Here is a 230,686-nt window from a genome sequence, read left to right on the forward strand (position 1 = left end):
CACTTTTAGTTCATAATGGTTAAATATTGCAAATATAAGCTAAAATTTGGACTCTTTTTTATAAATCGACGCTTTATATAAGATTGCATCTTGGCGCTATGATGCTTTTCTGCGAAAATACGCAACATAAAATAAATATGATTTATTTATCCACACCCCTTTATCGGATAATCATATTTAAATGTATCAGTATCAAGTTAACTAACCCCAATGAAAGGTCACCCATGACGGCAAACATCATCGATGGTAAGGCAATAGCTAAACAAGTACGCAGCAATGTAGCAGAACGCGTTGCAGAGCGTGTAGCGAACGGATTACGTGCTCCAGGACTCGCAGTCGTGTTAGTAGGTCAAGATCCAGCAAGCCAAGTATATGTTGGTTCTAAACGTAAAGCATGTGAAGAAGTCGGCTTTGTATCTAAGTCTTATGATTTACCTGGCGACACCACTGAACAAGATTTACTTGCATTAATAGACCAACTAAACGAAGACAAAGAAGTAGACGGTATTTTAGTTCAATTACCTTTACCACAAGGCCTTGATGCTGAAAAAATTCTTGAGCGTATTACCCCTCATAAAGACGTTGATGGTTTCCACCCGTATAATATTGGTCGCTTAGCGCAGCGTATGCCGGCACTTCGCCCTTGTACGCCGAAAGGTATCATCACCCTACTCGACTCTACTGGTGTTCGCTATAAAGGTATGCACGCAGTCGTGGTTGGTGCATCAAACATTGTTGGTCGCCCTATGTCACTTGAGCTTTTACTTGCAGGCTGTACAACAACGGTATGTCATAAGTTTACTCAAGATTTAGAAACTCATGTTCGCCGCGCTGATTTATTAGTTGTTGCGGTTGGTAAACCTGAGTTTATTCCGGGTGATTGGGTTAAAGAAGGCGCTATCGTAATCGATGTAGGTATTAACCGCCTTGAATCGGGTAAGCTTGTTGGTGATGTTGAATACGATATCGCTGAACAAAAAGCACATTTCATTACACCAGTACCTGGTGGTGTTGGCCCAATGACTGTGGCAAGCTTAATCGAAAACACGCTTGAAGCATGTGAAAAATATCACAGCTAAACGTTAAGTTATGTAAAAAGGGCTGCCAATTGGCAGCCCTTTTTGTTTATGCTTTTTATCTACTAGAACGAATAACTTTCAACATCTGTGGCAGTACTGAAAATACGATCATCATAGCCATAATCAAGTATTGCCAATCTTGGTACTGCTCGCTAAGTAAAATAACAGCACATACGATGCCCGCAATTGGGTTTGCAATTGTCCCGAATGAAAACTCGGCAACAGTCATACGCCCTAATAACCACACATACAGTATATAGGCAATAGCCGTGTTAGGTATTATCAACCAAAGCAATGCAGCGTATTGCAATGTTGAAATAGGTGAAAACACCACTTGATAGTGCTCTGGGTGTATAAAACTGCCATCAATAAACGCAGCCAATAACAAAATAGTGCCGCCAATGATTAACTGCCATGTCAGTACAACCCACCAATGTATATGAACCGATAAGCTTTGTACTAAAGTACTACCAATTACAATAGTAAATAAGGCACCAAATAAAGCTGCAACGCCAAGTACATTCAGTGCAACATAGGTAGGATCAAATAACAGCCAGGCTAACACAACAAGTGCTGCCGCACAGATAGCTTGTATTCGTGCTGGTCGCTGCCCTTTTACAAACCATGCATATAAAAGTGCCACCACAGGAACTGATACCATACCAACACCTGCAATCGCTGCTGGAAGGTTCACTGCCATAATAAAAATAAAAGCAAAAAACAGCGCTATATTCACAGCACCTAAGGTCAATAAGCTGAGCCATTGTGAACGGGTCGGTAAACTTGGCTTGAGTAATAAAAGTAATAGCCCCGCTGGCAATGCACGCACTGCGCCTAATAACAATGGTGGCCAATCTGGTGTGGCATATTTGGTCACTGCGTAAGTGGTACCCCATAAAAAGGCAGGGATCATGGCAAGTAAGATATTCAAAGTCAGTCCTTGTTAAAGCAAAGTAACGCCAAGGTAAAACCTCAACTTTAGTTGAGGTCAATATAAAAAATAAATTTCTAAAAACAAAAAAGGTTGCCGATATTGGCAACCTTTTGATATGCAACTTTTCGATTGATACTTATGCTTTGCGCCATGTTGTTTTACCAGCAGAATCTTCCAGTACCACACCAAGCGCATTCAATGCATCACGGGCTTCATCAGCCGCCGCCCAATCTTTACTAGCACGGGCTTCATTACGTTTTGCGATTAACGCTTCGATATGTGCTACTTCGTCATCAGCTTGGCCACCTTGTAAAAAAGCTTCTGGGTCTTGTTGTGCTACACCTAATACCTCTGAAACACTGCGTAGTACATAAGCTAGCTTACCTGCTTGCTCTGCATCGCTGTCTTTAACACGGTTTAGCTCTTTTGCTAACTCAAATAATACAGGTAGTGCTTCAGGTGTGTTAAAGTCATCATCCATCGCCTTTCTGAATTTAGCCACAAATTCATTACCTGCTAAATCGCATTCAATTGGCGCTACGCCGCGCAGTGCAGTGTAAATTCGCTCAAGAGAGGAGCGCGCTTGCTCAAGGTTTTCTTGTGAATAGTTAAGCTGGCTACGGTAATGACCTGAAATTAAGAAGTAACGAACTGACTCAGCATCGTACTCTTTTAATACATCACGCACGGTAAAGAAGTTGTTTAATGACTTAGACATCTTCTCTTTATTAACCTGTACCATACCTGTGTGGATCCAGGTATTCACGTATTTACCGTTATTTGCACAGCATGACTGAGCAATTTCGTTTTCATGGTGCGGGAACTGTAGATCTGAACCACCACCGTGAATATCAAAGTGCTCACCTAGGTGTTTAGAGCTCATTGCCGAACATTCGATGTGCCAACCAGGACGCCCTTCCCCCCATGGTGATGACCATGATGGTTCACCGGGCTTAGCTTTTTTCCAAAGTACGAAATCAAGTGGATCTTGCTTATCTTGTGCAACTTCAACGCGTGAACCAGCCTGAAGCATGGTTAGGTCTTGTTGCGACAAGGCACCATATTGTTCAAATGTAGATACATCAAACAATACGTCGCCGTCTGCTGCAACATACGCATGGCCTTTAGCAATTAAACGCTCAACCATCACGATGATTTCATCCATGTGGTTTGTCACCGTTGGCTCAACATCCGGACGCAGCATATTTAAGCTATCAAAGTCTTCATGCATCGCCTTGGTCATACGAGTCGTTAAATCATTAATTGACTCGCCATTTTCATTAGCACGCTTGATAATTTTATCGTCAACATCTGTAATGTTACGAACGTATTTTAAGTCATAACCAATATGACGAAGATAACGAACAATCACGTCAAAACCGACGAATGTACGAGCATGACCGATGTGACAGTAATCATAAATGGTGATACCACACACGTACATGTCGATTTTGCCATCAACAAGGGGTTTAAACTGCTCTTTTTGTCGCGTAAGTGTGTTGTAAATTTGTACCATTTATAAAATGTCCTTAACGGTGTTTTGAGATTCTTTATGGTAACACTTGCAAAGCCGCTGCTCTAGCGCTTTATCAATTGAATAAGCACTTTGTTAATCTGTCTCAACAAGCTCTTTGTTAATCCAAGTCAACTACTATAAAATAGACCCATTATTAAACCAGATATAGGAAACCTCATGGTTGTACTACACACAAACTTTGGTGACATCACCATCAAGATGCACGAAAGCGATGCACCAAACACAGTTAAAAACTTTTTAGAGTATGCAAACTCTGGCTTTTACAACGGTACTATTTTTCACCGTGTAATTGATGGTTTTATGGTACAAGGCGGTGGTTTTGAGCCTGGTATGGTTCAAAAAGAAGTAAACAACCCTATCGAAAACGAAGCTAATAATGGCCTTGCAAATAAAGTAGGCACATTAGCAATGGCACGTACGCCGGATCCACACTCAGCGACTGCGCAGTTCTTCATTAACGTTAACGACAATGACTTCTTAAACTTCAGCAGTGAAACATCACAAGGCTGGGGCTACTGCGTGTTCGCAGAAGTTGTTGAGGGTATGGATGTGGTTAACAAAATCAAAGGTGTTGCAACTGGCAGTGCTGGTTTCCACCAAGACGTACCTCTTGAAGATGTAATCATCGAAAAAGTAACGGTTAGCTAATTTAATCGTTTAGTCTTTTTAAGCGGGCCTTTGCCCGCTTTTTTGCGAGTAACCATGAAACAAAGTTATTTTATTGCCGATCTCCATTTAACAGAAAACCGCCCTGATATCACAGCAGCATTTTTTGATTTTCTTGATAACAAGATTATTAATGATGACGTTGATGCACTGTACATTTTGGGCGACTTTTTTGAAGTATGGGTCGGTGATGACTATCAAACTGACCTTTCAATCAATGTTGCCGCACGTTTAAGCCAAGTAAGTGAAAGTGGAACTGAGGTGTTTTTTATTCATGGCAATCGCGATTTTATTATGCGAGAAGACTATGCAAAAAGCGCGAGTATGACTTTATTACCTGAACAAGTTGTTATTGATTTATATGGTACTCCAACAGTTATCTTGCACGGTGATGAAATGTGCACCCAAGATGTTGAATATCAAAAGTTTCGTAAAAAAAGCCGTGGTTGGTGGTGGCCAAAATTAATGCTTGCTATGCCGCTTTGGTATCGCAAAAAAATTGCCCGTAATGCTCGCGAAAAATCAAAACAAAGCCAAGCTGGCAAAGCGTTAGAAATTCTAGATGTGACTGAAGATGCGGTATTAGCGATGTTTGAAAAGCATCAGGTTGTTAATATGATCCACGGTCATACACACAGACCCAACGTACATCACTACAGCATAAATAATAACACACTGACCCGCACCGTACTCGGAGATTGGTATGAGCAAGGGTCATATCTAAGGGTTACACCTGCTAGTCAGGAACTAATCAGCGCGCCACTTTAAATAGTAGAAACTTTGACTATGCTTGAATAGAGTTTTTACTAAAAAAGCGTGAGTCATGATTGTTCGGTTAACCTGTTTGTTCTGCTGTTTAATGCTAAGTTTTTCTCTTAACAGCCAAACTTGGCGATTAGTCACAGAACCATTCCCACCTTTCCTTATCGACAATAATGAAAAGCCTGGCTGGGTTCATGAACTCGTTGTTAGCGCACTAAAAAGCCAAAATAAAAATGTAGAGATTGAATATACTCATTGGGCTCGCGCATTAAAGCTTGCGCAGCGGCATAAACGTGTTGCGGTTATTGGTGCTTTTTATACCCTAAAAAGAGCGAAAATCTTTACCTACTCCCGACCTATTGCTACAGCTGATATTGTGCTTTTAAAACGTGCCGATAGTGAGATTACCTATTCAGGCTCCCTATACTCTCTGACTCCTTACACAATCAGCAAAGGAGAAGACTATGTTATAAGTGAAGAGTTTGAACACCATCCTCAACTTGCGGTTACGACAACACATAGTCTAATAGAAAGCTTAACCCTTTTAATACATGGCCGTGTAGACCTTGTTGCCGGTACAAAAGAAGTTGCATTATACTGGTTAGAAAATAACGAAACCTTGCAAAACCTCAAACACTCGGAAATAAAGGTCATCACCCCTTTCCTATCAACTCAAAAGCTACACGTTATTACAGCCAAAAATCACCCTCAATCTGCCTATTTTCAACAAGATTTATATACAGGGTTACAAACTATTGTGGCAAATGGAGATGCAGCAAAAATTTTAAAACGTTATGATTTTGACACTAATCAAACTGATAAAGTTTTAGCTTTGCTTAGCAAAAACTTTAATTAGCCAAGTAAGTCGATTACTTTGCTTAGTATAGAGGCTATAACACCTCTATACTAAAATTACCTAACAGCTAGTCCTCACGGAACTATTTGTACAAGTTGTCACTCCACCCGAGGTCGAACAGGTTGTATAATTTATTTCTCGAGTACAGCCACCCCCTCTAATAAGCGTACCGCCTCCTGGGCCTGTAACAATCCCGCCCACTCCACCACCTCCAGGTGAACTCATTTTCGTTGTTGCACCTTCAATACTTTCTAAATTTTCGATTAAACAATTAGAAACAAGTGTATCTGTTAAAGTAACATTGATGCCACTCATGAAAGTGCCAATTTCAATGCCATCAACAAGTGAAGCTCCTCTATCTAGAGTGAAAGTAAGATTCAGATCTCTTGCCCCATTAGTAATTGATTGACCATGATAACCTACTTTAAATACTAATTTATTACTTGAATTACCATAAGAACGCGTTGCATACACACCGACTTTATCGTGACTTAATGAAAGTGAAATCCCTGCACTATTTTTACCAATATGAATCCCCGAAACTTTCACTTGAGTATCAGTAATAAATTCATTCCAGCTACTTTTACCAAGGCGAGTGGCTATTTGAGCATGCATTTCTTTTTTAATACTTCTACGTGCATCAATGCTCGTTAAATAAAAAGATGGGTGATTGGCACAACTTTCATCAGAACTAGCAAGCGCGGAACGTGTTGAATCATCCCCCCAGTTTCCTGCATGTACAGTCACTGTTGAGTTAGTTGCAACAGTACCGGCTTCATTTACAGCCCGCCTAAATTCACTATCTATCTCATAAAAGTCATCAAGTGCAGCGGCTTCAGCGCTATTAAGTGTAGTATCTATTGCTTTGACTTTTACCGCTTTACTATACTGGGTCTGTTGCTCTGTAGTAATTATAAATTTAAACGCCACTCGCTGTAGTGCATTAGCGACAATAACCTCTTTTGAAGTTGTGTTACAAAGATAGGTCGTTACCCCAAACTCTGGCTTACCATTATTTAAATTCCTGACTTCACAGTTAGGCCTCTCATAATATAATTTTGCAATACGCAGTGCCTCACTATAGTCACATGTATCACACGCTTTTGCTTCTGTAAGTGCTGCTGCAGCATCATTTGCAATAAACAAAGCGCTTACAGCCAACATTAATATCAACTTATATTTCATCTTATTTCCTTACCCTCAATATCAAGGGGTCATCCATTTTGTTTTAATTAAGGTTATAAAATACATACGTCAATACTTCGGACCCTTTATGGGTACTTTAGGTTTACAGCATTGTCAATATTTATTTTTAATAATGAATAAGGCTCTTGGGAATAGCTGGGGGTAGGGGTTTATAAAATAAAAAAGTAAAATGATCGCAAAGAGCTTATTAATAATCGCTCCTTGCTGTTGGATTACATCGCTTTTTAAACTGGCAAACCACTATGAAACTTAAAATCGTCATCAGGCGTTGCAATCAGCTCAGCCTCAATTTGACCAAAAAACTCAACACGCTCGGTAATATCAAATTCACTGATTTCTTGCGCGAGTGTTAAATAGTCTTGGTAATGACGGGCTTCTGAGCGCAATAATGAAATATAAAAATCCCCTAACCGCTTATCAACATGAGGAGCGAGCTTAGCGAACCGTTCACATGAGCGGGCTTCGATGTAAGCACCGATAATGAGTTTATCGACTAGCGCATCTGGCTCGTAGGTTTTTACATGGCGCAGCATACCCTTTGCGTAGCGACATGGCGTAATACTTTTATATTCAATACCGTACTCATCCATGATCTCAAGCACTTGATAAAAGTGATGTAGCTCTTCTTTTATAAGCATGACCATTTTATCAATCAGATCTTGCCCGTAAGGCGAGTTCGATTTTGGGATCATTGATTTAGTTAGCTTGTTTTTATCTGCAAGTTCTCGCCAATCCCCTTCTCGTTTATAAATAAGAGTTTCAAAAGGTTTTAGCCATGCAAGTAATGCATCACCACTTTCTTTATCAACTGCATACTTACGAATTAAAAACATCGCTGACTGAGCAGCTTTCAATTCACAAATAAGGTGATCAATTAATACCACATCTAAGTTTTCTTGTTTGATTGCCGCAGCAATCCACTCATCAGGCGTTTCACACTTTAAAAAAGAATGGATAGGAGCGAGTAAAGCAGAGTAAGGCACTGAATAATTTCTCATCAATAAACGTGGGTAGATTTTACCATATAAATACATTGTCATTCTATGACCCATATCAGTACAGGACTAATTTCTATATGCACTAAAGACTTATATATAACCCATCATTTCCAGTATTTCAGGTTCTTGACAATATGTGATAAGTGGACCATAACTTAATCAAAGCTGTACAAAAATAAAACAGCTCATATTCCTATTTACAGGGGCAACAATTATGATTTTGAACCACTTATGGGGCTTATACGCCCACCCACTCGAAGAATGGCAAACAATAGATAATCGACATGAAAGCTTGCGTTACAGCTTATCACACATCTTACTCATTGCATGTATTCCATCTATCATGGGCTATTATTCATCAGTCCATCTGGGTTGGAGCATTGGCTCCGGTGAGGCAGTATTTTTAACGCATGATAGCGCGCTATTGATTGCGATAGCCATGTACTTTGCGCTTATTGTAGGTGTGTTTGCACTAGCTTACTTAGCACACTGGATGGCCGTGACCTTCGGTGCAAAACCCACCTTTACTCAAACCCTAGAACTTGCTGCTTACACAGCAACACCGGTATTTATGTCTTCATTTGCGGCGTTTCTACCAGAGCTTTGGTTTGTGGTGTGTGTAGGACTTGTAGCTCTCGCCTACTCTGTTTACCTGCTCTATACTGGGGTACCAATTTTAATGCACATTCCTGAAGAGCGAGGCTTTATTTATGCCAGTTCAGTGGTCACTTGCGGATTAATTCTACTCGTCATAATCCTTGCTGCAACAGCAATTCTGTGGACAAACGGTATAGTCCACCCAATGTTTACCTAAATTATTTCCTTTCTTTCCACAAGCAAAAAAGGAGCTATGTAGCTCCTTTTTCATGTATTAGTGTAAAAACTAATTAGTCTGCACTGTTTTCTTCTTGGTTATGTAATTCTAAACCAGAAGACATTGCATTTTCACGCGTGGATTTTGCAGAATCATTACGTAGACGATCGATATGGTTAAGATATTCTTGATCGATATCACCCGTTATATATTGTCCATCGAATACCGATGTTTCAAAGCGAGTGATTTCAGGGTTTTCTTGGCTCACCGCTGAGATTAAATCATCAAGAGACTGGAAAATGAGCCCATCAGCACCAATGCTTGCATTAATGTCTTCCACTTCACGACCATGAGCAATTAACTCAGCAGCCGAAGGCATGTCAATTCCATACACGTTCGGGAAACGAATTTCTGGTGCAGCTGATGCAAAATAAACGTTCTTTGCACCTGACTCACGAGCCATCTCAACGATTTGCGCTGACGTGGTACCACGAACAATTGAGTCATCAACAAGCAATACATTCTTACCCTTGAACTCACGGTCAATGGCATTCAGTTTTTGACGAACTGACTTCTTACGCATTTCTTGACCTGGCATGATGAAGGTGCGGCCAATGTAACGGTTTTTAACAAAACCTTGACGGTATGGCAGGTTAAGCGCTGATGCAATTTCAAGCGCCACATCACATGATGTTTCAGGGATTGGAATAACCACGTCGATGTCTTTATCAGCCCATTCACGTGCTATTTTTTCACCTAACTTAGTCCCCATGTTTACACGCGTTGCATAAACCGACATACGATCAATGGTTGAATCTGGGCGCGCAAAATAAACAAACTCAAAAATACACGGCGCATATGTGGCCTTTTCAGCACACGCTTGTGAGAAAAGCTGACCTTCTTCAGTCACGTAAATAGCTTCGCCTGGCGCTACATCGCGTACAAACTCAAAGCCATCTGTTTTCAATGCAACGCTTTCTGATGCAAACATGTACTCAGTACCGTTTGCTGTTTCACGCTTACCAAATACAAGTGGACGAATACCGTTCGGGTCACGAAAGGCAACAATACCGTGGCCGATAATCATTGCTATTGTTGCGTAACCACCCGTTACTTTGTTATTTACTTCCGTTACTGCTGTGAAGATATCTTCAGCATCGAGTTTAAGTTTATTAGACTTACTTAACTCATGCGCCATGATATTAAGTAATATTTCAGAGTCAGATGTTGTATTAACATGACGGCGAGCTTCTGAAAATAATTGCTCTTTTAATGCTTCTGCGTTTGTTAAATTACCATTGTGTGCAAGTGCAATACCAAACGGTGAGTTAACATAGAAAGGTTGCGCTTCTGACGAGCTAGAAGATCCAGCTGTCGGATAGCGAACATGACCAATACCAATCGTACCTTGAAGGCGTTTCATGTGACGGGTATGAAACACATCTTTCACAAGGCCGTTGGCTTTACGTAAGCTAAACGTATTATTTTCAATGGTAATGATGCCAGCTGCATCTTGACCGCGGTGTTGCAAAACAGTTAAGCCATCATACAGCGCCTGATTAACAGGAGAAGTTCCGACTATGCCAACGATACCACACATTAAATTTATCCTCGCCGATTAACGGTTTACCGAATTTAAAAAGCTTGAGTTGTTTTCGAGGTACGAAAAGAACCACTCAACAACAAAGCCAAATTCTGGAATCAAAATAGAGTTACCCCACCAGTGCGTATTAGGTGCACTGGTAAAAGCATCAAGAAAGAAGAGTAACGCGCTTACGACCAACACGCCACGAAGAGCACCAAACACTATGCCGAATACACGGTCGGTGCCAGATAAACCAGTACGTTGTACAAGCTCACCTAAAATATAGTTTAGTAATCCACCCAACAGGAGTGTCGCAAAGAATAATATGGCTATTGCGGCTGCATTTCTTAAAAGGGGTTCTGAAATACTTGTTAGGAAGGAAGCTAAATATTGGTAAAACAAACTAGAGATGATAAATGCGCCAGCCCATACAGCTAATGACATTGCTTCTTTTACGAAGCCACGTATTAAGCCGATGATAGTGGATAGTGCAATAATGCCAAGTATGGCGTAATCAACCCAGATCATAAGAACCAACTAGTCGTTAATTTGGGGCGCATTCTATACCCAAACCACCTGTGGATGCAAGAATTCAGCATGAGATAAAACGCATTTAGGCAAGGCATTGATTGTAGAGAATGGTGTCCCCTTGTCAAAATCAATAACGCAGAATAAATGCGTTTTAGCCATGCCCTTCGGGCGCTTCACAGGGCTTCCACTACTGTGTTGTGGCAATTTGAAAGGTACCTACATTCCTGCATCGCCACGCCTTGTATTGAAAACCCTGTGATAGCGCTGAATCATGGATCTACAGGCGGTTTGGGTATTTGAGCTACCTATAGAATTGCCAGATCATTTTGTAATTTCAAACTGAGTAACTTTGCCGTTTAACTTGGTTAACTGCTTTAACTCAGGGAGCTTACTCTCTAACTCTTTCTTGCTAAGTGAAGGACCTACAAAGACTTTTGTCAGTGTTCCGTTCGGGGTTTTGATTGGACGAGTAAAGGTTTTAAAGCCGTTCGCTTTAAGCTTTTCAAGTAATGACTTTACATTAGGCGCGTGTGAGAAACTACCCAATTGGATTACATAAGCCATTTGCGTGAGGTTTTCTTCTGGCTTACGAGCAGGCTCCGATGTTTTTACTACTGGCTTGGCTGCTTTAACAACTGCAACAGGATCTTGAGTTGATGCTTCAACCATTTTAGGCGCATCATCAAATTGCTCAGTTTGCTCTGCTGTAAGCTCAGCGTCATTCGCTTGTGCATTTTCGACAGGTATTTCAGCAGGCTGCTCTGCAGAGGCAACTTTACTATCAATTTCATCTTGTAAGTCAATCGTTGTGAACTCAGGGCGTTCAGGAATTGCTTTAAAACCTTCTGTATAGTGAACTTTCTCTCCATCCAAAATATTTGGAATAAAGACAATAGCCGCCACAACCACAATGGTGGTCCCTACTAAGCGATTAATAAACCCTGCGTTCACCGAATTCCTCTCTATTTTTTAAAATAGCTGATTGCTGCAGCCACGGTTATAAATGAGCCAAACACAATTACTAAGGTGTTATTGTCTACATTTGGTAATAGTGTGTCTAGCGCAGTTTCAACACTGTCATATTGCGTACTAGGCGCTGTTGATGTCGTTTCAGCCAATGCCTTTGCAAGGTTTTCAACCTTATCGCCGCGAAAACAATCTAAACTGGCTAACGACCACTCATGAACAACATCCGCCACAGCTGACATTGCTGCCACTTTATCTTTATCTGCAAGCATAGCGACTAATGCATGAATTTTAAACCCTTGATCTTTATACACGCTTAATTTACGCGCCAAATAACGGGCCGATTCAGGGTTATGTGCCACATCGGTAAAAATAAGTGGCTGTTCACTTAGCTGCTGAAAACGTCCTTCAACTGTTAAATTAGCTAAACAATCACGTACTTGTTGCTCACTAGGTAGTAAGTCAAGTTTAGCCAATAAGGTCAACGCAGTGGCTGCATTTTGACAAGGGATCGCAGGTTTTGCTAGGCGCAAGTCTTTACCTTTGTACTGCCAATTAAAACCTTCACTGTCTTCAGTGAATTTAAAATCACGGCCAGATAACACCATATCAGCATCAATTTCATTACCGTAATCAGTTACTGTATGTGGAATATCTAAATCACCAACAATTGCGGGTATGTGAGGTCGGAAGATACCTGCTTTATCGTAGCCAACAAGCTCGCGTGTATCACCTAGGTATTCTTTATGGTCTAGATCGATAGTTGTGATTACACACGCATGTGGTGTGACAATATTAGTCGCATCATAGCGGCCACCTAAACCCACTTCTAACAATACATAATCAACAGCGTGACGTTTAAAAATTGCCAGTGCACCTAACGTGCCGTACTCAAAATACGTCAGTGGCGTCTCACCACGGCCCTTTTCCAGCATATCGAAAGCATCAACATGGAATTGGTCATCAAGCTCTTGGCCATTAATACGCACGCGTTCGTTGTAACGAATTAGGTGTGGAGAAGCATATGTACCCACACTAAAACCTTGTGCTAGTAATAGGCTTTCTAGGCAACGCGCTGTGGTGCCTTTACCATTGGTACCTGCGATTAATATTATTTTGCTCGGTGTACCGAGTAAGCCAATTTGGTTTGCAACGCGAGCAACGCGCTCTAAGCCCATTTCAATATTGGCGGGGTGAACACTTTCTAAATAACAAAGCCAATCATCAAGGCTTGATGATTGGCTAGGAAGGATTTCTGTCATAGCGATTAATCAGTTAAGCTGAAATTTACGCTACTCTATGCTCTTGTTCAGTAGAAGGCAAGTTCATAAATTTCGCTAAGATACGCGCAAGGGTGTCACGCATTTCACGACGGTCAACAATCATGTCGATTGCCCCGTGCTCTAGCAAGAATTCACTGCGTTGGAAACCTTCAGGTAGTGTTTCACGCACTGTTTGCTCGATTACACGAGGGCCGGCAAAGCCAATAAGTGCTTTTGGTTCAGCAACGTTTATATCGCCAAGCATTGCCAGTGACGCAGATACACCACCCATTGTTGGGTCGGTTAATACTGAGATAAACGGTAAGCCTTTTTCGCTCATTTTAGCCAGTGCAGCACTTGTTTTTGCCATTTGCATTAATGACATAAGCGCTTCTTGCATACGTGCACCGCCTGATGCTGAAAAACAAATAAGTGGCATGTTATGCTCTAAACATTGATCTACAGCTTCAACAAAACGAGCGCCGACCACTGACGCCATAGAACCACCCATAAATGAGAACTCAAACGACACCGCAGCAACAGGAATACCTTTTAAGCGTCCTTTAATTGCAACAAGTGCATCTTTCTCGCCACTTACTTTTTGTGCTTGTGTAATGCGGTCAGAGTACTTCTTAGAATCTTTAAACTTTAAAACGTCCTTTGGTTCGTGTTCTGCACCAATTTCTTGACGATCTGCATCATCTAAAAAGTTTTCGAGTCGCTTACGAGCACTCAAACGCATATGGTGATCACATTTTGGACATACATTAAGTGACTTTTCTAATTCTGCTTTATATAAAATTGAATCACAGTCTGTACACTTTGCCCAAACCCCTTCTGGGATTTCTTTTCGGCCTGACGATTTAGTCGTTTTAGGTAAGATTTTTTCTAACCAACTCATTTGCAACTCTCTTAATACTGTTCTGTGTCGCAGTCTGTTTAATTGTGAATACTTATTTGTATTTCTGACAACCAATAAACAGACAGATTTTTTCAATTAAAACATGAATTACCCGCAGACGATATAAAAAACTGGTCTTAGTAGTGTACTACCAAGTGTTAACTGTCTGAATCAGGTAAAAACAAAGGCCCTAATGGTGTTTTAGGGATCTCAAACTGCTCAGGGTAATCCACATCCACTAAATAAAGACCCGCAGCTTTAGCTGTCGCACTGGCTTTGGCTCTCTCTTTTAAATCAAGTAACTCTTTTAACCAAACAGGTTCATGCTTATGTAAACCAATGTCCATCAAGCAACCAGTAATATTACGTACCATGTGATGTAAAAACGCATTGGCTTTAATATCAATGATCACATAATCACCTTGGCGTTTTACCGACAAATGGTGAATAGTACGATTTGCTGTATTTGCTTGGCAATGGAGTGCTCTGAACGACGTAAAGTCGTGCTCACCTATTAAATACTGACAGGCTTGTTGCATTTTAGTTTCGTCTAATGGGTGATGAAAATGAGTAACGCCTTCACTCATAATGGCACCGCGATAGGTATAATTGTAAATCACATAACGATAACGGCGTGCTGTCGCACTAAAACGTGCGTGAAAATCTTCAGAAACAGGCTTAGCAAAACGAATAGAAATATCTTTTGGTAGTAAGGTATTCATCCCCATCGTGAACGCGACCATTTCGCGTTCAGCATGAGTATCAAAGTGCACGACTTGGCCTGTACCATGAACACCTGCGTCTGTACGACCCGCACAAACAATCTCAACAGGATGATTACAAATACGCGACAACGCTGTTTCTACTTCTTGCTGTACGCTATTGACGTGTGATTGACGTTGCCAACCACTGTAACGGGCGCCGTTGTATTCTACTCCAAGTGCTACTCGCATAATGATCTATTTACCTAGTGTGCTAAATGACGGGGCATTCTATGCGATCTGCCCGTGCAATAAAAGCCACGAGCGCAGATCACATATTATAAATACTACAGACTAATCCTCTTCGATGTTGTCTTGGCCCTTGGTGCCCTCTTTTGCGCGCAATTTATGGTGAATAGCCGATTTAATCAGCATGTAACCACTGATAGGTGCTGTAATGAGCAAAAAGATAGAAATAAGAATTTCTTTTACACTTACACCATCGTGTGTGAAAGTAAAATAAACCATCGCCGCTATTAACAGTGAGGCCATCCCCAGTGTCGTCGCTTTGGTAGGCCCATGCAGGCGCATAAAAAAATCAGGCATCTTAACCAAACCGATCGAGCCTATCAGAATAAAGCAACCACCAATTAACAATAAGATTGAAACAACCCATTCACTCATCATTTGTTACCTTATTCAATAATATCGCCGCGTAGCAAGTATTTACATACAGCTACCGTACTCACAAAGCCAAGCATCGCAATTAATAAAGCCGCTTCAAAATACAAGTCTGTGTCCATGCTCATACCGTAAAGAATGATCAATGCAATGGTATTTATAAACATGGTATCAAGCGCTAAAATGCGATCTGGAACTGAAGGCCCAATAATAAGGCGCCATAAGTTCAATAAAAGTGAAATGGCAATCATCCCATACACAATGAGGAATACCGTATCTAGCATCGGAAAATCTCCTTAAGCGGGGCTTCGTAACGCTGTTTAATCGTCTTAATAAGTTCAGCTTCATCAGCTAAATCCAGCACATGAATTAGCAAATAACGTTGGTCTATTTCTTCACCTTCTGCAAGCGACTCAGGAATTGGATACACCTCAGCACTGACCGTGCCAGGCGTTAATGATACTGTACTTGCTAATATCGTAATTGGCATATCATGACTTAAATCAAGTGGCACTTTAACAAAGCCTGGGCGTAGCTTTTTAGTTGGCCCAAGGATCAGTAAGGCAACCTGCAAGTTAGCCGTTACAATATCGTACAAGACTAACAATAAATGCCTAAATGCGAGGCCAGGTCGAACAATTAACGGCTGTGGATCACGAAATGGAAAGGTGATCCATGGAATTGTAATTGCAAAGAGTGCAGCAAGCAGTAGATGCCCAGGCGACACACTATTGTTGAGTAATAACCACACTACGAAGAGTAAAACACTGCGAAACGGAGTGGGTAGCCAACGAAAACGAGCTTCTAAACGCATTTAGCGACCTCCCTGTAGTACATTATTAATACTGCTGTTGATATCGAACAATTGCTCAGATGTCGCAAGCATAAAATCTGAAATTGGACCGGCAAAAATGACCATCAAAGGAGAGCAAACTAACAATAGTAACATCGCCGTGACTTTTAATGGGTGTGCCTTTATACCTTCGACAGCTTCACTTTCTTTGAACTTTCGGTCCCAAAAAAGGCTTGTGCCAGCACGAGAAATAGCAACCAATAAGGCTAAACTTGAAAGTAAGTAAATTGGCCAAAACACCATGCCCTTCTCACTATCTAAGGTACTTTTTAGAATCCAAATTTTACCTACAAAACCAGATAGTGGCGGCATACCTACCACCGTCAATGCAGCAATTACAAAACTAATTCCTAATAAAAAAGGTTGTGCAACAGCACGCCCTGCAACAAGACGATCGGCCACTTTTCCACGCTGATGCGCAATCAAATCAGCAAGTAAAAAGAGCACGGCACAAACAATCGTTGAATGAACTAAGTAGTAAAGTAACGCCGCAGTCGCTGCTACATTCTGAATAGCGACTAAGGCAACCAATGTACCCACTGATACGATCACTAAGTTTGCAATTAGCTTTCTAAAATCTTGGCTTGCAAGAACGCCTATCGACCCCAGAATGATGGTCGCCAATGCAAGTCCCCATAACCAAGGTTGTGCCATGTGTGCAAGCTCCCCCGCGTTATCACCAAAGATAACGGTGTACACACGAAGCATGGCATACACACCCACCTTAGTCATGATCGCAAATAAAGCTGCAACAACTGGGGTGGCACTTGCGTAGGTATTAGGTAACCACAAATGTAGCGGTAACAGCGCACCTTTAAGGGCGAAAACGACTATTAGTAGTAAACCACCGATTTTAGCTAAATAAACATCGTCACCTGTTAACTGAGGTACTTTCTGGGCTAAATCAGCAATATTTAAAGTACCCACTACGCCATATAAAACACCAAGTGCAATAAGAAATACACTCGAGCCAATCAGATTTAGAATCACATACTGTAGAGCTGCACGGGTGCTGTGCTTGTCTCCGCCATGCATCAATAATGAATAAGATGCGATTAGCAATACTTCGAAAAATACGAATAGGTTAAATACATCTCCAGTTAAAAATGCACCGTTTACGCCTAAAATTAAGAAGTGAACAAGAGGGTGAAAGAAGCTTCCTTTTTTATCATCACCTGCGCAGCTATATAGCACAACAACCGCACCTAGTAAGCTTGTTAACACTACTAGTAAAGTCGCTAGCCTATCAGCAACCAATACAATACCAAAAGGAGCCGACCAGTCGCCGATGGCGTATACCATAGGTGCCGTACTATTTACATGAAGTAGTAAAAATGCACTAACAGCAAGGGTTATAATTGACATTAATACCGACATCACACGGCGAATATGAAGATTCTTACCGCATGGAGGCATAAGTAAAATAATGCCTGTCAGCATGGGAATTAAAATAGGTAAAGAAGCTAAATGCTGAATCATTTTCGCTCCTTTGAAGACTTAACTAGATGTCCATCAACATGATCATTACCCAAATCGGCACGACCACGAATTGACAAAATAACGACAAAAGCGGTCATTGCAAAACCGATTACAATAGCCGTTAACACTAAAGCTTGAGGGAGTGGATCTGCATACTCACTGGCACTGCCCAAAACCGCCGCTTTATTAATTGTTAATCGTCCTGATGAAAACAAGAATAGGTTTACCGCATAAGACAGCATGGTTAAACCTAACACGACCGGAAAGGTTCGCGCTCTTAAAATTAAATAAATGCCGCATGCAACCAGCACGCCCACGCATGATGCGTACAATACTTCCATTAAATATTTACCTCTTGCTTGGGTGTATTAGCCGTTAGTTTTCCTAAACTAGCTAAAATCATCAGCGTTGCACCTACAACAGTTAAATACACACCTAAATCAAATACGATAGCACTGGCAAGCTCTGTTTTGCCAACTAACGGTATATCAAAATAATCAAACCACGTTGTTAAGAATGGACGACCAAATGCCCAGCTTCCAACACCTGTGAATAAAGCGATAGCGATGCCCGATGCGATAATCTTACGGTAATTCACATCAAACCGCTCTGCTATCCAGTTAGAGCCATTCGCCATGTACTGTAGTATAAATGCAATGGCTGTGACTAAGCCTGCGATAAATCCACCGCCTGGTAAATTGTGGCCTCGTAAAAAGATATATGCAGAAACTAACAGTGCCAAAGGTAATAAGCTTTGTGAAATACTTGCAAGAAGAATTGGATAACGCTCTCTCGCCCACGGACGCCCTTCACTATCACTTGCAGGCATAAATAAAGGTAAATTGATAAGCAATTTATAAATACCTAACGCGGCTATACCTAAAACGGTGATTTCACCTAAGGTGTCAAAACCCCTAAAGTCGACTAGAATAACGTTCACCACGTTTGTACCACCACCGCCAGTTTTAGCATTGGCAACAAAGAAGTCAGAAATTGACTCAAGTGGTCTTGTTAATAGCGCATAACAAATACTCGCAACTACCACACCTATAGCCGACGAAATCCCCAGATCACGTAAAATACGTAATGAGCTTGACTCTTTTGGAGTACGCTGTGGTAAGAAGAATAGTGCTAGCATCAGTAGCATTACAGTGACAACTTCAACCGTTAACTGAGTCAGCGCTAAATCTGGCGCAGAGAATCGGGTGAAAGCAACAGACACCATCAGGCCTACGATTGAAATCATGATTAAAGATATCATCCGTGAACGATGCCAAAATACGGTTGCTAATGCACCAATAATCAACAAGCCTGCGCCAATGGCATTATGAAAATCAATGGGCGTTAGCTCACTAGCACCAGCAAGTTGACGCATTTCAAACAAAGGCCATCCAGCGCACAGTAAAACAACCGTAATCATGACAAAAGCGTAGCGTTGCAACGAGCCATTTTCGATATGGTTTATCTTCTCTTGTGACCACTTGATCACACGATATAACCCCCCCTCAAAACCTTTTTTCGCACTAATTGTTGGCAGTGATGCTTGGAACTGGAACAAATACTTACGCTGTACATAAATCAGTATCCCGCAGCACGTTGCAATAAAGCTCATTAACAGAGGTAAGTTAAATCCATGCCAAACAGATAATTTATAATCTGGTGCAGCATCACCCAGTACAGCGTAGGATGCTGAGGCCAAAATATCACTGACGGCAAAGTGAGGGAACATACCGACCAATAAACACAATACCACTAAAATTTCGATTGGTACGCGCATGTAGCGCGGCGGTTCGTGGGGCTCTTTTGGTAAATCAATCGGATCACCATTGAAGAAAACATCATGTATAAAACGTGCTGAGTATGCTACAGACAAGGCACCCGCTAAAGTCGCTAATACAGGAATAAGCCAAGACATAGAGCCTAGTACTTGCTGGTGTAAGGTTTCAGCAAAAAACATTTCTTTTGATAAGAAACCATTTAATAGAGGCACCCCTGCCATAGAAGCTGCGGCCACCATAGCAAGTGTTGCTGTATATGGCATAAAACGCCACATCCCATTTAACTTACGCATATCACGGGTGCCAGTTTCATGGTCAATAATCCCCGTAGCCATAAACAATGACGCTTTAAATATCGCGTGGTTAATAATGTGGAAAATAGCTGCCACAGTTGCAAGTTCGGTATCTAAACCTAATAGCAAAGTAATTAGACCCAAGTGACTGATGGTAGAGTAAGCAAGCAGTCCTTTTAAGTCATGTTTAAATAACGCAATGTAAGCACCAACAAGCAAAGTCGATAAACCTGTCATCGCAACTAAAATAAACCACGTATCCGTACCTGATAGTGCAGGATAGAATCGCGCAAGCAAAAATATACCGGCTTTAACCATGGTTGCTGAGTGTAAGTATGCACTAACGGGTGTCGGTGCAGCCATAGCATGAGGTAGCCAGAAATGAAAAGGAAACTGCGCAGACTTAGTAAATGCACCTAATAATATAAGTACCAGACCAACTTCATATAAGTCGTGTGATTGAATTAATGCCTTACTAGCAAGAATGACATCAAGGTTATAGCTACCAACGATATCACCAATTAAAAGTAAACCCGCTAATAACGCAAGACCGCCCGCTCCCGTAATTGCTAACGCCATTCTTGCACCTTTACGCGCTTCTGACTTATGCCACCAATAACTAATTAATAAAAACGAGCTAATACTTGTTAACTCCCAAAATAGCCATAGTTGAATGACATTGTTAGACATCACAATGCCAACCATGGCTGTCATAAATAGCATAAGGTAACAATATAACTTGGGCAGTGAGTCGTTATTACTTAAGTAATAGCGTGCATAGAAAATGACTAAGGTACCAATACCCAAAATCATATAAAGGAATAATAAACTTAACCCGTCAAGTCGAAATGAGACTTGCATATTCAACAGTGGGATCCACTCTGCTGTATAGCGGATAGTTTCACCAGAAAAAACGGCTGGTGTATAGGAAAATACGATTCCAAGAGCAATCAAAGGCGCTAACATGGTCAAAGCAGTACTTTGATTACGTGTTAGTTTTGAAGTGCAGGATGAAATAACACTGCCAATCAAGGATAACAGGGGTATCCAGAGCAAAGTCATAATAAGGAGCCTTTTAGTGTCATAAGAATATCAATACCGCTGCTAGTTATAATTAGTTGCGTACTGTTCATTTGGATGGTTAAAAGTTGGCTTCAAAAAAAGCTTACAATGCGTATAGTTATACTGATTGGGTGCTATTTTGTCTATAGGAGACACACCTATTCGGCCAACTTTTAACCACTTTACGTATTAAAATAGCAATAAATAAGCGATTAGTCAGAAAATTCTTTAGAGCTTAAAGCTGTTGTTATTACAGGCTTTACACCAATAAAGGCAAAATAATCAGCGTACCTTACTGGCTTTGTTAAGGGGGAGTTAATTTGTTTTAACCAAAGTTGGCGATATTGTTCAGATAATCCCACCTTTTGGTATTGCATTATTGACCAATTTAAACTGGGTTTATAAGCCATTTGGTTTTTGCAAGCCACGCTTTTCTGCCATCCACTTGGCGGCAAGCTGTTTCTTGCAATAAATAAATTAGGTGCCACTAGCCCTTCTTGCTGGCACAGCCATTGCTGTTTTTTTTCTGGCAATGGGTATTCATCCTCAAAACCATTAAAGTGCATTAGCTCATGCAAAAATACTGCGTATGATTGGGATGAATTAATATGCATAATACCACCTTGTACGTTTGCACTCCCCTCTTTCGACATCATGACAATAAAGTCAAAACCAGCTGGCCATGTGTGATTTTCTGCTTTTCTCCAGTCACATTGCAATGCGTTATTATTTTCCTCGCAGCGATATTGATTGCCTACATAAACAACATCGCTAAAACAAAAGCTATTAATAGCAGGCTCTGGACTAGACTGATATTGGCCTTTAAAAGATTGTAAAGCAGCAATACCATCTTTATGGTCCGCCATCATTAACACATTAAAATGACATATTGGATTGGTTGTAACAGCGTCTAACGACAAGGAAAAATTATGTAAATTGGCATACTCGGTTGTTATTTTGGTGGTGGGCATGCTTTGTTGTAAAAACCATGTTTGCTTAGCATCGCCATCAGGTAATCGATTTGTCTTCCATAATGACTCTAGAGCACTCCACTGCTCGTTTATGACTAATTGCTTTGCGAGGTTTTGCTGCTGTTTCAAGTCAAAATAGTCAAACTGTGTTTGCCACCACAATTGCGCCGCAGAAAAATTACCTTGCTGTAAAAAACGTAAAACTAGCTGGTATTTGGCATCTGTGTTATCAAGCTCAGCCAAATGACGAAGTTGCGAAGTACTAAGTCTAGCTAATTGTGTATTAACAACATGAGGCGCTAAATAATAAATAGCTGCTGTTTGGGAAGGTGCTTTGTCAATATAATAAAGATAAGACGGTGAAAAGTAGGATACTGAGCTTGAAAGTCCGCACAAACTCAGTAATAACCCTACTAACAAGTATTTATTAGCTCGCGTCTTCACCAGCCATTAACTCAAGCTCTAAGCGTGCGTACTTATACTCAACAAACTCATGCACATTAGTAGAAAGGGCTAATCGAAAGTAATCGGCAGCGAGGTATTTATCACCCGCAGCTTGATGTAATTTAGCTAAATAAAAATAGGCTTCACATAAACGATGAGCATACTCTTGCTCTGACGTTACGCCTTCGATAATACCCGATAAAAATTCAAATTCGCTAATATCGCCCAAATAAAGTGCTAAAAGTTGATAACCCCATTGCGACTCATCAACCCCTTGTGCATTCGCTTTAAGATCAATCAACGCTTGCTCTTTATTTGCTTCAGCTTGGGCGAGATACAACCAAAGCACACGATAAGGATCACTCGGCGCTCGATTTAGAAACTGTTGTAAATCATCTGCAGCCAGTAATGGACGTTCACCATAATAAAGTGCAATACCACGGTTTAAATAGGCATATTCGTGCTGCTCATTTAACTCTAGAGCTGAATCAAAAAACTCATACGCTTGTTCGTATTGCTGCATCAGTGTGTGGTGAATACCCAAAAAATTATAGACTTCAGCAAGATCAGGTTTCAGCTTTATAGCACGATTAAAGTCTATTCGTGCCAATGTTGACATCCCTAAGCTATCAAATAACACACCGCGATCGTAATATAGTTTTGCTTGTTGCTCAGGGCTTAAATCTGTTCGGCTCAATAACTCAGAATAGCGAGCAATCGTAATTTCGTTGCGAAAATCAGAGGCCAACGGTGCCGTGAACGGCACATTTACGATAGGCAAAGACTCAGATTGTGACGTTGTTTGACATGCACTTAGAGAAAAAAGAGCCACGGCGGTCAATGCTAAGTGTTTAAAATTCATTAAAATCCTTAATACCTGAAGAATGCTCTGTAGACAAAGTCGAAGCTGATAGGTTTCATTAAAGCATAAAAAAAGGGGCTAAACAGCCCCTTTTTCTGATATCCAGCAAATTACTGGTTATTCAATCATTATTCAGCGTCTTTTGGCTCTTCTGCTTTTTCTTCAGCAGCTGGTTCCATCGCTTCTTTAATGCTTAGACGTACACGACCTTGGCGATCTACTTCAAGAACTTTAACTTTAACTTCTTGGCCTTCGCTTAAGTGGTCAGTTACGTTGTTAACACGCTCTGTGCTGATTTGTGAAATGTGCACTAGACCGTCTTTACCTGGAAGGATATTAACGAACGCACCAAAATCAACGATACGTACAACTTTACCCGTGTAGATAGTACCTACTTCTAGCTCAGCAGTTAGTTGCTCGATACGCTTGATTGCATCGTTTGCACTCATGCCGTCAGTTGCAGCGATCTTGATTGTACCGTCATCTTCGATTTCGATCGTTGTGCCAGTCTCTTCAGTAAGTTGACGGATAGTTGCGCCGCCTTTACCGATTACTTCAGCAATTTTCTTCGCAGGGATTTGCATAGTGTAGATGCGTGGTGCGAATTGAGATAGCTCTTCAGAAGGAGCAGAAATCGCTTCGTCCATTACACCTAAGATGTGTAGACGTGCAGCTTTCGCTTGTTTAAGTGCGATTTGCATGATTTCTTTAGTGATACCTTCGATCTTGATATCCATTTGTAGCGCAGTGATACCGTTTGAAGTACCCGCTACTTTAAAGTCCATGTCACCTAAGTGATCTTCATCACCTAAGATATCAGAAAGAACAACGAAATCTTCGCCTTCTTTAACTAGACCCATCGCAATACCAGCAACAGATGCTTTAATTGGTACACCGGCATTCATAAGTGCTAGTGATGTACCACATACTGATGCCATAGACGATGAACCGTTTGATTCAGTGATTTCTGATACTACACGGATTGAGTATGGGAAGTCAGTAAGTGTAGGTAGTACCGCAGCAATACCACGCTTAGCTAGGTTACCGTGACCAATTTCACGACGCTTAGGAGAGCCTACAAAACCTGTTTCACCTACGCAGAACGGAGGGAAGTTGTAGTGAAGCATGAAGTGATGCTTGTTAGTACCTGTTAAGTCGTCGATTAACTGTGAATCACGCTCAGTACCAAGCGTTGCAGTTACAAGTGCTTGCGTCTCACCACGCGTGAAGATTGCAGAACCGTGAGTACGAGGTAAAACACCCGTCATTACGTCTAGTGCACGAACCATATCTGGTTCACGACCATCGATACGTTTTTCACCAGCGATGATACGGCCACGAACAATTTCTTTTTCTAAAGAACCGAATAGTTTACCAACTTCTTGCGTATCTAGCTCTTCGCCTTCAGCAAGTTCAGCTGTTAATGTAGCAACTACTTCTTCTTTCGCTACACCAAGTGCTTCTTTACGCGCTACTTTGTCAGTGATGCGGTATGCTTCACCTACTTTTTCAGCAGCGATTGCAGAGATTTTCTCAGCAAGTGTGATGTTTTTCTCTGGTGCAGTCCAATCCCAAGCTGGTTTACCCGCTTCAGCTTTGAATTCGTTGATTGCGTTGATGATAGCTTGAGATTGCTCATGACCATAAACAACCGCACCTAACATGACGTCTTCAGATAGTGTTTCAGCTTCTGATTCAACCATAAGTACTGCGTTATCAGTACCAGCAACAACTAGGTCTAATTGGCTTTCTTCAAGCTCAGCAAGTGTTGGATTAAGTACGTATTCACCGTTGATGAAACCAACACGTGATGCACCGATAGGACCATTGAATGGAATACCAGAGATAGCAAGTGCTGCTGACGTACCAATCATAGCAACCATGTCAGGTTGGATTTCTGGGTTAACAGAAACAACTGTCGCGATTACTTGTACTTCGTTTACAAAACCGTCTGGGAAAAGTGGACGGATTGGACGGTCGATTAGACGAGCGATAAGCGTTTCGCCATCGTTAGGACGACCTTCACGCTTAAGGAAACCACCAGGGATACGACCCGCAGCGTACATACGCTCTTGGTAGTTAACTGTTAGTGGGAAGAAGTCTTGACCTGGTTGTGCATCACGCTTACCAACAACAGTAACTAATACTGAAGTATCGCCAATGCTTGCTAGTACTGCGCCGTCTGCTTGACGAGCGATAGCACCTGTTTCTAGCGTCACTGTATGTTGACCTAGTTGAAATTCTTTAATAATTGCTTGCACTTAAAAATGTCCTTTAAATGTAAAAGCAACTCAGAGCAGTGCTCCGAATTGGTAAAAAATAGTCCATCAAAGTACCAATTACAGTACTTAATTAAACTTAAGAAAAATCAATTAAGTACTACAATTGGCAATGATGTTTTTTGATATCTAGGAAGCATCCACTCCCTAGGTGTGCGCTAGTATACCTTTCATACGCGCACAAAAAAAGGGGCTAAATAGCCCCTTTTCTCGTAATCTAGTTCTTAGCGACGTAGGCCAAGCTCTTGGATTAACGCAGTGTAACGTGCAATGTCTTTACCTTTAAGGTAGTCAAGCAGTTTACGGCGTTGGCTTACTTTGCGAAGAAGACCACGACGTGAGTGGAAGTCGTGCTTGTGGCTAGCAAAGTGACCTTGAAGCTTGTTGATATCGAAAGTTAGAAGTGCAACTTGTACTTCAGGTGAACCAGTGTCGCCTTCAGCGCGTGCAAATTTAGCGATGATTTCAACTTTTTCTTGATTGCTTAGTGACATAGTAACTCCAAAAATTAATTTAAATTGTGTTTTAGCCGATCACTAATTCAGCCAAAACGATTGAGCGGGGCGTATTCTACCCAGCTTTGCTAATAACTACAAGGTAATCTTTACTCAGGCAGTTGATTTGATAAGCCACGCTTTGATTTTAAGTGACCGTCTTTATGACGCTCACCGGTACCAATGAACACCCCATCAGCCATTACCTTTACCACACCATCTGGTACGGGCTTACCGATAACCACGGTTTGACCATGGCGAAATGCCACGCCCTGCTCTTGGGAGATCTCAATCACAGGTAAATCAACCAAAGCAGTATCCATTGGCAGTAATAGCTCATCGAGGTAGCTTGAAGGCGCAACATCGTCTGCTTTTGCTTGCTGTAGCTTTTCTTCAAGTTGCTCAAGCGTAACCATTTTTTCACTTGGATAATGGCCAACTGCACTGCGATGTAACATGATGACATGCGCACCACAGCCAAGCTTTTCACCTAAGTCGTCAACAATAGTACGAATATAAGTGCCTTTAGATACATGTGCCGTCATTTGTACTTCGTTATTAGCTTCATCAAACTCATCAAGCGTTAAACTAAATACATTAATTTTTCGACACTTACGCGGCACTTCAATACCTTCGCGGGCATATTTATACAAAGGCTGACCTTGGTATTTAAGCGCAGAGTACATCGAAGGATATTGATCCGACTCACCTAAGAAACTGGCAATTTGCTCAGCTAATTGTTCACGCGTGACCGATACTTCGCGCGTTTCAACCACTTCACCATCTGAATCAGAGGTAGTAGTTCGCTCACCAAGTTTGGCGCGTACAACATAGGTTTTGTCAGTATCAAGCAAGAACTGGGTAAACTTAGTCGCTTCACCAAAACAAATAGGCAGCATACCTGTGGCGAGCGGATCAAGCGCACCGGTGTGGCCTGCTTTTTGAGCAAAGTAAATTCCCTTTGCTTGCTGCAATGCTTTGTTTGATGAAATACCTTGCGGCTTATTAAGTAATAAGATGCCGTCAATAGCACGACCTTTACTGCGTCTAGCCATTAGTCTTTAGTGCCTTCTTCGCTGTCATCTTCGTCTACATGCTTGGCATTGTCTTCACGAATAACTGAGTCAACCAAGTTTGAAATACGCATACCTTCCATAAGCGAGTTATCGATCACAAAACGTAACTCAGGCATGATGCGCGCACGAATACGTTTACCTAATAAAGAACGAATATAACCCGTTGCTTCATTTAAGATTTTAGCGCTTTGCTTGGCTTTATCTTCATCGTCAGTGTTAAACACTGTGATAAATACTTTTGCGTAAGATAAGTCGCGAGATACCTCAACCGCAGACACTGTCACCATGCCTAAGCGTGGATCTTTGATTTCGCGTTGAAGAATAACAGCAATCTCTTTTTGAATTTGCTGTGCAACACGATCAGTGCGAGAAAATTCTCTCATTTCATTTCACTCTAAAATAATAACTTATTGATGTTAAAGAATAAGTTAATTTAATTACGAATACACAAATGGGGGCTAGGCCCCCATTTAAAGCAATAACTTAAACGAAATTAAAGTGAACGTTGTACTTCAACCGTCTCGAATACCTCGATTTGGTCGCCAACTTTAACATCGTTGTAGTTCTTAACGCCGATACCACATTCCATACCGTTACGTACTTCTTGAACGTCATCTTTAAAGCGACGTAGTGACTCAAGTTCACCTTCATAGATAACCACGTTATCACGAAGTACACGGATAGGCGCGCTACGCTTAACAACGCCTTCAGTAACCATACAACCTGCGATTGCACCAATCTTAGGTGACTTGAACACGTCACGAACTTCAGCAAGACCAATGATCTCTTGCTTGAATTCTGGTGCAAGCATACCTGACATCGCTTGTTTAACTTCTTCAATCAGGCTGTAGATTACGCTGTAGTAACGTAAGTCTAAGTTTTCTGACTCAATTACTTTACGAGCTGATGCATCAGCACGTACGTTAAAGCCAACAACGATTGCGTTTGACGCCGCTGCAAGCGTTGCATCAGTTTCAGTGATACCACCTACACCTGAACCAACAATCTTCACTTTAACTTCATCTGTAGAAAGCTTAGTTAATGAATCAGCAATTGCTTCAATTGAACCTTGTACGTCAGCTTTAAGAACGATGTTAACTTCAGATACATCGCCTTCAGCCATGTTCGTAAACATGTTTTCAAGCTTCGCTTTTTGTTGACGAGCAAGCTTCACTTCACGGAACTTACCTTGACGGTAAAGTGCGACTTCACGTGCTTTACGCTCATCTTTAACTACTGTTGCTTCATCACCCGCAGCAGGGATACCAGATAGACCTAAAATCTCAACTGGGATAGATGGACCCGCAGACTTGATGTCTTTACCGTTCTCATCTTTCATCGCACGTACACGGCCATATTCAAGACCACACAGTACGATATCACCTTGATTCAGTGTACCTGATTGTACAAGAACAGATGCAACTGGACCACGACCTTTATCTAGACGTGATTCAATTACAACGCCCGCCGCCATACCTTCTGCAGGCGCAGTAAGCTCAAGAAGCTCTGCTTGCATTAGTACTGCTTCAAGTAGGTCATCAATACCTAAACCTGTTTTTGCAGAAATATGTACAAACTGTGTATCACCGCCCCACTCTTCAGGGATTACGTCAAGTTGAGCTAGCTCATTCTTAACGCGATCTGGGTCGATACCTTCTTTATCCATCTTATTCACTGCGATAATTAAAGGAACGCCAGCAGCACGGGCGTGCTGAACCGCTTCTTTAGTTTGTGGCATTACACCATCATCCGCAGCAACAACAAGGATTACGATATCCGTTGCTTTTGCACCACGCGCACGCATTGATGTAAACGCGGCGTGACCTGGCGTATCTAAGAAAGTAATCATGTTACCGTTAGTTTCAACGTGGTATGCACCAATATGCTGGGTAATACCACCCGCCTCACCAGATGCAACTTTTGCTGAACGAATATAGTCAAGTGTTGACGTTTTACCGTGGTCAACGTGACCCATTACGGTTACAACTGGAGCACGAGGTACAGCTGTACCTTCTTCGCTGCGGTCGTTGAGTACTTTCTCTTCTAATTCGTTTTCTTTAACGATGATAACCTTGTGGCCCATTTCTTCAGCAACAAGTTGTGCTGTTTCTTGGTCAATCACTTGGTTGATGGTAACCATGTCACCCATCTTCATCATTGTTTTAACAACTTCAGCACCTTTAACAGCCATACGAGATGCAAGTTCAGCAACGGTGATTGTTTCACTAATGCGTACTTCGTTTTTAACATCTGCAGTTGGCTTTTGGAAACCATGCTGTAGTGAAGTTGGTGCTTTTAATTTGCCTTTTTTACCCTTAGGTAAAGGAGCCTTCTCTTTTTGAGGTCCTTTTTTCTTTTTCTTACGACGAGCACTTTGCTCTTCACGTGCATCAGATTCATCTTCTGCTTCACGCGCGTAAGTTGAAGTCGTAAGGTGGTGATCAGCGTTTTCTTCACGCTGCTTACGCTCTTCTTCTTCTTTTTTCCAGCGAGCTTCATTTTCTTCAGCTAGCTTTCTTGCCTCTTCTGCTTGACGTTTCGCTTCTTCTTCAGCTTTTCTCAATGCGGCCTCTTCTGCTTCTTTTTGCAGACGCTCAGCTTCGGCACGATCTTTTTCAGACTTAGCACTTTGCTCTGGGGTCATCTGCTTTTGTTTCGCTTTACGCTCAGCTTCAGCTTTGCGTTTAGCCTCTTCTTTGGCTTTACGCTCAGCTTCTTCTTTTGCTTTACGTTCTGCCTCTTGTTTCGCTTTAAGTTCTTCAGCTTCTTGCTGGGCTTTAAGCTCAGCTGCCTTACGGGCAGCTTCTTCTGCAGCTAAACGCTCTTCTTCTTGCTGTTGCTCAACGGCGCTTTTCTTTACGTAGGTACGCGTTTTACGTACTTCTACTTGGACTGACTTCGCTTTACCTGTAGAGCCAGTTACACTTAACGTGCTTTTACTCTTACGTTGCAAAGTCATGCGAGCAGGGCCTTCCGAGCCCGTGCCACCATGCTGCTTACTCAGGTGATCAAGTAACGTTGACTTCTCAGTTTCTGTTACCATATCACCTGCTTGTTTTTTGATACCGGCTTGCTCAAGCTGCTGTAATAATTTATCAACAGTTGTACCAATATCTCCGGCTAGTTTTTCAACATTTACTTCTGCCATAGTGTGTAATACCTCCGTTAATAAATTACTCGTCTGCGAACCAACAAATGTTACGCGCAGCCATAATAAGCTTGCCAGCTTCTTCTTCTGAAAGGTCAGTGATATCCACTAACTCATCAATACCTTGCTCAGCTAAGTCTTCAAGTGTTATTACACCTTTACTTGCCATTACAAATGCAAGGTGACGCTCTAGACCTTCAAGTGCTAGTAAATCCTCTGCAGGCTCTGCACCATCAAGGCTTTCTTCTGTCTTAAGCGCTTTTGTTGTTAATGCGTCTTTTGCACGAGAACGTAAAATATCAACCGTTTCTTCATCTAAACCGTCAATTTCTAAGAATTCAGATGCTGGAACATAGGCAACTTCTTCAAGTGTTGAGAAACCTTCGTTGATAAGTAGGGTTGCAAACTCATCATCGATATCTAGGTATTCAGTGAATAAGTTGATCAGCTTGTCTGATTCAGCTTCGTTCTTCGCACGCATGTCATCAACAGTCATGACGTTTAATTCCCAACCAGTTAACTGGCTAGCAAGGCGAACGTTTTGACCATTACGACCAATTGCTTGTGCTAGGTTGTCTGCTTCAACAGCGATATCCATTGAATGTGTATCTTCGTCCATCACGATAGATGCCACTTCTGCTGGCGCCATTGCATTGATAACGAATTGCGCAGGGTTGTCATCGTAAAGAACGATATCAACACGCTCACCACCAAGCTCAGTTGACACGGCTTGTACACGTGCACCACGCATACCAACACACGCACCTACAGGGTCGATACGTTTGTCGTTAGATTTTACTGCAATCTTTGCACGCGAACCTGGATCACGTGCTGCGGCACGTAATTCAATCATTTCTTCGCCGATCTCAGGTACCTCAATACGGAAAAGCTCCATCAGCATCTCAGGCTTAGAACGCGTTACAAATAACTGCGCGCCACGTGCTTCTGGTTTAACTTCGTAAAGTAAACCACGAATACGGTCACCTGGACGGAAGTTTTCACGCGGTAACATGTCATCACGGTAGATAACCGCTTCAGCATTGTTACCAAGGTCAAGTACAATAGCGTCACGGGTTGCTTTTTTAACAACACCAGTTACTAACTCACCTTGTTGATCTTTATATTCTTCAACAACTAGCGCACGTTCAGCTTCACGTACTTTTTGTACGATAACTTGTTTTGCCATTTGCGTTGTAATGCGGTCGAACTTGATTGACTCAATCTGCTCTTCAACGTAATCACCTAGTTGTAACTCAGGATCTTCAACTTGTGCCGCTTCTAACGTAATTTCGCTGTAAGGATGTTCTAACGAACCGTCTTCTTGAACTTCTGCAATTTTCCAGCGACGGAACGTGTCGTAATCACCTGTTTTACGATCGATTGATACGCGAACATCAATTTCGCCATCGTGTTTTTTCTTTGTCGCAGTCGCTAATGCGAACTCTAACGCTTCAAAAATCTTTTCTTTTGGAACCGCTTTCTCATTGGAGACGGCTTCAGCAACCAATAATATTTCTTTTGCCATGGGTTATGCCTCGCTTGCCCTATTCCTTCGCACTCGAATTAAAACTTTGCGATGATGTTCGCACGTTCAATGTTACTTAGCATAATCATATGCTCAGTGCCATCTGCCGAAAGTGTGATCATATCACTGCTAACTGATACTAAATCGCCTTTAAAATTACGGCGACCATCTTGCGGAAGCTTAGTACGCACGCGTACTTCTTCTCCTTGCGCCTTCTCGTAGTGATCTTGTTTGAATAATGGACGATCAACACCAGGAGACGAAACTTCCAAATCATATTCGTTTGTAATCGGGTCTTCTACGTCTAAAATCGCGCTAACTTGACGACTTACATCGGCACAATTATCAACCGTAATCCCTGCATCGTGATCAATGTAAACACGTAATGTAGAGTGGCGACCAGCTTGCACAAACTCAAGACCATGTAACTCAAAACCTAACATTTCTACGGCTGGTGAGAGCATGGTTACTAAATCTTGCTCAAGTTTTGTCACGAAAATCCTCCATACAAACAAAAAAAGGGCATATAGCCCTGAAATACTGAGTTTAATAATGATTTATACCACTGAGGTATTAAGTAAATCATGCTAGACCAGATACAACAACGCCCCGAACCAAGCGGGGCGTCACACCTAAAGCATAAAACTGTGTGGCCTAGGGCCAAGCTTGGTTGCGAGTCATTTATCTGACTAAATTAAACTAGATAGCCTAAACGCAAAACGCGCATTACCCAGAATGCGCGACTTCAATACAGTAAAATAACTTACTGTGTATGTTTATCACATTGCTGTGTAAACACTGAATTGGTTGCGGGAGCCGGATTTGAACCGACGACCTTCGGGTTATGAGCCCGACGAGCTACCAGGCTGCTCCATCCCGCGCCAATGGATATTAAAGCTAATTGCTAAATATCGCAGTTTGAGTGACAAGCACCTCAAATCAATGGCGGCTATTATAAGCACGTAGCGCTCAATTAGCAACCTCATTGGGTGAATTAGTTAGACTATTTTGTAGATAAAAACATTATGACAGCCCTGTCATTAATTTCCTATTTTCGAGAAAAATGGTCTATAGTTGGTATTATAATAAGAAAAACTATAGCGAGTGCTATTAAGCGATAATTAATGAGTCTATCTATTTTTCAAAAAAAGCTTTTACAACAAAATGTTGAGCTGATAAAACCGGATTTTCATCAATTTACAAAGACATTTCATACGTTAATGAATGAGAAGCCATTACAAATGACAATTCCAAGTCAAGAAAGCATTAATCAGCAAAGCTACATTTTATATTGTGCACTTAATAAGGTAATAAATCATTTAGATGATTTACCCCTTGTGATTCCATTTATTCACTATATGGCAAACAATCTCAGCTTTTTAAACGTTAATTGTACTGACATTGACTTACTTTGCGATGCCTTTTGGGACACACTTCAAAAACAATCAATTAAATTGAACAGTCACCTATGTCAGGCATGGTCACAGGCGATACTTATATTTAAGAATATCGTAAAAAGTTATCTTTTTTCATATAGTAATGTTGTTTCTTTAGCGCAAAAACAAGCAACACAGCTAAGCTCATAATTGCCCTAACTCAGTGTTTAGCCTATCAATTTGGCGTTGTTCAACCGCAATTAGGGTATCAAACTTACTCGTTACAGCAGTCATTTTTTCAGACAATGCTTCGTCAGCACTCACGCCTGTCAAATTTACAGCACGAGGACGGGTTTGTTGTTCAAGTTGACTCAGCTGACTGTTTAGCTGTGCATAGAGTGTGTCGATCTTGTTTTGATGCTCAGTGATTTCTCGTTTTATTTGCTGTGTTCGAATAAAACTATCAACCTCTGCATCTACAGTTTGATCACTTTGTGCTAAAAGCGTCGCTTTTTCAGTATTTAGTCTATCGATACCTCGCTGTTCATTATCGATAAGTAATTTGTAGCGCTGAGATGTAGCAGTCATTTGCTTTGCAATTGCAGCTACTTTTTTATTCCCCACTACATTATTCAATTGTGCGTCAGCTTGTTTACTTAAGCTGGCAATATCATTATCTAAGCGTTGGGTTAAAGTGTCTATTTTGTTGTGGTGCTGTTGAATTTCGGCATCAATTTGCTTTACTCGGATATAGCTATCTACACCAGAATCAGGCTTTACAGGTGCTGATTCAAATACATCAGAAACATGCGGATTTTGCTCTTTAATGATTACTAATCGAGCGTCCTTTCCACATGGTTGCTGGCTAAACTCAACCACGCCGTTTTTTTCACACTGGTAAACCGTCGCGTTTACTACATTCGTAAACATTAAATACGCACAACTTAAAAATATCACTGTTTTAAACTGAATTTGCATGCCATCACCCTTTTAGAGTTTAGTTCCTTATATCAACACACTAATTAATTTCACGATCTATATCTGCATTTACTTCGTATCGCTTTATTTAGTCACAAGTCAGTTAGGTTTACTATAGTGCAATACTCAACTTTACGGTTTATTTTTGGCGACCAACTTAACGCCAGTCATAGTTGGTTTAAAGAAGACGATCAGCAAGATGTGTTGTATGTATTGGCCGAACTAAAACAAGAAACCGACTATGTAAAACATCACCTACAAAAGATTGCGGCTTTTTTTGCTGCTATGGAAAACTTTGCTTGTGCATTAAAAAAAGCAGGATTTAATGTACTTCATCTTACCCTTGATGAAACCTCTGACAGTTCTTCGCTACCTACCCTGTTGACTAATTTGGCTAAACAATATCATTGCCAAACTATTGAGTATCAATTTCCTGATGAATATCGACTAAAACAGCAACTACTCGATTATACAAAACAAACCTCACTTAAGGTAAATGCGTACGATACAGAACACTTTTTGCTACCGTTTAATGAAATACCTCAATATTTCAAAAAAGATAAACATGTAAAAATGGAGTTTTTCTATCGAGCCATGCGTAAGCGCTTTAACATTTTAATGGATAAGAATAATGAACCGCTTGATGGGCAATGGAATTTTGATCAGCTAAACAGAAATAAGTTAAAACAAAGCGATCTTAAAGATATACCTGAACCTTTGTGCTTTAGCCATGATGTGAGTGATATTCTAAAGCGTATCGAAAAACATAAAATAAATACTTTTGGAGAGTGTAACGAAACCCTAATCTGGCCAACTACGCGCTCGGAAGCAAAACAATTACTCGATTTTTTCTGTAAACACTTACTTGTTCACTTTGGCCAGTTTCAAGACGCCATGACATGTCAATCAGACTATCAATGGTCTTTGTATCACAGCCGTTTATCATTCGCGCTTAATACCAAAATGCTGCACCCGATGCAGGTCATTGAGCAAGTATTAAGTAGCTTTAAAAAACAACACATCGATATTGCACAAGTAGAAGGTTTTATCAGGCAGATTCTTGGTTGGCGTGAATATGTTCGCGGTATTTATTGGCAAAATATGCCTGATTACGCGAGTAAAAATACCTTGAATGCGAAACGTACCCTACCCGACTATTTTTGGCACGGCAAAATGAACATGAATTGTATGCACCATGCCATTACACAAAGTTTGCAAACGGCCTATGCACATCACATTCAACGTTTAATGATCACCGGTAACTTTTGCTTGCTAACTGCGATTGATCCAAATGAGGTCGATGCTTGGTATTTAGGGATTTATATCGATGCTATCGAATGGGTGGAAATGCCGAACACGCGTGGCATGAGTCAGTTCGCAGATGGAGGATTAATCGCCACTAAACCCTATGCTGCCAGTGGTAATTACATCAATAAAATGAGTGATTACTGCAAGCATTGTAGCTACAACGTTAAAGAAAAAGAAACTGATGACGCATGTCCATTTAACAGTTTATATTGGCACTTTATGTTAGAGCACGAACAACAGCTATCGCAAAACCCTCGTATTGGAATGATTTACAACAATTGGTATAAACAAGATGAGTCACTTAAGCAAGCAACGTTAAAACGTGCTAAGTGGTGCTTAGATAATTTAGAAAAACTATAACAAAAAAAGCCGCCTCAAATGAGGCGGCAAAACTAACTAGGGAAACAATACTGGTCGGTATTACTTGTTCTCGAGTAATTTACCATTACCGATTTCGATTTTACGTGGTTTTAAGGCTTCAGGGATTTCACGTTGTAAATCGATACTGAGTAAACCATTTTCAAGGTCTGCACCCAGCACTTTGACGTGGTCACCTAATTGGAATTTACGCTCAAAGTTACGCTCTGCTATGCCTTGATGAATGAATTTACGCTCTGCATTATCTTGTTTATCAGCTTTAGTGCCGCTGACTTTTAGGGTGTTGTTTTCTGACTCAATGGTCAATTCACTGTCACTAAAACCGGCTACAGCCATAGTGATACGATATTTGTCTTTATCGAGTGCTTCGATATTGTACGGAGGAAAACTTGGCTGCTTGTCGGTACGTGCTGCCGCATCCATTAATGATGCTAAATGATCGAAGCCGATGAATGAACGATAAAGTGGTGATAAGTCTACTGTACGCATAATTATATCCTCATATTTAAGCGATATTTTGTTAGTGTTCTTCGTTTGAACAAACGCTAACAAAGTTAAATTAACATTATAAATTTCAATTACTTTAGTTGGTTTAGGACCCATCAGGCGTCCTCACTAAACTATTTATGGGCGGGTAAATTCTTTTCAAGATTTTTTAGTAAAAAAATTAGTGTTTTTTCTAAAAAGTGAAATTTAAAAAGCCTAAAATTGGTCCGAATAGGTTGATTTTAAAAGGCTAAGAACGTACAAGGTGAGAATGAAAAAAAATCCTACTTTTTTAAAAAAATTTATCAGTGTGATGAAAACTGCTGTGTTGATGGCTGTCGTTTTTTATGTTGTGACGACATTTCAGCAACGTAACTTACTCTCAACAGATAAAACACCCGCACCTTATTTTAATTTAGCCACACTCGAAGACCCAACTGAGCGCATCAGTATTGCACAGTTACAAGGTAAACAAACCGTGGTGTACTTTTTTGCCCCTTGGTGCTCAATTTGTCGCTACAGCATGCCAAATTTAGAAACAGCCCATCAACAAGGTAAGCTAAATGCGATAGCGATCGCTCTTGATTATCAAAATATTGATGAAATAAAGCAGTTTACTGACTCATTACAGTTAACCATGCCGGTACTACTGGGCAGTCGAAACACAGGTAAAGATTATAAAGTGTCTGCTTACCCCACCTATTATGTGATTGATGAGCAACTGACCATTACAGGACGTTCTATGGGTTACTCAACCGAACTAGGCTTACGCTTGCGAACACTTGAGTAGTTAAATTATTTATAAAGAGAAAAAACAGAACAGTACAATCGATTTTATGCACTGTTTTTATTCATCTAATTCGTTAAGATGATAACCAGACAAACACATTCACATCGAGGAGAGCGATATGTTAACTGTAATTTTTGGCCGTGAAGGCTGCCCTTTTTGCGTCCGTGCTAAAGACGTTGCTGAGAAACTAGCAAATGAGCGTGACGATTTTAAATACCGTTATATCGACATCATTAAAGAAGGCATCAGTAAAGCTGATTTAGAACAGTCTGCAGGCAAACCTTGCCCAACTGTACCACAGATTTTTATTGACCAAGCCCACATTGGTGGCTTCACTGAATTCGAAGCGTACGCTAAAGAAAATTTAGGGTTATATCAATAAATTGTAAACGTGGTTGATTTTGGTAAATTTAAACTGATTAAATTATGACCAACATCAACCACATACAAATTAGTTGTAATTTATACAAGCAATTGCCTTGTATTTCCTATACAATGCGCGCCTCTTTAAATTCGTTGAGGCGTATTAATGTCAGAACCAGTCACGTTTGAATCTCTAAATCTTTCTCCTGCAATCCTTAAAGCAGTTGAAGAGTTGGGTTACAAGACTCCATCTGAAATCCAAGCTCAATGTATACCGTTATTGCTAGAAAGAAAGGACGTACTGGGACTAGCGCAAACGGGTACAGGTAAAACAGCAGCATTTGCTCTGCCGTTACTAAATAATATTGACCCGTCTGTGAAACAGCCACAGATCCTTGTTTTAACGCCTACGCGTGAACTTGCGATCCAAGTAGCTGAGGCATTCGAACAATATGCTAAGCATACTCGTGGTGTTGAAGTTTTAGCCCTTTATGGTGGCCAAAGCTACAGCATCCAGTTAAGTGCACTTCGTCGTGGCGCGCAAATTATTGTTGCAACGCCAGGTCGCTTAATCGACCATATTAACCGTGGTACAATCAAGTTTGAGAGCTTACAAGCCCTTGTTCTTGATGAAGCAGACGAAATGTTACGCATGGGCTTTATCGATGATGTTGAGAACATCATGGAAAAAACACCGCGTGAAAAGCAAACATGCCTTTTCTCTGCAACCATGCCTAAGCAAATCCAAAATATCAGCAGCAAATATATGAATGAGCCTGAGCAAGTTCATATTTCTGCACGTAACTCGACTGTATCAACGGTTGAGCAAGTATTTTGGAATGCGCACGTACATAAAAACAAAGCTATCGTTCGCTTTTTAGAAGCTGAACAATACGATGGTGCAATTGTTTTCGTACGTACACGTAACGACACTGTACAATTAGCTGAATTACTTGAGCGCGAAGGTTTCTCTGCGGCACCACTTAATGGTGACATGAACCAACAAGCACGTGAACGCACAGTAGACCGCTTGAAAAACGGTCTAGTGGATATTGTTATTGCAACAGACGTTGCAGCACGTGGTCTTGATGTAGACCGTTTAAGCTTAGTAATCAACTATGATATTCCACAAGACTCAGAAGCCTACGTTCACCGTATTGGTCGTACTGGTCGTGCGGGTCGTACAGGTAAAGCAATTCTTTTCGTAAAACATAACGAGCGTTATTTACTTAAAAATATCATTCGCCATACGAAGTCTGAAATTGCACAAGTTGATTTACCAACAGCAAAAGTAGTTGAAGAAAAGCGTATTAAAGCGCTACAAGACAAACTCACTATTGCGCTTGAAAACAAAGACATCACTTTCTTTAATCAAGTTGCCGCTAATATGGCAGAAAAACTTGAGCTAAGCTTTGAAGACTTAGCAGGTGCATTACTTTGTTTAGCACAGCAACAGTCACCAATCAAAGTTGAAGAAGTTAAAGTTCAACCGCGTGGTGAACGTAACGAGCGTCGTCGCAATGAACGTGGTGATCGTCAAGGGCGTGAGCGTAAACCTCGTGAGCCGCGTGAGCGTAATAGCCGTAACATGGGTCCTATGGATACTTACCGTATCGAAGTAGGTCGTGAGCACGGTGTACAAGTTAAGAACATTGTAGGCGCGATTGCTAACGAAGCTGATATTTCAAGTAAATTCATTGGTGATATCCGCTTACACGACAGTCACAGTACTGTTCAATTACCACAGAACATGCCAAAAGATGTGCTTGATCACTTCCAAAAGGTATTTATCTGTAAACGTCCTATGAATATGACGCTAACGCAAGACCAAGGTCCTGCGGCTCCTCGCTCTGAACGCCCAAGCGGTGATCGTGGCGACAAAAAGCGCAGCTTCAAAGACAAAGATCGTGGTGAAAAACGCGGCGGCCCACGTAAAGAGCGCCGTCCAGTGAGCTTCACATCTAACTAATAGAGCAGTAAGCTTTAAGTAAAAACCTTGTCATGAAAGTGACAAGGTTTTTTTGTGCCAACTATAAAATCACATCGCAACAGCTATTTTTATATAATCCTACCAAATAATCTTACAATAGCTACTCTATTACATTATAAATTTCATTTTAACTTTAATAAAAATTAAATCTAAATAAACAAAATATTAACAATATAAACTATTGACTAACAAGGACGTGGAATATAACGTTGTACCGATGTTAAAAAAAAGGAGAAAACATCATGTTAAAAAAAATATTTGTAACTTCAGTTTTTACAGCTCTATTCTCTTCAACCGTAAATGCAGCATACCCAACAACTATTGAGAGAATTTATTATGATTCGGCTAGTAAAAACACAATTGTAGGTTATTGGACTTTAGGCTGCGTAATTAATAATTCAGTTAGAATTGGCCTTAAAACTAACTTCTATGAAGATCTTCTTCCTGCAGCAAAATGTTCATCAGGTCCTGGGGGGTTCAATACTGGAGCTTGTATTATGACAAAGGTCAGTGGCTTAGATATATCATCACCTTCTTATTCTATGGAATTTGACTTCGCTGTTAACGAGTGTACGTCAGAAAGAAATAATAACCTTTAGAGTTAAAGCAAACTTGAAAAGCCCTTACAGAAATAGTAAGGGCACTTTAGCTTTGCTACGATCCCATTGCTGGGTATACATAACTCGACTGTAAGCCAAGTGGGATGCCTAAGCCCCAATACGCCAGTAAGAAGATGCTCCAACCGATTAAGAATGCAATTGAATAAGGCAGCATCATAGCAATGAGTGTACCGATACCAGTATCCTTAACATACTTTTGGCAGTAAACCACCACCAGTGGGAAGTAAGGCATCAGTGGGGTGATGATATTAGAACTTGAGTCACCTACCCTATAAGCCGCTTGTGAAAGATCAGGGGAAATTCCTAACTGCATCAGCATAGGTACAAAGATTGGCCCTAATAACGCCCACTTTGCAGAACTAGAACCTACGAACAAGTTTACAAATGCTGTTAAAAAGATAATACCAATCACGGTGACAGAGCTAGGTAATGCCATCGCTTTAAGTAATTGCGCCCCTTCAATAGCAAGTAATGCACCTAAGTTTGATTTACTAAATGCCGCAATAAATAGCGCACAGAAAAATGCCATAACAATATAGTAAGCCATACCACCCATAGCCTTACTCATCGCATCTATCATATCTTTTGAGCTTTTAAACGTACCAACCACAAAGCCATATACTGCACCTGGGATCCAGAACAATAAGAAGATGAGCGGTACAATAGATTGCATTAAAGGCGAGCGGAAGTTAGTTAATGAACCATCTGGGCTACGTAGAGCAGAATCAGCAGGGGCAGATACAAACCAAAGTAAAGCAAGACCTGCAATCATTACAGAGCTTGCAATATAAAACGCACGTTTTTCATCGCTACGTGCTTCATCAAACGCTGGTAAGTCTTCAGTGTCACCATCAAGTGGGGTATTTTGCAAACGCGGTTCAATGATTTTATCTGTGATGTACCAACCTAGTAAGATAATAAATAAGCTTGAAGCTGAGGTGAAAAACCAGTTATTAAGTGGGTTAATCGCCATATCAGGGTTAATAATTTGCGCCGCACTTTGCGTAAAGCTTTGCAGTAACGGATCAATGCCTGATGGAATAAAGTTCGCACTAAAGCCACCACTTACCCCAGCAAACGCGGCAGCAATACCTGCTAGCGGGTGACGCCCCATCGCATAAAAAATAACCCCAGCGAGCGGAATCACTAACACATAACCGGCATCAGTTGCGGTATGGCTAACAATCGCCACTAAAATAATAGACGGGGTTAAAAGCTGCTTAGGCGTTACTTTTAACATTAATTTAAGGCCGGTATTGATAAAGCCTGAGTGCTCAGCAACACCAACACCTAACATAGCAACCAGCACTACACCTAGCGGCGCAAAGCCAGTGAAGGTTTTCACCATCGAAGATAAGAAGGTGGCAAGGGAGTCACCCGCTAAAAGATTATGTACAACGATAGCTTCACCAGTACGTGGGTCAATAGCGTCAAATGTCATGCCTGAAAACAGCCATGACAATAACCAAATAAGCAGCATAGCCACTAAGAAGATTATGGCTGGATCAGGAAGTTTGTTCCCAACCCTTTCTATTGTATTTAAAAAACGTGCGATTGCACCACTTTGTGCCTGCACATTATTATTGTTATTCATTTTTTTATTCCCTAGAAAAACGTCTTGCTAACCTTATCGTATCTCTACAACAAGGTAAATTTTAAGTTAATAAAATTACCCTTATTAGGTAAACAGATTATATGAAAAAGCGGCAAAAAAGCCGCTCATATTCTTTTGATAGACACTTACTAAGCCAATGACTTTACTTCATCCCAAAGGCGAACCACTAATGCTTTATCGTCTTCATTAAGCTCACCATTGCGATACGCCTTTACGAGGCTTGACTCTACTTGGCTATTTAGTTCTTCAGTCGTCAGATTAAGCTCTTCAACTTGGGCATAACCAACGGCTAAATCAAAATGGCCACGTAAATAACCACCAGCAAATAGCTCATCGTCGGTTGCTTTATCAACCAAATCATCAAAATATTGCTGCGCTGCATCAATATAACTTACTAAACTCATTGTTATTTCTCCTCTGGGTGCAGCCCATCTTGATGACCCACTGCATACATAATATGGTCATTGAACCCTGTGGTTACACGAATATAACCACTTAGTTCATCATCTAATTCACTATCACCTGTATCGGCAATCAGTGGTCGGCCATTTAAGGCCTGTAATTTAGTTTTTGTCGCCACCACAATAATATTGTCGCGACCAATCGCACGAATAAGTGCAGGGCTTAGTTGTTGGTTGCCACGGCCAAAAATATGCCCTTGTCCACCAATTAAGGTGATCACCAACTTGGTTTCTTTACCTTGTGTAAGCTCAAGTAATTGCTGCGCAGTTAAGTCCTTAGCAACAAGTTCTTGATCTGCCACTAAGTCAACACCTAATAAAGTATTTTCAAGACCCATCTCTTCCATTATTGCAGCCACGGTTGAACCACTGCCCATCACATATAAGCAGTCTTCATCCATTTCACTAACAACATAAGCAGCTATATCAGCAAGTACTAATTCATCAGTTTCTTTGCCGCCATTTTTAACCGCTTGTACATAACGCACTTCACTAGGTACTTGCATTTCACCATAGCGCTTAGCTTTTACCGTGCCTTCACGAAATGCGTCTTCATCAATATCCATTACATCAGCATCGCCAAGGCTAACGAGCTCACCTTTTACTAGCATCTCAACAACGCGCCCCGCAGCTTTGGGGGTAATAGCATAAACCCCAGAATGGATTTTACAGCCAGCTGGAATACCTAACACAGGCGTGCTATCGCCAACCGCATGACAAATATTGCGGGCCGTACCATCGCCCCCTGCGAATAAAATAAGGTCGACACCTTGCTCAACTAATAACTTGGCTGCCTGCTCAGTATCATCAGGTGTTGTGATATCTTTTGTTTGATAAACCACTTGAGTGTTAAAGCCTAGCTGACTTGCCGTTTGCTCGCCCATTTCACCGTTTACAGTGTAAATAGTGAGTGCATCTTGATGAGTTAGAAGAACTTCAAGGGCTGCACGGGTGCGTAAATTAGCTTTGGGCTCTGCACCGAGTTGTATCGCTTTTGCTGCCGTATCTGCCCCATCACTGCCCTTCAGTGCCACACTGCCCCCTAAGCCGGCAACAGGGTTAACAATCAAACCCAATTTAAACTGCATTAGATAAAGCTCCTTGGTTGCCATGAAAATCATGCTGCCACGTAAACTGTGCAGCCGTTAATGACCATGGGGTTTTATAAAAATCACTCAATGCTTTGAGTAGCGCTGTCGTGCGTTGATTAAAGCCAGATGCTAAAAAGCTTAACACTTGCTGGTGAACCCGCGCTTGAAAATCAAATCGGCAGGTTTGCTCACCATTTAAATTATCAACAGAGACATTAAAATCAAACCCCGCAGCCACACTTAGCGCCCATTCAATAGCTTGAGGTTTTACTTCAACCGCTTCAAATTCAGCTTGCTGCTGTTTATCACGACCGTCAGGGCAATACCAATAACCATAATCCTCTTTTAATCGTCGAGCTTCACCGGCCACCAGCCAATGGGCTATTTCGTGTAAGGCACTAGCATAAAAACCATGAGCAAACACGATTTGGTGATAAGGTGTTTGCTGATCAGCAGGCAGGTAAATAGGTTCATCTTCGCCCTTTATCAAACGCGTGTTATAGCTTTGATAAAAGGTGTTTTCAAAAATAGCGATTAAATCGGCAATATGGTGCATACAGGCTGAATTCGTCTCGTCAAAAGGGTTAAAATAACGCGCTAAAAACGAGCCGAATTGTACGGACTTTTAGGTTCAAAGTAAAAGCTATAGGTACTTTGTTAGATCGACCTCATCAATTTGTGCAGGGTTCAAGTACCGTTTTGCATAGCTCAAGTAAATTCCGGAGCGTAAAAACAGTGTGAAAACATCACGATCTACATGTTGCTCATCCACCATTTTCGCCAATATATCAATTGCAACACTCAAAGGTTTGGCTTTTTTATAAGGCCGATCTGCGGCTGTAAGCGCTTCAAAAATATCAGCAAGAACCAACACACGCTCTGGAATAGATAAGTTATCAGCAGTTAATTTACGCGGATACCCTGTGCCAATTAATGTCTCATGGTGAGTTGATGCGTAACGAGGTACTCTAGCCAGCTCATCGGGAAACGGTACATTATCAAGCATTCGGATGGTACTTATAATATGTTCATTAATTTTAAAGCGGTCTTCTGTTGTTAGCGTGCCACGTGTAATTTTTAAATTATACAATTCACCTAGGTTGTATTTGTATTCAGGAATCGTCACTTTAATACCTAAGCGCTCATCGTATTCTATTGGCTTATCATGGGGTATTAGGTGCTCTGCTTTATCACTTAATAGTTTCTCTGTTGCAGGGAGTTGTTCATCAGCATTACTATGACGAATCTCCTCCACCGGTGACAACCCTATTTTGTCATCAAAATACCGCTGCCATGTGATATTGCTTAACTTCTCCAACCGCTCAAGGCTCGCTTCATCCATAAACTCACCACCTACATTACAGGATGCTATGAATGAAAAATCTTTTCGTAACTGAGACTGCTTCTCTTTGAGTTGTAACTTTAAACCCCCTTCTTTTTCTGGCGCTTGGCATACAGCTTGTAAATAGTCAATTTCGGCATCTCGCCATAACACTTCAAAACGGGTTCTTATTTCATGAATCCGGTTATAGATAGTTTCTAGCTTTGTTCCTTTATCGACAATATGCTCTGGCGTGGTAATTTTTCCGCAGTCATGAAGCCAAGCTGCTAGACTAAATTCTCTAAACTCATCATCGTTTTTAAATTCAAAGTCTTTAAATGCTTGCTCATTTGAACTTGACGCAGCCTTCGCAAGCATGATTCCAAGCTCAGGAACCCGCTCACAGTGACCGGCGGTATACGGGGACTTATCGTCGATAGCTTGCGCTATTAACTCGATAAATGATTCCATTAACGCTTTTTGATTTTGTTCATGTTGTTGAATTGATTGGCTCATTTCGACCATCGAAGACGCCAAATTATGAATTTCTTTAATGTTACTTTTTAAAGTAGAGACTTGATCAAACTGGCGTTTTTTTATTTTTAAGTTTTCACCTTCTAGTGTTTTAATTGGCCCGACAATCGGTGAAGCAAAAAACCACGAAACAGGTAGCACCATAATTAAACAAGCGGCTGTAATTAAAGTAGAAAGCTTAATTTTCTCATGTGTAGAACTAAGCACTCCCTCCTTAGGTACCGCAATTGCCAAAAAGTCACCATTTTCGTTATTGGCAGATAAAGGGGTTATATAAACATATTTTTCAATGCCATTTAATATCATAAGCCTCAGTTTGGAAAACTGATCACTTTGCTCAAGTAGCGTCAAAAGCTCTGGGTAAGGTACTGTTCCTACAACCTTTGAAGTAACGTGCAACTCATTTGACAACCACTTATTTTGTAAAGCTGTTAAGTACTCAGTAGGTAACCGTTTAATTGCCAAATCGATTAAACCTTTAAGCTCGGCATCTTCAGGGTGAAATAATAGGTGCAATGTATCAGGTAATAAATCATGGCTAAAAGCATCTAACTGGTTGTATTGAATGCCTTTAATAAAAAATTGCTTTTGCGTGTATTTAAACACGGCTTCGTTATCGAGCCCTGCAAAAACCTTCCCTTGGCTAACTGCATCTAATACGGCTTTGGTGCTTGCAAGTTCAATAATTTCAATATCTGGAAAGTGTTTTTTTATGACCTCTATCACCGACCACCCTTCACCTATCGCTAACTTCATACCCGCTAACTGTTTCATAGTTAAAATGGGCAACTCCCCCTCTTTAGTTATGATACTAAATGGCAAGGTTGTTATGGGCTCACTCATCAACCCCAGCGGTTCATTAATTGGTGTTTTGAAGATAGGCTGAATAATATCAATCTCATTATTGGCAAATTGCTGTAAAAATTCTGACCATGCGTAACCATTGATATATGTGACTTTTAAGCCCAGCATCTCGGCAATCCCATTAATATAATCAATGCTATAGCCTTTGGGCGTCCCTCCAACACTAAAATCAAGTGGTGGCCAATTCGTCTCGTTTGATACCGTTAGGTAGGGGTATTTATTCAACACAGCTTGTTGGTATTCGCTTAACGTAAGCTGTGTTAATGTGGGTAACTGAAGGTTATTTTTTTGCTGGTTAGAGGCTATAATTTCCCCTTCTTTATTGTAAATATATAACTCGGTTAAGTACTTGTTGCTAATCTTTTTTTGCTGACGAGCCAAGTATTCCGAAATACTCGACAAACTCACATCAAGTGCTAATACACTTTTTTGATCCGCTGATTTTATAGAATAGGTTTGCCCAGGCGCTTGCAAATGTGTGAAAAAATAAGGCTTCGTTTTACTGACATGGGTTGAATTCGCGTTTTTAAACCAGATCCGTTCACGGGGGTCATAATTAGTTGCTTTACTTTGTGAAATACGCAAATTAAATTGTTCATCAAGGTAATGAGTTTGGTGGATTCGCGCCTCTCCCTCCCCTGCAATGTGTATCACTACCCAACGGTCTGCTTCTATCGCTTGAAGCTGCTGACGAACGATATTGCTACTTTCTAAATTAATAAGCTCATAAAAATCTCCATTCTCATAACCAACATACATGGCATAAAATTGAGGATTTAGCTGCATTATTTCACTCATTACATTTCGTAATTCACTTTTGTCGATTTTATTCGATGTAACAAGGGTGCTATTTTGAATCATTACACTTAACGTGTTTTCGGACTTTTCATTAATCCTTGTGAGATAACCTGCCACTGAGTCTGTGGTTAAATTGAAGTGTTTTACACTCGCCTCTAATGCCATTTTTTCGCTGAAATAGTATTGCAAACTGATTGCAATAATTGCTGTAAGTGAGGTTGCAAGCACAAATACAGCCACAACAGTTAAACGAATAGAGAAACGGATTTTTTCTTTTAATTTATAAAAAGCAGCTACCAGCACCTATGCAACTCCCTGCTATGCTAAATTCGTAATTATTATTAACTTGTATATCTTTTATACACCAATGATTAAGTATTACAAATAGAAAGCTACAAAATTTATGCTCACAGCAAAAAATCAATGCAGCCTTTCAGTAGGGCTATTAATTAGTTCATTTAAATAGCAGGGCAATAACAAAATATAGGTAACTACTTTTCACTTTAATTAAATAAGCTCCTCGCCAGCTTCATCACATTCAACAATATCTGTTTCTGCTAATGCCTTAGCAATCCATGTTTGCAAGATTGGGCACGCAAGTACATGCTGGCAATAAGCTTGTGCTGTACTCGAAAGCTCAATCTGGTACGTTTTAAAGCGCAGTACCACAGGTGCGAACATCGCATCAACAATAGAAAAATCACCAAATAACCATGCATTAGGGTAACTTTGCTGCTGAGCCGAAAATATCTCATCCATGCGCGCAATGTCTTTTTCAGCTTGCTCTGATAACTCAACATGCCTTTTAGCACGAATATTCATAGGCATTTCATTGCGAAGTGCAGCAAAACCAGAGTGCATCTCGGCGGCTAAGCTCCGCGCTTTTGCTCTTTGGGCTATGTCACTAGGCCAACCAGCACCATTTAGATAAGCATCATTGATGTATTCACAAATAGCGAGTGAATCCCACACAATTAAATCACTATCTATAAGGGCAGGCACTTTTTGCACTGGAAACTTACTTTTTAGCACTTCATAAAATTCAAGGGTATCTAAGACTAGTTGCTTCTCTGCAAATGAAACATTGAATTTACTCAGTAAATACCATGCCCGCAATGACCAAGTTGAGTAGTTTTTATTGCCAATAAATAATTGCATTATACGTCCTTTAACGAGTAGATTAAGTTTACTATAAAGTAGCGAGCGGTTAATTACTCGCCAATAGTTTTTATACAACCTATAAGAAAAGCTGATACATAATGGATATTGATGCCCTCAGAACTTTTTGCGCCTTTGTTGATACGGGAAGTTTTACCCGCGCCGCAGCACAAATTTGTAGAACTCAATCTGCGGTAAGCATGCAGATGAAAAAGCTTGAACAAGATTTAGCAAGCCCCCTATTTGAAAAGCAAGGCCGTCAACTGGTGCTAACCCAGCAAGGCCACCAGCTAGCAAGCTATGCAAAGCAATTGATAGCGCTTCATGATGAAGCGTTTAAGCAATTAAAAGCTGGCACCGGCAATTTACGTGTGCGCATTGGCTGCCCTGACGATTATGCCCACTCTTTACTACCAGAGCTGGTTGATGCTCTGCACCAACAATTTAATGCGCTTGATTTACAGATAAGCTGCGCTCCTAGTACTGAGCTTAGAGCCAAGCTCGACCAAGGCATGCTGGATCTAGTAATTGCCACTCGCTCACCTGACAGCGAAGAAGGTTACTTATTACAATCAAACCAAGGCGTATGGGTGAAAAGCTCTGCCCTTGAGATTAACGATTCAAGCCCACTTCCAATCGCCTTGTTTCAACGAGACTGTAAGTTTCACCAAGCCAGTATTGAGGGTCTATTAAAAGCCGAGCGTCGTTTTAATATTGTTGCCTGCTGTGGCTCTGTAGGTGCGTTACATGGCTTGATTGAGCAAGGCCTAGCCATTGGGAGTATGGCGCGAATAAGCATGCAAGCGAGTGTGGAAGAAATCAGCGATGGCTCGCTGCCAACCCTTCCTATGGTTGATATTGTGCTACTGTATGGTAATCACGCCCACAACCCTATTCGCCATGAACAATTAAAGCAGATTGTGGAGTTGATTAGGGAATAAATAAGCATAATAAACTACTGGAGTTTAACCAATTTGCGAGTTCTAATTGGTTCTGTAAGATATAAAAACTCGCTTAAATCATGAGCACTGTTGATCAGCATATGTTGCTTAGGTTGTGCTAATTGCCAACGTTCAGTTTTGGCAGTTGCTAAATCAATACGCTGAAAGCTGACTTTATCAGCATACTCCATGGTAACGGCTAATTGCTGGTTACTCACAGATATACCAATGATGTCATTGTTAGCTGCTTGCCAAACAGTCTCTATATCGCCATGGCTATTAACTCGAAACACTTCGTTACTGTTCGAAAAGTAAATCTGATCTTGCTCATCTAAATCCATACCATAACAACTTAAGCGTTTCCCTGAGCCTGTAAACGGTGTCAAAGTTAGGCTTGTTAAATCAAATTTAGCCGGGTGAAATGTCTGTCCATCCTCTGCGCGATAAGAAACCAGAATTGCGTTTTCATTATGATACATTTCTCTTAAATAAAAAGAGTGATTACCATGAGGAATTGATTCATAAGTGCCACTGCTTAAATCAATTTTAAATAATGTATCTTTACTTGCAGTGTAAACCTGTCGAGCGTCTTGGCTCCAAACAATACCAAATAACTCATGGTTATCAGGGTTAGCAAAAATGCGCGTTTGCTTACCATTATCGTATAAAAATAATTGCTTTAATCCAAAACGATGTGACTCAAATACAAATTGAGTAGAATCTGGCGAAAACACGGGAAGAAAGTCGATTGATGAGGTATCAACGAGTTTGGTCAGAGTGTCTGGTTTAGCGCGTGTTTGGCTGACAATATCCACATCAACATTTACTAACTCCATCAAAATAGCTTCAGCGTTTGATGTGTACTGTGCATCACGAATTATTTGATAATTATTAAATGGAATTAGCTGTAGCTCACCACCAAGGTCTAAGTGAATAAGCTGATTGCGTTGACTAATTAATAACGCTTGATTATTTGGGTGCCAGCTTAAGCCTTGAATACCATCTTCTATGATAGTAATGGTTTGTAATTTTCTATTGGTAAGGTCAAGTACATCAATACGGTATTTGTTTTGCCCTGCTTCCATGCCTAATGCGATTTTAGTACCATCTTTAGATAACGCACTCACAAGTAACCAATCTTGTTGTGCTGCTGTTACTAAGCGTGTCTTTTGTTTAGTGTTTAAATCCAGTGAGACAAGTCGAGTATCGTTGTTTTGTTTCTCTTTTTCTATGTAATAGAGTCGCTTATCAGCCCCCCAATCTATATGATGACTGGTTAATACGCTGTCATTAAAAACACTCACTGTCGTTTGCTCTAATGGCAGAAATCTTGATAAATCTATGCTTAAGGTGTTGAGTGATTGTGTTTGGTCTACGGTTTTTACAAACGCGATCGCATTATCGGAGGTAGACCACCCCAAAGCATAGTAGCTTGCGGCATCTTCAGTCAGCCTCACCTCTCGCTCTGTTAAGAGCTCTTTAATCCAAATATGTTGGCTCTCTTTATCGCCTCGCACAAAAGCGAGGTACTTACCACTATGTGAAAGTGATAAGTTAGCTTCGTTTAGTTCACTCGAAGTGAGTGGCATTAACTGGTTAAAGTGAGTATTTACTTTCTGTTGAGGTGTTAGCTGCCAAGCAATAACAACAAAACTAATTAGCAGAACAACTAACAACGGCAAAAATTGCACTTTTAGTGTTTTTGCTTGCCCCTCAGTTACTTTTTCAAGGCTATAACCGCGCTTAGGGTGTGTAATTATAAACTGTGGATTTTTGGCATCTTCTTGGAGTGCTTTTCGTAGCAATGCGATACAACGCTGTACCGAACTCGGGTTGTAGGTAGCATTAGGCCATACTTTTGCAAAGATTACTTCTTGGCTTACCACTTCCCCCTTATTTAAATAAAGAGTATGTAATACATCCATGACCTTTGGCTCGACTATTTGCTCATAATCTTGCGATGAAATTAAACATCGACTCTCATCAATTGCAAATTTGCCGATTCGATAACGCGCCACTTACTTCTCCAATAAATATTTACGAATCAAAGATTAAGGTTTTCTTAAGAGAAACTCAAGGGTTACTCCATTGTCACTTTGCTCTGGCTATTAGATTGTTTTTGTTATGTCAAAATAGGTAATAAAAACAATGTATAAATATTTATCAACGCTCACTATTTTCATCAGTGCTTTTTTAATTTTTCAAATTCAGCCGATGCTTTCAAAACAACTTCTACCCCAATTTGGTGGTGGTGCATCTATTTGGTCAGCGAGTTTAGTGTTTTATCAAGTCATGTTACTTATTGGCTATTTCTATGCGCATAACATGGGTCGCTTTCATATTAAGTTGCAGGTAGTCACCCATATAGTTTTAGTCACCTGTGCCACACTCATTGTTGTGACAAAATTTGCAGCCCCAAATCTCACAAAGTGGCCGCCTACGCTTGCGGTGTTTGTTAATTTATTTATAGAAATTGGTCCAATATTTATTCTACTGAGCGCCACCAGCGTGCTTTTACAAAGGTGGTATGTGCAAACTGCTTCAGCACAAGTGCCTTACCATTGGTATTCCATCTCAAACTTGGGTTCTTTACTGGCGTTAATGAGCTACCCGCTCGTTTATGAATTACTATTTTCTTTAGAGCAGCAAACTACCTACTGGCTATTTGGACTTATCAGCTACTGCTTGTTATTAACACTTCTTGTAATATTTTTACTAAAAAAAGCACCCGACATATCAAGAGCGCCTATTCAAACTAGGCATATCACGGTATTAAAAGGTAAAGGTCAATGGCTGTTACTCAGTGCCTTAAGCTCAGCCATGTTGGTATCTACCACGCATATGATCAGCACTAATATTCCACCCATGCCATTACTTTGGTCACTGCCCCTTGTAATTTACTTGCTCACCTTTAGTTACACGTTTGCCAACAAAGCAAATTATCAGCGTCATAAGTGGGCATATGCGTTTATATTTTCGGCTTTTGCAGGCCTGCTGATGTTTTATTTTGGCAGCTTATTCAATGCCCTAGCCCAGCTTATAATTTACAGCCTGATTCTATTTACCGCCTGCATGATTTGCCACGGTGAGCTTAGAAGCAAGGCCCCTGAAAATGAGCAATTTACGATTTTTTATTTCTATATCGCCCTTGGCGGTGTGTTAGGTTCGCTTTTCAGTACGCTCATTGCCCCATTGCTATTCGTCCAAATTGACGAGTACTTACTTGCATTAGCCGTTATTTTTAGTGCTGTCTGTTATTTCCAACTAAAAGCTGAAACTACGACAAAACAGCTCAAATTCACTCTCGCAACCAGCTCCGTTGCTTGGCTATCATGTTATTGTTTTTTAGCTGTAAACTTTAATCAATATAACGTTGCCACTAGCCGCAACTTTTATGGCTATTTAGCGGTAAAAGATATAAACACTCAGTCAATAAAAGAAAGACGCTTAATTGACGGCACCACGATTCATGGCTCTGAACCATTAAACGCAAACCAACAGTTTGGGCAAAGTTACTACCACCAACATACTGGTGTCGCTAAATCACTTGCCATACTAAAGCAACAAAGCGCACTAAACATTGGTGTAATTGGTTTGGGTGCAGGTGTTTTAGCTCGGTTTGCAGACCAGCAGGATAGTATTCACTTTTTTGAGTTAAACCCTGCTGTGGTCGAGATGGCAAAGCATTATTTCTCTTACTTAGAAAACAGTGAAGCTAAGCTCAAAGTGACCTTGGGAGATGGCCGTATAGCGCTAAAAAATAATGCGAGCGAAATATTTGACGTATTAATTATTGATGCATTTACCAGTGATGTAATTCCTGCGCATTTGCTAACCCAAGAAGCAATATCGCTTTATTGGCAAAGACTCAATGAAAATGGCGTATTAATTGTGCATATCTCAAATAACCATATTGACTTATTGCCAGTATTACAGGCACATAGCCAACACTTTAATAAGGCTATGTTAAAGTTTAGCTATCAAGGCCATAGCCCATCAGACATAGGCTCAGACTGGGTGGTGCTAACTGATAATCAGGCTTTTTTAAATCGTGTATCTATCAGTGATTTGTCGCCCATTAAACGCTACCCACATAGCGAGTCGGCAATGTGGACTGATAGCAAACACAGCCTACTCCCCTTATTAAAATTCTAACAGGCATAAAAAAAGCGTGATGATTTTTATTAATCATCGCGCTCATTAAATTGCATTAATTTCTAAACACTAAGCCACTTTAGGGTATTGCTAGTCAAAGTATCCCAAACACAACCCCGCTATACCTAAAAGAATCATACCAATTAGGCTGATATCCATAAAAAATGCCAGAAAACGGTCTATTGGTCTTGCATGGCGTAAAATGATATCTTCATTTGCTAGAGGGGTTTTTCCTTTTTTACCTCGAACTAATATTCCTGCATACATACCAACTCTAAGACCCATTCCACCACGGTCCCAACTTGGCGTTCCGCTTCCTTCCTCTTTCACTTTTCTATCTAATCGGCGGATTGTGAGCCGTGTAAAAAGTAACCCTGAAATTAAGAAACTAACTAAAAAAATTACATTCAACACTTCAAAAACACTTTTCATTTCCATTAAAAGAAACTCATATTTGAACTTTTATAATACAATTACTTGTAGTTAGTTGGCTCATTACTAAAAACTGCATGTATTAAATCTAGCTCCATGCCTAAATGCTGAAGTTAACCAAAACAAATACTAAACTAAATAGCCCAGCCATTTCCCTAAAGGCCATAATATAAATATAGCCACTAAACTTATACTCATAGAAAAAGCTAGAACACGGTCGATAGGCCTTGCATGACGTAGAATGATCTCATCCTCTGTAAGAGATGCTTTATCTGACTTATTCTTTATCAGTGTGACCGCATACATACCTACTCTAAGACCCATCCCGCCCCTATCCCATGACGGTGTTCCTTCACCTTCCTCTTTGATTTTTTTGTCAAGATGACGAATGGTTAAGCGCGTAAAACAAAATCCCGAAATGAGAAAGCCTAATACAAAAATTACATTTAAAACTTCAAAAACACTTTTTATTTCCATTAAAAGAAACTCATATTTGAACTTTTATCATAAAGCAGTCTGTAGTTAGTTGACTCGTGTAATTATTAGCTCTTAGGGCATTTTAGTCTGCTGCATGCCTAAATAACCAAATAAAGGCACGGTTAAAAATATCCTAACCACTTCCCTGCAAGCCATAATATAAACATCCCTAAAAGGCTTAAATCGACAGTAAATGCCAGTACTCTATCTATAGGGCGAGCATAACGCAGGATTATATCTTCGTCCGGTATCGGGGAGCTTCCTTTTTTACCACGAACCAGTACAACTGAATACACGCCAACTCGAAGCCCCATTCCCCCCCTATCCCAGCTAGGCGTACCACTCCCCTCTTTTTTAACTTTTTTATCTAATCGACGAATAGTAAAACGTAAAAATAACAGCATAGAAATAAGAAAAGAGATACCTAAAAATATCAGTAATAAGTGAAAAATATAAGCACCGCTCATTTATTTATTCCTATCAGTATAACCAAGTACACACCTCTCCAGAGGTCTACCCCAACAAGTAGCAGCCCTAACTTTTTCTTCGATCTTTTTTACCTATTAAGCTGTGTCAAACACACAAAAAAGTATCCTAAAAATACAAACATATCAAAGTAATAATATATATTTCAGAAGTTGCCATGCCAGTGCAACACCTCAACTCTGCGCCAATTATCTTTTTCAAAGTAACGAACAATTAAAATAGGAACATTACTCTTTACATTACGTTCATTCTTTATTAATGTCTGAAAAAGTGCAAGGACTGCCTATGAATATACCTAGCTTAAACCCTCGATTCGTTGTCTTGCTCATTCTTGTTTGCGCCGTTATTTTTCCAGTTATTAGTCAAGGAGAAGTATGTTTAGCTGGTTCAGAAAGAAAAAAGAAGTATTTTTATGCCCTGAAGTCAATGGTATCGTGACTGAAAATGGTCAACCCATTGCTAACTTAGAAATAATTCGCTCATTAATCTACATAGATGAAAAAGTTCATCGAGACGCTGCAATAACCGATGAAAATGGGCGCTTTCACTTCCCTAAAAAAACAATTTTATCCTCAATACCTGATAAGTTGATTGCTGAGCATCGTGTTTCTCAAGAAATTTTTATTGAAAGAGAAGATGAGCTAACTCCTTTATGGGTTGCAACTCAAGCTGGTATTAATGAAATTCCGGAGTACAGTAAGAAGCTGTCATTCTTGAACTGCCAAATAACTGATCCTCATGTTGTATTTGAGTTCAAAAATCAAAAAAATAAGCATCGTAACTACGTAGCTCAAAGCATTTGTAGGTGGGAAGAGGATTTTTTACCCTATAAACTTTTAAAGAATGGTAAACAATACCGAATAAATAATTATGACCTAACAGATTTAACTGAAATATAAGGAAGATTGACATGGAAAAAGTCAAAACAGGTGACTATAACTAATTTTGTGTAATTGCCTATATCGAAGCATGTTGAATTACAAAAAAGGAACAATCAACTTTACATCTGTTTTTCTATTTATTAGAGTCCCCTCAATACGCACGGATTGCTTATGAAAAAATCAATTACAAATAAAATTACTCAGATCATTCTAGCCTTCTCTGCGTGTGTGATTATTTTCACAGCTATTGGTCAAGGAGACGATATGTTTAGCTGGTTCAGAAAGAAAAATGAGGTATTTTTAAGCCCTGAAGTCAATGGTATTGTGACTGAAGATGGTCAACCCATTCCTAACTTAGAAATAATACGTTCGTTAATGTATTTAGATGAGATTAACCGTCGAGACACAGCAATTACAGATGAAGGTGGGCGCTTTCACTTTCCAAAAATCACTATTTTTTCCTCAATTCCGAATAAACTTATCGTTGAAAACCGTATTTCCCAAGAAGTATTTATCCTAAATGAAGAAAATAAAATTGAACTCTAGAGCGCTAATCAGTCTGGAATTAAAGAAATACCAGAATATACCAAAAAATTAGCATTCTTAAATTGCGAGATTACAAATACATTAGTTAGGTTTGAGTTCAAGAATTACAATAATGAACATTTAAATAGGATAGCCTCCAGTATTTGTAGATGGGAAGAAGACTATATACCAACACACATCATAGAGAATGGAGAGATAAAGTACAAAATACATGATGGTGACTTCAATAAGATCACAGAGCTTTTTACAGGGAAGGAAGTTGCATTATGAGTTTTAAAATAGCAAACGTAGCAACCATAACTATAACCATCGTCAAATAAATTCAGCAGCCTCTGTTATCCGGCCAGATAATAGGAATAATAACTCTATAGCACACCGAACCACGATAAGGCACAATCAACTTTACACCTGTTTTTCAATCTATTAGTGTTCCGTAAATACGCACAGATTGCTTATGAAAATCAATTACAAATAAAGTTACCCACATCATTCTAGTCTTCTCTGCGTGTGTAATTATTTCCACAGCTATAGGTCAAGGAGAAGATATGTTTAGCTGGTTCAGAAAGAAAAAAGAAGTATTTTTATGCCCTGAAGTCAATGGCATTGTGGCTGAAAATGGTCAACCCATTACTAACTTAGAGATAATTCGCGCACTGACCTATATAGATGGTGTAGAGCGCCGTGATACAGTCACAACGGGTAAATATGGTCACTTTCACTTCCCAAAAAAAACAATACTCACCTCTATTCCGAATAAATTAATTTCCGAAGACCGAGTACACCAGAAAATTGTTATTGAAAAAGATGATCAGTCTATCATTGGTTTATGGGGGGCGACTCAGCTTGGCATAGACGAAATTCCTGAGTACACGGATAAGCTAAAATTTTTAAATTGCGAACTAACTAACCCATTAGTTAGATTTGAATTTAAGAATAATACTAATGAACAGCTCAATAGAGTTGCGACAAGTATTTGCACATGGAAAGAAGATTACATTCCCACATGGATTATGGAGGATGGTGAAGAAAAGTATGAAATTCACAATGGTGATTTGAATAATTTGACAGAACGTTTTACAGGGAAAAAAGTTGAACAATGAATTTAACAATATCACCAAGTATAGCGCCACTGTCGCTAATAGAGTTTACGACATCAAAGAAAGCTATGATTTCAATGGAGAGTTCCATAACGATTTTGTTAGGAACTTTAAAATAACAAATAACCAAATTAAAGGCGTTAGTGGTGGTTTGATTAACCAACTTCTAAACCGCAGTACCGGATTTGCCTTAACCGCTGAAGGTGCATCTCCCCCAATTTAAAGGGCATCATATGATAGGTATCCGCGGTACCGCTTTTTCATCCAGCTCTGATTGGCTTACCAATTTAAATGTCGCGATTACACATGGACCTAAAAATTTAGAAGTGCACTCTGGTTTTGAAAAAGCCTTTAGCAGTATGAAGCCCATGTTTGAGGCTTATATAAAAAGTCATAAACCTACGTGCTTGCACCTTGTTGGTCATAGCTTGGGTGGTGCTATCGCACAGAACACGGCAATTTGGGCAAGCGAAAAAGGGATACCTGTAAATTTATATACCTTTGGTGCGCCACGGGTTGTATTAAACCACTCCGTTCATTTTGCAGCGCATAATATTGGCCAGTATCGTGTTACACATGGCGCAGACCCAATACCTTGTGTACCTGCTTGGCCGTTTAGCCATACCGCTAGCGAATATCAAACAGCAATGAATGAAGGGTCATCTTTTAGTATTGCGGCTCACTCCATGGAGGGGAGCTCTCCAGGGTATAGTAAAACTGTTGCTGCATATAAAGACTACGCAAGCATGGAAAGTTCCATAAAGCCGCTTCACTACAACCACACTGTATTAAAGTATGACCAGCGCTTTAATGTTAGGTTTTCACTTAACTGGCAGCGAGTAATTACTAATGGCCTAATTACTTTTTTAAAGAAAACAGGACAATACGCCTTCATATCTGCACAGGCAGGTTTAACTGTCGGGTTAACTTTTTACGATATTTTAGCCCGCTGTCTACATGAGTCAGTGGTTAAATTTGTCGAGCTTACAGAAGAGTTAAAAGGGTTAATCGGGCATATGCTCGCATCTGTTGGTAAAGCAACATATGAGGTCAAAGAGCTAACCGCTCAATTTATTCGTTGGGTATTAGGTTTAATGATCAAAAAACTATACATGGTAGCAAAACAGGCAATTGATCGTATTTAAGCTTCTTTATTGACCTTCTGCAATCAAAAACGCGGCAAATCAAGCCGCGTTTTAAGTTTATAGTTCTTTTCTAAATCAAACCAAGCTAATCAATCGAACCTTTGATTGGTCCATGTTTGTGGCTTACATGTGGGTTTTGACCACGTTGGCGCAATAAGTGATCCATTAAGGTAATCGCCATCATCGCCTCAGCAATAGGAATTGCACGAATGCCCACACATGGGTCATGACGTCCTTTGGTGATCATCTCTACCGCTTCGTTGCTGGTATTAATGCTGTTGCCCGGTATGGTAATGCTTGAGGTTGGCTTAAGTGCGATAGAGGCAATGATATCTTGCCCTGTCGAGATACCTGCAAGTACACCGCCCGCGTGATTTGATGTGAAACCATCTGGAGTTAACTCATCACGGTGCTCAGAGCCTTTTTGCTCAACCACATCAAAGCCATCACCAATCTCAACGCCTTTTACTGCATTAATGCTCATTAGTGAATGTGCAAGTTCTGCATCAAGGCGATCAAATACTGGCTCACCAAGACCAACAGGCACATTTTTAGCAACCACTTTAACTTTAGCGCCTACCGAATCACCTTGCTTTTTTAGGTCGCGCATGTATTCATCAAGCGCGTCTAACTTGCTTGTATCAGGGAAGAAAAATGCATTGTTTTCCACTTCATCCCAGTTGTAATCTTCAGCTTTAATTGGCCCAAGCTGGCTCAAACAAGCACGCACTTCAATACTATGAAATTGTTTTAGGTATTTTTTTGCAATTGCACCCGCGGCTACACGAATCGCAGTTTCACGAGCAGAAGAGCGACCACCACCTCGGTAATCACGAATACCGTATTTATGCCAATAGGTATAATCACCATGACCAGGGCGAAATACATCGGCAATTTTGCCGTAATCTTTTGAACGTTGATCAGTGTTTTCAATCAGTAAACCAATGCTAGTACCTGTGGTTTTACCTTCGAACACACCTGAAAGAATTTTTACTTCGTCACTTTCGCGGCGCTGTGTTGTATAACGACTTTGCCCCGGCTTACGACGGTCTAAATCAATTTGTAAATCGGCCTCGCTAATTTCAAGACCTGCTGGGGTGCCATCAACAACGCCGCCTAATGCAACGCCGTGGCTCTCACCAAAGGTGGACACTTTAAATAGTTGTCCGATGCTATTACCTGCCATTAACTTTCCTCATTCCTAATGACTACTGAGACCGAGCCCTCAGGCTCGGCTTTTAAAATCTGCTGTTAATCTGCGAAATAGTTAACAAGCTGCTGTTTGCTGATTACAAACACGCCAAGACCACCTTGTTCGAATTCAACCCACTCAAACGGCGCACCTGGGTACAGCTCTTCCATATGTACCATAGAGTTACCAACTTCGACAAATAACAAACCGTTATCAGTTAGATGCTCAGCAGCTTCCGCTAGGATGGTGCGAGTAACATCAAGACCATCATGACCTGATGCTAAACCAAGCTCTGGCTCGTGATGGAATTCACGTGGTAAATCAGCCATATCTTCAGCATCAACATACGGTGGGTTAGCTACGATCAGGTCGTATTTTTGGCCTGGAACACCACTAAACACGTCTGACTGAATTGGCAGTACACGGTCATTTAGCATGTAATCGCTGATATTAATATCAGCAACTTCGAGCGCTTCATAAGAAATATCAACCGCATCAACCTGTGCATCTTCAAATGCTTGCGCAAGTGCAATAGCGATACATGCAGAGCCGGTACATAAATCAAGAATGCGCGATACTGAGCTTGGCTCTTCTAACCATGGTGCAAAGCGGTTGCTTATTAACTCTGCAAATGGCGAACGTGGAATTAACACGCGTTCATCAACATAAAACGGCATACCTGCAAACCATGCGGTGTTGGTCAGGTAAGGTACTGGCGTACAATCATTAATACGCTCTGCAATTAGTTCAGCTAAACGGTTTTTCTCGGTGCTGGTTAAACGCGCATGCATAAGCTCTTTTGGCGCGTCGATTGGCAAGCTTAGCGCTGGCAATAACAGGCTAACAGCTTCATCCCACGCGTTGTCTGTGCCGTGCCCAAAGAAAATACCACTGCTGGCAAATTGACTGGTTGTCCAACGTAACCAATCGTGCAACGTTGAAAGTTCTGCAATTGCCTCGTCTAAAATTGCGTCTTCTATCTGGAAATGGTTCATGTATGTTCCTTAACTTTCAAAGTCTGTTCTGACGCGTATTGTACCGTCTTTTCAGTTGGTTTTTACTCGATTTTTAGCGTTTTTTTGTTTAGACTGCCGCCATGAAAAAAGATCCCCACGACAACAACCACATTAGCACTGACGATATTGACTTATTTCGTCAGAGTATCAGTGGTGCCAAAGCATTTAAACAAGACACTATTCGATTCACCAATAAGCCTAAAGTGTCACAAGCGAAGCAATTTTCCCAGCAAAAAAAGCAACATCAGGCAGAATTTTTCTTTTCTGATGAATATGTACCAGATATCGACACTCACGGCACCGTCAGTTATGTCAAGCCAGGTCACGATAGCTTTTTAGCAAAGCAACTTCGCCGTGGAGATTACCCACCTGATTTAACCCTTGATTTACATGGCTTAAATAAAGAATTAGCCAAAGACGAGCTAGCGGGTTTGATTCATGAGTGTAAAAAACAACATTACTATTGCGCCTGTGTTGTGCACGGCATTGGTGAGCGCATACTTAAACACAAAGTACCGCAATATTTAGTGCAGCACCCTGATGTGATTGCTATGCACCAAGCGCCTCTTGAATTTGGTGGTAAAGGCGCAGTACTTATTTTAATTAATCTTCCACAAAGTGATGAGTTCAGACGCTAACGTCTTCTTATCATAAGGTCTAATGTGCATATTTTTTCGATTATCTTTCCACTGATTTTTATCGTGTTAAGTGGCTACATCAGCTCTCGTAGCACGTTTTTATCGAAAGAGCATATAGCAGGGTTAAGTAAGTTTACTTTTTACATTAGCGTGCCTGCTTTTCTATTTTTAAATATGGCCCAAGCCGATTTACAAAATAGTGTATCTATTACAGGCTTTTTGAGCTTTTACATCCCAGTATTGGTTATTTACACCCTTGGCTATGTTATTGACCGCTACCTCATTACTAAGCACTCTGCGCCGTCACGTCATGCTGTATTTGCCCTTGGAAGTAGTTACTCAAATACGATACTGGTAGGTTTGCCTATTATTATTGCTGCACTTGGGCAACAGATGGTCGGCATTGTGTTTATGATCATTACTTTTCACAGCGCACTTTTGTTTACCCTCACCTTTTTGCTCAGTGCTAAATCGCAGCAAACATTCTCTTGGCGAACATTTGCTAAAAACATGCTGCTGAACCCTGTGGTATTAAGCATCAGTAGCGGCCTTGCTGTAAACCTACTTGGTTTTACACTTTTTGATGATTTAGTAAATGGCCTAAGCTTACTTGCTAAACCTGCCATTGCCTGTGCGTTATTCGTATTAGGAGCGAACCTTGCGTTTTATAAAGTGGCCGACAACTTACAAGTATCAATCATTGCAACCATCATCAAGCTTGCCGTGTTACCGTGCGGAGTCTACTTTTTTGCAAGCAGTGTGTTCCATCTAGAGCAATCATTACTGAACGTTTTAGTGCTTTTAAGCGCCTCTCCTTTAGGGGTCAACGCTTACCTAATCGCCAATCAAATTAAGCAACACCAAGCGACACTGGCAAGTAGCGTCGTGCTTTCAACAGTATTGAGTGTAGTGAGCTTTAGTATTTGGTTAAGTATTTTACTTTAGTTTTATAAGCCACCAGATACATCGATAAAACTGCCCGTTGTGAATGAGGCTTGCTCACTTGCCAAAAAATAAATTGCTGAAGCGACCTCGTCAGCTTCACCACCTCGCCCTAGCGGTAACTTAGATTTTAACCTATCAACTCGGTTTGCTTCGCCACCATCACGGTGCATATCGGTATAAATAAGGCCAGGCCTTACCGCGTTTACCCGAATACCTTTACTGGCTACTTCTTTGGCAAGGCCAATAGTAAAGGTATCAAGTGCACCTTTCGATGCGGCATAGTCTAAGTATTCATTTGGCGAACCTGTTCGTGAAGCCCCCGATGAAACGTTCACAATACTGCCTTTATCCATTCGTTTAATTGCTTCTCGCGCACACAAAAATGCGCCTGTAACATTGCAGCTTAAAATGGCGTTAATACGCTTTGCATTCATCTCTAATAGCGGCATTTGTGGTTGCATCATCGCCGCGTTATTAATTAAAACGTCTAAGCGCGCAACCTGCTCATCTAATTTGGCGAACATGGCGAGTACTTGCTGCTCATCAGCGATATCGGCTTGGAACAAATAGGCATTCACGCCAAGCGTGTTTATCTCATCAGCGACCTGCTCTGCACTTGCGTGATCTGACTTATAGTTAATACACACGTCATAACCTTGCTCGGCAAATAACTTAGCCGTTGCAGCGCCAATACCACGGCCGCCTCCAGTAATAAGAACCACAGGGTTCGAACTCATTCTGACTCCTTAAATGCCAATTTAAACTGCTCACATACTAAAGGCATGTCAGGATGGCATTGATAACCTGTACCTGCTAGCTCTCGTTGATAATAATTCCAATGCACACGCTGCCAATAAGCGAGGCTTTTGTCGCCCTCCCCCTCTAATGCGGCGTAATCGGCGCTTATTTGACTATATGGGGTGATAGTTACAGAGACGGTTTCAATAATGCCGAGGGGCTGTCCCTGCCAATTAGTAAAAATAGCTAAATCACCAACTTGAGGTAAAGCTTCGTCATTGGCTTTAAACCAATACAGTGAAGAGGTTGTTGCTTGTTTTATACCTTTTAAAACAAGTAATGCGCAGTCATTGGCATCTTGCTCATTATCACAAAAATGCCAATGTGGTAGTTTAACAACGGCACGCCCTGATTGCTCATTAAAACGAGCAATCAACTGCGCCTTACGCTGCTCGTTACTTAACGGCTGCAACAACCGAAATCTCTACAAGCAGTGCATCGCGCGCCATTTTTGCCTCTACACAGGCACGTGCTGGCGCATGACCTTGTGGTACCCATGCATCCCAAACTGCGTTCATCGCTGCAAAGTATTCCATACTTTTCAGGTAGATTGTGGCGCTTAGCATATGCTCTTTGCTACTCCCCGCTTCAATAAGTAAAGCTTCTACCTTATCTAGCATGGTTTGAGTTTGTTCGCTGATATCTTTTTCTGCATCTGCACACACTTGGCCACAAAGGTACACCGTACCATTATGCTTGACGATACGGCTCATGCGCGCACCAGTTTGTAAACGTTCGATTGTCATAATTTTAATTCAATAGTTGATAAAAACATGAATCTAGCAAATTCATACTTATATTTCGACGTTATTAGGTGAATGAATACTTAAGTAATGACTGCGCTGCTTGGTATCGTCATATTCAATAACAGCAATAGCACCTGTGTTAAAAATCGGCATGTTACCAGGGCTCAATTGGTCAACCAAGTAACTAACAATTGGCATGTGTGCAACAACCAACCAAGTTGAGCATTCTGGGTGCATGGCGATTAGAGTTTCAAGGTAGTCAGCAGCAACTTGAGGAGTACCATCTGGAATTATGTCATTACAGGTTTCACTAAATTGTAATGGATTACTTTGTGTTGCTGCTTTCGCAGTTTGCTGGGCACGTATGTAAGGGCTTACCAATAACGCATCTGGTTTATAATTTATTGCTAACCATTGCCCCATTTTGCTGGCTTCCTGTTGCCCCGTAGTTGTCAGTTGTCTTGCTGCATCATCTGCTTGCATTGGCGTTGCTTCGCCATGGCGCATGATTAAGATTGTTTTCATAAAAAATCAACCGATTAAAGAATATAAAACAGTAGCCAGTTTGCTTGATTGTCCGCTATATTAGAATATCATCACAAAACACATTAAACATCCTCTTATGATATTCAGGTAGATTTTCGTTGCAGTGCCTTTAGCGTTCCTGATTTATCATCTGTTGTTAGGACATTAACGCATTCTTCAGGAGCACCTTTTGAATATCAGCCGCAATGATAACAGAACATACCACCCCCTCACACTGGACAATGGTCTAAAAGTACTTTTAGTGCAAGACTTAGAATCAACTAAATCAGCGGCATCAATGGCAATTAATGCAGGTCACTTTGACGATCCCCTTGATAGGCAGGGCCTTGCACACTTTTTAGAACATATGCTTTTTTTAGGCACTGACCTATACCCTGAGTCTGGTGGGTTTTCTAATTTTGTATCACAGTCTGGTGGTAACACTAACGCATGGACAGGCACTGAGCACTCTTGTTACTTTTTTGATATTAATAATCATCAGTTTTCTGAAGCCCTCGCTCAATTTAGCCGCTTTTTTATTGCCCCACTATTAAGCCCAAAAGAGACAGCCAAAGAGCGTAACGCGATTGATGCGGAATTTAAATTAAAGATCAAAGATGATGGCAGACGCATCTACCAAGCCCATAAAGAAACGGTAAACCCTGCACATCCCTTTGCTAAATTTTCGGTTGGTAACCAGCAAACCCTGGCAGATCGCGAAGGCTGCATAAGTGACGAGCTACGCGCTTTTTTTAACAGCCATTACCAAGCTCAGTGGATGACACTGGTGATCTGTAGTAATGAAGATATTGCGACAATGACCAACTGGGTGAAGCATTATTTCAGCGAGATTAAAGGTCAGCCCAAAAGCAAAGAAATTATTGAACAGCCACTTTATCGCAAACAAGACTTAGGTAAAGTGCTGCACATTGAGCCGCATAAGCACATGCAAAAGCTCATCATTAGCTTTGCTATGCCAAATATTGATGATTTTTATCGCCATAAAACGGTGAGCTTTATTGCTCACTTGTTAGGTTATGAGGGAAAAGGCTCACTTTACTCAATTTTAAAAGAGCAAGGTTGGATCAACGCACTCTCAGCAGGCGGTGGTATAAACGGCAGTAACTTCAAAGACTTCAATATCAGTATGGCACTGACCGATGAAGGTATTGAATACTACGAAGATATTGTTGAAATGGTATTCGAATACATTTGTCTGATAAACCAAAACTGTGACAAGTTACCAAGGCTTTATCAAGATAAGAAGAACTTGCTGCAGATTGCCTTTGATAATCAAGAGAAAGCCCGACTTATAGATTGGGTAAGTGGTTTAAGCATTAACATGCAACACTATGATGAAGCCAACTACGTGCAAGGTGATTACCTCATGGAAGGCTTTAATCACTGCGCGCATGAAATTGCAATGCAATGGTTAACGCCAGATAATATGCGCCTTGTACTCATACATCCAGATGTAGAGCCAGAAAACACCACGGCTTGGTACAATACGCCTTATAAAATCGAAAATATATCACCTTGCTGGCTTGATGCATTAAGTGAAATTAACACCCCATTACCTGAAATGAGTTTGCCTGTTGCCAACCCGTATCTAACGAAGAATGTTGAACTTTTAGCACTGGATGAACCTAAAAAAACGCCTGATTTACTGATAAAGCAAGAAGGCTTTGATTTTTGGTTTAAGCAGGATGCGACTTTTCGCGTTGCTAAGGGGCATTTTTACTTAGCGATGGACTCGCACTATGCCATTAAAGATGTCAAGCATATGGCTTTAACTCGGCTGTTCGCTGATTTATTTATGGATAGTGTCGCTGAGCAATTTTACCCTGCCGAGCTGGCAGGCTTAAGTTATCATTTAACCTCTCACCAGGGTGGCCTAACGCTTCATACTGCAGGCTTATCATCAAGTCAGCTTGAACTGGTTGATGAACTACTCGAAGCCTTATTTAGTGTAGAAATATGCGCAAAACGTTTTGCTGAATATAAAAAGCAACTTGTGAGGCATTGGCGTAATAGTAATCAAAACAAACCGGTAAGCGAGTTATTCAGTATCTTAGGTGCTAAAATGATGCCGTGGAACCCAGAACCGAATGCACTTGCACAAGCTTTAAAAGATACAAGTTTTCATCAATTTAATTGTTTCAGACATGAATTCTTTAAAGCGCTACACGTAGAGTCGTTTTTACATGGTAATTGGCAGCGTAGTGATGCACTGGCTTTTCAAAAACAAGTGGCGGATCATTTAGCAGGTTGTACTAAAATTATCGACCTAACACGCCCTCTTAACGATATAACAAATGTCGAGCAGCAACGCGTTGAGCTAAATTGTAATGACCACGCCATGGTTCTTTATTACCAAGCGCTGACTGATGACACAGCTGAAAAAGTAAAGATGATGGTGTTAAATCACCTTATCAATCAAGACTATTTTAATGAGCTTAGAACCAAGCAACAACTTGGTTATTTAGTGGGGGCTGGCTACGCACCTTTTAATACGCGTGCTGGCATTGCGTTTTATGTTCAGTCTCCAAAACACACCGCTGACGAAATACTCATTCGTCATCAGCATTTTATAAGTAACTATCTACAGCACATTGATTCTTTAGATGAGCAACAATGGCAAGATACAAAAGCTGGATTAATTACACATATAGCAGAAAAAGATAAAAATCTTCGTCTTCGCTCACAAAGGCTCTGGTTAGCAATTGGTAATCGAGATAGTAAGTTTAATATGCAGCAACAACTTCTTGTTGAGCTTGATAAACTGAGCTTAAAGCAAATGCAACAATACATAAAAGAGACATTTGCCGAATCGCGACCTCGAATAGAGCTGTTAAGTGATAAAGCAATCAAAAAACAGTCAAAAACAACCCTTTCTTCGCATTCTCTTTGACTCGCTTGCGAGCTTAGATTAAATTATCTGGTGCGAATTAAGGTATTGCATTAATGACAAAAATAATAACAATGATTTCTGTATTTCTAACACTCAATATGGTCGGTATATTTTCAACCGCTTCAGCCGCCGCAAGCCCTATAGAGCTAGAGCAAAGCACCCTATTGCTTATACCTAGCTCTATAATGCTGCTGTTATTACCGTATTTGCTATTCGTTATTTATAAGCTCAAACGCTCACGCCATCAACTTCGTATTTCAGAACATAGATTAAAAAGTACCGTAGAAGGCAGCGGAGATACTCTGTGGGACTGGAATATAAAAACAGGTGAAGTTATTCGTATAAACGATAAATATACCACCGATACGAATAACGCAGCAGGCTTCCCACCCAACCGTGATTTAATCCACCCTCATGATTTACAACATGTTGAAAAAGCCCTTAAAAAACACTTTGCTGAACACACTGCCTTTTTTGAAGCAAGCTATCGTATAAAAGACAGCTTAGAGCGTTGGCATTGGGTACTCGATCGCGGAAAGATTATTGAAAAAGATGTCAATCTTAACCCCCTACGTATGACTGGCACCGTACGTGACATATCACAGCTCAAATCCACAGAAGCACGTTTAAACCTATTTGCAAAATGTGTTGAGTCACTGACTGATGCCATCGCAATTTACGATAAAAACTTTAAATTAGTTGATTTAAACCCCAGCTTTTTGACCCTTTTTGGTGGTACTCGAGAGCAATATCTAAAGAAAGATTTTGCTCTTTTTGGCTATGATCAAAGCTACGTAGATGAAATAAAAGCAACGGTTAGAGCTACAGATCACTGGCAGCAAGAAGTTAAACTTAGAAATGCACAACGACAGTTACTCCCCATAGAGATTTCTATCGACGAAATCAAAAACGAGCATAATCAAATATGTAATTACGTTGTGGTTTATTCTGACCAAACAGAGCGCAAAAAAGCTGAGTCACAATTACATAATTTATCAAACCGAGACCGTACTACCGGCTTGCCTAACCGTAATTTATTTTTTACTAATCTTAAAAAGCTCGCCAAACAAGATAATCATCATGCCCTATTAGTATTTGACTTAGATAACTTTAAAAAGATCAATGATTCCTTAGGCCATCAACTTGGTGACAGCCTGCTCGCCAAATTGGCCATGAGATTAAATAAGCTCACCCGTGAAAAAGACGTATTTTATCGCCTTGGTGGTGATGAGTTTGCACTTGTTATGTCAGGCACCAACGACATTCATACGATTACGCGAATGGCAAAGCTGTTTTTAGCAGCGATTGCCACACCTTTTAACATGGCAAGCCATGAGCTAGTAATCACCTCGAGTGTTGGTATCGTACTGTTCCCTGAAGATGGCAATACACCTGAGCTTTTATTAAAAAATGCCGATACAGCGATGTACCACGCTAAGAAAAAAGGCAATAGTTACTTATTCTTTAACGACACAATGAACCGCCAAGCCGTTAAACGTCTGCAAATAGAAAACCTAATGCGTTACGGATTAAAAGAAGATCATTTTGAAGTTTATTATCAACCCAAAATGAATATTCGCACCGGCAAATTGGATGGTATGGAAGCACTTGTGCGTTTCATCACACCTAAAAAGGGGATTATCAGCCCAGGAATGTTTATTCCTATCGCAGAAGAAACGGGGCAAATTATTGAAATCGGTGAAGTGGTGCTTAATAAAGCCTGTCGTGATGTGAAGGCATGGATCGACCAAGGGTTATTTAATGGTCGTGTCGCTGTAAACCTATCAGCAAAGCAATTTAGCTTACCTGATTTAACGACTCGCATTGATGTAATTTTACAAAAGAATGAACTACCCTCTTACTTTTTAGAGCTCGAAATAACCGAAGGAACGGTAATGGACGATCCTAATGAAGCAATTTCAGTGATGCGTTCTCTTAGTGCCAGAGGTATACACTTAGCGATGGATGACTTTGGTACGGGTTACTCATCGTTGGCTTACTTAAAGCAGTTCCCACTCAATACATTAAAAGTTGATAAAGCTTTTATAGACGACATGCAATCAGAACGAGGCCGTAATATGGTCGACTCAATCGTTACCATTGCACACAACCTTGACTTACATGTTGTTGCTGAAGGCGTTGAAAAAGCAGAGCAAATAGCGATGTTAGAGCAATTAAATTGCCAAACAGTTCAAGGTTATTACTACTCAAAACCCTTGTCACAACCTGAGTTCACAGCTTTTTTGAAAAAACAGCGTAATAAATCAGCGCCTAGTTTATTAAGAAGCGTTGAAGTTTAAGGTCGCCAGCTGCACGCTTGTAAGCCGATATGACGTATCAATGCACGTCGATAATGGATGTTAAACAAGCACCAAGCAACAGGGCCTAGCGCCCCCCCTAAAAGTACCCATCGTTTAACAGGCATGCCTTTTGAAACGGACTCTAAATACATTACAAAAATAAATACACAACTCACACAAACAAAAAACACAATAGCCCCCACAGTTATAAGCGCGCAGTGTACATAACTTAAGCACCAGTGAAAACGTCAGGATGTAAATAGCCAGTATAAAGGCAGATTATATTCTTAAATATCAAACATAAACCTAATAAAAAATTGTATTATTTATATACAAAGCGGTCAAAATTGTTAAAATAGGAACGTGCATTGATGCACATAAGGAATAAACAAAAATGATTAGGAGACATCATGTCTGACAATACTGCAAACGTCTACGAGGCACCGGAAGCAAACCTTACACAAAATAACGATGGTAGCAACAAACCCATTTTGAACTTTGACCGCTTCTCGGCATGGGGCGTGTTCTTTTTAGCTGTTATCACATTAGGTATCTACAGTGTGTACTGGCTTGTAAATAGAACAAACAAAGCAAACTCACTGGCGAAAAACCAAATAGCTCAAGGACTAATTTATGGCTATGTGGCGCTGTATGTAGTTAACCTTGTTTTATCAATAGCAGGCATTGTACCTGAGCTCGGCTTTATTGTGTCGCTAGCTTCGTTTGTCGTAGGTATAATTTTAGTTTTCTCACTGCGTACTTCACTCACTGAATTGATTAATGAAGGTAGCGCTGAACCTGTAAAGTTAAATGGTATTTTAACGTTCTTCTTTAACTTTATTTACTTCCAATACAAGATTAATGAAGCAATTGATAGACAGCAATAAGCTACTTTAATTTCATAATGAAAAAGGCATTAAATTTTAATGCCTTTTTACTATGTGTCCCGTTTAACATCCAAGTATGTTTTAGTTACTTAACTGCATCATTATAAAGCACCTGAATGTTTCACATTCAAATATGTATTGAGCACATGAGGCAATAACTGCTCAGGGTTACAATCAATCGCAATCACTCCTTCTTTTCTCAGTTTCGCCATATTTTTCTTATGTGTATTTAATAAACTGAGTGCTGCGCAATAACTTGTCGCATCTTCGTACTTTTGAATTGGTTCTTTAAGCACTTCACTCACAGAGCGGTTATTTATGTTGATTAAGGCAACTAAATGATGCTTCTGTAATAGTTTTATCGCTGGCAGTAATTCATCAATACTTTGTTCGTCGAGTGTTGTAACGAGTAAAACTAAAGAGCGCTTACTACGCTTGGCAATTAGCTGATTTACAGCAACCACATAATCACTGCTACTTTGATCTGGGTAAAGATCATAAAAGTGGTTCATGACCCGCGACACGTTTTGTGCCCCTTTTACACTAGGTAACCAACGCACGTTTTGATTGAAGCTTTGCATACTAAACCAATCGCCTTGCTTTAATACCGTGTGTGATAGTAACAATAATGCATTTAGCGCGTGGTCAAAGTGACTGCCCTCTTTAGCCTCTATAGCCATTTTCTTTGAAGCATCAAGCATAACAATGACATGCTGGTTTTGCTCTTCTTGGTATTCTCGGGATATCAATTTACGGCGTTTACTGGTTGCTTGCCAATCTATCTGCCTAACGCTGTCACCTTGGCGGTACTCTCTTAGTTGATGAAACTCAATTCCATCACCACGTTTTTTTGTTAACTTAAGGCCATTAATTGGTTTATTTGTCACGCCGTTAAGGTGTTGCTTCGACGTGACGCGGCTGAAGTCTGGGTATACTTTTAACTGGGTACGATGTGTTGCTAACCAATTTGATTGCCATAACCCAAACGCAGAAGTTATACGCAATTCAACCGCCGAAATATCTGCATCTCCTCGCTTATGGGCACGCATAGAGTAGCTAAGCTCAGCTTGTTGGTTTGCCTCAAGTTCAATACTTTTTACAGCTTCAGCAAGCTCCAGAGCATTTGTTAAATGAATACTGATATCAGCACGTAGAACCTGTTTCGCTTTATTTTTTAGTAGCAACTTTATTGGCTGCCAGCGATATAACGCCATATTTTGATTTGTTGAAAGCTCTATAGATACATTGTGCCCAAATCGCGAAAAGTAACAATCAACACAAGCAATCAGCAAAGGAATACAAAGCAGTAGCGTAACAAATAAGCTGCTAAGCTCAATCAAAGCAGATACCACCACTAAGAGGACAATAACACTCAGTATCTGTACTAGGCGTTTTGATGGTCTTAGCTTTATACGTTTCATGATCGTGGTGCTTCAACACTAGCAAGAATGGCACTAATCACTTCATCAAATGACACACCTTCAAGCTCAAGATCAGCAGATAAGATCAAACGATGGCGAAGTATGTTAACTGACACTGATTTAACATCATCAGGGGTTACGAAGTCACGACCATTCATTAGCGCCATAACTTTTGCCGCTTTAATAATATTAATTGATGCTCGCAACCCTGCACCATGTAAAACTCCCTGCCACGTTCTTGAGCTACGCGTAATATCAACCGCATAATTTAAAATCTGTTCGTCCACTAATATATCTGCACAAAGCTGTTTAATTTGTGCAATTTGGGCAGCATTCAATACAGCAGGCAATTCATCAACGGTTGATTCATTCGAAACCATCTTGGTGTTTAGTTTTAGTAACTCCACTTCAGATTCGAACGAAGGAAACCCTAGCTCAATCTTCATCATGAAACGGTCAAGTTCTGCTTCAGGTAGCGGATACGTGCCTTCTTGGTCAAGCGGGTTTTGCGTGGCAAGAACCATAAATGGCGAGTCGATTGACAGCGTGTCACCATCAATGGTTATTTGTTGTTCTTGCATCACTTCAAGTAACGCTGACTGAGTTTTTGCAGGTGCACGGTTTATTTCATCGGCCAATAATATGTTGGTGAAAGCAGGTCCTTTTTTAATATTAAATTCACCCGATTTCATATCATATAAACTGTGACCAACGACATCCGATGGCATTAAATCGGGTGTAAACTGAACCCGTGAAAAATCAACACTCAAGCTTTTAGCAAGTGCTCGTACCAACAAGGTTTTACCAAGCCCTGGTACACCCTCAAGTAACACATGTCCGCCGGCAAACAATACTGTTAATACGTCTTCTACAATGGCATCTTGACCAACAAGAACACGCGCAATATTTTCTTTCACTTTTTTTACTGCGTTTGCCGCATCTACCAGGCTCAATGAGTGAGTATCTAGTTCCGTGCTCATAAGGCATTCCTTAATTGTCTATATCGTTTTATATAATCTGTTCGTTGTTCACGAGACTCGGGAAGTTCGCTTGAAAGCAAGATCTCGACTTGCTCTTTATCAAACTGAGTTAGGCTGGCAATAATCTCAGCCTGTTTGTGTGCACTAAGCATTTTGAAATTAGGGACTCGCGTCTCTACTTTTGCATTAAAATCTTTTTTTAACGCTTCAAATAAACGCGCTTCATGACCGTGTTCTGTGTAAAAATTTGCAATAGCTCGAATATGCTGATCAAAGCTTGTTTTGCTATCGACATCTGGCGCATATGCACGGCCAATACGGCTACTAATATGCCACACAGCAAATACCACTGTCAGTAATAAGCTAACCACAAACTGCCAGCTCCAATGCCACAACTTAGATAACCAATTTGGGTAACTTAAATACGGCACATACGTCACTTTACTGGCACCTTGAGTTAACCAAACTAATAGGCTGCCATGATCTAGATGCCGTAACTTATAATTAGTAAAAGGGGCCAGTGATGGTAAAACAATAACACGGCCTGCACCAAAGGGCAGATCGCACATTACAGTATCACCCGCTTGATTTTCTGTTTGCACGCCTTGGCAACTATCAATTTTAAAAGCTTGGCTAAGTTCGAGTTCTAATTGCGTTGTCTCATCAATTGTCAGTGTTGTATTTGAGCTGCCTTCTTCTAATAGCACAAAATTGAATTCAAACACATCATCGACGGTTGTAACATCAATCCCTAACTCTTGGAAAAAAATTGCGTTATCAATCCCTAGCTCATCGCGCTGTCGGTTAAGTACATACACTAAACGCCCACCGTCAGCGACCCACTGCACTAGCTGTTGATCAAGCTCATATGAGTTAGCAAGTACAGCCTCATCAACAACCAGCATAGTATTTGGGTCTATTGTTAATTGATTGGGGTTAGTTTGGCTGGCTAAACGTTTGTCTTTGTGCCATTGCACATCATATGAAGCCAATAAACGCTGAGCCAGAGTGAAGCTGTCTTTTGCTACCTCTGGTTGAAAACCTATCTCTACTTCCTGTTTTTCCCACTTTACTGATGCCAACATTGACCCGAGTAAAGCAACGGTTAAAACCAGTAAACCAATCATAAAATACTTAAGTTTCATGGTTTAACTCCACAGGCAACGACATTTGCTTAATTTGCTCTGCAAGTTGTTCAAAGTCGATATTAGGTTTTCGATGTCCCCAAGCAACACTGACCCATGCTGAAAATAATGTGCTAAATACAGCTTGCCATTGCTCGGGCACGCTTGCATCAATTACTTGTTTACACTCACGTTCAGTCATTGAACGATGAAGTTTTATCTCATACTGAACCTGTGCCCAGCGAAGTGAGTGATGCAATAAGTAACCAAGCGCTAACCGTAAGTTTCCTGAACGATAACTCTCAAGTGCAGCACTAATTAAATCATCAGGAAGTTCGTCATGTTTAATGTCAGTAAATAAAGACGGAATAACATGGTCAGATTTTTTTTGTGACTTTTCAGGCAGCTTCAACCCAGTAAAAAAGCCTTTATTCTTAACAAGATAATAAACAAGCCACAGTGCAAGTAATCCTACAAAGCCCCATACTAAATAGCTGAGCGTAAATCCAATTAACTCAAAAAAGTTACTCAGCCATGAAAAATCAAACGATGATGGACTTGCGTTGTCTTGCTCAAAATTAAAATCAGGAACCCAAGTCGTTTTCTTTTCAATAACATCATCTTGATTGTAAAGTGTAATCACTTGCTCTTTAACAGCATCTTTATCAAGCTCCTCAGCAAAACTGGTTTGTGGCATCGCTGCCAAAAAGCTAAGTAAGCAAGCGCATATCAATGACAAAGGCTGTGCAAAACGTGTTTTTATATTCTTAAAAGCAAGCTCAATGTCCCAACCTTCGAGCTCAACCCTGCGATGTAAATAGGCTAAAAACCCCCCTGTGACAAATAATGGCGCGACGAGGGAAATACTTAATAAATAAAGTAAGTTAAAGGCAATTTCTAGCCAAGCCGGAGAGTCTTGAAATTGATAGATAGATTCTTCAAGAGAAAATGAATCTGGGATCAATGCAATTGAAAAAGCCGAAAGTCCCATTAAAACAATAAACTCGAAATGTACGCAAAAAAGCATCCATAAGGTTTGCTTTGGCTTTGATGTTGCAAAAAGAACTTGCTTACGTTTTTGCTTTCGCTCTGCTGATAAGCGCTCTAATTGCTCCACCGGAGCCAAAAATGCACGATTAGGGCTGAGCCTAAATACAGTTAAATGCGCTAGCATATCCTTAAATTTAAGCTGCTTTATAACCAGTATGCTTGACTTAATCGAGGTTGGTTGACTAAAAACAGCCTTCGACATGTAATCAAGTAAAGGGCGTTCAAATAAAGGTTTTAATAGCCATACAGCAAATGCAGCGATTGACCAGCCAAGTAAAAACCCTAATATCAAAAATGTTGGTAAAGCTAAGCAGATATAAAGGCTAAACAAAGGTAAAAAGTGCTGTTTAGTTAATAATACAGTTAAATCAAAGTTTTCATAGGCGCTACGTTTACGCGGGTTAAAACTTAACCTATTAAGCTCCATAACGCATCCCCTTGTATAGCCTATACAAAACAAACGCCCAGCAAACACTCCCTACACTATATTTAATTTCATTGGCTATATCACGTGGCGACCAAAAGGCCTCAATAAATGCCGCAAGAACAAGCATTAAAAACGCACCAACAATAAGAGGCAATGCTTTTTGTGCGGCCTGTTTAATTGCATAGCCGCGGGTAAAATGACCAGGATTCAATAATGCATAACCTATCTGACACCCTGCAGCAGAGGCAATAATAATCGCGGTTAATTCAAATGAACCATGGGTTATAACGAATGAGAAAAATGGCCCTTCAAAGCCAATATTAACAATGTGAGCGGCAATCGCACCAAAGTAAAAGCTGTTAAATAGTAAGAAAAATGCAGCGCCAACACAAAACAACACCCCACCAGCAAACATTTGAAATGCAATGCCAATGTTATTGTAAATATAAACACCAAACATCATGAGATCTTGAGCTGCGCCACGCTCAGCTGTTTGTACACTGCCCCCGGGGTTATACATTTCTTCAATTTGCAGTACAGTGCTTTGCCCCAAAAATGTATATACCGCATCAGGGTCAAGCATCACCCAAATAAACGCGATAAGTGCTAAGCCCCAAAATGCTAATAAGTTAATGCCCAGCATTATACGGTTCTCATAGAGGGCCCGAGGAAATGCTGTGCGGGCAACATGCCATATCTCAGAAAACTGATTGCTGCGAGATAAGTACAAGCGCTTTTGACCATACTGAACTAAACGATTAATTTGCTCAATAAGTACGGGGCTATATTGGCGACTGCGGGCAATGGCTAAATCATTACACACCTTACGGTACATATTAGGAAAATAAACCGGCAAACTTTCTGATTCTGCAAGCTCGCAAAGCGCCTTAAATTCATTCCAGCTCTGGCTATTCGATTTTACAAATTGCGTTTGCTTCATTGCACTGTCTCACTATGCGCCTGTTCATTAGAGTTACTTAACTGACCTGAGTAAAAACGCGCATAACCGATTAACATACTCTGCGCTTCATTGCCCTCTAACTTAAATGGTTCAGCTAAAATTGCAGCGAGTTCACTGCGCCTCGCATCAGAAAGCTCATCACTGCGCTCTGCAAAAGCAAGCACTGCTAATTGTTCTTCCGTACTTAAGCTCAATACTGGGATTTCAATATTGCCTTTCGGTAATTCAGGGCGTGCCTCTACTTCATCATCATAAATAACCATAGTGCCTGCTGCCCAATCACCAATACGCTTAAAACGAGAGTTGAACATCATGACAACTAGCCCTAAAAAATAGCCAATAGGTAACATATCTGCTGGACGTAATAGGTTTCGTACAACAATTTGTGAAAAACTGGCTGGTAAGCCATTATCTTGTACTACGCGGATCTTAAGACGCTTTTTCCCAGGAGTTTGACCATTTTTCATTTCAAAAAAAATGTTGTATCCCCAAGATGTTATAAAATAAATAATCAGAATAATGCCCTGCCCTGCATCACCTAAAAAGCTAAATACAAGTGATACAACGAACATAATAAGGCTGCGAAATAGGAAATCGATGATGTAGGCATAGCTACGGGAGACAACACCTGCGGGTGTGATTGCAATATCAACCCCTTCAGGTAATTTAACGTATTCTCTGTTTTCCAATCCGTGGTTTAACATTTAATCTACTACTGCTTGTTATTATTGTTTTTGCTACCTAACCCGTATACATGATAGAAACAGCCACATAGCAATAATTTGAGCGCTTAATAATGCGCTTTTTCTGTCCCTTTTTCAATCTTTAAACAAAGTAATATTAAATGATTAATGAAAATACTACTTTATAAGTAAATAAAATGATAAAACCGATCAGCAATCGGTTTTATCAAACATAACCAGTTAGGACTACTTTTCAGCGCGACCCATAAACTTGTGTTCTGCGGTGTTAATGCGAATACGATCGCCTGTTGAAATATGCTCTGGCACTTGAATAGTGAGGCCTGTACTCAAACGTGCAGGTTTTGAGCGAGCACTTGCTGAAGCGCCCTTAATTGAAGGGTCTGTTTCTTCAACAACAAGTTCTACACTTGAAGGCAAGTCAATCCCCACTGGTGAGCCATCGATTACTATAACATGTAGACCTTGCGTCTCTTCATTAACAAATAAAATCTCTTCGCTGATTGCTTCTTTGTTTAAGTTATAAGGCGTGTAGTCTTCATTATCCATGAAAACATACTCCTCACCATCAATGTAAGAGAACATCGCTTCACGACGAGTTAAATCAGCAAGTTTAAGCATATCGCTGTCTTTAAATGTTTCGTCTACTTTGCCACCAGTAACAACATCATATAAACGCATGCGGTATAAACTACCACCAGCACGACCTTGCGGTACTGAACGTTGAATATCTTTTACTACTAAAACTTGGCCGTTATGCTCAATAGCGGCACCTTTTTTGACTTCACTAGCCTTAGGCATGGGTGTATTCCTATCGTTTTTTAATGACAGGAATTTACCACGTAATTACTATTGTTCAACAAAAATTTGCAGTTTTACTTTTGCTGATGTAATTGGTCTATTTTTCAGCGAATTATCGTAATAAATGTCTCAAACCGAATAAAAAGATGCTATCTTTATAGCAACGAAAAATGACTTCAAGGACTGGATCATGAATCAACATGCTGTACATGAATACTTAATGAAAAAGCCAGTGGTAATGCTCACTCAGCCATTTGGTCAAGACGTCGATGTTTACAAAGTAAATCATAAAATGTTTGCGACTCTCGCAGAGGGAAAAGAAGGCCAAACAAATGAAGATGGTGAACCTGTTTGGTGGCTTAACTTAAAATGCGATCCGGACGAAGCCCAAGCATTACGTGATATTTTTCCTTCTGTAATTCCTGGTTACCATATGAATAAACGGTTGTGGAATACAGTGATTTTAGATGGCACTATCCCACAAGGAGAAATTGAACGAATGATTGATAACTCGTTTGATTTGGTGGTTGCAAATATGCCTGAAAAAGACAGAAAAGCGATTGAGCTTCACCTATAACTTGACCGCACTGATCACACCCTGTGATCAGTGCAATTTAAATGAAAATGATGATCGGTATACAAAACCCCACCAATGGCATAGGCATCTAATTGCTTATCAACTAGCTGAAAGCCACACTTCTCAAGTACTTTTTCTGAACCTATGTTGCCTTCAGTGACGACAGCTTTAAACTCCTTCACAGAATACTCAGCCTGAGCAAAATCAAGCACCGCCTTTAAAGACTCGGTAGCATAGCCACGACCATGAAAATTAGGCAGCAATAAGTAGCCAACTTCTTGAATATCAGGAACGGTTGATGAGGTAAAACCTGTCACACCCACCTCTTTACCGGTACTCGTTTCAATAATAACTAAACACAGTGGCGAGTTTGCATCTGGCTGCCAAGGCTTTAAACGTTCATTAAACTTCGCACGTAGCTGCGCTTCTGAGGGCTTATCAAAGCATTTCTCAATAACCTCTGCATCATTGTGCAAAGTGTAAAACAGTGGCCAGTCATCAGCATTTAACAACCGTAAAGTTAATCGCGCAGTGGTGAGAGTCATGGTGATCAATCGCTAAGTAAATAAGTCTAGTTATAACAAACCTACTTAGCTAATTAAATACCACTTATGGCCAATACTGCAGCTTAAGCTGCTTTACAGCTACCAAGTATAAATCACTTTTCCTATCACATTATCTTTAGGAACAAAGCCCCAAAAGCGGCTATCTGAGCTATTATCTCTAGAGTCACCCATAACAAAGTAGTGATCTTCAGGGATGATCCATTCCGCCTTTTCGCTGCCTGCTTGGTTGAAATAATGACTTACCTGTTCAGGGTGATTCTCATTTAGTAAAATTTGATAATGTTTACCATCATTTACCTCTTGCAGAACTTTAAGTCCACTTTCAGTTTGAGAAACGAAAGATTGCTCTAAAGGGATGAAGTCAGCGCAAATGTCGGCTCCCTCATCACATGCTTTTTGGATATAAACAGTTTTATTTCGATAAACAATTCTATCGCCAGCCACCCCTATTACGCGTTTCAGCCAAGTATAATCAGGGTTTTTCGGATACTGAAAGGCAACAACATCACCTCGACCTACTTTAGCTGACATGGGCGATCTTGAAATTTGATAGCCTAAGTACCGATAATTACCAAAACCTATTTTACTAACTAGAACTTGGCTCCCTTTATCTAACTGAGGTGCCATAGATGAAGCTGGTAAAGTGAAAGGCTCAAATGAAAAAATTCTCATTAAAATAAGAGCAGCAGAGAGGGTAAGATAAATTAAAGTTACAGCCCACCAACTTGCGAACCAAGGCCGCTTCTTATCTGCGTTATAGTGCTTTGTTATCCAAAAAGCATGGAGTGGACATATAATTATAAACACACTTGTGAGATAAATACCTTGATACCAATCAGCCTCTCCTGCACTCGCTTGGATTTTAATGTCAAGCAAGTAACATAAGGCCGTTAAGACAAGGTAAGTAATGAACAACCTGAATTTATTAACGTACAAAAATACAAATGGCTGAAATAACACGCCAAGAAGAATAGCGATAAAACCCTTAGGCTTCCATGAAGTAGACACTCTGACATCCTTGTTGAAATTAAGTCATTGAATTTAATTGCTTATATTAAATATAAAATCACAGTGATGCCATAAAATTTCTTATATTTCTTTAAAGCAATATTCCTTTGAAACAGTAAGCCCCGCTCAAAATGAGCAGGGCTTTTAAATTAACTAATTTAAAGAATTAGCTTTTAGTTGTTTCTGTATCCACGTCATCTGAAGCTTGCTCGTCTTCAACCACTTTTTTGGTTACTTCAACTGGATCGACTTGTGCAGCTTCGGCAACTGCCGACTCTTCACTTTCTGCTTGGTAAAAACGCCCCCCCTTTTCAGCCATTACTTTTAATGTATCGCAAGGAGTAAAAATTGGGTTGTAATTAGCAAATGTGGCCATTTCAGAAGTAACCTGTGCTGCGCCAAGTTTATCCATATAGCTAAATGGACCGCCTAAGAACGGAGGGAAACCAATACCAAAAATAGCACCAATATCACCGTCACGTGGGCTAGCAATAATGCCATCATCTAAACAACGCACCGCTTCGTTCAGCATTTGTGCCACACAGCGTTTAGCAATTTCGCTCTTGTTTAATCGAGGTGATGGCGTAACTCCCAGTAACTCGTATACTGACTCATCCACTTTTTTATCTTTTTTGTCATAAAGATAAAAGCCACGACCTGTTTTACGGCCTAAACGCTTAGAATCAATTAAGCGGTTAAAGGCATCGGGGGCTTTAAAACGCTCGCCCAATTCTTTTTCAAGGATGGGGGCAATTTTAGAGCCAATATCAATCCCTACTTCGTCAAGTAATGCTAATGGACCAACTGGGAAACCAAACTCAACTAAGGCTTGGTCAATCTTTTCAATTGGCTCACCTGCAAGCAATAAATTAGCCGCTTCATTTACATAAGGCGCTAAGATACGGTTTACATAGAAACCAGCCATGTCTTTAACCACAATCGGTGTTTTACCTTGTTTACGGGCAAAGTTAACAACGCGGGCGATGGTTTCTTCAGACGTACCCGCGTGTGGAATGATCTCAACAAGTGGCATTTTCTCAACAGGTGAGAAGTAATGCAGACCAATTACATTTTCTGGACGCGCTGCATCCGCAGCGATTTGTGCAATCGGTAATGACGAGGTATTACTTGCAAAAATAGTGTTGTCTTGGCACTCACGTTCAACATCAGCTACCATACCTTGCTTAAGAGCTAAGTCTTCAAACACCGCTTCAATAACGATATCAATGTGTTTAAAGCCGCTGTAATCGGTGGTGCCGGTAATACGGTTCATGGTTTGTTGCAGCTCAGCTTTAGACAAAATACGGCGCTTTTGCTTTTTATCTAAAATTTTATAGCTGTAGTTCATCGCATTGCTGATGCCCTTTTCAGCCACATCTTTAATGCGCACTGGCACACCCGCTTTCACTGCACTGACATGAGCGATACCCGCGCCCATTAAGCCACCGCCTAATACCGCAGCTTTAGCGATTGCTGGTGCATCATCATTGCGCCATTCTTTTTTCATTTCAGTGGTTGCAAAGAAAATACCGCGCAATGCTTTTGACTCATCGCTCATAACTAGCGTGGCAAAGCCTTCAGCTTCAGTTTTATATGCTTTTAACTGATCAAGCTCAACACTTGCACGAACTGCTTTAATAATGGCTAAAGGTGCTGGGTAGTGACCACCGGTTTTCTTCAGCACATTTTCTTGTGCTTTTTTGAAAATAATGTTGCGGCCAAATGGGTTCGACTCAAGTAATTGGCTTAAACGATCAAGTTTTGGTTTAGTAACCTTCGCCTTACCTTTTAGTGCAAATTCTTTAGCAACGTCAAGTAAAACACTGTGCGGCACACAGTCGTTTACTAAGCCTGTTTTCTTCGCTTGCTTAGCACGAACTTGCTTACCTGTAAGCATCCATTCAAGTGCTTTTTGAAGGCCCACTAATTTAGGTAAACGCTGTGTACCACCGCCACCTGGTAATAAGCCCAACTGTACTTCTGGCAAGCCAAGTTTAGTGATGTCGCTGTCAGAACAAACACGATAATCACAAGCTAAAGCAAACTCTAAACCGCCACCCAGTGCTGCACCATGAATGGCACTCACTGTTGGGAAAGGCAGTTTTTTCATATCAAAAAACGCTTCTTGGCACATTTCGCTCAGCGCTAATGCGTCTTCACGGCTATTAGCATTATCAAGCATTTTAATATCAGCACCGGCGATAAAGTTATCGCTCTTACCGCTAATAAACACCATGCCTTTTACTGCCTGTGCTTGTGCATCTTTAAGTAAGGTTTTTAAATCTTCTGCAAAACTGCTACGCAGGGTGTTCATTTTCTCACCCGGCACATCAATGGTTACAACGGCTACGCCGTCATCAGCCACTGATAAACTAAATACTGAATCTGTCATTACGCACTCTCCAATACAAAGGCTGCACCTAAGCCACCCGCTGCACACGCAGTCGTGAGTGCTAGGCCGCCACCGCGACGATTAAGTTCATTCAAGCTTTGCGTGATCAGGCGTGCACCTGTTGCCGCAAATGGGTGGCCGTATGCCAGAGAGCCACCTAAGACATTGAACTTGTCCATGTTAATTTCGCCGATCGCTTTACTACGACCTAGCTTTTCTTGTGCAAATTTATCTGACGCAAACATCTTCATATTGGCAAGTGTTTGCGCTGCAAATGCTTCGTGCATTTCAATTAAATCTAAATCAGCTAATGTAATACCTGCTCTATCTAGAGCGATTGGCGTTGAGTGCGCCGGACCCATTAGCATGTCTTCATGAACACCGATTGCAGAAAACGCAAAGCTACGTACATAACCAAGAATATTGTAACCCAGTGCTTTAGCTTTACTCTCGCTCATCATTAATACCGCAGCGGCACCATCTGTTAACGGTGTTGCATTAGCAGCAGTAACTGAACCATGCTGACGGTCAAATACTGGTTTTAATTTCGCGTAGCCTTCAACCGTTGAGTTACGGCGGATGTTATTATCTTGCTCAATAAAACTCTTATAAGGCGCAACATGGGCCGTCATTACTTCGTCTTTTAGCTTGCCATCAGCCCATGCTTGGCTTGCAAGAGTGTGAGAACGATGTGCTAAAGCATCTTGATCTTCACGACTGATGCTATGCGTTTTCGCCATTTGCTCTGCCGTTTGACCCATAGATAAACCAGTAGAGTACTCAGCAACAGCTGGTGGTACAGGGAGTAAATCTTTTAGGCGCAGTTTTGAGAAAATCTTCAAACGCTGGCCAAGTGTTCGCGCCTTGTTTAAATCAACCAAGCTGCCGGCTAATTTTTTGCTCACACCGATTGGTAACACAGACGATGAATCAGCACCACCAGCGATACCCACTTGCACTGAACCTGCCATAATTGACTCAGCAACATTAGCAATTGCTTGGAAGCTTGTCGCACACGCACGTGATACAGAGTATGCATCTACTGAAACAGGCATACCTGTGCCTAAAACAATCTCACGAGCAATATTAGGCGCTTCTGGCATTTGCACTACTTGACCAAATACAAGTTGATCGATTTCAGACTTGTCGAAATTAAGACGTTCAAGCATCTCGTTGACAACCAGTTTACCCATATCAAGTGCTGGCACATGGTGGAATGCAGTCGCTTGTTTTGCAAACGGCGTTCGTAAGCCGCTAACGATGGCGATACGATCGCCCTTTGCTGTTTTAAGTATATTTTGCTCAGACATTTATGCTCTCCCGCTGACAGGTCTGACCTGTTTGTTTTTCCTGATTCTAAAACAACCCGAATACGAATGCCAATAGAGAAACGAAATTAGTTACCAACCATAGGCTTTTTTTAGCTTATTTACAAAAATAACGTGTATTTATATGGTAGGCTAAAAATCCTTAAAAAATAACGAACTATTTTAGGATTTTATGTCTAACACTTGTGTTGTAAGCTTTGAATCCTTATAACTTGTAAAAAGCGCCTAACTAATAATAACGCTTAGCTAATTTATCAGCACTGAATAGGCTTATATCGGCGCATAACAATAACATTTTGACTCACGCTATTTAGGACAGTCTTTTTATTATGGCAGTTAACGCATTTTCACAATTAAAATCATATTTAGACACGCAAATTATCGGCCAACCTCAATTAACTCAAGCACTGTTAATCGCTATTTTGGCAGATGGTCACCTACTTGTTGAAGGTCCTCCTGGTCTTGCAAAGACACGTGCAGTGAATGCTTTAGCAAAAGGCGTAGAAGGTAGCTTCCAACGTGTACAATTTACTCCTGACTTACTCCCTGCGGATGTCACTGGCACCGACATTTACCGTCAGCAAACTAGTGAATTCGTATTTGAAAAAGGGCCACTATTTCACAATCTTATTTTAGCTGACGAAATCAACCGTGCGCCTGCAAAAGTACAATCTGCTTTATTAGAAGCCATGGCTGAGCGCCAAGTAACGGTTGGTAAAAATACTTACCCACTGTCTGAGCTATTTATGGTTATGGCAACCCAAAACCCGCTAGAACAAGAAGGGACTTACCCTCTTCCTGAAGCACAGCTTGACCGCTTCTTACTCCATTTAAGTATTGATTACCCTGGGGCAGAACACGAGCTTGATATTCTTCGCCTGACCCGTGGTGAAGCAATATCTGATAAACAAGCTGAAACACAGCAAATTAGCCAAAGTGATCTTTTCGCAGCACGAAAATCAATTTTGGGTTTGTACCTTGCTGAACCACTTGAAAAGTATTTGGTACAACTAATCATTGCGACCCGCGAAGCTTCTGAACTAGATGAGCAGCTTGGTCGCTGGATTGAGTACGGTGCCAGCCCACGTGCAACCATTGCCCTAGACAAATGTGCTAGAGCTCATGCTTGGCTTGAAGGTCGTGACTTTGTTGCCCCTGACGATATTCAGGCGGTACTGCATAATGTATTACGCCATCGTATTATTTTAAGCTACGAAGCCCAAGCAGACGGCATCAGCAAAGATGATGTGATCACGCGTATTTTAGAACTGGTTGCAGTACCATAAGTTATGTCAGGTCAATTAGATATAGCTACTTGGTTGCATGAAAGCCATAGCCAAGGTGTTAATTTATCACTCAAAGAGTTGATGTATTACAAAGCCAAAGCGCGCTTACTTGAACTTGCACCGAAAGTAAAAATCAAAAACAGCTTAGCAGGGCAATACCTTGCGCCGCACAAAGGGCGAGGCATGGAGTTTGCTGAGGTACGCCATTATCAAACTGGTGATGACATTCGCTCAATCGATTGGCGAGTCACCGCTCGCACTGGCGAAACTCACACAAAACTGTTCCAAGAAGAGAAAGAGCGCCCCGTTTTTGTGTTCACCGACTTTTCAAACTCCATGTTGTTTGGCTCAAAGTTATTGTTAAAGTCAGTGCAAGCAGCACATATCAGCGCTTTGGTTGCATGGTCAGCTTGTCAGCGTGGCGACCGAATTGGTGGTTTGGTATTTAACCAACACAGTCATCATGAACTAAAACCCACATCACGGGAAAAAGCAGTATTAAAGCTTTGCCATAATTTATGTGACATTCATAGTCAGGCGTTAGCTAATGTTGATAAAAGCGCGACCAGTTTATTTAGTGAGAACCTCAAGCGTCTTAACCATTTAGCTAAGCCCGGTAGCTTAGTTTATATCGTTTCAGATTTTAGCGCACTAGACGAAGCAAGCTTTAAACAACTTGAAATACTAAGCCGTCACTGCGAGTTAATTGGTTGCCACGTTAGCGACCCATTCGAACATCAACTTCCTGCATTCAAGCAAACAGTGACTGTATCTGCTAATGGGCAAGATCTTGCTCTGCCGTTAATGGATAAGCAATTTCGGGAACGCTTTGCTAAGTCGGCACAAGAGTCATTCGCTCTTAGGCTAAAACGTCTACAGAAATCTGGACTTAGTTTAATTTCATTCAGTGCAGCCACCCCGCTTGAGCTGCAATTAGTGAGAAAGTAATAATGCAAACAAATCCGCTCGATGGCTTACATGATGTCATTGCACCTTCAGAGGTCGCATGGTGGCCACTGGCTCCTATTTGGTGGCTAATTATTGTATTTTTAGTTGCACTACTGGTAGTTGGTTTAGTGTTGCTATATAAAAATCAGCAATTCAAGAAAGCCAAAAAGCAAGCGATTAAAATGAGTCAAAATGTGGCTAAAGATGATGCACAAGCGTTGCATATTATTCTTAAGCGCTTAACACGTCATTATTATAATAGTCAGCTTGCTTCACAGCCTTTGGCACAATGGTCAGAGAGTTTATCAAAGCTCTGTGGAGACACTTTTAGCTACGATGAGCTCATGCCACTTTACCAACAGCAAAATAATAATGCAGAGCTTGCGGCTAAATTACGCAGCGCCATTCACAACTTTAAACTCAAGGAGCCTATCAATGTTTGAGTTTAGTTGGCCTTGGTTCTTTGTGCTTTTACCCTTGCCTTGGTTAGTCAGTCGCTTTATGCCTTCAAAACAGCAAGGTCAGTTACGTCTACGTATTCCAGGCTTTGCTAAGCTTGGGCTTAACAACCAAGCCGTTCAACAACATAGTCACAAAGTGTCATTGCTTGAATGGGCGGTATGGGTCTCATTGGTCATTGCGATTGCAAACCCAACATGGCTTGATGAACCAATTACTTTACCCAATGAAGGCCGTGACATTATGCTGGCGGTAGACTTATCTGGCTCAATGACTGAGCAAGATATGGCTTATCAAGGCCAATATGTCGACAGACTAACCATGGTTAAAGCCGTACTAGGTGACTTTATTGAACAACGTCAAGGCGATCGCCTTGGTCTAATTTTATTTGGTGATACCGCATTTTTACAAACACCGCTTACGCGTGATGTTAAAACCGTAAGCCAAATGCTTGGTGAAGCACAAATTGGCCTTGTAGGCCGCGCAACGGCCATCGGTGATGCCTTAGGTTTATCTGTAAAGCGTTTTGCTAACAAAGATGAGAGCAATCGAATCGTGGTGCTCTTAACTGATGGACAAAACACTGCTGGTAACCTCAATCCTGAAGATGCGCTACTGTTAGCTCGCGAGGAAGGTATAAAAGTATATACCATTGGTGTCGGCTCAGATAACCCACGTGGTTTTAGTCTATTTAATATGGGTGGTATGAGTGGCGGCAACCTTGATGAAAGCTTGCTAAAACGTATTGCCGAGCAAACTGGCGGCTTATACTTTAGAGCAAAAGATGTGGCTGGTTTGCAGCAGATTTATCAAGAACTCGATAAGCTCGAACCTGTTAGTAGTGATGAGCAGACTTTTCGCCCTCAGATTTCATTGTTTTATATTCCGCTATTGGCAGCACTTGGTTTAATTGTTCTTGCTGTATTCATTAGCTTTACTCGCCAACTTAAGCAGGAGAAGTAATATGGATTTCGAATTTATTCGCCCTGCCCTACTTTGGTTATTAATACCTGCGGTCATTATTTTTAGTGTGTTATTGGTGCGTAATAAAAAGAACGCACCGGCAGCGTTAATTGCCCCACATTTAGCGCAATTTGTTATGAGCGACAATCATAAAAAACAAAGTCAGCCACTTTGGTTAGTTGCTCTATTTACGATTCTCGCTATCGTGTTTAGTGCAGGACCAAGCTTTGAGAAGAAACAAGTCCCTGTGTTTCAAGCGAAAAACGCCCGCGTTATTGTTATGGATATGTCCTATTCCATGTTCAGTACAGATATTGCGCCAAGTCGTTTAGTACAAGCACGTTTTAAAGCCCTTGATATGATTGAGCTATTTAAAGAAGGTGATACAGCATTAGTCGCCTATGCAGGTTCAGCCTTTACCATTTCACCATTAACAAACGATGCCAGTACATTAGCGAATCTCATTCCAAGCCTCAGCCCTGAAATCATGCCTAGTAAAGGCTCTAATGTAATCGAAGGACTTGAAAAAGCGAACGAGTTGCTCAATCAGGCGGGTTACTTAGAAGGTGATATCATTCTAGTCACTGACGGTATTGATAGCCTAGATCAAGAAGATATTAGTCGTTTTACGGATCAGTCACATTATCGCTTAAATGTTTACGGGGTTGGTACTGAGCAAGGTGCACCTATTAAGTTACCTGAAGGTGGCTTTTTGAAAGATATGCAGGGGCAGATTGTGATTCCAACGCTGAATATCAGTCGTTTAAGCGCGCTTGCACGTAATAGTGGTGGCAAATTTGCACTTTATCAGACCAACAATCAAGATATTCAAACCTTTGCACCTAGTGCAAATGCTGAAATACTTAAAGATGAAAAGCAAAGCCAAACACTCTGGCGTGTAGATGCAGGTATTTATGGACTGCTGATCTTAATGCCACTGGCACTCTTTTTAATTCGTCGTAGCAGCCTAGTGCTTGGCTTTATGTTCGTTATGCTATTGCCGCAGCAACACGTGTATGCCGCTGAGCTACCAGAAATGTTCAAGAACCAAGATCAACGCGCACTCGATGCTTATCAGCAGAAGCAATTTGAACAAGCCGCCCAAGCTGAGAACTCTCAACTAAAAGGTGCCGCACTTTACCAACAAGGTAATTACCAAGCGGCAATGGATGCGTTTAGTGAAGATAAATCTGCTACGGGCTTCTATAACTACGGTAATGCCCTTGCAAAAGCAGGTGAGCTTGAACAAGCTATAAATGCTTACAAACAAGCACAACAGCTTAGAGATAACTTCACTGAAGCAAAGGAAAACCAAGCTCTGGTTGAAAAGTTGTTGAATCAGCAAGAGCAACAGCAGCAAGATCAGCAGCAAAATAACGATCAACAAAACGAAGACAGTCAACAAGACAACCAGCAAAAGCAACAAGGCGATAATTCAGAGCAAGGCGAAAACTCTGAGCAAACTGAGCAACAAGATGACCAACAACCGTCTGAGCAAGGTGAGCAGTCAGATCAAAAAGGTGAACAAAGCGAGTCTAATAAAGATCAGCAAAATCAACCTGAAATGGAGTCTGAATCAGAGCAGTCATCACAATCCGATGAACAAAAGCCTGAGCAATCTGATGAGCAAAAAGAGACTCAACCTGAGCCTATGCAAAATGATGCACAAGCCAAGCAGCAAGCTGAGCAACAGGCGATGCAAGCACAGGCAGCCGAACTAACCAATGAAGAAAAAGAGAAAGCACAACAACTGAATCAACTGTTGCGCAAAGTCCCCGATGATCCTGCAATCTTATTAAGAAATAAAATGCAGCTAGAAGCACAAAAACGAACCTATCAACGTCGTCCACGAGGAGCCGAAAAATCATGGTAATGCGATTATTATGTTGTTTATTGTTAATCGCGGCAGCGCCGCTATGGGCCGCCAGCCAACTGCAGGCAAGTGTTGATAAAAACCCAGTACTTGCTGGCGAGTTTTTTATTTTAACAATCTCCGTAGATGATAGTGTCAAAAGCGAGCAGCCTGATACCTCTGTACTATTAAAAGACTTTGTTGTTGGGCCCACCAGCGTAAGCTCTCGAACCAATATCGTAAATGGTGAGATCAGTAAGCAAACTAATTGGTCAGTAAAACTAATGACGCGTAAAGAAGGTACTTACACTATCCCCGCCTTTACAGTTGCAGGTGTTAGTTCAAAACCAATAGAGTTAGAAGTGTCTAAACGCAGCCAAAACGCTGAGCAAAATAAAGAGGCATTTATAAAAACGAGTGTAAAATCAGATAGCTTGTATGTCCAAGAAGCCGGTGTATATACCGTTAAACTTTACTTAGATAACAATAAAGAGCTACTTGATGGAAACCTAAGTACTCCTCAAATGGATGATGCTCAACTCAATGCTATTGGTAAACAGTCAGAAAGCTATGAATTAATCGATGGTAAACGTTATCTCGTTATTACCCGAGAATATTTACTACAACCGCAAAAAAGTGGTCAACACACAATTACTGCGCCAGTATTTAATGGCCGAATTAGGCAGAACTATCGTCAGATGGAAATATCGGCAATAGGTGAAGACCTTGATCTCGACATTAAACCTATTCCAGAAAATTACCAAGGTGCATGGCTACCAAGTGAACTAGTAAACTTAGATGAGCAGTGGCAACCAAAAGACGATACAGTCGAAGTTGGCACACCAATCACACGTACAATCACTTTAACAGCGCTCGGTGTAACCAAAGAGCAATTGCCAGATATTGAGATGCCCCAAGTACAAGGTTTTAGAAGCTACCCTGACGAAAAAGAGACAAATCATCTAGTTAGGGATGGACGTGTTATCTCTCAACAAACAGCCTCGTATGCGCTGCTCCCCCAGACACCTGGTACGTTTACATTACCAGAAGTAAAGCTGCCATGGTTTAATACAAAAATTAATCGAATTAGTTACGCAACGATCCCTGCACGTACTATCACAGTGATACCTAGCACTAATGCACTGACAGCAAATACCAATAATACAGCACCAAACACAAGCCAAGAGCTCACAGGTGAAATTCCTGCTGTTCGTACTATTACTGAAGTAACTCAGCCTATTTGGCTTATAATTGTTGCTGCTGGAGGATACCTTTTATGGATTGCAACACTCGTGTTCTTCTTAAGAAAACGACCTGTTAGCAACTCTCTCAATAAAAATGACGTTAAGAGTGAAGTGTCTTCGGTTTCTTTATCTGAACTAAAGAAATATGCAAAGACAAAAGACTATTCAGCATTTTATTTAGCCCTTTCACGTTACGCCAAACATGAAACAGGGCAAACACATAACGCGATTGATACGCTCATGGACACAAGATCAAGCTCTAAACTAAGCGAAGAAATTGCTAAATTGCGTGCAAAACTCTATAGTTCAAGTGATGAGCAGCCTGATTTAGCAATCATCATTAATGGTTTAGCCCAAACAAAAAGAGCTCAATCATTTGACAAAAATCAGGGGCTAAAAAAACTTTACGATTAATAATAACTAAACAATACACATCAAGCGGCTAACAGCGATTAGCCGCATTGAAAAAAATAATAAATCCAGAAAGTTTTTTCCTTAAGGGCAGGTCTAGATAACTATGACGGAAAAACAAAAGCGATATGAAGAGCTCGTTCATATCTACCACAGTGAGCTTTATCGCTTTGCATATTGGTTATGCCGTGATCAAACTATTGCTGAAGATTTAGTGCAGGAAACATTCCTGAGGGCTTGGCGTGCCTTGGATTCACTCCAAGATCAACACGCTGCTAAACCTTGGCTACTTACTATTTTACGTCGCGAAAATGCGCGACGTTTTGAAAGAAAGCAATTTGATTACGCTGATGTTGAAAACGATACCTTAGTGGATGATAAAAGCACATCCCTTGATGCTGAAATGGAACAAACAGTGATCCAACGACAAATTGGAAAGTTAGCAGACGAATATCGAGAGCCTCTACTTTTGCAAGTAGTAATGGGCTGTTCTGGTGATGAAATCGCTAAGATACTCGATTTAAACAAAAATACCGTCATGACACGATTATTTCGTGCCAGAAACCAGCTTAAAGAGGCTTTAAGCAGTGATGATGACCAACTTAGAGGAGCATCAAAATAATGGATGAACTCGAGTTTCGCCGCCGCATCCTCGCCGAGCCAAGCACTATTGATAAGGAACTTGAAGCGTTTGCCGAGCAGGACAGTGATAAACAAGCATTTATTGACGACATTCGTGCATTTGACGACGAGTTGAATGCCGCTTTAAATGTTCCTGTGCCAGACGATTTAGCTGCGCGCATTATTGAAAATACCTATGCATCTGAAGAGCATGTTGAACAACAGCAAAACGACAACGTCGTTGAAGCTAAATCACGCTTTGCATTTAATCGCTTTTATTTAGCGGCTGCAGCCTCATTCTTAGTTGCTATAAGCGTATTTTTTATTACTACTAAACAGCATTCATTATATAGCGTTGGAGAGCATGCTTTAGCGCACTTATACTATGAAATTGGCTCTTTAGATAAACATAAAGCAATTGACTTAGAGTACGTTAATGAGAAGTTTGCCACCATTGGTGGCCACTTAGATGAGCTTCCAGGCAAAGTCACGTACTTGATGTTTTGTGATTTTAAAGGTCAAAAAGGATTGCACTTAGTATTTGAGTCTGACTTTGGCCCAATGACTGTATTTATTGTACCTTCAGAGGAGCAGCCTTTTGGCTCAGGTTCTGATGAGTTTAGCGATGAGCGTTTTGCAGGCCACATAAGTCGTGGAGAAAAAGCCGATACAATTTTAATTGCTAGCATAGGTGCACCATTAGAGCGTTACAATAATATGGTGACCAGTGCTATACGCTGGCTTCATTAGGTGAGTTAAAATAGCAGATACAAAAAAACCGCATCATATCAAAATGATGCGGTTTTTTTATCACGATACAGCTGGTTACTTACAAACGTCTGCTACTGCATTTGCAAAGTAGTCAATGTTTGCATCGCTGATACCTGCAACGTTTACACGGCTAGAACCAACAATGTAGATTGAATAATCTTTTTGTAAACGCTCAATTTGATCTTTATTAATGCCTAGGAATGAAAACATGCCATTTTGACGGTCAATAAATGAGAAATCTTGCTCAATACCTTTCGCTGCTAAGCTTTCTTTGATTAGAGTACGTAAGCCATTAATACGATTACGCATTTCATCAAGCTCGTCATGCCACATTTGCGTAAGCTCAGTACTACCTAAAATAGTGCTAACTATATCAGCACCGTGTGCTGGCGGCATTGAGTAGATACTACGTACAACACTTAACAATACAGAGTTAGAGATATCTGCAGTTGCTGCATCTTTAGCAATGATTGAACATGCGCCGATACGCTCACGGTATAAACCAAAGTTTTTCGAACATGAAGAACAAATGATCAGCTCATCAACCGCTGCCGCTAATTTACGTAGGCCTGCAGCATCCTCTTCAAGGCTTGAACCAAAACCTTGGTATGCAATATCAACCAGTGGTGTAAAACCAACTTCAACAGCAAGATCTGCCACTGTGCTCCATTGCTCAGCATTTAAATCCATACCGCTCGGGTTGTGACAACATGCGTGGAATAACACAACATCACCTTTAGGCACCTGCTTAAGCGTGTTAATCATCTCATCAAATAAAAGGTCTTTATTTTCGTAGTCGTAGTAAGGGTACTCTTTTACTGTTAAACCAGCCGCTTCAAATAAACTGATATGGTTTGCCCACGTAGGGGTTGTAACCCATACAGTTGCATCTTTGTTGCAACGCTTAATAAATTCAGCTGCAACACGAAGTGCACCTGTACCGCCAGGTGCTTGTGCTGTGCGAACACGGTTTGCTAATAACGCAGGATGCTCACCCAGTAATAAGTTTTCCATTTTTTGGCAGTAATCTAGATTACCCGCTAAGCCAATATACGATTTACTGGTTTCGTTTTCCAAACGAAACGCTTCCGCTTTTTTAACCGCTTTAAGAACTGGCGTATTGCCTTGCTCATCCTTATAAACACCTACACCCAAATCAATTTTCTTTGGGTTTGTATCTTGTTTAAAGGCCGCCATTAGGCCAAGAATAGGATCTGTTGGTAATGGTTTTAATTCTGAGAACATTGACTATCTCTTTTATATAGGGGGTTAGCGTTGCCACTAGCTTAACATAAAAACCGAGTCTGATTACTAGTTAAATTAGACCAATAGTTGAGGAATTTTAATACAACAAGCTGCAAGTAAAGCAAGGGTTTGCTGATCAAAGAAATCATTACTAAATGCTTCTGCATCAATAATGCCTAAACAGGTATTTTCACTAGATAAAATTGGCAAACAGGTTTCGGCTTTTACTTTAGGATCGCACGTATAATATTCACCACCTTGCGCCAAATAATCTGCAACATTATTAATCACACGACCTTTTTTAGACAAAGCAACTTGAACATTGTTACTGCCTTTTGCAAAGTCTTCAGTGAGTGGAAACAATGGGCGACTTGGTGCACCATGATAAACAAGCTTTAACAGCTGATCACCTTCATCTGTATTAGTTGATTGATAAATACCAAACCAATCAACTTGTGTTTGTTGGACAACATAATCGATGATTTGCTGAAGCCTTGCTAACTTTGCAGTATTTATCGCATCATCATCAACATAATCGTTTAACTTAAACGGTTCATCTTGCAAGTAACCAAATAAGCTACATGCCCCACCCTCGCCAAGCTCAGGAATTTGATACTGCCAACGTACTTCAGGTAACTGTGACTGTGCAAGGTACTGCTCTAGGTTTGATAATTGCTCTGCCACTAAAGTCTCTGATAAATCAAGCTGAGCGACAGATAAGTATGTAGAAATCATTTAGCCATCCAAACATCTATAATGCCAGAAAGCATAACACGGGCTTTCAATCAGAGCTAGCACTGTTTATGGATAATTGGTAACAAATTTCAACTTGGTTTCCAGACGCATTAAAAGCTACGCTTGACGCTACTTCACCCAGTAAAGATAACCCGCGGCCATGCTCTCGCTGCAAGTTATGCTGGCCGTCATTTTTATTCGCAAAACCATTGCCAGAGTCGCAAATAGTAAAATAAAGAGCCAAGGTATCTGGGCAATAACGAATATCAATAATAATAAGCGCATCAGTCAGTTTTTCTAATGCCTGCTCACGTTCTTGATAATAAATTAAAAAGCCATCATCTTGATTCTTTATATCAGAATCGAGTCCTAATACGCCGTGATCAAGCGCATTATTGTAAGCCTCTGAGAGGATTAAAAAGATATTCGCACGGTGTGCATTTAAACCCGCTACTTTAGATATCACATCCACAACTTCAAGCACGGGATCTGTGCTTTTTATTTGTTTTGAATTTAAACTAAGTGAAAAATTAAAAGGTAAAGGTGAAAAAGGCTCCGCCTCTTGCTCAGGCTCCGGTGCTGGTAAACAATTTAATAGCACTAAACTTAAATCATCTTGCTGTTCATAACCTTGAGAAAACTGGTTTACAGTCTCTATTAGCTGCTGGCTATTAATATTTTCTTTTGAACTTAATGCTTCAATAAATCGATGCTCACCAAAAAACTCATCATGTAAGTTAACGGTTTCTATAATGCCATCGGTTGCCATAACAAGCCGCATTGTTTCGTTGACTTCGAGATGAATAAGACCACGCTCAAATTCATCTTCTTCTAAAATCCCTAACGCCATGTGCTGGGATTCTAATGTACGTAATATATGGCCTTGCTGATCAATAATGTAGGTATCGGGTAAGCCACCTAACCACGCAGACAAACTCTTACCTGAGTTACTTAACTCAATAATAGTAGCCGCACAAAACATGTGCCCAGGTAATAAATTACCTAATACTGCGTTTATTTCCGCTGCAATGTCGCTAACAGACATACCTTTGTTAACCATGGTATAAAACACGCGAGAAGCCGGTAATGCCCCCACAGCAGCCGCTAGGCCATGCCCCGTAAAATCACCCAACATACAATACAAGCTACCTATTGGGCTTTGCGCAACAAGGAACATGTCGCCATTAAACATAGCCGCAGGAGATAAATGAAAATCTAAATGCTGCGTAAATGTATATTGGTTTTCTAACGCATTATTGAAGATATGCTCAACTATTTCATGCTCACGTTCAACTTGGTTCTGGTGATATTCGAGCTGTAGGTTTTGCTCTCGTGCCTTTTGACTTAAATTTCTTATACGGCAGTGAGCTTTAATTTTAGCGTTAAGAATAACCTCTTGAAATGGTTTATGGAGAAAGTCATCTCCACCTACAGCAAGGCATCTCTCAAAGCTTTCTTCATTTTCAAGGGAGGTGATAAAAATAATGGGTAGGTAAACTTGGCTAAAACGTTCTTTGATAATAGCGGCGGTTTCAAAACCATCCATAACAGGCATAACAACGTCTAGGAGCACAATATCAATAGTGTGCTTTTCGAGTATTTGCAGCGCAACAAGGCCATTCTCAGCTGTGTGAACTTGATAACCTTGATGCTCCAACATAACGGTTAATAGTCGACGATTTAAAGCAAGATCATCCACCACTAGAATGTTAAGCATCAATCAATATCAAACTTTTTATCAAAACGAGAGATTTGCAGGATTTTCTTTAGTTGTGGTTGGCAATTACTAATTTGAATATTATCCACTTTACCGGTTAGGTTTTTCTTCATATTAAGAAGCATACCAAGTGCCGAGCTATCCATATAATCTGTTTCTCTAAGATCAATAACCACTTTATTGATATTATCATTTAGGTCAGCGTAAGCCTGACGAAAAGATTGAACCAGATTAAAATCAAATTTTCCTTTGATTTGTACGGTCAAGATAGCGCCATCAGCAGAAGTGCTGCGCGTCAAACTCATAATAAACTCCTATTAATCAAATCTCTCCGAAGACTAATCTAAATATAACTGCTTAGGAGAAATAAGCCAAAAATTAAAACACTTAGAGGGAAATTTGTTATGATTTACAGCATACAACCTTCATTTAAAGTGAGATCTAAAATGAGTGATAATAATCTAGTATATTCAACCGCTACAGGCCGCATTGAACAGCCTAAAGAGGAAAAATCAATCCAAGGTAAAATCTTTAAAGATGGTTTTTTACGAATTGAGCGTCAAACAAAAGGCCGTAAAGGCAAAGGTGTCATGTTAGTGGTTGGCATTGATAGCCAAGAGCATGACCTGAAAAAACTTGCTAAGACCATTAAAAGTAAGATGGGCCAAGGCGGTGCGGTGAAAGATGGCATTATTGAGGTGCAAGGCGATGATAGAGAAAAGCTCAAAGCGATTCTTGAAGGCCTTAAGTTCAAGGTGAAAATTGCAGGGGGCTAAAAATGCCCCTTTTTTATTTTATCTGAATGACTCTTAATTAGCTGTATCAGACTCCATAAAACATAGTCTCTATATCGGTATCTGCTTCATAAAACTCTGGCTCAATTTTAACCTGCCCTTGATACTGACCTGGAACACGAGGGTATTTACTAGAAGTAATAGGAACAATCTGGGCAATTTCCTTGCCGTCCTGACGTAAAATTACGACCTTACCGACGGATAACTTCTCTAAATGTAAGTGTTTAACTTCGTCTTCGTCAATTTCAACATACATACAAAATCTCCTTCAGGTCATACTTCACACAGTATAGCTAACTCATCAGTGCAACGCACTATGCAAACGTATAGCAACTTAATAGTGCCTAACGTGCTCATTTTCGTGAATTTAAGGAGTAATCGCTTTGCCTGATATGTTTTAACATCTGCTCTTCACAGATAGCCGCCAGCCAGATGAAGTCCTAACTAAATTTACCAAAAGAACAGATAAATATAAGCGACTATATTTTATCTGTTTGTTCTAAACGCTCAAACAACGCAGGTAAGTCAGCCTCGCTAACTGGTGGGCTGTAGTAGTAACCTTGTACAATATAACAGTTATTGTTTTGTAAAAACTCAATCTGTTCAATCGTCTCAACACCCTCTGCTACCACATTGAGTTTAAGCTTTTGTGCCATTGCAATAATCGCCGCTGTAATTTCCATGTCATTTGAATCATCAGGAATGTCTTTTACAAACGAGCGATCCACTTTCAAAATATCAACAGGGAAGCGTTTCAAATAGCTGAGTGAAGAGTAGCCTGTTCCAAAATCATCAATTGAGATTGATACACCCAATGCCTTTAACTGATGTAATTGTAATATGGCGGCTTCAACATGCCCCATTAACATGCTCTCAGTTAACTCTAAATGTAAGCGTTTGGGTTCAACACCAGTTTGTTTGATGATTTTATCTAAGGTGAGTACTAGGTTAGCGTCTTTAAATTGGCGCGCCGAGAGATTTATTGAAATGTTATTCTTTAAATTTTTTCTTTCTAAACGTGCGGCAAATTCACACGCTTCTTGTAATACCCACGCCCCTAGTTCAACAATAAGCCCTGTTGCTTCAGCAATCGGAATAAACTTTGTTGGAGGGATCATTCCCTCAGTTGGGTGGAACCATCTAATCAACGCTTCGTAACCAACAACATGTTGATTTCGACTATCGACTTGTGGCTGATAATAAATAACAAATTGCTTGTCGCGAATACCTGTGCGTAGCTCATTTTCGATGAATAAGCGTTCATTGGCAGCGGCATTTAGCTCTTGGCTATAAAAGTGATAGGTGTTTCTACCTTTGGCTTTTGCTTCATACATTGCAAGGTCTGCATGCTTTAACAGCTGATCTTCTTCTTGGCTGTCAAAAGGCGCCATCGTGATGCCTATACTACCACTAATGATCACTTCATTATTGCCGAGTTTAATTGGCTCATTCAGTGTCTTTTGAATCGTATTAGCCACTTCCATAGCATGAGTTTGGTGTTCTATACCACTTAATAGGACCGCGAATTCATCACCACCAAGGCGAGCAATGGTATCTTCGGTGCGCAAGCGTTTTTTCAAACGGTTTGCTACTTCTACTAATAATTGATCGCCCGCATCATGGCCAAGTGTATCGTTAATACGTTTAAATTCATCTAAGTCAAAATAGAATAAGGCAAACGCATAATGACCACGCTCTGCAAGTGCCATCGACTTGCGTAACTGCATTCTAAAAAATGTACGATTAGCAAGGCCGGTGAGCGTATCAAAATATGCCAGCTGCTCCATTTTTCGCTGGCTCTCTTTTACAAACGATATATCTTGTGCTGAGGCAACATAGCTGGTGATTTCTCCTGCGTCTTCACGAATAGGCGAAATACTTAACGACACCCACACTGACTGACGTTCATTTCCTTGCAGTAAAGTGTCACCACGCCAATAATTACGACTTCGAAGATCAACATCAATATCATCGACTAAAATTGCCATTTCCTGCGAAATAATGCTTAAAAGTGATGACCCCATGAAATGACGCTCTTCAAACCCAGTCATTTCAACCATCTTGGGGTTAACATATTCAATCTCAAAGTTTTGATTGGTAATAACCACACCGGTTCCTGAGAATGCCACTGCTTTTGACAGTCTATTTGCAGCTTTCTCTGCTATCTCTTTTTCACTTATACGCTGGTTTAATCCATCAATCAGCTTTCTAATTTCAATAGCCATGTCTCTAAAAGAGCCATTTAGTGTACCAATTTCGTCTTTATTTGCTTTTGGAAACTCAGTTTGTAGCTGACCTTTGCCAAAACTCACGACCGCATTTACTAATGAATGGATACGGCGAAGTACCAGTTGATACAATGCTTGATGCAACAACAGCGCCACTAAAATAGCGTATAGAATAAACAAACCAAAGAACTTCACTTTTAACTCTTCTAACGCAGATAATGCTGAAGAACGTTTTTTGTAAATTCCGATATACCAGTTTAAATGCTCAACTTTACGAATATTAATAATGTGTGTTTCGTCATTTTGAACAAATGAATTAGCTGACTCAGGTAATTTTAGGCGAATTGTTTCTGCGATGAGCTTTTGTAAGTCAGGATTAACAAAATCCTCTGTTCGTAACACTTTACCTTCTCGACCATATTGCTCTAGCATCGATTTTTCTAAATCTGGGTGTGCGAGTAACTGCCCTTTTGCATCGAATACTAATAGGTGTTGCTCACGATCTCCTATCGGCAGTTGAGCCAATAGCGTTTCGAGCGCAATATCACTGCCTGTAACACCAAAAAATTCATTACCTCGATAAACGGGAACAAGTACACTCACCACCCATTTATGCCAAATAGTGTCGTAATACACTTTTGACCACACAGCTTCCCTGCTCGGGTTGAGCACATTCTGAGCGTAATTAAAAGTTTCACCTTTTGTGAAATCAAAATCGCCAGGTACATTGAGTGCCCAGTTTGGTGGTGCAATACGAATAAAGTTATCTTTTGTAACTAGATAAAAATTAAAAAAGTCTTGGATAAGTGTTGGTGAAACAATTTTCCATAACGACTCTGAGTCGTTGATCAATTGCTTGTAAAATTCTGAATAGTTTTCTTCTGGGATAAAGGCAGCAGATAAACCATCTTCTGAGGTGCTGCGAACACTGCCATCAACTGCAAACTTAATATCAGCACTGTGTTTACTGAGTATATGAGACTCACTATTTAACAGCTGGCTGCTAACGACATTGTTTGCTTGCTCTGCAATATTGATTTTTGTTTTTATTAAACGGTCGAATTGACGGCTTAAGCGTTCACTCGAATGCTTTAAAAGCTCATGTTCTTCAAAAACAAGCTGTTTTTCTTCTGACTTAAGCATCAAAGCGGCTGCACATATACCTGCAATCAAACAAATTGCAGAAATCAGCAGCGATAACTTCATACTTAACGAATTCACACCAAAACGAGATGGCGGGCGTCGATACACCACTAGGCTACCTTATTAATAATTGTTATTATTTGTTCTCCAAAGGCAAATATACCAGATTCATTTTTAGATTTATAAATTTTTTATGAAGATTGATGAATTTTCCTCACTTAGCCGATGATTTGCAAATTACGTACAATATGCAGTTGACTTTATAAACCACACTTCTTACATTAACTGAATGAAACAAATTAACGCTCGCACTTACTTTTCTTTTTTTAGCTTCTTTAGATAGAGGAGGCTTAACTGTTTGCGAGATAATTTCACCGAATAGCTAAAGCCTCCCACTTGGGAGGCTTTTTTGTTTGTGCGCTGTTTTGGAATGAGGAAACCAATATGAGCATTGATACATTAAATGCGTTAAGACATGATATAAATGAAATAGATTCAGACTTACTTGTCTTACTAGCCAAACGACGCCGTATTAGCCACAGCGTTGTTGAATATAAAATTGCCAACAATAAACCAATCCGCGATGAAGCACGTGAGCAAGCGTTGCTCGAAAAACTAATTGGTTACGGAAAGTCGCTTGGTTTAGATGCCTATTACATTAACAATGTATTTCAAACCATTCTTGAAGACTCTGTACTCAACCAGCAAGCAATGCTACAAAAAAGCCTCAACCCAGATGCGATGAGTGAAACACACCGCGTCGCTTACTTGGGTGGTCAAGGTTCATATAGTCAATTGGCTTGCCATAAATACTTTAGCCGACGTCCAGGAAAGGTAATAGAAATTGGCTGTTCAAGCTTTGAACAAATTACAGGGAACGTTGAAAATGGACAAGCTGACTTCGGCTTACTCCCCATTGAAAATACTAGCTCTGGTAGTATTAATGAGGTATTTGATCTCTTACAACATGCGCAAGTATCTATTGTTGGTGAAGTGACCCACAGTGTTGAACATTGTTTGCTTGCCCTGCCAGACACAGAACTGTCTCACATAAATAAAATCTATGCTCACCCGCAACCTTTCGCCCAATGTAGCCGCTTTGTACAAGGGCTCGGTGATATTCAACATGAAACATGTGATTCAACTTTCCATGCACTGCAATCAGCATTAGATACGCCCAATAGCGCAGCAATCGGCTCAGCTCAAGCAGGGAAAAATGTTGGTCTAGAGGTTGTAAAAACAGGACTGGCTAATCAAAGTGAAAACCATAGCCGCTTTATTGTTGTTGCACGTAAACCACTACAGGTTTCTAAACAAATACCAACAAAAACAAGCTTGATCATGGCAACCAAGCAACAAGCTGGTTCATTAGCTGATGCGTTAATGGTATTTAAGCATCATCAAATAAACCTTGTAAAACTTGAATCTCGCCCTGTACCTGGTAACCCGTGGGAAGAGGTTTTTTATGTAGACTTAGAGGCTAACCTTGATGATTTACATGTCAAACAAGCACTCGAAGAGCTGAAAGAGCACACCCAATATATTCGTATTCTAGGCTGCTACCAAAGCGAGTCTTTACAAGCTGTCAGCGTTTAACGTAAAAACTAGTCGTAACACCAAAAGGAGCTAGCAAGCTCCTTTTTTGTTACGAATATTCACCGCAGACACTTGCACCCAAGGCACTCCCTAAGCATAATCTTGAAAACACTTCAAAATTGGATCTTTCATGAATTGGTTAGCTGAATTAGCAAGCAAAAGAACACCTTGGGTTTTACTCGCCTTAACCGCATTTGTTTTTGAAATAACAGCGCTGTTCTTTCAATACAATATGGGACTTGAGCCCTGCATAATGTGTATTTACCAACGCTTTGCTATGCTTGGCCTTCTTGGTGCAGGTATTGTCGGCGCAATCAACCCACAAAGTACCCTATGTAGACTTATCGCATTTGTTACTTGGGGGATATCTTCAATTTGGGGCTACTTTATTGCCAAAGAACACATCGCGATGCAAAACAATACAGACCCGTTTGCATTTAGCTGTGCATTTGAACCAAACTTTCCAAGCTTTATGCCTCTACACGAATGGATCCCAAGCTTCTTTGCTGCAACAGGTGATTGTGGAAACATAGATTGGCAATTTGCGTCAATGAGTATGCCTGCGTGGATGGAAGTTATTTTTGCAGCCTATTCACTTGTTTTTATCGCTGTTGTAGCAAGTCGTTTAGTAATTAAAAAGTCGTTGTAATGTTGTATTTTTTTTCTAGTCAAATTCCTGCTTTAAAAGAGTTTAAAGTAAGACAACGTCAGCAAATTATTGCTCTTGCACTTGCGCATTTAAGTCCTACACAAAAGATCATTTTATCTGTATGTAAACTTGTTTTTTTAGCGCCCCTGTTTTTAGGTTTAGCTTATTTTCAGGGCTGGTCGCTTGTGCCTTGGCTGCTACTAGCTGGTCTGAGCTATCCACTCATAACAACACCGATAGAAAACATGTTTGCGCTCCCCCATTTACAAGTCGCAATTAAAGAGTTTAAACAGGGCGAATAACCGCCCTGTTTACTTATTTAAAGAATAATTTTTCCTTCTAGCTGCGAGAACACCTTTTCACCGATCCCTTTTACATCTTTGAGTTGTTCTAATGATTTAAAAGGCCCCTGCTGAGTTCGGTGTTCTATAATCGCTTTGGCTTTTGACTCACCCACGCCAGGAAGCAAAGTGAGTTGCTCAACACTGGCTTTATTTATATTCACCTTTTGCTGTTTAACTTGCACAGCTCCTTTATCTTCAGCTGCACTAATAGGTAAAGTGGGCAATAAAGTTAAGCCTATTGATAGAAAGAGACTTGATAATAGTTTCATATTTTCCTCCGTGATATCCATTATGGATAGTTAAGTTAATTATCACCTAACGCTTATTGCATCCCTATCGTTTCTATAATGGTGACATCATTAAATAAACCTAAAACCGACCGCAATGTCAAATAATCACCACAAAAAATAGACTCATCAAACTTGCAAATTCCGCCACAAACGATTACTGTATATAAAAACAGTAATCAAAGTGGCGTTGCTACGCTACAAATGCCACGCTTAAATGCAGGAGAAATCATGGCTGTTGTTGTTAAATATGTTGTAGAAAGAAACGGAGTCGAGCGAATGACGTTTACTACTAAAAAAGAAGCTGACGCATATGACAAGATGCTCGACATTGCTGAATCACTAGAAATGATGCTTGAGAAAGTTGACGTACCACTTAGTGAGCAACAAATTGAATCTCTTGCACTTGAGATGGCAAAAGAAAAAGACCAATTTATGGCTGTTTTGAAAGGTATTAAAGAGGCCCCTGTAAAACCTAAAAAAGCAAAATCAGCCACCGACAATGTTGCAGATATAAAAGAAAAAGCAGCAGGTTAAAAATAAAAATCCAATAAAAAGGGCAACTCTATGTTGCCCTTTTTGTATCTAATCAAAAGTGTCTAATTAAAAATTACAGTGATGCCTCAACGTCATCAAATAATTTAGTAATTTCTTCTTTAGGTTCTGGTGTACTTAAACTCACAGCAACTATCGCAATACTTGATAGAATAAACCCAGGCACTATCTCATAGATAATTGCACTTAACTTTTGCCCATCAATCGTAACTGGTGCATAAATCCAAAATAGAACTGTCGCAGCACCCACAACCATACCCGCTATGGCTCCTTGAAGGTTCATACGTTTCCAGTAAAGGCTGAATAACACAAGTGGACCAAATGCAGCACCAAAACCTGCCCATGCATTACTGACTAGGTCAAGAATAGAGCTATTACGGTCATAAGCTAAGTAGATAGCAAACAACGCAACCAAAATAACACTAATTCGGCCGACTAAAACAAGCTCTTTCTGAGACGCACTGCGGTTGAGATATATTTTATAGAAATCCTCAGTCAATGAGCTTGAACACACCAATAACTGTGACGAAATAGTACTCATAATCGCCGCAAGAATAGCAGCAAGTAAGAAGCCAGCAATCAGTGGGTGGAAAATAAGCTCAGACAGCACTAAGAAAATAGTTTCTTTGTCATCAATTGGCATTTGGTTTTCCAGCATGTAAGCGGCACCAAATAGACCAGTTAGCACAGCACCAATTGCCGATAATGTCATCCACGACATACCCACACGGCGCATGGTCGGCATATCTTTCACTGAGCGAACAGACATAAAGCGTACAATGATATGTGGCTGACCAAAATAACCTAGTCCCCACGCCATTGCCGAGATGATGGCAATTGTTGAGCCACCTGCAAACCAGTCCATCATATTAAGTGCATGAATTTCCGATTCTTTCGGAGAGCTTAGTAATAAGTCATAGCGAGCATTAGCTAACGTATCCATAAACGGCTGGTCAAGCATAGTATAGGTCGCTATCGGTACTGCAAGCAGCGACACGAACATGATACAACCTTGCACAAAATCAGTTAAACTAACTGCTAAAAAACCACCGAATAATGTGTAAAGAACAACCACACCCGTTGTGATATACAAGCCCATCTCGTAACTCATGTTGAATGAATTTTCGAACAGCTTGCCACCCGCAACAACCCCTGATGAAGTGTATAATGTGAAGAATACGATAATAACAATAGCTGAAATTACGCGCAGAATATTTTTATTATCATCGAAGCGATTTGCAAAATAGTCTGGAATGGTGATTGAATCATTCGCTTTCTCTGTATACACGCGCAAACGTGGTGCGACGAGAAAATAGTTTGCCCAAGCACCAAGTACCAAACCTATTGCGATCCATACCTTGCTTAAACCAAACAAGTACATTGCACCTGGCAGACCCATCAGTAACCAACCACTCATATCTGATGCACCTGCTGATAGCGCAGCGACACTTGGTGATAGATTACGACCACCTAGCATGTATCCCGATACATCATCTGTTGATTGTTTGTAAGCATAAAGCCCAATCCCCAACATTACGATGAAGTACAATGCTAACGAAATTATCATTCCTGTTTCCAAATTAGCCTCCAATTATTGATTAATGTTGGCTTTTAATCCGAATAATGACTCGCAAGCCATTTAATTTTAAGACATTATTGGGGTAAAAACCGATATCACTCACGACTATATCATGCTTCTACCCTCCAACTCCAATCTAGCCGATGGGTAGCGGCTTTGACGCAACAAACACTTTGCTAACAATTTTTCTATTATTTAGACGCAAGTAATAGAATTCTATTACGATTTATCCTAGTCTTAGGATCTAAAGTGAAATAATAAAACAACTTTTCCCCGTTTCAGCTCTTTTACTAATGCTATTTCAAACGCAATGCAATATATTGCGGGGAAAAATGATTTAACTGATGTGGATTTGCTTCAAATATGTACTTTTACGCTGCGCGCCAACCAATTCTAGACAAAGAAAAGAAACTTGTAGGCTATGAACTTCTCTTTAGAGATGGTGTAGATAACGTGTTTCCTGAGATTGATGGTGATGAAGCGACTTCTCGACTCATTGAAGGCAGCCAATTCAACTTTGGACTTGATGATTTAACTGATAATAAGCCTGCCTATATCAACTTTACCCTAGAAACGCTGCAAAAAGGCTACCCGTTACTGCTTGGTAAAGACCAGATTGTTGTAGAAATTCTTGAAACAATCCAACCAGGGAAACGCCTTTTAGCTATAGTCAAAGACTTAAAAGAAAAAGGCTACACCCTTGCGCTTGATGATTATATTCATCAACCTGTTTGGCGTCATTTTTACCCTTTTATTGATATTATTAAAATCGACTTTTTAACCTGTACAAAGGAATCAATACAAGAAGTCATAGAAGCAATCAAACCTTTCCCTCAGATCCAGCTTTTGGCGGAAAAGGTTGAAACATATGAGAAATATCAACTTGCCGTTGATATGGGCTTTAGCTACTTTCAAGGCTTTTTCTTCTCAAAACCAGAGATGGTACAAAGTAAAACACTTCCCCCCTCAGAAATGGCACTTGCAGAGCTTTTGTATGAAACATCAAGCGTCGATGTAAACCTTAAAAAAATCACTGAAGTTTTCGAGCGAGACGTTAACCTATCATACAAGCTACTACGCTACTCAAACTCAGCAGCATTTAAGCGCCGAGCAGAAATAAGCACCATTAAGCAAGCGCTTATTGTATTAGGCAACGAAGAGATAAAACGTTTCTTATCACTGTTGTTTGCAGCACAAGTTGCCGCAGATAAACCTGCTGAGCTAATTCGACTGTCATTAACGCGAGCTCGCTTCACCGAACTACTTGCCATTAACCACGGTCAGCTACGTGATACTGGCATGGCATTTTTAACGGGCATGATGTCATTAATGGACGCTATCTTAGATGAAGATATGCCAAGCGTGATGAAAAAACTGCCATTAAGTAATGACATAAAAGCCGCACTGCTCGATGAAGAAGGGCAACTTGCCGTTTACTTACGGCTTGTAAAGCAATACGAGCAAGCAAACTGGCAAGGCGCTAAAGATATTCAACAAGAGCTTGGTCTAGCCCCTGAAGAGGTGCCCGATGCTTATCATGATGCTGTTAACTGGGCAAATGAACAAATGTCAGTTTTTGGCGATTAAACAAACATATAGCGAATAAAAAATGCCAGCAAAAGCTGGCATTTTTTATTCTAATAGATTGTTAAAGATTTTCTAAGAAGTCTTCATCAAAATCATCAGGCTCTTCTTCAATGGGCGGATTACCGTCATGTAGTTCATACAATTGGCGCTGAAAATAAATATCTTTCATAAAGATATAGGGATCTAGCGACTCATTTAATAAACTCTCTTGTGGTATTAATGATGCCCTCGCCTCTACAGCCTTTAATGCAAAAACGAGTATAGTTTGTGGCGTAGTAAGCGCAATTTCTGGTAAAACAACATTATCAACTACATCACCGGTTAGGTTTCTTGCTGTGGTTGGCCCCATACCTGGCAACATAAGATAAGCACCGTCACCGACTCCCCATATACCTAGAGTCTGACCAAAATCCTCATCAACTATTTCTAAGCCAAGCGATGACGCAACGTCAAAAAAGCCAAATAAGCCTACAGTCGAGTTAACTAAAAAGCGTGCTAAGCTAATACTCATGTTACCCGGTTTGCCTTGTAAGCCAGCATTCACCATAGCAGTCGGCGCAGTTATATTATCTGTAAAATTCACGATACTGCGTCTAACCGGCACAGGCGTCACTGTTACATAACCAACAGCCGCAGGACGAAGGATATACGCATCTAATACATCCATATTAAAGTCATACATAGGGCGGTTAAATGACTGCAGGGGATCACGGTCATCTAGTTTTTCGTCAGGTACTTGTGCGCATCCTGCGAGCACCGCAAAAAAAATAAAAAATAAACTGTGCTTAAACATCAACTGTCCTTACGGTATCAATTCATTAATCAGCAATGCGTACTCTTTAACTTCAGCACGCTCTAAAATATCCGACTTACCTTCTAATTCGCCGCTAGAAGGTACCACAGTTGCATCTTTTGATAAACGCGCAGTTAAGATAATTTTATCTGTGCTAGAAAGCGTTAATCCTTCAACCATGGCATTGCTGTCACTGAGTGTTACCTCTAGTGGAAAGCTATATTCTGTCATTTTAACAACAGCTAATGGCATAGGCGGACCATTCGCGGCTTTTGCAAAAACAAATAATGTGCCATCATCCGGAAGCTGTGTTTTTAACTCACTGGCTAAGTCAACGGTGACTTTTATTTCACTGTTTGCTATTTCAGCTTGTGTGTTATCAGTAACCTGTTCACTGCCCATTTTCGCATCTATTTCAGCAATTCGCTGCGCTATCATGCTATAGCGAGGATCGTCTTTTTGCATACTAGCCAGTAATACTTCAAATGCCGTTTTCGCTTGTAGCCAATCTTTACGCTCATAAGCAATTAATGCCAGTAATGAGATTGCATCAACATTAGTTGGTTCTGATTTAAGAACCTTCGACAGCATTGTCGCAGCACGCGACATATTTGCATCACTCCCCTCAATTAACAAAACTTGTGCATAGCTAATTAGCACCTGCTTGTTATCTGGGTTCATCTTTAACACTTTATCAAATGATTGCATAGCCATGTCATATTCATTCAACGACATAGCCACACGCCCTAGCAACATCCACGCAACTTCATCATCACCGCTTCTGTCTAACTTAGTACGCAGTGCAAGTGCAAATGCTTGAAGCTCATTTGGAGTCAATGGCTCTTTATCCTGCATTACAGCACGTTCACCATATGACTTTAAGTTTGCCATTGCATCGTGCCAGCCTTTTATTTGTTGCTGGCTGCCTGTGAAGCTATAAAAAATAACGGTTAACGCAACTAAAAAACCAGCGCCAGTTAAGGCAATAATGCGATTATTACCAGAACTATTTAACGCTTTTTCAGACGATAATTCGTTTAACAAGCGTCGCTTTTGCTCAACAACAGATTCCTCATGCATTTGAGCATCTATACGCTGATTTTCAAGATCAGCGTTTAACTCTTCTAAACGTTGGTGGTAGATACGGATCAATTCCGAGTTTGCATTGTGATCAAGACGTTGAATTTTTTCGCGCTTAAAAAAGGGTACCACAACAAATAGCAATGCAATCAGTGTGAGTAAAACAAATAAAGCCCACATTAATGCCATTTAGCTTTGCTCCTGACGTTGATTTTGTTTAATTAACTTAGCAAGTAATGCTTCGTCTTCATGAGTCCATGTTTGCTTCACCGAGGCTTTTCGTTGTCGAATAACAATAAAGCCAAAGCCAAGCACAACTATCAAAACAGGCAATACCCAAAGCACTAAAGTTGCAGGTGTAACTGGCGGATCGTAATGAACAAAGTAACCATAACGATCAATCATATATTCAATGACTTCATCCTTGGTTTTGCCATCCTTCACAAGTGCTAATACTTTATCTCGTAAATCTTTAGCGACGACGGCATCAGAATCGGCAATATTCTGATTTTGGCATTTTGGGCAGCGTAGCTCTTTTGTTAACTCACTGAAGCGCACTGCTTGCTCGTCATTGTCAAACTGATACTTATCTTGCTGTGCGAATGCGCTGAAAGTAATTAACAAGCTTGCTAAAAAAATAATTAATCTCACTGCTGTAACTCCTGCATCAAAGGTGCAAACTTCGAACGCCATACACGCGGGTTAATATCACCGGTATGATGTAGCAAAATAGTTCCTTGCTTATCTACAAGAAACGTTTCTGGTGCCCCCGATACACCTAAATCTAGCGCCAAGGTGCGTTTTAAATCTAAAATATTAAACTGATACGGGTCACCAGCGCGATTAAGCATGCTCGTTACATCTTCGCGCAATGCGTTGATATCAAACTGCCCATCAAAGTCAGGGTCATATCCTTGTTCATAATACAAGCCAATAATTTTCACACCTTGCTCTCTGAGTTCTGTTAGGTAACCTAACTCAGCTAAACAAGTTGGGCACCACGTGCCCCACACATTAAGCAGGTATACCTCGCCCTTCAAATCGGCATCAGTCCAGCGCTTAGATTCATCCATCAAGTCAGGAAGGTTAAAAGCCGGCATCGTGTGACCTATACGCCCTGTTTGTAGTTCACGGGGGTTGGCAAACAACCCCTGATACAAGAACACACACAGTAAAACAAATACCAGTAAAGGGGCTAATGCTAATAGCTTACGGTTCATGCCATAGCCTCCTCTTTCGTTGATTTTTGACGATAACGTTTATCACCTAGTACAAGGAAACCTGCAATGGAGATTAAAATACCACCGAGCCACATCCAACGGACATACGGTTTATGGTAAATACGCAGCGACCATGCTCCTTGGCTAAGTTGCTCGCCAAGTGCTAAATATAAGTCACGGGTAAAACCTGCATCGACTGCTGCTTCCGTCATAAATTGCATACCTATGTCATAACGACGCTTCTCAGCATGTAACACAGTTACTTGCTTGTCATTTTTAAGCACCGTAACGACACCAGCGTGACCGCTATAGTTAGCACCGCGAATGCTTTTAACGCCATCAAAACGATACTGATATTCATTAAGCGCCACTTTATCACCAGGCTTCATTGAGACATCACGTTCAACTGAATAAGCTGACGTTAATGTAACACCTGCAATAACAAACGCTAAACCAACATGCCCCAGTACCATAGCCCAATAACTTAAACCTAAACGCTTAAAGCCCTCAGCCAGTGTTTTATGAATAGTCACTTTAGCTGCTAAATCAACTAAGGTTGTCACGAAAATCCAAACAGCAAGTGCCGTAGCGATAAAGGTCAGAGGCGCTATTACGTCGTAGCTCGAATACAACCACGCAGCAGTTGCGACAATACTAACAATGGCTGATAAAGCTAATTTATTTTGTAGCATCGACCACTTATTTTGCTTCCAACGAAGCAAAGGACCAATGCCCATTAAGATAGCAAATGGCACAAGTAAGATAGCAAACATCTTGTTGAAGAACGGTTCACCAATCGAGATACTACCTAAACCAAGCTCTTTATGAATCATTGGTAATAACGTACCTAATAAAACAATTAGTGTAGCGACCACTAAGAAAATATTATTTAACCAAAGTGCCACTTCACGGGAAGCAAACTTATAACGGCCTTCACTTTTAACCTGTGAAACGCGTAATGCGTAAAGCGATAAACCACCACCGACAACAATAGCTAAGAAAGCTAAAATAAACATACCGCGGTTAGGATCTGACGCAAACGCATGCACAGAGACAATAATGCCTGAACGAACAATAAACGTACCGAGTAAGCTTAAAGAGAATGCAGCAATAGCCAGTAATACGGTCCATGACTTAAATACACCACGCTTTTCTGTAGTTGATAGTGAGTGCAACAACGCGGTTGCCACCAGCCATGGCATTAATGATGCGTTTTCAACGGGATCCCAGAACCACCAGCCACCCCAGCCAAGCTCAGAGTAAGCCCACCAGCTACCTATAGTAATACCTAATGTTAAAAAACCCCATGCCGTCATAGTCCAAGGACGAGACCACTTAGCCCAAGTATTATCAAGTTTACCTGTTAGTAGCGCAGCGATGGCGAATGAAAACGACACAGACAGACCCACGTAGCCCATATAAAGCAATGGCGGGTGAATAATCATACCTGGGTCTTGCAATAATGGATTTAAATCACGACCTTCTACGGGGAAGTAAGGTAATAAGCGCTCAAATGGGCTCGACATCAGTAAGGTATAAAGCATAAAGCCAACACCCAAAAAGCCTAGCACACCCAGTACACGAGCACGCAAAACCCATGGTAGTGACTTAGAACGCATGGCAACAACCGCTGTCCAACCCGCTTGCATTACAAGCCAAAGTAAAATAGCGCCTTCATGACCACCCCAGGTTGAGGTGATTTTATAGTACCAAGGTAAAGTACTACTTGAGTGATAAGCGACATACGAAACGGTAAAATCATCGGTTAAACTGGCATAAATAAGCGCTGCAAAAGACAAAAGTACAAACACAAATTGACCAATTGCTAGCGAAGGAGCAGCACGCATCAAGCGTAAATTACCAGTGTGCGCTCCCCAAATAGGAAAAATACATAATAAAACACTAAGCACCATGGCCAGTGTTAAAGAAAAATAACCGAGTTCTGGGATCATATTAATTGCCGTTATCTAAGTTATAGGTCGGTTTTTCATGCTTAATACCTTTCACTGCTTCTGCAACTTCCGCTGGCATGTACTCTTCATCATGTTTGGCAAGTACCTCAAAGGCATCAATTTCATTCGCTTTAACAAGTACGCCCTGCGCAACAATCCCTTGCCCTTCGCGGAATAAATCCGGCAAGATACCTTGGTAATTTATAGTCACCATTGGGCCAGTATCAATTAGCTTAAAACTCACCTTTAAACTTGATTCATCGCGTACTACAGAACCTGGCACAACCATGCCACCAATACGTAGTTTTTGTCCAACGTGTGGCTTCTCTTTATTCGGACCTTTACCGTCGACTAATTCACTAGGGGTATAAAATAAATTGATGTTTTCTTGCAGCGCATAGAGCACTAAACCTATGGTTGCACCCACGCCAAAAATGATGGCTACAACAGCTAATAAACGTTTTTTACGTCTTGGATTCATTGACCTGCCCCTTGTTTCGCTTTTTTAATGCGCTCTTCACGTTGCACTTGTTGCTTAACTGAAGAGAAAATACGTTTCGTATCGTTTAACGAACTAAATAAAATACCAAGTAAAATTAATGCACAGGTGCCAAAAGACAACCATACATAAAAGCCATAGCCTCCCATGGCAATAAAATCTGCAAAAGAATCAAACTGCATGATTAACCTCGCTCAAGCAACTGACGCACCCATGGGCGGTGCTTTTCACGTTGTAAAATTTCGTTTTTAAGACGAATTAATGTCACTGTACCTACAAAGCCAGCAAAGGCAACTATGTTCACCATAAGCGGCCAGAACATACTAGGATCGATGGCTTTAGTATCAAACTTAGTGATTGTTGCGCCTTGGTGAAGTGTATTCCACCACTCTACAGAAAAATGAATAATTGGCAGATTAATCACGCCAACAATAGCTAAAATACACGCGGCACGCCCTGCCGATTTTTTATCTTCGAAGGCATGATAAAGCGATAATACCCCCAAATATAAAAATAATAGAATAAGCTCTGATGTTAAACGTGCATCCCACACCCACCAAGCACCCCACATAGGTTTTCCCCATGCAGCACCGGTGATCAATGCAATTGCTGTCACACACGCCCCAACAGGTGCAATTGCAATCACTGCAAGTTCTGCATTACGTAGCTGCCATACTAGTGCGATCACAGCTGCGATCGCCATAGAAGAATACGCACCCATAGACAAAATAGCTGAAGGCACATGGATAAAAATAATTCGATAGCTGTCTTTTTGTTGATAATCTGCTGGCGCATAAGCAAGCCCCCAGACCCATCCAACAATCATACAAACCACCGTAACGACGGCGAAATAAGGCAGTAAGGTGTTACACAATTGGTAAGCACGATCTGCTTTTGCGTAGGGATGTAACCACTTCCACATATTAACTTACACTCACTTTCAATGCTGACGATATGGCAATTGGTGCCGCTATAATCGCTACGATTAGCATGGCACCAAGGATTGCAAGCTGTCCGCTATAGGCGAGCTCCATAGAGCTGGTATCAATAGCAGAGGTTGCAAAAATTAGTACGGGGATATACAAAGGCAAAACAAGCAAACTCATCAAAATGCCGCCTTTTTGTAACCCCACAGTCAGTCCAGCGCCAATTGCACCTATAAAGCTAAGCAAAGGTGTACCCAATAAAAGAGTAAGCACCGTTGCCAAAAGCGCTGAACTTTCTAAATTCAATAATAAAGCAAATACAGGTGTCATCAGCACCAACGGTAATCCAGTGATCACCCAGTGTGCGGCCACTTTAGCAAGCACCGTTAATGGTAACGGATATGACGACGCAATCAGCTGTTCTAATGTGCCGTCGTGATAATCATCACGAAATAATTTATCTAAGCCCAACATAGTTGAAAGCAAGGCAGCAACCCAAATAATGCCAGGTGCCATGCGTGCTAGTAGACCCGGTTCAGGGCCGATAGCTAACGGGAAAAGTGTAATAACGATAAGAAAAAATAAAATAGGATTAACGATTTCAGCTCGCTGACGAAACGCTAATTTAAGATCTTTAAAAAAAACCGCAGAGAATAATTGCCAATAAGAATGCTGCTTTACCATCAGTGGCGATACTCCAAAGTCACTGTTTTTAGATCACTAAAATGGGTGGTTAAGTCTTGGTGGGTGGTCAGTAAAATCGCCCCACCTGCATTTAGGTGCTCAACAAAGCGCTCTTGTAAAAATATAACACCGCTTTTATCAAGGGCTGTAAATGGTTCATCAAGAATCCAAAGTTTAGCGTTATTCAACCAAAGCCTTACCAAAGCAACCCGACGTTGTTGCCCTGCTGAGAGCATACGTACTGGAACATCTTCTAGGCCAACCAAACCAATTTTAGCTAAAATAGGGTATAAATCTTGGTGCGTATCGTAGCCATTTATTTTTAGCCAAAAAGCGACATTCTCAAGTGCAGTAAGCTGCGTATTTACACCGGTTTTGTGGCCAATAAATAACAGCTCTTGTGCATATTCGTCATAGTACTTGGCAATCGTTCGCTCTTGGAACAAAACATCACCTTCATCCGCCGTAGCGAAACCTGCGATAATACGCAATAATGATGTTTTACCAGCCCCGTTTGGACCAGCTAACTGCATAATTTGTCCCGATTTCAAGCTGAAATTAAGATCCGCAAACAAACAACGATCTTGTTTGATGCAGGTGACGGACTTAATGTGTAACAAGATGACGATTCTCTATACCCAAAATTAGGCGATAGTCTACCATAATGATAGGGTAATACGAATATTGCTTTAAAACGATTAACTTATATTTGATCTAAAATAATGAATAAACAGAGCCCGTTAACGCTAACTACACAACTAAACCTTGAGAGCACAGGAGTCAGTCGCGTTGCGCAAAATTCATCAAACGAAGCGATACAAGCACTTAGTGAACAAACTCTAAGTGCCCGTAATATTGTTATTAGCAAACACTCAGTGCAAATGGATGTATTACTCGATGATTCGTGGCAAACATTACGTTTATCTACCCAGCAAACGAATAACCAATTAGCTAAGTATGCTTCAGCTAACGTTTCGTTGAATCATGATGGTAAGCAGCTTAGCATCACACCGACACCGGTTAGTATGACATTAAGTAAAGCTCCTCAGTTGCAAGCTCTTTTAAACCTTTTAGCGCAAGGCGACAGTCAAACAACAGCAATACTTCCTGCAACAATTCCGAACAATAAACCGGCTTTAAGCATACCGACTTTAAAAGCCGAGTTTATGTTAAACAACACACTCAGCACACTTTTGAAATCAGCAGCACCTCTACAAGCAGTTATGTTACCTGCAACGACTAAACACGCTGAGTTTACATTAAATATTTTGAACCGTTATGGTGACTCTTTACATCAACAAGCTGTTAGCCAGCAAAAAGTGGCAGAAATCTTAGCTAAATTAGCACCTGAACTCGCACTCAATTTATCTGCGAAGCAGCTACAGGTTACCATTGCAAACAAAGCAATGGCATCGATGATACTGCAATTTAAAGATCTTCCCACAAATGAAAGTAAACAGTTACTAACCCAGCTACAGCTAAATTCTAAAGACATTAAACTAACCCCACAGGTAATCCGCAATGGATTAAAGCTGGTAAGTAAACCTATCAATGAGCAGTTTATTTTAAAAAATTCTTTAACCGACACATTTCATCAATTACTTAAAGAGCAACCAAATAAAAGTACCTTTATACCATCGGCACAGCCTTTGAGTTCCACTGATTCACCTATACGCTCTTGGTTAAAAGACAGTTTTGCTGATTTAAAAACACGTATAAGCGATGCGGTACGGTATTTTGAAAAGCTGCCAGCAACTCAAAAACATACAGCAAATTTAAACTCGCCTTTATTGAAAAACGCTTCATCTTTGGCAGATCTTGGCTTTAATACAAAAAAAATAGATATTATTAAGTTGGCTGAACTACACGCTCCGTGGGCAAATACATCTTCAAAAGTACCAATGACCACAGCCCAAGTAATGCTACCCACACACTATAATAATTCGCCGCCGATGATTCAGCTTTTTCAACAGGTAAAAGCAGGTTTAGCTGCACTCACTACAAATACCGAACTATTACAACACAGCAAAACTGCAACGAATAACAACAATGCTAATGCAGCGTTTTTAGCATCTAAAGAACCAAATTTAGCGCGGCCCTTACAATTAATGCAGCCACTTGAGGCTAAGCTCGTCGCAACATTAATACCTCAAAGTGAGAGTAAGCAACTTATTAGTACCACTGTGCCTGTTCAATTAAGTCAAAAACTTGATCAGCTTAGCCAAAGTAATAACACCCCATCAATAGACTTAAACCGATTGGTGAATCAAGCATTCAACAGAATGATCTCTGTTCAAAATACACTTCCAGTAACTATCGAGCGTGAACTGTTGAGTATTTTAAGGCCTGCATCATTATCGCCACAGAATCTACAGGCTAGCTTTAATCAAGGACTAGAGCAGCTCGCAGTTACAACCCTCGCCGCGCCTATAATTAGTCAGTCCCCCACTGCGATAGGTTTTAACAACCAACATGGGCTTGATGCTCTATTGCAAGTATTAGTACCAAACTTTAAAGCCCTCGACAGTAACAAAATGCTTGAGCAGTTACAGCAAACTAATCTCCAAACTCTTGCTAATGAAATTGGCCAATTGAAATCGAACTTATCACAGGTACAAACAACCCCGATAAACCAGCAGCAAGACTCTAACCCTTTAGCGCAATTCTTTTTACCAATGAAATTACCGCCAGAAATTGGGCAAACTGAAATTAGCCTAGGTCATTATAAAAAACCGAGCAAAAATAAATTAGAAAGTAAGGATGTATGGTTCGTGAGGCTTAACTTTGACTATGCTGAGCTTGGTCAGCTACAAGTAACTGCTGAAATAATGGATAAAGCCGTTGAATGTCAATTATTGGCATCATCACAAGATGTAACTGCATTAGCTCACCCACATTTAGAAACGTTACGCCACAAACTCGCCAGTCACGGTTTAAATATCGCTGAACTAAACTTAAAACAAGGTGTGCCAACACACCATGCATTTTACCAGTCTCATGCAATCATTAATGTAAAGGTTTAATATGAAAGATGACCTCAAACATAAATCCGCCATAGGCCTCCTGTATGAGGTAGGCAATTCACCAAAAGTAACAGCGAAAGGGTTTGGCGAGCTTGCTGATGAAATAGTAAAACTGGCTGAAGAAAAAGGTATTTTAATTCATCAAGATGCTGATTTAGCAAAAACACTTGCACATCTTGAGTTAGGTGAAGAAATACCTAAGGAACTATACTACGTAATCGCCGAGCTTATTGCTTTTTCATATGTATTAAGAGGAAAATTTCCCCCTGGTTGGCAGGACTTTCAAGGAAAGCTGAACATTCAGGCTTAAATAAATAGAAAAGGCGCTAATTAAGCGCCCTTTTGTTTATGTAATGACATGAGTAACTCAGCCTCAGCTCTGGGTAATTCACACTCGCGAATAATCTCCTCCAAGTCGGCACCAAGTTCTACCATTTTTACCGCACGCGAGTAAATTTTCGCATTGGGGTCATCATATTTTTGCGCATCTTGAAGTTGTTCAAGTTCTTGATTTTTATCTTCAACAGCAACCAATCTTTTGCCAATACTTAGCATGCCAGCTCGCATTTCAGCCACTTCGCTGCGTAAAATACTCAACTGTTGCTGAGCATCTTGCACTTGTTGTTGCTTTGCTTTTAACGCCGTAGCGTGCTTGTTGTTATTAACAAAAATAAGCCCCAAACATACCAAAAATAGTAAGATTGAGGCTCCAAACAAAGAGTATAACAGCATATAAATTCTGAGCGTTTATAATGCGCTCAGCTCATCCCACTCTTCGTCATTTAAAAGTTTATTAAGGTCAACCAAGATCAGTAACTCACCATCACGGTTAGATACACCTTGGATAAACTTAGCACTTTCTTCTGTGCCAATATTCGGCGCACTGTCAATTTCAGAGCTACGTAGATACACAACTTCAGCAACGCTATCAACCAAGATACCGATAACTTGCTTCTCCGCTTCGATAATGACAATGCGAGAATTATCCGTTACCTCTGCGCCCATCAAGCCAAAACGTGCACGGGTGTCGATTACAGTCACAACATTACCACGCAGGTTAATAATTCCAAGCACATAAGAAGGCGCACCTGGAACAGGAGCAATTTCGGTATAGCGAAGCACTTCTTGTACTTGCATTACGTTAATGCCGTACGTTTCTTCTTCAAGTTTAAAGGTTACCCACTGTAACACTTCATCGTTGCTATCAGCATTTTTATTCGCTGACAGTAGTCTTTCTTCACTCATGCTATTACTCCGTAAAAATAGTTACTGCTCACGGCTGTCTAAGCCCTGCTCTAGCAATTGGTATAAATTTTCAACGTCAATCAAGGCGCACATTTTCTCTTTGATAACGCCAGCAAGCCAAGGCCGCTTGCCTGATTTTGCTCGCCATTTTACATCTTCTTCGCGAAGTGTAATATTGTTTACGAGCTTTTCAGCCAATAATCCCCATTGACTGTCACCTAAGGTGATTAAATATTGATAATCGAGTGACTGTTCTAATTTTTCATCATACTTTTCAGGCATCACCCAACGTGCTGTATCCACTACATTCAGTTTTTCATCACGATTTAGCATCACACCTTTAAACCACTTAGGTTTGCCAAATAACTGATTAACCTCTGTTAGTTGATGAATGCCCCCTAATGCTTTCAAAGGAACGGCTAACGTTAAGCCTGCAACCTCAAAAAACAGTGCTTGAAATTCACCATCAAAGTAGTCTTCTTGTCGCTCAGACGAGGTTTTAGCAACAATCTCGGTCTGTTTTTGTTCTACTATATCTTTGATATTAGCTTGGTTCTCGGTTTTCTCAAGCTCTTTAATAGGTTCAATAACCGGTGTTTCTACTTTTTGCTCTACTTCTAGAGGTAACGAGTTATCTTTTGACTCATTTACTTGTTCAAGTAACTTAGCCACAGGTTCAAGGTTTTGCTGTTCAGGTTCTTCCTCGCACAGTAATGCCCCCAAGTATTGGGTCATCACTTTTTCGTTAGCAAATAAGTGTTTGTTACTCATCTTTAACCTTGTGCAACTAAATAATCAAGCAGTGCGCGATACGCAAATACCCCTCGTGATCGAGGACAAAATTGAATAGGTACTTGCTGCGCCAAACTTGCATCTCTAAATTTGGTATCAACCGGTACTACACCCGACCACACTTTATCTTTGTAATTATCCTGCAGAGTTTTATAGGCTTCAAGGGATGCTTTAGTCCGTTTGTCGTACATTGTTGGTATAATCGTATACTGATATTGTTTAGATTGCGATGTTTGCATCAATTCCATGGTACGCATCATGCGATCAAGGCCTTTGAGAGCCAAAAACTCTGTTTGTACTGGCACTAAAATACGTTCGCTGGCAGCTAAGGCATTAACCATTAATACACCTAATACAGGCGGACAGTCGATAATTGCATAGTCATAATGTTCGCTAATTTTTGCCAGCGCTTTTTTTAGTATAAGACCCATACCATTTTTATTGCCCATACTTCTATCGAGGGTCGCAATCGCCATGGTTGCAGGTAAAATATCTAGGTTCTCAAGTGTTGACGGGCAAAGTGCTTGTAAGATTTCTTCGCTGGCCATACTGTTGCCACGAGCAAAAATATCGTAGACGCTAATCTCTAACTCTTCTGAATCGATACCAAAATAATAAGTTAATGAAGCATGTGGATCGGTATCTATTAATAATACCCGTTTCCCTTGTAATGCAAGCGTGCCAGCAAGACTAACAGCGGTTGTGGTTTTCCCCACTCCGCCTTTCTGATTCGCTACTGTCCAAATTTTCACATCACACCTTATTATTGTTCATTGCGCGTGGTAATTCGAATGCCACCGTGAGGTAATTGGATCACTTTAATCGTGTTGTCATTGCTTGGCAACTCAATTTCTGTACTCTCTTTTACACTAGGATTAGCCTGTTCATTGGTATCCTGCTGTGCTTGTTCTGGTAAACCATATTTAGAAAGTGCCACAACGACTTTACGATTTTCTGCACGCCCTTGCTCTGTTTCATTACTAGAAAAGGGTGAGTATTGACCATATCCCTCAATGGCCATGCGAGCAGGGTTTATTCCTAGCTCTTCAAGCTCAACCAATACTGATGTTGCTCTTGCGACCGACAGTTCCCAGTTAGATCGAAACATTTCATTACGAATACCTTCGTTATCGGTATAACCTCTTACACGAATGTAATTATCTACAGGAGCGATAATGTCTTTAACTAATGCAACAACTTGTTTAGCACGTTGTTGAGCAACAGCACTTCCCGATGAGAACAACATGCCTGAACTTAATTCAATTATCAGCCAGTCTTGATTAAGCTCAAGGCTTGCCTCACCATTACGGATCTCATCAATCAATGCTGATTGTAGCTTGCTAAGTAAACTATCTAGCGGTTTTCCTAAATGCTTTTTTTCGATATTACTGGTATCAGCTTGTCCATCGATTAATTTAGGTCCTTGCTCTTCTTTAAGAATACTTTCACCATATAAAACGTCACTTTCAGGCGTAACGCGGTCAGTTAAAATGCCAGTACCGTGTATCCCAGTTCCAGCCTGCTGATGAGTACGCGCTGATTTATCAAATACTTGCTCTAGTGAATCAGATAACACTTGGAAATCTTCATTCTTGCTAATAGCAATTGCATACATGACCACAAAAAAGGCAAACATAATGGTCATGTAATCAGCATAAGAAACAAGCCAACGCTCTGTATGTTGGCTTTTTTGAATTTTATGACGCATGCGACGGCGCATCATAGGAATTACTCGCGAACTAAGCTTGGACGCTCAACACGATACGCCTCAAGTTTGAGTTCAATATTTAACGGACTTTCACCTTGAGCAATAGCTATAATCCCTTCGGCAAGTAATTCGTGGTACAGCATTTTTTGTTCAATTTGTTGCTTTAATTTATTTGCCATTGGTAAGAAAAGTAAGTTTGCTAAACCAACCCCGTAAATGGTCGCAATAAATGCTGTCGCGACCCCTGCTCCAAGCTTTTCAGGATCAGTTATAAATTGCATTGCTTGAATAAGCCCAAGTACCGCACCTAAGATACCAATGGTTGGACTGTAGCCACCCATGGCTTCATATACACGGCTCACTTCCATTAATCTTTCACGCTCGAGCATTAAGTCGATTTCAAGTGTGTCTCTAAGCTTAGTTTCACCGGCTCCATCAACTAACATACTTAGCCCTTTTGCCGCATAAGGATCGTGATGTGCCAAGGACTCGTCTTCAAGCGAAAGATACCCCTCTTGGCGCGCCTTTTGAGACCAACGCTTCACCTGCTCAATGGCTGCATCTATATCGTGATAAGGGGGGAAAAATACCCAATGGCTAATTTTTACTGTTTTAGAAAATACACTGCTTGGTGTTTGTAACATTACAGCGCCTAAGGTACCACCTAGCACGATAATCAGTGCGGGGCCATTAAATAGAGCGCTTACCACCCCACCTTCAAGCGCATAACCAAAAGCAATGGCGCTAACAGCAACAATTAAACCAAGAAACGACAGTTTATCCACAACCGGTCTCTCGTGTTAAACGTGCAGCAACGTCGTTAAGCGCTAAGCTCTCACTAGCAAGGCCTGCATTGGCAACGGCTTGCGGCATACCATAAACAACACTGGTTTTTTCATCTTGCGCCCATATCGTCGCACCAGCTTGTTTTAACATACGGGCACCATCTCGACCATCAGCCCCCATACCAGTAAGTACAACTGCCAATACATCACCACCAAATGCTTTAGCAGCACTTGCAAATGTTACATCCACACTCGGTTTGTATGTAATGCGAGGACTATCATCCTCGAAAACACGTAATGTTCGAGAGCTTCCACGCCCTTCTACCAGCATTTGCTGACCACCCGGTGCTAAATAAGCGGTGCCTGGTACTAATCGGTCGCCTTGTTGCGCTTCTTTCACTTTAATTTTACACAAACCATTTAGTCGTGCAGCGAAAGCAGGTGTAAATGCAGCAGGCATATGCTGAATAAGTAAAATAGGGTGCGGAAAATTAGCTGGCAGTTGAGTTAATATGGTTTGTAAAGCAACAGGGCCCCCCGTTGATGTACCAATTGCGACAACTTGATACTGCTTGCCTGAAGCTCGCACATTGCTCGTCGATGAAGCCGGAGCTGGTGCTGGTCGGCTGAAACTACGATCAGGCTGAACAATACCACCGCTTCTTGTGCTTGTAGAGGTTGTAGATGCAGGGCGAGGTGGCGGAGCAGGACGTGTAAAACGTGAAATGCGACGGCGACCAATTTCTTTTACTTTATTTTGTAAAAGTGCGATTGCATCTTCATTATTTCGGGCAATATCTTCAAACTTTTTCGGTAAAAAGTCCAAAGCCCCCGCATCAAGCGCATCAAGTGTTGCTGTTGCACCATCACGAGTTAATGAAGAAAACATTAAAATAGGCGTTGGTGTTGCAGCCATGATCTCTTTAACGGCACTAATACCATCAAGAACAGGCATTTCAACGTCCATAGTAATAACATCAGGCCTAAGCTCTTTTGCCTTATCAACAGCTTCTCGGCCATTCACGGCAAAGCCTACAACTTGGATATTACTATCTTGCTCTAAAATTTCGCTAACACGGCGGCGAAAAAAGCTCGAATCATCGACTACTAATACTTTGACTGCCATTGGCACTCTCTTGTTATGTGTTCAGTGTAAGTGCGCACTATTAATGCGCACTTAAAATAGTGAGTTTAAATAATGCTAGCCAACGTAATGTTTAAGCATGCTTGGCACATCTAAAATAAGTGCAATCCCACCATCAGAGGTAATCGTCGCACCCGCCATGCCTGGTGTACCTTGTAATAAAGCATCTAGCGGTTTGATAACGACTTCTTCTTGACCTATCAATGAGTCAACAACAAAGCCCACCTGTTTTGTACCTATTTGAACAATAACAACATGTCCTTCGGCTTTGCGTTCTTGGCTATTTGCACCTTTCACTAACCAATGCTCAAGATAAAAGAGCGGAATAGCTTTTTGACGAACAATAATCGTCAGCTGCCCATCGACAACATTCGTCTTGGTTAAGTCGAGGTGGAAAATTTCACTAACACCTGCAAGTGGCAACGCAAATGTTTGCTCTCCAACAATAACCATCAATGTTGGAAGAATAGCCAATGTAAGCGGCACTTTAATTTCAAGTACAGTACCGACCCCAAGTTCTGACTGAATATTCACTGAGCCATTTAATTGGGTAATCTTGGTTTTCACCACATCCATACCCACACCACGGCCCGAAATGTCAGAAATCTCTTCTTTCGTTGAGAAGCCAGGAGCAAAAATTAAATTATACGCTTCTGTATCAGATAGTCTGCTAGCTTGGTCATGATCGATAACACCTTTACTGATTGCTATCTTTTTCAGTTTCTCAGCATCCATACCGGCACCATCATCACGGATGGTAAGTAGAATATGGTCGCCTTCTTGTGATGCTGATAGCGTAACAGTACCTGTACGAGGCTTGCCTGCGGCCTCACGTACATCAGGCATTTCAATACCATGGTCAACTGAGTTACGGACCAAATGCACAAGTGGATCAGCGAGGGCTTCAACTAAGTTTTTATCTAAATCAGTCTCCTCACCAACCAACTGCAAATTAATATCTTTTTTCAAACTACGTGCTAAATCACGAACAACGCGAGGGAAACGGCCAAATACTTTCTTGATCGGCTGCATTCGTGTTTTCATCACAGCACCTTGCAAGTCAGCTGTGACAACGTCTAAATTCGAGATAGCCTTACCCATAGACTCACTATTGGCATTATTAGCAAGACTGACTAAGCGGTTACGAACAAGTACCAGTTCGCCAACCATGTTCATAATCTCGTCAAGACGTTTAGTATCAACACGTACCGTCGTTTCCGCCTGTGGTGCAGGTGCTTTTTTCGCAGCGGCACTTGGCTTAGGTTCTGCTTTAGCTGCAACAGGAGCAGGCTGAGCCGCTTTTGCAGGAGGAGGGGTTGCTGGTTTTGCTTGAGGCACTGGTTTACTAGGCTCAGCTTTCGGTGTTTCAGGTGCTTTTGGCTCTGTAGGCTGCGCTGGTGATGAAGGCTCTAATGATTTAGGCGCCGTTCCTTTACCATGTAACTCATCAAGCAGGGCTTCAAATTCATCGTCACTGATTTCATCGTCACCCTCACTGCCAGCAGGCTGTGATGCTGTGCTAACAGGCTTTTCAGCTGACACTTGTTCTGGTGTGCTCGTTGATTTTACTTCACCAAAGCTACCAACTCCGTGAAGTTCATCTAACAAACTGTCAAATTCATCATCAGTGATATCATCACTGTCATTACTTACTTTTTCGGCTTCAACAGCTGCAGGGCTTTGCCCTTTACCATGTAGCTCATCAAGTAAGCTTTCAAATTCATCTTCGGTTATTTCATCAATATTTTGTGCATCAGGCTGAGTATCAGCCAAACCACCATCAAACAACATATCAAATGCAAACGGGTCGTCTTCATCGGTGTTATCCGTTGCCACATCAGCAGTTACTTCTGAGCTGTCGATGATAGGTTCTTCAACAACAGGCTCTTCAGGCGCGGTGCTGACAGCCTCTGTTATTGATGTGTCTTCACCAGCAAGTTCTTCAGCGCTTGGTGGGTGACTTAATTTATGAAGGGCTTCAAGGAGGACAGGATCCGCAGGCTCTGGCTGCTCACGATTCTGAATGGTCGTAAACATCTCATTTATTGTATCGAGAGCCTGTAAAATAACATCCATTAATTCAGATGTAACAGTGCGCCCGCCCTGACGTAATAAATCAAAGACATTCTCGGCACCATGACATGCATCAACAAGTTCTGTCATGCTTAAGAAGCCAGCCCCACCTTTTACGGTATGGAAGCCCCTAAAAATAGCATTTAATAAATCTTTATCTTCTGGGTTATTTTCCAGTTCGACTAATTGCTCTGACAAAAGCTCTAAGATTTCCCCAGCTTCAACTAGGAAATCCTGTAAAATATCTTCATCGACTTCAAAGCTCATGCAGCTACTCTCCTCTTAGAAGCCCAGACTTGATAATAGATCATCAACTTCATCTTGTCCTGAGACAACATCATCGCGAGACTCTTTATCAATAATTGGCCCTTCAGGACCTGCTAGCGTATCGCTTTGTGCAGGTGCTTGTTCTATGGCCTGTTTTTCTTGTTTTTGATGACCATCTTCTTGACTGCCAAACACAGTTAAAAGATTGATTAAACTGTCTTCTACTTCGCGCACTAACTCGATGACTCGGCGTATAACTTGCCCTGTTAAGTCTTGATAATCTTGTGCCATTAACACATTTGTCATCAAGCCTTGTAGCTCATCTGTTTTAGTTTGCGAGCTGTTCATAAACTTATCTAAGCTATGACATAATGATTTGAATTCACCGAGCTCAATTTCTCGATTCATCAAACGATCCCATGTAGGTTTTATCGTCGCTATATCGTCTGCAAGTTGCTGAGCAATTGGCAAACTTGCTTCCACTGCATCCATGGTCTTATTAGCGGCGCTTTCTGTCATTTCCATGACATAATTTAAGCGCTGTTTAGCGTCAGGAATTGCTTCCGTTGTTAAGCCTGTTAAACGCGTATCGAGATCAAAGTTTTTTAGCGCTTCATGGAGTTGTCGCGTTAATTTTCCGACCTCTGCAAACAACTCTGATTGTTCTTTTGATGCTGTATCAAGTATTAGCTTATCTGCTTTTTCTTGTTCACCATTTTCAAGATACTCAACAAGTTGACGAGCTTGCTCTAAACTTATTTGAGGCGCAGCAAGTGCTGACATAAGCCTCTCCCCTTAGATTAACCTAAACGTTCAAACACTTTTTCCAATTTGGTCTTCAGTGTCGCAGCAGTGAATGGTTTAACGATGTAACCATTAACACCCGCTTGAGCAGCAGCAACAATTTGTTCTTTTTTCGCTTCAGCTGTCACCATCAGCACAGGAATATGCTTTAGGCTATCGTCGGCACGAATTGCTCTCAACAAATCAATACCTTGCATGCCAGGCATGTTCCAATCGGTGACAACAAAATCAAACTCTTGATTTTGTAGCATTGGTAATGCTGTTGAACCATCATCAGCTTCCTGCACATTGGTGAAACCTAAATCCCTTAACAGGTTTTTAATGATACGTCTCATTGTAGAAAAATCATCAACAACAAGAATTTTCATGTTTTTATCCAAAACATCCTCCGGTGAGGTTTGAACCTATATTTACTTACTACTAATTAATCCAGTCATTGATTTTTGCTTTGAGCTTAATCATCGCCTGACCATGTATTTGACTCACACGCGATTCACTTACATCGAGTATGTGCCCTATTTCTTTTAAATTCATTTCATCGTTGTAATACAAAGACAAAACAAGCGCATCTCTTTCTGGTAACGATTGAATAGCCGTTAATAGAGATTGGTTAAACCGTTCATTTTTAACGTTATTAAACGGTTTGTCTAGTGCTAAATCTTGGCCCATTGGTGTGATGACATCTTCATCAACACCTAAATCCTCAATACCCAGTACTCTACTGGAGTTTACATCATGTAAGATATGATGGTACTCATCAAGCGTAATATCAAGTTTTTCAGCAACTTCTGTATCTTTTGGTTCTCGATTTAAAGTACTTTCTAATGAGGCAATGGTTTCAGCAACGAGGCGGGCATTTCGGTGAACAGAGCGAGGCGCCCAATCGCCCCGACGAATTTCGTCAAGCATCGCACCACGGATGCGAATACCAGCGAAGGTTTCAAAGCTTGCCCCTTTGCTCGCATCAAAGTTTTTTGATGCTTCAATAAGGCCAATCATGCCTGATTGAATTAAATCGTCTAATTGAACACTGGCGGGTAAACGAGCAATTAAATGACATGCCACTTTTTTGACTAAAGAGGCATGCTTTTCGACAATCGCATTCAAATTGTTTGCTGATTGATATCCCATCGCTTTATTCACCGATGTTGTCATAGTTAGCCGTTTACTAGTTTTTCAATAAAAAATTCTAAATGACCTGATGGTTGATTTGGTATTGGCCACTTAACTGCTTTTGTTGCTAATGTTTTAAATGCGACTGCTGCTGGCGAACTAGGAAACAACTCAACAATCACTTTTTGGCGTCGAGTCGATTTACGCATATTTTCGTCATACGGTATTGTTGCAACTAATTCCATAGATACATCCAAGAAACGATCGGTTACTTTTGATAGTTTAGCAAACAATTCTTGGCCTTCACGCATACTGCGGACCATATTGGCAACAATTTTAAATTTATACACACCGTGTTCACGACTCAGTACTTTAATGAGTGCGTAGGCGTCGGTAATCGAGGTAGGTTCATCACACACAACCACAACAACATCTTGTGCTGCACGTGAAAAGCTTAATACCATGTCAGAAATACCCGCGGCGGTATCGACAATTAATATATCAAACTCAGTGTTTAATTCGCTAAACGCGCGGATAAGGCCAGCATGTTCAGAAGGACTAAGTTCCACCATACTTTGCGAACCAGAGGTTGCAGGAACTATTTTAATTCCCGCAGGGCCTTCAACAAGGATTTCATCCAGCTCACATTCGCCAGATAAAACATGAGATAAGTTACGTTCAACACGAAGGCCAAGCATGACGTCACAGTTTGCCAATCCCAAATCGGCGTCGAGAACTAAGACTCGATTTCCTTGCTGACCGAGTGCAATAGCGGTATTTAATGAAACATTGGTTTTACCCACACCACCTTTGCCGCCAGTCACAGCGATTACTTTAACGCCACTATTATTATTTTGATTCATTTTGCGCAGGCCGCTTGCTTGATCTAATACTGTGTTAATCATACATCCCTACTGTGCTCGACGCTACTGCTTGACGTCGTGAATGTTGTGCTTTTGCTCGTTTTAAATACAATTGTTCAGCCTTTTTCACTAGTTTTTCGGCATTTGCAACACGAATATCCTCAGGAACTCGCTGACCATTGGTAAGATACCCTATCGGAAGGCGATTTTGAATCGCTATGCTAATAATCTCACCTAAACTTAGTGATTCATCCAACTTAGTGAATATACAACCACTTAGTTGCACCTTTTTAAAGTGTCTTACGGTTTCTTGCAACACATTTATTTGTGCTGTAGCACTTAATACTAAGTAACTACGAATATCAACACGCTGATTACGCATTAGTGTATTAAGCTGCTCAGTCAAACGTAAATCACGTTGGCTCATTCCTGCTGTGTCTATTAATACTAGTCGCTTATTACGTAAATGGTATAGCACTTCAGCTAATTCATTTGCATCTTTTACTTGTTTAACACCACAGCCAATAATACGGCCATAAGTAGCAAGTTGTTCGTAGGCACCAATACGGTATGTATCCGTCGTAATTAATGCAACTTTGTCAGCACCGTATTTTTGTGCACCTAACGCAGCAAGCTTAGCAACAGTGGTTGTTTTACCAACCCCTGTAGGCCCAACAAGTGCAAACACACCGCCTTGACGTAAGATTTCGTTATTAGTCGTGTGCATTTGGTTTTCAACCATTTGCAGGAGTGCTTGCCAAGCTTGTTGACGTGAAACATCGTCAGGAATAAAACACGCCATTTGCTCAGCAACATCACGCTCAATTCCCATCCCCGCTAAACGGTCAATCATACACGCACGAGTTGGATCACGACGTGCCATATCTTGCTGCATTAAGCCCGATACTTGATGTTCAAGTAATTGACGAATCGCATTCATTTCTTCACGCATTGTCGCCATTTCTGATTGATTAGCAGGCGCAGAATTTTTCTGCTCAACAGGCGAATCTAAATCATCAAAGCCTGCATCTAAGTCATCAAAGCCTAAGCTATGAGCTTGCGTTTGCACACGAGGCGCAGCTTGTTGTTGGTAACGTGGCTTTTGAGCAAACTCAGGTTGCTGCTGAAAACTAGGCTCTTTAGGCTGATAGTGCTCGCCTGTATCGATACCAGATTGGCTAAACATAGATGCAAGCTCAGGCGAACGAGGGCGTGGGGCTTGACGCTCAAGTAACGCTTGTAGGCTATCAGCAACTTTTGCTTGCGGCTCAGGTTTAGCACGCATTGGTTCAGGCTTTACAAAGTTATGCTGTGGCGCAGGTTTTGATTGCACTGCTGCGGGCGCGGCTTCGGCTTTTGGGGCTGCTTTGTCGTAATCTACAGCCGCAACGATTTCAACACCGTTAGCGAGCTTTTTATTTGACATAATAACCGCATCAACACCTAACTCATCTTTCACTTCTTTAAGTGCAGTGCGCATATCTTTAGCAAAAAAACGTTTAATTTTCATGGTTCAACCCCTTTACTATCCTATTGTTGGCCTACTGAGCTGACAATCTTAATCTGTCTTTCGTCTGGTACCTCTTGATAAGACATGACCCTTAAACCTGGAATCGTGTACTTAACAAAACGAGATAACACAGTGCGTAACATTCCTGACGTTAACAGTATTGAAGGTTCACCGGCCATTTCTTGGTTTTGATGCGCTTCATTCAATGATTGTTGAAGTCGCTCTGCAAGGCTTGGTTCTATTCCGGCACCTTCGTCACCTGCATTTTGAAGTGACTGATGCAACATCTGTTCCAACTCAGGCGCCAAGGTTATGACAGGGATCTCAGAAGACATACCAACAGCATCTTGAACGATAAGTCTACGTAGTGAAATTCGCACTGCAGCCGTTAGTACATCAGGGTCTTGGCTACGTGGGCCATATTCAACAAGGGTTTGAACAATCGAACGCATATCGCGAATTGCCACCCCTTCATTAAGTAAATTTTGTAGTACTTTTACAACGGTAGTGAGTGGTAGAACGTCAGGCACCAATCCTTCAACAAGACGTGGATGGCTCTTCGCTAACATATCTAATAAGTTTTGTACTTCTTCATGTCCAAGTAGCAAGGCTGCGCTATTCGTCAGCAACTGACTAATGTGTGTAGCAACCACAGTCGCAGAATCAACAACCGTATAACCAAGAGATTGGGCTTCGTCTTTTTGATCTGGCTTGATCCATACTGCATCAAGGCCAAATGCAGGATCTTTTGTCTCAACACCTTTAATTGGGCCAAAAACTTGACCTGGGTTAATTGCCAGCTCATCACCGTGCTTTAATTCACCTTCACCACTTGATACACCCATCATCGTAATGCGATATGCATTTGGATCGAGCTCTAAGTTATCGCGAATATGCACAGGAGGTACTAAGAAACCAAGTTCTTGAGATAGTTTTTTACGCACGCCTTTAATGCGATTAAGTAGTTCTCCGCCTTGTGATTGGTCCACAAGTGGAATTAAACGATAACCAACCTCTAGACCAATAACATCTACTTGCTGAACATCATCCCAGCCCAGCTCTTTTTGCTCTTGTTTATTAGCAACACCGGTGCCTGGTGCTCCGCCATTTGCTTCGATTTCTGCTTGCTCTGCTTCGGCTTTTGCTTTTTGTTTTTGCGTGAAATATGCAAGATAGCCAAGCAACGCACCTAAACTTAAAAATGCGATATGCGGCATACCTGGCACTAAGCCCATAGTGATTAGAATACCCGATGCAATATATAAAGATTTTTCGTTACCTAACTGAGTTTTAAACTGCTCACCCATGTTATGTGACTCATTTTGACGCGTCACAACAATCGCCGTACCAATTGAAAGTAACAGTGATGGTAATTGCGCTACTAGGCCATCACCAATCGTTAGCAGGGTATAAACCTCCATCGCTCGACTAAAGCTTAAGTCGTGCTGGATCATACCAACAAATAAACCACCAACAATATTGATTACAAGTATCACGATACCGGCGATGGCATCGCCTTTAACGAACTTACTTGCACCGTCCATTGAACCGTAAAAATCAGCTTCACGAGTTACTTCATCACGGCGCTCACGCGCTTGTTCTGCACTGATAAAACCGGCATTTAAATCGGCGTCAATCGCCATTTGTTTACCTGGCATTGCATCTAGGGTGAAACGTGCTGACACTTCAGAAATGCGGCCTGCACCTTTGGTGATAACAACAAAGTTAATGATAATGAGGATAAGGAAGACCACTAAACCCACGGCATAGTTACCACCTATAACCACCGAGCCGAATGCCTCGATAACCTTCCCTGCTGCGTCGCCACCGTTGTGGCCTTCAAGTAACACAACTCGGGTACTGGCAACATTGAGTGCAAGGCGCATAATCGTGGCGATTAATAAAACGGCTGGAAACATGCCAAACTCAAGTGGCTTCATGGTATAAACCGTGACCAGAAGTACCACAAGTGCGAGTGCGATATTAAACGAAAAAAGAATATCTAAAAGAAAAGGTGGCAGTGGTAAAATCACCATACCCAGCGCAGCTAGCACTAGTAAGGGTGTACCCACACCTTTAGCATACTCTTTTTTATCTTTATTAAGTTGTTGTAATACCGCTTTAAATTCCATAATTCAACAATTTCAAAAAATTGACACTACACGGAATTTGCAATAACTATTCCAAGTTACAAAGCGACTCGCTAATATTTATAATCATCAGGTATTGGCAGTTTTTTATTCAGGGGGATTGGGCGTTTACCACGACCTTTTTTGAAGCGTTTTAGCTGAAATACATAAGCAAGTACTTGTGCAACCGCGGTGAACAGTTGATCGGGTATCTGCTGTCCAACTTCTGTCGTATGATAAAGCGCACGCGTAAGTACTGGCGACTCAACGATAGGAACATCATTACCCTTGCCCACTTTACGAATTTGCATAGCAAGCTCATCAAGGCCTTTAGCAAGTACGATAGGCGCCCCTGCTTTTGCTGTGTCATATTTAATGGCAACAGAATAGTGAGTCGGGTTGGTGACTATAACATCCGCATCTGGCACATCTTGCATCATCCGTCGTTGCGACATTTCTCGTTGCGTACGACGAATACGTGCTTTTATTTGAGGGTCACCTTCTGAGTTTTTATACTCGTCTTTGACTTCTTGAAGTGTCATTTTCAGCTCTTTATGATGCTTATGACTTTGGTAAGGCGCATCAATAGCTGCAATAACAATTAAAGTACATGTCAGCCCTAAAAACATCCACGATAAAATCTCAAGGGAGTGGATAATATTACCAGGTGCACTTTCTATACTCAGATGCAGTATCTCATCGAAAAAGGTATTAATTAAAAACACTGCAAAACCAGCTACAACCGCAAATTTTAACAGCGACTTCACCAATTCAACCCCCGCTTGTGGGCCTAGCATACGTTTTATGCCTTTAGCTGGAGACATTTTATTGGCTTTGGGCGCAGCGGCTTTCCAACTAAAATTAAAGCCCCCCAATAAGGTATTACCAATAAAAGCAGCAATAACGATGATAAAAACAAACATCGCCATAGGAAAGAGCAAGGCATCACCCACAACACCCCAAACCGAGAACATTTTTGTGGTGTCATAGGTTTCATTACGATTTAAGCTAAGCAATCGCCCCATTACGTTATACAAGCCTTTGCCAATTTCTGGCCCGTACAAAAGCAGCGAAATAGCAGAAAACATGAGAACAAACATTGTACCAAGCTCTTTCGAACGAGCTACTTGACCTTTTTTCTTCGCGTCTTCTATTTTTTTACTGGTGGGTTCTTCGGTTTTTTCTTGACCTGAATCTTCAGCCATAACGCGCTCCTAAGGGGTACAACCAACAAGGCTACACATCAACTCAACCATTTTCAGCCACTGGAACTCGAACTGAGTCATAAAGTTGCCCAGCGTCGCCCAAATGATCACAAGACCGGCCACTAAGGTGAACGGGAAACCAATCGAGAAAATATTAAGCTGTGGTGCTGCACGTGTCATCACCCCAAACGACATGTTAATGACTAGCATGGCTGTCAATGGCGCTAAGGCTAAAACGAGGGCTGTGGTGAACATCCAGCCACCCCAAGTGACGATATCCCAGTAATGGTCCACTGACCACCAGCTACCATCAATTGGTAAAACTTGAAAACTGTGGATGACCATTTGAATCATCATCAAATGCCCATTGAACACAAAAAACAATAACGTCGCTAATATGAGATAAAATTGACCCACCGCAGGTACGCTTAAACCATTTGAAGGGTCAACCACTGACGCAAAACCAAGACCGGTTTGCATTGCCAATATTTGTCCTGCCAGCACAAAGGTATTGAGCAGCAAAACAGATGCAAAGCCAATAGCAACACCAATCAACATTTGTTGAATAACGACCAGTATCATTTCAAACGAAAACAAGTTAGTAAAACTCGCCGGAGGTAATACAGGCACGGCTACTAAGGTTATAACTACCGCCAAACCTAATTTTATACGTGCAGGAACGTTTTTTGCGCCCAGGCCCGCCATTATCATAATCATGGAGCTAATGCGCACCAGCGGTAGTAAAAAGTCACTTAACCACTGAATGACCACTGCAAATGGAAATTCCATTTACCCTGCAATCTCTGGAATTGATAATACTAAACCATTAAAGTAATCCATCAACTCTTGAGTAAACCAATGTCCACCGATTATTAATGCGCTAATTGTTATCAATAAACGCGGTAAAAAACTTAACGTTTGCTCATTAATTGATGTAGCCGCTTGGAAAACAGCCACAACCAGTCCCACTAATAAACCAGGTACAACGATTGCTGAGACTAATTTAATCACTAAGAAAAGTGCGCCACTGAGAATATCAACAAAGATTTCTGGTTCCATCGTATCGCTCCTAGTTGCTATTGGTCACATTAAGCATCGCTAGACCCCTAGACCAAAGCTCTTTGCAAGGGTCCCCATCACAAGACTCCACCCATCGACTAAAACAAACAGCATAATTTTAAAGGGTAAAGATACAATCATTGGCGACAACATCATCATACCCATTGCCATAAGTACTGATGCAACCACCAAATCGACTATGAGAAACGGTATAAAGAACATAAAACCGATAATAAACGCGGTTTGTAGTTCACTTGTTACAAACGCAGGAATAAGCACGATTAGCGGTGTGTCTTCTGGAGAGTCAAGCTTATCGTGACCTGCGATCTTTGCAAAAGTTTCTAAATCTTTAATACGTACTTGGGAAAGCATAAACGCTTTCATGGGTTCTTTTGCAAGCTCTAATGCCTGTACTGACGTCACTTGCTCATTCAAATATGGCTCGATTGCCCGCTCATTTACCTGCTGATAAATCGGTGCCATGATGAAAATGCTTAAAAATAGCGACATACCAAGTAATATTTGATTAGAGGGCGTTTGTTGTAAACCAATTGCTTGACGCAAAATAGCGAGCACAACAATAATACGAGTAAATGAGGTCATCATAATAACTGCGGCAGGAATGAAGCTCAGCGCAGTCATAATTGCAAGGACTTGTAAGGTTACAGAGTAATCTTGCGAGCCATCTGGATTCGTTGTAATAGTGAGTGCTTCGATACCCTCAGCATAAACAGACGGTAAAAACAGTACACTTGCTAAAATAAGTAGCCACTTGATCATAGCGTTAGTTCTTTTTATTTATAGATGATTGAGTGTTAAGTAAACTGCCAAATCGTTTTGCTAGTTCGGGCAATTCCTTTTCTTTGAGCGGTGTTTCAAGCTTATGTAAGTAATTTATACTGTGAGGCGTCACACCAATTAAGTGCTGACTGTTATCTATCTCTACCACCATTAGACGCTCTCGCGAACCAAGCGGTAAACTACGAATCACCTTAAACTCATCACTGTTGGTTAGATTAGGGTTAAGTTTTTTGACAAAGAAGGCAAGTACAACAATAACCACAAGTACTAAAAACAGCGACATCACCATAGACAGAATATCTGCCGTTGGTGATGCTGTAGGCATTGTAGTGCTGGTTACACTTGTTAGTGCTGCTAAAGTAATCATCGTAGTTTTTTAATTCGCTCAACTTGGCTAATTACATCTGTAAGACGAATACCAAATTTATCATTAACAACGACCACCTCACCGTGCGCTATCAAGGTGCCATTGACTAACACATCAAGAGGTTCACCGGCAACACGGTCTAACTCAACAACTGAACCTTGGTTGAGTTGTAATAAGTTACGGATATTTATTTTAGAGCGCCCTACTTCCATAGAAATAGTAACCGGAATATCTAAAATAGTATCAAGCTTGCGTTTTTCTTCGCCAGACAGTTCATGCTTTTCATCTTTAAGCTCATCAAGTTCTGCGACGGCAGCTTCACCTGTGCCATTTTCGGCTTCTTCAGCTTCGGCTAGTGCCGCAGCCCATTCGTCCATTGTATCTTGATCATCACTCATTATATTTAACCTTATAAATCGACTACCAGTCTAAATCAACACCTTCAGATAGGTGCAAATCATCTTCTAGTTCTGCTAATTCTGCATCTGAATCAAGTTTTTTACCACCTTTTGTAAACACATGTAGTTCAGACTTAACTGATTCAGGACGTTTAATTTTTTCGCTGATTTGAAGTGCCACATTATCTCTTGAGCGACCCATTTTCGCCCTAAAGGTTGGCAGTTCTTCAATAAACACTGTGATATGCTCTGGCATTTCAACCGGTATAATATCGCCGGCTTTGAGCTCCATTATTTGTTCAAGTGATAAATCGACTTCAAGCAGTTGGGTCGATAAATCAACTTCAACATCCATTATTTCATCACGTAATGCTTTACTCCAACGTAAATCTGTATCTTCAGTATCAGATTGTACACCGGCATCAAGTAGCTCACGAATAGGCTCAAGCATTGAGTAAGGCAGTGCAATATGAAAATCACCGCCACCACCGTCTAGCTCAATATGAAATGAGCTAATTACCACAACCTCTGTTGGACTCACGATGTTTGCCATTGCGGGGTTAACTTCAGAGTCTAGGTATTCAAATGACACGTCCATGACAGGTGCCCATGCTTCTTTATAATCTTCGAAGATTATTTTAAGTAGCATTTGTACGATACGACGTTCAGTAGGGGTAAATTCGCGGCCCTCTATTTTGGCATGATAGCGCCCGTCCCCACCAAAAAAGTTATCTACCAAAATAAACACTAAGCGTGCTTCCATGGTAATTAACCCTGTCCCCTTGAGAGGACGAAAACGTACCATATTCAAACTTGTCGGTACAAACAAAGTATGGATGTATTCGCCAAACTTGATCATTTGCACGCCGTTGATAGACACTTCGGCGGTACGGCGCATCATGTTAAATAAGCTGATCCGCATATGCCTTGCAAAGCGCTCGTTGACGATTTCCAAGGTCGGCATACGACCACGGACAATACGATCTTGTGATGAAAAGTCATACTGAAGCGTACTACTGTCCGAATCACCACTTTCGCCAATATCTTCCTCTTCGACTTCATCGACACCATGTAATAGCGCATCAATTTCGTCTTGGGATAATAAATCGCTCACGCTGACCCCTTATTGCATCACAAAGCCGGTAAACAATACCCGCTCAATCACTTTACTGCCCTCAACATCGTTTAATGCAGATTGAACTTTTTCAAGTGCAGCTACTCGCACTGTTTCTTTTCCTTCGCTAGTACCCAACTCGTCGGCGGTTGTGGTAGAAAGTACACTTAATAAAGTGCTTTCAATTAAAGGAATGTGCTTTTTGGCTGTTTCTTCATTGACTTCGCCGCGCACTAAAAGCTGCACTTTTATTTGCACTATACGATCTCGACTAGCACCAGGTACATTGAACACAAATGGACGTGGCATCGCAACATAGAGCGCAGAACCCACTTCTGCAGAGCTTGAAGGTGCTGCAGCATTATTGGCTACGGTTGTTTCATCGGCAAGTGACTCAGCGGGTGCATCATCACCCGAAAATAGAAAATAACCTGCGCCAGCTGCCACCACAATAGCAACGACAGCTATAATGATGATCAACTTTTTTTTACTTTTACCGGTATCTTCTATTTCTAAATTTACATCTTCAGCCATTATCACTTCCTTCACGATTACAGCATATTATTTAAGCAGTACATACTGTAACTAATTTATTTCTTATAATAGCAGGACTTAAGCATAGTAATCTATTGATGATGAAGATTGTTGTCGAGAAGTTTCGACATTTGTTGCAGCAGTGTTAGTCTGACTTTCTTCTTCATGTTGATTACCCGCTAGATTCCCTTGCCCTTGTTCGGGGTCTTGCTGCGCTCCAGATTCACCTTGTTGAATACTACTCTCACCAAGTTCAATGCCTTGCTGCGCCAACATTTCGCGCAGGCGTGGCATTGATTGCTCAAGCGCTTCTTTCGCTTGCTGGTTTTGAACCACAAAGTTAATTTGCGCTTGCTCCGCGTCACTACGGATACGAATGTGCATACTGCCCATTTCCGGTGGGTCGAGACGAATTTCAGCTTCTTTATTATTGATATTTAATAATGCACTGACTCGCTCTTGCAACATTTTAGCAGCGTCGCTTTTTACAATATTTATCGCTTGCATGAAGCCTGGGTCAACACTCACCGTTTTACTGCTCGTCTGTTGTACCGATTGTGTTTGTATATTTTGTAGCTCAAGTGCTTGTTCGTGCTGCTGCGCTGCAAGTTCATAGGCACTTGGTTGTGCTGTCGTTGTCTGTGCTGCTAATTGATTGAATAATTGCACAACGCGTGCTGATGCAGGCTCTCTAGTTGCTTCCTTCACAGCTAAAATCTCAGCTTCACTAAGTGGTTCATCCTCTGCAGTCATATCAACAGATGGTTTAGCTGATGCCAGTTCTGAACGCGAAGTGCTGTCTTTATTTGGCTGCGCCGCCACATAGCTTGTGATGGCCGCGCTCTTATCTGAATGATTTACAGCCTCAGTTAAACGTGCTTGCACTGCGGATAACTTGTTATATTGCTCAGAATCTTCTGGCAATGTTTGTAACTGCTCATTCACTTTATTCAATAAAACTTGTTGCTCACTTTTAGTCAGTGCGCTTATTTGTTTTTCTATTGATTGAGGTAATTTATTGCTCGTATCTTTACTTTCATTTGCAAGAACTTGCTCATTGTTTTGTAAAGCATTATCACTCTTAACAGGGTTGTTACTAGAGTGAGTGTTCAATACTTCACTAAGCAGTGATTTAATCGCTTTAATATCACTGTTTTTGAGTTCGCCGCTTGCTTTTAATTCAGCTACTTGCTGTTCTAACTTAGCTTGTTGTTCTGGTGATAAAGCAAACTCTTTAGCTAATTGACTAACGGCTTGACCATCTCCTTTTTGTAGCTGAGCGAGTATACGGACTGTTTGTTCATCACTAATGCTCGCAGCTTTCGTTGGTTCTGCTGCCACTTTTGACTCACTTTGCATAGCAACTTTTGACTCATCAGTGTTAAGTTGCTTATCTATTTGTGCACTGCTTTGAGCTGCAACTTTATCCACCAGCGCTTCAGCTTTACCCACCACTGGTTCAACTTTATCTTTGGGTGGTAAATTAGCAGCGTTCAATTCGTTATTAACGGCTGTCGCAACCTTTGATTTTTCGATTAAGCTGGCAACAGAAGTCGTGTCTTTTACTGACGCTCCGTCAGGTTTAGTACTTTGTGTATTAGCAGCACTCGCAGGCTGCTCAGCTTCTGCGTTATTGATGACGTTAACGTGGGTACTCATCGCTTGCGATGCATTAATTTGCGATAATAATGTGTTGTCTTCACTTTTTGGCTCATCTTCGCCTGTTTCGGACGGCTTTGAATCATCCACTTGTTTGGCAGGTTCACTTTGACGATCCTTACTGGTGGTTTCATTTGCCGCATCATGGGCTTGTGTAAGCGTTGATAAAAAGCTTACATCTGATGAGTGCTCTGAAGAATCTGTTTCTTTACTTGAAAAACCAGTACCTTGCTCTGTTTTTACTTGCAAATTAATTTCACTGATCGCCATAATTCACCTGAGTATAAAGGGGCAATTTGCCGCCGTAAGTGCCAAAATAAATGCTACTAGCAAGTACAAATGCAAATTATATGCCTAAAAAATTACAGTGTTGGATTTTTCAACTGGCGTTGATAGAATTGATTTGAAGCGAACTCGTCCAGCATCTTTTGCTCACTTTTAGCGACAGCCGCGGCCTGCTTAATTGCCTGTTTTTCGATAAGCTTAGCAACTGCTTTTGCTTTAACTTGCTGTTTTAACCACAGAGTTTTTCGCTGCGCAACAACTTGCTTTGCGGTATTCACGGTGCTTGCCTGTTGACGAATCGCTTCTTCTATTTTGGCAATAAACGAGTGGTACTGACTAAAACCTGCGCTTGATAACCCTGAACGCCCTTTGGTATGCAGTTGCTGTGAATATTCAAGACGAAAGTTATTTAAGCCTTGTAGCTTTTGTTGATTACTTTGCAAGTGTTGCTGTGCTTTTAAGTAATCCATACGCAGCGATTCTTCTTTATCGTTCTCAAGCTTTAGTAATAGATCAAGTTTATTTTTAGCCATTATGCTTGTCCTAACAGTTGTGCTAGACCTTGTAAGCCATCGTCATAGCTGATCACATCTTTCATGCCTTGTTGTAAAAACTGATTCACTGCTGGCATCATATTAATTGCTTGATCAAGCATAGGATCTGTTCCTTTTTGATAAGCACCCAGCGTAATCATATCTTTATTCTGCTGGTACATAGAATAGACTTGTTTAAGCACTCTTGCTTGTTGCATGTGCGGCTCTGAGACAACTTGCGGCATAACCCGTGAAATAGACTTTTCAATATCGATAGCAGGATAATGACCACTATCGGCTAAGTCTCGCGATAACACGATGTGACCGTCCAAAATAGCGCGGGCAGAATCGGCAATAGGGTCTTGCATGTCATCCCCCTCGCTCAGCACAGTAAAAAATGCAGTAATAGAACCTTGGCCTTCACCACCGTTACCAGCACGCTCAACTAACGCGGGTAATTTTGCAAACACGGAAGGCGGATAACCTTTTGTTGCCGGGGGCTCGCCAACAGCGAGCGCGATTTCACGCTGCGCCATCGCGTAACGAGTCACTGAATCAAGCAGCAGTAACACATTGAGACCTTGATCACGAAAATATTCGGCAATTGTGACGGCACTTTCACAGCCTTTTAAACGCATAAGTGGTGATGCATCAGCGGGTGCAGCAACAACAACGGAACGTTTACGCCCTTCAACACCAAGAATTTCTTCAATAAATTCTTTTACCTCACGGCCACGCTCTCCCACTAAGCCAACTACGATGACATCGGCTTCTGAGCCTCTGGTCATCATACCAAGTAACACTGACTTACCCACACCTGAGCCTGCAAATAAGCCCATACGCTGACCTTGTCCAACAGTGATAACGGAATTGATCGCCCGCACCCCAACATCCATTGGCTGGCTAATTGGACGTCTAGCAAGGGGGTTAATCGCGTTTTGTGCAAACTTCAGATAGTGCTCCGCCTTAATTGCACCTAAACCGTCAAGTGGACGACCAAGACCATCAATAACACGACCGAGTAGACTCATACCTACAGGCAAACCTGTTTCGTTAACTTGAGGAATAACCCGTGCGCCAGGTAACACGCCGGAAATATGATCATTCGGCATTAAATATAAGGTTTGATCATTAAAACCAACAACCTCAGCATCAACATAACCATTGATCGTTTCAATTTTGCACTGGCTACCAACCGGTGCGCGAAGACCTTTCGCTTCCAGAGTTAAACCAACAACGCGCGTCAAAATGCCTGCGACGGCAGGCTTACTGACTTTTATGTGCTTTTCATAACGCTTTAAACGTTCGCCAAGGGGTGTTTGACTACTCATACTGAGCCTAAAAAGTGGTTAGATACCACTGTTATGCAAAAAGTTTTCCAATGTTTCTTTGACGCGGGTTTTTACGGTCATATCTATTGATGACTGAGGTGTTTTAACTTCACATCCACCGCGTTCAAGGGTCGGTTCTGCCACTAACTGCCAGTGATTATCTGCAACAGTTTGTTCGCCATAACTTTCTGTGACAAGTTTAATATCATCAGGGTGTAAGTGAATACGTACTTTTGTTTGCTCATCACCTAATGCATCTACTGCTTGCTTTAACGCATGTAAAACAACATCTGGCGAGGTTTTAATTTCTTGATAAATCAGTGATTCACTTAACATCACAGCCAGTTGCACAAGCTGTTTTTCAGCGCTTTCATCCACTTGTGATAAAGGATTTGATAGGCTATCAAGTAAGCCACGTAATATCGTGAGTTGCTCTTCGATTATAGGCTTAACTTCTTCTTGGCCTTGGGTTTTACCTAACTCTACACCTTCTTTGTAGCCGGCTTCTTTACCTTCACCTACGCCCTTTTCAAAGCCGTCAATATAGCCTTGCTCATGGCCTTGTTTTAAACCTTCCTCAAACGCATCTTGACGAATTTTTTCTAGCTCAGCCATTGTTAATGCGGGTATTTCTGGCTCTTCAGGCTCTTCCTTTGCGGGTGCTTTTTCTTGCTCTTTACGATATAAATCAGCTAAAGGCGTGCCAAATGCAGTAGAGCGTCCCGCGTACTTGCGAGTATCTTGTTCAACATCAGGAATTGGCCAATTTTCTAAAAGTTCATCAACCGCTTCGCTGGCGTGAACAGGTTTACCTCGGTGAAGTGATGGTTTATCCATGATTTACAGGAACTCCTCTCCACCACCGCCACCAAGCATAATTTCACCTGAATCTGCTAAGCGACGTGCTGTTGACAGAATTTCTTTTTGTGCTGTTTCTACTTCACTAATACGCACAGGCCCCATTGCTTCTAAGTCATCAGCAAGCAGTTCTGCGGCACGTTTTGACATATTACTTAGGATCTTTTCTTTCAGTGCTTCGTCAGTACCTTTGATTGCTTTCATGAGTACATCTTGTTGCACTTCACGAAGAATCGCTTGAATGCCTCTATCTTCTACATCCATTAAGTTTTCGAAGACAAACATTAAGTCTTGGATTTGTTGCGACATTTCTTCGTCATGCTCACGGATTGAATCCATCAACTGACCTTCAACATTCGTATCTAGGTAGTTCATGATATCTGCCGCGGCTTTCAGGCCACCCATTTTCGCTGCTTGCGCACCTGCTTGACCAGCAAACTGTTTCTCCATGATTTCGTTTAATTCTTGGAGTGCCGCAGGTTGAACTTCTTCAAGGTTAGCAATACGCATGGTTAAATCAAGGCGCACTTTTTCTGGGAACTGCGACAATATCTCAGCAGACTGCTCAGGCTCTAAGTAAGATAAAACAATGGTCTGGATCTGCGGGTGCTCATTACGAATAATATTAGCAACCTGTTTAGAATCCATCCATTTTAACGAATCGAGGCCTTTCGCGCCTGAGCCCATTACAATCTGATCGATTAAGCTTGCTGCTTTATCTTCACCTAGGGCTGCGGTTAGTGCTTTCTTAATAAAGTCTTCAGATTGGAAACCAATAGTACTAAAGCTTTGAATTTGTTCAATAAACAAGTTATGCACAGCGCTAATTTTTGCTTGCGATAAATCATCCAGCGCGGCCATTGCCATCCCCACTTTTTGAACCTGTTTTGGCTCTAAGTGTTTTAGGATTTGTGCTGCATCCTCTTCTGATAAACTCAGCAAAAGTATCGCTGCTTTATCTACGCCGTCTAATTTGTCGACATCAAACGCCGCAGGTAATTGTTTTTCTTGATCAGTCATCTTCTGTTAACCACGCTTTCACTACTTGTGAAGACAATTCAGGCTCATTTGCTACCAGTGCTCGCACTGCTTTAAGTAAATCTTCATCGCCATGTAAATCTGGTAGCTGTAGTGTACCATCACTTGAGAATCCTACAGCAGCCGAGTCAAAGTCTTTATTTAGCATATCTAGCGTACTATCACCAATATCTATACCTGAGCTTAGCGCATCTTCATCATATTCTTCCAGTGTATCATCAGGGTAAATTAAGCGTTTCAGCATTGGTTTAACAACAGCAATTATTAGTACAATGATTACCAATGCGCCCAGCGCTAAACGTAGCATTTTCATGAACCACTCTTGTTCCCACAGTGGTATTTCGATTGCTTCTCCTGTGTCTTGGCGAACAAAAGGCACGGTTACAACTTCTAGCGCATCACCACGCTGCATATCAAAGCCAACACCACCTTGTAATAAGCGACGGATATTTGACAATGCCTCAACCGAGCGCGGTACCATTGTTGTTTCACCGTTTTCACCGACTTGAGGCACATAGTCAACGGCAACAGATACACTAATACGACGGATAACCCCTGTTTGCTGACGTTTATGTGAAATCGTTGTATCTAACTCGTAATTACGGGTTGCTTCTTTGTGAGAACGACTTGGGTTAGTTGCTGTACCAGCCCCACCTTGACCCGCTACCTCAGGGATATCAGAGTTAACAGGCGGCTGGTTTGTTAAGGCACCAGGAATACCAACCGCTAAACCACCAATGTTATTTTCTTCAAACGTTGTTTCACTGCGTACGGCAGGTAAATCTGGGTTAAAGCGCTTTTGAGTTTCTTCAACGGCACTAAAGTCCATATTCAAATCTACTTGCGCTGTGTAGTTACCTAACCCCACAACAGGAATAAGGATACTATCGATTTTATTAAGATATTCTTCTTCGCGTTTGCGCTCAATTTCATACTCTTTACGTGAGCGAGCTGCCAGTGAGTTTTGTGAGCCTGAGTTAAGTAAACGGCCATTTTGATCGGTAACTGTAACGCGCTCAGGTGACAGCCCTTGTACAGCTGACGCAATAATATCAACCACTGAGTCAACTTCTTCACCATCGAGTGTGCGGCCACGCTTCAGTGTTAGCACCACCGTAGCAGAAGGTTGTTTTTCACGACGAGCAAACACGTTTTCTTTTGGAATAGCTAAAAGTACTTTGGCGCGAGTTACATTTTTTAGCTCTTCAATGGTGCGCGCAAGCTGCTGCTCACGGCCATGTTTTAAACGTTCGCGTTCAAGGCGTTGGCTTACACCAAAGCCCATATCTTGCATGATGATGTCAGTACCTGAGCTTGGCGCTTGCTCAAGGCCTTCACGAGCCATCAATAGCTTAATATTTTGGTATTCACCTTCTTCAACCGAAATGACATTACCATCTAATTCATAATCAATCTTTTGAGCATCTAAAAAGTCGAGAGTTTGAATAAGCTCTTCCGTTGGCATTTTACCAAGCGGTCGCATATCAGGCTGACGAGCCCAAATAATGATAAAAATAGCGATTGCCAAACAGATAGCCAGTGCAATAACTAACGTAACCTGACGAAGTACATCTACACCGTTCAGGGCACTTAAGTATCCAGACTTTTGCTCTTGTTGTTCCTCAGTATCAGGTGAATCGACTCCACCACCTGCTAAGGCTAGATCAGTTGATTGATTAGATTGCGCCACAATAATTCTCCACTACCTAGTTAAACAGGCATGTTCATAATGTCTTTATATGCTTCAACAAGTTTGTTTCTTACTTGTACCGTCGCCTCAAAAGCCACTGAAGACTTTTGCGAAGCTATCATCACTTCTGCCAAGGAAACACTGCGATCTCCCATCTCTAATGCGGTGACTTTTTGCTTAGCGTCTTGTTGTAGGCCATTAACGTTATCAAGCGCATTACTAAGTAAATCACCAAACTGTGCTGATGAAGTCGGCTGAGCTTGTGTTGGTAAGTTATTAACTGACTGGCTACGGCCCGCTTCTAGAGCCATAGATTGCATTTCTTGAAATAATGCGCTGTTTTGAATTTTCATAATACTCTCTGACGATGCAGTTCACTTATCAAGTAAAATGCACAAAGCGTGCCATAAATAAAAACCAATAAAAACAAGCGTTTATTGGTATATTTATTGTTGTCAGAGTTTTGACAGCAAACAAGCTCACGATAATGTGAGCTTGTTTGTGTAAGAAGAAATATGGATTAGGCTGGTAATGCGATCCCAAGATCACGCATTTGCGCCAACTTATACCTAAGTGTACGAGGACTAATTCCTAAAGTCTCTGCAACCTCTTTGCGTTTACCTTGGCATTTGGCTAGCGTCTCTAAAATAATACGATGCTCTTTATCTTTGAGTTCGTCTTTATAATTACCTTGCTCGTTCACTTGAGGAATACTCGCAAGCTGAGGCTCTACAGGCTGCTCTTGATAAATCGGGGCATTATGTGATGGAGCTGGCTGAGTTAACTCTGAACTTGTTGATAACAACTCTTCGATGAAAATATCACTCTCATGAATACTGTTGCCATCACATAAAATGAGTGCCCGTTGAATAACATTATCAAGCTCGCGAACGTTACCAGGCCATGTATGCGCTAAAAGCTTTTGCTTTGCGCCTTCAGTAATCAGTGCAATTGGCTCTTTGCTTTTCAAGCAGTGTCGTTCAATCAAATGCTCAGCAAGAATAATAATGTCACCTGGGCGCTCAGCAAGTGGCCGCCACATTAGGGGGAATACATTTAAACGATAGTATAAATCTTCTCTAAATAGATTGTTACTAACAGCGTCTTTTAGGTCACGGTTGCTGGTTGCCAAAACACGAACATCAAGTTCAATCGTTTTACGGCTACCCAGTCGCTCCACTTCACGCTCTTGTAATACACGCAGTAATTTTGCTTGAAGCCCTAAGTCCATCTCAGTGATTTCATCAAGTAAAATGGTGCCACCTTGCGCCTGTTCAAATTTACCTGGGCAAGCTTGAATAGCGCCTGTAAAAGCACCTTTTTCGTAACCAAATAATGTTGCCTCAAGCATGTTTTCGGGGATGGCTGCGCAGTTAATTGCAACAAAAGGCGCATCAGCACGGCTTGATTTATCATGAATATAACGCGCTAAGACTTCTTTACCTGACCCACTTGGGCCAAGCACCATAACACTGGCGTCAGAGCGAGCCACTTTACTGGCCAGCTCAAGTAGCTTTATGCTTGATGGATCTGCGACAATGGGACCTTCGGTCTCTTTTTCTTTCTCTGGTAAATAACGACTGACCATATTAAGAAGCACTTCTGGCGCAAACGGCTTGGCCATATAGTCAATAGCACCAAGGCGCATTGCTTCAACCGCATCATCAATGGTGGCATACGCTGTCATCATCAAAACGGGCAACTCTGGGTAGTTCAGTTTAATGCTGCGCAATAGGTCGAGACCACTCATGGTTCCCATTTGCACATCACTGACTACCAATGCATAGGTATTTTGTTTTAACAAGACCATTGCCTGTTCGGCACTGTCAGCAGCAATACAATCAATACCAGACATTTCTAGTGTATCAATCAGCGCTTCTCGTAGGCCTGCGTCATCTTCAACGACTAAAATAGGATGGGTACTCATTTTGCCTCCGCTAACATAGGTTCTGCACTAATAGGCAAGATCAAACTAAAACAAGCACCACCATGTGCATTGTTATAAACTTCAACCCGCCCTTGATGGGCATTGGCGACTGAACTAACAACAGCCAGTCCAAGCCCTGTACCTTGGCTTTTAGTGGTAAAAAACGGTTCAAATAATTTATCTGCTAAACTAGTATCAATACCTGGGCCATTGTCGCTGACACTTATGCGCACGCAATTTTCATCTTTGTCATCTCGCTTAGCACTCAGCTCAACACGTGCCTGACTGCCAATTATTTGAATACTGTTATGAATAAGGTTTTGAACGGCACTTGCCAGTGCTGTTTTATTACCGACTATTTCAATATCTGGCTCAGGTAAACTAACAACAAGCTCGCTGTGGTTTTGGGCAACCATTGCATCGGCACCCACTTTAACTTCGCTTAAAAGCTGTTGCATCGAGACACTTTCAACAACTTGCTGCTCACCACTTTTGGCAAATAAAAGCATGTCATTCACTTGGGTTTCTAAATCTTTTAAACGCGACATTAACTTAGTATGGAAGTTACCTCGCGATGCTTCTGGTAATCGCTTCGAGCCTAAGTTTGCAGCATACAACATAGCTGCAGAAAGCGGCGTCCTGACTTGATGAGCAAGAGAAGCAACCATTTTGCCAAGGGCACTTAAACGCTGCATATGCGCTACACGTTTTTGCAACCTGCGCGTTTCGGTCAAATCTGTCATTAGGATGAGTTGCCCAGGCTCAGGAGCTAGCGCTGTAATATCGAGCTTAATTAAACGACCATCTTTTAGTGACACCTCATGGCCATCATCTTGCTTAGGACGAAACGAGCGTTGAATAACGCTAAACCACTTTTCACCTTCTAATGGCTCACCCAGCATGTCTATTGCAATTTGATTTGCTTTTGCAATCATGCCGCGTCCATCTAGCACCACCACACCTGCAGGCATAGTATCAACCAAATGACTAAGCCAACTTGCCTGCTGGCGAAGCTCACTTAATTCCCCCACATACTCTTCTTGCTGTAAACATGGGTTATATTGATTAGCTGTGATAAATTGTGGTTTTAGTACATTTGCCAAGGCCATAATTAACTACTCAAAAATCGTGTCTGACAGTGTAAATGCACAAACTATACCAAATTTATTATTGTTTAATTTCAATAAATTAAAGGTTAATTTAACAACGACAAAAAAATGACAACTGCGAGGGAACGATGCAAAAAGAACACCTTTGTCGCTGCCCATGGCTCGACACCAATAAAGAAGATTATGTGGCCTACCATGATGAAGAATGGGGTGTGCCATTATATGATGATCACCGCTTATTTGAGTTTATAACCTTAGAGTCAGCACAAGCGGGACTGAGTTGGTATACCATACTTAAAAAGCGTGATGGCTATCGCAGTGCCTTCAAAAACTTTGTTGTCGAAGAGGTTGCCAGAATGACCGAAGACGACGTCGAACGGTTAATGCAGTTTGAAGGCATTATTCGTAATCGCGCTAAAATCGCTGCCACTATCAATAACGCGCAACGCTTTATTGAGATTCAAAAAGAGTTTGGCAGTTTCTCAAACTATCAATGGCAGTTTGTAGGTGGTAAACCACTGGTGAATAACCTTGAAAAGCGAGAAGATTACCCTGCTATAACAGAAGCCTCGACCGCTTTTGCTAAAGATCTAAAAAAGCGCGGCTTTAAATTTTTAGGGCCAACAACTGTTTATGCACATATGCAGGCCTGTGGCATGGTTAACGACCACAGTAATGATTGTTTTAGAAAAGCTGAAATAATTGCACAGTATTGACTGCACGATTATACCAATTCGCTTAATTAAGTAGTCTATTTTGAGGCAAGGAAACCTTGTTGTTAACAAGGCAAAAATTTCGTTATTTAGTTGTTCTCGTCAATTGCTCCTGCATTGCTCTACCTCCTGCATCCATGCAGTCGTAAATGAGAAATTTTTAACGCAGGTAGCGACAGGTTTAATCCCTCTAAATGATTAAGTATTATTGCGGATTGGTATTTGTACTAGTTTGAAGCGAGTAAAAAAGTAGGTCATCCATTATGGCGTGTTGCTAATATGACCTACACATTTTTTTGGGTAATAATGAAAAGCTAAAGCAGGTTAATCTCGCGACAGATTATACTTTTTCATTTTTTCGACTAAGGTTGTACGGCGTACACCTAAAATTTCAGCGGCACGTGCCACCACATAGTCATAACGCTCAAGGGCTTGGCTAATCAGGCTTATCTCTAAATCCGCTAAATACTCTTTTAGCTCAATACCTTCTTCAGGTAATAAACCTGAATCAGCTGACGCGGTTGAAAGTTCAGGCTCTTCATCCTCGTAGTCGCTAAAACCACTGCTGAAAATATCGTTAAAGGCATCTCGCTCCATCAACTCTTCAGGGTATTCAGGTTCATAGGCATCGACTTCAATATAGCGGTATTTACTTGGTAAGTCTGGTACATCAACGACCTTATCAGGGAACATGATCACCATACGCTCAACGAGATTCGCCAGCTCACGAATATTGCCAGGCCACGCATGCTCTTTTAAACTTTGAATCGCGCGCTCAGTGAACTTGGCTGTAGTGCCACTTTGCTCGTTTACACGGCGCATTAACTCTTTTAATAACAGTGGAATATCGTCTGCGCGTTCACTTAGTGATGGGTTTTCAATCGGGAATACATTTAAGCGATAAAAAAGATCTTCACGAAAATCCCCTTTTTCGATCATATCCTCAAGGTTTCTGTGGGTTGCAGCAATGATGCGCACATCAGCCTGAATAGGCTTAGTACCGCCTACCCGCTCATAGCTTCTCTCTTGTAAAACACGTAGTAACTTCACCTGCATTTGCAATGGCATGTCACCTATTTCATCTAAAAAGAGCGTGCCGCCTTGTGCTAATTCGAAGCGACCTTTACGTGCAGAAATCGCACCTGTAAAAGCGCCTTTTTCATGACCAAATAACTCACTTTCAAGTAACTCCCCAGGAATTGCTCCGCAGTTTACTGGAACAAATGGTCCTGTGTTACGCTTTGACAATAAGTGAACATTACGGGCGACAACTTCTTTACCAGTGCCAGATTCACCTAAAATGAGTACATTGGCATCTGTTTTTGCGACTTGTTCAATTAAAAAGCGAACGTCTTTGACTGCATCAGTTTCACCCACTAAACCATCAAATGATTTATGCGATTTAGACTGTTTATGCTCGCCTGGCAACATACGTTGGTATTGCTGACAATCATGCAAAAGCTGGGTAGTTACATCATGGTTAAAGGGTTCACAAATTAACCCCACCACGTTAGCAATACTCAATAACGGCTTGAGTGTTTCACCTATCAGTAAGAATGGGATAGCAGGAAACTGCTTTATAACGGTTTCATGACTTAGTTGCTGTAAAGCCCCAAGAATGACCATACACTCTTGCTGTTGGTGCTTTTCACAAAATGTTTGAAGTGTTGACTCATCAACCAATTGAACAGCTTCACCTATAAAGGTAAGTGCTGCATGTAAACCTATCGCACGATTATTATTATTGTCTAAAATTAAGATCATTATTGGCGAACCACAGTTACCACTCGGTTAGTTAATTTTTAAATTGTAAGCGAGTTTGAACGGGATGCAAGCGCAAAGCGGCAATTTATTGACATCAACGCCAAAAAATAGTCACTTAGTAGAAAAAGCAATACTAAACTACTAACTTAACTCAATAGAGAAGTTTTTACTTTGGTGCAGCTACGCACATTTGTATAATTCATCTAGACTAAGATAAAGAAAAAGTTAATTCTGCCGATACTATCTATGGCACTAATATTGCTTAGATTTGTTTTATTAATTGGTGTTTTAATTATAGGATTTTCTCATGGCACACATCTCAGTAAAAAAGTACAGTCAGGTTAGCGTTAGCAACATCAACGAAATGACACCGTACGAGCAGATAAACCTTATCTTCAATAATATCATTGGCAGATTAGCGGCAACAAAGGGCTTTATTGAACGTAAAGAACTTGAAAAAAAGGGTGAGAATATCTCTAGTAGCATTTTATTGTTTGGCGCTTTACAAGACGCGTTAAACTTTGAGAAAGGCGGAGAAATTTCTAATAACCTTTTATCACTTTACGACTTTTGCCAACGCCGTCTAACAGAAGCAAATATCAATAATGATATTGATGCAATTGATGACGTTATTCGAATCGTAAAAGAAATAAAAGAAGGCTGGGATGCAATTCCAGCAGATGAGCGCACACCTAAAGCTGATCAATAAAATGCCTGATAATCTGACTCTGGACGAGCAACTCACAGCCCTTTCAGAGCATATAGACAAAACAGAGATTGAGCTTGCCAGCCAGTCGTTAGTGGCTATCGATAAAAAGCTAAGGGCTTGGTGTGAAAGTAGCACGCCTCCAACCGAACAAGAGCTCTTAGCAATACAAACCCGTATTTCTTCCGCCATGGCCAGACTAAAAAGCGCAAGAGACAAAACACAAGCAGAACTTCTCAGCCAACGAAAATCAAATAAGGCTATCTCTAAATATAAAGCAACTAAGCGCTAATCTAGCGTTTAGTTGTTTTTATTACCTCAATTGCGCGACATAAAGTCGCGACTACAATACAAGTTAATATCACTTTTGTTATTCATTTTCGCAGCATAAAGGTCGACGTGGGTAAACTGATTATGTTTGTGGGGGTTTTCAAGCAAAGCGTAATTCTTGATAAAAAATAGTTTGTACGCCAAAAACAAAAAAGCGCCAAAGAAGTTGGCGCTTAAATAAGGAAAAGTGATAAGTTTACTAATTACTCTTTTTAACAACACCTGGCATATTATCAAGCTGCGCTTGAACATAACTACTGGTTGAATTTAGCTGTGCAACAAGTAAATCCATGCTGTTATATTGGTCGTATAAACGAGACTCTAAAGATTCCATTTTTCTTGCAAAATCAATGCGCTCATCATCTAAACCATCTAACTGAGTTTGTTTACTGTCAATTCTGTTTTGAACAATACCATCAGAGTCAGTATAAAAGCTCATAAGTTCATCAAAAGACTGCGCAAAGCCGCCCTCGTCTTCATTGTCACCTAAAAAGAATTCTTGAACTAAATCCACATCTGCTTTTACTTGCTCATCTAAACGCTCTGCATCTAAGGTCAGTTTACCGTAACGGTCTGCTTCAACCCCAAGCTTAGATAATGACAAACTACTGCCATCACTCAAGCCAACTTCATTGGTTAGCTGTTGGCGAAGCTTTGACATCACACCACGAAGCATAGAGTCACCGGCCATAACCCCAGCCCCGTCTTCGCCTGAGCGGCCAAGATTTTTGCTAAGCTCAAGTAACTCATTATAGCTTTCAATAAAACTGTTTAAGCCAGCTTTGATGTTACTATTATTCTCAGTAACCTTTAATGAGCTATCATCATCATCTGCACCGTGTACTTTTTTAGCTGTAATATCTACGCCATCGATAACATTCTTAAACTCATTCGTGTTACTCGTCACGGTGAGTGTGCCATCAATGGTAATTTGCGCATTCTGCGCAGCATCAACTTCGGTTAAATTAGTAACATGATTAGCAGGATCGGCATCTGATACATCATATGCTAAGCGAGAAAGACCGCCTGTATCAGTGTTGTTACCATCATTATCTTGCACTGTAATGCTGATGGCATTTTCTTCACCGGTTTCTTTACTTGTTAATACTAAATGTTGTCCAGCATCCGTAGTTACAATTGTTGCTGTCACAGAGTCATTACTATCAGTACCCGTGAATGGACCATTATTTATTTGGTCTCGTAAATCCTCTAATGTATTTGTTGGTGACAAGACAGTAGAAAAACTATTTTCGCCTGAGCTAATGGTAATAACGCCACTACCAATTGACTCATCCGCAGCAAAGGCTGGTGATGACAACTTATGTGCTTGTGCGAGCGCATCAACCTTTACATTATAACCACCAGGCTGAGCGTCTTTATCTGATTCAACGGAAAGAAAGTCATCACCACCAGAAATGCTTCTTCTTTGATAGTTTTCAACATCACCTAATGCTTCCATTGAGGTTTGCAGTTTTTCAAGTGCTGATTTGAGTGCACCAGCTGCTGAAATATCCGTTGTTAAAGTTGCTTCTCTTTTATTTAAACGTGAAGTAAAAGGGGTGCGCTCAGCATTAACTAACGCATCAACAATATCTGATACTGCTAAACCTGAACCTAAACCATTAAATGAAATAGCCATAACACATCCTCTTAATTACCTATTTAAATCAAAGTAGCAAAAAGCTAAGCTGTTTGATCAATTAAAAAACCAGCGGTTTCTGAAAGTTTAGCCACTAGGCTCAACACTTCTTCAGATGGGTATTGCTTAATTAGCTCACCACTGTTTTTATCAACCACTTTAATAACATCACGGCCCGACTCTTCATCAACTTGAAACTGCAAACTGCGATTCATTTCGCCCATGAAGTCTTGCAATTGTTGCGCCATTTTCTCAAGCTGCTCGCGGCCCAATTCATCTTTTTCACCGCTTTGTTGAACTTGTTGATAATTTTGCTCTGTTTGTTGTTGAAGTGTATTTTCCGTTTTATTTGATTCATCAACCGCCGTTGCTGTCAGTTGTGGACTCGCAGCTAACTTATCGTCAGCTTTTTGCGGAGCCACTGCAAAATCAGGGCTTTGGGTTATTGCACTCATAACGCCTCCTTAAACATTTTACCCTATGGCTAATACAACAAAAGGAGATTAGCTAAGCCAATCTCCTTTTTATTTTAGTTAACTAATGCTGACTTAACCATTAGTTGTTGTAACTAATCACACTATTAACCAATTAAGCTAAGCGCTGCTTGTGGTAATTGGTTCGCTTGCGACAAGATTGATGTACCTGCTTGTTGCAAGATTTGGTTTTTAGTCATGTGTGCAGTTTCTGTTGCAAAGTCAGTATCTTGAATACGGCTACGTGAAGCAGATACGTTTTCAGAGATGTTTGCAAGGTTACTGATTGTGTGACCAAAACGGTTTTGAACCGCACCTAGGCTCGCACGCTGCGTATCAATTTGAGCAATCGCCGAGTCAATAACATCAATTGCTTCTTGAGCAGAGTCTTGACTTGTTGAAATATCAATAGAGTTTACTGTATTAAGCGTTGAAGACGTAGCAGCAAGTAGCTCACCAGTGTCAGCAGTGCCATCATCACCTACTGTAAATGATTGAGTCGATGATAGACGAAGCTCTGAAGTCTTAGAAACATCAGCTGCAACTGCGCCGCCATCAAGGGTAGCTGTTGCGGTAGCTGCTGTAGCACCAGTAATTTCAGCACCTTTAACACCTGTCGCTTTTAAATCGATAGTTCCAGCATCAGCATCATAATCAACTTCAAAACCATCTTTTGCTAAATCTGCAGACAAACGCTCAGTGTTACCTGCGTAATCAGCAAGGTCATATGATTTGTCACCAATGTTTAATGTACCATCATCAGTTACTGATAAATCGCCAATTTGAACTTCTAATACTGCTTCTGCCGTGATACCGATATTTTGCGCATTAATAGCAGTAGCAACATCTGCCGCTGACTGAGTATTTGCGTATGTGTGAGTATAAGAACCTTTATACCCAGAGAAAGTGATATCACCACCTGTACCTGTACCTAGCTCAGTATCTAAATCTGTAGCAGTTAATGTTCCAAAAACTGTGCCTGCACCTTTGATTTCGTTAGCTCCCAAGTCGTTAGAGCTTGTACCATCAAGTGTTACATCAATTGTTTGGTTTGCATTTGAACCAACTTGGAACTGTTTTGTACCAAAGCTACCATCTAGTAGTTTTACACCACCGAATGTCGTTGTATCAGCGATACGTGTTAATTCTGTTTGTAGTGCTACAACTTCTTCTTGAAGTGCATCACGGTCTTCAGCAGAGTTTGAACCGTTAGCTGATTGTAGTGCTAGCTCACGCATACGTTGAAGGATACTTGTTGACTCATTCATCGCACCTTCAGCAGTTTGTGCCATTGAGATACCGTCGTTAGCATTACGTTGTGCTACTGCTAGACCATTTACCTGTGAAGTTAAACGGTTTGAAATTTGTAGGCCTGCCGCATCATCTTTTGCGCTGTTGATACGCATACCTGATGCTAAACGTTCCATTGAAGTTGCTAAGCCTTCACTTGAACGAGACAAGTTACGTTGAGCATTTAATGAAGATACATTTGTATTTACTGATAAAGCCATGATAAAACTCCTGATTACTTTCGTAATATATCTGTTTTGATTTAACCAAGAACTTTCACAATTGTATGTTCAAGCTCTGTACTGGTTAAGTTAACGGCAGGTGAAGATTTATCTTTAGACTTTTTTTCAAAAAAATTAATATTTTTATTAGAAAATAATTTAACTGTTTAAAATTATTGAATTTTATTATTCATTAAAACGTCTATTTAAAGAAGATGTTTTGCATTCCATCCCTACATTTATCGCTTAAAAGAGCCATTATTACGTTTTCTACTAATACAGTGATGCTTAATAAAACCGTGCGACCAAGAGTCACAACTATTACTCATCGTACTTATTAATAGCTATTTCAAGATAAAGTTGCCCGTAAGCTCTTTGGCAAAATCTAATTGTTGATATCCACCTAGGGTAGCGAAAGATCTGACACTTAAAACAAAAAACGCACTCAGTGAGTGCGTTTTTAAAGTAACAACTAATGTTAGCCACCCAACAGGCTGATTGCTGCTTGTGGTATTTGATTCGCTTGCGACAAAATTGACGTACCCGCTTGTTGCAAGATTTGGTTTTTCGTCATGTGCGCTGTTTCTGTTGCAAAGTCAGTATCTTGAATACGGCTACGTGAAGCCGATACGTTTTCAGCGACATTCGCTAAGTTGCTAATTGTGTGACCAAAACGGTTCTGTACCGCACCAAGTCCAGCTCGAATACTGTCAATTTGTGCAATTGCCGAGTCGATAACATCAATAGCACTTTGCGCACCATCTTGAGACGATGCAATATCAATATCTTTAACAGTAGATAACGTAGAGGCAGTTCCTGCAACAAGTTCTGCCGCGTCTGCCGTACCATCATCACCCACTGTAAACTGTTGAGTTGAGGTAAGTCTTAGTTCAGACGTTTTACTCACATCAGCTGCTGTTGCATTACCATCTAACTGCACCGTAGCACCTGGTAGCGTTGAACCTGTGATTTCAACCCCATTCACACCTTCAGCAGTTAGATCAATAGAGCCTGTATCTGCATCAAACTTCACATTAAAGCCATCTTTAGCAAGCTCTTCAGATAAACGCTCCGCGTTACCCGCAAACGTTGCTAAATCATAAGATTTAGTACCAACGTTTAAAGTACCATCATCATCAACACCTAAATTGTCGATTGTTACATTTACATAAGCTTTTGCTTCAATACCTGTATTCTCTGCATTAATTGCCTCAGCAACATCCACTGCTGATTGTGTATTTGCATAGGTATGTGTATAAGCACCCTTATAACCAGAGAAAGTTACGCTGCCACCAGTACCATTAGCAAACTCTGTTGCAAGTGTTGAGTTATTAAACTCACCAAAAACTGTACCACCACCTTTCACTTCATGTGAGCCGATATCACCCGCAGCTGTGCTCTCAAGTGTTACATCAATCGTTTGGTTCGCATCTGAGCCCACTTGGAATTGCTTAGTGCCAAAGGTTCCATCGAGTAGCTGTACACCACCGAACGTTGTTGTATCAGAGATACGAGTTAATTCTGTTTGTAATGCTGTAACTTCTTGCTGTAGCGCGTCTCTATCTTCTGCTGAGTTTGAACCATTTGCAGCTTGAAGCGCAAGCTCACGCATACGTTGTAAGATACTGGTAGACTCTTGCATCGCACCTTCAGCTGTTTGCGCCATTGAGATACCATCATTTGCGTTACGCTGTGCGACTGCAAGACCGTTTATTTGTGATGTTAAACGGTTTGAAATTTGTAGGCCCGCAGCATCATCTTTTGCGCTATTAATACGCATACCCGACGCTAAGCGTTCCATTGAGGTTGTTAAACCTTGACTTGATTTATTCAGATTACGCTGTGCGTTTAGTGACGACACATTAGTATTGACTGTTAATGCCATTTTACCATCTCCTAGTTTTAATTAGGCTGTGGTCCAATGATAATGTGAGGAACCACGCGCTTTGTAAAACACATAAAGCAGGAAGCGTGCCAGCTCAAAAATAAATTTTAAAACCATGTTTTATAAGCGTTTTTAATTCACTCCTTATGATAAAGCTCATAATAAAAAAGCCAGTGACAATTTATTGCCACTGGCTTTTTTAGAAATAGGCAAACTATTTCCGATGTTTTGTCACTATAAATAATCAAACAATGTTAAGTTGGCTAAGCGTCCAAAGGTTGCTTGTGATGCCTGCAACGCTGTTTCATGTTTCGTTAAATCGCTAATCGCTTCGGCCATATCGACTTCAACTAAGTTTGCTTTACTCTCTTTATTATTAATATCTAACGCGCTATTTGAGTCAGTCACTTGTTCAACCAAGTTCATACGTGCACCTAAACTTGCTTGAGTAAACACAACTTGATCACTGGCATTTTGTAATTGCACCAAACCATCAGCGAGTGCATCATGCAGCTCATCACCTTCAAGGCCACTATTAAGGCTAGTGATCAGGTTTTGCATGGTATTGAGTACATTCTCTTTTTGCGGTTGTTGCAACGAAAAGTCAAACGTACCAGGGGCTGCGCCCTCTAGCTTAAACTCCATACCAGCATATTCAATTGGCTCACCTGTGTATTCACCAGTCACTGCTGGGGTGATTGGATTACCATAGCCGTCATTAATAACATAGGTATCAGGGTCACCAGGGTTAACACCTGGAACAAGTTCGACTTGAAATGTATTATCTGCAGGCAATGCCGTCGGGTTCAAGTCGTAATTCGCTTGATGGAACTTATCAAAATCAGCTTGTTTTTTGACATACACAGTACCCGATGTAACACCGCCTGCCGCTGTTCCCTCATTTGATACTACATCAAGGCGGGCATTCACTTTTTCGAACGCAGTAAAACCATTATCACTTGAGCGAACATCAACACCTTTAGCTATTGTTACTTTATGCTGTCCCTGATCGCCTTGATATTCATATAGGCCAGTTAGCGTATTCAGGCTGTATGTTTGCGTGCTATCTTGATAACCAGAAAAAATATACTTGCCATCTTCAGATTGACTATTCATTGAGCTGAGCAAAGACTTTTGCAGCTCCTCCAGCTCACTGGCAATGGTTTGTAAGTCTGTCTGGCTCATCGCCCCATTACCGGCACGAATTGCTAGCTCTTGCGCAGCCTGAATGGTGGTATTGATATTTTGTAGTACACTTTCTTCTGTTTCTAATCGGCCATTCAGTTGATTAATATTTTTAGTATACTGCTCGTTTGTCTGGATTTTATTTGTAAATAAAGATGCTTGCGAGTAGGCAGATGGGCTTTCTGACGTCGATAAATATTTTTGCCCAGTATTCACGCGCTCTTGTGCATTCGCAACACCTTGCTGCCCTTCAAGAATTTTGTTGATACTGCTTTGGTACATTAAATTATTAGATAAACGCATAATTACCTCGCCGCACTTAATAAGGTATCAAAAACTGAACGGGCAGTCGCAAGCACTTGTGCAGACGCCGCATAAGATTGTTGAAAACGAAGCAAATTAGCAGCTTCTTCATCTAGGTTTACACCCGACAAAGATTCATACCATGCTTCAGACTGCTCAGCCAACGCTGTAAAAGCTGCGCCATTCGTTTGAGCTTGCCCTGTAACCACACCAATATCAGACACTAAACCAGTATAGGCTTGATTAACGGTTTGATGGTTATTATCTGCTGAGCCGTCAACATTTCGTCTCACGATATTTGAATTCTGAATATCAGCTAGCAATAAACCATTACGGTTATCGTCAATTCCGCCTTCATTTGCTTCCACAGTAAATGTATCACCTAAAGCAGGCGTACCTTCTATATCGAAATCAAAACCGTAATTTACAAAGTTACCGCCTGCTGCTGAAAGCACATTTTTTAATGGCGGTGTTCCGTTGAATGTTTCAGTATTAACCCCATCAGACACTGTATATTCATCTGGCTCTGCAGTTTTAGAAATCGTAATACTGCCATTAGGTAAACTGACTGGAGAACCGAAATAGCCTGCATCGGTTACTGTTCCAGCAGTAATACTGGCATCACTGGTGTTGTTGATATCATTAGCTGTTCGAATAGGCGATGCAAGCGCTAAGTCTTCGGGTCTGTTTGTAGCTAGCTCTAAATTGCCAGAAGCGTGAGAGTTTAATTTAACCATAAACTTATCACCGACATTCGCCGTGCCAGAAACATTGAGCTCTAAACCAAATGACTCACCACCGGCAGGTGTAATAGTTGAAGAGTCAATAACCCCACCCACTACATCTGCGGTTGTTACTGCACCAATTGGCTCACCTTTATTATCAACTGCTTGGATTTCCACTGTCGTAGGGCTGGTATAACTAATCACAAAATCACTGGCTGGTAGTGAACTACCAAACCCAGCTTCAACAGTTGCCGTCATTGATGCGTTACCCGTATTTGCCTGATACGCAAGGCCATTGGTTGAAGGGATAGCAAAAATATCTCCGCCCATTTCACCATTCGCAGTCATACCTAGGTGATTCTGTTGGTTAAATGCATCAGCAAGCGCCAACCCCATTTGACCAAGCTGGTTGTGTGCCGGCACGAGGATGTCATCACGAAATGATAAAAGACCACCAATTTTGCCTTTTAATTTACCCGTATCCACCTCAAGCGGCACAGCTTTGCCACCATTGACATCTAACTTAAGTTCTTGAAAACTCGGATCAGGATCGCCTGTTAAAGAAAATAAATTAAATGTACCATTTTCCATAACTAAGGCTTCGCCTGTGCCTAAATAAACTTGCTTTTCACCGTTACTGCCATCAAGCGTTTCAATATCAATTAATTCAGATAAATCACGAATCGCTTTATCACGTTCATTATAAAGGCTACTTGAAAGTGACTCACGGTCAGTGCCATCAACAGCAACAATTTGTGAATTCAGTTCACTTATACTTTGAATTAAATTATTCGCTTCTTCGGAAAAGATTTCTAGCTGCTCATTCACAACCGCTTTTTGCTCTGAAACAATCCCCGATAGTCTATCCATCTGATCAATTAAATTCTGTGCATCTGTCATCACTAAAGAACGCGCAACATTTGACGATGGCTGATTTAGGCTTTCTTGAATATTATTAAAAAACGAATTAACACTGGTTGATACACTATTTGACTCTTCTGAGAATAAGCTATCCATGCGGCTTGCTTCTGTAACAAATTGGTCAAAAAATGCTTTACTTGAAGTGTCACGATTGAGCTGTTTTTGCGCAAACTCATTGAGTAAACGATAAGTTTCACCACGACCAACTTGATTGTCGATCATGGTAGTAAATTCTGTTCGCTCACGTACATAGCCTTCTGTATTAACATTGGCTATGTTTTTACTGGTGGTTTGCAGCAACTGTGAGTTTGCTCTTATACCAGCATTTGCAATGTCATAAATATTAAATGACATGAGGGCTTACTCCTTAACGTACCAATGAAGCAGCAACACTTTGAAGCTCAACACGCTTTAGTACCTGCTTTATTTTATCGGCATAATTTGGGTCTGTTGCATAACCTGCTTTTTGTAAAGAATCTAAAAATGCTGCAGGCTCTGCGGTGTTTTCAAGTGCTTCTTGATAACGAGGATTCTCATTGAGGAAATCCACAAAATCATGAACACTTTCTTTAATTGATTGATAAGAACGAAAACTGGCTTGTTTCTTAACAGGCACACCTTGCTCAAACTCCAAAGTAAGTTTGCTTGCTTTGTCACCTTGCCAGCTTTTATCAGATTTAATATTGAATAAGTTGTTACTACTGGTGCCGTCTGCTTTGCTAATAATGTGTTTTCCCCAACCTGTCTCAAGGGCAGCTTGCGCAACCATGACAGCAGGGTTTAAACCAATTTTCTCAGCTGCATTTTTAGCATGTTCCCACACCGTGCTGATAAATGATTCAGCATCATCAAAGCGATTTTCAGTTTGTTCATTGGCTGACGTAGTCTCGACAGCTTTAGTCGTCGTATCTGGCTGTTCAACACCACTTGCACGTCTATCACTGTTAAACTCAGTTGTAGTCCTAAGCACAGAGCCTGGCATAAATTTTTTGCCATCAGGCGATAACTGCTGAACAATAAGATCTGCTAAACCCAATGAGCCATTTGAAGACAACTCGACTGATAGTTGCTGATCATGCATTTCTTCAAAAAACTTTACGCCACTGGTGTTAAAAGGACTGTCTTTATCTTCGAACGCTTCATTCGCTTTACGCATGCTCTTCAAGAGCATTTGTGTGAAAATAGATTCAAATTGTGCCGCCGCCTTTTTTAACGCCTCTTTTGACGCATCGCTAGAGGCATCACTTTTTAGGGCACTTTGACGTAATGAGTCTAAGTTACCTAAATCAAAAAAGTTTTGCTTGTCGAGATGATTAGTATCCATCAGCTTTTTGACACAATAATTATTAATACCCAATTAAATGCAAAAAATGAGCCAATAAATAAGAGAAAAGAATTTAGAATAATAACGCAGAGACTAAAAGCGCGCTTTCGCGCGTTTTTAGTTAATTAGATAATCACAAGTTGTCCGTTTATGGCCCCTGCTTGCTTAAGTGCTTCAAGAATGGCCATTAAGTCACCCGGCGCTGCCCCCACTTCGTTAATAGCACGCACCAGATCATCAAGACTAATTCCTGGATTAAATACAAATGCACGAGAATCATCTTGGTCAACATCGATAATGCTTTGATTAGTCACAACTGTTTCACCCTCGCTAAATGCGTTTGGCTGCGAAACATTTTGCTGCTCAGCAATGGTAACGGTTAATCCACCATGCGTAATCGCCGCCGGTTGCAATTTAACATTCTTACCAATCACTATCGTGCCTGTACGTGAATTAACAATAATTTTTGCTGCAGTGTCAGCGGGTTTGAACTCCAAATTTTCAAGCGTTGATAAATAAGCAACACGCTGCGATGCATCACGAGGTGCAAGTACTCTCACCGATGCCGCATCAATTGCTTGCGCACTATTTGGACCAACTAAGTCATTAATTGTTTGCTCTAATCTTTTTGCTGTTGTGAAATCAGGGCGATTCAAGTTAAAGGTAATGTAGTCGCCTTGCATAAACGGGCTTTTAACTGCTCTCTCAACCGTTGCGCCATTAGGAATACGCCCAACAGTGGGTGTGTTGATAATAACACGACTACCGTCAGCACCTTCTGCACCTAACCCACCAACTACAAGGCTACCTTGGGCAATCGCATAGGTGTTGCCATCAACCCCTTTTAAGAAGGTTTGCAGTAATGTACCACCACGTAAGCTTCCTGCACTACCAATTGAAGAGACCGTGATGTCAATTGTTTGGCCAGGCTTTCTAAATGCAGGCAATTCTGCGTGCACAGCAACAGCGGCAACATTTTTAATTTTTGGCTTTAAACTCGCCGGCAAAGTTATGCCAAAACCATTAAGCATGGCTTTAAAGCTTTGTTCAGTAAAACGGCTTTGTTCACCAGTACCTGGCAAACCAACCACCAGACCATAGCCAACTAATTGGTTAGAGCGAACACCTTCGACCATAGAAACATCTTTAACCCGCTCAGCCTGCACACTAAACTGCAAACTAAGTAAGCAAAGTGCGATGATGCATTTAACCCCATTCATGATGTGTTACCTCTAAAAAGGAAAAAGTGAACTACTGAAGAATCGAGAAAGCCACCCTGCACTTTGCGACTCTTGCATTTGCCCTTTTCCTGAATATTGAATTCGTGCATTCGCAATGCGATTCGATGTGACTGTATTATCGGCGGTCACATCTTCAGGGCGAACTAAGCCTTCTAAACGAATAAATTCTTCGCCTGTATTTAAGGTTAGCCACTTTTCACCGCGGATCACTAGGTTGCCATTAGGCAAAACGCGCATTACATTGACGGATATATCACCAAATAAGCTATTAGACTGGTTTGACTTTGAATCGCCTTTAAATGATGAACCTGAGCCAATGCCAAACTGGATGCTATCTCCGCCTATATTAACTGGGTTTCCACCTAAGCCGATAACCGGATCTAAGCTCGCATCCGTTTCTTTATCTGTTTCAGTTTTTGCCGCTTTCGATGCTTGCGTAGACTCTTGCAACTTAACAGTAATAATATCGCCTGTTCTGAGTGCTTTTTTATCTGAATACAGATCATTTGACAGGTAACTATCAAACAATGAACCTGTTGGTACCATTTGTTCAGCAGAAGGCTCTGGATACATAGGTGCATAGTAAGGGTCATCCTGAACCACATGGTGGTTCTGTGTTGACATACAACCACCTAACATAAGTGCTGCCGATGTGACTAAGATAATATTACGCATGCGACCTCCTACCCATTAAAGCTGCTGATTAATGTAGCTAAGCATTTCATCAACTGCTGAAATCACTTTTGAATTCATTTCATAAATTCGTTGCGTTTCAATCAGATTTACAAGCTCTTCAGTTACATTAACGTTCGACGTTTCAAGTGATCCTTGAACCACAGTACCTAAGCCATCAATTCCTGGATTACCTTGCACAGGCGCACCACTTACAGCGGTTTCTGTATACAGATTTTGCCCCATCGGCTCTAAACCCGACGGATTAATAAAATCACTGATTGTAAGCTGACCAATCACGACATTTTCTGCTTGTCCTGCCACCCGCACAGATACTTCACCATCTTGTGAAACAGTGATTGATTGCGCATCGTCAGGGACATTCATTTCAGGCTGAATAGGGAAACCCGCACCAGAGGTTACAATTCGGCCATCTTCATCGGTTGTAAATTGGCCATTACGTGAGTAAGCAATATTTCCATCTGGCAGTTGTACTTCGAAAAAGCCAGGGCCTGAAATCATCCAATCGAGTGAGTTTTCGGTGGTAAGCATATTACCTTGCGAAAAGTTCTTCTGGTTTGCAACTACTTTTGCACCCGCACCAAGCATTAAACCTGATGGCATTTCAGTATCTTGTGATGAGCGACCACCAGGCTGATTGATATTTTGATATAGTAAATCTTCGAATACAGCACGGCTTTTTTTATAGCCTACTGTGCTGGCATTTGCGAGATTATTTGAAATCACCGAAATATCGGTTTGTTGGGCATCAAGCCCTGTTTTACTGATCCACAATGCAGGATTCATAATTCTACCCTCTCAGTGCTATTAAACGATGCGTAACAGCTGATCTTGACGTTCATCAATCTCTTCTGCTGTTTTCATCAATTTAACTTGTAATTCAAATTGGCGTTGATGGCTGATCATATCGACCATTTCATGTACAGGATTCACATTGGACATTTCAAGTGTGCCTGATAACACCTCTACATTTTCTGACACATCACAAAAGGTACATTGACCATTCACTAAGGTCTCTGGTTTTGGCCGAAATAAGCCATCATTACCTTTTTCAAGTTGCGTGTTATCAGCCTCAATAACCTTAAGTCTGTCAACGACTTCTAAAAAGTTTGCTGGCGCACCTTGAGGTCGAACTTGAATAGAACCATCTGAACTAAATTCAACTTTTTCAATGGGCAGTGGCAAAATAATCGGACCACCTTCGCCAATAACTTGACGTCCATGGCTGGTCATTAATGCGCCATCGGGAGTAATGTTTAATGTACCGGCTTTTGTATAAGCTTCGTTACCTGAGGCATCTTGAACACTTAGCCAACCTCTATCACTCAATGCAACATCAAGATCGCGTCCAGTCTCAACATACCCACCCGACTCCATATTTGAGCCAGGTCGCTCTTGCATAGAAAACACGCGTGTAGGCATGCCTTCACCAAACGCTTGCATAGAGCGGGCTTGTGCAAAATCAGCTTTAAAGCCAGTGGTGTTAGCATTAGCAAGGTTATTAGCCTTTAGGGCCAGACCTCGCATACTTTGCTTAGCACCCGACATGGCAATGTAGACCATTTTGTCCATAACATTGACTCATTAAAAATACGATATTTGATAAATGCAATAACAGTGCCAAAGTAAAATTGACGCCTTATTTAGCGCTTATGAAGTGTAGAGCTCTGTGTTGTAGCAGGTGTGGGTCTAGTGACTAAAATGAAAAAGGCTGCCTGTTAAAGAGCAGCCCTTGTGTCGGATTGAGTTGAAGATCCGCTATTATTAACGGATCTGTAAGATATTTTGTTGCAGTGTTGAGTTCACTTCAAGCGCACGCGAGTTTGCTTGGAAGTTACGCTGTGCACTAATCAAATCAACTAACTCAGACGTTAAGTTTACGTTTGATTGCTCAAGAGCAGAAGAATTCACAGTACCAAGCGTACCTGAACCTGGCTCCCCAGCAATAGGCTCACCTGAGGTTAAGCTTTTCTTCCACGATGTATCACCCACTTGTTGTAAGCCTTGTGAATTAGAAAAACGAACCATGGCAACTTGCCCTAGGAATGAGGTATCACCATTACTGTACGAAGCAACAACCTTACCATCTGTGCCAATATCAATACCTGCTAAGCGGCCCACTGTTGCGCCATCTTGCTCAAGTGCTTTAACTTCAAAGCGGCTGGCATACTGGGTTGGTATTTTATTTGTAGTACCTGCTTCATCACGCCAGTTAATATTAACGTCTTCAGGGAAACTCGCACCATTTGATAATAAGTCAGATAAACCAACCCCTGCACCCGCACCATTTGGGATAGAAAGTGGGTTGAAGGTAGCATCTGTATTTGGCGCACCATTTGTATTTAATGGTAAACCACTTGAATCAAACTGAAATGTTGATAATGGCGTGTAAGGCGCAGCTGTTTCTTCAACACCTGCTGGGCTAAATGGTTTTTCATCGAGCGTAGCATACACTTGCCACTCATTGTCATTCCCCGTTACGGTCGCATCTGTTTTCACAAAGTAAAGCTGTAAAACGTGCGGCTCACCCAGTGAGTCATATATCGTTGTCGATGTCGAACTGTTATACGACGCACTAGTTTCAGGGTCAAAAGGCGTGACTGTTGGCGTAGTAGAACGTGAATCTAGATTGAACGATGAATACACGTTATTGGTTGAACGCGGCGAGCCTGATGAGTCTGGAATTTGAATAGCTGAAGAGGTACTTAAGCTCACTGACGTTGTGTCACCTGTAGCAGGATCTACTGGAAAGCCTTGTAAGTAGTTTCCTTTAGCATCAACAACAAAGTTATCTTTATTTAACTTAAATGCACCAGCGCGCGTATAAGTAAAGTCTTGAGCTCCTAGCTCTTGGCTCATCGCGAAGTAACCTTCACCGGTGATGGCTAAATCAAGCGAGTTATTGGTAAACTGTAGTGAACCCTGATGGAACTGTTGAGCCACCATGGTTGTTTGCACACCATCACCATTCTTAGTTCGACCAGAGCTAAACACTGAAGATGCATATACATCCGCAAATTCAGCTCGTGATTCTTTAAAGCCTGTCGTATTAACGTTGGCAATATTATTTGCTGTTACATCTAAATCTTTTTGCGCGGCAGCAAGTCCGGTTAATGCAATATTGAAGCTCATAAGTCACCTCTAAAGTGTCAATCTGTAGCACTTGGCTAACTAATTAATCTGTATAATTAAGCGATTTCTGCTACATCAGTTAGCCTAACCGCGCCTTCTTTTGTATTTATAATGATGCCGTTCGAACCATTAATGTTCACACTCTCAATATTCTTGAAAGTCGCAATCGGTAAGCTGGTGTAGTCACCATTAACGTTGCCCTCGGCTTTGATTTTGTACTCACCAGGTGGCAAACGTTCGCCATCTTCATTTTCGCCATCCCATTCAAAACGAATTGCACCAGCAGATTGCGCCCCTAGCTCAATGGTTCTAACTAGTTGCCCTGATTCATCTTCAATACGCAGTGTTAACTCATCTACCGGATTTTCTGCAACAACAGAGCCTTTAGATACACCCGTTTCGTTTAAATCCAGCATATCTGACTCAAGCAACGCTTGCTTACCTACTAAAGTAGATGCTTGTAGCGCCGAGTTAGATGTCATTGAAGCCGTAAGGGATTCAAATTTACTATTAAGATTTGAAATACCTTCTGCCATAGTAAAGTTTGTCATCTGAGCAATCATTTGATCATTGTCAGCGGGCTTACTCGGGTCTTGAAACGATAACTGTTGAGTTAACAACGAGAAGAAATCTTCTTGTGTTAAAGTGTCATCTTTCTCTTCTGTTTTCGTTTGATTGTCTTGCCAACGTAAGTTATCTAAATACGTGGATGACGCACTGCTGATGTCGTTACTCATAACTTATCCTCGGTTACCGCTGCCCAAGCAACAGTGTTTTACTTAACATTTGCTTTGCTGCATCAGCAACTTGCACATTTGTTTGATAAGAGCGAGAGGCAGAAATCATATTAGCCATTTCTTCTACAACGTTAACATTTGGTTTGTAGATATAACCGTTTTCATCTGCACTTGGATGATTCGGGTTATATTCAATTTGCAGAGGCTTGTCGCTCTCTACAATACCCAGTACTTTAACGCCAACAGAAGAGCCCTGAGGATTGCTTTGTGATGCTGACGCTTTTGTAAGCTCAGCGGCAAACACAGGGTGACGCGCTCGGTAAGTCTCATTTTGACTAGAGCTAATCGTATTTGCATTTGAGATATTACTCGCCGTGGTATTTAAACGCACATTTTGTGCACTCATACCCGTACCTGAAATATCAAAAACATTATATAAACTCATGATTAAGCTCCTTGACTACCGAGGGCTTTTTTAAGGCCTTTAATTTTACTACTCATAAATTGCAGGCTTGCCTGATACTCTAATGAGTTTTGTACATACAAGTTTCGTTCCACTTGTATATCAACAGAGTTACCATCACCTGTATCTGCTTGATTTGGCGTGCGAAACATTTCTGAGTTACCAACAAAACGACTACCACCCGCAAGGTGTTTCTCGTTTGTACGTACCATAGTGTTGCCGCTTTGTTGGTTGCTTTTTGCCGCTTTTAATGCAGATGCAAAATCCACATCTTTTGCCTTGTAGCCCGGCGTATCAGCATTAGCGATATTAGTCGCTAATAACTCAGCACGTTGTGAACGGATCAACATTGCATGGGGGTGAACACCGAATGCTTTATCAAAACTGATAGCCATAACCATCTCCAAAAATTTGACTCTGCATTGGACAATGCAAAAGACAAGCCAAAAATAAAGAGCCTATCAATAAGGTTATAACTAATTGAAAATAAATAAGATATAGCAACCTAATAGTTAGGTTGCTAGAAGGGAATTATTTCTTCTGGTAGATGATACCTGGATTACAACGTACCATATCAAAGCTATCACTTAAGCCCGCCATTGACTCAGATGCGCCTAAAAATAAATAGCCTTTGGGGTTAAGTGCCTGAGCAAATTGCGCAATAATTTTTGCCTTAACCTCTGGTGAAAAGTAAATCAGTACATTGCGGCAAAAAATGATATCAAACTTGCCCATCAAGGCATAAGAATCTAATAAGTTGAGATGCCTAAAACTGACCATTTTTCTTATTGGATCAACCACCTGTGCCATACCATTGCCACTATCCTTAAAGAACTTTTGCCGCCTTTCCATAGACAAGCCTCGAGCGAGTGCAAGTGAGTCGTACTCAGCATTCTTACACATATCAAGCATGGTATTTGAAATATCAGTACCAATAATCTGCGCACCCATTTTTTAAAACACCTGGCTGCTTAGATTGAAACTCGGCAACCGACATAGCTATCGAGTAAGGTTCCTGACCAGAAGAACTTGCCGCAGACCAGATTTTCACTGGTCTATGCAAGTCTTTAAATTCAGGAAACAATTTAGTTTTAAGTAACTCAAAGGGGTATTGGTCACGGAACCAAAGCGTTTCGTTTGTCGTCATCGCATCAACAACTGCGGCACGTAACTGCCTCTCATGAGGACTTAGCGTTTTGCTCACTAATTGTGATAACGATTCCACACTAAAGCGAGCCATCAATGGTGCAAGGCGACTTTTAACTAAATATAGTTTGTTATCACCTAACACAATCCCACATTGTTGCTCTAAAAAAGAGCGAAATTGATCGTATTCGCTTTGTTGTAAGTGCTTATTTTCCAAAGTAATACCACCTATAAATTATTAATCACAGTGAACCCATTTTTTAACAGCTGTTGCTAATTCATCAGGGTTAAACTTTGCAATAAAATCATCCGCACCCACTTTTTCAATCATTGCTTGATTAAATACACCACTCAGTGATGTGTGTAAAATTACATGTAGCGGCGATAATTTTGGATCGGCTTTTATTTCTGCTGTTAAGGTATAGCCATCCATTTCTGGCATTTCAACATCAGATATCAGCAAACCAACGCGTTCGGTGATATTGTTTTGACAATCAAGTTCAGCAATTTCACGTAGCCTCAGCAATGCTTCTTTACCATTTTTAGCAAGCTCAGTTTGCACACCTAGTGGCTCAAGAGCACGCTTAACTTGATTTCTTGCTACCGCAGAATCATCAGCAATAAAGACGATGCGTTCACCTAAGTCTTTTTGAATTTCGCCCTCGCCCACGACCTCAGCACTGACCTCAGTATTAACTGGGCAGATCTCGTTAAGAATCTTTTCAACGTCAAGGATCTCTACCAGCTCGTTCTCTATTTCGGTGACGGCTGTCAAATACGAATAACGGCCAGCGCCCGATGGCGGAGGCATAATTTTTTCCCAGTTCATATTTACAATACGTTCAACACCACCGACTAAAAAGCCTTGAACTGAGCGATTGTATTCCGCAATGATAATAAAACTATCCTTTAAATTCTCGATTGCAGGGCCGCCAACAGCCATAGATAAATCAATAACTGAGATAGTTTGACCTCGAATATGGGCCACACCACGGATATAGGCGTTTGATTTTGGCATGTTTGTAAGCGGTGGGCATTGTAAAACCTCTCTTACTTTAAACACGTTAATACCAAAGCGTTGACGCCCTCTGAGTTTGAATAATAGTAATTCAAGGCGGTTTTGCCCAACCAACTGAGTACGCTGGTTAACTGAGTCTAAAATGCCTGCCATTTCAATCTCCTAAAGATAAACAACCAGAGTCGGAACAATAATTGCTTTCTTTGTGTTAAAGCTACATAAGGTTACAAAGCGTCTGTTTTTTGACGCAAAATATTTATACCTTGTTTTCAACCATAAGCATAGTCGAAACATGATGAGTTTGTTAAAAAAAAGCCGAAGATACAGTGTTTTTTATTTTCTTGCTAGCCTGTTGCTTAGTACGCAACTTCAAGCTGAAGTCTATAATCACCAGCAACTTCAACAAATCGCTATCGATTTTATCAGCGAACAAATTACTGATCTGGATTCAACACCACAAGTCAGCGCGCTGCCTCTTGATAGCCGAATTCCAGATAGGCCTTGTCAGTTACCGCTGAGTAAAACCGTTCCGACTGAACCTCCTTTTAATCGGCAGGTAACCGTACAACTTAAATGCGAAGACTTAAATAGTTGGACGCAGTATGTGCATGTCAGAATTATTGAACTTGAGCCTGTGGTGGTAGTAACAACCAATTTAACTCGTGGAGAGGTCATTAAAGCTGAACATTTACGCCTTGAGATGAAGCCTAAACAATTTGTTCGTACGCAATATATTCAAGATGAGTCAGTGCTAATAGGAAGTCGGAGCAAACGTAATATCCGCAGTGGTCTTCCGATTGTCATGAGCCATATTTGTATGGTGTGCAAAGGGGATAATGTAACCATCATTGCAGCGATACGTGGGCTTAGAATCAAAACAACAGGTGTTGCTTTAGAAGATGGTACGCTTGATGAATTAGTACGTGTAAAAAACAAAAAATCAGGTAAAGTATTAAATGCACGCGTGGATGGTGTCGAGTCTGTACAGGTGAATATTTAATTTTTAATATTTATGTTAAAGTATCTTGTGTGCCTGCCGATACAAAGGCATATGTTGGGTAATGTATAGGTCAAAATAATGGTAAGCAACGTCAATAATAATAGTCAGCAAACATCTGTGTTGACGAATACCAAGCAAAAACAGCTTGATTTACAAAAAGATAACCTTAACACGCAAACGGCTAAATCAGCTGCGCCTAAAGCCAGTGCAGATTCAGTGAGTTTAACGCCGCAAGCAAAGCAATTAAAATCTTTGCAAGAAAAGGCTGAGCAGTCATCTGGTTTTGACAGTGCAAAAGTCGCTGAGTTGAAAAAAGCAATCAGCGAAGGAAAGTATCAAATTGATACTGATAAACTAGCAAAGAACATCGCAGCATTCGAGTTTGACGTCTATGGCTGATCATAATCATTTAATTGCCAGCAAATTAACACAGCAAGTCTCTTGTTTAGAGTCTATTGCTGCGCTTTTAGATGATGAGCTAACAGCCATTGCCTCAAAACGAGGTGAAGGTTTAAAAGAGATTGCCCAACAAAAAATCTCCTTATTACAAAAAATTCAAACGCTTGATAAAGAAGTTCAGGTGCTTGTGAGTAAAAATGATGCTCAAGATGAAGACGTTTCTTCACTTATCACGCAGGTGAATGAGCTTCTTACAAATTGTAAAAAGAAAAACGATGTCAATGCACATGCCGCACATCAAGCCCAACTAAGTGTAAAACAATTAAAAGATATTTTAATTGGTGCACCATCGTCTATGACCTACGACCAAGGTGGCAGTGTTATTCAGGGCGAGAATAAAATTGTACATAACCTTAAAGCGTAATGCGTTTAGGTTATCTCTCCTTTATTACAACAATCCCACAAATTGATAGCCCCTCTGAGAAACCACTTTGCTATTTGCCGAAAAGATAGCTCTGTAAACCTGATTATTAACCCAAGTTATTACTTATAAATAACGCGACGTTAAGTCGCGACTACAGGATAAGATTTACTCGAGAGTTTCCTATGCAAAACCTAACGCTATATCTACTAAAAATCAGCTGGCTGGGATAAAAAATAAAGCGCGATTCATCGCGCTTTATTTGTATTTAGTAACTCGTTCTAAATATCGATAGAGTTATTGCCTCCTTCGATGAGTTTCTTAATTAACTCCTCAGAGTCATTTTGAATATCATTTGCTGCGTCTGATGTCACTTCGGGCTCACTATTAAATGCCAAACTTTGACTTTCACTCTCAGTATCAAGAGCAAGTACATCTGTTTGCTCACTATCGGTGAGTACATCATCAATACTCAGTTCAAGTGGTGTCGCCCCCTCAGCAATTGTAGAATCTGTGCTTGTGTCAGTCATAACCAAACTCAAATCAATACTTTCGCCAAGTGGTTGAGGCTCAGTTCCTTGTGCCACTTGCTCTTCACTTTCATCAAAATCAGCTAACAAAGGTTCACTGCCTAAACCAATAAGTCCCCCATCTGGCTCAGTATCGAGTACCCCAGTGCCCACTAAATCATTTTCAGTATTTTTAACAATGAAGTCACCTGTTACAGGGTCAACAATTGCAAAGTAATATTCATTACCTAAGTCTAATACTGACAAGCTAATAAACCAATCACCATTACTATCTGCGGTTACAGTGGGAGCTGAATTAAGTAAAGATAAATCAACAATATTTAGTAAATTAAGCCCAAGTAAATTAGAACCAATAACGTAAACTTCAGTGCCTGGTTCTGCCTCCCCTGAAGCTGATGGGAGAAGAAGTCCTAAAACACCTGGATTATAATTAGTTACATTAAACGCATCTAAACTGGGGTCGTTACTGTAGTCAATGCTAGATATGGTTGTAGTATTGCCTGCGGCATCGGTTGCAGATGCCTCAACATACGCAAGCGTCAGTAACGAGACTGATAAGTTGAGGACTTGCCAATCCCCATTTGCATCAACCGTGGCTGTATAGGGTGCGCTGACGCCTCCTCCAACTAAGTGATTAGTAATTGAGATAACACTGCCCTCAGGTAAATCAGAGGTGCCAGAAAGCGACACAAGGTTACCCAATAAAAAGGATGGCGTGATAGATAGCTCAGGTGCAACCGTATCAACTTCTCCGCCAGTTTTACTGTCTGTTCCAGTATTTCCAGCTTCATCAGTGATACTTACAGCAACAGAATAAGTGCCATCAGCAAGTGCTTGAGTCGCTGTTGCTTGCCAGTCGCCGTTCACATCTGTCACAGCTGCAACACTGTGCGTTACGCCACCAGCTGCGGTGAAAGTAACAATAATATTGCTGTTAGCGAGATCAGACGTACCATTCACTGTGGGTGTTGAATCATTTGTGAGTATCAAACTACTCGCGTTGATACTGATAATAGGTGCAATCGTATCAATCACCGCCGTTGTTGAGATAGAACCATCGTTACCAGCACTGTCTCTCACAACAGCTGTTACTGTGTATGCCCCTTCAGCAAGGTTTTGTGTTGCCTCAACCTGCCATTCAAGGTTTGCATCTAATGTTGTTTCAACACTGTGACTTACTCCCACAGCATCGACAAATGTGACAATAACCAAACTCCCCGCAGCAGCCCCTGTTGCACTACCTGTCACGCTTGGTGTTAAATCACTTGTCACAGCGATTGGATCAATCGTGACATCTGCAGGTGTTATGTCTATGCTACCCGATGCCGAATCTGTTGCTGTATTACCCGCAGCGTCTGTAATACTTGCATCAATTGTATAAGCTCCCTCAGCAAGGGGAGAAGCAAGTGCAACAGACCAATTACCACTTGTACCAACAATTGCAGTCGCTGTGACTTCATTATTGAGCGCATCTGTTACGGTTATTGATACCAAGGTACCTTGTGGAGCATCACTCGTGCCACTGATTGTAGGAGTTGTATCATTTGTTACATCTGGCGTATTAACACTAAATAGAGGTGCCGTTAAGTCGATTTCACCACTGCGTGTGGCAGTGCCTATTAACCCGCCTTCGGTCACACTCGCTGTAATACTAAAGCTACCTTCGCTTAATGGTGTCGATAATTGCACACTCCATACACCCCCTGTTACGGTGGCAAAGACGGTTTGAATGTTGCCAAGAGCATCTTCAACATTCACAGTCACCTGCGTGGTATCTGCGGCATCACTGGTGCCAGAAATAGTCGGTGTTGTATTGTTCGTCACTGTTAGTGCGTCAACAGCAATGGTAGGTGCATTACTATCAAGAGTCGCTGTTTCAGTGGCCGTTGTCGTATTACTGGCTGCATCAGTAATGCTTGCAGTAATACTGACTGCACCATCTGTTAAAGCAGGTGAAACATCGACAGACCAACTACCATCTGCTTGCACTGTTGCAGTAAGTGGATAAGTATTGCCGTCATTTTCAACGGTTATATTCACCGTGCTACCCTGTGGTTCACTCGTTGTCCCACTAATGGTTGGTGTAGTGTCGTTTATCGTGCCAAGACCATTAATGACAAGGATTGGCGCGAAGGTGTCAATTGCACCGGTATCTGAGACACTACCTGAATTGCCCGCAGAGTCGGTAATACTCGCGGTCACACTATAGTTACCATCAGGCAAATCACTAGGCGTTACTTGCCAAGTACCATCGATTTGTACTGTTGCCGTCAATGTTTGAGTATCGCCATTACTATCAGTAACGCTAATATCGACAAGGGTACCTTGTGGTTCTGTCGATGTTCCAGAAATAACTGGCGTACTTGAATTACCTAATACAAGCGGATCCAGTGTGACAACAGGATCAACCGTATCGACAGTAATGGGGGTTGTTACTGTTTGCGTATTATTAGCATCATCCGTAATTGTGGCAGTAATGGTGTAGCTGCCATCGCTAATATCAAGGGGAACAACAAACTGCCACGTTCCATCACTTGCCACTGTCGTTGTAATTGTTTGCCCTGCCACTTCGACAACGACCGTACCGCCAATTTCATTACTACTGCCTGAAATCGTTGGTCGAACATCTGAAGTAGCGCCAATATCGTTAATAACTAGGCTTGGGATTACACTGTCTAGCACACCCGAAGCCTGCTCCGTGGTTAAATTACCTACTTCATCGCTAACCGACGCTGTCACCGTGAAGCCACCTTCTGCAAGCGCTGAAGGGACATCAACAGACCATGTTTGGTCATTTAATACTGTCGCTGTAAAGCTTTGCGATCCTCCCGCACTATCAGTGACGGTAATGTTAATAACAGTACCTTCTCCCATATCAGTTGTTCCTGAGATAGTCGGCGTCGTGTCATTAGTTAAAGAATCAACATTAAGTGTTAATACAGGAGCAACATTATCAAAATTTAATGTACTCACAGTGGCAGTGTTCCCTGCTTCATCCGTGGCAGTGGCTGTTACGTAAGCTAAGTTAAGTAGCGGTACAGTAATTCCAAGAACCTCCCAATCGCCATTTGCATCAGTCGTAGCCGTATAGGTTGCGCCCACTAAGCCGCCTACTAACTGCTCAGTAATGGTAATGACACTGCCTTGAGGTAAATCAGATGTGCCAGATAGCCCTACTAAATTACCTAATAGGAACGAAGGTATAATGCGAATATCAGGGGCAATAGTATCAACAACACCACTATCAGATGCTGTGCCTGTGTTGCCTGCATTATCTTGAACTGTCGCTGATACGGTATAGCTACCGTCGGCAAGCGCTTGAGCTGCATCTGCACTCCAGTTACCTGATGCATCTGTGGTTACGGTAACAATATGACTAACACTGTTGGCATCTAAAAAGGTCACGTCTAGTTGCGTGTTTGCTAAATCAGACGTACCGGTTACTGTCGGTGTATTATCGTTAGTTAATTCAGGTGCATCAATAGTGATATTAGGCGCAGTAAGGTCTACATTTCCTGTTTCTGTATCCGTGCCTTGATTACCAGCAGCATCCTCGAGTGTCGCATTAACAGTGTATTCACCCTCAGCCAATGGTGTGGTTACCTCAACCGACCACATACCGCCAGGTTGTATTTGCGTGGTAACGATTTGCTCTTGCCCTGCACCATCTGTAATGGTTAGTGTAACAAGCGTACCTACTGAAGCGCCGCTACTTTGCCCACTGATCAGTGGTGTTACGTCTGTTGTATCAGAAAGTGGATCAATCACGATTGTTGGCGCAGTCGTATCTATTAAGCCTGTTTCAGTTGCCGTACCTTCGTTACCTGCAACATCAAATACACTGGCGTTAACTGTAAAACTGCCCTCTGCTAATGCTATGCTCGGCGAAACCGACCATGTGCCATTAGCCTGTACAGTCGCGGTGATCGTTTGGATGCCGCCAAGTGAATCCGTGATTTCTAATGTAACGGTACTGCCAGCACTTGCATCAGTGATCCCACTAATTGTTGGTGTATCGTCATTTGTACTGCCTATATTGTTAATACTGATAGTAGGTGCTGTTAAATCAACAACGCCTATCGCTGACGCCTCACCATCAACACCCCCAACAGTAACCGTTGCTGTCGCTGTGAAATTACCTTCTGCTAATGCTGTAGGTGGTGTCACAGACCAAATGCCATCAAGAAGAGTCGCAGTTAATGTTTGTGGCGGGTTAGTACCATCATCAATCACCACGGTCACTGTCGAGCCGTTTGGCGCTGAAGTAGTACCTGTGATTGTAGGAGTTGTGTCATTCGTATCGGCTATCGCATCAACTGACATACTCGGCGCGCTGATGTTAACAGTGAAGTCACTTGAGGCGCTGGCAGTATTACCTGCAGGATCTACGACTGTGGCTACAACAGTATAGTCATCATCAGCTAATACCATAGATGTAACCGACCAATCTCCATTGCTATCAACGACAGCCGTTAAAGACACATCAACGTTATTAGAATCAGTCACAATCAGAGATATTTGTGTGCCTTGCGGCTCTGTTGAGGTACCACTTATTGTTGGTGTGTTTGTGTTTACAGTACCAAGATTGTTAATCGAAATCGCAGGGGCAGCAGTGTCGATATTACCGGTGCCGGATGCTGTACCAATATTGCCGGCATCATCGGTTATGCTCGCTGAAACGGTGTAATTACCATCAGGGAGTGAAGGCGCTTCTACTTGCCAGTCACCATTTGCATCAACCGTTGCGGTTAAATCATACGTATCACCATTGATATCGGTCACTGTAAGGTTGACAACTGTTCCTGCTGCCTCACCGGATGTGCCGCTTAATAATGGCGTGCTATCGTTTCCTAATCCGTTATTATTCACAGTGACTATAGGCAAGGTAATATCAATATCACCTGTCGCGTTTTGGGTTGTCGTATTACCTGCATCGTCACTGACTGATGCAGTAACAGTGTAACTTCCTTCAGCTAAGCCATTGGGCACTTCTACAGACCATGTGCCATCGCTTGCCACTGTTGCACTAATTTGCTGTGTTCCATTGCTATCAGTTACTTCTATATTAATGGTCGCACCTATTTCGTCACTGGTGCCACTCAGTACAGGTGTTACATCATTGCCACTACCAACGCCATCAAGCGTTAAACTCGGTGCTACAGTATCAATAACGCCACTGGCTGTTTCTGTTGTGGTATTACCAAAACTATTTTGTACACTGGCACTGACAGTAAATGTGCCATCTGCCAGTATCACATTCGGACTGATTGACCATTCACCATTTGCATTCACAGTCGCATTGAGTGTTTGACTATTCCCTGCTTGGTCAGTAACAACAACGGTTACTTGCGCGCCTTGGCCAGCATCAGTGGTGCCCGAAATAAGGGGAGTATTATCATTAGTTAAAGCATCTACACTAACAGTTAAAATCGGCGGTGTATCATCAAAGTCAGTTGTAGTAATTGTTGTGACATTACCTGCAGCATCTGACGCGGTTGCTGTAATAGATGCCAAATTAACAATAGGCACACTCAACCCCGTTAATGACCAATTCCCATTAGCATCTGTTGTCACGGTTGTTGTGACTGCTGGTGCACCAATTAAATTTTGAGTAACCGTAACCACACTTCCTGCCGGTAAATCTGATGTACCACTCAAAGTAATCAATTGACCTAATAACAAGGTAGGTTCAAAGGCAAGCTGTGGAGGAATTGTATCAATCACACCGCTATCAGTATCAGTACCTGTATTACCGGCAGCATCCGTAACGCTTGCTGAAACATTATAACTACCATCTGCGAGTGACTGCGAAGCCTCTGCACTCCAGTTTCCGTTACTGTCCGTTTGCACGACAACAATATGACTATCGCCATTCACATCCGTAAATGTTACTTCAACACTTGCATTCGCTAAATCAGAGGTACCAGTTACAAGTGGCGTATCATCATTTGTTAGGAAAGGACCATTAACTGAGACAAGAGGTGCAGTTAAGTCGACAACGCCTGTGGCAGTGTCTGAAGCTGTATTGCCTGCCGTGTCTGCGACAGTGGCTTCAACGGTGAAAGTACCTTCAGCTAACCCTGACTCTACTTCAACAGACCAATTACCATTGGCACCAACAACCGCCGCTAATGATTGAGTATTTCCAGCGCTATCAGTCACTTGTAAAGTAACAACACTGCCAATAGCCAAGCCTGAAGCTTGTCCAGATATGAGAGGGGTAATATCCGTAGTATCAGCCAGTGCATCAATACTGACTGTTGGTGGTGTTATATCAACAAGGCCTTGGGCTGTTGCATCACCAGTTATACCATTAACAGTAACGGAAGCTGATACAGAAAATGCCCCTTCACTTAGTGGCGATGTGACATTGGCTACCCAAATTCCATTTTGAACGACGGCGGATAAGGCTTGCAAATTACTGTTACTGTCTTCGACAATAATAGACACCACGGTACCGTTAGGCGCATCCGATGTACCACTGATGGTTGGTGTAGTGTCATTGGTATCGTTAATTGTATCAATTGAAAGACTTGGCGCACTGGCATTTAAAACAAACGAACTTGTTGCTACAGCTTCATTGCCCTGCGCATCAGTAATCGACGCTACAATATCAAATGTACCATTTTGTAATTCTTCAGGCACCTCAGCAGCCCACGTGCCACCGCCACTGACAATGGCAGTAAAAACATAACTATCAACCCCGTTACTTACCGTCAGTTGTACAACACTGCCAGCAGGTTCATTTGTTGTACCGCTGATAATTGGTGTAGGGTCATTGACTGTGCCAAGGTTATCAATTGTTATTAGTGGTGCTGTAGAATCTAATGTGCCTATCTCAGTATCGAGCCCTGTATTACCTGCGTTATCAGTCACGCTTGCAGTTACTGAAAAATTACCTTCGCTGACAGGTGTTGTAACTTGTACAACCCAATTACCTTGTGCATCCAGCGTTGTTGTGTAAGTTTGGCTGTTATTCACAGCATCAAACACGGTTACTGTCACAGTACTTCCCGCTAAGGCACCTTCTGCCGAGCCTGTGATGATGGGTGTACTATCGTTTGTGACACCAATTTCATCAATAGAAACCACAGGCGCAGTGATATCAATAATACCGCTAATAACTTCGTTAGCCGTATTTCCAACAGAGTTTGTCACAGTCGCATCAACTGAAACTTCACCTTCAGCAAGCGCGGTAGGCACCTCAATACTCCATGATCCATCAGGCCCGACTTGAGTCACAAAGCTCTGCACAGGTCCCGAGGCAGGCGTAACAACAACCGTGATTACGTTCCCTGGAGCAGCATTAATTGTCGTCCCTGAAATGGTTGGGGTGGTATCATTTGTTTCACCGATTGCATCAATAGTAATGGTGAGTAATGATGAATCAATTAACCCATTTGCAGTTGCAGAAGCTTGGTTTCCAGCTGCATCTGCAACTGTTGCGGTGACAGTATATTGACCCTCACTAAGCTCTGTAGCAGCATCAACTGAAAAACCACCATTGATGTTTGTCACTGCGCTTAACTCTTGACTATTACCATTTGCATCAACCACAACAATGGTCACCGCAGTGCCTTCGTCAACACCTTCAACGACACCTGAAATAGTCGGAGTTGTATCAGCGCTACTGCCAGGATCGTCTAATGTAATTATCGGTGCGGTTAAATCTATAATGCCTTGTGCAGTATCTGTTGCTTGATTACCAGCCAGATCGTTTACCGTAGCCGTAATTGTAAACGGCCCTTCAACAATGGCTTGGTTGGCACCAACTTGCCAACTATTATCAGCATTAACGGTGGCCGTTAATGTTTGTTGATTACCGTTACTATCCACTAAAGTTACTGTTACTTGCGTACCAACATCAACACCACTCACTACCCCAGAAATAATAGGCGTTACGTCATTTGACGGGGTAAAATCATTAATTTCTATAGTTGGTCCAGTTAAATCAATCACACCGACTTCGGTATCCTGCGCAGTATTACCAGCTGCATCTTGCGTTTGGGCTACAACAGTAAACTCTCCCTCAGCAAGGGGGTCGGTTAGGGTTATTGACCAACTACCATCAGCATTTGTCGTGGTTATGAAAGTCAGCTGCGCTCCGCTACTATCGGTCACAGTAATCGTGACTTCAGTGCCGGCGTCTAGGGTTTGTGTTGTGCCATCTATAGTGGGCGTTAAATCATTAACATCACCTATGGTATTAATTGTTATTATTGGCGGTGTTAAATCAACTGTACCCGTTGCTGTGGCCGTACTATTATTACCAGCCTCATCGCTAACACTCGCAGTAACGGTGTAGTCCCCTTCAGCTAAATCATTTATAACATCAACTTGCCAGTTACCATCGGCATCCGTTGTTGTTGTGAGTGTTTGTGCATTACCGCCGCTGTCTGTAACCAGTAATGTCACAGTTGTTCCTGCAGGAACATCTAAAACGGAGCCTGAGATAGTCGGCGTCGTGTCATTAGTATCATTTAATGTGTCTATAAAAATAATAGGATCAGTTAAGTCTATTTCGCCTATTTCAGTCGCGGTTGCCGTATTACCAACCGCATCCGTCACTGTTGCTGTAACAGTGAACGTTCCTTCAACCAGCGGTGTTGTTGCTTCTACTGACCAATCCCCGTTTGCATCGGTAATCACTTGTAGTGTTTCTGTAGCCCCATCACTACCAATGAACGTAACGGTAACCACTGTACCTGCATCAACATCTTGGGTTGAGCCTGTCACTACAGGGGTCGTATCGTTTGTATCAATAATAAAGTTAATGCTAACCGTTAAATCAACATTCCCAACCGCTGTCGCCTGTGCTTCATTGCCCTGAGGGTCAAGAACAGTTGCAACAATAGTAAAGTCCCCCTCAGGAAGCGCTTCTGTCATTTGCAGTGACCAGCTACCATCAGCTTGAGTAACTGCAAGCAAGTTAATGACTTGTCCATTACTGGCGGTGATCATCAGCATGATGGTTGTGCCCGCCGCAACCCCTTCGGTTTGGCCGCTAAGAAATGGCGTTGGGTCATTGCTATCAGCAATTGAGTTGATTGTTATTGCAATTGGAGAAAATGCGATTTCTCCACTGGCATTAGCCGATGCACTATTACCCACAGGATCCACCACTGTCGCGATAGCGGTAAATGCACCTTCAGGAAATCCCGCCGTCGCATCTACCGTGTAACTACCATCAGCGCCAACAATAGCCGTAAATATCTGTGACTGACCATTACTATCAACAACTTGAATACGTACTTGAGTTCCTTCTGGCACATCATCAACCCGTCCTACAAATGTAGGTGTGGTATCGTTAGTGTCGGCAATCGCGATAAGCGTAATATCAGGCGGCGTTAAATCAATGAGGCTGCTATCAGTATCAACTCCCTCATTACCTACTTCGTCAATTGCTGAGGCGACAACATTGTATAGCCCTTCAGAAAGATCTTGCGCTGTTATGCTCCAATTACCCTGTTCATCAACTTGAGTCACAATGGTTTGTACTCGTCCTTGGCTATCAGTCACAGTGATTGTGACATCTCCACCCACTTCAATGCCTGAAACAGTGCCCGAAATCTCAACATTAGGTGAAGCAGAGTCATTAAGCGCATTAAGCTGCACTTGAGGGCCCGTTGTATCTATATTTGCCAAGATATTATCATTCAGTGGATTACCGTTAGGATCGATCACATCCACATCAATCACAATGGGTCCGTCTGGTAAGGGGTCTAGCGGTGTAGTCGTAAAGGTACCATCAGGCTGGACAATCACAGTAACAACTTGAGTGTTGCCATTCACATCAGTGACTGTGACAGTTAATGTCTCACCTACAAGATTCTCTGTTATACCCGAAATAACCGGTTGAGGATTGTTCGAATTGCCGATTTCATTAACGCTTAATGTTGCCAAAGCGTCATTAGGTACAACACCATCGGTGGTATCCCTTGGCGTAAAAATGCCATCACTACTTGCATTTAGGCTGTCATCAAATGATAAACCTGAGGGATCTATTCCTTCTGCAATACGAGCAAGCTCAACAAAGGACGTGCCACCACCTGACGTAGCACCACCAGTGCCGCCCGCTGCGGTTGCTTCTAAATTCTCAAGAATGTCTCCATCACCTTCTAAGGCTTGTAGAAAGTCGCTGATATCGCCAGTTGCTTGTTGCTGAGGTGGCGTTGAGTTTGCTTGATTTAAACTTGCAATCGCATCATCTATAGACTCATCAAACACCGTATTTTCAGAACTATCTTGACTGCCTTTAGCAACTAAATCGGGAGTAATTGTGATTCTTTTACTGGCCGGTATTGATAATGATTCGCCCTGTACATCTATTGTTAAAGTCGACTTTTCAGCCGTTACAACAGTGTCACCCACGGTGATCACATCACCCACTTCAAGTGCCTTGATAGAGCCATCGGCTTGGATAACCCCCGCAGACCCTTGAACATCGATAACTAATAACTGATTTGCATCCATTTGCTGTTCCTCAACGTACCAGTAATACTTTTATATAAGTAAAGCCTAGTTAACAATCAGTACTTAGTTACTGGACCATGGTACAGGTCAGCCACTTATTTAATACTATTTAACCATTAAAACAGGGACATTAATTCAAAATAAAAGTTTAAATTTAAACAATAGTAGTAGTTGCAGTATTTCAAAATGTTAGCTAAACCTTAACTTAGCGTGAATAAAATTTAGTCAAAAAAGAGGATGATATGGCTATAAATAAACAGTTCACTAATAGAAAACTCACCAGTGCTATCGCTTTATTTTTTGTTGCAAACGGATGTATTTTAAATGCTCAAGCAGAGCAAACCTCATCTATGCCACTTAATTATGTCGCCGATAAAGCCATTGCAAGCAACCCAGAAGTCCAACAAGCATGGCATGCATTTAAAGCGTCGATGCATGGCATTGATGCAGCACGCTCAGGCTACTTACCAACGGTAGATGTATCTGCAAGTGCAGGATATGAAAAGCGAAATTATGGTATTGATGAGGAGTTTAATCGTAATACAGCTGAATTAACGCTAGGACAGATGCTTTATGATGGCTTTCGAACTTCGAACACGGTAAGACGCTTTGAACGCATTCAGCTAATTCGTTACTTTGAGCTCCTCACTCAAGCTGAGCAAACAGCACTCGAAGCAAGTGTCGCATACTTAGATGTACAAAAATTTACCGAACTGGTGCAACTTGCAGAAAACAACCTACAAGAACACCAATCGGTGTACCAACAAATTGAACAAAGTGTTGGGGCCGGTGTGGCACGTGCCGCTGACTTAGAACAAATTAGTGGTCGTTTATCACTTGCTCAATCAAATGTCATGACCGAATATGCAAACTTACATGATGTAAGCGCTCGCTATTTACGTATTGTTGGCGAATTGCCGACCAAAGGAGTTGTTAAAGCAAAACTCAGTGACGATGCTATCCCTATTTCTATCAATCAAGCACTGGATCTGGCTTATAAAAACAGCCCTAACTTTTATGCTTCTTTATACAATATAGAAGCACAACAAGCTAACGCCGACTCACAACGCGCCGCTTTTCATCCTAATGTCGATTTATCAGCACGTTACGGTATGCAAGACCGAAACGAGCTGGGGTTAGATGAAACACAGTCTGAAGCACGTGTGGGCATTGATATTAGCTATAACCTGTACAGTGGTGGTCGTGATAGTGCTAACTTAGACCAAGCGTACCAAGAGGTTAATGTTGCGAAATACCAACGTGATCAAACCTGTATCGAAATAAGACAAAATCTTCAAGTGGCTTACAACAATGTACTCGTGCTGCAAAGTAAAATCCCTTCTTTAGAAAGCCATAAAAATTCTTCTAACAAGGTAAAATTTGCATATAAAGATCAATTTGATATTGGTCAGCGCACCTTACTTGATGTACTTGATGCAGAGAACGAATCATTTCAGTCAAATAGAGCATATACCGCAGCGCTTTATGACCGTCAAACTGCGATCTTAACCATGCTTGCAGAGATGGGTAAGTTACTAGAAACATTGAATGTAAAATCTGACAAGTTCCCATCAATAAGTGAACTTACCGATGATCCAATTGCGCATAATGCTGAGTATGTTTGCCCTAAATACGATGTTGCAGCAACATTGGGACGACAAGCGTTTTTGCAAGAAAAAAAGAAGCAAGATAACGCGTATATGAGTGTGACTGCGATGCCAAGTTATTTGAACATTCCTGCCACACCAGCACCACAGGCCCCCATAACAACCTTTGCTGATGATGACAATGATGGTATTGCAAATGAGCAAGATGACTGCCCATCGACCCCAGCATTTACAGAAGTCGATGACAGAGGTTGCACTAAATACCGCAGTAATACCAGTAATGTCGAAATTGGTATTCCTTTTCTCGCTGACTCCAGTGTAGTGCGCCCTGAATATATGCAAGAAATCGCCAGATTAGCTGAGTTTTTAAAGGAGCACCCTACTAAGCATGTGGAAATTCAAGGGCATGCATCATTAGAAGGCCCGGCCCTTTACAATCGCAAGCTATCAGAAAAGCGCGCTTTTTCAGTCGCAGAGCTACTTATCCAACAATATGGTATTGCGCCTAATCGCGTCACATCTTTAGGCTATGGAATAGATCAGCCAAGAATTAACGAAATTTCCGTTCGCGCAAATGCTGCAAATCGTCGCATAGAAGCTGTTATTACGGAGGCTGGCAATCGCTCAGCTACAGCACAAAATGGTTGGTCTTAGGCTAAGCAGTAAATTAATGTATGGATAGTGTATGCAAGAAAATGACGCACTCAACCATGGTGGTAGCCTTGTAGACTGCCTTGAGATTTTATGCCGTTATCATGATCGCGAATTTTCCCGAGAAACGTTATTAAGCGGCTTGCCTCTGGAAAATGGTTTATTAAATCCCTCCGGATTTTCACGTGCAGCGAAACGGATAGGCTTTAAAACCAAAGTTGTTCATAAAGCACTTTGCGATCTCAATGTGGCTTTATTACCCGCTGTATTAATCTTACAGAACAATCAAGCATGTGTTATCACTAAGCTGAACCTGACAGATAATACCGCACAAGTAATATACCCAGAATTAAGTGATTCTGCCGTCACAATAAGCCTTGATGAATTGAATGAAACAAGTTCAGGTATGATCATTTATGCACAACCTGAATTTGCCTTCGATGCACGCTCACCGGTACTGCAAAAGCTATCAAAAGATGGCTGGTTTTGGGGAGTGATAAAAGAATGCCGAACCCTTTATAAAGATGTCATTGTCTCCGCTATCGCACTTGGCGTACTTTCTATTGCTATGCCACTGTTTGTGATGAACGTCTACGACCGTGTTGTACCAAACCATGCGACAGAAACACTGTGGGTGTTAGCAATCGGTGTGCTGCTGGCTCTGACCGCAGATTTCATACTAAGACTGGTGCGCAGTTATTTTGTCGAGCTTGCCGCAAGTAGAATTGATGTAAAAGTGTCGGCGGTAATCATGGAGCGAGTTTTGGGTATGAAACTAAAGAACCGCCCTGCATCAGCCGGTTCCTTTGCGAGTAATATTCAGTCTTTCGAGGCCGTTCGCAGCTTTTTTAGCTCGATCACTTTAATTGCGCTCGTTGATCTTCCCTTCGTGCTTTTATTTCTTGTTGTTATTGCCATTATTGGGGTAGAGCTTAGCCTGCCAATTATCATCGGCGCAGTGCTTTTGCTGAGCTATGCATTAGCAGCACACAGAAAGCTTGAAAGCTTATCTGAGCAAACAATGAAAGCCAGTTCAATGCGAAATGCAGTCTTAGTAGAAAGTTTAACAAACATTGAAGATGTAAAAAGCTTTCACAGTGAATGTAAAACTCAATCTAGTTGGGAAAAATCAACAATTTATATTGCTAGAGTTAATGCTCAAAGTCGCCTCATTTCATCTTCAATCAGCAATGCAGGCGCGTGGGTACAGCAGTGTGTCGGTGTGGTGATCATGATGATTGGTGTGCATCTCATTATAGAGGGCGACTTAACCCAAGGCGGGCTAATTGCAGCCTATTTATTGTCGTCTCGAACTATGGCACCCATTAGCCAATCAGCGGCGGTACTTGCCCAGTTCCATCATGCAGCAATTGCTATGCATTCATTAAATGAAATAATGGAAAAAGAAGTCGAACGCCCCCCTGGTAAACACTGGCTAAGCCACCCTGTGTTACTCGGAGATATTGAGTTTAAGGATGTGCGATTTAAATACTCAGATGAAAGCAATGAAGCGTTATGCGGTGTAAGTTTCAAAATAAAGGCAGGTGAAAAAGTCGCTATTTTAGGGCGTAATGGCTCAGGAAAAAGCACTGTAGAAAAACTTATTTTAGGTCTTTATGAACCCAATTCTGGATCAATTTTAATTGATAACAATGATATTCACCAAATTGACCCTGCAGAGCTTCGTCATAATATTGGGTATGTTCCCCAAACAATTTCACTATTCTTTGGCACCTTAAAAGACAATATAACGCTAAGTGCATGGCATGCAAAAGACGAGCAAATTTTATCTGCGTGCCAGCAAAGCCAGTTATTTGAGTTAATTAATTCACACCCTGACGGATTTGATATGCAAGTAGGTGAACAGGGTCGCCTACTCTCTGGTGGTCAACGCCAAGCGGTTGGGATCGCCAGAGCCTTACTAAACAATCCACCGATTTTATTAATGGATGAGCCTACCTCAGCACTGGATCATAATAGTGAATCTAAGATCATTAATAACATAAAACGTAGCTGCCAAGAAAAGACTCTGATTGTTGTTACACATAGAACATCGCTGCTAGAGCTTGTTGATCGGGTCATCGTATTAGATAACGGTAAAGTTGTGGCCGATGGACCTAAATCCCAAGTTTTATCTGCTTTGTCGACTCATACGGTTGGAAAAGTATCATGAGTAAAAAAGACTTACCAATTGAACAACGCTCATTCGAACGTTTGAATAAAGCGATGGATAAGCAAAAAGCAAAGCGTCCATCTATATTTTCATATTTGTTTTCTCGTTGGTTATCACCGCCGAATACTCAAGATTGGGTTGTGGACGCGCAATGGGAGAAAATGCAACAACAGCCAGCCAGTGCCAGAGTATTATTGTATTTAATTTGCTTAACTATCGTCGCCTTACTTGTTTGGTCAGCGTTTGCCCACTTAGATGAAGTTGCACGTGGTGAAGGCAGAGTGATCCCCTCTCATAAACTACAAGTTGTACAATCATACGACGGTGGCATGGTAGAGCAAATTTTTGTTCGTGAAGGACAAATCGTCAATGCGGGTGATGTATTGGTGAAGATAGATCCAACTCGCTTTATCTCTTCATTTAGAGAAAACCAAGCAAAAATTTTATCTCTAACAGCGAAAGTTGAGCGACTTAAAGCGCTCACTAAAAAAAAGCCACTTGAGTTTACTCCCGACTTAATCGAAAAAGCGCCGGATGCCGTTGCACACGAACAAGCCATGTTTGAGAGCAGTAATCAAGAGCTGACACAACAAGTTACAATCCATAAGCGCCAACTAGAGCAGCGTCGCCAAGACTATGCCGAAGCGAGAGCCGCACTGCAACAACACACCAACTCTCTCAGTTTAGCGAACAGAGAACTTTCTGTGACACGGCCATTACTTCGTTCAGGTGCTGTATCTGATATAGATATAATCCGTTTGGAACGCCAAGTTGTAGAGCACACAGGTGAGATAAATCGAACAAAAGCAGCAATAAACCGAAGTTTATCAGCTATCAATGAAGCAAAAAATAAAGTGACTGAAGTAGAGCTTGCGATGATTAACCGTTGGAGTAATGAACTTTCAGAAGCACTCCTTCGCCTTGATGCCATTAAAGAAACAGAGTCAGGACTGGCAGATAAGGTTACGCAAACTGAGATCCGCTCCCCCGTCAATGGGACCGTTCAACGCTTATTAGTAAATACAGTTGGCGGCATTTTACAACCTGGTAGTGATGCTGTGGAAATTATTCCCTTAGATGACCAGCTCGTTGTTGAAGCGAAAATTTTACCAAAAGATATTGCGTTTTTGCAGCCAGGGCAAGAGGCTATGATCAAATTCAGTGCTTATGACTTTGCTATTTATGGTGGCCTTGAAGCCCAGGTAACTCACATCAGTGCTGATACTATCACCGATGATAGAGATAACACTTTTTATTTAGTGCAATTGAAAACGAACCGAAACCACTTTGCCGACAACCTAACGATTATCCCTGGCATGACAACTCAGGTCGATATTATTACCGGAAAAAAAACCGTGCTTGAGTATTTATTTAAACCCATTTTAAGAGCAACCTCATTAGCCATGACCGAGAGGTAAACTATGAATGCCCTTCACGCCAGTGTAATGGAGTAACTATGCGCAGGAGTGTTTTTATTACACAAGATGAACTTGTCTCTCCACATTGGCAATCTGCATTTGCTGACTGTAGCGTACAAACATCAGTGCCTAAACGGCTAATGGCTGATAGCCTAATTTGGCTACTTGCAGAGACACCTGATTGGCTCAATCTTCTGTCGAAACTCACTGAGCAAAGAATTCCTGTAATAGTGATGACAACTGAGCTTAATATTTCTCAACTATGTAAAGCATTAGAACATGGTGCTCGTGGCTATATAGAAGCCTATGCCAGTAAAGCAATTATTGAGCAAGTTGCTGAAACAGTGAGTAAAGGAGGTATTTGGCTACCTGGGCAACTGTTATCAAACTTAGTTGGGGTGCTGTCTAATCAGCAAATTCACTACCAACACAATTGCGATTTAACATGCCTAACAAATCGAGAAAAACAGGTCGTTGATGAAGTTGTCACGGGGGCAACAAACAAACAGGTCGCACAAAAGTTGAATATCACAGAGCGCACCGTAAAAGAACACATGAGTTCTATTTTCAATAAGCTACATGTGCGAGACCGCATGCAGTTAATGTTAGCGGTTAAAGGCCACTAATCTTTCTTGCCTTCAACCGCAACAAGCCCATCGAAACCTAGCCCCTTCAGTATAGTTTGATCACTTGGGTTTTTAACCCCTTCCGCTACCACTTTAATACCTAAAGAGTGCGCAAGTGAACACACACCGCGAAGAAAACTTTGGTTATCTTCATTAAAGCTTATGTTATGACAATAAACACTGTCTATTTTTATTAACTCTAAGCCAAGCTCTTGGATTTTATTTAATTTAGTAAACTCAGCCCCCACACGCTTGAGCGCAACTTTAGCGCCAATGCTATGAACTTGTGAACAAAAGCTTCTAAACAAGGCAAACTCTTTAATTGCGAAATTTGCTCGCACCTCAAAGCATATACGCTTAGCAAGTGCAGGATACGCAGATAACCCTGTTAAAATGGATGCCACCGCCATATCATCTTGTAAAGTTTCAGCTGAAACTTCCATTCCTAAAAGCGTATCCCCTTGAATTTGGCCATACTCATTAATCATTAGTTTCATTAAACTCCAATCAAGGCGAGCTAATAAATGCAAACGCTGAGCCCATTGAAAGTAAAAGCCAAAGCGATATTTTTCGCCTTCAATTAATAAACTTAAAGAAATTTGTTGCTGTATTAAGCGCTCATCAAAAGTTGTTACGGGAAATAACGCGATTTCTAATTGGTTTTCTTTCAGCGCAAATTCTAATCTTTCTCGCCAAGTATCAATATCATTATGGTTGTCTTGCGTTTGTTGTTTTTCATCTACATAAGCACAGCAACCTAGTTTTGCAACGGCAACCTTCAAACACTGGTCGACTCGTTTTAAAAGTGTGGCACGGGTGTCATCAACTTCAATGTGTGTACAACTGTGTGATACCGCAAGCTCTACTGATTTATGATCTGCAACAAGTTGCTCATGGGACTTTAAAATCTGCTCACTCAAGGCTGCGAGATTACTCACATCGCTAAATAACACTAAAAAATCAACATGGGACATACGTGCAATTTGGCTTTGCCTAAAGCTGTCTTCATTCGACTCTAAAAAAGAAACTAATGACTCTGAAAAACGACGTAAAAAGTCCACCATTTCAACGCGACCAACTTGCTCTGTTAATGTATCCAAATTGATCACTCTGAATAAAAAGAGCCCCCCATGTCCTTGTGAGTTTTCTAAAAAGGTATCAAGAGTTGCATTAAAGTATTCTCGATTAGCAAGGCCTGTTAAGTCATCGTGTTGACTTTTAAAACGAATTTCTTCTAAGCGACGATTATCTTCTTTGGTAATGCGATTAAAACGTGTCGACAACAAATTCATTGATGACACAAGCTTGGCAAACTCATAGGTGCGCGGTACTTTTGACTTTATAAAGCGTTTTTCACTTAATGCCACCGCTTGTTTCATTACATCATTGAGTGGACTCAGAATTTTAGATAGAAAATAAGCCCCTGCAATACAAGCCGCCACTGCAACAACTAAAAAGCTAAAGAATAAATGTACAGCACTTTTCCACAGAGCATCTTGCGTATACTGGCTATGGCTTTCAACATACAAAGTACCAAATTGTTGCCAGCCATCGCTCACTTGAGCAACACCCGGCGCAACCTCTAACTTATAAAAGTGCCTAAACCAACTCGGTGCGTTTAAAGTAAGCTCCCCCGTATAAAGGCGTTTAATTATTGTTTTACCTTGTGGGTCTTGTAACTCAATTCGGTGGTAATAACCGGTATCAAATGAGGCGGATACTAAAAGCTCTATTTCAACAGGGTCTTTACTCATTTGACTCAACATCAAGGCGAGTGAGTTGGCATTATCTATATTTTTCATTCGCAACTCAGTCGTAAAGTACTCTTTTGCAGAATTAGTACTGATCAACAAACTACTCACAAAACCAATAATGATTAATAGCAAAATAGCAATCCATAGCTCTTGCTTTAAGGTAATGGTTTTATTTCGTTTGAGTCTAAATAGATTAAATACCTTCACCATCGCACTCCTTCTTTGCGTGATTGCTCTAATATATGACGCCACCGTGATAGCCTAGCAGTAGGATCGGCCACACTCTTTGTTGAATTATTGGCCCACAAGCCTTTGCTGTTAAAGCTAAAAACAGGACTAAGATCGGTCCGCTTAGCAGCAGGCAATACCTTTACAATTAAACTATCTAAAATAAGTGGTTGTGCATTCGGGTGTGTAAAGTAGCCAAGCACCATGTGCGCTTGTGTTTTTCGCGTACCAGGTAGTTGAGCTTTTACATAGATAAGCCGTAATTTATCGTCACTCACACCAAGTGCTCTGAGGCTTATATACTTGGCAATTGCGTAATCTTCACAATCACCTAACCCTTTACCAAGCGTTTCAAGAGGGGTCGCCCAATAGTCTTCTTGCTTCCATAATTGAATATCAGTTTGATAACGCAGACTACGGGCAAAAAACTCGTTAACAACAAGTACCTGTTGTTGTTCAGGTAAATTAGAAGCCTGCTGCAACATCCCTTGCCACTGCCTTGCAACAGTGACCCTATTGGCACCGAAACGCTGCTGCATCTGTTGAATAAAAGTGGTAAATTCAATAACTAAGCGATCAGCTATTGCTGAGTGACTTAAGCATAGAATAATGACAACGGTTAACCAGCAGGCATGAGTGCGCCAAGTTTGATTAAAGGCAATCGCATATGCTCTAAACAGCATAGACAATCCCTAAAAGGAGAAAAGCTTGGTTAAAATAATATGTTAATGCCATTATGCTTTTGTTAAAACTAACAGTCTTAAAAGCATAGCACCCAAGCTGCAACTATGAGAATTTAGTACTTAATAATAAGTCACTTTTTTTACTTCACGCGGTTTGATTTCGCCAATATATAAGTCATGTACTCGTTTCATGTCGAGTTGTAACTCTGTGGCGTAAGTGTCGCCCACCGCATACGTTTTAATGACCTGTGCACCTTTGATAACACCCTGCACTTTGCTTTGTAGCTGATCGTTATGTGCAATGCTGTTTTGTACCGTCGTCCCTGCGGAAATCTTTTGCCCATAAACCTGTTCAGCTAGCTCACGATATGCTTCAAGTTTTGAGGCTTTAATTGCAAGTAAAGTTCGTTGTGATTTGTTATCACTCGGTTGAGCACTAATGGGGGCATAACCAACGGCTTTTAAAACTGGGTAGTCATCAGGCTCGATATAGGTGTACTCTACGTGTTTATCAAAAATACTACTGCAACCACTTAGTGCAATACAGGCAGCTAGGCCACAAACTAACATTGCTCGCATAACTTGTTTCCGTTAAAAACTCATTTTCTACAAATATGCACGTTTAGTGCCAATCTGGTACATTACTTGCTCGGTACTTGGTATCAATGAACAGTATCGCTAGGTATTTGCATGAAGTGTCTATTAAAAACGAGTTTATACAGCATGGGGCTGGCCTTTACTCTTGTTTTTTCTAACAATAGTTTAGCTCAATGGTTTGAATCTACAGGCCATGCAGTGATTAAAGATGGTGATACAAGTCAAGCCAAATCTGCCGCAATGAAAGATGCGATAACCCAAGCATTAGTGTTTTCAGGGGCGCGTGTTAGCTCTGTACAAACCTTAGTAGACGGAGTTTTGACGCAAGATCAGCTTAAAATTAGTAGCCATGGTGAGATCCAAAAAATTGAGCTTATTAGCGAAGATCGTCATAACGATACCTATGCAATTACACTTCGCTTAGATATTTTTCCAGAAGCTGAAGAATGCCCTGCAAATAAGTATGCTAAATTCATCGCAATAACACAAAGTCAGTTGGCCAACAGAGAGCAAGCGAGAATGGGCCAAATTTTTGACGTCAATAAAGCTATTAGTGAACAGCTTTATACTCGCTTAAGTAATACGCAGATGGCCGCAAAACCGACAGCATATTACAATGTGCCGTTACGTGTGGACCATTTTTTCACCCAACAATATGACTACAGCGATGCATTACTCGAAGAGATAACCAGTCGTAGTAACTCACAATATGTATTACTCAGTCGTATCCGCGATTTATCGGTAAACCGTAAACTCAATAACGATTATGCATTTTGGCAAGATGATAGCTTTAAACGTGCTTATAAAGCCGATTATGTTTTATTTGATGGCACCACTTACGAAAAGCTATGGCAGAAAAGTTACCAAACTGAGGGAATTTGGCCATACAAAAAAACCGATATCATTGATGTGTATAGCGACCGCTTTTGGGAAACCGATTATGGCCAAGCCATCAGTGAGGTAAACCAAACACTCACCTATGACTTGCAAGCAGCTATGGCTTGTTTACCTACGCAAGGCAAAATTTTGCATATTGAAAATGGCAAATTAATAATCAACCTAGGTAAAGCGCATGGCTTACAGCAAGGGGAGTTATTAAATATTGCTCATCATAACTACATGACAGATGCGCAAGGTAATAAACTACCACATAAGATCACTACCCTTAATCAAGTGAAAATTACCCAACTCTATCAGCAGTCGGCTGTTGCCATGAGTATTGATGAGCAGCCATTACCCAACATTCAAATAAACGATATTGTTGAATTAGCTGGTGGCGAGTAAATGTTGCTGTAACCCTTTATGAGCATTTAGCCAAGCGGCTAATTGCTCTACTCCCGCAATATGTGGGTAGTGCTTACGGGTTGCAATAACAACTTGCCGTTGTTGATTAGGTGTTATTGCCAAATAATTAATTCCCTCTCGCGTCGTGCAAGCAAGTTTGGGAACAAATGTAATACCATCATTCATCGCGACCAAAGCAAGTAAGGTTTCGATACTATTGCCCTTGTATTGGTTTGAAACTTCAACCCCTGCCGAAAAGCAAAATTGCTCAGCTTGTTCTTTAAAGCAATGCCCTTCGTTTAACATAAGTAAGTCACAATCACTTAGCTGAGTAAGTGCAACTTTCTCTTTGTTAGCTAATGCATGCTGCTCAGATACAGCTACTAAAAAGTCTTCTTTGTATAATGCTGATACATGGTAATTAGCGAGGTCAGGCACATCAGCGACAATTGCAATATCGATTTCTCCGTTATCAAGGGCGATAAGTGTTTGCGCGGTTTGCATTTCAATAAATGAAAAATGAGTGTCGTTAAAGGCATGTTTCATTGACGTGAGCAAGGTTGGCAATAAGTAAGGTGCAATAGTGGGAATAATACCTACGTTTATTTTGCCTTTAAGGGGATCATGGGAGCTTGCGGCAATTTCCTTCAATACTTGGGTTTGCTCAAGGATTACGTTAATTTGTTCAAGTAACCGTTGACCTTGTACAGTCACTGTCACTTGTTTAGTGGAGCGATCAAAAATAGTTACCCCAAGCTCTTGTTCAAGCTTTTTAACTTGACCACTCAAGGTTGGTTGGCTCACATAACAGGCATCAGCTGCCTTTCGAAAGTGCTTAAACTGAGCCACCGCTTTTGCATATTCCAAATCTTTTAAGTTCATAGTACTCACCAACAATCAATAGCTTTTAGCTATCATAGTAATAAAAACAAACGATTGGAACTATTATCTATATAACCCCATAATAACACTCAACTAATCAAGAGGAATTAAAACTATGTTAAACAATATTGAAGGTCAAAAAGTCCCTAACGTTACATTCGCAACACGCATTGATGAGCAATGGCAATCACTGACCAGTGATGATATTTTCAAAGGTAAAACCGTTGTACTGTTTGCATTACCTGGCGCATTTACACCAACTTGTTCATCAACACACTTACCACGCTATAACGAACTTGCGCCGGTATTTAAGCAAAATGGTGTCGATGACATCGTTTGTATTTCGGTTAACGATACTTTTGTTATGAACGCATGGGCACAAAATCAAGAAGCACAAAATATCACGCTACTACCCGATGGTAACGGCGAATTCACCGATGGCATGGGCATGCTAGTCGATAAAAATGATTTAGGCTTTGGTAAACGTAGCTGGCGTTATTCTATGCTAGTAAAAGACGGCATTATCGAAAAAATGTTTATTGAGCCACAAAAGCCAGGTGACCCATTTGAAGTCTCTGATGCTGATACCATGCTTGAGTACATTAACCCAGCGCAGGTAAAACCAAAACCTGTTAGTCTTTTTACCAAGCCTAACTGCCCATATTGCACAAAGGCAAAAGCATTGTTAGAAAGTAAAGGCTATGTGTATGAAGAAATTATTTTAGGAAGAGACGCTTCGCTTACCAGCTTAAAAGCAATGTCTGGCCGCGAAACGGTACCACAAGTATTTATCGGCGGAGAGCACATTGGTGGCTCTGATGATTTAGAGAAACACTTCGCATAATCAAACTGACACTAAGAGGGCTAACATATGGCTCTCTTAGTGCTAAAACTCCCCCACAAACCACCTTAAAACGCCTTTAGCACCAAGCATATTCAACATTACTCCCATTTATATTCAATATACCTACATTTTTATTACTTGTTTATTACATAAATTCCAGAATAAATCTAAAATAGCCACCAGCTACATTCACAGTCTTTGTGATGAAATTAAAAATGAACTAAATGGAACATATAAATGAATAAACGAATGCTAGGATTTCTACTTTCCTTAGTGGGGTTTAGCGGCTATGCACAAGCTGAATCAGTCGGTGCCATTGACCTACTTACCCACCCTGTCGGCATCATCTGTGTCGTTATTTTTATCTTTGCCTATGTATTAGTTATTCTTGAAGAAAAAATCCATTTACGTAAATCAAAACCCGTGCTTGTCGCGGCAGGGATTATTTGGACACTCATTGCGTGGCAGTACAGCGCGCAAAATATGTCTGAGTTAAGTACCGATGCATTTCGTCATGCTTTACTCGAATTCTCTGAGTTAATGCTATTTTTATTAGTCGCGATGACTTATATCAATGCACTTGAAGAGCGAAGATTATTCGATAGCCTGCGTAGTTGGCTGGTAGTACGAGGTTTTAGCTATAAACAACTATTCTGGATAAGTGGCGTTTTGGCCTTTTGTATCTCTCCTGTGGCAGATAACTTAACAACCGCGTTGCTTTTATGTGCCGTGGTTATGAAGGTAGCCGCCGACGATAATCGCTTTATTGCTATGTCGTGTATTAATATCGTGATTGCCGCTAATGCAGGCGGTGCGTTTAGTCCCTTCGGCGATATTACCACCTTGATGGTTTGGCAGGCTGATGTCATAGAATTCACTGGGTTTTTTGTATTATTTTTACCAGCATTAGTCAGCTATATTATTCCCGCGTTTGTCATGTCTTTTTTCATTAATAATAAACACCCTAAAACAGTGGATGATGAGGTTGAACTTAAGCGCGGTGCTATCCGCATTTTATGCTTATTTTTACTGACTATTTTAACTGCTGTCGTCCTAAAAACAGCCTTTGGCTTGCCGCCTGTTGTAGGTATGATGATGGGCCTTGGTTACTTACAATTTTTTGGTTATTTTCTTCGTGTTACTCTACCAGGCTCTCTTGCCAGAAAGCGTGCCATGGCTGAACGAGAAGGCGACAAAGAACGCCTCAGTCGCTTAGGTAATGTGGTTCCTTTTGATGTATTTAGTCGCGTATCTCGTGCCGAGTGGGATACCTTATTATTCTTCTATGGCATCGTTATCTGTGTAGGCGGTTTAGGCTTTATAGGTTATTTAGCGCTCTTGTCTGACCTACTTTACACAAACTGGTCAGCAACAGGGGCAAATATCATCTTAGGGTTGATGTCTGCTGTTGTTGATAATATTCCTGTCATGTTTGCTGTGCTGCAAATGATGCCAGACATGTCTCATGGGCAATGGCTTTTAATTACCCTCACAGCAGGCATTGGCGGTAGTTTATTATCTATTGGCTCTGCTGCGGGTGTTGCATTAATGGGCCAAGCAAGAGGTATTTACACCTTTAACAGTCATTTAAAATGGTCTCCGGTAATATTACTTGGCTACTTTGCTGGGGTTTTCACCCATTTATATTTAAACACGTCTTACTTTAACTAAGTTAACCAAGCCCTAAGCTATATGCCTAGGGCTTGTCTTAAAAACGAATAACAGCCGCGCTTACAGGTTTATCCGCCTATACATTCCCATGTCGTAATTTGTCATGTTTTTGTCGCAAAAAGTAAAGATATCCTCAGGCTATTTCCCTTAATGTAGATCCTAAAGAGAAGACCCCTTCCCTGCCTAATTGAGGATACACATGATGAACAAAATGAATTCTGTTGCTATGCAAAATGGTCAACTACATGTAAAACAAATTGATATTCCAATACCAAGTGCAGGTCAAGTGCTCGTAAAGAGCTTGGCTTGCGGTATTTGTGGTTCTGATATTCATATTACTCGACACACAGCAGATGTATTCGATATCTATAAGAACCTAGGTATTATGGAACAGGAAGCAAGTAATGAGCAGGAAGTTTTACTCGGCCATGAATATGCCGCAGAGATTGTGAGCTACGGCCCTGAAACAAAAAAAGAGCTGGCCATAGGCACTCGCGTTACATCAGTCCCTATTTTACTCTCGGCTGGTGGTGCTGGAGTTGGCGTCACACCCGGTTTATACGGCGCTTATTCTGAGTATTTCATTGTTGATGAAGCCCTACTACTGCCTATTCCAGATGCTGTTCCTTCAGAAGCGGCAGCAATCACAGAGCCACTCGCTGTTGGCCTACATGCTGTAAATCGTGCGCAAATAAATACTGACGACGCTGCCATCGTCGTAGGCTGTGGTCCGATTGGCCTTGCCGCTATCGTCGCGCTAAAACTACAAGGCGTTAAGCATATTATTGCTTCTGATCCGCTAGAGAGCAAAAAACAAATTGCCCTTGAATTTGGCGCCACAGAATATGTTAACCCAATGGCTGATGATGAAGTAGCTAGAGCAACAGCACTTGCAGGTAGCAACAAAGTGGTTATTTTTGAATGCGCAGGTGTAAGCCGTTTATTAAACGACTACATTTTACGTGCTCCCGCAAAAGCAAAAATTGTTGTTACTGGCGTTCATACCGCCCCACTTAACGTTAACTTTGCCTACGCAACAGTAAAGGAGATCGACCTTATTTTCTCTTATTACTATCAACCAGAAGAATTTGCAGAATCACTTGAAAACATCGCTTCAGGTAAAATTGCATGGCAAAAAATGCGCACAGGAAAAGTGGGTATCGACGGCGTACAAGGGGCGTTTGATACCTTGTTCAAACCCAATGATCATATCAAAATCATCATTGAACCATGGCGTGCTGGTGCATTAGAAAGAGTAACAAACTAAGCTTCTTACTTTAAAAGCTATTCAAGCTGTTGATACTGCTTGAATAGCTTAAAGCCATACAACCATCAGGTTTCTCACTAAACATAACGACAAACTAAGCAAGTTGCCTACATTCAGTTTTATCACCCTTTACCGAGATGCTACACGGTGTTTTTTGGTTTGTTTTTAACCAAGCTCGGTGTTACCCTAATCGAAACGGACTTTAACTTATTGATAAATGGAATTATCGCATGACTCTCCAATTAGCAGACTATGAAATTAATATACGCTCATTTCACCCAGAGAAAACATTCGGCTGGTCAGGTCTCATGTTTGAAGGTGATAATCGAGGGTTTTCCCTAAAACCTAGTGGCACTGAAAGTGTAACATCTCGTATTTGGCATAAGTTTCATCTCTCGCCTTTAGAAAATAAAGTACACACAAAAGAAACTGTTTCAGATCCATCAAAAGCTCCTTGGGAGAAAGCAAAAAGAGTATATAATGGTGAATTAGCGCCAAAAGGACGCACTTTTCTTAAAAGCAGAGCTTTTCCCAATAAACACATTTATCAATATAGGATGGAAGGTCAATATGGTGGCGTTAATCATGCTATGCCAGGTTCTCCTGAGATACAAGAAGCTTTAGGTTTCTCCTATGTTCCTACCTTAAATGTTAAATACAAAATTGTTATAGATATTGACAGACAAAATAGTCACATGGACATTGTTACTTATATTACTGGCGATGGTTTCCCTAATTGTGAAGCGTTTATAGTCGGCCCTGGTGGGCAGGCAGTTTCACTGGGTGTACACGTTAGAAAAGGAGCAGCACCTGTGAGTTTATCTTTAAATGCTGACTATCCAATGATTGCAAGCGCAATACGATTACCCCTCAATAACAATGGTAGTTTTAAAGGAACTGTAGGTGATGAGCTTTTTAGACAAACCAATAAACAACCAAAACTAAAGTTCCAAAAAATAACTGACTGGAATTACCGCTTTACCTCTATTCCTGCCAACAGTGGTCACTGTATGTTACTCGAAAAAGCAAGTTTAAAATATTGTTTTGATGGCTTACTAAAATAAAGGCAACTCAATGAAAAATTCCTTCAATACTCACTTTTTTAAAATACTGCTAGTTGGTTTGATGATCACGTTTTTATCAGCCTGTACAGAGGTGAAAAAAAGAGAGCCTGCAATTTATCTAATACCAGATGGATACGTAGGCTCTTTATATATTGTATTCAACGCACCAAATGGTAAACCTCCCAAATACGAGGGTAATTCAAGGGTGTATCATATTCCCTCATCAGGTGTGCTTGTAACACAAATGGATGCCAATGAAGGTTGGAGTGAAAGCAGTGAAATTAAGTACTTCTCTGTGAGTCAATCAGGTAAACGAGCTCCCATAAGTACAGTTTCAGAGGGTACCCCTGATAATACAAGAGCTTTATATTCTGGTGGCTTAGGTGAAGCAGGCCCCATTTTTGGTTGTACGGTGATCAATAAGAAGTTTACGATCGGCACGAAATCACAGAGAACTGACTTAAATAAATTACTCACGATTTTTGAAGCCATCAAAGTTAAAAACATTGATAAAAAACTATTCGAAGATATGTGTTAGGCTTATTTATTGCTATTTTTTCTGAGCTTTGATTTTACTCTAATGGCCTGCAAAGAGAGGCTACAGGAATGTAATCATTGATTTAATTGGTAGCCCCTACAGGAATCGAACCTGTAACTGCCCCTTAGGAGGGGGCCGTTATATCCATTTAACTAAGAGGCCACTTAGCTAAGAAAATTATAACGGGCTAACCCTTTTATAATCAAGCCTTTAGTTTTGGCTAATTTTATTTGATACTGGCGGTTTGAATTGATTCATTTTGCAGCACAAAATAAGGGATGACTTTTTGTGCGCTTGCAGTGACTTGTTTTGAATTTAAGTTTATCACTCTGGCATTCACTTCTACGCCGGTGTTACGGTAGATCAAGGTGCCCGACAGTACATGACTGGCAATTTGGCGCTCTGCTAGCTCTTCCACTTTACGTGTCATGACAAAATCGCCACGAGGAGTCACTTTAATCACATCCATCGCTTTAAAATCAACCACACCAAAGCCGAACTTTTGTAACTGATACATCATCGATTCTGCAATCTGGTTACCAAGCTGAGAGCTTGTATCAAGGCTGGCATCTAATTCAACAAATGTGGTAATTGCGATACCAAGCTCAGCCTCTTGTTGCATTGTATCAACTAACTCTAACGCCATTTGCTCAACATAGTTAACTAGTGTTTTATGATGTTGATACGGCACGAATAGCCTATCGTTCGTATTGACTTGCTGCGCTTGGTTTTGTTGCTCTTGCAATAAAGCAGCATAATCTATTTGTGTTGTTGAAGTGTTCGCTTTTGGCTCTGGCTGTGGCTGCTGTGCAAGCATTTCACAACCTGTTAGGACTAAGCATAAAGCGATTGAAAAAAAACATTTCATAATTTACTCACTTGCCTGCTTTAGCATAATGCCGTCACTACGGTTAGTACTGTCGAGTGCATCAACAACCGACTGTGGAATAAACCCTTGAGCAGAGCCAACTACCGCTTTACTGGTAATGCCAACAATACGCGCATTCACAAGCACACCACCTTGGTGATTGACTAAAGTGCCTGCCAATACATAATTAAAGTTTTGCTGCTGACTTAATTCTAAGTAGTCTCGACTAAACACGAAGTCACCAGTGGGGGTAACACGCATATAATCTGTTGTTTTAAAGTCGATAACTGGCACGCCAAAGGTATGTAATTCGTGCATAAAGCTTTCGGCAATTTGATTACCAAGTAATGAACCTGCATTGTAATCAGCGTCTAGGTATATAAAGCTAGACACCGCAAGTGGTGTTTTATCGTTAACGTATTGCAGGTTTTCAACCATATCCTGCATGATGCCTCGAACATAGTGATTAATGTTCTTCCGTGTTGGCGCTGCAGTAAACGTACTGTCGTTCATTACCACTTGGTTGCTTTGAAATACGCTTGTGCTTGTTTGCGGGGCAGCAACTTCACGCTGTGCGCTAACAAGCTGAGGCTCATCACTGTATGTCTTTTCGTTATCCGCTGTCAGCATCGAAGAACAACCAAAGCCTAAAGGAAGGCATAAACTTAAAAATAAACGTTTCATTGATAATTCCTCTTAATATTCACTACGGTATAGCTGACCATCACGCTGCTGCACTTTCTCATTTCCCCACATAACATTAATAGGAATTTCAGTACTAGCAGCCGACACTATTCGCTGATCTTTTGTATTAACTAGGCGCGCATTAACTATGTAGGCATGTTGTTGCCGTGTTAATGTGCCTGTGATGACAAAGTCAATATTCTGACGTTGACGTAACTTACTCACATCACGACTTAATATACTATCGGCCGTAGGCTGTAAATTTAAAGTGTTTTCTAAACGGTATTCAATGGTATGAAAACCCAGTTGTGTGAACTGGGTCATTAAACTCTCTTGAATTTGTTGGCTCAAGCCATTGCCTTGATTGCTTGCCAAGCGAGTACCTAAGCCATCAGCCATATAAAAACTGGTTACAGCAATGCGAGCATTGCCTTTGTAAGAGCCTTGAATGCGGCTTAATTGACTGCTTAAATCTGCAACATATTGATTAACAGTGTAGGCTGCCATGCGAGCTTTAGGCGCATTGGTCGATACAACTGGTTTTGCCTCTTCTGTGAGACTACAACCAGTCAGTATAAAAAATATAAAACAATGTAAAAGTCGCATAATTGCCACCCTCTATGAACATAGCAATGTACTAGCAAGGATTATGCCTAATAATATTTACATGCCTGAAAAGGGTTTATTGGTGTATTGAGTGACAAGGCAATTGACTTCTTTTTGCTTTAATAACTGGCAATCCTTTTCAGCCATTTGCTTCTCTTTATAAGCGCCTATTTTTAATCGATGATACACAACACTGTTAACCTCAACAGCCTCAACGTTAACCGCAAATTGACCTGTAAACATACTTGGGGCTTTACTTTTTAACTCTTCTAAACTTCGCGTTAATCGCGCTGTTTCTGTGACAGAGGCAACTTGTAATGCAAATAATGGCTGCTCAGTATAAGCATTGCTTTTAACATCAACAGGTTCAACAACTTGCTCACTAACGGGTGAGCTTTTAGCTTGGTTTTCTGTTTGCGTCTTGGCAAGATCATTTAGCTGGGTAATTAGTAGGTTTAGATCATTTTCAATTGCGATAAGGCGATCAATGCTAGGTTTAGCTTGTTGCCACTGCGCGGCACTTTCTTTTAGGCTATCGAGTTCTTGTTGAGTAATTTGCACACTATTTTGCGGTGTGGAAGAGTGTTCGCTATTTGTTGATTGACACGCAGATGCCAGTAAACAAAGTAAAACAACACTAAAATGACGCTTTAACATTATAATTTTCCCTAAATTAATAACTAACCGTATATGGCTCAACATCACAGTTAAGCTTATAGCTCTTTAATACGCTGCAAACTTGTGTAAGTTCATCGCTTTGAGTTTCAGAAAACGCGGCTGAGAGAACAAACTCTTTATCACTTTTTTTGATATAAAAAGGATCTAAAATAGCGAGATCTGATAATGGTTTTTTCACAAGATAAAGATATGTTTTTAAGATAGCGAGTGATGAAAACTGCCCTAACTTAGCAATGTAGCCATCTTTTACTTGTTTAGGCTTTAATACTAGATCAGCGCCAACAACAACTTCGCCACCAGCAGATAAGTTAAGGGTCACATGTTGGTTATCTTTTAATGATTTTTTGTCTTTATATTCATCATCTATCACTGCTTTATATTCGCCTGGGCGAAGGTCTGTAAACAAGTAATAGCCATCATACGCAGCTTGGGTTTGCGACACCTTTTTCCCTGTTTTATCAATGAGTGAGATGTTCGCAAACGGTTGCACTTTCATATTTTCATCTTGCTCAACATACACAACCCCCTCAACTTCGCTGCTGTTGTTAAGCGCTATATCAATATATTCTATAAATCCGGCTCTGGGAGTAACAGAGAAACCATCATTAGCAGCGATCAAAAATGGATCTGGAAAACTATCTGGATCAATAACAATATCGGTCGTTCTATTCGCAGGCATACTGGTTAGCAATGCAATGCCGTTTTCATCAGTGACTGCTTGACGATAATTTTGCACACCTTTGACTTTAACACCTGCAATACCATGCTCACTTTCATCCTTGATTCCATTATTATTGGCATCTAAGTAAACGTGAGCCATCAGAGTACCTGAGCGTGCTAAACTTCGTTTGCTAGAAAAGATACCAGTGCCTTGGCTAGCATAACCTAGGCTAAAGCGGCTAAATAACCCTACTCGCCAACGATCTTCACTGTCGTAGTTAAGATTACTATTTAGGCTAAATCTATCAGATTGCCAATTAAGTCCAATCTCCGCTGACTTTACATCATCAATAAGCGAGTTACGAAGTGTCAACTCACCTTGCAACTGTGATGTTAAACTACGATTAAATTGGGCCTCATATGACTGAATAGAGTGGTGAGGACTCATACTGTAATCCAGACTAAAACGGCTAAAAACTTGACCAAATCGACCTTGGAGTCGAACGTTACCCAATAAGGTAGAGTCATCGAGCCTGCTGTCTTTTTGCCAACTCAAGCGGTGATTAAAGGAAAAGCCTGAGTAAGCATAGTTCATGATATTCTCGAGCTTTAGGCTGTCGTATCGGCTATCAATGTCAGTGTAATAAGCGTTGTTTTGATAGTTGAGTCGACCGTATTGATTTTGAAAGACCTCTCCAGAGATATTAAATTCATAATTGCTTGATGAACTCATGCTTTGCTGGCTGCTTTGACGATTAATTAAACGCTCTCGTTCTGATGCACGAAACCTTAACGCTTGCTCGGCAATTTGACCTCTTGCGGTAAACTCAAGCTCGCTTTCATCTTCATTGTTTTGCTCGTAATCTAGGTTAATTAACAGACGGTCAAAAAGGCTCACATTACTACCGATCGCTAGGTTTTGAGTGTCATCTTTATACTCACTTTTTAAACCCGCTATACCGCCATACACTGAGATATTATCTGTTAATGCTGTATCGTAACGGCCAGAAAACAGCCAGCCTGGGTTTTCAACATAATAATTCGATTGGTTAAATAACTGGTGCCCTTGCTCCGTGATTGAGAATTCATAAAACGACTCTCCCGCAGACAAGCTAGTGCCATCAATCAAGTATTGTTCAGTCTTTCGCTCCACTTGACCTTGCGGTCCATAAAAAATGAGCTCAAAGTTATTGGCGCCATACAGCAAGTCTACATTTTCAAATATATACCTACCGTCATTAAGACTAAGTAGCTGATTAATTAAAACACCATTTTGATACAGCTCTACATCCCAGCCGGGTTGGATATTACCAATGATGTTAACCTGATTAGTATTAACAGGCTTAAATAGCGGTTTATTAGTTACTTTTGCACCGCGAGCATAATTGCTATTAAAACGGTTCCCTATTTGCGTTGCAAGTACATCACCAAACTCTATTCTGTTTGCTGCTAAAGGGCCAAGTAGCTCTGAATTTAAGTCTTCACGGCTAAATGTGAGTCTTGAATCAGTAAGTAAGTCACCATCACGACCCGCAAAATAGTATTCAGCATTTAAGTATGCAAGATCATTAGCACCAAGAATAGAGTATCCCGCAGAGCTTTGTTGATCATCTGCTGTCATGCTAATTTGGATATCTGCCATAGGAGAAGACACAGCTTGGTATGGGCTTTCTTTCCACGGTAGTGTTGGCTCAGAGTAACGTGCTGTTTGGCTTAGCTCTCTTTTCTGCCGAGCTAAGCGTGCTTCTATGGGTAATCGTGCGTCAGAGTTTATGTAAAGTTCAAGTGTTGAGTAGTCTACAGCCATTGTTAAATCAAACACTTGCTCAAGTAATGTTGAAGCAACAAAAATATCTTGCTGATCAACGTGTAACTGTTCTTGGGCTATTGAAAATGTCCGACCTTTAACTGTTATGGTCATTTTAGTTGTATCAAGCACAAAGGTATTTTCTGGATTAATAAACCAGCCCTTCGCAATACCGGTATTTCCATTTACATCAATTACAAACTCTACGGTTTCAGAGAAGCTCAGCAAGTCGACCCATATTCCTTGCTGACTTTTAACAGCTAACACTTCTCCTAAGTAGGTATGCTTTAAGTAAGCTGAAAAAAACAACAACTCCCCAACAGGGATCCCTTCCCCATTCATTTTTTTATTGAGGTCTGGTGCTGTTGCCTGAGAATCAGCGCTTTCTCTTTCAGAAGCTTTTAACTGTTGTAACTGCTGCTGCATTTTCTTTAATGAAGCAAATACAGCCTGATAATTTTTTTCAGCTGCGACAGGAGCGCCAGTGGCAAACATTAAAAGACAAAATAAGAGACGTTTCATTTACTGCAAAGAATTAAAATGCTGAGACGTGAAGGTCGTCGTTTTAGTTGAAAAAACTTGCCCTTGATACTCTTTTAACCCCGAGTAAGTAATGCGTATTTGGCTATTTTCTTGTAGCTTCATATTATCAAATAAAGGCAGAGTTAAAGTAACGTTATCAAGCTCAGGATAAATACTGAAGTCATTTACCATGGCAATTTTTTGCTCTTCTTTACTTCCTGATAGAGTTTGAAAAACTTCAACTTTTCCGAATGAACTATAATCGCCAGAATGATTAAGACTAATGCCAAGTGATGGTTTAGCATCATTTGTTAAGTACTTTACTGAAGCAATATCAATCTCAGGTAGCGTAGTTCCCTGTCTTAAGAGCACAGGAATTGAGTAACTTAAAACCATGTCTAAACGAATACCAAAGCTTTTACTATTACTTTTATGTTCATTGGGTAGCGCTTTAAAGACCAAGTGAGAACGATATTCTTTATCTGCCAGACCTTTAGCTCTGCGAAGAGCTATTTTCACAACCTGCCTCTCTCCCGGCGCTAATCTCACCTGAGAAGGACTCAAACGCATCATACTGGCCAGTGAATTAGGGTTAACCTGATCGTCGGTCAGCGTTATATAACCACCTTGCGGCTTCGCTATTTTCTCTTGCCACTCAAGGCGGTAAGTTTTGCTCTCATTAGAGTTATTTACCACAATAACTTTAGCGACTCGTTGCCTGTCATCAAATGCAATACGTGTTGGCGAGATCAATAAGTTTGCATATACAGCAGCACTATGAAAGGTTAGTAAAACAATAAAGCAGTATAGAAAGTATCTGTACTTCATAAAATTCCATTAAAAGTCTACGGTTAATGAGACGGTTGCATCATAATAACCATCATTATAGGTGCTACCATCACCACTTGTGCTTATCTGCCCACCCACCGTTAATACAGCACTGCCGTATGAGTCAGTGACCAAGGTAGGGTTATAAATCAATCGATTGAGATAAAAGCGTTGGTTATTGTGTAAATTACTAAGTGGTTGGTTATTCACATTATCACTAATGGTAACTTGTATTCTTGCTCCATAGCCTTCAAACAATAACTCGGCGGCGCGACCCTGTTTAACAACATAAATACTGTTGCTACTCGCGCTAGTATTGCTTGGCAAAACAGTGACAGAGCTAACACTTGAGTTGTCTGTAATAGCCAGTAGACCAAAGCTAAGTGGTTCAAGCTCAGTTATTGTTTGTTGTGCAACAGAGCCTGCGCTCAATAAAAGAGCACTTAATAGACAAAAATGCGTACGCATAAGTTATGCCTGCTAACACTTAGCAGGCACTCTATGTTAGTAATCTAATTGCAGTGTGAATGTACCGCTATAAGTACCATCAATATAATCGAGAGCCGGAGTTGTGGCATCTGTTGTTAGTGTTCCACCCACATTGAATGTTGCCTCACCATTAGCATCTACTTGGATTGTTGTTGTGGCTGCAGAGTTAGGGTTTGCACCAGTTAATACATAATAAGTAGGCGAAGCTAACACAAAGCCTGCGGTGCCAGCTGGCGCTGAGTCAGGTGCGATGGCCGTCTCAGTTGGGTTTGTGATGTTTAAGGTTGCAAAAGGTGATACACCTGAAACACTGAATGACGCTGGTGTACCAGGTACTAGGATAGCAATTTCAGCTAAAGCTGCATTTGTGCTGGCTGTCGTCGCAGATGTTGCAGGGTTAGCTGATAACACTAGCGTTGCTGTTTCTGTCGACGCTGTATCTGCTTTGGCGCGAATTGTACCAAAATCTAGGTCGCTGTCTTTTTGCAATGTAAACGCGTTTTGTACCGTTACACCAGCTTGAAAAGTAGTTTGCTCAGCAACAACGTTAAACGTTAAAAGTGCTGATGAGGTCATTAGTGCTGCTATCTTTATTGAGTTTTTCATATGCATTCCTAAGATATGATAAAAAGTTTCAACCTTTTATTCAGGTTAAATTAAGTATCGGCAAAATGCATTATTTTATTAGGAAAAAATGTACTTTTTTTATTGTTTTAAATAAAAAAGAGTAAAACGATAAATTACAAATCAACGCCTTTAAATTCAGTAGTCTCACAATGGCTATAAATAAGTTCAAAAACTTGGCAGAGTTTGTTTGCCTCTTGCTCTGTTTGTAGCGGCCCAGCGACAAGGCTATAAAGTGTTTTAGAAGCTGATGATTGCGTACTCATTTTATAACTAAGCATATTATAAAGATTAGGATAACGATTTTTAAGTTGGCCTAATTGGGCTCTCACTCCCCGCTCAACTAAGTAACTGCCAATTTTCACACCATGAGTAGGTGATTCTGTGTTTGTGGTTTCATTCAAATTTTGATTTACCGTTGTAGACACTTGCTCAGTGCTACCATAGCTAACAACTTTAGGATCGCTTTGCAGCTTTTTAGGCAGTTTATCAACGTCAACTTGTACAGCAAGTGCTTGTATTAGCATCAACAAATCAGCTTCAATGGTATTTAAATGATCTATTTGTTCTTTTTTAGTATCCCACTCAACTAAAAGTTGTTGAAGCTCCTCACGATTAATATCTGACTCTTCGTAAGAGTTTGGATCTGAGAAACTACACGCCTGTAGTAAAATAAAAAGTGTAAAGACAATAAACCGACTCATTAAAAGCTCACCCTAAAAAACGACTCTACTTCCAAGCAAAAAAAGTGCCATTATAGCACTTGTACCTGTCGAATTTCAGATAGAAAAACCATTCTTTGAATAAAAGCTAAAAGTTCACTCGGTTATCTGTATAGCTACTTACCCAGCAATCAATCCCTTGGCGCTTAATAGCTTCACAGTCAGCTTTCGCGTTCTTCAAATATTTATAACCGCCAAATTTCAAACGGTAGTAGGTGTGCTGATCTATATCTGCAACTTCCATATTCAAAATTGGGGAGCCCTGAAAAATATGGGGGGCAAGTCTTTGCATTTTTCTAAGTGCAATCGCTAAGCTTTTTTCGCTATTAACTGACGCGAGTTGAAGGGCAAATAAGTAGTTATGCTGGGCGCTGATTGATCCTGAGCTCTGAACACCACTCGTCTTGACTGCTGATAAATGTGTTGGGGGATCAATCGTAGCTGAACCGCTGGTGTGCATATTTGCTTTTAGAAAAAAAGGCGAATCAAATTGCTCACCAACAAAAGTAACCACCTTGATAGAGGCACTCAATGCGGCTAATTTATTATTTTGAAGAGATACTAAAGAATCACTGCTGCAACCAGACACAAATAGTAATGCCAACAAACACATACTATGTTGCAAAGGCTTGATGCAATGTTTCATAAACATGATTCTAAAATATACCATTGTCAATTTGCTTGTTCACAGGGCTGACTGCGCGCATGTGTTTTTCACCTTTAAGTGCACTAAAAGTTAAACTTAATTTAAAGAATCTCGCGTACTATTTTTTGTTATATTTTTAGTACTGTACTTTATTAGCCATAACAAAAACTTATTGCTTAAGTTTTCATATTAGATGACCTAAAGCAATAAAAATTAATTTCGTTAAAGGTATTTTTACAAAGTATAGCTTAATTTAGCTACCCTTGGCTGTTTGGTAAGTGCTTTACTTAACTTTCATATTAACAACACGTTAAGATAAAGATATATCAGAAAAGTCCCCAATTGAGTAATAATCAACAATTACATCTGTTATGTAAATAATAAAAAAGTGCCATATAGGCACTTTTTTATTAACTTTAATTACTTTATGGTAAACAGTTATTTAGCTAGCGACTTTATAAACTCAGTCAACTCGCCTTTAAATTCATCACGGCGTAAGGCAAATTCAACAATTGCTTTCAAATAACCAATTTTGCTGCCGCAATCATGGCTTTTGCCTTTCATTGAGTAAGCATCCACAGTCTCTTTTTCCATAAGCATAGCAATGGCATCCGTTAACTGGATTTCATCGCCTGCCCCTGCAGGCGTTTTGGCAAGTAATGGCCAAATATTCTTGCTTAGCACGTAACGACCAACCACTGCTAAATTTGATGGAGCTTGGTCGACAGGCGGCTTTTCAACCATATTTCGAATTGCAGCACTTTCACCTTGCTTAATTTTTACATCACCTAAGTCAACAACACCAAATTTATCAACTTCATTATGCGGTACTGGCTCAACCATTATTTGGCTTTCACCGGTACTTTCAAAGCGATTGATCATCTCAGCTAAGTTGTCTTTTTTAAGGTCACTCGCCACATCGTCAATAATGACATCAGGCAATATAACAACAAATGGCTCATCACCAATAATAGGCGCAGCACAGTTAATTGCGTGTCCTAACCCCTTCGCTTCCCCTTGACGTACTTGAATAATAGTAACGCCTTTTGGACAAATAGACTGTACCTCGGCAAGTAACTGACGTTTTACACGTTTTTCAAGGGTTGCCTCTAATTCAAAGCTGGTGTCAAAATGGTTCTCGATCGAGTTTTTACTCGAATGCGTAACAAGAACAATTTCTGTAATCCCTGCTGAAATCGCTTCATTTACAACGTATTGAATTAAAGGACGGTCAACAATAGGCAACATTTCTTTCGGTATGGCTTTCGTTGCCGGTAACATGCGCGTACCAAGCCCAGCAACTGGGATCACTGCTTTCATGATTTCTCCTTAAATTTATTATTCTTAAACTGAAAACGGATATTTAATCGCATCATGACACTGATAGCCAACGACTTCAAAATCATCTTTTGTAACCCATGTTTCTATATCGTCCAGCGATTTTATATTTGGGTTAATCTTCAGTTCTGGCGATGCAAAAGGCTCACGCTTAAGCTGTACATCACGCATCAACTCTAACTGGTTCTCATAGATGTGCGCATTGGCAATTTTATGATACGCCTTACCAGCTTTGTGACCGGTAATTTGCGCAACCAAAGCTAACAATACAAAGCATTGAATTTGATTGAAATTCAATCCAAGCGGCACATCACAGCTACGTTGGTATGAGGTTAAGTATAGAGTATCACCTAACAAAGAAAAGGTATGGGTATGCATACAAGGACGTAAACAACCAAGTTCAAACTCACCTGGGTTATAAAAGGTGATAATTTCACCACGGTCGTCAATGCCTTTTGATAAATTATCGATGACCTTTTTAAGCTGATCAAGGTGGCTACCATCAGGGCGTTGCCAACTGCGGCCTTGAACACCGTAAACACGCCCCATGTCGTCTTCGCCACGACGATGTGGGTTATCAAGCCACGCTTTGTTTTCGTTCGCATTCGCGTTCCATGTCATACAGCCGATGTCACGAAACTGCGCGGCACTGTCATAACCGCGTAAATAACCTAAAAGCTCAGCAATAGCAGCTTTATAAAAACTTTTACGCGTTGTGATAAGCGGAAACTTATTATTTGCCACATCATATTCAAGGTCGGCATTAATTACGGTTAAACACTTAGTGCCTGTGCGCTTATTTTCTACCCACACACCTTCATCAACAATGCGTTGACATAAATCTAAATACTGTTTCATTGCTATGCTCTTGTTATGCTTTGCTAGAGACGCGTTGCTGCGGCTTTTTATAGGCCCATATTATCAAACCTAGACCACCAATTACCATGGGAAGCGAGAGTATTTGGCCCATCGAAATCACACCAGCAAATAAACCTAAGTGGGCATCTGGCTCACGGAAATATTCAACAATGAACCTAAACGTGCCGTAACCCAATAAGAAAAGACCGGCAACACTGCCTGCTGGACGTGGCTTTTTAATAAACCACTGCAGGATTAAAAATAACACCAAGCCTTCTAAAAACGCTTCGTAAAGTTGTGACGGGTGACGCGGCTCTGGTCCACCTGTTGGGAATACAAATGCCCAAGGGACATCTGTTACACGACCCCAAAGCTCACCATTTATAAAGTTACCAATGCGCCCTGCTAATAAGCCTAACGGCACCAGTGGCACTACAAAATCACCTACCTCGAACAGTGACTTTTTACGCGTCCATGCAAATATTGCTATTGCGCTGATAACACCAAGGGTTCCGCCATGAAAAGACATGCCCCCTTGATCGATTCTAAATAAATAAAGTGGATTTTCAATAAAGTAGCTAAACTGGTAAAACAATACATAACCTATTCGGCCACCAAGAATAACCCCTAACATCCCGTAAAAAAGTAAATCGCTAACCTGTTCTTTGGTCCACCCTGAGTTTGGTTTTGCAGCTTGACGATTAGCAAGCCACATCGCTAACGCAAAACCAATTAAGTACATTAAGCCGTACCAACGCACGCTGAGGGGTCCTACTGAAAAAATAACCGGATCAATATCTGGAAATTGAAGAGCCATAAAAATAAAAACCTTTAACTAAACACCATTTTAAGTGCAATTATTACAAGTAATAACGCGAATACTTTTTTTATTGTTGTCACCGGCAAGTAATGAGTGGCTTTAGCGCCTATTGGCGCTATTAGCGACGAAGTAACTACGATGCCTAGTAACGCAGGCAGATATACAAATCCCGCAAAACCATCACTCAAAGAAGTTACCTGCCAACCTGCTGATACATAACCAACTGAGCCAAATAACGCAATGACAATACCACAAGCCGCAGCACAACCGATGGCCTTTTTTATATCTACAGAGAAATAATGCAGTAACGGCACAATTAATGCGCCACCACCAATACCGATTAAACCCGATAGCGCGCCCATTATGGCACATAAAAAACCAAGAATAGGACCCTGTGGTAAAGGTTTTTCACTTGCCGCTTTTTTTCGTGTTGATAGCACCATACGCAGTGCAATAAACACAACACTTCCTGCAAACACAAAACGTAATAATTGCTCGGGAATTAAACTCGCTGCAAACCCACTGATAAGGGCACCAATGCCAACTCCTGTCATAACCCAAGGCGCTATTTCCCAAGGGACGTTAGCATTGCGATGATGAGCAAACGCTGAAGAGGTTGATGTAAAAATAATAGAAGCAAGCGATGTCGCAATGGCAATCACTAATACATGCTCAGAATCAGCTACATTAAAAGCCACAAGTAATGCGCTCAGCGCAGGCACAATAATTAAACCACCGCCGATACCAAGCAGTCCTGCTAAAAAGCCAACAACACTGCCTATAATTGCGCAGTAAGCCATCAAAAGTATTACATCATGCATAAAACACTCATATATTCACTTTGTTATATACATATATTAAACTAATATATATACCCAAACCACCTCAAGATGCGAGTTTCAGTTGGAATTAAAAGCGATTTAGGCAAGGCATTGATTGCAAGTAATAGTGGTTCTATTGTTAAAATCAATAACGCAGTATAAATCGCTTTTAAACCAACCCTTTGGGCATTTCACAGGCACTTACTCTCATCGTTGTTACTTCTTAAAAGGGACTGCCATTGTTGCAAAGTAACGCCTTGATATTAAGCACCTGTGAAACGCTGAATTCTACATCTTGAGGTGGCTTGGGTATAGGTGCTTCACAGCACAATTTCCGATCATGTATGCTCTTGGCTAGGTGTGTAAAATAACTCACCGAGTTGATGTTCAATCATAAAATTTCGGGTTAGACGTAATACGTGCTTGGCGGTAGGTTGAATAAGACACTGCTGAAGTAAGTGTTCCATATCACTGACTTTAAGACGCCGTAATACAAACTTAATTTTACTAATCGATGCATAGTTCATACTTAAACGACGATAGCCCATTGCTATTAGTAATAAAGCGCCTTCGGGGTCTCCTCCAAGTTCACCACACAAACTAAATGGCAATTCATGGTTTTGACACTCTTGCGCTACTTTAAGCAATACTCTGAGCACACTTGGATGATACGGGTTAAATAACTCTGCAACACGCGCATTTGAACGATCAACTGCGAGCATATATTGCGTTAAGTCGTTGCTGCCCACAGAGCAAAAATCGACTTTTTGCGACCACTCTTCAAGCATAAAGACGCTAGAGGGCACTTCTAACATCACGCCTATTTCTGGGCGCTCAATTGCTTGCTCTGGAAATTGCTCTTCAAGCTCAAAATAAGCCTGCTCTAAAAGCTTAAGTGACTCTTCAACCTCTTCTGTTCCGCTAATCATAGGCAACATTATTTTTAAATTACCCAAGCCTATATTCGCTTTAAGCATAGCTTTGAGTTGATCTAAAAAGAGCTCAGGGTGATCAAGCGTTACGCGAATACCACGCCAGCCTAAAAATGGGTTTTCTTCACTGATATTGAAGTAGTCTAGAACTTTATCGCCGCCAATATCTAACGTACGCATCACCACAGGATTGGGGTGATAACATGTTAGCACCTCTCGATACCAATGTTCTTGATCTGATTGAGACGGGAATTGGCCTTTTTGCATAAACCAAGCTTCAGTTCGATATAAACCAACACCGTCACACAAGCGTTTATTATCATGCTCGGTATTCATCTCAAGGCCCGCGTTTAAAAGCAAGCTGATATGTTCACCGTCTAAGGTAATGGCCTCAAGATCTTGCTCAGCTAAAAAGCGATCATTTAAAAGGGCTTCTTGGTATTTAAGCTGACTGTATTTATCGTGCAGCGATTGTGATGGAGAGATATATAAACGCCCTGCGTAAGCATCTAAAATCATAGGTTTTCCATCAAACTGCAATAATGGTAGATCTTCAATGCCCCAAATAGCGGGAATCCCCATTGCACGAGTCAAAATAGAGGCATGACTATTTGCAGCCCCATTAACACTCACAACCCCTGCTAAATGCCCTTTTGGTACTTCGGCAAGCATAGCGGGTGTTAATGTACTGGCAATTAAAATCGTATCTTTAGGGTATGGTTTAGCTGCATATTCTGTATTGACTAGATGATGTAGCACACGCAAACCTATGTCTTTTACATCAATTGCCCGTTCTTTAATGTAAGGATCTTGCATAGCATTAAACTGTGCAACTAATTTTTCAATCACAATTTTCAACGCGCTTTTTGCGCTCCAGCCCTGTTGTAACTGGGCTTCAACATTCTGACCTAAACTTTTGGCATCAAGTAATTGTTGGTAAACATCAAAGACTGCTAACGCTTCTTTAGGAATTGAATCGCTTAACGTCATAGACAGCGTATTAAATTCATTGCGAGTAGCAGCAACAGCTTGTGTGAAAAGTTTGCGTTGTGTGCTTACGTCCTCGTCTTTTTGTAACTCTATTGAAGTAAAGTCGAGCTTGGGTAAAACAACAAACGCTTGGCCTATAGCGATCCCTGGAGCGCTCGAAACCCCTTTTAATACGGAGGTTTGATGTGAAAACTCATCGAGCCTTAGCACTTCCTTAATTTCAGCATGAGCAAGTTGTGAGGCCAGTTGTGCAGACAAAGTAATTAAAAAGGACTCTTCATCTGGACTAAATACACGGGCAAGCTTTTGCTGTACAACAATGACGCCCAGCACCTTTTTTTGATGCACTACAGGCACTGACAAGAAAGCATTGTAACCTTCTTCATTGACCTCTGGAGAGAGTTTAAAGCGGGGATGAGACTTTGCAAAAGCGATATTTATAGGCTCTTCACGCTGAGCAACAAGGCCAACGAGCCCTTCTGTAAAACCGATACGAAACTTACCGACTGCATCAGGGTTAAGACCTTGCGTGGCCATTAATACAAAGTTGTCTTGGCTGTAATCGGCAAAATAAATTGAGCAGCACTGTGTTTGCATGGCTTCTTTTACCATTTTCACAAAACACGCCAGCGCACTGTCTAAGTCCGCTTGTTGCGACACAGCCTCAGCAATGGATCTGAGCGTGGCTAACATGATGCTGCTCCTTGTATTTAAATAAAGTGACCTTTATCGTCTCTGTCGCCAATTCTCTTTATGTTGTTCTCGTTTATTAAATGGCATCGCTAATGGTGCAAACTCTTTCATTACACGGCGATAAACATCGCGCTTAAATGATACAACTTGTCGCACAGGATACCAATAACTCACCCAACGCCAATCATCAAACTCAGGATGATGTGTTTTAAGCAAGTCTACATCTTCATCTTTGCAACGTAGTTTAAGTAAAAACCATTTTTGCTTTTGTCCAATACACACAGGACTTGAGTCTCTGCGAATTAATCGTTTGGGTAATTTATAACGTAACCAATGTTTTGAACTTGCAACGATTTCAACATCTTCAGGAAGCAAGCCTACTTCTTCGTGTAATTCTCTGTACATGGTTTGCTCGGCCGTTTCACCGTCGTCCACACCACCTTGGGGAAATTGCCAAGAGTGCTGACCGTAGCGACGAGCCCAAAATACTTGTCCCTGATTATTGCAAATCACAATTCCGACATTGGCACGAAAACCTTCGGCATCAATCACCTTAGTGCCTCATTTGTAAGTCGATTTTTATTGATTGTTCCACATAACCTGCGATACAGCAAACACTATTACATCTAACATCCTGCAAGATATAAAATAATGTTTTTAACAAATCCACATAATCAATACCTTACAATTCTATTCTTGTAAAAATAGGTCTTTTACACAAAATAGCTATTTACAACAGTATTTCAACCAGCTTACCCACAGCTTGTGCATAACTTTTATAAAACATGGCTATTTTGCAAACAAATCCACAATCCTGCATTTTAAATTGCAGTTTCTCCACAGAAACTGTGGATAAACGTGTTTATATATCTGTATTTATACAGACAACTTTTTCGTTTCTTAATCCCATATGAGACTCAAAGAAACTAAAAATTATAAATTTCAATAAGTTAAAAGTTAACAAGCGTTTTTATTAGTGCTTATTCTTAGTTCAACCCAACCATGAGCAAAAAACACCCAAACACAAAGATATCCACTAAGACGCGTATTTGCTATCATGATATGGTTAATTAGACAATCAAATAAACGCCTTATGCGACCAATAAAACCCGCTTCTATAAACGAATTAATGCAACGTGTTGATGCTATTGCTGGCCTCACCCTAGGGCAGCTAGCCGAGCAATATCAGTTCAAAACTCCTGACGATTTACTACGTGAAAAAGGCTGGACCGGTCAACTAATCGAATATGTACTTGGCGCAACGGCGGGCTCTAAACCAACACCTGATTTTGAAGATTTAGGCATTGAGCTTAAAACTCTGCCAATCTCATTTAAAGGAAAGCCGCTCGAAACAACCTTTGTTTCTGTAACACCGCTACTGAATGTAACAGGCATGATTTGGCAGCAAAGTACGGTACGTAAAAAGCTCAATCATGTTTTATGGCTACCTATTTTAGGCGAGCGCGAAATACTGCCTTTTCACCGTACTATCGGCAGTGGCTTTTTATGGCAGCCAAGCGCAGAGCAAGATGCTCTTTTACAGCGTGATTGGGAAGAACAAATGGAGCTAATCGCCCTTGGTCGTGTGGATGAAATTTCAGGTCATTTGGGCGATGTTATGCAAATACGGCCAAAAGCTGCTAATAGCAAAGCGCTTACAGATGCAATTGGCCCAAATGGCCAGATAATACAAACCTTACCCCGTGGTTTTTACTTAAAAACCAGCTTTACCGGCGAGATCCTAAAACAGCAATTTCAGCTATAAAAAAACCTCCCGAAGGAGGTTTTTAAAGTCTTAATGAGCTAAGCCAGATTACTGACCTTTAACCTCTTTAAGACCGTTGTAAGGTGCTTTTTCACCTAATACTTCTTCAATGCGAAGTAATTGGTTGTACTTAGCAATACGGTCAGAACGGCTTAATGAACCCGTTTTGATTTGACCAGCTGCAGTACCTACTGCTAAATCAGCAATTGTTGCATCTTCAGTTTCACCTGAACGGTGTGAGATAACAGCTGTGAAGCCTGCGTCTTTAGCCATTTTGATAGCAGCAAGCGTTTCAGTTAATGAACCGATTTGGTTGAACTTGATTAGGATTGAGTTAGCAATACCATTATCAATACCACGCTTTAAGATCTTCGTGTTAGTAACGAAAAGGTCGTCACCTACTAATTGTACTTTGTCGCCAATTAGTTGTGTTTGGTGTGCGAAACCATCCCAATCAGACTCATCTAAGCCGTCTTCAATTGACACAATTGGGTATTGCTCAGTAAGGCCTTTAAGGAAGTGGTTGAATTCTTCAGAAGTGAATTTTTTACCTTCGCCTTTAAGGTCGTAGATATTTGCTTCTTTGTCGTAGAACTCAGATGCCGCACAGTCTAGAGCGAGTGTGATATCTTTACCAAGCTCATAACCTGCATTTGCAACAGCCACCTTGATTGCAGCAAGTGCCGCTTCGTTTGATTCAAGGTTTGGTGCAAAACCACCTTCATCACCTACTGATGTAGAATGTCCTTTAGCTTTAAGCACTTTAGCTAAGCTGTGGAATACTTCAGCGCCCATACGTAACGCTTCGCGGAAGTTTGTTGCGCCCACTGGCTGAATCATAAACTCTTGAATATCAACAGAGTTATCTGCGTGCTCACCACCGTTGATGATGTTCATCATAGGTAATGGCATTGAGTAAACACCTGGTGTGCCGTTAAGGTCTGCAATGTGCTCATAAAGCTCTACGCCTTTAGAGTTTGCAGCTGCTTTAGCCGTTGCTAAAGATACTGCTAAGATAGCGTTAGCACCTAATTTTTCTTTGTTTTCAGTGCCGTCTAAATCTAACATTACTTGGTCAACAGCTTGTTGATCAACTGCGTTTTGACCTTTAAGCGCTTCAGCGATTTCGTTATTGATATAGCCTACCGCTTTTAAAACACCTTTACCTAGGTAACGTGCTTTATCACCATCACGTAATTCAAGCGCTTCGCGAGTACCTGTTGATGCACCAGAGGGTGCTGCAGCACGGCCCCATGAACCATCAGCTAAATGTACATCAGCTTCAACAGTTGGGTTACCACGCGAGTCCATGATTTCGCGACCAATCACTTTTACGATTTCTGACATCTTGATTCCTCTTTTCCCGAAAATGGTGAGTTTGTACCAGCTTTATTCCTGCTGGCTTTTTAAAACAAATAAGCCGTGCATATAGCACGGCCTATTTAAATTACGATGACGCTTTTTGGTGAGTGTGTGCAGCTGCAACAAACCCTTCAAACAGCGGGTGACCATCACGTGGTGTTGACGTGAATTCCGGGTGGAATTGCGCGGCAATAAACCAAGGGTGATCTTTATTCTCGATGATTTCGACTAGTTTCTTATCTTCAGATAAACCAGTGAAACTCAAACCAGCTTTCTCAAGCTGCTCTACATAGTGGTTGTTTACTTCGTAACGGTGACGGTGACGTTCTACAATTTCGTCACTACCATATACTTCACTTACTTTAGAACCTGCGATTAAATGACACTTCTGTGCACCTAAACGCATAGTGCCACCTAAGTCAGATTGCTCATCACGAATTTCAACGTTACCGTCAGCATCTTGCCACTCAGTGATTAAACCAACCACAGGGTGTGCTGATTTAGCATTGAACTCGGTTGAGTTTGCACCTTCAAGGCCAGCAACGTTACGCGCATATTCAATAAGCGCCACTTGCATACCTAAACAAATGCCTAAATAAGGAACTTTGTTTTCACGTGCATATTTAGCCGCTAAAATCTTACCTTCAACACCACGGCCGCCGAAGCCACCTGGTACTAAGATAGCGTCAAGGTGAGACAGTAACTCAGTCCCTTTGCTTTCTAAGTCTTGTGAATCAACGTACTCGATGTTCACCGTTAAGCGATTTTTAAGACCCGCATGCTTTAATGCTTCGTTTACTGATTTATATGCATCTGGTAGTTCGATGTATTTACCTACCATACCAATTGTCACTTCACCTGTTGGGTTAGACTCTTGATATAACACTTGCTCCCACTCAGATAAATCTGCTTCAGGGCACTCAAGGTAGAAACGACGACATACGAAGTTATCAAGTTCTTGTGACTTAAGTAACGCAGGGATCTTATAGATGCTTTCTACGTCAGGTAATGAAATAACCGCTTTTTCTTCAACGTTAGTGAAAAGTGCGATTTTTGCACGCTCGTTATTCGGTAATTTACGATCAGAACGACAGATTAAGATATCTGGTTGAATACCAATCGAACGCAACTCTTTAACTGAATGTTGCGTTGGTTTCGTTTTCACTTCACCAGCAGGGCCTAAGAATGGCACAAGCGTCAGGTGGATAAACAATGCGCGCTCACGGCCGATTTCAGTGCCAAGCTGACGAATTGCTTCTAAGAACGGTTGTGACTCAATGTCACCCACTGTACCACCGATTTCAACGATAGCGACATCGCTACCTTCTGCACCGTCGTATACACGTTGCTTAATATCGTTTGTGATGTGTGGGATAACCTGAATAGTTGCACCAAGGTACTCACCACGACGCTCACGTCGTAGCACATCTTCATAAACACGACCTTGTGTGAAGTTGTTGCGGCTAGTCATCTTGGTACGGATGAAACGCTCATAGTGACCTAAATCAAGGTCAGTTTCTGCACCGTCTTCAGTAACATATACTTCACCGTGCTGAATTGGGCTCATAGTGCCTGGGTCAACGTTGATATAAGGATCCAGCTTTAAAATAGTCACGTTTAGACCACGTGCTTCTAAAATAGCGGCTAATGACGCTGCTGCAATACCTTTACCCAACGAAGAAACAACCCCGCCAGTAACGAAGATAAATTTTGTACTCATGCGAACCCTAGAATATCAGGAATTAAAAGGAATAATATAGAATCAAGACGGGGCGATATTATAGCAAAGGGACTGCTATCAATCCAGATAAAATTAGCAAATTAGTGCACAAAAAACGAGCGCGGGAAAAACCACTTCGAAGCATGTTACTTCGTAGGCAGTTTAATTGCTTCCCACGCCTCATCCATTTGCTCTAGTGTTGCTGTTTCTAGGCTTTGCCCTCGCGTACTTAAATAAGCCTCAACTTTTTCAAAACGTGATGTAAACTTTCTATTGGCATTTCGAAGCAATTGCTCAGGATCGCGTTTTAGATGACGGGCAACATTGACCGTTGCAAATAATAAATCACCTAACTCTTCTGCGCTGTGCTCAGAATATGGGTCCTGTTCAAGGGCTTCTTTAACTTCATCAATTTCTTCAGCAACTTTATCTAACGCACCATGATAACTTGGCCAATCAAACCCTAAGCTCGCCACGCGTTGTTGAATTTTTTTTGCTTTAGAAAGCCCAGGCATAGCATCTGGAATATCTTGCCAAAGACTCATTTGCGGTGAAGCTGTTTTTTCTGCTCGCTCCTGAGCTTTAATGGCCTGCCACTGCGTCGAAAGTTCAGCGTCGGTCAGCTCACTTTGCTCTGCAAAGACATGTGGATGACGACGGACTAATTTCTCATTAAGCGTATTTGCCACATCGGCAAAATCAAATAAGCCCTGCTCTTTAGCAAGTTGCGCATAAAAAATGACTTGAAACAGTAAATCACCAAGCTCACTTTTAAGCTCGCTAAGCTCACCTTTTTCAATGCAGTCTGCAACTTCGTAAGCTTCTTCAAGGGTGTGCGGCACTATTGATTTAAAGTCTTGTTTTAAATCCCACGGGCACCCAGATTCTGGGTCCCGTAGTTTTTCCATTATCGCTAATGACTGCTCAATAATCTGTTTATTTGACATTATGCGTGTCCACGCTTTGCATCATGCACACCTTCAATTTGATGTAATTTAGACAATAAGCGGTTTGTGCTCGATAAGTCGTGCACTTCAACTTGCATTGAGAATAACGCTAATTGCTTATCTTCAACGGTGTTGACATTCATATTGAGCACATTCACTTTTTCATTCGCAAGCACAGAACTAATGTCTCTTATAAGTCCTGATCTATCGGTTGCTTCAACTTTAATCGTCAACGCATATGAGCCGTTAACATCATCAGACCAACTCACAGAAATCACTCGCTCTGGGTGTTTCTCTTTTAGTTTATTAAATGAATCACAGTCTTCACGGTGTACGGCAATACCACGGCCTTGAGTAATGTAACCGATGATTTCATCACCAGGTACTGGTCGGCAGCACTTAGCAACGTGACTCATTAAGCTACCGACGCCATCCACCACAATGCCGTTTTTATCACCATTAACACTTTTTGGCTTTTTGAGTTTTATTTGTGGCTCATCGTCATCACGATCACTGATAAAGTTGAGAAGTTGATTAAGACGCACATCCCCAGCGCCAACGGCCACCATTAAGTCATCTAGGCCACGCAAATTAAAACGCTCAATTGCAGGGGTTAAATCTTTTGTTGTCAGCTCCAGTTTTTGCAGCTCAGTTTCAAGAATTTCTTTACCTGCACTTAAATTTTTATCGCGATCAAGCTGTTTAAACCAATGATGTATTTTTGAGCGAGCGCGTGACGACTTAATATAACCTAGGGATGGATTTAACCAGTCTCGACTTGGATTAGCTTGTTTTTGCGTTAAAATTTCAACTTGATCGCCGGTGCTAAGCTGATGGGTAAACGGCACTATTTTGCCGAAAATTTTAGCACCTATACAGCGATGTCCCACATTTGAATGAATGTAGTAAGCAAAATCAAGCGGTGTTGCACCCAGTGGTAAATCGAAAATGTCACCTTTTGGCGTGAACACATAAACACGGTCTTCAACTACTTGGTTTTTAAGCTCTTCAGCTAAGTCACTACCATCAACAACCTCTTCTTGCCATTGTAGTAATTTACGTAACCAACTAATTTTTTGCTCGTAGCCCGAACCACGTCCAGGCAATGCACCTTCTTTATACATCCAATGCGCAGCCACACCCAACTCGGCATCTTGATGCATTTCGCTTGTGCGAATTTGAATTTCAACAGTTTTGCCTTCAGGGCCAAATACCACGGTATGAATTGACTGATAGCCATTTTGTTTTGGCGTTGCAATATAATCGTCAAATTCTTTATTTAAATGGCGCCAATTAGTATGCACGATACCTAATGCTGCGTAACAATCCTGTAGCCGCTCTACCACAATCCGCATGGCACGAATATCAAACAACTGATCAAACTCGTAGTTCTTTTGCGCCATTTTTTTGTAAATACTGTAGATATGTTTAGGTCGACCATATACTTCACCTTCAATACCCGCTTCAGCCAAGCGTGATTTTACTAAAGCAACCATGTTTTCCATGTAAGCTTCACGAGCAAGGCGCTTATCATCAAGCTGTTTTGCGATGTTTTTATAGGTGTCTGGGTGCAGGTAACGGAACGAAAGATCTTCAAGCTCCCATTTAAGCTGACCAATTCCTAAGCGGTTAGCAAGAGGCGCAAAGATATCGCGTGTTTCCTTAGCGGCAATGACACGCTCTTCTTCACTGGCGTCTTTTACATCACGTAAGTGGCATACTTGTTCCGCTAACTTAATTACCACGGCACGCACATCTTCAACCATGGCTAACAACATACGGCGGATATTGTCGATTTGCACAGTGCCCTTGCCTTGGTGAGCCAAGGTACTGATCGTCGCCATTTGGCTTACGCCTGTAAGTAATAACGCAACGTGATTACCTAGCTTTTCTGTGACTGTCTCAATCGAAATTTTTTCAGCTAAGAAGTAAGGCGTTAAAAATGCCGTAGCCAATGAGTCCGCATCTAAATTCAGTTCAGCTAAAATCTCCACCATTTCAATGGCGGTATTCTGACGTTTCGTATCGTCACAATGTAGGCACAGCTCATGAGCCTGTTCTAATAAGGTAGTTTTGTCTTCTGTTAGCGCTAACAGCTCGATACGGCTGGCAAAATCACTCTGCTTTGTAAGCTGATGTGATTGTCTAGTAGCTACCATAGTGCGCTTTACCTCCTATGAAATAACGCCATTGTTTCGATATGCCCCGTATGTGGAAACATATTCATAAGCCCAATTTTTTTAATGCTAAAGCCTGCTTGTAACATAATTGCACTGTCACGGGCTAAAGTAACAGGATCACAAGAGACATATAAAATCGTTTTAAACTGAGTAAGCGGTAATTGCTCTAAAATAGCCATCGCACCTGTGCGTGATGGGTCAAGTACTAACACATCAAGTTCAGCACTAAACCAAGCAGCAGATTGCATCGATTGAGTTAAATCAAAGCAGTAAAAATCAGTATTCGATAATGAGTTAGTGTGCGCATTTTGTTTCGCTAATGCAACCGCAGAATCTACTCCTTCGACACCAATAACGTGTTTTGCATACTTTGCAAGCAGTAATGAAAAATTACCGATTCCACAAAACAAATCCAACACTTGTTCATGACCTTGCAAATCTAACCACTCTTTTGCTTGATTAAGCATAGCTTGATTCACTTGTGGATTAACTTGAATAAAGTTTTCAAGGCCAAATTCAAAGGTTAAATCATATTTAGGTATAGTGTAGTACGGCACCGGATAGTGTGACTGATCAATCTGCCCACTTTCTGATTGCCAAACAATTAACCATTGTTGTTCTTGGCAAGCTTGAGCAACTAATGACTTAAGCTCTTCACTTATTGGTTTTGTATGTCGGATAACCACAAAAGCAGCATTATCAGCCTCACACAATTGTAAGTGAGTTATACTTTGTAAGCCTTTGTGCGTATTGATAAGTAAATCAAATAGGGTAAATAAATCACTAAATGTGCTAGTTAACACATCACATTGATTAATACTCACCAGTTGCTTCGAGCCTTGTGCACGATAACCTACACGCATTTTTTTAGCTGCTTTATCATGCATTACAGCAATGCGAGCCGAACGCCTGTAATGCTGCATATCACTGGTCAGTGGCTTTTCCCAGTTTAAGCTAGTGACCTTAGCAAACTTCGCAAACAGCTGACTCACAGCAGCTTGCTTCTCAACTAATTGTTGAGAAGCATCTAAGTGCTGTAACTGACATCCCCCACACACCTGATAATGTTCACAAAATGGTTTAACTCGATATTCAGATGCATGAAGCACTTTTTTACAATCTGCGCTGGCAAAACGAGCTTTGTCTTCAACAAGTTGCGCTTTAACCTCTTCACTTGGCAGCGCACCATTTACAAAACACACTTTATTATTATGTTTTGCAACCCCACGCCCTTGATGATCCATTGCTGTAACCGATAACGTGATCATTTTTTGTGAAACGGATTTCTTCTTGGCTTTGAAAATCTGTGCCATCGGACAACACCTTAATTATTGATAAAGCGGGAGTAAGTATATACTCTTAAACAACGATAATAATGACAACAACCTATTTTATGACTAAATTTGGCTTACGTGATTCAGTCTTAACCCTAACCTTGATACCGACTGTAATCATAGGCTTGTTGCTGGGCGGTTATTTTACAATAAATCGTTACATTGAGCTCGATGAAATTTTATATCAACAAGGTGTAACAATTATCGAGCCACTTGCCATTGCCGTAGAGCAACCTCTGCTAAAGCGTAATAAAACTTTACTTACACGCTTGGTAAGTCATACCCATAACAAACACGCACCTGCTATACAGTCGATCGCCATATTTGATGAAAATAACGAACTGGTTATTTTTAGTAAGTATCAAAATGAATTTAAAGATATCGATACAAACAACTCGGCAGCACTTGAGGGTATCAATGTCAAAAGCTCTAAGCATTATTTAACCTTCTCAACGGCTATTATTAATCATAGTCGCCAAGATATGATTTGGAATCATCATAGTTACCAAGCATCACTTGGCACTGTCGTCATTATGCTTAACAAGCAGCAAGCAATTATCGGCCAGCAACGCGCACTACTTGTAAGTGGAATTGTTATTATTTTAGCCTTGGTACTTGCCACAATTTTAGCATTTAGGCTAACTCGCATGTTTGTTCAGCCTCTTAATAAGTTAGTACTCGCTACCGATAAGTTGATTGAAGGTAAAGTTGATACCGGCCTCGACAAGAAAATGTTTGGCGAATTTGAACTACTTCGAGAAGGGCTCAATACTATTTCGCACACCATGGTGATGCAACGAGACGAAATGCAAAAGCATATTGACCAAGCAACCTCTGATTACCGCGAAACCCTTGAACAATATGAAACACAAAATATTCAGTTAAGTATTGCTAAAAAAGACGCACAAGATGCTAACCGTGTTAAGTCTGACTTTTTAGCAAAAATGAGTCATGAACTCAGAACCCCTCTAAATGGGGTAATTGGCTTTACTCGCCAGTTATACAAAACACCGCTAAATAAGCATCAAAAAGATTACTTAGATACCATAGAGCTTTCTGCAAATAGCTTAATGACGATTATCAGTGATATTTTAGATTTCTCTAAGTTAGAAGCGGGTGCGATGGAGTTGGAATCAATGCAATTTCAACTTCGCGATACAATTAATGAGGTGCTGACCTTACTAGCGCCTAGTGCCCATGAAAAGCAGCTAGAGTTATCAATATTTATCCATCCGCATGTGCCTGATAACCTCACCGGCGACCCAACACGCTTTAAACAAGTTTTGATTAACCTTTTAAGCAACGCTATAAAATTCACCGAAAAAGGTTCTATAAAAGTGGATGTTGGTCATCGTTTATTAGATGAAGAACGCGCATCTATCTTGGTATCAGTCACCGATACAGGGGTGGGCATTCCAATGGATAAACAAGACGCCCTATTCACCCCATTTGGCCAAGCTGATTCAAGTATTACGCGTAAGTTTGGCGGCACAGGCCTTGGTTTAATTATTACTAAACACATTGTTGAAGCCATGAATGGTCGAATAACCTTAAACTCAGCACCTGGGAATGGCACCTGTTTTACATTTAATGCTGTATTTAGAACACCAAGCAATTCGATTACCAGTGATTTACCAACACAGTCATTGATCAATAAGCGTATTCTTTATTTAGAACCTCACGAGCATACTCACCAAGCAACATTATCATTGTTAAATGAATGGCAAACACAGGTCACGCCTTGTACCGATGAAGAAACTTTTCTCAATGAAATCAACAAGGACTTTAGCTACGACATTTGTATCATCGGCCACACAGCAACGATTGACGATATGCAGCAACTTAAGAGTTATGTAAAGGCTGTACGCCCTGTAACCGACTACTTATACATTATGCTCAATACTGTATCTCACAATATGCGTGAGGCTTTTGTTGGTAGCGGTGCTGACGCCTGTTTAAGTAAGCCGCTTAATCACCGTAAGCTATGTGAAGTGCTTGCTGCACCTTACCGGCTTGATCACCCTGTGCATAATATCGAACAAGGTGATGAAAAGTTATTGCCGCTAAAAGTACTGGTTGTTGACGATAACGACGCTAACTTAAAACTTATTTGTACCCTGCTTGAAGAGCAAATAGAACTTATAGATACAGCACATAACGGTTCGCAAGCTTATAGCTTGAGTAAAAGCCATAAGTACGACTTAATATTTATGGACATCCAAATGCCTATTATGGATGGTATTACAGCATGCAAACTTATTCGTGAATCTTCACTCAATGAAGATACCCCAATCATTGCTGTCACAGCGCATGCTTTGAGCGGTGAAAAAGAGCAACTTCTCAAAGATGGCTTTAAAGGTTATTTAACTAAGCCAATTGATGAAGACATGTTAAAACAAATAATCAGCGATCACAGTCCGCAGTCGCCTATTAATAGAGAACGGAGCAAAGCAGTTACAGCTCAATCGGAGCCTCCTTTTGAAAGTATACGCCTAGATTGGCAGCTCGCGCTACAACGTGCAGGTGGCAAAGAAGAGCTCGCACTTGAAATGCTTAATATGCTGCTACTCAGTGTGCCGGAAACTCTGCGTCTTCTTAATGAAGCAATTGAAAAAGAAGACTGTGAACATGTACTTAGCATTGTTCATAAGTTCCATGGTGCATGCTGCTACACCGGTGTACCTAAGCTAAAATCACTTGCCGAAACACTAGAAACCTCACTTAAAAGTGATTGTGACCTAAATTACATTGAGCCTGAGTTATTTGAGTTGATTGATGAGCTAAATAACTTGTTAAATGATGCAGGAATGACGGTTCAGCAAGGATAACAGCATGCGGCTGTATGCTCTAAATGTGAATTTTATAAGGAACCTGTTGTGTATTTTGTTTTACTGATCGTCTTTAGTGCGATTTCGCTCGCTTGGTTTTTTCATCTTTATACTAAGCTAAGCAAAGTCGCTAATAATTACGTAAAGACTAACTACACACAGCAATGGCAAGACTATAACAATAAAGCAAGGTTAACGAAGGAGAAACCAAACTCCATTATTTTTCATTCAATTAGAAAGGGAGAGCTATCGACATTGGGTGACGAAGTATTGCAGAACTATAAGAAAAAGCACCAGTATTTAACCACCCTGCTATGTCTTTCTCCCTTGTTATCATCAGTGCTTGCACAGTTGATCATTTATTTGCTCAAATAAAAACGCGGAGCAGTTTTAACATGCTCCGCGTTTTAAAACTCAGTGACTAAAGCTCAATTATAAACGCGCCTCAATCATTAAACGCTTCATATCGCTCACTGCTTTTTCTAAACCATCAATTGCTGCACGAGCAATAATTGCATGACCAATGTTCAACTCGTAGATTTCTGGCATTGCTGCAATCGGTTTTACGTTGTGGTAATGAAGGCCATGACCCGCATTGACGATTAAGCCAAGGCTGTCGGCATATTGTACGCCACTACGAATGCGCTCAAGCTCTGTGTGAAGCGCTTGGTCATTTTCTGCATCAGCATAAGCACCGGTATGAATTTCAACATAAGGCGCATTACAGGCTTTTGCAGCATCAAGTTGCGCGTTGTCGGCATCAATGAATAACGACACCTTAATACCCGCTGCTGTTAGTTTTTCTGTCGCTGTTTTTACTTTTTCAAAGTTAGCCACTACGTCAAGGCCGCCTTCGGTAGTAAGCTCTTCACGCTTTTCCGGCACCAAACACACATAAGCTGGTTTCACTTCAAGGGCAATATCAATCATTTCATCAGTTACGGCAATTTCAAGGTTCATACGTGTTTGAATCGTTTTTGCCATTACATACACGTCACGATCTTGAATATGACGACGGTCTTCACGTAAATGAATGGTAATGCCATCTGCACCTGCATGTTCAGCAACCGCGGCCGCATGGGCTGGATCTGGGTAGCTTGTGCCACGCGCTTGACGTAAAGTGGCAATATGATCAACGTTTACACCAAGAAGAATATCTTTCATTTTTTTACCTGTTTAAAACAACGATTCATGGCTGAGTTTCAGCCTATTTAATAAATAACTCACGGCTTTTTAATGGCTTTTTGCCAAGTAAAGGCTTAAGTAGATATCGGCTTAATTGCTTTGCCATATATAACACATCTGGCGCGCTAAAGTCATGGGCAGCAATAGCATTTAATTGCTTTCCAGAAAAGCCACTGTGGGGGTCGTCATGCAACAAAAAGCCGTATTCAGCAAAATACTGGTAATTTGCTGCATCGTTAATTTCATCCCCTTGCGCATCCACACTGAAATCAACGCCATAACCAAGCATTTCAAGTAACTGAAACTCGTATGAGCGCAGCACAGCTTGTAGGTTTTTAGTTGTCGATAACTCGTCTAAATGCTGCTTATAAAGATGATAAACACTTTCCATCGGCTCATTGATTGGTACGATACGATTAGTTAATTCGTTCAAATAGAAACCGCAATAGAGCTCGGTGCCAGTCAGCATAGTTTGGCCGTCATGGGGTTCAAAGTGATTAATGTATTTTAAATCTGATTTGCCGCTGTACTTAACCAGCAGTGATTGGAAGGGTTGCAGTTGTGCTTTATGTTTAGTGGCCAAGCGGCCACTAATACGAGCCAGCATTCTGAGCTGACCAACGCCTTCTACCAGCATATCTAGCATGACTTGCGAGTCACTAAAAGGACGTCGATGCAGCAAGTATGCTGTGTAGAATTCGCTATCCATGGCGTGTAGACTTTACTTAATCTTCACCATAGCCAAGGCTACGTAGTGCACGCTCATCGTCAGCCCAGCCTGATTTCACTTTTACCCAAAGCTCTAAGAACACTTTATTATCAAGCATGTCTTCAAGGTCCTTACGAGCTTCACGGCCAATCACTTTAAGCTTTTCGCCTTTATTGCCAATGACCATGCGCTTTTGCGTTTCACGCTCAACGAGGATCAGACCATTAATTTGCCAAACACCGTTTTCTTGCCATTTAAATTGCTCGATTTCAACAGTCACTGAATATGGAAGCTCATCACCCATAAAACGCATCAGCTTTTCACGGATCACTTCTGCCGCCATAAAGCGCATTGAACGGTCTGTGACATAGTCTTCAGGGAAATAAAATTCACAAAGCGGTAAGCGCTTTTTCACTTCATCTTTGATGAGTTCAATATTTTTTCCCTGCTTTGCAGAGACAGGCATGATACCAACGAAGTCAAATTTACCGCCCAAAAACTGCATATGCGGCAGTACTAAATCACGATCTTTTACTTGGTCAATTTTATTCATAACCAATAACACCGGGCGACCGCTTTGACGTACTTTATTAAGTACCATCTCATCGTCATCATTCCAGTGTGTACCTTCAACCACGAAAATGATCAGCTCCACATCACCAATTGAGCTTGATGCTGCACGATTCATTAAACGGTTAATGGCACGTTTTTCGTCAACGTGTAAGCCTGGCGTATCTACATACACGGCTTGGTATTTGCCTTCTGTATGAATACCCATAATACGATGACGTGTGGTTTGTGGTTTACGCGAGGTAATACTCACCTTTTGCTCAACAATGTAGTTAAGTAAAGTTGATTTACCCACATTTGGACGGCCAACAATGGCAATCATCCCGCAGTGCGTATCAAGCTCTGCAGGCTCTTTGCTAATTAAATCATCAAGATTCATTTTTAAGTATCTTTAAGGCTTTTTCAGCAGCTTTTTGCTCCGCTTTACGACGCGAGCTACCTACTGAGATAATGCTATCCATCCCTTCAACAATACATTCAACCGTGAATGTTTGATTGTGCGCTTGACCTTTTGTATCAATAACAGTGTAGCCTGGTAACGATAACTTGCGCGCTTGTAAGTATTCTTGAAGTAATGTCTTTGGATCTTTCTGATTTAACCCCGGTGAAATTGCATCAAGTCGCGATTCATACCAGCTTAAAATCAACTCACCACATTGTTCAATGTTTGAATCAAGGAACACGGCACCAATAATGGCCTCGACTGCGTCGGCTAAAGTCGACTCACGGCGAAAACCACCGCTTTTAAGCTCACCAGGGCCCAAACGCAAGTAATCACCTAAGCCAAACTCAAGGCCAAATTCAGCCAGTGTTTGACCACGCACTAAGGTTGAGCGCATGCGACTTAAGTCACCTTCTCGCGCTTTAGGGAATTTGCTGTAAAGCGCATTCGCAATCACAAAGCTCAATATAGAATCACCTAAAAACTCTAAGCGTTCGTTATGTTGACCTTTGTGGCTACGGTGCGTCATTGCCTGTTCAAGCAAGGCTTGATCAGTGAATGTATAACCTATTTTTTTGTATAACTCTGTTACGTTTTTTTTCATCGTTACTGAATATTACCTAGGCGTTCAAAACGAACACCAGTTGGAACCCAGCTTGGTAAGAAGTCATCTGGGCCATTTTCAAATTCAAAACTCATCCATATAAAGACGGCTTTACCTACCAGGTTTTCTTTTGGCACAAAGCCCCAAAAGCGACTGTCTTGGCTGTTATCACGATTATCACCCATCATAAAGTAATGATCAGCAGGAACAACCCACTCATCTGAGCGTGTACCTGGTTGTTGATAATAACGGCCTTTCATTTCAAGCGCTTCTGGGTTAATCAAGATGTTATGATTCACTGTGCCTAGATTTTCATCTAAGCGAACTAAATTCATAGACCCTTGCTTGAATTCGTCACTATTGAGAATTTCCATATCAATTTTATTGTATTCATTACACAACAACTCACCTTGCTGCGTTGCTCCATCCTCACACTTAGGTTGGATATAAAGGTGCTTATTGCGATAAACTATTTTATCCCCAGGTAAACCAACAGCGCGTTTAATATAATCAACACGTTCATCCAAAGGATATTTAAATACAACTATATCACCACGCTCTGGCTCATCAACATC

211 protein-coding genes, 2 tRNA genes and 1 pseudogene (1 of these 214 only partly in view) are annotated in these 230,686 nt (G+C 41.1%); 59 read left to right on the plus strand and 155 right to left on the minus strand.

The genetic code is table 11. The annotated features are described in order from the left end of the window. Positions 1 to 224: 224 nt before the first annotated feature. Complete coding sequence (gene folD, locus LY624_RS11505; protein ID WP_054553151.1) at positions 225 to 1,079, plus strand: bifunctional methylenetetrahydrofolate dehydrogenase/methenyltetrahydrofolate cyclohydrolase FolD; 855 nt, start codon at positions 225 to 227, stop codon at positions 1,077 to 1,079. A 55-nt stretch (positions 1,080 to 1,134) separates the two neighbouring features. Here the strand turns inward: folD and LY624_RS11510 are convergent, their stop codons facing one another. Beyond that, the gene (locus LY624_RS11510) at positions 1,135 to 2,010 is read right to left on the minus strand and encodes a DMT family transporter (protein WP_130150568.1); all 876 of its coding nucleotides are present in this window, start codon (positions 2,008 to 2,010) and stop codon (positions 1,135 to 1,137) included. 139 nt (positions 2,011 to 2,149) lie between these two features. Then, complete coding sequence (gene cysS, locus LY624_RS11515) at positions 2,150 to 3,529, minus strand: cysteine--tRNA ligase (protein ID WP_341803031.1); 1,380 nt, start codon at positions 3,527 to 3,529, stop codon at positions 2,150 to 2,152. 177 nt (positions 3,530 to 3,706) lie between these two features. Here cysS and LY624_RS11520 point away from each other — a divergent pair, with 177 nt between their 5' ends. Genes LY624_RS11520 through LY624_RS11530 form a run of 3 tightly spaced genes read left to right on the plus strand, consistent with a single transcriptional unit; the run spans position 3,707 to position 5,834 of the window. Continuing rightward, positions 3,707 to 4,198 (plus strand): peptidylprolyl isomerase, encoded by a 492-nt coding sequence (locus tag LY624_RS11520; RefSeq protein ID WP_062569843.1) that lies wholly within the window; start codon positions 3,707 to 3,709, stop codon positions 4,196 to 4,198. A 54-nt stretch (positions 4,199 to 4,252) separates the two neighbouring features. After that, on the plus strand, positions 4,253 to 4,984 hold the full coding sequence (locus LY624_RS11525; RefSeq protein WP_237118209.1) for a UDP-2,3-diacylglucosamine diphosphatase: 732 nt from the start codon (positions 4,253 to 4,255) through the stop codon (positions 4,982 to 4,984). A gap of 55 nt (positions 4,985 to 5,039) precedes the next feature. Further along, positions 5,040 to 5,834: a substrate-binding periplasmic protein gene (locus LY624_RS11530; RefSeq protein ID WP_237118208.1), complete on the plus strand. Its 795-nt coding sequence runs from the start codon at positions 5,040 to 5,042 to the stop codon at positions 5,832 to 5,834. A gap of 60 nt (positions 5,835 to 5,894) precedes the next feature. Here the strand turns inward: LY624_RS11530 and LY624_RS11535 are convergent, their stop codons facing one another. Together LY624_RS11535 and miaE are read right to left on the minus strand one after the other, a co-directional pair. After that, positions 5,895 to 7,019, minus strand: coding sequence for a hypothetical protein (locus tag LY624_RS11535; RefSeq protein ID WP_237118207.1), 1,125 nt, complete (start codon positions 7,017 to 7,019; stop codon positions 5,895 to 5,897). A gap of 245 nt (positions 7,020 to 7,264) precedes the next feature. Then, complete coding sequence (gene miaE / locus LY624_RS11540) at positions 7,265 to 8,023, minus strand: tRNA isopentenyl-2-thiomethyl-A-37 hydroxylase MiaE (protein ID WP_193988975.1); 759 nt, start codon at positions 8,021 to 8,023, stop codon at positions 7,265 to 7,267. 229 nt (positions 8,024 to 8,252) lie between these two features. Here miaE and LY624_RS11545 point away from each other — a divergent pair, with 229 nt between their 5' ends. Beyond that, positions 8,253 to 8,852 (plus strand): Yip1 family protein, encoded by a 600-nt coding sequence (locus tag LY624_RS11545; protein ID WP_062569839.1) that lies wholly within the window; start codon positions 8,253 to 8,255, stop codon positions 8,850 to 8,852. 73 nt (positions 8,853 to 8,925) lie between these two features. On the opposite strand, the gene purF is transcribed toward LY624_RS11545, so the two are convergent. The 22 genes from purF to LY624_RS11655 form a co-directional block, all read right to left on the minus strand. Then, positions 8,926 to 10,452, minus strand: coding sequence for an amidophosphoribosyltransferase (gene purF / locus LY624_RS11550; RefSeq protein WP_130150563.1), 1,527 nt, complete (start codon positions 10,450 to 10,452; stop codon positions 8,926 to 8,928). A gap of 18 nt (positions 10,453 to 10,470) precedes the next feature. Continuing rightward, positions 10,471 to 10,965: a CvpA family protein gene (locus tag LY624_RS11555; RefSeq protein WP_341803032.1), complete on the minus strand. Its 495-nt coding sequence runs from the start codon at positions 10,963 to 10,965 to the stop codon at positions 10,471 to 10,473. Between the two features lie 324 nt (positions 10,966 to 11,289). After that, a complete protein-coding gene (locus tag LY624_RS11560; RefSeq protein WP_341803033.1) occupies positions 11,290 to 11,919 on the minus strand; it encodes an SPOR domain-containing protein in 630 nt (209 codons plus the stop codon). Between the two features lie 11 nt (positions 11,920 to 11,930). Beyond that, entirely contained in the window at positions 11,931 to 13,196 is a 1,266-nt protein-coding gene (folC, locus tag LY624_RS11565) for a bifunctional tetrahydrofolate synthase/dihydrofolate synthase (protein ID WP_341803034.1), read from the minus strand. Positions 13,197 to 13,221: 25 nt separating this feature from the next. Further along, positions 13,222 to 14,097 carry an acetyl-CoA carboxylase, carboxyltransferase subunit beta gene (gene accD, locus LY624_RS11570; RefSeq protein ID WP_130150560.1) on the minus strand — a complete coding sequence of 292 codons (876 nt, stop codon included), beginning with the start codon at positions 14,095 to 14,097 and terminating at the stop codon, positions 13,222 to 13,224. 158 nt (positions 14,098 to 14,255) lie between these two features. Beyond that, on the minus strand, positions 14,256 to 15,050 hold the full coding sequence (truA, locus tag LY624_RS11575) for a tRNA pseudouridine(38-40) synthase TruA (RefSeq protein ID WP_062569834.1): 795 nt from the start codon (positions 15,048 to 15,050) through the stop codon (positions 14,256 to 14,258). Positions 15,051 to 15,152: 102 nt separating this feature from the next. Further along, a complete protein-coding gene (locus LY624_RS11580) occupies positions 15,153 to 15,485 on the minus strand; it encodes a Na+/H+ antiporter subunit G (RefSeq protein ID WP_062569833.1) in 333 nt (110 codons plus the stop codon). An 8-nt stretch (positions 15,486 to 15,493) separates the two neighbouring features. After that, a complete protein-coding gene (locus tag LY624_RS11585; protein ID WP_062569832.1) occupies positions 15,494 to 15,763 on the minus strand; it encodes a K+/H+ antiporter subunit F in 270 nt (89 codons plus the stop codon). Next, complete coding sequence (locus LY624_RS11590; protein ID WP_130150559.1) at positions 15,757 to 16,293, minus strand: Na+/H+ antiporter subunit E; 537 nt, start codon at positions 16,291 to 16,293, stop codon at positions 15,757 to 15,759. The genes LY624_RS11585 and LY624_RS11590 overlap by 7 nt, the downstream gene beginning before the upstream one ends. After that, positions 16,294 to 17,811: a monovalent cation/H+ antiporter subunit D gene (locus LY624_RS11595; protein WP_341803035.1), complete on the minus strand. Its 1,518-nt coding sequence runs from the start codon at positions 17,809 to 17,811 to the stop codon at positions 16,294 to 16,296. Then, positions 17,808 to 18,152, minus strand: coding sequence for a Na+/H+ antiporter subunit C (locus tag LY624_RS11600; protein WP_062569829.1), 345 nt, complete (start codon positions 18,150 to 18,152; stop codon positions 17,808 to 17,810). Before LY624_RS11600 ends, LY624_RS11595 begins: the two co-directional genes overlap by 4 nt. Continuing rightward, complete coding sequence (locus LY624_RS11605; protein WP_341803036.1) at positions 18,152 to 20,944, minus strand: monovalent cation/H+ antiporter subunit A; 2,793 nt, start codon at positions 20,942 to 20,944, stop codon at positions 18,152 to 18,154. The genes LY624_RS11600 and LY624_RS11605 overlap by 1 nt, the downstream gene beginning before the upstream one ends. 212 nt (positions 20,945 to 21,156) lie before the next feature. Further along, complete coding sequence (locus LY624_RS11610; RefSeq protein WP_341803037.1) at positions 21,157 to 22,359, minus strand: hypothetical protein; 1,203 nt, start codon at positions 22,357 to 22,359, stop codon at positions 21,157 to 21,159. Next, on the minus strand, positions 22,343 to 23,221 hold the full coding sequence (nlpI, locus tag LY624_RS11615) for a lipoprotein NlpI (protein ID WP_130150555.1): 879 nt from the start codon (positions 23,219 to 23,221) through the stop codon (positions 22,343 to 22,345). Before nlpI ends, LY624_RS11610 begins: the two co-directional genes overlap by 17 nt. Before the next feature lie 128 nt (positions 23,222 to 23,349). Then, positions 23,350 to 25,482, minus strand: coding sequence for a polyribonucleotide nucleotidyltransferase (pnp, locus tag LY624_RS11620; RefSeq protein WP_237118200.1), 2,133 nt, complete (start codon positions 25,480 to 25,482; stop codon positions 23,350 to 23,352). A gap of 242 nt (positions 25,483 to 25,724) precedes the next feature. Continuing rightward, a complete protein-coding gene (gene rpsO, locus LY624_RS11625) occupies positions 25,725 to 25,994 on the minus strand; it encodes a 30S ribosomal protein S15 (RefSeq protein WP_054553172.1) in 270 nt (89 codons plus the stop codon). A 110-nt stretch (positions 25,995 to 26,104) separates the two neighbouring features. Beyond that, positions 26,105 to 27,049, minus strand: a complete 945-nt coding sequence (gene truB / locus LY624_RS11630) for a tRNA pseudouridine(55) synthase TruB (RefSeq protein ID WP_341803039.1) — start codon at positions 27,047 to 27,049, stop codon at positions 26,105 to 26,107. Continuing rightward, complete coding sequence (gene rbfA, locus LY624_RS11635) at positions 27,049 to 27,453, minus strand: 30S ribosome-binding factor RbfA (RefSeq protein WP_054553174.1); 405 nt, start codon at positions 27,451 to 27,453, stop codon at positions 27,049 to 27,051. Before rbfA ends, truB begins: the two co-directional genes overlap by 1 nt. A 110-nt stretch (positions 27,454 to 27,563) precedes the next feature. Beyond that, on the minus strand, positions 27,564 to 30,218 hold the full coding sequence (gene infB / locus LY624_RS11640) for a translation initiation factor IF-2 (RefSeq protein WP_130150552.1): 2,655 nt from the start codon (positions 30,216 to 30,218) through the stop codon (positions 27,564 to 27,566). 25 nt (positions 30,219 to 30,243) lie between these two features. Beyond that, entirely contained in the window at positions 30,244 to 31,743 is a 1,500-nt protein-coding gene (gene nusA, locus LY624_RS11645; RefSeq protein WP_130150551.1) for a transcription termination factor NusA, read from the minus strand. Positions 31,744 to 31,781: 38 nt separating this feature from the next. Further along, positions 31,782 to 32,237, minus strand: a complete 456-nt coding sequence (rimP, locus tag LY624_RS11650) for a ribosome maturation factor RimP (protein WP_062569821.1) — start codon at positions 32,235 to 32,237, stop codon at positions 31,782 to 31,784. Between the two features lie 310 nt (positions 32,238 to 32,547). After that, positions 32,548 to 32,624: transfer RNA gene (locus LY624_RS11655), tRNA-Met, on the minus strand. 243 nt (positions 32,625 to 32,867) lie between these two features. On the opposite strand from LY624_RS11655, the gene LY624_RS11660 reads away from it, so the two are divergent. Next, the gene (locus LY624_RS11660) at positions 32,868 to 33,329 is read left to right on the plus strand and encodes a globin (RefSeq protein WP_130150550.1); all 462 of its coding nucleotides are present in this window, start codon (positions 32,868 to 32,870) and stop codon (positions 33,327 to 33,329) included. On the opposite strand, the gene LY624_RS11665 is transcribed toward LY624_RS11660, so the two are convergent. Next, entirely contained in the window at positions 33,324 to 34,097 is a 774-nt protein-coding gene (locus LY624_RS11665) for a DUF4124 domain-containing protein (protein ID WP_341803040.1), read from the minus strand. The genes LY624_RS11660 and LY624_RS11665 overlap by 6 nt on opposite strands. Positions 34,098 to 34,211: 114 nt before the next feature. On the opposite strand from LY624_RS11665, the gene LY624_RS11670 reads away from it, so the two are divergent. Then, positions 34,212 to 35,765, plus strand: coding sequence for a cryptochrome/photolyase family protein (locus LY624_RS11670; protein WP_341804406.1), 1,554 nt, complete (start codon positions 34,212 to 34,214; stop codon positions 35,763 to 35,765). Positions 35,766 to 35,825: 60 nt separating this feature from the next. Here the strand turns inward: LY624_RS11670 and LY624_RS11675 are convergent, their stop codons facing one another. Further along, the gene (locus LY624_RS11675) at positions 35,826 to 36,272 is read right to left on the minus strand and encodes an Hsp20 family protein (RefSeq protein ID WP_063706740.1); all 447 of its coding nucleotides are present in this window, start codon (positions 36,270 to 36,272) and stop codon (positions 35,826 to 35,828) included. 268 nt (positions 36,273 to 36,540) lie between these two features. Between LY624_RS11675 and LY624_RS11680 the strand changes: the two genes are divergently transcribed. The 4 genes from LY624_RS11680 (at position 36,541) to LY624_RS11695 (ending at position 40,011) form a co-directional block, all read left to right on the plus strand. Continuing rightward, complete coding sequence (locus LY624_RS11680) at positions 36,541 to 37,059, plus strand: TlpA family protein disulfide reductase (RefSeq protein ID WP_341803041.1); 519 nt, start codon at positions 36,541 to 36,543, stop codon at positions 37,057 to 37,059. 118 nt (positions 37,060 to 37,177) lie between these two features. Next, complete coding sequence (locus LY624_RS11685; RefSeq protein WP_062569816.1) at positions 37,178 to 37,441, plus strand: GrxA family glutaredoxin; 264 nt, start codon at positions 37,178 to 37,180, stop codon at positions 37,439 to 37,441. A 147-nt stretch (positions 37,442 to 37,588) separates the two neighbouring features. Then, a complete protein-coding gene (locus LY624_RS11690) occupies positions 37,589 to 39,391 on the plus strand; it encodes a DEAD/DEAH box helicase (protein ID WP_130150546.1) in 1,803 nt (600 codons plus the stop codon). A 263-nt stretch (positions 39,392 to 39,654) separates the two neighbouring features. Then, complete coding sequence (locus tag LY624_RS11695; RefSeq protein ID WP_341803042.1) at positions 39,655 to 40,011, plus strand: hypothetical protein; 357 nt, start codon at positions 39,655 to 39,657, stop codon at positions 40,009 to 40,011. 55 nt (positions 40,012 to 40,066) lie between these two features. Here LY624_RS11695 and LY624_RS11700 read toward each other — a convergent pair whose 3' ends face one another. The 6 genes from LY624_RS11700 to LY624_RS11725 all read right to left on the minus strand — a co-directional run bounded on the left by LY624_RS11700 (position 40,067) and on the right by LY624_RS11725 (position 47,874). Next, positions 40,067 to 41,626 (minus strand): AbgT family transporter, encoded by a 1,560-nt coding sequence (locus tag LY624_RS11700; protein WP_130150544.1) that lies wholly within the window; start codon positions 41,624 to 41,626, stop codon positions 40,067 to 40,069. Between the two features lie 149 nt (positions 41,627 to 41,775). Continuing rightward, on the minus strand, positions 41,776 to 42,051 hold the full coding sequence (locus LY624_RS11705; protein WP_062569812.1) for a YfcL family protein: 276 nt from the start codon (positions 42,049 to 42,051) through the stop codon (positions 41,776 to 41,778). Positions 42,052 to 42,053: 2 nt separating this feature from the next. Next, positions 42,054 to 43,196: an ATP-NAD kinase family protein gene (locus LY624_RS11710; RefSeq protein ID WP_341803043.1), complete on the minus strand. Its 1,143-nt coding sequence runs from the start codon at positions 43,194 to 43,196 to the stop codon at positions 42,054 to 42,056. Then, the gene (locus tag LY624_RS11715; protein WP_341803044.1) at positions 43,186 to 43,755 is read right to left on the minus strand and encodes an elongation factor P hydroxylase; all 570 of its coding nucleotides are present in this window, start codon (positions 43,753 to 43,755) and stop codon (positions 43,186 to 43,188) included. The genes LY624_RS11710 and LY624_RS11715 overlap by 11 nt, the downstream gene beginning before the upstream one ends. 87 nt (positions 43,756 to 43,842) lie before the next feature. Beyond that, the gene (locus LY624_RS11720; RefSeq protein ID WP_341803045.1) at positions 43,843 to 47,019 is read right to left on the minus strand and encodes an HD domain-containing phosphohydrolase; all 3,177 of its coding nucleotides are present in this window, start codon (positions 47,017 to 47,019) and stop codon (positions 43,843 to 43,845) included. Positions 47,020 to 47,223: 204 nt separating this feature from the next. After that, positions 47,224 to 47,874, minus strand: coding sequence for a glutathione S-transferase family protein (locus LY624_RS11725; RefSeq protein ID WP_341803046.1), 651 nt, complete (start codon positions 47,872 to 47,874; stop codon positions 47,224 to 47,226). 101 nt (positions 47,875 to 47,975) lie between these two features. Between LY624_RS11725 and LY624_RS11730 the strand changes: the two genes are divergently transcribed. Beyond that, entirely contained in the window at positions 47,976 to 48,815 is an 840-nt protein-coding gene (locus LY624_RS11730) for a LysR family transcriptional regulator (protein WP_341803047.1), read from the plus strand. Between the two features lie 14 nt (positions 48,816 to 48,829). Here LY624_RS11730 and LY624_RS11735 read toward each other — a convergent pair whose 3' ends face one another. After that, positions 48,830 to 50,833 (minus strand): winged helix-turn-helix domain-containing protein, encoded by a 2,004-nt coding sequence (locus LY624_RS11735; protein WP_341803048.1) that lies wholly within the window; start codon positions 50,831 to 50,833, stop codon positions 48,830 to 48,832. Positions 50,834 to 50,963: 130 nt separating this feature from the next. On the opposite strand from LY624_RS11735, the gene LY624_RS11740 reads away from it, so the two are divergent. Then, entirely contained in the window at positions 50,964 to 52,970 is a 2,007-nt protein-coding gene (locus LY624_RS11740; RefSeq protein WP_130150537.1) for a fused MFS/spermidine synthase, read from the plus strand. Positions 52,971 to 53,060: 90 nt separating this feature from the next. On the opposite strand, the gene LY624_RS11745 is transcribed toward LY624_RS11740, so the two are convergent. The 3 genes from LY624_RS11745 to LY624_RS11755 all read right to left on the minus strand — a co-directional run bounded on the left by LY624_RS11745 (position 53,061) and on the right by LY624_RS11755 (position 54,346). Beyond that, complete coding sequence (locus tag LY624_RS11745; protein WP_130150536.1) at positions 53,061 to 53,408, minus strand: hypothetical protein; 348 nt, start codon at positions 53,406 to 53,408, stop codon at positions 53,061 to 53,063. Positions 53,409 to 53,531: 123 nt separating this feature from the next. Next, complete coding sequence (locus LY624_RS11750; protein WP_130150535.1) at positions 53,532 to 53,879, minus strand: hypothetical protein; 348 nt, start codon at positions 53,877 to 53,879, stop codon at positions 53,532 to 53,534. Positions 53,880 to 54,001: 122 nt separating this feature from the next. Next, the gene (locus LY624_RS11755) at positions 54,002 to 54,346 is read right to left on the minus strand and encodes a hypothetical protein (RefSeq protein ID WP_130150534.1); all 345 of its coding nucleotides are present in this window, start codon (positions 54,344 to 54,346) and stop codon (positions 54,002 to 54,004) included. A 393-nt stretch (positions 54,347 to 54,739) separates the two neighbouring features. Between LY624_RS11755 and LY624_RS11760 the strand changes: the two genes are divergently transcribed. From LY624_RS11760 to LY624_RS11780, 5 genes are all read left to right on the plus strand, one after another. Continuing rightward, a complete protein-coding gene (locus tag LY624_RS11760; RefSeq protein ID WP_240701228.1) occupies positions 54,740 to 55,264 on the plus strand; it encodes a DUF6795 domain-containing protein in 525 nt (174 codons plus the stop codon). Positions 55,265 to 55,417: 153 nt separating this feature from the next. Then, entirely contained in the window at positions 55,418 to 55,792 is a 375-nt protein-coding gene (locus LY624_RS11765; RefSeq protein WP_341803049.1) for a DUF6795 domain-containing protein, read from the plus strand. Positions 55,793 to 56,337: 545 nt separating this feature from the next. Beyond that, positions 56,338 to 56,892, plus strand: a complete 555-nt coding sequence (locus LY624_RS11770; protein ID WP_341803050.1) for a DUF6795 domain-containing protein — start codon at positions 56,338 to 56,340, stop codon at positions 56,890 to 56,892. Continuing rightward, the gene (locus LY624_RS11775) at positions 56,882 to 57,112 is read left to right on the plus strand and encodes a hypothetical protein (RefSeq protein ID WP_341803051.1); all 231 of its coding nucleotides are present in this window, start codon (positions 56,882 to 56,884) and stop codon (positions 57,110 to 57,112) included. Before LY624_RS11770 ends, LY624_RS11775 begins: the two co-directional genes overlap by 11 nt. Before the next feature lie 10 nt (positions 57,113 to 57,122). Further along, positions 57,123 to 58,034 (plus strand): lipase family protein, encoded by a 912-nt coding sequence (locus tag LY624_RS11780; RefSeq protein ID WP_341803052.1) that lies wholly within the window; start codon positions 57,123 to 57,125, stop codon positions 58,032 to 58,034. Positions 58,035 to 58,119: 85 nt separating this feature from the next. Here LY624_RS11780 and aroC read toward each other — a convergent pair whose 3' ends face one another. Both aroC and prmB read right to left on the minus strand, forming a co-directional pair. Further along, positions 58,120 to 59,220 (minus strand): chorismate synthase, encoded by a 1,101-nt coding sequence (aroC, locus tag LY624_RS11785; RefSeq protein ID WP_341803053.1) that lies wholly within the window; start codon positions 59,218 to 59,220, stop codon positions 58,120 to 58,122. 65 nt (positions 59,221 to 59,285) lie between these two features. Further along, entirely contained in the window at positions 59,286 to 60,221 is a 936-nt protein-coding gene (prmB, locus tag LY624_RS11790; RefSeq protein ID WP_341803054.1) for a 50S ribosomal protein L3 N(5)-glutamine methyltransferase, read from the minus strand. Between the two features lie 101 nt (positions 60,222 to 60,322). Between prmB and smrB the strand changes: the two genes are divergently transcribed. Beyond that, positions 60,323 to 60,880 carry an endonuclease SmrB gene (smrB, locus tag LY624_RS11795; protein WP_237118179.1) on the plus strand — a complete coding sequence of 186 codons (558 nt, stop codon included), beginning with the start codon at positions 60,323 to 60,325 and terminating at the stop codon, positions 60,878 to 60,880. A gap of 24 nt (positions 60,881 to 60,904) precedes the next feature. Then, a complete protein-coding gene (locus LY624_RS11800; RefSeq protein ID WP_341803055.1) occupies positions 60,905 to 61,825 on the plus strand; it encodes an AEC family transporter in 921 nt (306 codons plus the stop codon). Positions 61,826 to 61,827: 2 nt separating this feature from the next. On the opposite strand, the gene LY624_RS11805 is transcribed toward LY624_RS11800, so the two are convergent. Genes LY624_RS11805 through sixA form a run of 4 tightly spaced genes read right to left on the minus strand, consistent with a single transcriptional unit; the run spans position 61,828 to position 63,894 of the window. Then, on the minus strand, positions 61,828 to 62,562 hold the full coding sequence (locus LY624_RS11805; RefSeq protein ID WP_341803056.1) for an SDR family oxidoreductase: 735 nt from the start codon (positions 62,560 to 62,562) through the stop codon (positions 61,828 to 61,830). After that, positions 62,559 to 63,038, minus strand: a complete 480-nt coding sequence (locus tag LY624_RS11810) for an ASCH domain-containing protein (protein ID WP_341803057.1) — start codon at positions 63,036 to 63,038, stop codon at positions 62,559 to 62,561. Before LY624_RS11810 ends, LY624_RS11805 begins: the two co-directional genes overlap by 4 nt. After that, positions 63,019 to 63,369 carry a RidA family protein gene (locus LY624_RS11815; RefSeq protein WP_062569797.1) on the minus strand — a complete coding sequence of 117 codons (351 nt, stop codon included), beginning with the start codon at positions 63,367 to 63,369 and terminating at the stop codon, positions 63,019 to 63,021. The genes LY624_RS11810 and LY624_RS11815 overlap by 20 nt, the downstream gene beginning before the upstream one ends. 48 nt (positions 63,370 to 63,417) lie before the next feature. After that, positions 63,418 to 63,894, minus strand: a complete 477-nt coding sequence (gene sixA / locus LY624_RS11820; protein ID WP_130150525.1) for a phosphohistidine phosphatase SixA — start codon at positions 63,892 to 63,894, stop codon at positions 63,418 to 63,420. 190 nt (positions 63,895 to 64,084) lie between these two features. On the opposite strand from sixA, the gene LY624_RS11825 reads away from it, so the two are divergent. Next, complete coding sequence (locus LY624_RS11825) at positions 64,085 to 66,805, plus strand: insulinase family protein (protein ID WP_341803058.1); 2,721 nt, start codon at positions 64,085 to 64,087, stop codon at positions 66,803 to 66,805. A gap of 185 nt (positions 66,806 to 66,990) precedes the next feature. After that, positions 66,991 to 69,105, plus strand: coding sequence for a sensor domain-containing protein (locus tag LY624_RS11830; protein WP_445936742.1), 2,115 nt, complete (start codon positions 66,991 to 66,993; stop codon positions 69,103 to 69,105). On the opposite strand, the gene LY624_RS11835 is transcribed toward LY624_RS11830, so the two are convergent. Beyond that, positions 69,102 to 69,296, minus strand: a complete 195-nt coding sequence (locus LY624_RS11835; protein ID WP_341803059.1) for a hypothetical protein — start codon at positions 69,294 to 69,296, stop codon at positions 69,102 to 69,104. The two genes, LY624_RS11830 and LY624_RS11835, sit on opposite strands and share 4 nt — an antisense overlap. Before the next feature lie 219 nt (positions 69,297 to 69,515). Here LY624_RS11835 and LY624_RS11840 point away from each other — a divergent pair, with 219 nt between their 5' ends. After that, entirely contained in the window at positions 69,516 to 69,992 is a 477-nt protein-coding gene (locus LY624_RS11840) for a DUF4234 domain-containing protein (protein WP_341803060.1), read from the plus strand. A gap of 101 nt (positions 69,993 to 70,093) precedes the next feature. Here the strand turns inward: LY624_RS11840 and LY624_RS11845 are convergent, their stop codons facing one another. The 7 genes from LY624_RS11845 to efpL all read right to left on the minus strand — a co-directional run bounded on the left by LY624_RS11845 (position 70,094) and on the right by efpL (position 77,457). After that, positions 70,094 to 71,413, minus strand: a complete 1,320-nt coding sequence (locus LY624_RS11845) for a DUF58 domain-containing protein (RefSeq protein ID WP_341803061.1) — start codon at positions 71,411 to 71,413, stop codon at positions 70,094 to 70,096. Beyond that, a complete protein-coding gene (locus LY624_RS11850; RefSeq protein WP_193987600.1) occupies positions 71,410 to 72,393 on the minus strand; it encodes an AAA family ATPase in 984 nt (327 codons plus the stop codon). Before LY624_RS11850 ends, LY624_RS11845 begins: the two co-directional genes overlap by 4 nt. Continuing rightward, positions 72,390 to 73,538: a DUF4350 domain-containing protein gene (locus tag LY624_RS11855; protein WP_341803062.1), complete on the minus strand. Its 1,149-nt coding sequence runs from the start codon at positions 73,536 to 73,538 to the stop codon at positions 72,390 to 72,392. The genes LY624_RS11850 and LY624_RS11855 overlap by 4 nt, the downstream gene beginning before the upstream one ends. Continuing rightward, entirely contained in the window at positions 73,528 to 74,994 is a 1,467-nt protein-coding gene (locus LY624_RS11860) for a hypothetical protein (RefSeq protein ID WP_341803063.1), read from the minus strand. The genes LY624_RS11855 and LY624_RS11860 overlap by 11 nt, the downstream gene beginning before the upstream one ends. Further along, a complete protein-coding gene (locus tag LY624_RS11865) occupies positions 74,984 to 75,934 on the minus strand; it encodes a stage II sporulation protein M (RefSeq protein ID WP_130150516.1) in 951 nt (316 codons plus the stop codon). The genes LY624_RS11860 and LY624_RS11865 overlap by 11 nt, the downstream gene beginning before the upstream one ends. Beyond that, positions 75,931 to 76,659 (minus strand): RDD family protein, encoded by a 729-nt coding sequence (locus LY624_RS11870; protein ID WP_130150515.1) that lies wholly within the window; start codon positions 76,657 to 76,659, stop codon positions 75,931 to 75,933. Before LY624_RS11870 ends, LY624_RS11865 begins: the two co-directional genes overlap by 4 nt. A gap of 225 nt (positions 76,660 to 76,884) precedes the next feature. Continuing rightward, positions 76,885 to 77,457, minus strand: coding sequence for an elongation factor P-like protein EfpL (gene efpL / locus LY624_RS11875; protein WP_130150514.1), 573 nt, complete (start codon positions 77,455 to 77,457; stop codon positions 76,885 to 76,887). A gap of 190 nt (positions 77,458 to 77,647) precedes the next feature. Here efpL and LY624_RS11880 point away from each other — a divergent pair, with 190 nt between their 5' ends. Continuing rightward, positions 77,648 to 78,034, plus strand: a complete 387-nt coding sequence (locus LY624_RS11880) for an MmcQ/YjbR family DNA-binding protein (RefSeq protein ID WP_062569784.1) — start codon at positions 77,648 to 77,650, stop codon at positions 78,032 to 78,034. A gap of 14 nt (positions 78,035 to 78,048) precedes the next feature. Here LY624_RS11880 and LY624_RS11885 read toward each other — a convergent pair whose 3' ends face one another. From LY624_RS11885 to fadI, 4 genes are all read right to left on the minus strand, one after another. Then, positions 78,049 to 78,579 (minus strand): GNAT family N-acetyltransferase, encoded by a 531-nt coding sequence (locus tag LY624_RS11885; protein WP_130150513.1) that lies wholly within the window; start codon positions 78,577 to 78,579, stop codon positions 78,049 to 78,051. Between the two features lie 99 nt (positions 78,580 to 78,678). Further along, positions 78,679 to 79,608, minus strand: coding sequence for a signal peptidase I (lepB, locus tag LY624_RS11890; protein WP_240701225.1), 930 nt, complete (start codon positions 79,606 to 79,608; stop codon positions 78,679 to 78,681). A 166-nt stretch (positions 79,609 to 79,774) separates the two neighbouring features. Further along, a complete protein-coding gene (gene fadJ, locus LY624_RS11895; protein ID WP_130150512.1) occupies positions 79,775 to 82,000 on the minus strand; it encodes a fatty acid oxidation complex subunit alpha FadJ in 2,226 nt (741 codons plus the stop codon). Continuing rightward, positions 82,000 to 83,310 (minus strand): acetyl-CoA C-acyltransferase FadI, encoded by a 1,311-nt coding sequence (gene fadI / locus LY624_RS11900; protein WP_130150511.1) that lies wholly within the window; start codon positions 83,308 to 83,310, stop codon positions 82,000 to 82,002. Before fadI ends, fadJ begins: the two co-directional genes overlap by 1 nt. A 347-nt stretch (positions 83,311 to 83,657) precedes the next feature. Here fadI and LY624_RS11905 point away from each other — a divergent pair, with 347 nt between their 5' ends. From LY624_RS11905 to LY624_RS11940, 8 genes are all read left to right on the plus strand, one after another. Then, a complete protein-coding gene (locus LY624_RS11905; protein WP_062569779.1) occupies positions 83,658 to 84,614 on the plus strand; it encodes an AAA family ATPase in 957 nt (318 codons plus the stop codon). Between the two features lie 3 nt (positions 84,615 to 84,617). Continuing rightward, the gene (locus LY624_RS11910; RefSeq protein WP_205989527.1) at positions 84,618 to 85,562 is read left to right on the plus strand and encodes a DUF58 domain-containing protein; all 945 of its coding nucleotides are present in this window, start codon (positions 84,618 to 84,620) and stop codon (positions 85,560 to 85,562) included. Between the two features lie 2 nt (positions 85,563 to 85,564). Further along, the gene (locus LY624_RS11915; RefSeq protein WP_341803064.1) at positions 85,565 to 86,005 is read left to right on the plus strand and encodes a DUF4381 domain-containing protein; all 441 of its coding nucleotides are present in this window, start codon (positions 85,565 to 85,567) and stop codon (positions 86,003 to 86,005) included. Next, the gene (locus LY624_RS11920; RefSeq protein ID WP_237118165.1) at positions 85,998 to 86,984 is read left to right on the plus strand and encodes a vWA domain-containing protein; all 987 of its coding nucleotides are present in this window, start codon (positions 85,998 to 86,000) and stop codon (positions 86,982 to 86,984) included. Before LY624_RS11915 ends, LY624_RS11920 begins: the two co-directional genes overlap by 8 nt. 1 nt (position 86,985) lies before the next feature. Beyond that, complete coding sequence (locus LY624_RS11925; RefSeq protein ID WP_341803065.1) at positions 86,986 to 88,857, plus strand: vWA domain-containing protein; 1,872 nt, start codon at positions 86,986 to 86,988, stop codon at positions 88,855 to 88,857. Then, on the plus strand, positions 88,851 to 90,494 hold the full coding sequence (locus LY624_RS11930) for a BatD family protein (protein ID WP_341803066.1): 1,644 nt from the start codon (positions 88,851 to 88,853) through the stop codon (positions 90,492 to 90,494). The genes LY624_RS11925 and LY624_RS11930 overlap by 7 nt, the downstream gene beginning before the upstream one ends. A 103-nt stretch (positions 90,495 to 90,597) precedes the next feature. Beyond that, entirely contained in the window at positions 90,598 to 91,113 is a 516-nt protein-coding gene (locus tag LY624_RS11935; RefSeq protein ID WP_130150506.1) for a sigma-70 family RNA polymerase sigma factor, read from the plus strand. Next, the gene (locus LY624_RS11940) at positions 91,113 to 91,862 is read left to right on the plus strand and encodes a DUF3379 family protein (protein WP_341803067.1); all 750 of its coding nucleotides are present in this window, start codon (positions 91,113 to 91,115) and stop codon (positions 91,860 to 91,862) included. Before LY624_RS11935 ends, LY624_RS11940 begins: the two co-directional genes overlap by 1 nt. 75 nt (positions 91,863 to 91,937) lie before the next feature. On the opposite strand, the gene LY624_RS11945 is transcribed toward LY624_RS11940, so the two are convergent. The 4 genes from LY624_RS11945 to LY624_RS11960 all read right to left on the minus strand — a co-directional run bounded on the left by LY624_RS11945 (position 91,938) and on the right by LY624_RS11960 (position 95,885). Then, complete coding sequence (locus LY624_RS11945; protein WP_130150504.1) at positions 91,938 to 93,128, minus strand: amino acid aminotransferase; 1,191 nt, start codon at positions 93,126 to 93,128, stop codon at positions 91,938 to 91,940. A 75-nt stretch (positions 93,129 to 93,203) separates the two neighbouring features. Continuing rightward, on the minus strand, positions 93,204 to 93,863 hold the full coding sequence (locus LY624_RS11950; RefSeq protein ID WP_237118161.1) for a GAF domain-containing protein: 660 nt from the start codon (positions 93,861 to 93,863) through the stop codon (positions 93,204 to 93,206). 46 nt (positions 93,864 to 93,909) lie between these two features. Beyond that, a complete protein-coding gene (locus tag LY624_RS11955) occupies positions 93,910 to 95,580 on the minus strand; it encodes a fused response regulator/phosphatase (protein WP_341803068.1) in 1,671 nt (556 codons plus the stop codon). After that, complete coding sequence (locus tag LY624_RS11960) at positions 95,580 to 95,885, minus strand: STAS domain-containing protein (protein ID WP_062569768.1); 306 nt, start codon at positions 95,883 to 95,885, stop codon at positions 95,580 to 95,582. Before LY624_RS11960 ends, LY624_RS11955 begins: the two co-directional genes overlap by 1 nt. A gap of 141 nt (positions 95,886 to 96,026) precedes the next feature. On the opposite strand from LY624_RS11960, the gene LY624_RS11965 reads away from it, so the two are divergent. Further along, the gene (locus LY624_RS11965; RefSeq protein WP_130150501.1) at positions 96,027 to 96,356 is read left to right on the plus strand and encodes a stress response translation initiation inhibitor YciH; all 330 of its coding nucleotides are present in this window, start codon (positions 96,027 to 96,029) and stop codon (positions 96,354 to 96,356) included. Between the two features lie 46 nt (positions 96,357 to 96,402). On the opposite strand, the gene LY624_RS11970 is transcribed toward LY624_RS11965, so the two are convergent. Next, positions 96,403 to 96,630 carry a hypothetical protein gene (locus tag LY624_RS11970; protein WP_341803069.1) on the minus strand — a complete coding sequence of 76 codons (228 nt, stop codon included), beginning with the start codon at positions 96,628 to 96,630 and terminating at the stop codon, positions 96,403 to 96,405. Between the two features lie 223 nt (positions 96,631 to 96,853). Next, the gene (locus LY624_RS11975; RefSeq protein WP_341803070.1) at positions 96,854 to 99,856 is read right to left on the minus strand and encodes a bifunctional diguanylate cyclase/phosphodiesterase; all 3,003 of its coding nucleotides are present in this window, start codon (positions 99,854 to 99,856) and stop codon (positions 96,854 to 96,856) included. A 333-nt stretch (positions 99,857 to 100,189) separates the two neighbouring features. Here LY624_RS11975 and LY624_RS11980 point away from each other — a divergent pair, with 333 nt between their 5' ends. The 3 genes from LY624_RS11980 (at position 100,190) to LY624_RS11990 (ending at position 102,292) form a co-directional block, all read left to right on the plus strand. Then, positions 100,190 to 101,341 carry a chorismate mutase gene (locus tag LY624_RS11980; RefSeq protein WP_062569766.1) on the plus strand — a complete coding sequence of 384 codons (1,152 nt, stop codon included), beginning with the start codon at positions 100,190 to 100,192 and terminating at the stop codon, positions 101,339 to 101,341. 130 nt (positions 101,342 to 101,471) lie between these two features. Next, positions 101,472 to 101,990 (plus strand): disulfide bond formation protein DsbB, encoded by a 519-nt coding sequence (dsbB, locus tag LY624_RS11985; RefSeq protein ID WP_062569765.1) that lies wholly within the window; start codon positions 101,472 to 101,474, stop codon positions 101,988 to 101,990. Continuing rightward, the gene (locus tag LY624_RS11990; RefSeq protein WP_130150498.1) at positions 101,990 to 102,292 is read left to right on the plus strand and encodes a DUF6170 family protein; all 303 of its coding nucleotides are present in this window, start codon (positions 101,990 to 101,992) and stop codon (positions 102,290 to 102,292) included. Before dsbB ends, LY624_RS11990 begins: the two co-directional genes overlap by 1 nt. A 17-nt stretch (positions 102,293 to 102,309) precedes the next feature. Here LY624_RS11990 and LY624_RS11995 read toward each other — a convergent pair whose 3' ends face one another. Next, positions 102,310 to 102,603 carry a helix-hairpin-helix domain-containing protein gene (locus LY624_RS11995; RefSeq protein ID WP_205989525.1) on the minus strand — a complete coding sequence of 98 codons (294 nt, stop codon included), beginning with the start codon at positions 102,601 to 102,603 and terminating at the stop codon, positions 102,310 to 102,312. A 249-nt stretch (positions 102,604 to 102,852) separates the two neighbouring features. Between LY624_RS11995 and LY624_RS12000 the strand changes: the two genes are divergently transcribed. Next, entirely contained in the window at positions 102,853 to 103,158 is a 306-nt protein-coding gene (locus LY624_RS12000; protein WP_130150578.1) for a YebG family protein, read from the plus strand. 73 nt (positions 103,159 to 103,231) lie between these two features. On the opposite strand, the gene putP is transcribed toward LY624_RS12000, so the two are convergent. Beyond that, positions 103,232 to 104,743 carry a sodium/proline symporter PutP gene (gene putP, locus LY624_RS12005; protein ID WP_130150496.1) on the minus strand — a complete coding sequence of 504 codons (1,512 nt, stop codon included), beginning with the start codon at positions 104,741 to 104,743 and terminating at the stop codon, positions 103,232 to 103,234. Between the two features lie 375 nt (positions 104,744 to 105,118). Here putP and LY624_RS12010 point away from each other — a divergent pair, with 375 nt between their 5' ends. Beyond that, positions 105,119 to 106,342 (plus strand): EAL and HDOD domain-containing protein, encoded by a 1,224-nt coding sequence (locus LY624_RS12010; RefSeq protein ID WP_130150495.1) that lies wholly within the window; start codon positions 105,119 to 105,121, stop codon positions 106,340 to 106,342. 61 nt (positions 106,343 to 106,403) lie between these two features. On the opposite strand, the gene LY624_RS12015 is transcribed toward LY624_RS12010, so the two are convergent. The 10 genes from LY624_RS12015 to ccmA are packed head-to-tail and all read right to left on the minus strand — an operon-like array spanning position 106,404 to position 114,116. Then, positions 106,404 to 107,135 (minus strand): MlaA family lipoprotein, encoded by a 732-nt coding sequence (locus tag LY624_RS12015; RefSeq protein ID WP_341803071.1) that lies wholly within the window; start codon positions 107,133 to 107,135, stop codon positions 106,404 to 106,406. Between the two features lie 9 nt (positions 107,136 to 107,144). Further along, positions 107,145 to 108,404 carry a c-type cytochrome biogenesis protein CcmI gene (ccmI, locus tag LY624_RS12020; protein WP_341803072.1) on the minus strand — a complete coding sequence of 420 codons (1,260 nt, stop codon included), beginning with the start codon at positions 108,402 to 108,404 and terminating at the stop codon, positions 107,145 to 107,147. Then, positions 108,405 to 108,866 carry a cytochrome c-type biogenesis protein gene (locus LY624_RS12025; RefSeq protein WP_237118154.1) on the minus strand — a complete coding sequence of 154 codons (462 nt, stop codon included), beginning with the start codon at positions 108,864 to 108,866 and terminating at the stop codon, positions 108,405 to 108,407. Then, positions 108,863 to 109,435 carry a DsbE family thiol:disulfide interchange protein gene (locus tag LY624_RS12030; protein ID WP_130150491.1) on the minus strand — a complete coding sequence of 191 codons (573 nt, stop codon included), beginning with the start codon at positions 109,433 to 109,435 and terminating at the stop codon, positions 108,863 to 108,865. The genes LY624_RS12025 and LY624_RS12030 overlap by 4 nt, the downstream gene beginning before the upstream one ends. Next, positions 109,432 to 111,387 (minus strand): heme lyase CcmF/NrfE family subunit, encoded by a 1,956-nt coding sequence (locus tag LY624_RS12035; RefSeq protein ID WP_062569756.1) that lies wholly within the window; start codon positions 111,385 to 111,387, stop codon positions 109,432 to 109,434. The genes LY624_RS12030 and LY624_RS12035 overlap by 4 nt, the downstream gene beginning before the upstream one ends. Position 111,388: 1 nt before the next feature. After that, positions 111,389 to 111,868 (minus strand): cytochrome c maturation protein CcmE, encoded by a 480-nt coding sequence (gene ccmE / locus LY624_RS12040; protein ID WP_062569755.1) that lies wholly within the window; start codon positions 111,866 to 111,868, stop codon positions 111,389 to 111,391. Next, positions 111,865 to 112,068: a heme exporter protein CcmD gene (gene ccmD, locus LY624_RS12045; RefSeq protein ID WP_130150489.1), complete on the minus strand. Its 204-nt coding sequence runs from the start codon at positions 112,066 to 112,068 to the stop codon at positions 111,865 to 111,867. Before ccmD ends, ccmE begins: the two co-directional genes overlap by 4 nt. 2 nt (positions 112,069 to 112,070) lie before the next feature. Further along, positions 112,071 to 112,808 carry a heme ABC transporter permease gene (locus LY624_RS12050; protein WP_130150488.1) on the minus strand — a complete coding sequence of 246 codons (738 nt, stop codon included), beginning with the start codon at positions 112,806 to 112,808 and terminating at the stop codon, positions 112,071 to 112,073. Position 112,809: 1 nt separating this feature from the next. Continuing rightward, positions 112,810 to 113,496 (minus strand): heme exporter protein CcmB, encoded by a 687-nt coding sequence (gene ccmB, locus LY624_RS12055; RefSeq protein ID WP_062569752.1) that lies wholly within the window; start codon positions 113,494 to 113,496, stop codon positions 112,810 to 112,812. Beyond that, the gene (gene ccmA / locus LY624_RS12060; RefSeq protein ID WP_341803073.1) at positions 113,496 to 114,116 is read right to left on the minus strand and encodes a cytochrome c biogenesis heme-transporting ATPase CcmA; all 621 of its coding nucleotides are present in this window, start codon (positions 114,114 to 114,116) and stop codon (positions 113,496 to 113,498) included. The genes ccmB and ccmA overlap by 1 nt, the downstream gene beginning before the upstream one ends. A 102-nt stretch (positions 114,117 to 114,218) precedes the next feature. Between ccmA and fliK the strand changes: the two genes are divergently transcribed. After that, positions 114,219 to 116,519, plus strand: a complete 2,301-nt coding sequence (gene fliK, locus LY624_RS12065; RefSeq protein WP_341803074.1) for a flagellar hook-length control protein FliK — start codon at positions 114,219 to 114,221, stop codon at positions 116,517 to 116,519. 1 nt (position 116,520) lies between these two features. Continuing rightward, the gene (locus tag LY624_RS12070; RefSeq protein ID WP_130150486.1) at positions 116,521 to 116,829 is read left to right on the plus strand and encodes an EscU/YscU/HrcU family type III secretion system export apparatus switch protein; all 309 of its coding nucleotides are present in this window, start codon (positions 116,521 to 116,523) and stop codon (positions 116,827 to 116,829) included. Between the two features lie 20 nt (positions 116,830 to 116,849). Here the strand turns inward: LY624_RS12070 and LY624_RS12075 are convergent, their stop codons facing one another. The 31 genes from LY624_RS12075 to LY624_RS12225 form a co-directional block, all read right to left on the minus strand. Then, positions 116,850 to 117,251 (minus strand): DUF2802 domain-containing protein, encoded by a 402-nt coding sequence (locus LY624_RS12075; protein ID WP_062569748.1) that lies wholly within the window; start codon positions 117,249 to 117,251, stop codon positions 116,850 to 116,852. Between the two features lie 15 nt (positions 117,252 to 117,266). Further along, complete coding sequence (locus tag LY624_RS12080; protein WP_058586379.1) at positions 117,267 to 117,764, minus strand: chemotaxis protein CheW; 498 nt, start codon at positions 117,762 to 117,764, stop codon at positions 117,267 to 117,269. Positions 117,765 to 117,785: 21 nt separating this feature from the next. After that, the gene (locus LY624_RS12085) at positions 117,786 to 118,535 is read right to left on the minus strand and encodes a chemotaxis protein CheW (RefSeq protein ID WP_341803075.1); all 750 of its coding nucleotides are present in this window, start codon (positions 118,533 to 118,535) and stop codon (positions 117,786 to 117,788) included. Between the two features lie 2 nt (positions 118,536 to 118,537). Beyond that, the gene (locus LY624_RS12090) at positions 118,538 to 119,308 is read right to left on the minus strand and encodes a ParA family protein (protein ID WP_130150484.1); all 771 of its coding nucleotides are present in this window, start codon (positions 119,306 to 119,308) and stop codon (positions 118,538 to 118,540) included. Positions 119,309 to 119,319: 11 nt separating this feature from the next. Beyond that, positions 119,320 to 120,279 (minus strand): flagellar motor protein MotB, encoded by a 960-nt coding sequence (locus tag LY624_RS12095; protein ID WP_237118150.1) that lies wholly within the window; start codon positions 120,277 to 120,279, stop codon positions 119,320 to 119,322. 5 nt (positions 120,280 to 120,284) lie between these two features. Further along, positions 120,285 to 121,049 (minus strand): flagellar motor protein, encoded by a 765-nt coding sequence (locus LY624_RS12100; RefSeq protein ID WP_237118149.1) that lies wholly within the window; start codon positions 121,047 to 121,049, stop codon positions 120,285 to 120,287. Then, positions 121,042 to 122,175, minus strand: coding sequence for a protein-glutamate methylesterase/protein-glutamine glutaminase (locus LY624_RS12105; protein WP_130150481.1), 1,134 nt, complete (start codon positions 122,173 to 122,175; stop codon positions 121,042 to 121,044). Before LY624_RS12105 ends, LY624_RS12100 begins: the two co-directional genes overlap by 8 nt. 75 nt (positions 122,176 to 122,250) lie before the next feature. Further along, entirely contained in the window at positions 122,251 to 124,533 is a 2,283-nt protein-coding gene (locus LY624_RS12110; protein WP_341803076.1) for a chemotaxis protein CheA, read from the minus strand. Positions 124,534 to 124,548: 15 nt separating this feature from the next. Continuing rightward, positions 124,549 to 125,316: a protein phosphatase CheZ gene (locus LY624_RS12115; RefSeq protein WP_130150479.1), complete on the minus strand. Its 768-nt coding sequence runs from the start codon at positions 125,314 to 125,316 to the stop codon at positions 124,549 to 124,551. Positions 125,317 to 125,333: 17 nt separating this feature from the next. Further along, positions 125,334 to 125,717 carry a chemotaxis response regulator CheY gene (cheY, locus tag LY624_RS12120; RefSeq protein WP_016708035.1) on the minus strand — a complete coding sequence of 128 codons (384 nt, stop codon included), beginning with the start codon at positions 125,715 to 125,717 and terminating at the stop codon, positions 125,334 to 125,336. 40 nt (positions 125,718 to 125,757) lie between these two features. Further along, a complete protein-coding gene (locus LY624_RS12125) occupies positions 125,758 to 126,468 on the minus strand; it encodes an RNA polymerase sigma factor FliA (RefSeq protein WP_130150577.1) in 711 nt (236 codons plus the stop codon). Positions 126,469 to 126,494: 26 nt separating this feature from the next. Beyond that, positions 126,495 to 127,355, minus strand: coding sequence for a MinD/ParA family ATP-binding protein (locus LY624_RS12130; protein ID WP_062569740.1), 861 nt, complete (start codon positions 127,353 to 127,355; stop codon positions 126,495 to 126,497). Beyond that, positions 127,348 to 128,823: a flagellar biosynthesis protein FlhF gene (flhF, locus tag LY624_RS12135; RefSeq protein WP_341803077.1), complete on the minus strand. Its 1,476-nt coding sequence runs from the start codon at positions 128,821 to 128,823 to the stop codon at positions 127,348 to 127,350. The genes LY624_RS12130 and flhF overlap by 8 nt, the downstream gene beginning before the upstream one ends. A 20-nt stretch (positions 128,824 to 128,843) precedes the next feature. After that, positions 128,844 to 130,955, minus strand: a complete 2,112-nt coding sequence (flhA, locus tag LY624_RS12140) for a flagellar biosynthesis protein FlhA (RefSeq protein WP_062569738.1) — start codon at positions 130,953 to 130,955, stop codon at positions 128,844 to 128,846. Positions 130,956 to 131,026: 71 nt separating this feature from the next. Continuing rightward, positions 131,027 to 132,157, minus strand: a complete 1,131-nt coding sequence (gene flhB, locus LY624_RS12145; protein ID WP_062569737.1) for a flagellar biosynthesis protein FlhB — start codon at positions 132,155 to 132,157, stop codon at positions 131,027 to 131,029. A 9-nt stretch (positions 132,158 to 132,166) separates the two neighbouring features. Beyond that, positions 132,167 to 132,946 (minus strand): flagellar biosynthetic protein FliR, encoded by a 780-nt coding sequence (gene fliR, locus LY624_RS12150; RefSeq protein ID WP_130150477.1) that lies wholly within the window; start codon positions 132,944 to 132,946, stop codon positions 132,167 to 132,169. Continuing rightward, complete coding sequence (fliQ, locus tag LY624_RS12155; protein ID WP_062569735.1) at positions 132,947 to 133,216, minus strand: flagellar biosynthesis protein FliQ; 270 nt, start codon at positions 133,214 to 133,216, stop codon at positions 132,947 to 132,949. Positions 133,217 to 133,255: 39 nt separating this feature from the next. Continuing rightward, positions 133,256 to 133,996 (minus strand): flagellar type III secretion system pore protein FliP, encoded by a 741-nt coding sequence (fliP, locus tag LY624_RS12160; RefSeq protein ID WP_341803078.1) that lies wholly within the window; start codon positions 133,994 to 133,996, stop codon positions 133,256 to 133,258. Positions 133,997 to 134,000: 4 nt separating this feature from the next. Continuing rightward, positions 134,001 to 134,384 carry a flagellar biosynthetic protein FliO gene (gene fliO / locus LY624_RS12165; protein ID WP_130150476.1) on the minus strand — a complete coding sequence of 128 codons (384 nt, stop codon included), beginning with the start codon at positions 134,382 to 134,384 and terminating at the stop codon, positions 134,001 to 134,003. Continuing rightward, the gene (fliN, locus tag LY624_RS12170) at positions 134,381 to 134,782 is read right to left on the minus strand and encodes a flagellar motor switch protein FliN (protein ID WP_062569732.1); all 402 of its coding nucleotides are present in this window, start codon (positions 134,780 to 134,782) and stop codon (positions 134,381 to 134,383) included. Before fliN ends, fliO begins: the two co-directional genes overlap by 4 nt. A gap of 22 nt (positions 134,783 to 134,804) precedes the next feature. Then, complete coding sequence (gene fliM, locus LY624_RS12175) at positions 134,805 to 135,896, minus strand: flagellar motor switch protein FliM (protein WP_062569731.1); 1,092 nt, start codon at positions 135,894 to 135,896, stop codon at positions 134,805 to 134,807. 9 nt (positions 135,897 to 135,905) lie between these two features. Continuing rightward, positions 135,906 to 136,430 carry a flagellar basal body-associated protein FliL gene (gene fliL / locus LY624_RS12180; RefSeq protein ID WP_062569730.1) on the minus strand — a complete coding sequence of 175 codons (525 nt, stop codon included), beginning with the start codon at positions 136,428 to 136,430 and terminating at the stop codon, positions 135,906 to 135,908. A 78-nt stretch (positions 136,431 to 136,508) separates the two neighbouring features. Next, positions 136,509 to 138,359 (minus strand): flagellar hook-length control protein FliK, encoded by a 1,851-nt coding sequence (locus LY624_RS12185; RefSeq protein ID WP_341803079.1) that lies wholly within the window; start codon positions 138,357 to 138,359, stop codon positions 136,509 to 136,511. A gap of 92 nt (positions 138,360 to 138,451) precedes the next feature. Then, a complete protein-coding gene (gene fliJ / locus LY624_RS12190; RefSeq protein WP_062569728.1) occupies positions 138,452 to 138,907 on the minus strand; it encodes a flagellar export protein FliJ in 456 nt (151 codons plus the stop codon). Further along, positions 138,907 to 140,238, minus strand: coding sequence for a flagellar protein export ATPase FliI (gene fliI, locus LY624_RS12195; RefSeq protein ID WP_062569727.1), 1,332 nt, complete (start codon positions 140,236 to 140,238; stop codon positions 138,907 to 138,909). The genes fliJ and fliI overlap by 1 nt, the downstream gene beginning before the upstream one ends. Positions 140,239 to 140,256: 18 nt before the next feature. After that, a complete protein-coding gene (gene fliH / locus LY624_RS12200) occupies positions 140,257 to 141,075 on the minus strand; it encodes a flagellar assembly protein FliH (protein ID WP_341803080.1) in 819 nt (272 codons plus the stop codon). A gap of 3 nt (positions 141,076 to 141,078) precedes the next feature. Beyond that, positions 141,079 to 142,116 carry a flagellar motor switch protein FliG gene (gene fliG, locus LY624_RS12205; protein ID WP_062569725.1) on the minus strand — a complete coding sequence of 346 codons (1,038 nt, stop codon included), beginning with the start codon at positions 142,114 to 142,116 and terminating at the stop codon, positions 141,079 to 141,081. Beyond that, positions 142,109 to 143,824 (minus strand): flagellar basal-body MS-ring/collar protein FliF, encoded by a 1,716-nt coding sequence (gene fliF, locus LY624_RS12210; RefSeq protein ID WP_130150473.1) that lies wholly within the window; start codon positions 143,822 to 143,824, stop codon positions 142,109 to 142,111. Before fliF ends, fliG begins: the two co-directional genes overlap by 8 nt. A gap of 20 nt (positions 143,825 to 143,844) precedes the next feature. Beyond that, complete coding sequence (fliE, locus tag LY624_RS12215; protein ID WP_062569723.1) at positions 143,845 to 144,177, minus strand: flagellar hook-basal body complex protein FliE; 333 nt, start codon at positions 144,175 to 144,177, stop codon at positions 143,845 to 143,847. Between the two features lie 167 nt (positions 144,178 to 144,344). After that, entirely contained in the window at positions 144,345 to 145,751 is a 1,407-nt protein-coding gene (locus LY624_RS12220) for a sigma-54-dependent transcriptional regulator (RefSeq protein ID WP_341803081.1), read from the minus strand. Further along, positions 145,748 to 146,860 (minus strand): sensor histidine kinase, encoded by a 1,113-nt coding sequence (locus tag LY624_RS12225; protein ID WP_237118132.1) that lies wholly within the window; start codon positions 146,858 to 146,860, stop codon positions 145,748 to 145,750. The genes LY624_RS12220 and LY624_RS12225 overlap by 4 nt, the downstream gene beginning before the upstream one ends. 128 nt (positions 146,861 to 146,988) lie before the next feature. Here LY624_RS12225 and LY624_RS12230 point away from each other — a divergent pair, with 128 nt between their 5' ends. Further along, positions 146,989 to 147,576: a DNA-3-methyladenine glycosylase I gene (locus LY624_RS12230; protein ID WP_341803082.1), complete on the plus strand. Its 588-nt coding sequence runs from the start codon at positions 146,989 to 146,991 to the stop codon at positions 147,574 to 147,576. A 321-nt stretch (positions 147,577 to 147,897) separates the two neighbouring features. Here the strand turns inward: LY624_RS12230 and LY624_RS12235 are convergent, their stop codons facing one another. Next, entirely contained in the window at positions 147,898 to 149,337 is a 1,440-nt protein-coding gene (locus LY624_RS12235; protein WP_341803083.1) for a sigma-54 dependent transcriptional regulator, read from the minus strand. A 307-nt stretch (positions 149,338 to 149,644) separates the two neighbouring features. Between LY624_RS12235 and fliS the strand changes: the two genes are divergently transcribed. Together fliS and LY624_RS12245 are read left to right on the plus strand one after the other, a co-directional pair. Next, positions 149,645 to 150,046: a flagellar export chaperone FliS gene (fliS, locus tag LY624_RS12240; RefSeq protein ID WP_062569718.1), complete on the plus strand. Its 402-nt coding sequence runs from the start codon at positions 149,645 to 149,647 to the stop codon at positions 150,044 to 150,046. 1 nt (position 150,047) lies between these two features. Continuing rightward, positions 150,048 to 150,335, plus strand: a complete 288-nt coding sequence (locus LY624_RS12245; protein WP_341803084.1) for a hypothetical protein — start codon at positions 150,048 to 150,050, stop codon at positions 150,333 to 150,335. A 237-nt stretch (positions 150,336 to 150,572) separates the two neighbouring features. Here LY624_RS12245 and fliD read toward each other — a convergent pair whose 3' ends face one another. From fliD to LY624_RS12330, 17 genes and pseudogenes are all read right to left on the minus strand, one after another. Then, positions 150,573 to 152,012 (minus strand): flagellar filament capping protein FliD, encoded by a 1,440-nt coding sequence (gene fliD / locus LY624_RS12250; RefSeq protein ID WP_130150468.1) that lies wholly within the window; start codon positions 152,010 to 152,012, stop codon positions 150,573 to 150,575. Between the two features lie 44 nt (positions 152,013 to 152,056). Next, entirely contained in the window at positions 152,057 to 152,467 is a 411-nt protein-coding gene (locus LY624_RS12255; protein WP_237118128.1) for a flagellar protein FlaG, read from the minus strand. A 125-nt stretch (positions 152,468 to 152,592) separates the two neighbouring features. Continuing rightward, on the minus strand, positions 152,593 to 153,996 hold the full coding sequence (locus LY624_RS12260; protein ID WP_130150467.1) for a flagellin: 1,404 nt from the start codon (positions 153,994 to 153,996) through the stop codon (positions 152,593 to 152,595). Between the two features lie 478 nt (positions 153,997 to 154,474). Continuing rightward, the gene (locus LY624_RS12265) at positions 154,475 to 155,881 is read right to left on the minus strand and encodes a flagellin (RefSeq protein ID WP_130150466.1); all 1,407 of its coding nucleotides are present in this window, start codon (positions 155,879 to 155,881) and stop codon (positions 154,475 to 154,477) included. Positions 155,882 to 156,115: 234 nt separating this feature from the next. Next, complete coding sequence (flgL, locus tag LY624_RS12270) at positions 156,116 to 157,369, minus strand: flagellar hook-associated protein FlgL (RefSeq protein WP_130150465.1); 1,254 nt, start codon at positions 157,367 to 157,369, stop codon at positions 156,116 to 156,118. A 2-nt stretch (positions 157,370 to 157,371) separates the two neighbouring features. Continuing rightward, complete coding sequence (gene flgK, locus LY624_RS12275) at positions 157,372 to 159,369, minus strand: flagellar hook-associated protein FlgK (RefSeq protein WP_130150464.1); 1,998 nt, start codon at positions 159,367 to 159,369, stop codon at positions 157,372 to 157,374. 13 nt (positions 159,370 to 159,382) lie between these two features. After that, a complete protein-coding gene (flgJ, locus tag LY624_RS12280; protein WP_130150463.1) occupies positions 159,383 to 160,339 on the minus strand; it encodes a flagellar assembly peptidoglycan hydrolase FlgJ in 957 nt (318 codons plus the stop codon). Between the two features lie 125 nt (positions 160,340 to 160,464). Then, positions 160,465 to 161,559 (minus strand): flagellar basal body P-ring protein FlgI, encoded by a 1,095-nt coding sequence (locus LY624_RS12285; RefSeq protein WP_130150462.1) that lies wholly within the window; start codon positions 161,557 to 161,559, stop codon positions 160,465 to 160,467. A gap of 12 nt (positions 161,560 to 161,571) precedes the next feature. Next, positions 161,572 to 162,255, minus strand: coding sequence for a flagellar basal body L-ring protein FlgH (gene flgH, locus LY624_RS12290; RefSeq protein WP_130150461.1), 684 nt, complete (start codon positions 162,253 to 162,255; stop codon positions 161,572 to 161,574). Positions 162,256 to 162,270: 15 nt separating this feature from the next. After that, the gene (gene flgG, locus LY624_RS12295; RefSeq protein ID WP_062569707.1) at positions 162,271 to 163,059 is read right to left on the minus strand and encodes a flagellar basal-body rod protein FlgG; all 789 of its coding nucleotides are present in this window, start codon (positions 163,057 to 163,059) and stop codon (positions 162,271 to 162,273) included. A gap of 21 nt (positions 163,060 to 163,080) precedes the next feature. Then, a complete protein-coding gene (locus LY624_RS12300; protein ID WP_062569706.1) occupies positions 163,081 to 163,845 on the minus strand; it encodes a flagellar basal body rod protein FlgF in 765 nt (254 codons plus the stop codon). Between the two features lie 192 nt (positions 163,846 to 164,037). Next, complete coding sequence (gene flgE, locus LY624_RS12305) at positions 164,038 to 165,405, minus strand: flagellar hook protein FlgE (protein WP_130150460.1); 1,368 nt, start codon at positions 165,403 to 165,405, stop codon at positions 164,038 to 164,040. A 56-nt stretch (positions 165,406 to 165,461) separates the two neighbouring features. After that, on the minus strand, positions 165,462 to 166,142 hold the full coding sequence (locus LY624_RS12310) for a flagellar hook assembly protein FlgD (protein ID WP_130150459.1): 681 nt from the start codon (positions 166,140 to 166,142) through the stop codon (positions 165,462 to 165,464). Positions 166,143 to 166,155: 13 nt separating this feature from the next. Continuing rightward, positions 166,156 to 166,587, minus strand: a complete 432-nt coding sequence (gene flgC, locus LY624_RS12315; protein ID WP_062569703.1) for a flagellar basal body rod protein FlgC — start codon at positions 166,585 to 166,587, stop codon at positions 166,156 to 166,158. 2 nt (positions 166,588 to 166,589) lie between these two features. Further along, a complete protein-coding gene (flgB, locus tag LY624_RS12320; RefSeq protein ID WP_062569702.1) occupies positions 166,590 to 167,000 on the minus strand; it encodes a flagellar basal body rod protein FlgB in 411 nt (136 codons plus the stop codon). A 136-nt stretch (positions 167,001 to 167,136) separates the two neighbouring features. Beyond that, a pseudogene (locus LY624_RS12325) lies at positions 167,137 to 167,968 on the minus strand (CheR family methyltransferase). A gap of 21 nt (positions 167,969 to 167,989) precedes the next feature. Continuing rightward, positions 167,990 to 168,922: a chemotaxis protein gene (locus LY624_RS12330; RefSeq protein WP_130150457.1), complete on the minus strand. Its 933-nt coding sequence runs from the start codon at positions 168,920 to 168,922 to the stop codon at positions 167,990 to 167,992. Between the two features lie 142 nt (positions 168,923 to 169,064). Here LY624_RS12330 and flgA point away from each other — a divergent pair, with 142 nt between their 5' ends. The 3 genes from flgA to flgN all read left to right on the plus strand — a co-directional run bounded on the left by flgA (position 169,065) and on the right by flgN (position 170,592). Continuing rightward, positions 169,065 to 169,769 (plus strand): flagellar basal body P-ring formation chaperone FlgA, encoded by a 705-nt coding sequence (flgA, locus tag LY624_RS12335; protein WP_130150575.1) that lies wholly within the window; start codon positions 169,065 to 169,067, stop codon positions 169,767 to 169,769. 78 nt (positions 169,770 to 169,847) lie between these two features. Continuing rightward, positions 169,848 to 170,168, plus strand: coding sequence for a flagellar biosynthesis anti-sigma factor FlgM (gene flgM, locus LY624_RS12340; RefSeq protein ID WP_130150456.1), 321 nt, complete (start codon positions 169,848 to 169,850; stop codon positions 170,166 to 170,168). Next, complete coding sequence (flgN, locus tag LY624_RS12345; protein WP_130150455.1) at positions 170,161 to 170,592, plus strand: flagellar protein FlgN; 432 nt, start codon at positions 170,161 to 170,163, stop codon at positions 170,590 to 170,592. The genes flgM and flgN overlap by 8 nt, the downstream gene beginning before the upstream one ends. Before the next feature lie 278 nt (positions 170,593 to 170,870). Here the strand turns inward: flgN and LY624_RS12350 are convergent, their stop codons facing one another. Next, positions 170,871 to 181,592, minus strand: coding sequence for an Ig-like domain-containing protein (locus LY624_RS12350; protein ID WP_341803085.1), 10,722 nt, complete (start codon positions 181,590 to 181,592; stop codon positions 170,871 to 170,873). A 242-nt stretch (positions 181,593 to 181,834) separates the two neighbouring features. Between LY624_RS12350 and LY624_RS12355 the strand changes: the two genes are divergently transcribed. From LY624_RS12355 to LY624_RS12370, 4 genes are read left to right on the plus strand one after another with little or no spacing between them, the layout of a single operon-like run. Beyond that, the gene (locus LY624_RS12355) at positions 181,835 to 183,853 is read left to right on the plus strand and encodes a TolC family outer membrane protein (RefSeq protein ID WP_341803086.1); all 2,019 of its coding nucleotides are present in this window, start codon (positions 181,835 to 181,837) and stop codon (positions 183,851 to 183,853) included. 31 nt (positions 183,854 to 183,884) lie between these two features. Then, positions 183,885 to 186,023, plus strand: a complete 2,139-nt coding sequence (locus LY624_RS12360; protein WP_341803087.1) for a type I secretion system permease/ATPase — start codon at positions 183,885 to 183,887, stop codon at positions 186,021 to 186,023. Then, positions 186,020 to 187,441 carry an HlyD family type I secretion periplasmic adaptor subunit gene (locus LY624_RS12365; protein WP_130150452.1) on the plus strand — a complete coding sequence of 474 codons (1,422 nt, stop codon included), beginning with the start codon at positions 186,020 to 186,022 and terminating at the stop codon, positions 187,439 to 187,441. The genes LY624_RS12360 and LY624_RS12365 overlap by 4 nt, the downstream gene beginning before the upstream one ends. Positions 187,442 to 187,479: 38 nt before the next feature. Further along, positions 187,480 to 188,067 carry a response regulator transcription factor gene (locus LY624_RS12370; protein WP_130150451.1) on the plus strand — a complete coding sequence of 196 codons (588 nt, stop codon included), beginning with the start codon at positions 187,480 to 187,482 and terminating at the stop codon, positions 188,065 to 188,067. Here LY624_RS12370 and LY624_RS12375 read toward each other — a convergent pair. The 3 genes from LY624_RS12375 to LY624_RS12385 all read right to left on the minus strand — a co-directional run bounded on the left by LY624_RS12375 (position 188,064) and on the right by LY624_RS12385 (position 191,311). After that, complete coding sequence (locus tag LY624_RS12375) at positions 188,064 to 190,031, minus strand: bifunctional diguanylate cyclase/phosphodiesterase (RefSeq protein ID WP_341803088.1); 1,968 nt, start codon at positions 190,029 to 190,031, stop codon at positions 188,064 to 188,066. The two genes, LY624_RS12370 and LY624_RS12375, sit on opposite strands and share 4 nt — an antisense overlap. Further along, the gene (locus tag LY624_RS12380; RefSeq protein ID WP_341803089.1) at positions 190,025 to 190,732 is read right to left on the minus strand and encodes a transglutaminase-like cysteine peptidase; all 708 of its coding nucleotides are present in this window, start codon (positions 190,730 to 190,732) and stop codon (positions 190,025 to 190,027) included. The genes LY624_RS12375 and LY624_RS12380 overlap by 7 nt, the downstream gene beginning before the upstream one ends. Positions 190,733 to 190,852: 120 nt before the next feature. Beyond that, complete coding sequence (locus LY624_RS12385; protein WP_130150449.1) at positions 190,853 to 191,311, minus strand: LPP20 family lipoprotein; 459 nt, start codon at positions 191,309 to 191,311, stop codon at positions 190,853 to 190,855. A gap of 111 nt (positions 191,312 to 191,422) precedes the next feature. Here LY624_RS12385 and LY624_RS12390 point away from each other — a divergent pair, with 111 nt between their 5' ends. After that, positions 191,423 to 192,613, plus strand: coding sequence for a flagellar assembly protein FlgT (locus tag LY624_RS12390; RefSeq protein WP_130150448.1), 1,191 nt, complete (start codon positions 191,423 to 191,425; stop codon positions 192,611 to 192,613). On the opposite strand, the gene LY624_RS12395 is transcribed toward LY624_RS12390, so the two are convergent. Next, positions 192,596 to 193,495, minus strand: a complete 900-nt coding sequence (locus tag LY624_RS12395; RefSeq protein ID WP_341803090.1) for a LysR substrate-binding domain-containing protein — start codon at positions 193,493 to 193,495, stop codon at positions 192,596 to 192,598. The genes LY624_RS12390 and LY624_RS12395 overlap by 18 nt on opposite strands. Before the next feature lie 115 nt (positions 193,496 to 193,610). Between LY624_RS12395 and LY624_RS12400 the strand changes: the two genes are divergently transcribed. The 5 genes from LY624_RS12400 (at position 193,611) to LY624_RS12420 (ending at position 198,879) form a co-directional block, all read left to right on the plus strand. Further along, positions 193,611 to 194,339: a glutathione peroxidase gene (locus tag LY624_RS12400; protein WP_130150446.1), complete on the plus strand. Its 729-nt coding sequence runs from the start codon at positions 193,611 to 193,613 to the stop codon at positions 194,337 to 194,339. Positions 194,340 to 194,588: 249 nt separating this feature from the next. Continuing rightward, on the plus strand, positions 194,589 to 196,010 hold the full coding sequence (gene nhaD, locus LY624_RS12405; protein WP_237118746.1) for a sodium:proton antiporter NhaD: 1,422 nt from the start codon (positions 194,589 to 194,591) through the stop codon (positions 196,008 to 196,010). Between the two features lie 199 nt (positions 196,011 to 196,209). After that, entirely contained in the window at positions 196,210 to 197,277 is a 1,068-nt protein-coding gene (locus tag LY624_RS12410; RefSeq protein ID WP_341803091.1) for a zinc-binding dehydrogenase, read from the plus strand. A gap of 230 nt (positions 197,278 to 197,507) precedes the next feature. Further along, positions 197,508 to 198,341, plus strand: a complete 834-nt coding sequence (locus LY624_RS12415; RefSeq protein ID WP_341803092.1) for a hypothetical protein — start codon at positions 197,508 to 197,510, stop codon at positions 198,339 to 198,341. A 10-nt stretch (positions 198,342 to 198,351) separates the two neighbouring features. Further along, the gene (locus tag LY624_RS12420) at positions 198,352 to 198,879 is read left to right on the plus strand and encodes a DUF6843 domain-containing protein (RefSeq protein WP_341803093.1); all 528 of its coding nucleotides are present in this window, start codon (positions 198,352 to 198,354) and stop codon (positions 198,877 to 198,879) included. An 87-nt stretch (positions 198,880 to 198,966) separates the two neighbouring features. Here the strand turns inward: LY624_RS12420 and LY624_RS12425 are convergent. From LY624_RS12425 to rppH, 17 genes are all read right to left on the minus strand, one after another. After that, positions 198,967 to 199,041: transfer RNA gene (locus tag LY624_RS12425), tRNA-Arg, on the minus strand. Between the two features lie 64 nt (positions 199,042 to 199,105). Then, positions 199,106 to 199,747, minus strand: coding sequence for a FlgO family outer membrane protein (locus tag LY624_RS12430; RefSeq protein ID WP_341803094.1), 642 nt, complete (start codon positions 199,745 to 199,747; stop codon positions 199,106 to 199,108). A 3-nt stretch (positions 199,748 to 199,750) separates the two neighbouring features. Then, entirely contained in the window at positions 199,751 to 200,431 is a 681-nt protein-coding gene (locus LY624_RS12435) for a FlgO family outer membrane protein (protein WP_062569684.1), read from the minus strand. Positions 200,432 to 200,443: 12 nt separating this feature from the next. Beyond that, the gene (locus LY624_RS12440; RefSeq protein ID WP_341803095.1) at positions 200,444 to 201,037 is read right to left on the minus strand and encodes a FlgO family outer membrane protein; all 594 of its coding nucleotides are present in this window, start codon (positions 201,035 to 201,037) and stop codon (positions 200,444 to 200,446) included. A 57-nt stretch (positions 201,038 to 201,094) separates the two neighbouring features. After that, the gene (locus LY624_RS12445; RefSeq protein WP_341803096.1) at positions 201,095 to 201,694 is read right to left on the minus strand and encodes an SPOR domain-containing protein; all 600 of its coding nucleotides are present in this window, start codon (positions 201,692 to 201,694) and stop codon (positions 201,095 to 201,097) included. A 16-nt stretch (positions 201,695 to 201,710) separates the two neighbouring features. Further along, complete coding sequence (locus LY624_RS12450; RefSeq protein ID WP_341803097.1) at positions 201,711 to 204,704, minus strand: hypothetical protein; 2,994 nt, start codon at positions 204,702 to 204,704, stop codon at positions 201,711 to 201,713. Beyond that, positions 204,705 to 205,532: a fimbrial biogenesis chaperone gene (locus LY624_RS12455; RefSeq protein WP_341803098.1), complete on the minus strand. Its 828-nt coding sequence runs from the start codon at positions 205,530 to 205,532 to the stop codon at positions 204,705 to 204,707. Positions 205,533 to 205,541: 9 nt separating this feature from the next. After that, positions 205,542 to 206,000, minus strand: a complete 459-nt coding sequence (locus LY624_RS12460; RefSeq protein WP_130150439.1) for a DUF4402 domain-containing protein — start codon at positions 205,998 to 206,000, stop codon at positions 205,542 to 205,544. Between the two features lie 36 nt (positions 206,001 to 206,036). Further along, positions 206,037 to 206,627, minus strand: coding sequence for a DUF4402 domain-containing protein (locus tag LY624_RS12465; RefSeq protein WP_062569678.1), 591 nt, complete (start codon positions 206,625 to 206,627; stop codon positions 206,037 to 206,039). Positions 206,628 to 206,761: 134 nt separating this feature from the next. Then, on the minus strand, positions 206,762 to 207,349 hold the full coding sequence (locus tag LY624_RS12470) for an SPOR domain-containing protein (protein ID WP_341803099.1): 588 nt from the start codon (positions 207,347 to 207,349) through the stop codon (positions 206,762 to 206,764). A 106-nt stretch (positions 207,350 to 207,455) separates the two neighbouring features. Next, positions 207,456 to 208,013, minus strand: a complete 558-nt coding sequence (locus LY624_RS12475) for an SPOR domain-containing protein (protein ID WP_341803100.1) — start codon at positions 208,011 to 208,013, stop codon at positions 207,456 to 207,458. Between the two features lie 438 nt (positions 208,014 to 208,451). Further along, on the minus strand, positions 208,452 to 209,333 hold the full coding sequence (galU, locus tag LY624_RS12480; RefSeq protein ID WP_341803101.1) for a UTP--glucose-1-phosphate uridylyltransferase GalU: 882 nt from the start codon (positions 209,331 to 209,333) through the stop codon (positions 208,452 to 208,454). 24 nt (positions 209,334 to 209,357) lie between these two features. Next, positions 209,358 to 210,209, minus strand: coding sequence for a thymidylate synthase (locus tag LY624_RS12485; protein ID WP_237118110.1), 852 nt, complete (start codon positions 210,207 to 210,209; stop codon positions 209,358 to 209,360). A 13-nt stretch (positions 210,210 to 210,222) separates the two neighbouring features. Further along, positions 210,223 to 211,026 carry a prolipoprotein diacylglyceryl transferase gene (gene lgt / locus LY624_RS12490; RefSeq protein ID WP_130150434.1) on the minus strand — a complete coding sequence of 268 codons (804 nt, stop codon included), beginning with the start codon at positions 211,024 to 211,026 and terminating at the stop codon, positions 210,223 to 210,225. A gap of 14 nt (positions 211,027 to 211,040) precedes the next feature. Then, the gene (locus LY624_RS12495) at positions 211,041 to 211,850 is read right to left on the minus strand and encodes a sulfite exporter TauE/SafE family protein (protein WP_341803102.1); all 810 of its coding nucleotides are present in this window, start codon (positions 211,848 to 211,850) and stop codon (positions 211,041 to 211,043) included. A gap of 338 nt (positions 211,851 to 212,188) precedes the next feature. Then, positions 212,189 to 214,465: a phosphoenolpyruvate--protein phosphotransferase gene (gene ptsP, locus LY624_RS12500; protein ID WP_130150432.1), complete on the minus strand. Its 2,277-nt coding sequence runs from the start codon at positions 214,463 to 214,465 to the stop codon at positions 212,189 to 212,191. A 33-nt stretch (positions 214,466 to 214,498) separates the two neighbouring features. Beyond that, a complete protein-coding gene (gene rppH, locus LY624_RS12505; protein WP_062569670.1) occupies positions 214,499 to 215,017 on the minus strand; it encodes an RNA pyrophosphohydrolase in 519 nt (172 codons plus the stop codon). Between the two features lie 541 nt (positions 215,018 to 215,558). On the opposite strand from rppH, the gene mutH reads away from it, so the two are divergent. Beyond that, positions 215,559 to 216,230, plus strand: coding sequence for a DNA mismatch repair endonuclease MutH (mutH, locus tag LY624_RS12510; RefSeq protein ID WP_341803103.1), 672 nt, complete (start codon positions 215,559 to 215,561; stop codon positions 216,228 to 216,230). 48 nt (positions 216,231 to 216,278) lie between these two features. Here mutH and eno read toward each other — a convergent pair whose 3' ends face one another. The 5 genes from eno to rlmD all read right to left on the minus strand — a co-directional run bounded on the left by eno (position 216,279) and on the right by rlmD (position 223,752). Beyond that, positions 216,279 to 217,577: a phosphopyruvate hydratase gene (eno, locus tag LY624_RS12515; RefSeq protein WP_341803104.1), complete on the minus strand. Its 1,299-nt coding sequence runs from the start codon at positions 217,575 to 217,577 to the stop codon at positions 216,279 to 216,281. A 100-nt stretch (positions 217,578 to 217,677) separates the two neighbouring features. Then, positions 217,678 to 219,312: a CTP synthase gene (locus tag LY624_RS12520; protein ID WP_062569668.1), complete on the minus strand. Its 1,635-nt coding sequence runs from the start codon at positions 219,310 to 219,312 to the stop codon at positions 217,678 to 217,680. Between the two features lie 146 nt (positions 219,313 to 219,458). Then, positions 219,459 to 220,259, minus strand: a complete 801-nt coding sequence (gene mazG / locus LY624_RS12525) for a nucleoside triphosphate pyrophosphohydrolase (protein ID WP_341803105.1) — start codon at positions 220,257 to 220,259, stop codon at positions 219,459 to 219,461. After that, entirely contained in the window at positions 220,259 to 222,418 is a 2,160-nt protein-coding gene (gene relA / locus LY624_RS12530) for a GTP diphosphokinase (protein ID WP_341803106.1), read from the minus strand. The genes mazG and relA overlap by 1 nt, the downstream gene beginning before the upstream one ends. Positions 222,419 to 222,426: 8 nt before the next feature. Beyond that, complete coding sequence (gene rlmD, locus LY624_RS12535) at positions 222,427 to 223,752, minus strand: 23S rRNA (uracil(1939)-C(5))-methyltransferase RlmD (protein WP_341803107.1); 1,326 nt, start codon at positions 223,750 to 223,752, stop codon at positions 222,427 to 222,429. Between the two features lie 80 nt (positions 223,753 to 223,832). On the opposite strand from rlmD, the gene barA reads away from it, so the two are divergent. Together barA and LY624_RS12545 are read left to right on the plus strand one after the other, a co-directional pair. Continuing rightward, positions 223,833 to 226,601 (plus strand): two-component sensor histidine kinase BarA, encoded by a 2,769-nt coding sequence (gene barA / locus LY624_RS12540; RefSeq protein WP_341804408.1) that lies wholly within the window; start codon positions 223,833 to 223,835, stop codon positions 226,599 to 226,601. 48 nt (positions 226,602 to 226,649) lie between these two features. Further along, positions 226,650 to 226,976, plus strand: coding sequence for a hypothetical protein (locus tag LY624_RS12545; RefSeq protein ID WP_341803108.1), 327 nt, complete (start codon positions 226,650 to 226,652; stop codon positions 226,974 to 226,976). Between the two features lie 57 nt (positions 226,977 to 227,033). Here the strand turns inward: LY624_RS12545 and pdxJ are convergent, their stop codons facing one another. The 5 genes in view from pdxJ to lepB (LY624_RS12570) are tightly spaced (at most 43 nt apart) and all read right to left on the minus strand, a layout consistent with a single transcriptional unit that may run on beyond the window. Continuing rightward, a complete protein-coding gene (pdxJ, locus tag LY624_RS12550) occupies positions 227,034 to 227,765 on the minus strand; it encodes a pyridoxine 5'-phosphate synthase (protein ID WP_341803109.1) in 732 nt (243 codons plus the stop codon). Between the two features lie 43 nt (positions 227,766 to 227,808). Further along, positions 227,809 to 228,495 carry a DNA repair protein RecO gene (recO, locus tag LY624_RS12555; RefSeq protein ID WP_341803110.1) on the minus strand — a complete coding sequence of 229 codons (687 nt, stop codon included), beginning with the start codon at positions 228,493 to 228,495 and terminating at the stop codon, positions 227,809 to 227,811. Positions 228,496 to 228,511: 16 nt separating this feature from the next. Next, entirely contained in the window at positions 228,512 to 229,444 is a 933-nt protein-coding gene (gene era, locus LY624_RS12560) for a GTPase Era (RefSeq protein ID WP_130150424.1), read from the minus strand. Next, the gene (rnc, locus tag LY624_RS12565) at positions 229,434 to 230,111 is read right to left on the minus strand and encodes a ribonuclease III (RefSeq protein ID WP_062569660.1); all 678 of its coding nucleotides are present in this window, start codon (positions 230,109 to 230,111) and stop codon (positions 229,434 to 229,436) included. Before rnc ends, era begins: the two co-directional genes overlap by 11 nt. A gap of 2 nt (positions 230,112 to 230,113) precedes the next feature. Next, positions 230,114 to 230,686, minus strand: partial view of a signal peptidase I gene (gene lepB, locus LY624_RS12570; RefSeq protein WP_341803112.1) — the 3' portion only. It continues 363 nt past the right edge of the window; the window shows 573 of its 936 coding nt (coding positions 364–936); its start codon lies off the right edge, out of view; the stop codon is at positions 230,114 to 230,116.

Source organism: Pseudoalteromonas sp. N1230-9 (assembly GCF_032716425.1).
Taxonomy (GTDB): domain Bacteria; phylum Pseudomonadota; class Gammaproteobacteria; order Enterobacterales; family Alteromonadaceae; genus Pseudoalteromonas.

Bases quoted from the DNA above. Each gene is read 5' to 3' on its own strand.
- folD (WP_054553151.1), top strand. From the start codon at position 225: ATGACGGCAAACATCATCGATGGTAAGGCAATAGCTAAACAAGTACGC.
- cysS (WP_341803031.1), bottom strand. From the start codon at position 3,529: ATGGTACAAATTTACAACACACTTACGCGACAAAAAGAGCAGTTTAAA.
- LY624_RS11520 (WP_062569843.1), top strand. From the start codon at position 3,707: ATGGTTGTACTACACACAAACTTTGGTGACATCACCATCAAGATGCAC.
- LY624_RS11525 (WP_237118209.1), top strand. From the start codon at position 4,253: ATGAAACAAAGTTATTTTATTGCCGATCTCCATTTAACAGAAAACCGC.
- LY624_RS11530 (WP_237118208.1), top strand. From the start codon at position 5,040: ATGATTGTTCGGTTAACCTGTTTGTTCTGCTGTTTAATGCTAAGTTTT.
- LY624_RS11535 (WP_237118207.1), bottom strand. From the start codon at position 7,019: ATGAAATATAAGTTGATATTAATGTTGGCTGTAAGCGCTTTGTTTATT.
- LY624_RS11545 (WP_062569839.1), top strand. From the start codon at position 8,253: ATGATTTTGAACCACTTATGGGGCTTATACGCCCACCCACTCGAAGAA.
- purF (WP_130150563.1), bottom strand. From the start codon at position 10,452: ATGTGTGGTATCGTTGGCATAGTCGGAACTTCTCCTGTTAATCAGGCG.
- LY624_RS11555 (WP_341803032.1), bottom strand. From the start codon at position 10,965: ATGATCTGGGTTGATTACGCCATACTTGGCATTATTGCACTATCCACT.
- folC (WP_341803034.1), bottom strand. From the start codon at position 13,196: ATGACAGAAATCCTTCCTAGCCAATCATCAAGCCTTGATGATTGGCTT.
- accD (WP_130150560.1), bottom strand. From the start codon at position 14,097: ATGAGTTGGTTAGAAAAAATCTTACCTAAAACGACTAAATCGTCAGGC.
- truA (WP_062569834.1), bottom strand. From the start codon at position 15,050: ATGCGAGTAGCACTTGGAGTAGAATACAACGGCGCCCGTTACAGTGGT.
- LY624_RS11580 (WP_062569833.1), bottom strand. From the start codon at position 15,485: ATGATGAGTGAATGGGTTGTTTCAATCTTATTGTTAATTGGTGGTTGC.
- LY624_RS11585 (WP_062569832.1), bottom strand. From the start codon at position 15,763: ATGCTAGATACGGTATTCCTCATTGTGTATGGGATGATTGCCATTTCA.
- LY624_RS11590 (WP_130150559.1), bottom strand. From the start codon at position 16,293: ATGCGTTTAGAAGCTCGTTTTCGTTGGCTACCCACTCCGTTTCGCAGT.
- LY624_RS11595 (WP_341803035.1), bottom strand. From the start codon at position 17,811: ATGATTCAGCATTTAGCTTCTTTACCTATTTTAATTCCCATGCTGACA.
- LY624_RS11600 (WP_062569829.1), bottom strand. From the start codon at position 18,152: ATGGAAGTATTGTACGCATCATGCGTGGGCGTGCTGGTTGCATGCGGC.
- LY624_RS11605 (WP_341803036.1), bottom strand. From the start codon at position 20,944: ATGACTTTGCTCTGGATACCCCTGTTATCCTTGATTGGCAGTGTTATT.
- nlpI (WP_130150555.1), bottom strand. From the start codon at position 23,221: ATGAATTTTAAACACTTAGCATTGACCGCCGTGGCTCTTTTTTCTCTA.
- rpsO (WP_054553172.1), bottom strand. From the start codon at position 25,994: ATGTCACTAAGCAATCAAGAAAAAGTTGAAATCATCGCTAAATTTGCA.
- truB (WP_341803039.1), bottom strand. From the start codon at position 27,049: ATGGCTAGACGCAGTAAAGGTCGTGCTATTGACGGCATCTTATTACTT.
- rbfA (WP_054553174.1), bottom strand. From the start codon at position 27,453: ATGAGAGAATTTTCTCGCACTGATCGTGTTGCACAGCAAATTCAAAAA.
- infB (WP_130150552.1), bottom strand. From the start codon at position 30,218: ATGGCAGAAGTAAATGTTGAAAAACTAGCCGGAGATATTGGTACAACT.
- nusA (WP_130150551.1), bottom strand. From the start codon at position 31,743: ATGGCAAAAGAAATATTATTGGTTGCTGAAGCCGTCTCCAATGAGAAA.
- LY624_RS11660 (WP_130150550.1), top strand. From the start codon at position 32,868: ATGAGTCTATCTATTTTTCAAAAAAAGCTTTTACAACAAAATGTTGAG.
- LY624_RS11665 (WP_341803040.1), bottom strand. From the start codon at position 34,097: ATGCAAATTCAGTTTAAAACAGTGATATTTTTAAGTTGTGCGTATTTA.
- LY624_RS11675 (WP_063706740.1), bottom strand. From the start codon at position 36,272: ATGCGTACAGTAGACTTATCACCACTTTATCGTTCATTCATCGGCTTC.
- LY624_RS11680 (WP_341803041.1), top strand. From the start codon at position 36,541: ATGAAAAAAAATCCTACTTTTTTAAAAAAATTTATCAGTGTGATGAAA.
- LY624_RS11685 (WP_062569816.1), top strand. From the start codon at position 37,178: ATGTTAACTGTAATTTTTGGCCGTGAAGGCTGCCCTTTTTGCGTCCGT.
- LY624_RS11690 (WP_130150546.1), top strand. From the start codon at position 37,589: ATGTCAGAACCAGTCACGTTTGAATCTCTAAATCTTTCTCCTGCAATC.
- LY624_RS11695 (WP_341803042.1), top strand. From the start codon at position 39,655: ATGTTAAAAAAAATATTTGTAACTTCAGTTTTTACAGCTCTATTCTCT.
- LY624_RS11700 (WP_130150544.1), bottom strand. From the start codon at position 41,626: ATGAATAACAATAATAATGTGCAGGCACAAAGTGGTGCAATCGCACGT.
- LY624_RS11705 (WP_062569812.1), bottom strand. From the start codon at position 42,051: ATGAGTTTAGTAAGTTATATTGATGCAGCGCAGCAATATTTTGATGAT.
- LY624_RS11710 (WP_341803043.1), bottom strand. From the start codon at position 43,196: ATGCAGTTTAAATTGGGTTTGATTGTTAACCCTGTTGCCGGCTTAGGG.
- LY624_RS11715 (WP_341803044.1), bottom strand. From the start codon at position 43,755: ATGCACCATATTGCCGATTTAATCGCTATTTTTGAAAACACCTTTTAT.
- LY624_RS11725 (WP_341803046.1), bottom strand. From the start codon at position 47,874: ATGCAATTATTTATTGGCAATAAAAACTACTCAACTTGGTCATTGCGG.
- LY624_RS11730 (WP_341803047.1), top strand. From the start codon at position 47,976: ATGGATATTGATGCCCTCAGAACTTTTTGCGCCTTTGTTGATACGGGA.
- LY624_RS11740 (WP_130150537.1), top strand. From the start codon at position 50,964: ATGTATAAATATTTATCAACGCTCACTATTTTCATCAGTGCTTTTTTA.
- LY624_RS11745 (WP_130150536.1), bottom strand. From the start codon at position 53,408: ATGGAAATGAAAAGTGTTTTTGAAGTGTTGAATGTAATTTTTTTAGTT.
- LY624_RS11750 (WP_130150535.1), bottom strand. From the start codon at position 53,879: ATGGAAATAAAAAGTGTTTTTGAAGTTTTAAATGTAATTTTTGTATTA.
- LY624_RS11755 (WP_130150534.1), bottom strand. From the start codon at position 54,346: ATGAGCGGTGCTTATATTTTTCACTTATTACTGATATTTTTAGGTATC.
- LY624_RS11760 (WP_240701228.1), top strand. From the start codon at position 54,740: ATGTTTAGCTGGTTCAGAAAGAAAAAAGAAGTATTTTTATGCCCTGAA.
- LY624_RS11765 (WP_341803049.1), top strand. From the start codon at position 55,418: ATGAAAAAATCAATTACAAATAAAATTACTCAGATCATTCTAGCCTTC.
- LY624_RS11770 (WP_341803050.1), top strand. From the start codon at position 56,338: ATGTTTAGCTGGTTCAGAAAGAAAAAAGAAGTATTTTTATGCCCTGAA.
- LY624_RS11780 (WP_341803052.1), top strand. From the start codon at position 57,123: ATGATAGGTATCCGCGGTACCGCTTTTTCATCCAGCTCTGATTGGCTT.
- aroC (WP_341803053.1), bottom strand. From the start codon at position 59,220: ATGGCAGGTAATAGCATCGGACAACTATTTAAAGTGTCCACCTTTGGT.
- prmB (WP_341803054.1), bottom strand. From the start codon at position 60,221: ATGAACCATTTCCAGATAGAAGACGCAATTTTAGACGAGGCAATTGCA.
- smrB (WP_237118179.1), top strand. From the start codon at position 60,323: ATGAAAAAAGATCCCCACGACAACAACCACATTAGCACTGACGATATT.
- LY624_RS11805 (WP_341803056.1), bottom strand. From the start codon at position 62,562: ATGAGTTCGAACCCTGTGGTTCTTATTACTGGAGGCGGCCGTGGTATT.
- LY624_RS11815 (WP_062569797.1), bottom strand. From the start codon at position 63,369: ATGACAATCGAACGTTTACAAACTGGTGCGCGCATGAGCCGTATCGTC.
- sixA (WP_130150525.1), bottom strand. From the start codon at position 63,894: ATGAAAACAATCTTAATCATGCGCCATGGCGAAGCAACGCCAATGCAA.
- LY624_RS11830 (WP_445936742.1), top strand. From the start codon at position 66,991: ATGCTGCTGTTATTACCGTATTTGCTATTCGTTATTTATAAGCTCAAA.
- LY624_RS11840 (WP_341803060.1), top strand. From the start codon at position 69,516: ATGTCTGACAATACTGCAAACGTCTACGAGGCACCGGAAGCAAACCTT.
- LY624_RS11845 (WP_341803061.1), bottom strand. From the start codon at position 71,413: ATGAAACGTATAAAGCTAAGACCATCAAAACGCCTAGTACAGATACTG.
- LY624_RS11850 (WP_193987600.1), bottom strand. From the start codon at position 72,393: ATGAGCACGGAACTAGATACTCACTCATTGAGCCTGGTAGATGCGGCA.
- LY624_RS11855 (WP_341803062.1), bottom strand. From the start codon at position 73,538: ATGAAACTTAAGTATTTTATGATTGGTTTACTGGTTTTAACCGTTGCT.
- LY624_RS11860 (WP_341803063.1), bottom strand. From the start codon at position 74,994: ATGGAGCTTAATAGGTTAAGTTTTAACCCGCGTAAACGTAGCGCCTAT.
- LY624_RS11865 (WP_130150516.1), bottom strand. From the start codon at position 75,934: ATGAAGCAAACGCAATTTGTAAAATCGAATAGCCAGAGCTGGAATGAA.
- LY624_RS11870 (WP_130150515.1), bottom strand. From the start codon at position 76,659: ATGTTAAACCACGGATTGGAAAACAGAGAATACGTTAAATTACCTGAA.
- efpL (WP_130150514.1), bottom strand. From the start codon at position 77,457: ATGCCTAAGGCTAGTGAAGTCAAAAAAGGTGCCGCTATTGAGCATAAC.
- LY624_RS11880 (WP_062569784.1), top strand. From the start codon at position 77,648: ATGAATCAACATGCTGTACATGAATACTTAATGAAAAAGCCAGTGGTA.
- LY624_RS11885 (WP_130150513.1), bottom strand. From the start codon at position 78,579: ATGACTCTCACCACTGCGCGATTAACTTTACGGTTGTTAAATGCTGAT.
- fadJ (WP_130150512.1), bottom strand. From the start codon at position 82,000: ATGACAGATTCAGTATTTAGTTTATCAGTGGCTGATGACGGCGTAGCC.
- fadI (WP_130150511.1), bottom strand. From the start codon at position 83,310: ATGTCTGAGCAAAATATACTTAAAACAGCAAAGGGCGATCGTATCGCC.
- LY624_RS11905 (WP_062569779.1), top strand. From the start codon at position 83,658: ATGGCAGTTAACGCATTTTCACAATTAAAATCATATTTAGACACGCAA.
- LY624_RS11910 (WP_205989527.1), top strand. From the start codon at position 84,618: ATGTCAGGTCAATTAGATATAGCTACTTGGTTGCATGAAAGCCATAGC.
- LY624_RS11915 (WP_341803064.1), top strand. From the start codon at position 85,565: ATGCAAACAAATCCGCTCGATGGCTTACATGATGTCATTGCACCTTCA.
- LY624_RS11920 (WP_237118165.1), top strand. From the start codon at position 85,998: ATGTTTGAGTTTAGTTGGCCTTGGTTCTTTGTGCTTTTACCCTTGCCT.
- LY624_RS11925 (WP_341803065.1), top strand. From the start codon at position 86,986: ATGGATTTCGAATTTATTCGCCCTGCCCTACTTTGGTTATTAATACCT.
- LY624_RS11930 (WP_341803066.1), top strand. From the start codon at position 88,851: ATGGTAATGCGATTATTATGTTGTTTATTGTTAATCGCGGCAGCGCCG.
- LY624_RS11935 (WP_130150506.1), top strand. From the start codon at position 90,598: ATGACGGAAAAACAAAAGCGATATGAAGAGCTCGTTCATATCTACCAC.
- LY624_RS11940 (WP_341803067.1), top strand. From the start codon at position 91,113: ATGGATGAACTCGAGTTTCGCCGCCGCATCCTCGCCGAGCCAAGCACT.
- LY624_RS11945 (WP_130150504.1), bottom strand. From the start codon at position 93,128: ATGTTCTCAGAATTAAAACCATTACCAACAGATCCTATTCTTGGCCTA.
- LY624_RS11950 (WP_237118161.1), bottom strand. From the start codon at position 93,863: ATGATTTCTACATACTTATCTGTCGCTCAGCTTGATTTATCAGAGACT.
- LY624_RS11955 (WP_341803068.1), bottom strand. From the start codon at position 95,580: ATGCTTAACATTCTAGTGGTGGATGATCTTGCTTTAAATCGTCGACTA.
- LY624_RS11960 (WP_062569768.1), bottom strand. From the start codon at position 95,885: ATGAGTTTGACGCGCAGCACTTCTGCTGATGGCGCTATCTTGACCGTA.
- LY624_RS11965 (WP_130150501.1), top strand. From the start codon at position 96,027: ATGAGTGATAATAATCTAGTATATTCAACCGCTACAGGCCGCATTGAA.
- LY624_RS11970 (WP_341803069.1), bottom strand. From the start codon at position 96,630: ATGTATGTTGAAATTGACGAAGACGAAGTTAAACACTTACATTTAGAG.
- LY624_RS11980 (WP_062569766.1), top strand. From the start codon at position 100,190: ATGAGCATTGATACATTAAATGCGTTAAGACATGATATAAATGAAATA.
- dsbB (WP_062569765.1), top strand. From the start codon at position 101,472: ATGAATTGGTTAGCTGAATTAGCAAGCAAAAGAACACCTTGGGTTTTA.
- LY624_RS11990 (WP_130150498.1), top strand. From the start codon at position 101,990: ATGTTGTATTTTTTTTCTAGTCAAATTCCTGCTTTAAAAGAGTTTAAA.
- LY624_RS11995 (WP_205989525.1), bottom strand. From the start codon at position 102,603: ATGAAACTATTATCAAGTCTCTTTCTATCAATAGGCTTAACTTTATTG.
- LY624_RS12000 (WP_130150578.1), top strand. From the start codon at position 102,853: ATGGCTGTTGTTGTTAAATATGTTGTAGAAAGAAACGGAGTCGAGCGA.
- putP (WP_130150496.1), bottom strand. From the start codon at position 104,743: ATGATAATTTCGTTAGCATTGTACTTCATCGTAATGTTGGGGATTGGG.
- LY624_RS12010 (WP_130150495.1), top strand. From the start codon at position 105,119: ATGTACTTTTACGCTGCGCGCCAACCAATTCTAGACAAAGAAAAGAAA.
- LY624_RS12015 (WP_341803071.1), bottom strand. From the start codon at position 107,135: ATGTTTAAGCACAGTTTATTTTTTATTTTTTTTGCGGTGCTCGCAGGA.
- ccmI (WP_341803072.1), bottom strand. From the start codon at position 108,404: ATGGCATTAATGTGGGCTTTATTTGTTTTACTCACACTGATTGCATTG.
- LY624_RS12030 (WP_130150491.1), bottom strand. From the start codon at position 109,435: ATGAACCGTAAGCTATTAGCATTAGCCCCTTTACTGGTATTTGTTTTA.
- LY624_RS12035 (WP_062569756.1), bottom strand. From the start codon at position 111,387: ATGATCCCAGAACTCGGTTATTTTTCTTTAACACTGGCCATGGTGCTT.
- ccmE (WP_062569755.1), bottom strand. From the start codon at position 111,868: ATGAATCCAAGACGTAAAAAACGTTTATTAGCTGTTGTAGCCATCATT.
- ccmD (WP_130150489.1), bottom strand. From the start codon at position 112,068: ATGCAGTTTGATTCTTTTGCAGATTTTATTGCCATGGGAGGCTATGGC.
- LY624_RS12050 (WP_130150488.1), bottom strand. From the start codon at position 112,808: ATGTGGAAGTGGTTACATCCCTACGCAAAAGCAGATCGTGCTTACCAA.
- ccmB (WP_062569752.1), bottom strand. From the start codon at position 113,496: ATGGTAAAGCAGCATTCTTATTGGCAATTATTCTCTGCGGTTTTTTTT.
- fliK (WP_341803074.1), top strand. From the start codon at position 114,219: ATGAATAAACAGAGCCCGTTAACGCTAACTACACAACTAAACCTTGAG.
- LY624_RS12070 (WP_130150486.1), top strand. From the start codon at position 116,521: ATGAAAGATGACCTCAAACATAAATCCGCCATAGGCCTCCTGTATGAG.
- LY624_RS12075 (WP_062569748.1), bottom strand. From the start codon at position 117,251: ATGCTGTTATACTCTTTGTTTGGAGCCTCAATCTTACTATTTTTGGTA.
- LY624_RS12080 (WP_058586379.1), bottom strand. From the start codon at position 117,764: ATGAGTGAAGAAAGACTACTGTCAGCGAATAAAAATGCTGATAGCAAC.
- LY624_RS12085 (WP_341803075.1), bottom strand. From the start codon at position 118,535: ATGAGTAACAAACACTTATTTGCTAACGAAAAAGTGATGACCCAATAC.
- LY624_RS12095 (WP_237118150.1), bottom strand. From the start codon at position 120,279: ATGATGCGCCGTCGCATGCGTCATAAAATTCAAAAAAGCCAACATACA.
- LY624_RS12105 (WP_130150481.1), bottom strand. From the start codon at position 122,175: ATGGCAGTCAAAGTATTAGTAGTCGATGATTCGAGCTTTTTTCGCCGC.
- LY624_RS12110 (WP_341803076.1), bottom strand. From the start codon at position 124,533: ATGAGCTTTGAAGTCGATGAAGATATTTTACAGGATTTCCTAGTTGAA.
- LY624_RS12115 (WP_130150479.1), bottom strand. From the start codon at position 125,316: ATGTCAGCACTTGCTGCGCCTCAAATAAGTTTAGAGCAAGCTCGTCAA.
- LY624_RS12125 (WP_130150577.1), bottom strand. From the start codon at position 126,468: ATGGGATATCAATCAGCAAACAATTTGAATGCGATTGTCGAAAAGCAT.
- LY624_RS12130 (WP_062569740.1), bottom strand. From the start codon at position 127,355: ATGATTAACACAGTATTAGATCAAGCAAGCGGCCTGCGCAAAATGAAT.
- flhF (WP_341803077.1), bottom strand. From the start codon at position 128,823: ATGAAAATTAAACGTTTTTTTGCTAAAGATATGCGCACTGCACTTAAA.
- flhA (WP_062569738.1), bottom strand. From the start codon at position 130,955: ATGGAATTTAAAGCGGTATTACAACAACTTAATAAAGATAAAAAAGAG.
- flhB (WP_062569737.1), bottom strand. From the start codon at position 132,157: ATGGCTGAAGATTCAGGTCAAGAAAAAACCGAAGAACCCACCAGTAAA.
- fliR (WP_130150477.1), bottom strand. From the start codon at position 132,946: ATGGAATTTCCATTTGCAGTGGTCATTCAGTGGTTAAGTGACTTTTTA.
- fliQ (WP_062569735.1), bottom strand. From the start codon at position 133,216: ATGGAACCAGAAATCTTTGTTGATATTCTCAGTGGCGCACTTTTCTTA.
- fliP (WP_341803078.1), bottom strand. From the start codon at position 133,996: ATGATCAAGTGGCTACTTATTTTAGCAAGTGTACTGTTTTTACCGTCT.
- fliO (WP_130150476.1), bottom strand. From the start codon at position 134,384: ATGATTACTTTAGCAGCACTAACAAGTGTAACCAGCACTACAATGCCT.
- fliN (WP_062569732.1), bottom strand. From the start codon at position 134,782: ATGAGTGATGATCAAGATACAATGGACGAATGGGCTGCGGCACTAGCC.
- fliL (WP_062569730.1), bottom strand. From the start codon at position 136,430: ATGGCTGAAGATGTAAATTTAGAAATAGAAGATACCGGTAAAAGTAAA.
- LY624_RS12185 (WP_341803079.1), bottom strand. From the start codon at position 138,359: ATGGCGATCAGTGAAATTAATTTGCAAGTAAAAACAGAGCAAGGTACT.
- fliJ (WP_062569728.1), bottom strand. From the start codon at position 138,907: ATGGCTAAAAATAAACTTGATCTATTACTAAAGCTTGAGAACGATAAA.
- fliI (WP_062569727.1), bottom strand. From the start codon at position 140,238: ATGAGTAGTCAAACACCCCTTGGCGAACGTTTAAAGCGTTATGAAAAG.
- fliH (WP_341803080.1), bottom strand. From the start codon at position 141,075: ATGGATAAACCATCACTTCACCGAGGTAAACCTGTTCACGCCAGCGAA.
- fliG (WP_062569725.1), bottom strand. From the start codon at position 142,116: ATGACTGATCAAGAAAAACAATTACCTGCGGCGTTTGATGTCGACAAA.
- fliE (WP_062569723.1), bottom strand. From the start codon at position 144,177: ATGAAAATTCAAAACAGCGCATTATTTCAAGAAATGCAATCTATGGCT.
- LY624_RS12220 (WP_341803081.1), bottom strand. From the start codon at position 145,751: ATGAGTACCCATCCTATTTTAGTCGTTGAAGATGACGCAGGCCTACGA.
- LY624_RS12225 (WP_237118132.1), bottom strand. From the start codon at position 146,860: ATGGCCTTGGCAAATGTACTAAAACCACAATTTATCACAGCTAATCAA.
- LY624_RS12230 (WP_341803082.1), top strand. From the start codon at position 146,989: ATGCAAAAAGAACACCTTTGTCGCTGCCCATGGCTCGACACCAATAAA.
- LY624_RS12235 (WP_341803083.1), bottom strand. From the start codon at position 149,337: ATGATCTTAATTTTAGACAATAATAATAATCGTGCGATAGGTTTACAT.
- fliS (WP_062569718.1), top strand. From the start codon at position 149,645: ATGGCACACATCTCAGTAAAAAAGTACAGTCAGGTTAGCGTTAGCAAC.
- LY624_RS12245 (WP_341803084.1), top strand. From the start codon at position 150,048: ATGCCTGATAATCTGACTCTGGACGAGCAACTCACAGCCCTTTCAGAG.
- fliD (WP_130150468.1), bottom strand. From the start codon at position 152,012: ATGGCTATTTCATTTAATGGTTTAGGTTCAGGTTTAGCAGTATCAGAT.
- LY624_RS12255 (WP_237118128.1), bottom strand. From the start codon at position 152,467: ATGAGTGCAATAACCCAAAGCCCTGATTTTGCAGTGGCTCCGCAAAAA.
- LY624_RS12260 (WP_130150467.1), bottom strand. From the start codon at position 153,996: ATGGCTTTATCAGTAAATACAAATGTATCTTCATTAAATGCTCAACGT.
- LY624_RS12265 (WP_130150466.1), bottom strand. From the start codon at position 155,881: ATGGCATTAACAGTCAATACTAATGTGTCGTCACTAAACGCACAGCGT.
- flgL (WP_130150465.1), bottom strand. From the start codon at position 157,369: ATGCGTTTATCTAATAATTTAATGTACCAAAGCAGTATCAACAAAATT.
- flgK (WP_130150464.1), bottom strand. From the start codon at position 159,369: ATGTCATTTAATATTTATGACATTGCAAATGCTGGTATAAGAGCAAAC.
- flgJ (WP_130150463.1), bottom strand. From the start codon at position 160,339: ATGGATACTAATCATCTCGACAAGCAAAACTTTTTTGATTTAGGTAAC.
- LY624_RS12285 (WP_130150462.1), bottom strand. From the start codon at position 161,559: ATGAATGGGGTTAAATGCATCATCGCACTTTGCTTACTTAGTTTGCAG.
- flgH (WP_130150461.1), bottom strand. From the start codon at position 162,255: ATGCGTAATATTATCTTAGTCACATCGGCAGCACTTATGTTAGGTGGT.
- flgG (WP_062569707.1), bottom strand. From the start codon at position 163,059: ATGAATCCTGCATTGTGGATCAGTAAAACAGGGCTTGATGCCCAACAA.
- LY624_RS12300 (WP_062569706.1), bottom strand. From the start codon at position 163,845: ATGGACAAAATGGTCTACATTGCCATGTCGGGTGCTAAGCAAAGTATG.
- flgE (WP_130150460.1), bottom strand. From the start codon at position 165,405: ATGAGCTTCAATATTGCATTAACCGGACTTGCTGCCGCGCAAAAAGAT.
- LY624_RS12310 (WP_130150459.1), bottom strand. From the start codon at position 166,142: ATGAGTAACGACATCAGCAGTGCGTCATCCACGTATTTAGATAACTTA.
- flgC (WP_062569703.1), bottom strand. From the start codon at position 166,587: ATGAGTTTATATAATGTTTTTGATATTTCAGGTACGGGTATGAGTGCA.
- flgB (WP_062569702.1), bottom strand. From the start codon at position 167,000: ATGGCTATCAGTTTTGATAAAGCATTCGGTGTTCACCCCCATGCAATG.
- LY624_RS12330 (WP_130150457.1), bottom strand. From the start codon at position 168,922: ATGGCAGGCATTTTAGACTCAGTTAACCAGCGTACTCAGTTGGTTGGG.
- flgA (WP_130150575.1), top strand. From the start codon at position 169,065: ATGAGTTTGTTAAAAAAAAGCCGAAGATACAGTGTTTTTTATTTTCTT.
- flgM (WP_130150456.1), top strand. From the start codon at position 169,848: ATGGTAAGCAACGTCAATAATAATAGTCAGCAAACATCTGTGTTGACG.
- flgN (WP_130150455.1), top strand. From the start codon at position 170,161: ATGGCTGATCATAATCATTTAATTGCCAGCAAATTAACACAGCAAGTC.
- LY624_RS12350 (WP_341803085.1), bottom strand. From the start codon at position 181,592: ATGGATGCAAATCAGTTATTAGTTATCGATGTTCAAGGGTCTGCGGGG.
- LY624_RS12355 (WP_341803086.1), top strand. From the start codon at position 181,835: ATGGCTATAAATAAACAGTTCACTAATAGAAAACTCACCAGTGCTATC.
- LY624_RS12360 (WP_341803087.1), top strand. From the start codon at position 183,885: ATGCAAGAAAATGACGCACTCAACCATGGTGGTAGCCTTGTAGACTGC.
- LY624_RS12365 (WP_130150452.1), top strand. From the start codon at position 186,020: ATGAGTAAAAAAGACTTACCAATTGAACAACGCTCATTCGAACGTTTG.
- LY624_RS12370 (WP_130150451.1), top strand. From the start codon at position 187,480: ATGCGCAGGAGTGTTTTTATTACACAAGATGAACTTGTCTCTCCACAT.
- LY624_RS12375 (WP_341803088.1), bottom strand. From the start codon at position 190,031: ATGGTGAAGGTATTTAATCTATTTAGACTCAAACGAAATAAAACCATT.
- LY624_RS12380 (WP_341803089.1), bottom strand. From the start codon at position 190,732: ATGCTGTTTAGAGCATATGCGATTGCCTTTAATCAAACTTGGCGCACT.
- LY624_RS12385 (WP_130150449.1), bottom strand. From the start codon at position 191,311: ATGCGAGCAATGTTAGTTTGTGGCCTAGCTGCCTGTATTGCACTAAGT.
- LY624_RS12390 (WP_130150448.1), top strand. From the start codon at position 191,423: ATGAAGTGTCTATTAAAAACGAGTTTATACAGCATGGGGCTGGCCTTT.
- LY624_RS12395 (WP_341803090.1), bottom strand. From the start codon at position 193,495: ATGAACTTAAAAGATTTGGAATATGCAAAAGCGGTGGCTCAGTTTAAG.
- LY624_RS12400 (WP_130150446.1), top strand. From the start codon at position 193,611: ATGTTAAACAATATTGAAGGTCAAAAAGTCCCTAACGTTACATTCGCA.
- nhaD (WP_237118746.1), top strand. From the start codon at position 194,589: ATGCTAGGATTTCTACTTTCCTTAGTGGGGTTTAGCGGCTATGCACAA.
- LY624_RS12410 (WP_341803091.1), top strand. From the start codon at position 196,210: ATGATGAACAAAATGAATTCTGTTGCTATGCAAAATGGTCAACTACAT.
- LY624_RS12415 (WP_341803092.1), top strand. From the start codon at position 197,508: ATGACTCTCCAATTAGCAGACTATGAAATTAATATACGCTCATTTCAC.
- LY624_RS12420 (WP_341803093.1), top strand. From the start codon at position 198,352: ATGAAAAATTCCTTCAATACTCACTTTTTTAAAATACTGCTAGTTGGT.
- LY624_RS12430 (WP_341803094.1), bottom strand. From the start codon at position 199,747: ATGAAATGTTTTTTTTCAATCGCTTTATGCTTAGTCCTAACAGGTTGT.
- LY624_RS12435 (WP_062569684.1), bottom strand. From the start codon at position 200,431: ATGAAACGTTTATTTTTAAGTTTATGCCTTCCTTTAGGCTTTGGTTGT.
- LY624_RS12440 (WP_341803095.1), bottom strand. From the start codon at position 201,037: ATGCGACTTTTACATTGTTTTATATTTTTTATACTGACTGGTTGTAGT.
- LY624_RS12445 (WP_341803096.1), bottom strand. From the start codon at position 201,694: ATGTTAAAGCGTCATTTTAGTGTTGTTTTACTTTGTTTACTGGCATCT.
- LY624_RS12450 (WP_341803097.1), bottom strand. From the start codon at position 204,704: ATGAAACGTCTCTTATTTTGTCTTTTAATGTTTGCCACTGGCGCTCCT.
- LY624_RS12455 (WP_341803098.1), bottom strand. From the start codon at position 205,532: ATGAAGTACAGATACTTTCTATACTGCTTTATTGTTTTACTAACCTTT.
- LY624_RS12460 (WP_130150439.1), bottom strand. From the start codon at position 206,000: ATGCGTACGCATTTTTGTCTATTAAGTGCTCTTTTATTGAGCGCAGGC.
- LY624_RS12465 (WP_062569678.1), bottom strand. From the start codon at position 206,627: ATGAAAAACTCAATAAAGATAGCAGCACTAATGACCTCATCAGCACTT.
- LY624_RS12470 (WP_341803099.1), bottom strand. From the start codon at position 207,349: ATGAGTCGGTTTATTGTCTTTACACTTTTTATTTTACTACAGGCGTGT.
- LY624_RS12475 (WP_341803100.1), bottom strand. From the start codon at position 208,013: ATGAAACATTGCATCAAGCCTTTGCAACATAGTATGTGTTTGTTGGCA.
- galU (WP_341803101.1), bottom strand. From the start codon at position 209,333: ATGAAAGCAGTGATCCCAGTTGCTGGGCTTGGTACGCGCATGTTACCG.
- LY624_RS12485 (WP_237118110.1), bottom strand. From the start codon at position 210,209: ATGAAACAGTATTTAGATTTATGTCAACGCATTGTTGATGAAGGTGTG.
- lgt (WP_130150434.1), bottom strand. From the start codon at position 211,026: ATGGCTCTTCAATTTCCAGATATTGATCCGGTTATTTTTTCAGTAGGA.
- LY624_RS12495 (WP_341803102.1), bottom strand. From the start codon at position 211,850: ATGCATGATGTAATACTTTTGATGGCTTACTGCGCAATTATAGGCAGT.
- ptsP (WP_130150432.1), bottom strand. From the start codon at position 214,465: ATGTTAGCCACGCTCAGATCCATTGCTGAGGCTGTGTCGCAACAAGCG.
- mutH (WP_341803103.1), top strand. From the start codon at position 215,559: ATGCGACCAATAAAACCCGCTTCTATAAACGAATTAATGCAACGTGTT.
- eno (WP_341803104.1), bottom strand. From the start codon at position 217,577: ATGTCAGAAATCGTAAAAGTGATTGGTCGCGAAATCATGGACTCGCGT.
- LY624_RS12520 (WP_062569668.1), bottom strand. From the start codon at position 219,312: ATGAGTACAAAATTTATCTTCGTTACTGGCGGGGTTGTTTCTTCGTTG.
- mazG (WP_341803105.1), bottom strand. From the start codon at position 220,259: ATGTCAAATAAACAGATTATTGAGCAGTCATTAGCGATAATGGAAAAA.
- relA (WP_341803106.1), bottom strand. From the start codon at position 222,418: ATGGTAGCTACTAGACAATCACATCAGCTTACAAAGCAGAGTGATTTT.
- rlmD (WP_341803107.1), bottom strand. From the start codon at position 223,752: ATGGCACAGATTTTCAAAGCCAAGAAGAAATCCGTTTCACAAAAAATG.
- barA (WP_341804408.1), top strand. From the start codon at position 223,833: ATGACTAAATTTGGCTTACGTGATTCAGTCTTAACCCTAACCTTGATA.
- pdxJ (WP_341803109.1), bottom strand. From the start codon at position 227,765: ATGAAAGATATTCTTCTTGGTGTAAACGTTGATCATATTGCCACTTTA.
- recO (WP_341803110.1), bottom strand. From the start codon at position 228,495: ATGGATAGCGAATTCTACACAGCATACTTGCTGCATCGACGTCCTTTT.
- era (WP_130150424.1), bottom strand. From the start codon at position 229,444: ATGAATCTTGATGATTTAATTAGCAAAGAGCCTGCAGAGCTTGATACG.
- rnc (WP_062569660.1), bottom strand. From the start codon at position 230,111: ATGAAAAAAAACGTAACAGAGTTATACAAAAAAATAGGTTATACATTC.